Genomic DNA, 230686 nt, shown 5'->3' on the forward strand with positions numbered 1-230686 from the left:
CTTGCCGCTGCCGCGCACGGTCAGGGTGAGCACCGCGATGCCAAGAGGTGCAAGGAACCACCACGGGCGCGGCGGGAAACTGCCGAACAGCAACAAACCCGCGAGAACCGCCGCCACCGAACGGAGCAGCACCGGGTGCCGTCCGATTGCCGTCGTGATCTGTCGCCACCGTGCAGCGCCCCACTCGCGATTCATCGGTAGTCGCCTTCCGTTGCAACACCCATGAACCCCTCATCGGAGATCATCGGCCACGAGTCCGGTCGTGTCGGCTCGCCACCTGGTTCACGTGTCACGGCTGGTCACTCCGTGGCGCGCGGGCACGTCGGTGGCACCGAGACCGGTGCCGCTCGTCTCACGCTTCATGAATCGTGACTCCGCGGTGCACGGTGCGCAGGCAGGTCGGCAGGGTCGAATTCAGCTCGAGCGGAGGCAGTCCGGGGACTCGGGAGCGGGGGTCGGTGGACCAGCGCTGCACTGTGTCCGCCGCCGCGGCGACGACGAGTTCGTCGGCATCCCACACCGCGTAGGAGGCGGGAGCGCCGGGGACAAGCGTGCCCGCGATACCGTCGCGGACTCCGCCTGCGCGCCAGGCTCCCCGCGTCGCGGCGGCGAACGCGGCGCGCGGCGAGAGTCCGTGGCCCGCTGTCCGGTGCTGGACGGCGGCGCGGACAGCCGACCAGGGATCCACGGCGGTGACCGGAGCATCCGATCCGATCGCGAGCGCGATGCCCGCGGCGGCCATGGCGGCGAAGGGATTCAACGTGGCGGCCCGTTCGGCGCCGAGGCGAGCGGCGTACATTCCGTCCCGACCACCCCAGGTGGCGTCGAAAACAGGTTGCACGCTGGCGATTACGCCCCAGGCGCCGAGTTTGCCGATCTGCTCGGCATCGATCATTTCCGCATGTTCGACGCGGTGCCCGCGCGCGGCGACAGCCGGTCCGCCGAGCGCCGTCACCACTCGCTCGAATCCGGCAACCACCGCGTCCATCGCGGCATCGCCGATCACATGGAAGCCCGCCTGGATTCCGGCCTCGGTGCAGGCCCGCACATGCGCCGCGATCGCGTCGGTGTCGATATAGCCGATACCGGATCCGGCGTCGTCGGCATACGGCTCGCGCAACCAGGCGGTGTGCGAACCCAGCGAGCCGTCGACGAATAGATCGCCGCCGAGCGCGTGCACGCCGAGTTCCTCGACCAGCGCCCGCGCCTCATCCGCGGTGCGCACCAGCTCACCCCAGTACGCACGGACCTCGACACCGTGTTTGAACTCGAGCAACTCGCGCACATCGGTGCGGCCCGCGATCTCCGGTCCCGCGCACTCGTGCACGGCGACGATGCCGCGTGCGGCCGCGGCGTCCAGTGCCGCCCGGCGGGCCCGATCACGTTGCGCCCGATCCAGTCCCGCGAGCACGGTTGTCCGCACCAGGTGATGGGCGGCGGCGCGCAGTGGTTCGCCCCTGCGGAATCCGGTCGCCGCGGCCACCTCCGGCACGGCGTCCAACAGCGCCGAGGACACGACAGCCGAATGCGCGTCGACCCGCGACAGATATACCTGACGACCGTTCGCCGCCGCGTCGATCTCCTCGACCGTCGGCGGCCTGCGCTCGGCCCAGCCGGTCTCGTCCCAGCCGTCTCCGAGAATCGCTCCCTCGGGATGGGCGACCGCAAAGTCGCGCAGCAGCTCCAGACAGTGGGCGAGCGAACGCGCGAGCGACAGGTCGAGTCCCGTCAGCTTCAAGCCGAGCGCGGTGACATGCACATGCGGATCGACGAACGCCGGCGCCACGAACGCACCGCCGAGGTCGATGATCTCCGCATCGGGGTGCAGCGCCCGTCCTGGTTGCTCGGCCCCCAGCCACACCACGGTCCCGTCGGTCACCGCCATCGCCGTCGCGTCGGGTGAACTGGAACTGTAGAAGCGACCGCCGATCAGCAACTGGGTACTCACGGGAGACCAGTCTGCCGTATGTGGCTTGTCAGCCTTTCAGCGCCGCATGTGGTGACTCGTCGGGCGGCAAGGCCAGCAGTGCCATGACTTCGGCATACGCGGCGTCGTGCCCACTCCCAGAAGCGCAGCGCATTCCCGCCTCCACGGCAATGAGTTCCAGCCGCAGCGCCGCGGCCGTGAACCCGGAAACTGATTGTCCCGCAGCCGCCGCTGCCCGTCTGACTGCTGCGGCTAGCTCCTCGCTCACCGTCACGGTGAGTTCCTCGGTGGCCATCCCGGCACGATAGCCCTTCGGACCGCCGGGTGGAATAGGCGCGTGCCGACACATCGGAAGCGCTAGGCGCCGACGCGATCGCGTATCGCGGCCTGCTCGACCAGTTCGAGTTCGATGAAGGCGCCGATCATTGCCCGCCATACCGATTCGGCGACGTCGGGCGCCAGCCCCGCCGCGGTAGCACGCTCACGTGCCAGCGCAACGACCTGCTCTACCCGGGCCGGTGCTCGAACCGCGGACCTGCGCGAGTGACTCCGGATCGGGCATAGCCGTAGACCTCGAGGCACCGCGTACCCCCTCGGCGACGCGAGCTCCATGGGGTCAGCCGCGGTCGATGGCTGGCCGAGTGTTCGTCCGTCCGTCGTCGTACCACTCGGTGACGACAACACCGTCGACGACATCGTCCCGACGGATGATGTCGTCACCGTCGATGACGACGCCGCGGTAGGGCATCGCGGCGGCCAGGCGACCGAAGCGGCGCGCACCGAAGGCGGTGACGGCGGGCCGGACCAGGAAGCGCGTCGGCGGCAGCAGCAGAAGCAGACCGAACAGCGAGGTGACAAGGCCCGGGATGAACATCAGCAGGCCGCCAACGGCAACAAGGACGCCGTCGGCCGCCGCGGTGCCGGGGGCGATCTCGCCGCGACCGGCGCGGCGGAACTGTTCGAATACGCGCCTGCCCTGCGAACCGAACAGCAGCATGCCCGCAGCGGATCCCGCGATCAGCAACAGGATGGTGGGAATGACACCGATCAAATGGCCGACGCCGACGAGCGCGGCGATCTCGACGACCACATAGAGCACGAACAACACGGCGGGCATGGCGATCCTTTCGGACGATCTACCCGTTCCAACGCACCACGGGCCGATTTTTCTCCCGAGCGAGCCTGATAGCTCGCTGAGATCTCCCGCTCACCCGCCCGGACGGACCAACCCGGTCTCGTACGCCAGCACCACCGCCTGAACCCGGTCGCGCAGACCGAGTTTGGTCAGCACTCGGCCGACATGCGTCTTGACGGTCGCTTCCGAAAGGTACAGCTGCTCGGCGATTTCCGCGTTGGAGCGACCGGCTGCGATCTGCTCGAGCACCTGGCGCTCCCTGGCGGTCAGCACATCGAGGACGCCGGGGTCGCGCATCCCGCCGGGATCGTCGGCGATAAGCCGATCCAGCAGCCGCTTGGTCACTTTCGGCGACACCACCGCATCGCCCGCCGCAACGCTGCGAATGGCGGAGATCAGATCCTCGGGCGGGGTGTCCTTGAGCAGGAAGCCGCTCGCTCCGGCCCGCAACGCTCCCAAGGCATGCTCGTCGAGGTCGAAAGTCGTCATCACCAGCACCCGGCAGCCGTCCCCCGCGTCGACGATCCGCCCCGTCGCGGTGACGCCGTCGACGACCGGCATCCGCACGTCCATCAGCACCACGTCCGGCCGCAGCTCCTTGGCTCGCGACACCGCCGTGGCGCCGTTCTCGGCCTCTCCGATCACCTCGATGTCGGGGTGCGCACCCAGCACCATCTTCAGACCCATGCGCATGAGTTCCTGGTCATCGACGACAAGCACGGTGATCGGCACATCCCCAATCTATCGCCCCGAAGACCCCGTCCGCCGAACCCGCTCGGGCGCATTCGGATTCCGCTCCGCGCCGAATCGTGCCTCGACCGGCGGCGTCGCCCGCCGGATCACGAAAGCCGTTGCGCTGCTGAGTGGTTGCGTCAGCTCTCGTCGCCGACGTCGAGCGGAATAGTGGCACACACACGCCAAGCGCCGTCGGTCGCGCGGCCGGTCTCGAGGGTGCCGCCCAGCACGGCGATGCGTTCGCGCATTCCCGCCAGCCCCATGCCGCCGCCCTTGATCGCGTTGCCGGCCGGGTCGTGGACGGGGACGCCACCGGAGTCGGTGACCTCGATCAGGACGTCGGTCTCACGCCGCAGCACCCGAACCCACGCCTTCGGGTGCGGGCCTGCGTGACGCAGGGTGTTGGTGAGTGATTCCTGGATGATGCGGTGCACGCCGAGGCTGACCTCGGGTGGGATGGTGTCGAGCTCCCCGGTCAGTTCGAGTTCGACGGCGAGGCCGGTGCCGCGCATCATTTCGACGAGCTTGGCGATGCCCGCCGTCCCGTGCTGCGGCACCTGATCCAAGGCCGGTTCGATGCGCAGCAGCGCGACTGTGCGGCGCAGTTCGCGCAGCGCCTCGCGGCCGGTGCCCGCGATAGTGGTGAGAGCCTGTTCCGCGGCGTCGGGATCGTTGCGCAGTGCGTACCTCGCGCCGTCGGCCTGCACGATGATCACGCTGACGGCGTGCGCGACGACATCGTGGAGTTCACGGGCGATGCGCGTGCGTTCGAAGGCGACCGCGTCGTGTGCGCGACGCTCCCGGTCATAGTCGGCGACCGCGAGCCGTGCCGCCACCTCGGTGTCGTAGGCGTGCCGCGCGCCGATGAACTCCGCGAGCGTCCAGCACAGCAGGAAGAACATCGCGGTGAAGAGGGCGTCGCTGCCGGCCGGCTTGTGCAGCAGCAGGAACGAAACGGTGGTGTCCACCGCGAGTCCGGCGGCGAACCACAGGCCCTCGCGGCGGCCGACGTAGGCGACCAGCGTGTAGAGCACGATGCCGAGCCCGAACAGCGTGATGTGGTCGGCCTTGTCTCCTGACAGGTAGCCGACCATCGTGGCCGTGATCGAGAGCGCAAGCATCGCGGCCGCCATCGCCCGTGGGTACAGCCGCCGGAAGGCCACCGGCACCGGCAGCAGCACCCCGATCCCGAGGTAGGCCAGCTTGTGATCGGTGTTGGCCACGCCGAGCACTTCGAGCAACATCAGCGCCGAGGCCAGCGTCGAATCCGCGACAAGGGGCCTACCGCGAAGCCACAGACTGAATCGGCGCACGATTATCAGCCTATGTCGGAGAAGGGCGCGCTCGACGCGCCCTTCGGCGGATCACGCGTGTCGGCGCTCCCTGGTTCGGCTCGTCGATCCCGTTCGAGTCCCGCGGTGCGTGGGTGCCGACGGTTCGTCCAGTACCCGTCTGATTTGCTGGCTGCGTGGATTTTGCAGACTGGTCGGCCTTACTAATTGCCGCGACCGCCGCGGGTTGGGTGGACGCGGTGGTCGGTGGCGGCGGATTGATCATTTTACCGACCCTGTTTCTGGTGGCGCCTGGGATCACCCCGCAAACCGCGCTCGGCACAAACAAATTCGCGGCGGTCGCGGGGACCGGAGCGTCGGTGGCGACCTTCGCCAGAAAGGTTCCGATGCGCTGGCGAGTGCTGCTGCCCGCCGCGGCCATCGCCGCGGTGGCGGCCGCGGTCGGCGCGGCCGCGGTGTCGCTCATCGACCGCGAGCTGTTCATTCCGATCGTGATGGTGGTGCTCGTCGGAGTCGCGGTGTTCGTCACGCTGCGTCCGACCATCGGTGTCACGATCGCCACGCATCCCCCGACGCGGCGCAAATTCATCCTGGTGGTGGCGCTGGCCGCCGGGCTCGTCGGGTTCTACGACGGGCTGCTCGGGCCGGGCACCGGCACCTTTCTGATCATCACCTTCGCCACCGTGCTCGGCACCGAGTTCGTGCGCGCGGCCGCGATGGCGAAGGTCATCAACTGCGGATCGAACGTCGGCGCGCTCATCTTCTTCGGCGCGACCGGTCACATCATGTTCGCTCTCGGTGCGGCCATGGCCGTGTGCAATGTGGCCGGTGCGATCGCGGGCTCACGCATGGCGTTGCGCAAGGGCGCGGAGTTCGTGCGGATCGTGCTGCTGGTGGTGGTGATCGGGATGGTGATCCGGTTGGGTTGGCAGCAGTTCGGCTGACCGTCGTATCGAGTTGCTCAGCCGACCGGCTCGGCGTGCATCATGGGGTTCGAGGCGAGCCAGGGTTGCAGCACCCGAGAGGTCGTTTCGTGGATGCGCCGATGCAGTCGCTCGCCGTCCTCGGCTCCGGCGTGCGGACTCTGGAACAGCACCGTCAGCGCACCGGAGACAGCGCCGACGACCGCACCGACCAACGCCGCGGCGCCGACCTCGTCCAGTTCCGAAGGAAAGGCCAGGTGCAGTTGCCTGGCGATCTCCCGTTGCGCAACCAACTGCGCATGGGCGGCACGCCCGCTCACCGCGGGCACGATTCGGGATACCTGGGCGCGCAGCGCGGCGATCCTGGCGCTGAGGTCATCGACGAGATGTTCGCCGGGATTGTCGCCCGCCGCGCGCAGCGCGCGCAGCAGCACCTCTACCGGACGTTCACCGGGGCGACGGCTGGCAATGGCCACCACCGCCGCGCGCACGCGCTCGTCCTGCTCGGGGAAGAGCAACTCTTCCTTGCTGGCGAAATAATTGAAGAACGTGCGGGTGCCGACCTCCGCGGCGGCGGCGATGTCGGCCACCGTTGTTTCCTCATAACCTCTATTCTCGAAAAGTTCGACAGCTGCCTCGAGGAGGGCGCGGCGGGTACGTTCCCGTTTACGATCGCGGAGGGCGGATGGCGGCACGCGGGCACAGTACGGCATTTGGCGACTTGGGTACGGTAAGCACGGGTTTCGCGCGTGCCGTTACCCATTTGCGATGGTCAGACCCCAATCCGTCCCGGTGTGCGACCGCGATCGGAACTTCGCCCGCCCCCGCACTTCCTACGAACTCGGGGACTTCGATCGCCAGGCAACGCAATGCCCTGCTTCGTCCGTGCTCGGCCGAACATTCGCCCATTCAAGCGTTTTGGGCGGTCGCCGAACACACGCCACACCAGGCACCCTGTGCGACTTTGCAGTTCGTGCAGGTTTGCGGCGTCGGCATAGTCGCGCGGCGTGTATGCGCGATCTCGCGCGCTCGTGTCGGTCGGTGCGACTAGGTTGGTGCGGGTGAGCATCGCGACTTCCAAGGATGTGGACGCCGAGTTCCTTTCGCTACCACTGACCGCGCTCGCCGACGCCGCGCTGTCCGCGGCGAAGGAGGCAGGCGCCGAGCACGCAGATCTGCGAGTGCACCGGCTGGTGACTCAGTCGATCCGCTTGCGCGACGGCCGGGTGGAGGCGGTCACCAATGCGACCGATCTAGGTTTCGCGGTCCGGGTGGTCGTCGATGGCACGTGGGGTTTCGCCTCGCACGCCGCGCTCACCCCGCAGGCCGCGGCCGAGGTGGCTCACCGCGCGGTGACGGTGGCGACGACGCTGCGTGCGCTCAATCGGGAGCGCGTCGAGCTCGCCGCGGAACCCCGCTACGACAATGCCCGGTGGGTGTCGTCCTATGACGTCGACCCCTTCACCGTGCCGACCACCGACAAGGTCGCGCTGCTGCAGGACTATTCGGGCCGCCTGTCCGCCGCCGATGGTGTCGACCACGTCACCGCGTCAGTGCTGCAGGTCAAGGAACAGACCTTCTACGCCGACACCGCGGGCTCGACCATCACCCAGCAGCGAGTGCGCCTGCATCCGCAATTCGAGGCGACCACGGTCGATTCCGCGGCGGGCGTCTTCGAAACCATGCGCACCCTCGCTCCCCCCGCCGGACGCGGCTGGGAGTACCTCACCGGCGCGGACGACAACTGGGACTGGAGCGGCGAACTCGCGCGGATCCCAGCGTGGCTGGCCGAGAAAGTCAAGGCCCCCACCGTGCAGGCAGGCCCAACCGATCTGGTCATCGACCCGACCAACCTGTGGCTGACCATCCACGAGTCCATCGGCCACGCCACCGAATACGACCGCGCCATCGGTTACGAATCCGCCTATGCGGGCACCTCGTTCGCAACGCCGGACAAGCTCGGCGCCCTGCAGTACGGCACCCCGATCATGCACGTCACCGGTGACCGCACCCAGGAACACGGCCTTGCCACCGTCGGCTACGACGACGAGGGCGTTGCCGGACAGCGCTGGGATCTGGTGCGTGACGGCGTGCTGGTCGGCTATCAGCTGGACCGCGTGTTCGCCCCACGCCTCGGGTTGGACCGCTCGAACGGCTGCTCCTACGCCGACTCGCCGCACCATGTCCCGATCCAGCGAATGGCCAACGTCTCGCTGCGACCGGATCCCAGCCGCGACACCACGACCGAAGAACTCATCTCGCGCGTCGAGAACGGCATTTATATCGTCGGCGACAAGTCGTGGTCGATCGACATGCAGCGCTACAACTTCCAGTTCACCGGCCAACGGTTCTTCCGAATCCGCGGCGGCAAGCTCGACGGCCAACTCCGCGACGTCGCCTACCAGGCCACCACCACGGACTTCTGGGGCTCGATGGAAGCGGTGGGCGGACCGTCCACCTGGCGGCTCGGCGGCGCTTTCAACTGTGGCAAGGCCCAGCCGGGTCAGGTCGCCGCGGTCAGTCACGGCTGCCCGTCGATCCTGGTGCGCGGCATCAACATTCTCAACACCCGGATGGAGGCGGGCCAGTGAACGCGATCGGTGCCGGACTGATGCCCGCGGGCGCGGTCGTCGAACAGGCGCTCGCGCTCTCGCGCGCGGACGAGACGATGGTGATCGTCACCGACGCCAACGAGGCCTCGCTGCGCTGGGCGGGCAACTCTATGACCACCAACGGTTCCTCGATTTCCCGCGAGTGGGCGGTGATCTCGGTTTTCCGCGACGGCCCGAACTCCGCGCGGGTCGGCAGCATCAGCTCCACCAGCGTGGACCCGGACGATATCGAGGCGCTGGTGCGCGCCAGCGAGGAAGCCGCCCGCAGCGCCGAGCCGGCCAAAGACGCGATGCCGCTGCTGACCCCCGACACCGACGACGCGAGCGACTGGGCGGAAGCACCGGGCAGTACCGACATCGAGGTCTTCACCGACCTCGCCCGCGACCTGTCCAAGGGTTTCGACGGGGCCGATCGCCTCTACGGTTTCGCACACCACCAGATCCACACCACCTGGCTCGGCACCTCGACCGGTGTCCGACGCCGGTTCGTGCAGCCCACCGGTTCGGTGGAAATCAATGGAAAGCGCGGCGAGGGCGTCGATCTGGCCAGTGCCTGGGTCGGTGTCGGCACCTCCGACTTCACCGATGTCGACATCCCAGGCCTGCTCACCGAGCTCTCCCGCCGCCTCGATTGGTCCAAGCGCCGCGTCGAACTGCCTGCCGGTCGCTACGAAACCCTGCTACCGCCTTCGGCGGTCGCCGACCTGATGATCTACATGGCCTGGGAGATGGAGGGTCGCGGCGCCCAGGAGGGCCACACCGCCTTCGCCCGCGCGGGCGGCACTCGAATCGGCGAGCGGCTCACCGACATTCCGCTGACCCTGTACTCCGACCCGAGAGCCGGCGGCCTCGAATACCGTCCGTTCGTCGCGACATCCGCCTCCTCGGAGGCGCTCTCGGTCTTCGACAACGGATTGCCCGCCCAACGTGTCGACTGGTTGCGCGAGGGCGTCATCGAATCCCTCGTCTACCCGCGTGCCACCGCCGCCGAATTCGACGCGCCCACCACGCTACCCGCCGAAAACCTGCTGCTCACCGGCGGCTCCGGCGCTGACCTCGACGATATGATCGCCCGCACCGAGCGCGGCCTGCTGCTCACCACCCTCTGGTACATCCGCGAGGTAGACCCGGCCACGCTGCTGTTGACCGGCCTCACCCGCGATGGCGTCTACCTCATAGAAAATGGCGAAGTCACCGCCGCCGTCAACAACTTCCGCTTCAACGAAAGCCCCATCGACCTGCTCCGCCGGGTCAGCGAAGCGGGTGCGACCGAGACCACGCTCCCCCGCGAATGGAAGGACTGGTTCACCCGAACGGCCATGCCACCGTTGCGGATTCCCGACTTCCACATGTCGTCGGTCAGCCAGGCGACCTGATTCTCGACTCGCGATCCCTGCATTCGTCGAGATAAGGGACCCAGAGTCCGCGGCACCGGCGACCGGACCGAAGCCGCGGCGACATGATCGCCGCGGCATGCACGTCGTCGCCGAGTCGGCATGAGTGTCACGCCTGATGACGCACCTGGTCGTCCGCAACTGGAAGTACGACCACGGGCGCCGCCCGCCGGACAAGCTCGGCGGCGCACCGGCACTCTCAGGCGGTGGGCGTGATTTCGATGCCGATGGTGCCCGCCTTGCCGCGGCGCAGGTTGCTTCCGAGGATGATCAGCGGGCCGAGCAGCCAGTACTTCTTCCTGAGCAGCTTGCGAACTCGCTCGGTGCCCTCGGCGTCCAGCACCCGGCCGGCGCCCTCGATCACCTCGCCGTGCGGCTTGCCCGAGGGGTTGCAGGGCTGCAGCGTGACGGCCGGATTGCGGCGCAGCCGCTTCACCTTCCAGCTGTCGGTCACCGTCCACACATACAGCTTGCCTTCGCTCGCCACCGCCCAGACGGCGGTGCCGACAGGTGTTCCGTCCTTACGGAACGTCGTCAGCAGCACGTAATCCGACTTGCCGACGGCCCCGAGCGTTTTGGTCATGAGGGCAGCGTATTCGGTTGCTCGGACATACGGTATTCGCCCGCCTCCAAGCGTTCGAGCAGGCCGCCGGTCCAGCCCGCCAGGTGGCCGAAGACGCCGCTCCATAGTTCGAGCAGGTCGGTGGCGTGTGGCGGTTCGTAGCGGCCCGGGAAGGTCGGGATCATGGCGAGCAGCTCGGTGCGGACCGCCTCGCTGCGGCGACGCTGTTCGCGCAGCTTCTCGACGACGTGCGCGCGGGGCAGCGCGTCCATGAAGGCGATGGCCGCGCCGAGTTCTTCCATATCAACGCTCACCAGCGCCTGGTCCATCAACGTGCGGAACTCGGCCTCACCCGCCTCGGTCACCTCGAACAGCGTGCGGCCCGGCCCCTGGTCGCTGCCCTCCGTCCCGAAGGCGCTGAGTTTGCCCTCCTGGGTCAGCTGTTTGAGCGCGTGATAGATCGAGCCGGGTTTGACGTTCGTCCACGTTTCCGCGCGCCAGGACAACAGTTCGCGGCGCACGGCATAGCCGTAGGTGGGCTGACGCAACCGCATCACACCGAGGACGAGCAGCCGCACGGCCGACATGGACGGGCTCCTTTCACAGGCACGAACGGTCATGGTACTCAAACTTGACTTCCGAAGGAATTGCACCCTACCCTTCGGTAGTCAAAATTGATTACTGCAGTGCGGAGGCAGAATGGGCGACACGGCGGTTCCGGTGCTCTGGAGCGGCAACCTGACCGACACCCTCGACTTCTATCGAGCCCTCGGCTACACCGTCACCTACGAGCAGACCCGCCCCTACAACTACGGCGCCGTGGAGGCGCACGGGTGCGCCCTGCACTTCGCCTCCGCACCCAAGGGCACCGAACTCCCCACCGAACAGGTCGGCTGCCTGGTCATGATCGACGATGTCGCCGCCAGGCACCTCGCATTCACCGAGGCGCTGCGCTCCCGCTACGGCAAAGTCCCCGCAAAGGGCTGTCCGCGCATCACCCGATTCCGGCCCGGCCAAAGCAGATTCACCGTGGTGGACCCGGTGGGCAATTCGGTGATCTACATCCAGCGCGACGAACCGGAGGAAGTCGAATACGGCGGCTCGCGCGAACTCGAAGGCCTGGCAAAGGTTTTGGACAACGCGCGCATCCTGCGCGACTTCAAGAACGACGACAAGACCGCCGTCCGCGTCATCGAGGTCGGACTCGGCCGGTACGGCACCGAAGCCCCGCGAGTGGACAAGGCAAGAGCACTGGCCGCCCTGATCGAATTGGCGGTCGCCTTGGACAAACCCGTCCGCCGCGAGGAATGGCGTGCCGAACTCAAGGCGATGGAACTGTCCGAGGCCGAGTGCGAGGCGGTCGCGGACGAACTACACGCGGCGACCGACCTGGCCGACTGGTTATCCGAAGAACACTGAGCGCCGGACTCGTTCAGACAGCCGAGCCCGCCTGCCATCCCACCACTCAGGCGGGTCTCCACTTTCGACAGCCCGCGCCATTTCCACCGCCCACACCATCCGGTATTCCGAGCACACCGAGGCGACCCGGCCCCTCAACCGACCCGAGTCAGAATCTCTGGTCCATCGGCGGTAATCGCCACGGTGTGCTCGGAATGCGCGGTACGTGAACCATCCGCCGACCGAATCGTCCAACCGTCCGGATCCGTGACGATCCGATCGGTGGTACGCGCGAACCACGGCTCGATGGCAATCGTCAGCCCCGGCCGCAGCCGATAGCCACGCCCGGCACGTCCTGCGTTCGGCACGTGCGGATCTTCATGCATGGTTCGCCCGAGGCCGTGCCCGCCGAACTCGGTATTCACCGGGTAGCCATAGCCATGTGCCACTTCCGCGATCGCGGCGGAGATATCGCCGATCCGATTGCCCGGCACCGCCACCGCGATAGCCGCCTCCAGTGCCTCCTCGGTGGCCCGCACCAGTTGCACATCCTCCGCCGCGGCAGTACCGACGATGACGCTGACCGCCGAATCCGCCACCCAGCCGTCGATTCCGATCGCCAGATCCATGCTGAGCACATCACCATCGCGCAGCACGTAATCGAACGGAAGTCCGTGCAGCACAGCGTCATTGACCGACAGGCAGACCGTGTTGCGGAACGGCCCACGCCCGAACGACGGCGCATAATCCCAGTAGCACGACTGCGCGCCGCGCTGCCGGATACGTTCCCGCACAATGGATTCCAAATCGAGCAGGTTCACGCCCACTTCCGCACGCTGCCGCAGCTCGGCCAGAATCCCCGCGACGAACTCCCCCGCAACCCGCATCCGCGCGATCTCGTCCCGGCTCTTCAGCTCCACCATCAACCCACTCCAATCGGTATTTTAATACCACCATAGCCTGCTCGGTATTTTAATACCACCTACTTGCGGTATTTAAATACCGCCCATAGTCTGATGTCATGGTTCGCCTTCCACTGACGCCCGCACAGGTCGAGGCCGGTCGCCGCCTCGGCACCCGGCTGCGCGCCGCCCGCGCGGACCGCGACCTGACCGAAACCGCCGCCGCGGCGGGCATCTCACCGGAAACCCTCCGCAAGATCGAAACCGGTCGACTCCCCACCCCCGCCTTCGGCACGATCGTGTCCGTCGCCGCCGTCCTCGACATTCCGCTGGAAGAACTCGCGGACACCTGGCGCTCCGCCGCCCTCGCCGAATCCGCCTGACCACCCGGCGAACCCGGCAGGTGGTAGCGCTTACTGTTCAGCGACGTCGCGAGGGGTGATGGCAACGCCGACCGATCGATCCGCGCCCCTGAGCAGCTTGTGCCCGCGGATGGCGAGCTTGCCGAGGATGCCGTACTTGTTCGCGACGAGGTCACGCACCCGCTCAGTGCCATCCGCGCCGAGGATCTCGGCACTACCGGCGACGATGTCCCCACCGTGGGTGCGGCCGCGGTTATCGCACACCTGCAGCGTGACGTCCGGATTGCGCCGGATGCGCTTGACCTTCCAAGTATCCGGATTGGTCCACACCACGATCCGGTCGCCGTCGGGCGCCACCCATACGGGCGTTCCGACCGGAGTGCCGTCCTTCTTGAAGGTGGTCAGCCGCGCGTACTTGCTATTGCCCACTTCATTCCAAGTCATGACAAGAACGGTAGGCGCGGTCCCCCCCGAGACATCCGTCTATGGTCAGATTCCGCGATACGCGCGGCGACGTACTTCCGCTCCTACGCGAGGCGCCGGGTCGGCATCGACCGGGCGCCCGCGCTAGCGGATGTCAACCACGAAGCTTGCGAAAGAACGTCCGTACATCATCGAGGAACAGTTTCGGCTCCTCCATCGCGGCGAAGTGGCCGCCCGAGGCATATTCGCTGAAGTGCCCGATCCGATGGTCCGGATCCATGATCTTGCGCAGCACCGGATGGCTGTTGAACACCGCCCAGCCTTGCGGCACATTCGACGGAGCCACCCAGTCGATACCGGAATGCGTTGCTTCATAAAGGAATTGGGCGGCGCTGGCACCACTCCGAGTGAACCAGTAGAGGCTGATGGTGGTCAGCAGCAGATCCCGGTCGACCGACTCCTCGGCAGTGCGGGCCGGATCCGTCCAGTCCTGATACTTCTCCGCAATCCAAGCCAGCTGCGCGACAGGCGAATCTGTCAGCGCCGGGCCGATCGAATTGGGTTGAGTCGACTGCAACACCAGATACCCCTTCATCTCCGCCCACCGCGCCCGCGCCGCCTCGATCACCGCCAGCTCATCCTCCGACAGCCCATCCGGAATCGGGAACTGTTCCCCCGCCAGCCCGAGCGACCCCTGATCGCTGTTCACATGGGTTCCGATCACCCGCTCCGGCAACAACCCTCCGAGCCGCCCGGTCACCCCCGCGCCGATATCCCCACCCTGCGCGGCAAACTTCTCATACCCCAGCCGCGCCATGAGCTGCGCGAACGCATCCGAGGTCCGGCCGACCTCCCACCCGGTAGAGGTCAACGGCGTCGAGAACCCGAAACCCGGCACCGAGGGAACCACCACATGAAACGCGTCGGCAGGATCACCACCATAGGCGCGAGGATCACTCAAAGGCCCGAGCAGATCGAGGAACTCGACCACCGAACTCGGATAGCCATGAGTGATCAACAGCGGCATCGCATCGGGCTCGGGCGACCGAACATGGAAGAAATGAATCGGCTGCCCATCGATCTCGGTGACGAACTGCGGATACGCGTTCATCCTCGCTTCCTGCTTCCGCCAATCGAAGGCACTCCCCCAATACTCGGCAAGCCCCTTCAGATACCCGGTGGGAATCCCTCTCCCCCAATCGGATTCGGCCGCCGCCGGCAGCACCGGCCACCGGGTAGCGGCAAGCCGATCGCGCAGCTCATCGAGCTCGGCCTGCGGGATGTCGATCTGGAAGGGGCGGATATCCGTTGAGTTCGTCATGAGATCCACTCTCGACGCCATTGCGGAAGACTTGCTTCCGCAATGCAAGGATTCTTCCAGATTCGTTGAGCCGACCCGACAAGCCCAGCTCGGCGCGGAGCATCACAGATAGGACTGTAACCAGGCCACCCTGATCGAGATCCTCTTCAGAGGCGCCGTGTCGCCGGAAGGTTGGGGCTTCCATCCGGCGTAGGCGAGGAAAACCCTCGCTGACTGTTCTCCACTCCGGCCCGACCTGCCGGAGTGCTGGCGTTGCACTCCAGCGGATTTCATGCCCGTCTCGACGCGATCGGGATGAAGATTCGTTGATTACCTGCACTACTTGCACTCGTTCTCAATAACCAGGCGGCCATCGAACCTTCGCCGGACCGACTCGAGTAGTCGACTACTCTTCTGCGCCCTGGAAACACCGGTCGAGAATCCGTACATATTCGAACCACGACTCGGGAACTGATCCCAGGCCGCCGATGAGCCGGCAAACGGCGCAGGGAGAAAAGAAAAATGTCAGCAATTCGCATCCTCGAGCAACTTTCATACCGCGCGTACTACCTGATCCTCGCGCTGGCGATTGCAGGTGCCATCGCGGTCGCACCGGACCCAGTGAACGAAGCTGGCTCGTATCGTCGGAACGAGAGCCTGAATACTGATGTGCACCTGGTTGCAGTCACCTTCATAACCTGCACACCCATCGGTGTCGCTACCTACAAGGACAGGGTCCATGTACGGTGCGCGGCCGCCGTGGGCGGGATACGCTTCTTCGCCGTATCCACGTCGGATGCGGCGCATGCCGCACGAATTCTGAGCGTGATATCGACCGCCCAAGCCGCAGGCAGAACTCTCGGCATCGACTACGACCCGGCTGATACCAGGGGCACTTCCTTCGGCTGTCAATCGCATGATTGCCGAACCATAATCTCAGTAGGTTTCGGTCAATAGGAAACTCTATCATGTCCCGTCGAATTCTACTGGTTAGTTTATTCGCCATCGCATCCTCGCTGGGCTCGAACGACGCCGATGCAGCTTTGTATTGGCAGCTCGGCGTGCGCGATAGCACTGTCAGTGTCTGTTTCGTCGGCGACGCGACGACAGCGAGACCCGACCGGGTTCAACAAATCCTTGACAATCTCAGGGAGTTCGAATACGCGGCAAACGTGCGGTTTGATTCATGGGGCCGATGCCCAGCAGCTACTCGATCGCCCGACGGAAATGATTTCCATGACGGCGATATTCGAGTTGTGATTCCCGGCACCAGTGTGAGCGGCACGGGGCAGGTTCCCGGTCAGGGGTGTCCAGCGACTACTGGGAATATCAACTGGGGAAGTTGGGCGAATCCGCCATCGGACCTGGAGATGAACCGCCATTGTGTCTACAATCTCAAACTCGGAGATGACCCATGGCCTCCACCGGGCTGGGCGGGCCCATCGTCGACCTGGACGCCACAGACCGGTAATCCGCCGAGTTCGACGCCCTATCTCAATCACACGTTGCATGAGTTCGGCCACGCACTGGGGCTGTCCCATGAGCATGAAAGATCCGATGCCACACCCTCGACGTGCACAGTTCCAGGCTACGGCGGCGGGGTCGTAGACGGGTTCATGACGCCGTATGACAATCGGTCTATTATGAACTATTCGTTCACGAACTGTGGAGTGATCACAGGCAACTACTCCAACTCCGGCTTGTCGGAGTGGGATAAGTTGGCTGTTCATATTCTATATCCCGAAGATCCGCACATCGCGGAGTATACCGGCACAACTGTCGTACATCCTTCTGACGTCCTGCTTATCCTTCGTTCAGCCTGGCAAATGCGCGGAGCAAACATTGACTATGTGGCGAAAGACTTCTCCTGGAAGCTGTTCGGCACGGAAGTGAGCAGGGGTCCGGTTTTGAATATCGATATATCACTTTGGCGGAACTATTTTGCAGTTCGCGGCATTATTCCGCTTGCGTCGACGTCAGTGACCTTTCCGTTCGAATTCAGCTATGTCGATTTCCTTGGGAGACACTATTCTCATTCTGGCGTGATTCGCCTTCTGAGTGACCAGGATTTCAATCGGCAGATCGCTGCACCCGTGTCTGCACTTCTGCCACTTCGGCAATGAGATTTCATCGGCCGGACAGTGGGCCGGTCCGCAAGGATGATGCAGCTCATTCGAGTTATTAGCGCAGGGACACTCCCACGTCGCGCGGTCGAGGCGTCGGACCGACCGGCTGGCTCAGGCCGGGGCGACCTCCCACGCGAACCCGTCCGGGTCGGCGAAGGTCCCGATATCGCCGCCGATGACGATCCGGTGTGACCCAGTGCCCTCCGGTGCGACGCCGGCATCTTTGGCGGCGGCACGGCGCCCGTAGAGCGCCAGCTTGACCGAAGACGGCGGGGTGTCGAACTCGACGTACTTGCTGCCGAAGCTCTTCGCCACGGCCAGGCCGCGATCGACGTAGAACTGCTTGGTCGCCTTGACATCGTCGACCCCGAGGAGCACCACGAAATCGTCCACCTCCCGGGTGACCGGGCCGGTGTTCTTCTTCGACGACGTCGCGACCTTCCAGATCGCCCCGTCCGGAGCCTGGACGACGCCGCCATAACCCCAGAAGCTCTTCTTGGCGGGCTTCAGCGTCTTCGCGCCTGCGTCGAGAGCGGTGCCGATGAGGCTGTCGACGGTGCTCGGCTGAGACACCACGAGCGACAGCATGAAGCCACGAAAGCCGGTCGTCGGCGCTTCCGAGGCGCGGACGCGCACCTGGTCGCCAAGACCGAACGCGGCGGAGTAGAAGGCGGCGGCGGCCGCGGGGTCGGAAACCTCGAGGATGACGGACCGGATAGAGCCCTGGTGAGTGGTGATGTCCATGGCAGTCACGCTAATTGCTGCTCGGTGACCGGCGCTTCTCGATTCCTGACCGGTCTGGTCACCTGTTTCGCCACGCAGGCGGCATCCGCCGTCGCGCGCGGCGTCGAGCCGTAGGTGCTGGACCGAATGCCGACGAGCTCGGTGAGAAGAGTGCTGAAGGTGCCCAGCGACGAGCATCCGGCCGCGAAGCAGACCTCGGTGACGCCGATATCGCCGCGACGAGCCCTCGATGCGAGACAGCCGACTGCGCCGGAAGGAACCCATCCGCGGACGGAATCCGCAGGGCGACTGTGCTTTTGCCGGATGCCCATGGGAGATTCTCCCGGGCCGGTACCGGCGTACGCGGCACGCCGCCGCTTCGCGAGGAGGTTGTCCGTCCACAGTGGACGATAAAGGGAAAGCGAGTATTTGCTCCTTCCCTTCTCAAGATATAGCGCACCAGGGGGCTTGCGGCAAGACCCGGGTTGTGGGCCATACTCGCTGGCCGTGGCCAGAACCTGCGGAAATGGGAGTAGCGAAATGCGGCACGATCCGCACCGACGGTGGCCGCGTGCTCGACGCGGTCAGCCGAGAAAGGCCGCCAGTGCCCGCGTGAACCGCGCGGGATCGTCGAGCCAGGGAAAGTGAGGGGCCCATGCCAACCAAGGGGTACGAAGAGGAATTGCGGTCCGAGCGGAGCTACGTGGCCGGGCTCTACACGCGACTCGACGCCGAGCGCGCGCGAGTGAAGGGTAGGTACAACGCGGCGTTGCGGGGAAACGGCGGGACACTCGTGGATCGGGAGGTCGAGGTGCGCGCGCTGGCCAAAGAGGTGACGCGGCTGGACGTGGCCGACAACGGGCTGTGTTTCGGTCGGTTGGACACCCTTTCGGGCGAACATTCGTACATCGGCCGGATCGGCCTTTTCGACGAGGAGAACGAGTACGAACCGGTGTTACTCGATTGGCGGGCGCCGGCGGCACGAGCGTTCTATGTCGCCACCGCCGCGACCCCGGAGAACATGCGTCGGCGCCGCCAGTTCCACACCCGCGGTCGTCACGTGGTCGATTTCACCGACGAGGTGCTCGGCCGCCCCGATGGTGGCGAGCGAGGGGACGCGGCCCTGCTCGCGGCGGTCAACGCGCCGCGCGGTGACGGGATGGGCGACATCGTGGCGACGATCCAGGCCGAGCAGGACGAGATCATCCGGCTCGATCACCCAGGGGTGCTGGTGATCGAGGGCGGCCCGGGCACCGGGAAGACCGTGGTGGCGCTGCACCGCGTCGCGTACCTGCTCTACACCCACCGGGAGCGAATGGAACGCCAGGGTGTGCTCGTGGTCGGGCCCAACCCGGCGTTCCTGAACCACATCGCCCACGTACTGCCGTCGCTGGGCGAGACCAACGTGGTGTTCACGACCACCGGCGACCTCGTGCCCGGACTGCGCGTCACCGCCGAGGACGCCCCGCAAGCCGCGCGGCTCAAGGGCTCGCTGAAGATCCTGGACGTGCTCGCGGCGGCGGTCGCCGATCGCCAGCGACTGCCCCAGGATCCGCTGACGCTCGAACTGACGGACGTCACGGTGCGGATCGATGCCGAGACCGCGGAGTGGGCCAGGCAGGAGGCGCGCGCGAGCGGGCTGCCGCACAACGAATCCCGCGCGGTGTTCCGCGAGATCGTCACGGGGGCGCTCACCGAACGGGCGATAGCCCGGATCGGCCGGGGCTGGCTCACCCGGGCGGACCGCGAAGCATGGGAGCAGCTGCGGGAGGACCTGCTGGAGGAGCTCGCCGACCACGACACGTTCACCGCCGCGCTCGACGAATACTGGCCGATCCTGACGCCGGAAACACTACTGGCACAGCTGTACACGTCTCCCGAACGGCTGCGAGCGGCAGGCGCCGACCCGGCGCTGTTGCGCGCCGAGGGCGACGCGTGGACGGTATCGGACGTGCCGCTGCTCGACGAACTGGTCGACCTGCTCGGCCGCGACAAGCCCGCCGACCAGAGCGCCGAGCGGGAACGGAAAGCCGAGGCCGAGTACGCCGCCGGCGTGCTGGACATCATGATCAGCCGCGAGGACCTGATGGACGACGAGGACCACCTGCTCGCCCAGGACATGCTCTACGCCGAGGACTTGGCGGATCGCTTCCTCGAGCGCGACTCCCGGGAACTCGCCGAACGCGCTGCCGCCGACCGGGACTGGACCTACCGGCACGTCGTGGTCGACGAGGCCCAAGAACTGTCCGAAATGGACTGGCGGGTGCTGATGCGGCGCTGCCCGGGCCGATCCTTCACGGTGGTGGGCGATCTCGCCCAACGCCGGTCGGTGGCCGGAGCAACCTCGTGGGACACGATGATGGAGCCGTACGTGCCCGGCCGCTGGGTCTACCGGTCACTCTCGGTGAACTACCGCACCCCAGCGGAGATCATGACCGTCGCCGCCGCGCTGCTCGCCGAGTTCGCACCCAGGGTCCAGCCACCGGAGTCGGTCCGCGCGTGCGGCGTTCAGCCCTGGTCCAGGCAGGTCACCGAGGTCGAACTGCCCACTGCCATCGAGGAATTCGTTCGGGACGAAGCCGGCCGCGAAGGCACCAGCGTCGTGATCGGGCCACCGGGTGTGCCGGGCGCGGTGGTGGCGTCGGAGACGAAGGGTTTGGAGTTCGACGCTGTCCTGGTCGTGGAACCAGAACGGATCCTCGCCGACGGTCCACGCGGCGCGGCAGAGCTCTACGTCGCCCTCACCCGCGCCACCCAACGCCTCGGCGTCCTGCACCAGGGCCCATTGCCGCAGGCCCTGACCGGACTCGCGAGCGCTTCGGTGTAGGCCGGGTGGGAGACCCCCGGATGGTGTCACCAACGTCATCTGCAACAGCTAGTCGGCAGATAGCTTGGCGGGCATGGAGCGGTAGCTGTTCAGGTTCACGAGGCCACGCGGGATCGGCGGGCCGTCCAGGCGCAGATCCGGATACCTCTCGAAGAGGGCTCGCAGTGCGACGGCGCCTTCCAGTCGGGCAAGGCTGGCTCCCAGGCAGCCGTGCACCCCGCTGCTGAACGAGAGATGCTCCGCGGCATTGGCTCTGGTCACATCGAATCGTTCGGGATCGGGGAAGACGGTGGGGTCCTTGTTGGCGCCCGCCAGCAACAGCAGGACCAGGGAACCGGATTTGACGTGCTGATCGGCGATGTCGACGTCACAGCTCGCGATGCGGCCAGTTATCCGTATGGGACCGTCGTAGCGCAGGATTTCCTCGACCGCGCCCGGCCACAGCTCCGGCCGCGCCGCCAGCATTTCCAGCTGGTCCGGATGGCTTGTCAGCAGGGCGATTCCGTTGCCGAGCATGTTCACCGTCGTCAGGAATCCGGCGTCCAGCAGCAGGGCCGCGTTGGCCACCTGCTCGCGGTGGGTGAGCTCGCCACCCGTCACCAGCATGCTGAGTACGTCGTCGCCCGGTTCGGCGGTGAGCCCGGCGATGTGCTGGTCGAAGTACCGCTCCCCCTCGGCCAGGTCTTCGATGGCGCGGCGGAAAGTGCTCCAGGTCAGGCCTCGGTCGAGCAGCGGCGCACCGGTGTCTCCCCACTTCAGCAGGGTCGAATGCATGTCAGCGGGCAACCCGAGAATCTCGGCGATGATCGCGATGGGCAACTGCGCGGAGAAGTCGTCGATCAGATCAGGTCGCGGCGTCGATTTCAGGCGTTCGAGCAGGTCATCGGTCACTTCGACAACCCGCTCCCCCAGTTTGGCTATCGCCTTCGGGGTGAATGCCTGCCCGACCAGGCGGCGGTAGTTGGCGTGTTCCGGCGGATCGGTCACCAGCATCGAGGGCGGTTCCGCGAGGTTGGGAAGTTCCAGATCCGTCTTGGTCAGCACCCAGCGCATCGGCTTCGGCAGCGCCCGATTATTGGGCGTGACCACGCCGAAGCGACGGTCCCGCAGGATGAGCCGGCACAGTTCGTGGTCCGCGGTCACGCGCACCCTCGATACCGTGGGCATACGGCCCCGCTGCCGGATCTCCTCGATGGAGCGCGGCGAGCCGAGCCCGCGATCCGGACCGGCCAGGATCTGCGCGAGGGGATCGCCCCGACGCGCCGCCCACAGGAGATAGGACCGTGACAGGCGATGCAGGACCAGCCACCGAATCCACGCGCGCGTTAACATAGTCACCTCGTCACCTCCCACGCCGGACTCTCCCCATGGTAGAGCGCCGCTGCCGGCACGGATGGCTAATCCTCGGCTAGCCCTCGTAGGCGATGGTGGTGACTGGGGCTGGAAGGTGCCGCACGTAGTCGTTACGGTGGTGAAACGCAGCAATCCCGGCTTCATGGTTCTGCCGCGTAGGTAGGGTGGTCGAACGGACCTTGCCTGGATCAGCAAGCCTCGACGACACACACCGTAATGATCATCGCCATGCCCGACGACCCGCCCGCGCGTAACCGAGTTTCCGAATGCTCACCAAGAAGTTTGGGGATGTGATGGAGCGACGTTCAGTTCAGGTGAGGGGCACGATGGACAGGCGCGGTTTCGTCAAGGGCGTCGGCCTGGCCGCCACGATGCTGGGTCTTGCGGGCGGAAGCACGCTTGCGACGGCCACGTCTCCGGCGCGGGCCGAAGACTACAGCCTGAGCCCGAATGCGTTGATCTACCGCACACTGGTGCCGGAGATCTTCGCACCGCTGCCGGATCCGGCCGACCATGTGCCTGCGATCGTCATCGGATCGGGGTTCGGCGCGTCGATCGCCGCGCTGCGCCTGGCGCAGTCCGGGACCGAGGTCGCCGTGCTCGAGCGCGGGTCACGCTGGCCGAATGATCTGTGGCGCGACATCTTCGCCGTCGACACGATTCCGGATGGCCGCGGCTACTGGCATCGCACCACCTTTACCGGCGTGACCAGGGTTCCCGTGTCGCTCGATCCGTTCGGCGGGGTCCTCGACGTTTCCAGTTACCCGGGCATCAACGTGTGGCGCGGTGCTTGTGTGGGCGGCGGCTCGGTGGTGTTCACCGGGGTGATGATCGAGCCGGAGCAGCGGTTTTTCGACCATGTGTTCGGCGGTGTGGTCAACTACCGCGAGATGCATGATGTCTACTACCCCAGGGTCCGAGATACGTTGCGGCCGAGCCCGATGCCGGAGGACATCTATCACTCCGCCGCGTTCGCGCACGCGCGGGCCTGGGACGATCAGGTCCGCGCGGCCGGCTATATGCCGCAGCGCATCGACGGCATGTGGAATTGGAGCGTCATCCGCGACGAGATGGCCGGACGATCGAAGCCGTCGGCCACGGTCGGCTGTTCGAACCTCGGCAATTCCAACGGCGCGAAGTTCGATCTGAACCAGAACTACCTGCGCTATGCCGAGGACACCGGCCTTGCCCGGATCTACCCCGGCCACCGCGTGGACGCCATCGCCAAGGAACCGGGAGCGTCAGGTCGCTATACCGTCACCGTAACCAAACTCGCACCTACCGGCGAGGTGCTCCGCACCCGGACACTGACCTGCGACAAACTGTTTCTCGGTGCGGGCTCCATCGGCACCTCCGAACTGCTGGTGCGCGCACGGGATACCGGCGCACTGCCGAACCTGAATGAGCACATCGGCGAAGGCTGGGGCAGTAACGGTGATGTCGGCTTGGCGCGGCCGCTCGGCTCGCTCGACGTGGGCACGCAGGGCACGCCGTCCGCGAGCCGGATTCTGGACGAGGCGGGCGCACCTGTGTCGCTGGAGAACTGGTTCATCCCCGGCGCGACGCCTTTCGACATCGGCACTCTCGCATCGCTGGGCATGGTGCTCGACGACACCCGCGGCCGGTTCGTCTACAACCCGACCAATGGTCGGGTGGACCTGCACTGGCCGGACAACGGTGCTGCCGGCTACCTCGCGCGAGCGCAGGAAGTCAACGACAAGGCGGCCTGCCACTGCCTGTCCATCGCCCCACCAGTGTTGGGTGGGGACGCCTCATTCACCTCACATCCGTTGGGCGGCGCAGTGATCGGACGCGCGACAGACGGGTACGGTCGGGTGTTCGGTTATCGAGGCCTGTACGTGATGGACGGGGCGGCTGTGCCCGGCAGCACCGGAACAGTGAACCCCTCGTTGACGATCAGCGCGCTGGCTGAACGCAATATCGAACGGATCATTAGTTCTGGGGAGTAGAAGACCAAGGCAATCAAAAGGTTTCGGCTCGATATGACGTGATGACACCACAAGTACTCGAGCGGTGGAGCCTTGGACCGGCCGACCCGAGAGCGCCTGGCAGTAGTCGCACATATACCGATGGGGTCGTGTCGACCGTCGCAGCGAGGGCGGCAGGTAGCTGTTGTTGGACTATCGTCGGCGCAATCGAGGTATCCGAGCGCAGATCACGGCACGCCCCCGCTGAGGAGCGTGTGCTCGCATCATTATCGTCAAATACGGACAAATAAGACGCAAGATCACGTGAAGTGCACTCGACCAGTACCTATTATGTGTCCTGATAAAAGTGCGGAGCCAGGGAACTCGAAGTTCCAGCCATCTGATGTCGCCATAAATGCGCAGTTCAGGGCCACAATCGCTCTCGCTGCCGATGGCCGCGCCAGCGATCCCGACGGGCCGACGACCGATCGCGATCAAGCAGAGGCAATATGCAATTTGGCGTCGGAGTAATTGCATTGAGGTATCGAAGTCAGTGCATTGAGGTATCGAGCCGGGGCGGATGGTTCATGAGCCGAGCAGATCGCCATTCGGGCCCGATGTGCCTCAACGATCTCCCCGGAGAAGTCGCTGAGCATCGACTATCACTTTCGCAAATTCAGCCACTACTTCGCGGTTCGTATCGCGAGTCCGGGGTATACGCATACCAATCGGTCGGCTTATACTTGGCGCGGTCGGGTCTGGAGGCAAGGGATGACCGTTGCGCGACCGCAGTTTTCGCCCGATCGGGGATCGGGCGAAAATTCGGAGCCATACGTGTCGGTCACTCAGCCGGTACCGCTGTCTGCGGGGCAGCGGGGGCTGTGGCTGGCGCAACAGTTGAGCCCGGATGTGCCGATATGTGAGGCGCAGTATCTGGAGTTCCATGGGGATCTGGATCTCGAGATACTTCGTAAGGCGTCGATTCAAACGGGCAACGAATTCCAATCGGGGTATCTGCGGCTGGTAGAGATCGACGGTGAGCCGCATCAGGTGTTCGACCCGTCGCTGGCTTCGCCGGGACCGGTCATCGATATGCGTGGTGAACCGGACCCCATGGCGGCGGCCTTGCAGTGGATGCGCCGGGAGTACACCGCACCGTTGGATATGATCCGAGACCGGTTGGTCGCATGGGTGGTTGTGCAGGTCGGAGATCGGCATTTCCTGTGGTACCTCAGGATTCACCACGTCGCATTGGACGGCTACGCCGCGATGACGATAGTGAACCGGGTCGCGGCGCTGTACACAGCGGCGGTGGGAGGCCAGACAGCAGAGCCGAACCGGGCGGCGGACCTGCGCACCCTCTACGAGGCCGACCGCAGTTACCGGGAGTCGAAGCGGTTCACCAGCGACCAAGCATATTGGGTGGACAGACTCGCCCACGTAGACGACGTATCCAGCCTGGCCGCCGGATACGCACCCGCGCGCGCGGACAGTGTGGTCGCGACAGCCGAACTGCCCACCGTGACGGTAGGGCGGATTGATCATTCCGCGGAAGTGTTGGAAGCGACCCCCGCCGCGGTGGTGATCGCCGCATTCGGAAGTTATCTGGCCCGGATGACCGGCAAGGACGAGGTCGTGGTCAATATTCCCGTGTCGGGTCGCACAACCGCGGTGTTGCGGCGGTCCGGGGGAGTCTTCGTCAACGTTGTGCCGCTTCCGATCACGCTCGGCACGGGGGACACGGTCGCGACGCTGGTGCGGCGGGTGCAGTCCGACCTGGTAGGAGCGTTGCGGCACCAGCGGTGCGGCCTCATCGACATTCGCGCCGCCGCGGGGCACAACGGGCAGCGGCGTTTCGCGGGCCCGGTGGTGAATGTCATGTTCTTCCCCCAGGAGCTTCGGCTCGGGTCGATGACCGCGGAATTCCATATCCTCAGCTCCGGGCCGGTCGAAGATTTGCTGGTCGACCTGTATCAGACCGGAGACCCGCCGCAGACGATCCTCCACTTCTTGGCCAACCCCAACCTCTACACCGGCCCCGAACTGTCGGCGCACTACACCAGATTCGTGCAGTTCCTCGACGAGTTCGCCGCCGCCGCACCGGACACTGATCTCGGGCAGGTACACCCCGACAGCGCCCGCCACGGCGCCGGGATACGGCGCCGCCGTGAGAACCTGGCGTTCTGGCGAGCCACGCTCGCGGACCTTCCCATGGAGCTTCGTCTGCCGACTGACAGGCCACGGCCGGTGGTGGCGTCCAATCGGGGTGCCACCACCGACTACACCTTCGATGCCGACTTGATGCAGGCGTTGGAAAGGTTTGCACAGCAACACAGTTCGTCACTGTTCATGGTGATCCACAGCACGCTGGCAGTCCTGCTTGCCCGGTTGAGTGGTACGACCGACATTCCGATCGGAACGCCGATCGCCGGACGCGGCGAAGCCGAACTCGACGACGTGATCGGCATGTTCGTCAACACACTGGTATTGAGAACCGAAATCGATCTCGACGAATCATTCACCGACCTGCTCAGCCGAATCAGACAGGCCGACCTGGATGCCTTCGAACACGCCGACGTTCCCTTCGAACAACTAGTGGATCAACTCAATCCCCAACGGTCCCAATCCCGACACCCACTGTTCCAAGTGATGTTGGCATTCCAGAACCTGGAACAAATGAAGCTGGAGTTGCCCGGTCTCGACGTGTCGGTACTCGACCTCCCCAACGAGGTGTCTCGCTTCGATCTGCAGTTTGTGTTGTCGGACGACCATGACAGTGGCGAATTGGCGGTAGCGGTCACCTATGCCACGGATTTGTTCGATGCCGCGACGATCGATTCTCTGATGCATCGGTGGATTCGGATACTCGAGTCGGTGGCCACCGATCCGACGGTTCCGGTCGGGACGATCGAGGTACTCGAGCCTGCCGAGCGAGCTGATCTGTTGTCGCGCTCCGGTGCACCCACAGCGGCGCCCATCACGCTGGCCGACTTGCTGACCGCCGCGGTTGCGCAGAATCCCGAGGCCACGGCGATCGTTTTCGACGGGCAGCAGCTGAGCTACCGGGCATTGGACGAGCGTTCGAATCGCTTGGCCCGACTGCTGATCCAGCGTGGTATCGGCCCGGAGGATGTTGTCGCAATCGGTATTCCGCGCTCCCCCGATTCCGTACTCGCGGTGTGGGCAGTCGCCAAGTCGGGAGCCGCCTTCCTGCCGATCGACCCGACCCACCCCATCGAACGCATCACTCACATGCTGACCGATTCGAAAGCAGCCATCGGTCTGACCGTGACATCCGCGCGAACACAATTACCCGACAACATCGATTGGTTGACACCGGAGGACCTCGACGAGGCCGACCGCCCTGTCACCGACAGTGACCAGGTACGCCCGCTGCGTCCGGACAATCTCGACGAGGTCGAGAACCGCCCCGTCACCGACAGTGACCGAGTAGGCCCACTACGTGTCGACGACATCGCCTACGTCATCTACACCTCCGGATCGACCGGACTACCCAAAGGCGTCGCGGTCACCCACCGCGGACTCCGCAACTGCGCCACCGAGCACCAGAATGTCATGAGCATCGAATCCGATTCCCGCACTCTGCATTTGGCTTCGCCGAGCTTCGATGTATCAGTACTGGAATTACTGTTGGCGACGCCCGCGGGCGCGACCATGGTCATCGCACCCAACGACGTCTACGGCGGCGACGAACTCGCCGGACTACTCGATCACGAACACGTCAGCCACGTCCTCATCACACCTACCGCATTGTCCACCATCGACCACACCCGTTGGCCACTAACGGATTTGAGACATCTATTGATCGGTGGCGAGGGCTACGGCACGGAGTTGGTCGAGCGCTGGAGCGGCGGCCGTAGCGTGTACAACGAGTACGGGCCCACCGAAACCACCATTGCCGCGACGGTGACCTCCCCATTGGTGGCGGGCGAGTTGGTCACGATCGGTGGCCCGATTCGCGGGGTCTCGGAATGGGTGTTGGATCAGCGGCTGCAACCCGTACCAGTCGGTGTGGCGGGTGAACTCTATATCGCGGGCACACCGCTGGCCCGCGGATATCATCGCCGGGCGGGTCTGACAGCCGAGCGTTTCGTAGCGTGCCCCTGGATGCCCGGTGACCGCATGTACCGTACCGGCGACGTGGTCCGGTGGACACCCGACGGAGCGATCCAACATCTCGGCCGATCCGATTTCCAGGTCAAGATTCGTGGTCTACGCATCGAACTCGGCGAGATCGATGCGACGCTCGCCGCCCACGAGACAGTCGGTTTCGCCGTCACCATCGGCCACCACAACGAATCCGGAGCCGAGTCCCTGGTTTCGTATGTCGTTGCCGCACCCGATAACTCGATCGACACCAAGACCCTCACCGAGTACCTGACCCGCCGGTTGCCGTCCTATATGGTCCCGTCCTCGATCATGGTGCTGGACCGGATCCCGTTGACACCGGTGGGCAAACTGGACCGCAACGCACTACCGAATCCAATATTCACCGAGAACAAGGCATTCCGAGCACCCGAGACACCCATCGAACGCACGATCGCCGAATCCTTCGCCGATGTATTGAAAATCGACACGGTCGGTCTCGACGATTCGTTCTTCGCCCTCGGCGGCGACAGTGTGGTCGCGACTCGGGTTGCGGCGCGACTCGGGGCCGCGCTGGATACCGAGATACCGGTGCGGCTGTTGTTCGAAGCGCCCACGGTAGCGGCGCTCGCGACCCACATCGAGCAGCACTCCGGCACGGGGCGACAACACCCACCACTGATCGCCGGCCCGCGACCCGATCTCGTGCCATTGGCACCAGCCCAACAACGAATGTGGTTCTTCAACCAGTACGACACCAGTTCGGGCGCATACAATGTGCCGATCGCCATTCGGTTGCGTGGCGAGTTGAGCGTCGACGCCCTGCGATTGGCCATGATCGACGTGCTGCGCAGGCACGAGTCTTTGCGGACGCGGTACCCGGACCACGACGGAATGCTGATCCAGCTGATCGAACCCGCCGACGAGGTAGACCCCGAACTGGCCCTGGTATCGGTTCCGCCGAGCCAACTGGACGCAACGGTAGCCGAATTCGTCACTGAAGGCTTCGATGTCAGCACCCGAGCGCCGGTGCGTGCCCGATTGTTCCGCGCTGCCGGTAGCGACGAGCCCGAATACGTGTTGGCCGTCGTGGTGCACCACATCGCCGCGGACGGTTTCTCCATGACACCGCTGGCCCGCGACGTGACGACCGCGTACACCACACGAATCCGCGAAGAAGTCCCTTCGTGGACACCGCTGCCTGTCCAGTACGCGGACTACGCACTGTGGCAGCGAGCCACCCTCGGCTCGCCAGACGATCCGGAATCGCTTTGCGCCCAGCAGATCCGATACTGGACCGAAACTCTAGACGGAGTTGCCGAGGAACTTTGTCTGCCGACCGACAGGCTGCGGCCGGTGGTGGCGTCCAATCGAGGTGCCACCATCGACTACACGTTGGATGCCGAGTTGGTTCGGGCGCTGGAAAAGTTCGCGCGGCAACATAATTCGTCGTTGTTCATGGTGATCCACGGCGCGCTGGCGGTTCTGCTTGCCCGGTTGAGTGGTACGACCGATATTCCGATCGGCACACCGATCGCCGGGCGTGGTGCGGCCGAACTCGATGACGTGGTCGGCATGTTCGTCAACACTGTGGTGTTGCGGACCGAAATCGATCTCGATGAATCGTTCACCGATCTGCTCGATCGGGTCAGGCAGGTCGATCTGGATGCCTTCGGGCATGCCGATGTCCCGTTCGAGCAGCTGGTGGATCAACTCGCTCCGCAGCGGTCGCAGTCTCGGCATCCGTTGTTCCAGGTGATGTTGGCGTTCCAGAATCTGGAACAGGTGAAGCTCGAACTGCCCGGTCTCGACGTGTCGGTCGTCGACCTGCCCAACAAAGTGTCTCGTTTCGACCTGCAGGTCATGCTGTCGGACAACCACGACGGTGGCGAGATGGCAGTGGCGGTCACCTACGCCACGGATCTGTTCGACGCCGCGACGATCGATTCTCTCGTACACAGGTGGATCCGGGTACTGGAGTCGGTGGCCACCGATCCCACGGTCCCGGTCGGGATGATCGAGGTGCTCGAGCTCGCCGAACGTGCTGATCTGTTGTCGCGCTCCGGTGCGCCCGCAGCGGCGCCCGCCACACTGGCCGACCTGTTGACCGCAGCAGCCGCACGGGATCCCCACGCCACAGCGATCGTTTTCGAGGGGCAGCAGCTGAGCTATCGGGAGGTGGACGAGCGTTCGAATCGGTTGGCCCGGATACTGATTCAGCGAGGCGTCGGCCCGGAGGATGTTGTCGCGATCGGCATACCACGCTCCCTCGATTCCATACTCGCGGTATGGGCGGTCGCCAAATCGGGCGCTGCTTTTCTGCCGATCGACCCGACCAATCCCGCAGAACGCATCACCCACATGGTGACCGATTCCAAGGCGGCGATCGGTCTGACCGTGACATCCGCGCGAACGGAATTGCCCGACGACATCGACTGGTTGACACTGGAGGACCTCGACGAGGCCGAGAACCGCCCCGTCACCGATAGCGACCGGGTACGCCCGCTGCGTATCGACGACATCGCCTACGTCCTCTACACCTCCGGATCGACCGGACTACCCAAAGGCGTCGCGGTTACCCACCGCGGACTCCGCAACTGCGCCACCGTGCACCGGCATGCCATGAGGATCAAATCGGGTTCTCGTATTCTGCATCTGGCTTCACCGAGCTTCGATGTGTCGGTACTGGAATTACTGGACGCGGTGTATTGGGGCGCGACCATGGTCATCGCGCCCAGCGATGTCTACGGCGGCGACGAACTCGGCCAACTACTCGACCGCGAGCGCGTCAGTCAAGTCCTGATCACACCTTCGGCATTGTCCACCATCGACCACACCCGTTGGCCGCTACCGGATTTGAGAAACATACTGGTCGGCGGCGAGGACTGCGGCACCAAGTTGGTCGAGCGCTGGAGCGACGACGGCCGGAACGTGGTCAACGAATACGGGCCCACCGAGACAACGATCGCCGCGACGCTGACCTCCCCATTGACGGCAGACGAACCGGTCACCATCGGTAACCCGATTCGCGGTGCCTCCGCATGGGTGCTCGATCAACGACTACAACCTGTAACAGTCGGCGTGACAGGCGAACTGTATATCGCGGGCGCCTTGCTGGCTCGCGGGTACCACCGCCGGGCGGGCCTGACCGCCGACCGTTTCATAGCATGCCCATGGGCGCCCGGCGAACGCATGTACCGCACCGGAGACGTGGTCCGATGGACGGCCGACGGAGCGATCCAACATCTCGGCCGGTCGGATTTCCAGGTCAAGATTCGTGGTCTGCGCATCGAGCTCGGGGAGATCGATGCAACGCTCGCCGCCCATGAAACCGTCGATTTCGCCGCCACGATCGGTCACCGCAGCGATTCCGGGACCCAGTCACTGGTTTCGTATGTTGTTGCCGCGCCTGGTAACTCGATAGATACCACGATCCTGACCGAGTACCTCACCGGCAGGCTTCCGTCCTATATGGTCCCGTCCTCGATCATGGTGCTCGAGCACATTCCTTTGACCGCGGCGGGCAAGCTGGATCGCAAGGCGCTACCGGATCCGGTATTCGCCGACAACAAGGCGTTCCGCGCACCCGAGACACCCCTCGAACGTACGATCGCCGAATCGTTCGCCGGTGTATTGGGTACCGACACGGTCGGCCTCGACGATTCGTTCTTCGCCCTCGGCGGAGACAGCATCATGTCGATCCAGCTGGTCACTCGGGCCAGGGCGGCGGGTGTGGTGTTCTCCGCACGCGACGTGTTCGAGCGCAAAACGGTTGCCGGGCTGGCCGAGATCGCCGTCCGCGACAGCACCGCGGCAGCCGGACTTCCGAAGGAACTGCCTGGTGGGGGTGTCGGGCCGATACCGGTGACGCCGATCATGCGATCGCTGATCGAACGCGCGGAGTCAGGGTTCGACCGCTTCTCGCAGGCAGTGATGCTGGGCCTGCCTGCGGGGATCGATCAGCAGAGGCTGGCGGGCACGGTGCAGGCGGTACTCGATCAGCACGACATGCTGCGCGCGCGGCTGCGCCCGGGAGCCGATGGGAGCTGGACGTGGGAGGTGCTGCCGGTCGGGATGGTTCGAGCCGACGACGTCGTCAACCAGGTGGTGATGGAGGGAAAGCCGGGAAACGTCGAGTTCCGTGCGTCGGCGGCGGCAGAGTTGGACGCCGCCGCGGACCGGCTCGATCCGGGCGCCGGGATCGTGATGCAGGTGGTCTGGTTCGATCCGGTCGACGCGACGGAGCCGGGCAGAGTGCTGATGCTGGTGCATCATTCGGCGATCGACAGGGTTTCCTGGCGGGTGCTGGTGTCGGACCTCGCGGTCGCGTTGGCGCGGATCGAGTCCGGCGAGCCACCCGATCTGGCCCCGGTCGGGACATCGATGCGCAGGTGGGCGCACGGGCTGGTCGAGGCAGCCCGACGCCAGGAGCGGGCCGCCGAACTCGAATTGTGGCAAGCGATGGCCGTCTGGGACGATCCGGTGATCGGGTCCCGGCCCCTCGACCCCGCGATCGACGTGGCTGCCACCGCCCGCACGGTCGAGGTCGAAGTCTCCCCCGAGGTGACCGAGGCGCTGTTGACCGACGTGCCCGCGGCGTTCCACGGCAGTGTGGGCGACGGGCTGCTGGCCGCGCTGGCGGTAGCGGTGACGAAGTGGCGGCGCGAGCGTGAGACGGAGGCCTCCGGTAGCCCGCTCGCGGACGTGGCGATCGGTCTCGAAGGGCACGGCCGTGAGGAAGGCGCCGTCCCCGGTGCGGATCTGACCCGGACGGTCGGCTGGTTCTCGACGAGTTTTCCGATGCGCCTGGATCTGTCTGGCATTGATCTCGACGACGCGTGCGCTGGTGGACCGGCTATCGGGGCAGCGGTCAAGTCCGTCAAGGAACAGCTGCTCGCTGTCCCGGACCACGGAATCGGCTACGGCTTGTTGCGGTATCTCAACGAAGACACCGGACCGATACTCGCGACTCTGCCGACGCCGCAGATCGGGTTCAACTACGTCTCCACGAGGATTCCCGAAGGAATACAGTCGGTGGACGACGACCTCGCGGGTACCGAGCTCGCCGGTGCCCAGAATCCGGATATGCCGGTGTCGGCGGTGCTCGACATCAATGCCTCCACCCTCGACGATGAGGGCCGGCCGCGGTTGCGGGCGGTCTGGTCGTATCCCGCAGGGGTGCTCACCGTCGACGAGGTGCGCGAGGTGGCGGAATCGTGGTGCCGGGTATTGACCGCGTTGGCGACACATATCCGCCGTGCCGGGGCCGGGGGACGGACGCCGTCGGATCTGGCTCTGGTCAGGCTCGGGCAGTCCGAGATAGAGCGACTCGAAGACAGCTATCCGGCGTTGAGCGACGTCTGGCCATTGACTCCGTTGCAGGAGGGATTGCTGTTCCATGCGCTGGTGTCCGAAGAGTCGATGGACGCCTACTTGGTGCAGTTGGTTCTCGAGTTGCGTGGGCAGGTTGATCCGGAGCGGCTGCGCCGAGCCGGGCAGGTGCTGCTCGACCGGCATCCGAATCTGCGCACCGCATTCGTCACCGACACCGCCGCCGGACCGGTGCAGGTGGTCGATGAAAACGTCGAGGCTCCATGGTCGGAACTCGACCTGTCCGGGCTGGAAGACGATGCACGCAGTCGCGAGTGGGACCGACTGATGGCCGCAGACCGCGCGACCCGATTCGACCCGGCTCGTGCCCCGCTGCTCCGCTGGATGCTGGTCACCACGGGGCCGGAGCGCTACCGGCTGGTGCTGACCAATCATCACCTGCTGCTCGACGGCTGGTCGACGCCGCTGCTCCTGAAGGAGTTTCTGATCCTCTATGCCACCGACGGCGACCCCGCGATACTGCCTGGGATACGTCCCTACCGGGACTTCCTGGCGTGGATCGTCGGGCGGGACCCGGCTGCGGCGCTCGACGCCTGGGCCCGCGCGTTCGACGGCGCCGACGGGCCGACCCTGGTGGCTCCGGCCGATCCCGGCCGCCCATACACCGAATCACGTGAGGTGCTCGGCGAACTGACCGAGGAACAGACCGCGTCGCTGACCGATCTCGCGCGGGCCCGTGGCATCACCCCCAACACCGTGATCCAGATGGCATGGGCGATCGTGTTGGGCGCGTTGACATCCCGGGACGATGTGACGTTCGGCGCCACAGTGTCCGGACGGCCACCGCAGATCACAGGTATCGAATCGATGATCGGGCTGTTCATCAACACACTGCCGGTGCGCGTCCGTCTCGACCCCGCCCAGAGCTTGGGGCAGTTGCTCGACCGGATCCAGGCGGAGCAGGCCGCGCTGCTCGATCACCACTACGTGGGTCTCACCGACATCGAGCGGGTGGCCGGGCCGGGGGCGGTATTCGACACGATCACGGTGTTCGAGTCCTTTCCGATCGATCGTGGTGGGCTGACCGCGGACACCGATATAGCCGGCATGCGGCTGCTCGACGTGACCGGCACCGACGGCGCGCATTATCCGCTGGGAGTGATTGCGCGTGTCGACACGCGACTGCGCCTCGCAATCAAGTACCTGCCCGAACTCTTCGACCAGGACACGATGGATGCGACCCTGCAGCGGGTCCTGCGCGTGATCGGCGTCGCCGTCGCCGACCCGGATCTGCCGCTGGCCCGGCTGGATCTGCTCGCCCCGGCGGAACACCGGGAGTTGACGCCGGTGTCGGGTGATCCGGCTGTGCCGGAGCAGGTGTTGCCGGAATTGTTGGCGGCAGCGGTGGAGCGGGATCCGGGGGCGGTCGCGGTGGTGTGCGGGGATCGGTGGTGGACGTACGGCGAGCTGGATGCGGAGTCGAATCGGTTGGCACGCTTGTTGATCGGTCGGGGTGTGGGTCCGGAGGCGAGTGTCGCGGTGGGATTGCCGCGGTCGGTCGAAGCGGTACTGGCGGTATGGGCGGTGGCCAAGTCGGGGGCAGCGTTCGTACCGGTGGATCCGCAGTACCCGGCCAGCCGGGTCGAGCACATGCTCACCGATTCGGGTGTGGCGGTGGGAATCACCCTGTCGGAGTGGCGTGATCGGCTGCCCGGGCCGGTGCAGTGGCTAGTTCTCGACGAGCCGGCGTTCGAAGCGGAGGCCGCGGGTTTGCCTGCGCTGCCGGTGACCGATGTGGAGCGAATATCGCCGGTACGGGTCGACAATGCGGCGTACATGATCTACACGTCCGGCTCGACAGGTGTGCCGAAGGGTGTGGTGGTGTCGCATCGAGGTTTGGCGAATCTGGTGGCCGAACAATGTTCGCGGTTCGACATCGGGCCGAGTGCGCGGGTGCTGCATTTCGCGTCTCCCAGTTTCGATGCGGCGGTCCTGGAACACCTATGGGCGTTCGGGGCGGGTGGGCGACTCGTGATTGCGCCACCGACCGTCTACGGCGGGGGCGAGCTGGCGCAGATCCTGTTGCGCGAGAAGGTGACCCACGCCGCGCTGACGCCCTCGGCCTTGGGGACGGTCGATCCGGACGGGCTAGAGAACCTCGGGACCGTCGTGGTCGGCGGCGAGGCGCCCTCACCCAAACTGGTGTCGCGGTGGGCACCGGGCCGGAGATTCTTCAACACCTACGGTCCGGCGGAGGCCACGATTCTGACCGATGCCGGTCCGCCGCTGGTGGCGGGTGCGGCGGTGACGATCGGCGGACCGATCCGCGGGGTCGGGCAGGTCGTGCTCGACGCGTGGTTGCGGCCGGTGCCGGTCGGGGTCATCGGGGAGTTGTATCTGGCGGGCCCGAGTCTGGCTCGTGGTTACCGCACCGGGATGGGTTTGACGGCGTCGCGGTTCGTCGCCGATCCGTTCGCGGGCCCGGGGCAGCGCATGTATCGGACCGGTGACCTGGTGCGGTGGCTGCGGCTACCGGATGGGGGTCTGGCGCTCGATTATGTGGGCCGGTCGGATTTCCAGGTCAAGGTTCGTGGTTTCCGCGTCGAGCTCGGCGAAGTCGAATCGGCTCTGGTGGCCTGCCCGGGCGTGGCCGGTGCGGTGGCGACTCTGCACCGGGACCCCGCCATCGGCGACCGGTTGATCGGGTACGTGGAGACCGAGTCCGGCGCCGACCTCGATGCCGCGGCGGTCCTCGCGTTCGCCGGGGAGCGGTTGGCCTCGCACATGGTGCCCGCGACCGTGATGGTGCTCGACGCGCTGCCGGTGACGGCGAACGGCAAGCTCGACCGCGCCGCGCTGCCCGAGCCGGACTTCACCACGGGCCGAGCCGAATTCCGGGCACCGGCCACCGAAGTGGAGACGACGCTGGCGGCACTGTTCGCCGAGGTATTGGGTATCGACACGGTCGGCCGCGACGATTCGTTCTTCGCCCTCGGCGGAGACAGCATCATGTCGATCCAGTTGGTGACTCGGGCCAGAGCGGCGGGTGTGGTGTTCTCCGCACGCGAGGTGTTCGAGCGTAAAACGGTCGCCGGGCTGGCCGAGATCGCCGTTATCGACGACAGCGCCGCGGCGACCTCCCTTCCGGCGGAACTGCCCGGCGGAGGTGTGGGGCCGATACCGGTGACGCCGATCATGTGCTGGATGTTCGAGCGCGGCGGCTTCGACCGTTTCTGCCAGTGGGTGCTGCTTACTCTGCCGACCGGCATCGACGCCACCGGAATCGGTGCCACCGTCCAGGCGGTGATCGATCACCACGACATGCTGCGGGCTCGACTACACCGGGAACCCGCCCACACGTCGGGCTGGGCGCTGCGGGTGCAGCCGACCGCGATGCCCGCCGCCGGACTGATCCGGCGCGTGCCGGTGGATGCGGCACCGGACAGCAGCGCGTTCGCCGCGCTCGCCGACGCTGAGGCGAACGCGGCGGCCGAGCGCCTCGACCCCGCGGCTGGGGTCATGCTGCAGCTGGTCTGGTTCGACTGGGCCGGACAGCCGGGACGGCTGCTCGTCGTCGCACACCACCTGATAATCGACGGCGTGTCTTGGCGGATCCTCGTTCCCGATTTCGCCGCGGCGTGGGCCGCGCTGAGTGTCGGGCAACGGCCGCGGCTCGCGCCTGTCGGCACCTCGATGCGACGCTGGGCGCATGCTCTGAACACCGCCGCCGGGAGTCTCGATGAACTCGACTGGTGGCAGTCCACGCTCGGCGCTGCCGATCCGCCGATCGGTGCCCGCCCGATCGACCCGGTCGTGGACGTGCAAGCTACGGTCGCCACTGTCGAGGTGGCGCTGCCTACCGCGGTGACCCGCGCCGTACTCACTACCCTGCCCCGAGCGTTCCACGGCAACGTGGACGACGCCCTCGTCGCTGGGCTCGCGCTGGCGCTGACTCGATGGCAGTGCCGCCACGGCAACACCGTCACCGAGGCGCTGCTCACCCTCGAAAGCCACGGCCGCCACGACACGGTGCTGCCCGGTGCCGACCTCACCCGTACCGTCGGATGGTTCACCACCACCTACCCGGTGCGGCTCGACCTGTCCGATATCGATATCGACGACGCGTTCGCCGCCGGGGCCGCCGCCGCGACGGTCATCAAGTCGGTCAAGGAGCAACTCCGACAGGTCCCCAACCACGGGATCGGCTATGGGCTGCTGCGTTACCTCAACGCCGATAGCGCCCGCATCCTGCGTGCGCTGCCCACCCCTCCGGTGAGCTTCAACTATCTCGGTCGGTTCGACACCACTCCCGCAGGTTTGCGCGATGTCGGGTGGATGCCCGCCGGCGGCGACACCGATGGCGGCAGCGTCCAAAATCCCGACGCACCCGTCGCAGCCGTGCTGGGCGTCAACGCGGTCACCATCGACACGTCGGACGGGCCTACTCTTACCGCCTCCTGGGAATATCCGACCGGCCTGCTCACCACCGCGGAGGTCACCGACCTCGCGGGACTGTGGCGCGACGCGGTGACCGCTCTGGCCACCCACGCGTCCCGGCCCGGTGTCGGCGGGCTGACCCCCTCCGACGTCGACCTCGTCGACCTCGACCAAGCCGCGATCGACCGGCTCGAGACCGGACGCTCGACGCTCGACGACATATGGCCGCTCACGCCGCTACAGACGGGGTTGCTCTTCCACGCCCAACTCGCCGACGGCACCCTCGACGCCTACATGGTGCAGCTCTGTTTGGAACTCGGCGGGCGCGTCGACGCGAACCGGCTGCGCCGCGCCGCGCAGACTCTCATCGACCGGCACCCGAACCTGCGGACCGCGTTCGTGCGCGATGGCGTCGGCGAAGCGGTCCAGGTGGTGCACCAGCACGTCGACGTGCCGTTCACCGAGATCGACTTGGCCGCGCGCGACGACACCGAGGCTGCGCTCGAACAGCTCATGGACACCGACCGCCGCGCAAACTTCGACGTGACCGCGGCGCCACTGCTGCGACTCGCACTGATCAACACCGCACCCCAGCGGTACCGGCTGCTGTTGAGCATGCATCACATCCTGATAGACGGCTGGTCCACGCCACTGCTGATCCGGGAACTGCTGACCCTCTATGCCAGCGACGGCGACTCCACGGTGCTGGCCCCGGTGCGTCCCTACCGCGACTACCTGACGTGGCTGAACACGCAGGACCAGGACGCGGCGGAAACCGCGTGGGCGCGGACACTCGAGGGCATAGCCGAGCCGACACTGCTGGCGCCCGCGGACCGCGGCCGCCGGCAAACCAGCGCCGCGCGCGAAGTCGGGGTGCAACTGAGCCAACAGCGCACCGCTGCCCTGGTCACGGTGGCCCACCAGCAAGAGGCCACCCTCAACACCCTCATCGAAGCCGCCTGGGCGATCGTGCTCGCCACCACGACCGCCCGCGAGGACGTGGTCTTCGGCACCACCGTATCCGGGCGCCCCCCGCAGATCCCCGGAATCGAATCGATGATCGGGCTGTTCGTCAACACCGTGCCCGTCCGGATCCGGCTCGATCACCACGAGACCCTGGCCCAGCTACTACGGCGAATCCAAACCGAACAAGCCGCGCTGCTCGACCATCACCACCTCGGGCTCGCCCAGATCCAACGCGTGGCCGGTCCCGGCGCGATGTTCGACACCGTGACCGTCCTCGAGTCCTATCCGGTCGACCGGGCCGGGCTGTCCGAGGACACCGACATCGCGGGAATGCATGTCCTCGACGTGCATGGAAGCGACGCTGCGCACTATCCGCTCGGCCTGGTCGTCCACCAGGACACCCGAGTGCGCCTGACCTTCAAATACCTGCCAGAACTGTTCACACAACACCAGATCGACGCCATCGCCGCCCGAATGCTGCGCGTGCTCGACACCATCGCCGAACACATCGACCTCCCGCTGACCCAGCTGCAGCTGCTATCGCCGGCCGAGCAAGCCACGCTGGTACCCGTTCGCGGTCGGCCCGGTGCCGCCATGTCGGTGTTGCCACAGGTGTTGACGGCCGCCATGACACCGGACACGGAAGCGGTGGTCTGCGACGGCGTAAGGCTGTCCTACCGCGAGCTCGATGAGACCTCGAACCGGTGGGCGCGGGTACTGATCGAGACAGGAATAGGACCGGAATCGTTGGTAGCCATAGCGTTACCGCGCTCCATCGACGCCGTGATCGCCGTGTGGGCGGTCGCCAAATCCGGCGGCGCTTTCGTCCAGATCGACCCCACCCATCCCCAAGACCGGATCACAAGCATTCTCACCGATTCCGGTGCCGCCGTCGGGCTGACACTCGGAACCCACCGAGACCAGCTACCGGGCACCACCAGATGGCTCGCCCTCGACGACCCATCCTTCGCCGCGACGACAACGTCGGCGTCCCCGACCGCGATCACCGACCTGGACCGCACGACCACGCTACGGCCACAGCACCCGGCCTACCTGATCTATACGTCGGGCTCCACCGGGATTCCCAAAGGTGTGGTGGTCACCCACAGCGGGGTAGCGGACCTGGCCGCCGAAACACGGGAACGGTTCGGCCTCACCCCGACCTCTCGAGTGCTGGCCGCCGCCTCCCCGACCTTCGACGTCTCGATCCTCGAATGGCTCAGCGCCGCAGCCGCCGGCGCCACGCTGGTCCTCGCCCCCGCACCAGTAGTCGCCGGCACCGAACTAGCCGAGTCGATCAAAGCCGAACATGTCACCCATGCCGCCTTCACCCCAACAGTGCTCGCATCGCTGCCCCCCGACGAACTCGACACCCTCGGCACCGTGATCCTCGGCGGCGAGACATGCCCACCAGACCTGGCAAAACAATGGACACCGGGCCGCACGGTGATCAACTCCTACGGGGCTACCGAAACCACAATCATGAGCTGCGCCGACGCTCCCTTGACCACAACTACAGACAGCCCGATGACAATCGGCGGCCCGACCCGCGGATTCACCGCCGTCGTGCTCGACCGCAGACTGCGCCCCGTCCCACCAGGAGTTGTCGGCGAACTGTACGTGTCGGGACCAGGCCTCGCACGCGGCTACCACAAGCAGCCCACAACCACGGCGTCCCGATTCGTCCCCGACCCGTACGGGCCAACCGGGACACGGATGTACCGCACCGGCGACCTGGTCACCTGGACCACCGACCGAACTCTGCTTTACAAGGGCCGCAGCGACCTACAGCTCAAAATCCACGGCCACCGCATCGAACGCGGCGACATCGAAGCCGCGCTACGCAGCCACCCCGACATCACCTACGCCGCCGTCACAGTCCACACCCGACGCAACGGCACCAACCAACTCACCGGCTACGTCGTACCCACCCCCAACACCACACCCGACACCAACGCACTGACCACCTATCTCGCAACCCGACTACCCACCCACATGATCCCCACCACCATCCTCACCCTCGACCGAATCCCCCTTACCCCCACCGGCAAACTCGACTACACAGCCCTACCCGCACCCGCCCTGCGACACTCCCGGTTCCGTTCGCCGTCCACCCCACTCGAGGCCACCGTCTGCGACGCCTTCACCCAGACTCTCGACATCGAACGAGTCGGCGTCGACGATGGCTTCTTCACCCTCGGCGGCAACTCGCTGGCCGCCACCCAACTGGTGGCGCGGCTGGAGAAGTCGACCGGTGCCAACGTGCCGGTTCAGTGGGTCTTCACCGACCCCACACCGCAATCGCTTGCCCGCCGCATCGACACCCGCCTCCGCGGCCTCGACGAACAGGATCCCGGCGACGCACTCGCGGTCCTGCTCCCGCTGCGTGCCGCCGGCACCAGCCCACCACTGTTCTGCGTCCACCCGGCCATCGGATTGGCCTGGGGTTTCAGCGGACTCGTGCAGCACCTCGACCCCGACCGTCCGGTCCAAGGCCTGCAATCACCGACGCTGACCGACCCCACCGCACGGTTCGACACGCTCGACCAACTCGCCGCCCGCTACGTGCGGGAGATCCGGTCCGTCCAGCCGCACGGCCCGTACCACTTGCTCGGCTACTCGCTCGGCGGCACCATCGCCCACGCGATCGCCGTCCAGCTCCGCCGCGACGGCAACCCCGTCGCGACCCTGGCCATGATGGACACCCGCGTCATCACCGACCGCAGCATCCACACTCCCACACCCACCATCGTGGACCTGCTTACCGAGTTCGGCGGCCTCGCCGCTTCCCAGCTCCCCGCCGACCTCACCATCGAAGCCGCAGCCGAGTTGCTGCACCGGCAAGGTGGACTCTTTACCGCTCTGACCCCCGAGCATCTCGTGATCCTGCACCGCGACTACACCCGGCTCGTCGACCTCACCCGCAACCACCAGCCGACACCCTTCGATGGTGACCTGATCTACTTCAGCTCCGCCACGGACGACCCAGACGACGGCGCCTCGCCGGCTCTCGCATGGAACGACCACATCACCGGCCGCATCACCGAACACCGTATTCCCGCCCGGCACGAACGGATGACCGACCCGGACGCACTCCGCGCAATCGGACTTGTCCTCGCCGAGCACTTCCGGTCCACCGACACTCCCGCGCCGAAGGCCCTCACCCCAGCACGGACAAGCCGATCGTGAACACCTGGTGCGGCCACTGTTCATCTGGCCGTGAATCGAACAGGATGGCCTGCGGGTAGGTGGTAAGGACGTGCCCAGGCCCACAACGCAGTTCGCCGCCGCACTCACATCATCCGACCATGGCAGGTTGCCCCGCTGCCCGAGTCGGCCAGCGCCGGTGCTCGGCGTCGATGACGAACTCGTGGGTGTGCTGGTAGAGGCGCTCGGCCACGCGGACGGCGTCGGCCAGCCGAGCCGGGTCGATGGTGCCCACCTCGTGTAGGTGCGTCAGCTCCGCGGGGTCGTGGCGGGGCCAAGTCCGCAGCGCCACAGTGATTCCCGCACCGGCGATCACGGCCAGTGTCACCCAGGTGGTGGTGAAACCGGCAGCGGTGGTCAGCCACCCGGCGATCGGGTAGGTGATCAGCCAAGCCAGGTGCGACAGCGAGAACTGTGCGGCGAAGAGTGCGGGCCGGTCGGCGGGCTGCGACGAGCGCCGCAGTACCTGACCGGTCGGGGTGAGCACCGCTGCGGTGCCCGCGCCGACCACGGCCCACACCGCGACCGCGGCACCCCAGCGCCATTCGCCCGCATCGGCGATCGACAGGGCCACAGCAGACCCGAGTCCGACGACCAGGGTGGCCGCACCGGCTACCATCACCGGCCGTGCGCCGAGACGGTCGATCACCCGTGGCAGCGACAGCGCGATGATCAGTGTGCCGAACCCGTTGGCGGCCAATAGCATCGCCACCCCGGACTGGGTGCCGCCGAGCGTGTCACGTACGTAGTTGACGGTGTTGACCATGATCACCGAGCCTGCGGCCGCGACCACCAGGTTCAGGCCGAGCAGTCCGCGCAGCCGCGGCGTGGCGGCGAAGATCCGCATGCCCACCGCGATCCGGTCGCGGAACGTGCCCTCGGTGATGGCGCCGACGTCCGGGATACGGGTTGTGATCACCAGTACGGCCGAGATCGCGAATCCGACCGCGGTACCGACGAACAACCAGTGGAAGCTGATCACGCTCAGCGCGGCCGCGGCCAGCATCGGGCTCAACAGTGTCTCCATTGTCGCGGCCAGCTGCGCGGCCGACAGCGCCCTGGTGTAATCGCGCTCGTCGGGCAGGATGTCGGGGATCACCGCCTGGTAGGTGGGGGTGAACGCGGCCGAGGCGGTCTGCAGCACCGCGATCAGCACATAGATCTGCCAGATCTGGTCGATGAACGGCAGCGCCAGCACCACCCCGGCCCGAATCGTGTTGAGCCCGACCAGGAACAGCCTGCGCGGGAACCGGTGGGCGTAGGCGGCCACGATCGGCGCGACCGTGACATAGACCATCATCTTGATCGTCAGCGCGGTGCCCAGCACGGCGGCCGCGTCGGCGCCGGCGAGTTCGTAGGCGAGCAGTCCCAGTGCGACGGTGGTCAATCCGGTGCCGAACAGGGCCGAAACCTGGGCAGTGAACAGCCGCAAATAGTCGCGGTGGGTGAACAATGAGGTGATCGTCGGGGCTGCCACGGGCATTTTTCGCATCGGAGACACTTCCTTCGAAGCCATGAGGGGGTGGGGCGCGGATCGATGGACATGGGCAGTCGCACATGGCGTCTCCTCGAATCGGTGTTGTGGGCCTCAGTGCCGATGGACAGGTGTGGCGGACAACCAAAAATTTATACCCCCCCGGGGTATATCGCAAGTGTGAGATGTGTGAGGCGCAGCACGTCCCCCGCCATCATCGGGCAATCCGCCTTCGTCACACCCCGGTAGAATCAGGTCACACAGCCATGTGTCGGCTGTACACCGTTCGGCTCGGCGCAGCCACGGGAGAGTGGGAGATGAGAGCACGCGACGGCCCTGGTCTGCGGCGGTTGTCTCGCCGCACTCGGGTGCTGCTGATCGCCGCCGCGGTGTTCGTTGTGTCGTTGCTGATCATTCCGCGTCTGATAAGCGCCTATGTCAGTTGGCTGTGGTTCGGCGAAGTCGGATTCCGTGGCGTCTGGCTGACCGTGCTGTTGACACGTCTGTCGCTGTTCATCGTGCTGACAGCACTAATCGGCGGCGTCCTTTTCGCGGCGATGTGGCTCGCGTTCCGGTTCCGCCCGCCCTTCTTCCCTGGCTCAGGAGAGGAAGACGTCCTCCGGCCGTATCGCGACATGGTGATTCGGTGGCCGTTGTGGTTCGGGTTGGGTGTGGCCGCCGCACTGGGACTCATCTGCGGCCTCATCGGGCGGTCGAGTTGGGTGACGGTTCAGTTGTTCATCCACGGTGGGTCCTTCGGTGTGTCGGATCCCGAGTTCGGACACGACGTCGGGTTCTTCGTCTTCGATCTGCCCTTCTATCGACTTGTTGTGAACTGGCTGTTCGCCGCCACCGTCCTGGCGTTTCTGGCCAACCTCGCGACGCACTACCTGCTCGGGGGGCTGCGACTGTCCGGAAAAGCGACCGGTCTGACCCGCGCGGCCCGGGTCCAGCTCGCGGTACTTGCCGGGACATTCATCGTCTTGAAGGCAGCCGCCTACTGGCTCGACCGGTATTCGCTGCTGTCGAGCCACAGCAAAGAACCCACCTTCGCCGGTGCCGGCTACACCGACATCAACGCAGTGCTTCCCGCCCGCCTCATTCTCTTCGCGATTGCCGTCATCTGCGCTGCGGCGGTCTTCGCCGCCATCGTGGTCCGGGATCTGCGAATCCCGGCGATGGCCGCCGCGCTTCTACTGTTGTCGTCGATCCTGGTTGGCGCGGTCTGGCCGTTGGCCGTCGAGCAGCTCTCGGTCCGTCCGAACGCCGCCGACATGGAACGCGCGTACATCGAACGCAACATCGCAGCTACCCGGCAGGCCTACGGGATCGGTAGCGACCGGGTCGAGTACCACGCCTACCCCGGGGTCGGCACCAAGCCGCCGCCCGACGTCGCGGCGGACGTGACCACGATCGCCAACGCCCGCCTGCTCGACCCGAACGTGCTCTCGCGAACCTTCACTCAGCAGCAACAGCTGAAGAACTTCTACAGCTTCCCGGCGAATCTGGACCTGGATCGCTACCGCGTCGACGGGCAACCGCGTGACTACGTGGTTGCAGCCCGCGAGCTGACCCCGAGCGCGCTGAGCGGCAACCAGCGTCACTGGGTCAATCGGCACACCGTCTACACCCACGGGAACGGGTTCGTCGCCGCACCGGCCAACCGCGTCAACGCCGCGGTCCGGGAAGCTGCCGGCGATGCCGCCAGCAGCAACAGCGGATACCCGATCTACACGGTCAGCGATATCGCCTCCCAAGCATCCGGGCACCAGGTGATCCCGGTGCGTCAGCCGCGCATCTACTACGGCGAAGTGATCGCCCAGGCTCGCCCGGACTATGCCATCGTCGGCGGCGGCACCGAACCCCGCGAGTACGACACCGACACCACCAAATACACCTACACCGGCGCCGGTGGCGTCCCGATCGGGAACTGGCTCAACCGCCTGACGTTCGCCGTCAACTACGCCGAACGCAATATCATCTTCTCCAAGGCAATCGGTCCTGAATCGAAGATCATCTTCCATCGGGATCCGCGTGAGCGTGTCGAACTCGTCGCGCCGTGGTTGACGACCGACAACAACCCCTACCCAGCGGTCGTGGATGGCCGGATCCTCTGGATCGTCGACGCGTACACCACCATCGACGGCTACCCCTACGCCAAGCGCAGCTCGCTCGAAGCCCTCGAGCCGGACAGCGACACCCGAGTGCGGCCGCCCAAAGAGGTCTCGTACATGCGGAACTCGATCAAGGCCACCGTGGACGCGTATGACGGTACGGTCACTCTCTACCAAGTCGACCGACAGGACCCGGTGTTGGCGACGTGGATGAACGTCTTTCCCGGCACGGTCGAACCGGAGGAGTCGATCACTGCTGAGCTGCGAGCCCACTTCCGGTACCCGGAGGATCTGTTCGCGATCCAACGCGAGATGCTTGCCAAATATCATGTGGACGAACCGCGAGAGTTCTTCACCACCAACGCTTTCTGGTCGGTGCCCAGCGATCCGACGGTTGACACCAACCCGCACCAGCCCCCGTTCTACGTCCTGCTCGGCGATGCGGACAATGCCCAGCCATCGTTCCGGCTGGCCAGCGCGATGGTTGGGTTCAACCGGGAGTTCCTCTCCGCCTACGTCTCTGCCCACTCCGATCCCGAGAACTACGGCAAGATCAGCATTTTGCAGCTGCCGACCGACACCCTCACCCAGGGTCCGCAGCAGATCCAGAACTCGATGATCTCCGACACCCGGGTGGCATCCGAGCGAACCCTGCTCGAGCGTTCGAACCGAATCCAGTACGGCAACTTGCTCACCTTGCCGATCGCCGACGGTGGCGTGCTCTACATCGAACCGCTCTTCACCGAGCGAATCTCTACAACACCGAACGGGTCGACCTTCCCGCAGCTGGCCCGGGTGCTCGTCAGCTACCGCGAACCCGGCACCGGCGGCGTCCGCGTTGGCTACGCCCCGACTCTCGCCGAGGCGCTCGATCAAGTGTTCGGTGCCGGTACCGGCAGACTCGCCACCGCACCCGGAGGCGGCCCCGCGGCACCACCGCCACCAGACCAGCATCCGGTCCCACCACCACTACCGGCGGAATCCCCGCCGACCGTGGATCAGGCGAAGATCGCCGAACTCAACGCGCAGATCGACGCCATCCGCGCGGCCCTCGAGCGTCTTCAACAACAGCTGAAAGACCTCGAGCGTCCCGGTCGGTGACGCTCCCGTCAGGAAGGTGATGGTCATGCGAGTGTTCGTGGCAGGCGGGACCGGGGTCATGGGGCGGCGGCTGGTGCCGGGGCTTGTGGCCCGTGGCCACCACGTGACGGCTACGACGACAGGCCCGGGCAAGCTGGGTTTGCTGGAGCGGCTGGGCGCTGACGCGGTCGTGATGGACGGGCTGGATGCGGTGTCGGTCGGTGCGGCGGTGGCCGCCGCCCGGCCGGACGCGATCGTGCACCAGATGACCGCCATCGGCGGCAAGCCCGATATCAAGCACATGGATCGGTGGTTCGCCACCACCAATCGGCTGCGCACCGAGGGGACCGATCACCTGCTGGCCGCGGCCGAGGCAACCGACGTATCCAATTTCGTCGCGCAGAGTTACGCCGGTTGGAACGGCATCCGCAAGGGCGGATGGGTGAAGACCGAGGACGACCCGCTGGACATGCACCCGGGAACGTCGGCGCACGCGGTGATGGGGGCGATCTGGCACGTCGAGGATGTGGTCGTCAAGGCTGGCGGCGCGGCCCTGCGATACGGCGCGCTCTACGGGCCGGGCGCCATCGACGGTCAGATCGAGCTCGTGCGCAAGCGGCAGTTCCCGCTCGTCGGAGGCGGCACCGGCTACATCTCTTGGGTGCATCTCGACGACGCGGCGAGCGCTACCGTGCTGGCCGTGGAGCAGCAGGCGAAGGGCGTGTTCAACATCGTCGACGACGAGCCGGCCCCGGCCAGCGAGTGGCTGCCCTATCTGGCTGCGTGCGCGGGCGCAAAGCCACCGCTGCGGGTCCCCAAGTGGTTGGCCCGGATGCTTGCCGGGGACGTGGCGGTGGCGATGATGACCGAGGGGCGCGGCTTCTCCAACGCCAAGGCCAAGCGGGAGCTCGGCTGGGAGCTGCGCTACCCCTCATGGCGCCAGGGCTTCAAGGAAGCGCTGGCGTGACCCGGGTCCGAGGAGTTCGAGGGACGGGCGTAGACGATTTCGGCAAGGATGCTGTGCGGCAACGGTATTCACTGCGGGAGAGATGCCTGCTCCGTTTTGCTGGTTGCCCGGCCCAGAGCTTGGTCGCGCGATAGCCTGATACGGTGCAACGGTCGATCACCCACGACGCGATCGTCGTGCTGCCGGGCATTATGGGCAGCGAACTCGTGGACGCGGCGACGGGTACGACCCTGTGGGGCCTGGCGGACGCGGGTTGGTATCTACGGGCGTGGTCCTCGCCATCCGGGCTGGATGTGTTGCGGGTCAGCGATGACGAGCGGTCTGGTCGCGTCGGACGGATCCAGCCGGGACGATTGCTGCGCTTCCCGGCCTTTGCTCCGCTGCTTCGCGGATTCGAGCCCTACACCGCCCTCATCGAGGGGCTGCGCCAGGTGGTTGCCGATCCAGCGGCGATACTGGCGTTCCCCTATGACTGGCGGCTGCCGGTCACGCACAACGCCGGGCTGCTGGCGGATGCCGCGGAGCGTCACCTGACCGCCTGGCGTTCCCACCGGAGCGGAAGCCGTTCGGCGAAACTCGTCTTGGTGGCCCATTCCATGGGTGGGCTGGTGGCCCGCTATTTCACCGGAGTGCTCGGTGGTGACAGCGAGGTCCGCACGACGATCGCCTTCGGCACCCCGTTTCGCGGGTCGGTGAAGGCGGCGCGGATCCTCGCCGAGGGGAAAGGGACTCCTATGCCGCTTCCGAACGAACGACTCCGGTCCCTCGTCTCCACCATGCCGGGTGTTCACGATCTGCTGCCGTCCTATCGCTGCGTCACCGACGGAGCGAGCGCACGGCGACTCACCCCGCTGGACGTGGCGCAGCTGGGCGGCGACAGTGAACTCGCCGAATCGAGTGCCTCACTGCACGAACGGATTTCGCGTGTCGGTGACTCGCGCCTGCGCGTCGTGGTTGGCGTGGAGCAGTCGACTCCGCAGAGCATGAGACTGGACGGCGGAGAGCTGGTGGTACAACAGTGGGCCTATCTGCCGGATCCGGATACGGGCGTGATCAGGAGTGTCGATCGGCGCGGTGACGGGACCGTCTACCGCGATGCCGCATCAGGTGGTGTCGAGCCGTTGTACCTCTCCCAGACGCACGGTGCGATGGCGTCGACGGCGGAGGCGATCAGCTACGCGCGCGCGGTAGTGACCGAACGCGCTCTGGGAGCCTGGCTGGGCACTCCACCGCTGATCGGTCTGGTTGTGCCGGACCTGGCGACCGCCGGAGTCGCATTCGAGATCATGGCCACTGCGGTGGCGGACCCGGCAGCGGTGACCTGCGTAGTGAGCAGGGCACTGGACAACAGTGTCGTGGCGGCGCCTGTCCTGATACCCGATGACAACGGCGGACTCAGCGCGAGCGTAACCCTCACCGAGCCGGACCTCTACCGTGTGGCACTACAGGGCCAAGCCTTTTCGGCGGTCACCGAGCTCATGATGGTGACGGCTCCGGACCGGTAGCACTATGAGGGACGACATCACACCGCCCACAGCCGATTTCGACATCGTGCCGGTGGCCATCGACCGGTATCGCCATCATCCGACGATCGAGGCGGAGGCAGAGGCGGAGTCGGTCGCCGAGACCGCCGGCGAATACCTCGACTGTTCGGTCTGGTCCTCGGAGCCTGCCGTCGAGCACTCCGAAACCGTTGTCAAGCAACGACTCAACGCATGGGCTGAGCGCGACGACCGTAGCGCTGTGCTGATCTGGCTCAGTCACGGTGCGGCCAACCCGCACGGTGCATGGCTGGCTACCCACGAGACTCCGCCGGTCATCACACGCAGTGGCGTGACGCCGGATGCCATCGCCGACATCGTGAACAAGCAAGCTGATCGACGCCGTAGACACAGGGGTGTGTGGGTCGTGGTCGTCGTGGAGGCGTGTGGTGCGGCGACTTTCGCTCGGCTGCTGACGAGCCGATTGCTGAGTGGGCTCACCCTCCCGGTGCCGTTCGCGGTCGTCGGCGTCGGCGGTGACCGCAGCGCGGGCAACCTCGGTGAGTTCCGCCGCTTGCTGCGCGAGGCGCTCGAGGGGACCTACACCGACAACGACGGACCGCAGATCCGAGCGCACGAGTTGATGTCGAACCTGCACAGTCGCATCGGCCACAGCGGGCCTGACACCTTCATCCACTACGAGATGCATGCGGCCGCACCGCTACGCCGCCGGGTGGTACTGAGTTCGACCGTCACCGCACCTCTGGACATCTACCGTGAGCTGCGTTCCTTCCTGGCCGATCTGCCGGAGGAGGAGGTGCAACATTTTCTGTCCAAGGCACAGGGCGCCGAACAGGGCGAGCTGGCATGGTATTTCGTCGGCCGCCACCAAGAACGCCGCCGAATAGTCACGTGGTTGAGATCGGCCATGTCGGGCATGCTCGTGATCACCGGGCGGCCCGGCGCCGGCAAATCCGCGTTACTGGCGAATATCCTGCTCCATACCGACGAGACGGTGCGAGAGTTACTGATACAGAACGGGTACCTGCCTGTTACAGCCGAAAGCGAGCTCCCACCAGGGCCTTTCGACGCGGTCATACAGCTGACAGGTTTCACCGCCGCCACTCTGGTCACGCGGCTGGCTACCACGCTCGGCCTGCCGGTGCCGGCAGGCGGTGGATGGCCAGGCACCGATGCCGATCTCCTGCTCGACGCGTTGCGCGGGCGCGCCCACCGTGTCACGGTGCTGGCCGATGCGCTTGACGAGGCACAGGAGCCGCTGGCCATAGCCGGGCTGCTGCGGCGGATCGCGGCGTTGCCGGGCGGCCGAGTCGTGGTCGGTACCAGAGCATCCACCGACGAGGATCCCGACGAGCCCGACGCCGGGCGACGCAACCTGCTCGATGCCCTGGACTGCGGAGCGGACACCGAGTTCGTACCGGTCGATCGAGACCCGGACGCGATCGAGACCTACGTCCGGCGTCGGCTCGATGCGGCCAGTGCCGCTGGTCGATTGGACCTATCGGATACGACGATCTCCGAGGTGGCTGGGCTGATCGCGGGCCGAGAACACCAGTTCCTGTTCGCGCGCTTGGCCATCCACGAGCTGTTGGCTCGCCCGACCATCCTCGAACCCGCCCGGCGCGGTGAACTGGCGGAGCTGCTGGGAGGTGATCATCGCTCGCTTTTCGCGGTCGCCGTCGATCGGCTCGTCGCACTGTCGCGCGCCTATGACCCGCTGTTGCGCGCGCTCGCTTTGGCCCACGGGCGCGGGGTTCCTCGACAGGGCAGAATCTGGATCATCATCGCCAACAGTCTCACCACGCCCGCGGGGGATCTGACCGAGTCCGATGTGGACGGCCTGCGGCAGCACGGCGCCCCGTACATCATGGTCGATGCCGAGGACGGGCAGAGTGTGTACCGCCTGGCCCATCGCACATTCAAAGAACACTTCCGGTCGCGGCACGGCCTGTCCGGTCATGGTTGACCCGACCGCACTCTCCGAGGCCGCCGAGCATCGGCGTGCGGTGGCCGCGCTCATCGCGACCATCCGATCCGATCGAGAACGGGCCAACCCGTACATCGTGAACCGGCTCAGCGCGCATGTGGCCGCATCGGGTGCGTGGGAGGACCTCGCCGCGGCGGATGACATCATCGACTGGCTGAACCCCGATGTGCTGGTCGCCGATCTGATGCGCTCCGGATTCGGTACCCACCCGCTGCCGACAAGCCTGGCCGGGCTGCTGCCGGTCCGCGCCGTGCTCGGTGCGGCAACTCCAGCCGACCGAGCGACCTTGCGAGCCATCGCGGCGGCTCGATTAACTGAGCAGCACACGTCAGTCCAGGTACCGTCGTCGGCGATGTGGGCGCTCGGGTGGACGCGGCTGGACCGCGCCCCATCGCACGTCGTCCTCGACCTCGCCGCGAAGACCCACGATCCGGACACCCTACTGTCAGAAGATTCGCGGCGCGGTTTGGCGGCTGTCGCCGCACCTGACGGGCGAGCCCTGCTCGCCTCTTTCGAAGGCAGCCGACTACGGTTCTGGGACCCGGCTACCGCCGCCCCGGTCGGCGAGCCCATTGCCTTCCGCGAGCCGATCATCGACATCGCAGCGGCAAGCGAGCCGAGCGCACGCGGTGTGCTCATCGTGGCCGCCGGCACCGATGTATGGCGGCTCAGCACGACATCCGGCCGACCGATAGGTCCATCTTCATCGCATCCTGAGCGTGTGAGCGCCATCGCCTGCGGGGAAGGCACCAACGGGCAATCCATCATGGCGACTGCCGCTGGGACTGACATTCGGCTGTGGGATGTGGCAACTGGACAACAACTTGGCGACTTGCGACCGCAGGACAGCCCGATCCGAGCTTTGGCGGTGCTACGCCGCAACGACACCCCTGCCCTAGCGGTCGCCCACCGAGATCTCGTTCGCGTCATCGACCTGAGCACCGGCAAGGCGCGGCATCGTCGATGGCGGCAGCGACAGATCGCCGTCGGCGAAGGTGACATCGAACAGATGTCGATCCTCCCGGTCGCCAGCGGTCGAGTCCTCGTGCTGGCACTGGTGACAGTCGTCAGCTTCGGGACTTTGCGAACGTATGACGCATGGACCGGGCGACTCGTGGACCAGCCGGTGTCGGAGCTGGCGACTCTCGATTTCGCCGTCGGCCTCGGGCAACTCGGAGGCCGAGCCCTGGTAGCGGTCGCCGGTCGGTTCGGGATGCTTCGGGTGCTCGACCCGGTGCGGATGGAACTGCTCGGCGCCGATCTCATTGGACACGACGGTAAAGTGCAGGCGGCCGTCCTCCTCGCACCGCGGCAAGGGCACAACCTGCTCGCGACCGTTGGAACGGACCGCACCATCAGGCTGTGGAGTCTGGAGGAAGCCCTGAGCGATCGGCCGGGATCGCAACGGCCAGTGCCGACGGTGGACATCCGACGGATCCGATTCAGAGGTGTCGCAGCCCAAATCGTGGGGACTCGAGCAATTATCGGGGCGAGGTCGACCCGCAACTTGCCGCCGCAGGTCATATCGGACGGGGAGTGGACGCACTTCGCGGGTGTGGCCGTGATTCTCGGTCGTGATGGTCGAGAGTTGGTGGCGGCCGGTACAGATCAAGGCTTTGTCCACATGTTCGATGCCGCGACCGGCGCCGCGGCTGAGCAGCCGCTGCGAGTCCTCGAAGCGTCACTGTGGCATCTGGCCCGCGTCCCCACCAGGGGCGGCGACATGATGGCCACCTACGGCGGCATCTACGGCGAGGACGGCTGGACTACAGAGGGCAGGCTGTGGAATCCACGCACCCGCCAGCGGGCCGGTTCGGACGTCGGTTTCCCTACCGAGCTGCTCGATCTCGGCGTGGGCACCGCGTTTCGGGCAGACGAACGTCGAGTCGCCGTGGCAGGACTGGCACACGGCTTCGCCTGCTGCTGGGACCTCGACACAACTCGGCCCCTCACTCGGAAGCTGCCGATACAGGTTCGTTCCGTTGCTCCGGTCGAACTGTCCAACGGTTCAACCGTTCTCGCCACGGGTGACGTGGACGGGCTGGTCCTTTTGTGGAACCCGCTGACTGGAGCGCTGATCGCGAAACTCGGCAGCCACCACGGGGTTGTCCGTGCGTTGGCAACAGTCCGGGGGCCCGACGGTGCATGTGTGGTCGTCTCCTACGGTGACGACGACACGCTTCGGGTCTGGGATCCGACCACCCGCACCGAACGCCATCGGCTCGTGCTGGGCATCGCGGTGCGGGCGCTGGCAGCCGCCGGATCGCGGGTGTTCCTAGCCGGCAACTTCGGATTGCTTGCGCTGGACCTGAATCGAGACCTTGCCCCCTGACTGTGCGGGTGGTGTCGCGGCGGACTCGGCTGGGCGCCGTTCGGCTACCTGCGGTCGGAAGGCGTTAGGAACTCCCGCCTGGTGGCCGGAGCTGTGGGGTCAGGCCAGTTGCGCAGTTCGATGTCGTCGATGATGTGTGCCAGTGCGGTGGCATGGGTTCGGACGAGGTCAGCTCAGCGGAAGTACGGGTATTCCTGGACCCAGTGGAAGCCGCGGCCGCGCAAGGGGAAGGCATCCAGGTCGACCTGTTGCAGGGCGATGCTCACCGAGCGGCCGTTCAGTTGTCCGGCCATGGCAAGGCGATCCGGTGCGGGCTGGTCGAAAGTGAAGGCGCCCAAGGGGGTCGGCTGCGCGCCGGGTGCTGTAGGTAGCAGCACCATGGCGATCGTGTGTGCGCTGGCATCGACTATGGCGATCACCGGCACCAGCGTGCCGTCCATTCGCTGGACGGTCGCATTCTGTCGATCGAAAACGACACGCTGCCAACGATTCTCATCAGTGACCAAGGCGGGGACCTGCTGGCCGTCGAGACTGAATTCTGCCACCGTCCAGATCCCGTACAGCGGTGGCTCCTTGCTGCCTGCGCCGTGGTCACGGTACGCGTCCAAGCTCGAGTACACGCCCGAGACGAGCAGCCAGATGCCAAGTGCGGCTTGTAAACCCACCGCGATCCGATTCCCACGCGCGGTGCGCAGCAGCGGGCGCCGAGTCGAGCGATCGGCGGGCCGGTCGAGCACGAGCACATTTGCCAGCCTGCGCGCCTCCGGGGCCAACAGCATCGTGCACAGCAGCATCAGGTGAAATGCCAGGATCTTGGCGGGGACGTCGTAGGTCATATTCAGCACGAACACCTGCGTTGTGCACACCAGGCTCAGCAGGGCGCCCACCGTCGTCGTTCTCGGGAGGAAGAGAAGCAGTCCGCCGAGCACTTCCGCCGTGCCGAGCAGGATCTCGTACGGCTGCGACACCCCGACCTGGCTCCACAGCACGGCCATCGGACTGAAATCCCCGTATGGCTCGAGCAGCCTGGCCAGCGCGGGCGACGGCATTTGGTTGGGGATGACTTTGGAAAGCCCGTAGACCAGCATCTCCACGGCAAGACATAGCCGGACGAAGAGCAGGAACCAACTGCTCAGCGCCGCATAGTTCGGGCGGCGCCGATCGAGAACTGTCCATATGACGGTCGCAACCACCGCGACGATCAGGATGCAGAACAGCAGCACCCACAGGAACGTCTGGTCACCACTGATCGAATCCTCATGCGCGGCAGCGTCTGTGCCGAACACATGCTCGCCGGTCCATTCGACGAGTGGACTCCACAGGCGCGCGAGCCAGAACGGCGCCGAGTCCGGCAGCAAGCGGCTTGCGAGCCCGAGGAACTCGGAGATGATCCGGGGGTACACCAGGCAGAACAGCCCGAAGTACACAAAGCAGAACCGAAATACGATGCGAACGAACGGGTTCCAACGCTGGATGCTGGCATCGGGCGACGGCTCGGCGCCTACCCGATCGGGGACCGACTCTGTACCGACCGCTACCACTCGCATCCTCACCGTCTTCGCCGCAGCCCCCGCCTGAAGGTATCGAACCAACCCCGTCCGTCTCAGGAAAACCCCGATCTCCGATCAGGATGAAGATGATGGACAGTGGCGCCACAGTCGACACCGAAGTAGTCGAAGAACCAATAGATATGCGCCCAGCCGAAACGAGCACGTCTCCCCTCCTGACCGTCGAAAGATCAAGCACTGCAGCCCCTCCAACCGCTGAGACGGTCTGCGTCATTCTCCTCGGCAAATCGCACCGCGCCCGCCCATCAAGAACACGGAATCACCTCAGGCGGGTTCCAAGGAGCTCAACCTATTCGTCGCCGTTCCGCCAAATTATCTGGCGATCACGGACTGGGTTGCGGCATATCGACGTTGCAATTACCGATCTTCGGGTTCATACCGAGATAGTTGAGCGGCCCGGCAAGGATGGTTACTGCGATGGTGCCGGTGCTGGCGCAGTTGGTCGGTGCGCTGTCGTAGTAGTGCCGTTGCGCACCAGCGACGGCGCCGACGATCAGCCACACGAACACCAGCACTGCGAACATGCTGGTCATTCTCGAACGACTACCGCCGCGCATTCTCCTGGTGCTGTTTGCGTATGTTCTCATAGCCTCTCTCCAAATAGCCGAATATCGCACTGCTGGTGCAGTTTTCGAGGCCCCCACCAAAGTCGACACGTGCTCGACGTCCAGATGTGGGCAGTGAACGGAGTCGGCGTTCGCAGACGTCGACGCAGGTTTGTCCGACTACTCGAGCCGATCCCGCCAACTCGGGTTGGTGCGAATATGCCGTGAGCCGCCAGCGTGTTCACTGAGGTCGCGGCCGAGCGGGGTGTCCTCGGGACGCGGGCGGCCGAGGAGGCGTCGGGCGGCGCCGCCGAGGGCAGGGCGCCGGGCGGCTCCGGACGATTGGCCCAGCACGGCCATTCCGATCGCGCCGATGACGATGCCCGCAATCAGGGCGATGATGGCGATCATGACGACCTCGGATCTGTTGGTTCTTCCAGTAGACGCCGCCGGTCGCATAGTGTCAACAGTGTAGGTATACACCGGTTGACTACGCCGTAGAGTCGATGGGTTCCACTCCGAGATCGGTCGGCTCCGCTCAGGCTCTTGTCGGGGGTCGAATGGGAACTCACACCTGGCTTTTCAGTCGCGTAATGCCTGCTCGCGCAACGACCTCAGCATTCTGGCCAGTATGCGCGAGACTTGCATTTGCGAGACGCCGAGAGATTCCGCGATCTGGATTTGCGGCCGAGATTCGAAGAACCGCATGATCAGCACTTGGCGATCCTGCTCGGGCAGCGCGGCAATCAGCGGTTTCACCGTAAGGCAATCCTCGACGGTGCGGAAGTCTGATTGCTCCGCGCCGAGGGTCTCCAAGAGCGACAGCGGCGCGTAATCGCTGTCGGTCGCGATGTGCGCATCGATCGAGGAGGTCTGGTAAGCGTTGCGAGCTATGAATGCCTGGGTGACCTCGACCAAGTCGGCGTCGAGCTCCTGAGCGATGTCTGCGGCGGTGGGCATGCGCCCCAGCCGCTGCGACAGCGTCTCGATCGCGGGCCCGATGGACTGCTGAATGTCCTTGAGCCGCCGCGGTACCCGTACCGACCAGGTGTGGTCGCGGAAGTGTCGACGCACTTCGCCCATGATCGTCGGCACCGCAAATGCCAGGAACGGCGCGCCATAGTCGGGGTCGAAGCGGTCGACCGCGGCCACCACGCCCACCCGTGCGGTCTGCAGTAGATCGTCGAAACTCTCGCCGCGGCCCGCGAACTTGCGGGCGATGTGCTCGGCCAACGGCAGGCATCGCCGGATCATCTCCTCCCGCAAGGAAGCTCGCCGCGGGTCTGCTACACCCAGTGCGGCGAGTTGGGCAAACAGCGGTTCGATGTTGTCGTAGCTGTCGGCGCCACGGCGCGTGCGTCGTGCGTTCGCAGGAGAAGTCAGGGTCGACTGATAGCTCATCGGTGCTGCCTCGGATCGGATCCAGATGAAAATCGACAACGGCCGGATATCCGGACACCGCAGTGCCGTAAAGGATTTGGGCCGCATCGATCGAGTTATGGGCTGAGTTGGGCCCTGTAGTCGATGGCGGATTGCCACCGCAGGCGGGCCTGCGGTGGCGAGCTGGCCAGGACCCGCATTCACGTGCGCTTTCAGTAGACGCCAACTACGACCTTGTGTCAACAGCGTAGGTCTACGATGGTGGTCTACAACGGATTTCCCTCACGACGAGGGCCTCAATGCTCGACACGAACGGAGTTGAACCACAATGGGGACCTACCTGGACTCTCCCGACCTGCCATTCAGCCTGCGCTTTCCCGCGGCCGAATCCCCGGCGGTCGCCGCCGCCGCCCGCAATTGGATCTCGCGCGGACAGGTTTTCACTGTCGCCCTGGCCGACGGCTCCGACGCGGTCGAAAACCGCTATCTGCTGGTGAATTTCGGCGCCGTGGCCTGCTTGACCGTGCACAACAGCGACATGCGAAACGACCCGGACCAACAACGCGTCACCTACGGCGCATCCCTCACCGAGGGCGGCGACCTCGCTATCGAAACCAGCGCATTGTCCGCACACACCACCTGACAACGCCCGACAGCACCGCTCCGACTCCATTCCGCGGCGCTCGACCTACTCGGTGGAGTCTGGTGGCGGTGCGACCGCCATGGGCGGTGTTATGTTGGCGAAGCCAAGTGCGCTGTTCAGCTTGTGTTGTTCCGTATCGCCGTCGGTGCCCACATCGGCGGATGGGTTTGTGCGTCACCGTCAGGTTCGAGCGCAATACCGATCGCGAGGACAGGAGCACGGTTGTGAGCAAGCCTCGATATTTCCGGGCGAGGACGGCAGTGATCGCAGTGGCAGTAGCGGCGGCGTTTGTTCTGCCCGGATGTAGCGACGACTCGTCGGACACGAAGAACACTTCGAGTGTGGATGGGCAGACCGGTGACGGGCCGCCGAGGAACCCGAAGCTGGCCGCGGAGAAATACGCGGTCACTCATCTGGACTCCGGCCAGTCCGACAGCTTCCCTGATCCGGTGCCGCGCGGCACCTTCCGAATCGATCCGAAGCAGATGCCGCAGGTGGTGACCGGGCCGGTCAACATCATCACGCTGGCGGCGACGGACTCGAAATACCGGTGGATCTCCTCGACCTCGGGTGTTCGGTATGTCGATGTATCCGACGGTGGGTTCCGTCAGGTTGCTTCGATGGATACACCCGGTATCCAGCCGATTCCGCCGCAAGCGCTGGACAAGGTGCTGGATCAGAACTTCACCGACGTCGGTCAGATCGAAACGGCCATTCGCGATGACTGGGGCGCAGCGAATTGGCAGCGGATCGCCAACGGTATCTACAGCCTGGTGGACAAGGACAACCGCGTCTACTACGTCACCCAGAACTCCGAGATCGTCGTCTTCGGGTTGAAAAACAAGGACAAGCCCGAGGACGGCATCGAGATCGTCAGCCAGCTGGACTTCAAGCCGTGGCTGGGCAAGGGGACGACCACGCTCGGCGTTCCGGAGAACATCGTCGGCGTCAACCTGACCTATGACGGACAGCTGACCGTGCTGGCCTCGCGCGCGATCTTTGTCATCGACCGCACCCTCGCGGGTGAGCCGCAGCAGGTGCGGTTCGGAGACGACGAGACCGTCTCCAATTCGATGGCGATCGACGACAATGGCGGCATCTATGCCGCTTCGGACAAGATCATGCGCAAGGTGGTGTGGACTGGCAGCAAACTGTCGACCGACGAAAACGACGGCGCCTGGTCCTCCCCCTATGACTTCGGCCGCCAGCCTCCTGCGGTGAAGTTCGGTATCGGCACCGGCTCCACGCCGACGCTGATGGGTTTCGGCAAGGACGCGGACCAACTCGTGGTGATCACCGACGGTGCTGACCATATGAAGTTGGTTGCGTTCTGGCGCAACAAGATTCCCGACGGATTCAGGCAGAAGCCGGGCGCGAAATCCAATCGCATCGCCGACCAGATCGAAGTGACCGCCGGTCTTTCCGACCCCAAGCCGGAGTTCATCCAGAGCGAGCAATCGGTCGTCGTCACCGGCTATGGCGCGTTCGTGGTTCAGAACATCGGATCCGAAGGCACCCCCGACCGGCTGGTCGATGTGATCGCCAACGGACCGGTCTTCCAGCCTCCGCACGGCATGCAACGGTTCGAATGGGACCCGAGCGGCGACAAGTGGACCTCGTCATGGACCCGCGGCGACGTCGTCTCCACCTCGATGGTGCCCGCGGTTTCCAGCACGTCCGGGATCGTCTTCGTCAACGGCTACAGCGAGGCCGACGGCTGGGAGGTTACCGGGCTGGACTGGAAGACCGGAGAAACCGTGCACCGCACCATCTTCGGTCAATCCAATCTCGGCAACGGCGCCTACGCGATCATCGAAGCCTTGCCCAACGGCGACCTGCTGTTCAACAGCATCGGCGGCCCGTTCCGCGCCAAGATCGCCGATAAGTAGTGCGGGAAGTGGGTGGGGCAAGGCGCGGCGGCCCGGCCCCGGTCGGTCACTGACGCGCCGTCGAATCACTCAGCGCTGGCTCGCCGAATCATCCATTCCATAGCCGAGTTTCACATCATGCACGACTTCCCCACCCACCACCGTGACTCGGCTGGACACCGGCGGATAGCCGCGGGCCACGACCGTGTATTGGCCCTCGGCCAGATCGCTGACGACGTAGCGTCCGTTCTCGTCGGTGCGGGCCGTTGCGGTCAGGTCGCCCTCGGCATCCAAGACGGTGATCTGGACGTCCGGAACGAAGCGGTCGCCGTCGGACCATGCCGATCCGGCGAGCACTGCCATCGGAGCCAAGTCGATGTCCTGGCGCAGCAGGCCGCTGTCGGGCACGGTGAGCGTGGTGGCGTTCGGGCGCATGTGATCCGCGACGGCCACCAGGGTGTAGGTGCCGGAGACCACGCCGTGGCAGACATAGACGCCGTCGCCTGCCGTGATGGCGGCGCCGACGACCTCGCCCCGCATGTCGGTCAGCGTGACTGTCGCGCCTGCCAGCGGTTCACCGCGCCGGGCCGATCGCACTACACCTGACAGCTCGCCGGAACCCATGAGCGTCAGGTCCAGCTGCAGGGTCCGGTGACCGATGACCACACTGACCGCCTCCGGCTGATGCCCGGTCGCGGACGCTATCAAGACATAATTGCCTCCGGCTGGGACGCCGATGACGTAGCCGCCGTGGAGATCTCCGGTCGCCCGCGACACCTGGTGCCCCCGCTGGTCGATCAGGGTCAGCGCGGCGCCTGGCACCGGACGGCCGTCCTCGTGCCGGATGCGGCCACGGATCGATCGACGGTCGGGTTCAGCGAATTCCGTCGAATCCCTTTCCGCCATTGCCGTTCCCGCCGGCTTCACCGCAACCTGGTACACACCGTTGCCCTGATGGTCGACCGACAAGTGCGCACCGGCGACGAGCACCGGCGTGGGCTTGGACAATGCCTGCGCGGCACCTTCCCAGACCTGTGACTCCTCCCAGGTCGAGTCGAGGGCGACGAGATCAGCATCCTCCGGCGCCGCATACCCTGCCTCCAGTACCGGATCGTCCTGCAGCGGAATCTCCTTCATGAACATCAGCACCACCGCGCCGAGCAGCGCCACCGCGGCGCACACGTAGAACACGCCCGACATGGAACTGGTGAACCCGGTCAGAATCGGTACCCGCAGTTCCTCCGGCAGGTCCGCGATCCCGCTGGTGTTGCTCTGCATGCTGCTGAGCGCGGCGGCGTCGAATCCGTCCGGCAGCTGCCCGCCGAACGCGTCGGTGATCTGGTGCGGCAGCAGATTGAACAGAATCGTCAGGAAGACCGCGACCCCCAGTGTCCCGCCCATCTGCCGGAAGAAGGTCGCCGCCGCGGTGGACACACCCATATCCGAACGTGGACCCGCGTTTTGCGCCGCAATGATCAGCGTCTGCATACAGCCACCGAGCCCGACACCGATGATCCCGGCGTACACCAGCGGCTGCCACAGGGGGCTGTCGTAGAGCACTCGCGCATGCAGTGCCGCACCGACCGCCATCACCAAGGATCCCAGCACGGGCAGCACTTTGTAATGGCCGGTGGCTTTGGTGATCTGCCCGGCCACTTGCGAGCCGATCATGATGCCGAGCACCAGTGGCAGCATCAACAGACCCGAGTTCGTCGGCGAGTAGCCGCGCACCACCTGGAAGTACTGCGGCACCATCACGATCGCGCCGAACATCGCGATACCGACGATGAAGCCGCCGACAATGGCAACGCTGAAGGTCGAATTCCTGAACAGGCGCAACGGGATCAGCGCCGCGTCCTTCATCAAGAACTCGATGAATACGAACAGCACCAACCCGCCCGCACCCACGCCGTAACAGATCAGCGCACGGTCGGAGCTCCATCCCCAGTCGCGGCCTTGTTCGGCGACGATCAGCAGCGGCACCACGCAGATCGTCAGTGCCAGCGCACCGAACCAGTCGATCCGGTGATTCTGGCGCTGATGCGGCACATTGAGCACCTTGGCGACGACGCCGAGCGCGAGCACGCCGATCGGCACGTTCACCAGGAACACCCAGCGCCAGCCCTCCAGACCCCACAGATTGTCGTAATTGGAGAAGAAACCGCCGAGCACCGGGCCGAGCACCGTGGCTGAACCGAAGACCATCATGAAATAGCCCTGGTAACGCACACGTTCGCGGGCAGGCACGATGTCGCCGATGATGGTGAAGGCCAGCGACATCAACCCGCCGGCACCCAGTCCCTGGAAGGCACGGAATCCCGCGAGTTCGTACATCGACGTCGCGAAGGTGCAGGCGATCGAACCGATGACGAACAGGCCGATGGCCGTGAGATAGAACGGCTTCCGCCCATAGATGTCGGCCAGCTTGCCGTACAGCGGCGTGGTGATGGTTGCGGTGATCAGGTATGCCGTTGTCGCCCACGCCTGCTCGTCGAATCCGTGCAGACTGTTCGAGATCTTTACGATCGCGACGCTCACGATGTTCTGGTCGAGAGCCGCCAGAAAAATGCCGAGCAGCAGGCCGGACAGGATGGTCAGGATCTGCCGGTGTGACAGTGACGCGCCCTCGCCTGCGTCCAGGCCCGGCGGCGTTGCCGGTGCCTGGGTCGTGGAATTCGTCATGTATTGAGCCCTAATTCTGATCGGCTAGCTGCGGTGGGGTGTCTGGAAACCTGTGCACGACACTCGACGAGGCCATGCGCCTGGAGATCTCGGCATGCAGTAGCTCGGCGAGCTTTACCGGTGCACTGCGGCCCGTCGTCGACGAGGCAGAGCAGCACGGTGAGGCCGGCAACGATCCGTCCGGCCAGACTTCATTAGCACCTGAAACTAGTTGCGACCGCACACTATACAGACGACCGCGCTGTGCTCTACAGCGGATCACCTACACCTCCGCATGGGCGAAGGGGTGACCCGAGGCGGTCGACAATGCTGAGATCATCGGAGGATGCTGGAAACTTCCGCCCGATTGCTGCGGCTGCTGTCGCTGTTGCAGCTGCATCGGGATTGGACCGGGCCCGCGTTGGCCGAGCGACTCGGGGTGTCGACGAGGACCATTCGTACCGACGTCGAGCGGTTGCGCACACTGGGTTATCCCGTGGATGCGACTCCTGGGGCCGCTGGCGGGTACCGGCTCGGGGTCGGGGCGGCGTTGCCTCCGTTGCTGCTCGACGATGACGAGGCGGTCGCTGTCGCCGTTGGGCTGGCCACTGCCGCCAATGGTGCGGTGACCGGTATCGAGGAAACCTCGGTACGGGCGTTGGCCAAACTGCAGCAGGTTCTGCCTTCGCGGCTGCGGCACCGCGTTGCGGCGCTGACTGCCGCGACGATCCATGTACCCGGCTCCGGACGTCCGACTGTCGACGCTGCGGTGCTTACCACCATCGCCACGGCTGTCCGTGCGAGCGAACGGCTTCGGTTCGACTATCAAAGCTATTCCGGCGCACAGTCACAGCACTCCCCTGGCCCGCGTAGCTCGGCAGAAGCCCCTTCCCGCCGCGACGTGGAGCCGCATCGACTGGTGCATTGGCGCGGACATTGGTATCTGGTCGCTTGGGATGTCGATCGCGGTGACTGGCGCACCTTCCGGGCCGATCGCATGACCCCGCGCGTACCCAACGGTCCCCGCTTCACCCCGAGGGAAGTGCCCGAAGCCGAAGTGGCCGAACGGGTTCAACGCGGGGTGGGTGCGGCGACCTGGCGTTATCGGGCTCGCGTCCGAGTCGCCGCACCCGCCGCCGAGGTGCGTACCAGAATGCCCGCCGCGGTCACCGTCGATCCCGACGGCCCGAAACACTGTGTAGTCCATGTCGGTTCGGACACGCCCCACATGCTGACCCTCTATCTGGGGCTGCTCGACGTCGACTTCGAGGTCCTGGACGCCCCTGAACTTGCCGCACACCTGCGCGCCACCGCCGAGCGATTCCGAAAAGCGGCGGGCGACATATGAAATCGATCAGACCTGCCACCACCAATCAGCGGCAGGCCTCGAATGATCCCCCAGGCCAGCAATTTCGACATGGCAATCCGGCCGCACCGGCAATACTCCGATCGCGGCCGAACTACCGATTATGCGTTTCCTCTCTGGCGCCGCTTACTGATTCGCGCCGATGATTCCACCGATAATGCCGCCGACCACGCAGCCGACGACAGCGCCGACGAGGATGAACCACACACCGATGAGGACGCCGATGGCACAGCCGATCAGCACGCCCGCGACCGTCGTTCCCGCATCACCGATAGCCTGCAGGGCAATGGATTCCGGCGAGTTGGCGGCGCCGGGGACCGGGCCGTTGACCGGGGTGAGAGTCAGCTCGGTACCGGTGCTGTTCAGCACCGGAGTGACCGCGAGCTGTTGACCGGTCTGCATCTGGAGCGTCGTCGGGATCGTGCCGATCACCGCGCCGTCGGCCGCCGTGACGGTGACCGCGTCCGGTGCCAGCGAGAACGTTCCGGACGCCAGCGTGACCGTAGCGCTCGAGTGGTCGGGCGCCAGTGCCGTCGTGTACGCGACCGAGCCGTCCACTCCGCTGATGGTGGTGCCCGTCAGCCCTGCTTCACCGTGTGCGGTGACAGTGGCAATGCCGGTGGCGGCGATCGCCATGATCGCGGTCGCCACCAATTTTCTGATCATCATAAGACTTTCCAATCAACCTGCCGATTCGATTGGCGTTTCCCCGGAAACGGCCATTGGACATCAATAATCATGCGCCCTTGACATGGCAGCTGTCGAGAGAATCAGAGCGACGAATTCCATTGCAAGATCATGTAATTCGATTACCCAGTAATTGGGGGGTTGATTTCCATTGGCATTTCGAACACACTTCGGTCTCCAGAGAGGGTCGATGTAGCGGGTCGGAGCCACCTCCCGAGCCCCGCATCGGGCCGCTCCAGCAGCCACTCAGCAATGCCATGGCAGGACCCACTTGCCGTTGTAGGCCGCGATATCGCACCGAGCGCCGCCGAAAGGATAGCTCTCCGTTAACCATTCGCTCCTGCCACGGCCTGGCAATGGCACGCGACATCGCCCCCTCGGCCGCAGACACGATCGACCCACCCGCTGGTGGAAGCGGATCGACCCATGCGACCTACGACTGCGACCCGCCGAAGTCTCGCACTTCGGCGCGTCGCACCTAGAAACATCAGCCGCCCCGAAAGGAGCTACTCGAGTTCGCCCTCGGTCTCGAGGTAGACCTGCCGCAGCCGGTCGAGGGTGGCCTGTTCCGGCTTCTCCCAGAGGTCGCGCTCGGCAGCCTCCAGCAGTCGCTCGGCAATGCCGTGCAATGCCCACGGGTTCGACTGCTCCATGAATTTCCGGTTTACATCGTCGAAAACGTAACTCTCCGCGAGCTTTTCGTACATCCAGTCGGCAACCACATTGGTGGTGGCGTCGTAGCCGAAGAGGTAGTCGACAGTGGCGGCCATTTCGAATGCGCCCTTGTAACCGTGGCGGCGCATCGCCTCCAGCCAGCGCGGGTTCACCACGCGGGCACGGAAGACACGGGACGTCTCCTCCGAGAGCGTCCGGGTGCGCACCGCGTCGGGACGGGTGCTGTCGCCGATGTAGGCCTCGGGGTTCTTGCCCGTCAGCGCGCGCACAGTGGCGACCATGCCGCCGTGGTACTGGAAGTAGTCGTCGGAGTCGGCGATGTCGTGTTCGCGGGTGTCGGTGTTCTTGGCGGCCACCGTAATCCGCCGGTAGGCGGTGCGCATGTCGTCGGCGGCGGGCGCGCCGTCGAGGTCACGGCCGTAGGCGAAGCCGCCCCATGCGGTGTACACCTGCGCGAGGTCGTCGTCGGTACGCCAACTCTTCGAGTCGATCAACTGCAGGATGCCCGCGCCGTAGGTCCCCGGCTTGGAACCGAAGATACGGGTGGTGGCGCGGCGCTGGTCGCCGTGCCCGGCGAGGTCCGACTGCGCGTGCGCGCGAACATAATTCGACTCCAGTGGCTCGTCCAGCTCGGCAACCAGTCGGACCGCGTCATCCAGCAACGCCAGCACATGCGGGAACGCATCGCGGAAGAATCCGCTGATACGCACGGTGACGTCGATGCGCGGGCGCGCGAGCTCCTCCAGCGCGATGACCTCCAACGTGGTGACGCGGCGGCTGGCCTCATCCCACACCGGCCGGACTCCGAGCAGCGCGAGGACCTCGGCGATGTCGTCGCCGGAGGTGCGCATCGCCGAGGTACCCCACACCGAAAGCCCCACCGAACGCGGGTATTCGCCGTGGTCGGCCCGGTACCGGTCCAGCAGCGAATCCGCCATGGCCTGACCGGTTTCCCAGGCCAGTCGCGACGGCACCGCCTTCGGATCCACGGAGTAGAAGTTGCGGCCGGTCGGCAACACGTTGATCAACCCACGCAGCGGCGAACCGCTCGGGCCCGCCGGGATGAACCCGCCGTTGAGTGCATGCAGGACCCGGTCGATCTCGATGCCGGTCTGGCGCAGCCGTGGCACCACCTCGGTCGCGGCGAACCGCAGTACCTGCCGTACCGCGGGGTTCTCGGTGATCGTGTCCACCGCCTCGGCGGACCAGTCGGTCGCCTGCAACGCGGAGACCAGTTCGCGCGCTTGGGCTTCCACTCGGTCGACGCGCTCGCGGGCTTCGGTTCCGGACTCGTCGAGTCCGAGCGCCTCGCGCAGGCCGGGTACATTCCGTTCGCCGCCCCACAGCTGACGCGCGCGCAGCATAGCGAGCACCAGGTCGAGTTCGCTCTCCCCGGTGGGCGCCTGGCCCAGAATGTGCAGGCCGTCGCGGATCTGCACGTCCTTGATCTCGCAGAGCCAGCCGTCGACATGCAGCAGCATGTCGTCGAAAACATCCTCTTCCGGGCGTTCGGCCAACCCGAGATCGTGGTCCATCTTCGCCGCGCGCATCAGCGTCCAGATCTGCTGACGGATCGCGGGCAGTTTGGCCGGGTCGAGGGTGGAGATATTGGCGTGCTCGTCGAGCAGCTGCTCCAAACGCGAGATGTCGCCGTAGCTTTCGGCGCGCGCCATCGGCGGGATCAGATGATCGACCAGGGTGGCGTGCGCGCGGCGCTTGGCCTGCGTGCCCTCACCGGGGTCGTTGACCAGGAACGGATAGATCAGCGGCAGCTCGCCGAGCGCGGCGTCGGTGCCGCAGGAGGCGGACATGCCGAGGGTCTTGCCGGGCAGCCACTCCAGGTTCCCGTGCTTACCCAGATGCACCATGGCGTCGGCGGCGAAACCGTCCGGCGCGGCGATCCAGCGGTAGGCCGCGAGATAGTGGTGGCTGGGCGGCAGGTCCGGGTCGTGGTAGATGGCGACCGGGTTCTCGCCGAAACCGCGCGGCGGCTGCACCATCAGTACTACGTTGCCGAAACGCATTGCGGCAATGACGATTTCGCCGTCGGGATCGGCGGAGCGGTCGACGTACAGCTCACCGGGCGGTGGGCCCCACGCCTCGATCACCGCCTGACGCAGGTCGTCCGGCAGGGTGTCGAACCACGCCGAATACCGCGTCGCGCTGATCCGGATCGGGTTGCCCTCGAGCTGCTCGGCGGTGAGCCAGTCGGGATCCTGACCACCCGCGGCGATGAGCGCGTGAATCAGCGCGTCGCCATCGCGCTCCTCGAGCCCGGGCACCTCACCCGCCGCACCGAGATCGTAACCGGCCGACCGCATCTCGGTGAGCAGCCGGATCGCGCTCGCCGGGGTGTCCAGGCCGACCGCATTGCCGATGCGGGCGTGCTTGGTCGGATAGGCCGACATCATGAGCGCGACGCGACGCTGTTCGGCCGGAATATGGCGCAGCCGCGCGTGCCGCACCGCGATCCCGGCCACTCGCGCCGCGCGCTCCGGGTCCGGCACGTAGGTGGACAGGCCGTCGGCGTCGAACTCCTTGAACGAGAACGGCACCGTGATGATCCGGCCGTCGAACTCCGGCACCGCAACCTGGGTGGCGACATCGAGCGGCGAGAGCCCGTCGTCGTTGGCTTCCCATTGCGCGCGTCCGCTGGTCAGGCACAAGCCCTGGAGGATGGGCACATCCAGCTCGGCCAATGCCGCGACATCCCACGCCTCGTCGTCGCCGCCGGCCGACGCGGTCGCAGGCTTGGACCCGCCCGCGGCGAGCACTGTCACCACCAGTGCGTCGGCCTGCCGGAGCGTGTCGAGCAGTTCGGGTTCGGCGGTGCGCAGCGATGCACAGTAGAGCGGCAACGGCCGCGCCCCGGCGTTTTCGATTGCGGCGCACAGCGCGTCGATGTATCCGGTGTTACCCGCGAGATGCTGCGCGCGATAGTAGATGACCGCGACGGTCGGTCCGTCGACTGTCGCCGCGGTGCGCTCCAGCGTGCCCCAACTCGGCAACTGCACCGGCGGCTCGAAGCCATGCCCGGTCAGCAGCACCGTGTCCGACAAGAAGTTGTGCAACTGACGCAGGTTCGCCGCACCGCCGGCCGCAAGGTAGTTGTGCGCATCAGCGGCGACACCACCGGGCACCGTCGAGCACTCCATCAGCTCGGCGTCCGGCGCCAACTCACCACCGAGGGCCACCATCGGCACTCCGCTGGCGCGAACGGCTTCCAGGCCCTCTTCCCAGGCCCGCTTACCGCCGAGGATCCGCACGATCACCAGATCGGCGCCATCGAGCAGCGCGGGCAGATCCTCGACCAGCAACCGAGCGGGGTTCCCCCACCGATAATCCGCGCCGCTCGCGCGCGCGCTCAATAGATCGGTATCGGACGTGGACAGCAGCAAAATCACAGGTGACGGCCTTCCTCGGGTGACGCGCCCATCGGGTTCGTTGCTCGCCGGAGAGGGTCTGGCTTATGACAGTGGCGCGACCGCACCGGACTTTCACCGGTTTCCTCGTCGCCCGCCGAGCATCCAGATGCTACCTGCCACGCCGAACCGCACCGGCCACGTGCCCGTCCGCGCTCCCCTCGCCTACAGACGCGGGTCGAAGACCAGCCGGAAGTCGGTCAGGGACTTCTGATCTCCGACGGCACTGAACTCCCTGCCCGGCAGTTCATTGACCGGCAACCCGGCTTGCTCGGCGATCAGGGCCGCGGGCACCCACATCGGGTCCCGCGCCGAATGCCACGGTGTATCTAACTGCGCACGATCCCCGAACACAAGAATCACGCGAACCTGAACGCGATCGGACGCCATAGATCCAATGATGAACGTCCGAGAGCGCCGCCAGGTAACAATGGTTGCTCGTCTGCAGCACACCACTCCGAAATCGCGGGCCGTTCACACACCACGATCGTCTTCACTCGCAGCCGCGCGGCTACCTGGTTGCGGCACGGGCGGCGAGGAAGTCGTCGACGATGCGGGCAAAGTCGGCTGGTGTGGTGTGCCGAAGTCCGGTGAGTCTGGCGAAGACGATCGGACCGACGAGTTGGGCCTGCGCGAGGGACAGGTCGAATTGGCCCAGCTGCGCACGGACCTCACGGCTGTCGAGCAGTTCGTCGAACGGCTGCCGGTAGATCTCGATAAGGCGTTGCCGCAGGGAGGTGACGGCGGGTCCGGCGTCGGTGTCGGGGCGATCGGTGCCCAAGGCCAGCCACGCGAGCGTGGTCAGGTGCAGGGGTGCTTCGTTGATGATCGCGGCTTGCCGGTCGAGCAGCTCGATCAGGCGATCGCGCAGTGATCCGGTTGCGGGAGGCGCGATGACCTGCGGGATCAGGCGCTCGAAGGTGGCGGCGCGCAGGTCCATGGCGTTGTCGAAGTGTCGGTACAGCGTGGTCTTGGCGACCTTGGATGCCCGGGTGACCGCCTCGATGGTGACGGCTTCGACGCCACCGGATTTCAGCAATGCGGTCGCGGCGTCCAGCAGCCGGGCCCTCGACCGCAGCTTACGGGGATCGATCGCGTCGGGTTCGGCTTCGGCGGCATCGCGAGAGTGGTTGCGCGGCAACGAGTCGTCGGCCGATCCGGTCGATGTCATGGTCCAAGCATTCCCTGTTTGCCGAAGCCTATCGCCACGCACTCCACTTATGCTACTCATAGTAGCGCAGCGATACTGTTCGTACTGTTATGTCGGGAGGCCCGATGGATTCCACCGACCGCATCACCACGCGGCTCTCCCCTAAGCAGCGGTGGACGTTGGTGATGTCGTGTCTGGCGGTGGCATTGGTCATCGCGTCGATGGCCGCGCTCTACACCGCACTACCGGAGATCGCAGGCCGCACCGGTGCCACCCAGCAGCAGCTCACCTGGATCGTCGACAGTTACACGCTGGCGCTGGCCTGCCTGGTCCTGCCCGCGGGTGCGCTCGGCGACCGGTACGGACGCCGCGCTGTCCTGATCTTCGGGCTCCTGTTGTTCTCCGTCGCCTCGGCGACGCCCTTGCTGCTCGACGGGCCCGCCTGGTTGATCGGCGCCCGAGCCGCGGCCGGCGCGGGCGCCGCGCTCGTGATGCCTTCGACCCTGTCGCTGCTGACCGCTGGATTCCCGCCCGCCAGAAGGGGAAACGCGGTGGGCATCTGGGCGGGCGTCGCGGGTGCCGGAGCGGTGCTCGGGATTGTCGGTTCCGGTCTGCTGCTGGAACGCTGGTCATGGTTGTCGGTTTTCGTGGCCATGACCGTGGCTGGTGTCGCGCTACTGATCGCCGGGTTCACCATCCCCGAATCGATCGACGACCAACGGCCCGCCATGGATCCGTGGGGAGCGACCACCGTGATGCTAGCGGTCGGCCTGATCGTGGTCGGCGCGATCGAAGCGCCGGTACGCGGGTGGCTGGACCCGGTGGTGATCAGCACCTTCGCCTGCGGCGTTGCGGGCGCGGTGACCTTCGTGTTCATCGAATTGCGAGTCGAGCACCCCTTGCTGGATGTGCGCCTGTTCGCCGGACGCGGTTTCGGCAGCGGCACCGCGTCGGTGACCGTTCAGTTCCTGGTGACATTCGGTGTGTTCATGCTGCTCGTGCAGTACCTGCAACTGATTCTCGGCTATCGACCGCTGACCTCGGCGCTGGCCATGGCGCCGATGGTCGTTCCGCTGATGGCGATTTCGATGGTCGCGCCGTGGCTCGCCGAACGATTCGGGCTGCGGATACCGACCTTCGTCGGGCTGATGGTGCTCGGCATCGGGCTGCTCGCCATGGCCCGGCTCGATCTCGACAGCACCTATCTCGATCTGTTGTGGCCGCTGCTGGTGATGAGCGCCGGCCTCGGATTGTGCACCGCGCCCGCGACCGCGGCGATCATCGCGGGCACCCCGGTCGAAAAGCACGGCGTTGCGGCGGCGGTCAACGACGCGGCCCGCGAGGTCGGCGCCGCCATCGGTATCGCGATCGCGGGCAGCATCCTCGCGGCCGGCTACAGCAGTCGAATCGCGCCCGCCCTGCCTCGACTGCCCGAACAAACTCGCGGCCCCGTCGCCGACTCCCTGGCCGCCGCCCTACAGATCACCGAACGAGCAGGACCCCAAGCCGCGCCACTGGCCGATTTCGCCAAAGCAGCCTTTATCCACGGAGCCCAGCAAGCCTCTCTCGCACTGGGATTCATCGCAGTGGCCGCCGCCGTGCTCGTTGCCGCGTGGGCACCTGGCAATCGACGACACCTCACCCGACCCGACGCCGGCGCGGTGCACGCCGGCCGCACTCGATCGGATTCGCCGATCGGGTAGCCGAACGCCCTGGCTACCGAACAGTCCGGCGCTGACTGTCGTGTGGGCCGGGATCTTCGATCCGAGCTGGCGGCTCGAGCTCGAGGTGATCGCGGCCGATCGACGACAGCTCAGGTCAGGACGGCGTTCCCTTCGATGACTTTGAGGTGGTAGTGGAAACGGTTGACGCGCCAGCCTGCATCGGTGCGTTCGGCGCCGAGGGTGTAGCTGCCGATGAAGGTGCGGGTGGTGCCGTGCGTGGCATCGTTCTTCAAGTGGCGGGTCGTACTCTGGATGGGTCATGACACGTACAACTTCCGACTCCTGCCCCGGCGTGCTGCGGCTGCATCAGGCGACCGACGGACCGCTCGCTCGTATCCGGGTGCCCGGCGGACTGCTGGCATCGCAGCAGCTACAGGCCCTGGCCGACGCCGCCCGCGACCTCGGCGACGGGAACATCGAACTGACCTCGCGCGGCAATGCGCAGCTGCGTCGGGTGCGCGACGCGGGTGAGCTGACCACGCGGCTGGAAACCGCCGGGCTGCTGCCGAGCCATACACATGACCGGGTCCGCAATATCGTCGCCTCGCCGCTGGCAGGCCGCATCGGCGGTCGGGCCGATGTGCACGGACTCGTATCCACCCTCGACGCCGGACTGCTCGCCGCGCCTCGGCTGGCCGACCTGCCCGGGCGCGTGCTGTTCACCTTCGACGACGGCCGTGGCGACGTCAGCGGTCTCGGCGGCGATATCGGCGTGCACGCGGTCGACACCGCCGAATTCGCACTCCTGCTGGCCGGGCGCGACACCGGCATCCGGGTTTCCGCCAACGATGCCGTCGATGTCATGCTCGCGGCGGCACACAGCTTCCTCGACCTGAGCTCCGGCCAGTGGCGGCTGCACGAAATCGCGGACGGTGTCGAGCGGGTCGCCGACCTCCTCGGTCTGGCACCTGGCGCCGATCGACTGGAACTCGGTGCCACGCACGATATTCCGATCGGCTGGCTGACCCAGGACAACGGCCTGGTCAGCCTCGGCGCCGGGGTACGGCTCGGGTCGCTGCCCGCCCGCACCGCCGAATTCATCGCCGCCGTCGAACGACCGGTGTTGGTCACCCCCTGGCGCAGCCTCGTCATCACGGACCTGGACGAGTGGCCCGCCGAGCAGGTGGTCCGAGTGCTCGCCCCGATGGGCCTGATCTTCGACGCCAACTCCCCCTGGCTGCTCGTCAGCGCCTGTGCAGGACAGCCTGGCTGCGCAAAGTCGATCACCGACGTCCGTGCCGACGCAAGCGCGGCGGTGGAATCGGGTCATGTGCAACCCGATCCGACGACTACCGATGCATCGACCGCTACCATCTTCGCTGCCGACGCGGTGACAGTGGGCGGGCGTCAGCACTGGTCGGGCTGTGACCGTCGCTGCGGCAGACCGCGTGGTGCGGTGACCGATGTGGTCGCCACCCCGGACGGCTACCGCGTCGACTGATCGACCTCCTGCGAGAAATGCACCGCCGCATGACGATTGACCAAGACGAAGCCTGACGACCTGGCCCCGTCCGCGGCCCTGGCCGAGCCCTGCTAGGCCGCGCTCTCCTCGATCCTCGGGTCGTCGTGGATTTCCAGGGTGCAGCACTTGACCCCGCCGCCCGCCTTCAGCAGTTCCGACAGGTCGAGGCCCACCGGGTGGTACCCATTGGCCCGCAACGTCTCGATCAGTTCGACCGCCCTGTCGCTGACGAAGACGTTGAGTCCGTCGCAGACGCCGTTCAGGCCGAGCACCACCGCATCCGCGTCGGTGGCGACGATCGCGTCCGGGTACAGCTCAGCGATGAGCGTGCGGCTGGCCGCGCTGAAGGCGGGCGGGAAGTACGCGATGTTCGCGTCGTCGAGCGCCATCATCGCCGTATCCAGATGATAGAACCGCGGATCGACCAGTTCGAGGGACACCACCGGCAACTCGAAGAAGCGTTCCACTTCCCGGTGTGCGGCAACCGAACTGCGAAACCCGGTCGCCGCGAGGATCCGATCACCCACGAGGAGGAAATCGCCTTCGCCCTCGTTCACCTCCTGCGCGCCGACGAGTTCGGTCAGTCCACGCTGGGCGAACCACCTGTGATACGCGGGGCCTTCGGCGGCGCGCTCGGGATGGGTGAAACGCGCTGACAGCGCCCTATCACCAACGATGAGTCCGCTGTTCGCGGCGAACACCATGTCGGGCAGACCCGGCTCGCCGGGAACCAGGTCGACCTGGTGGCCGTACTGCTCGAAGGTCGAGCGCAGGGTTTCCCACTGGTCGAGGGCGCGGGCCCGGTCGACCGGCTCCGTCGGATCCATCCAGGGGTTGATCGAATAGAAGACGTCGAAGTGGTCGGGGCGGCACATCACGAACCGTCGTGGCGATGGCTGCCGGGGTGATGCGGGCTCGTTGTGGAGCGTGGCAACGGAGGTCAACGTGTCTCCCGAAGATAGGCGCGGATCATTCGACTGACACGAAGGTAATTCGCCTACTATTGCGTCAGAAACAACGATTCATTGCGCAGATATACCGTGCAGCGAAGAATCGTTGCGTATCGAGAGAACGGGTGTGGCGTGGACGACATCGACCGGCGGATTCTGGCCCACCTGCTCAGGGCGGCGCGCGCGTCGTTTCAAGAGATCGGCGCGAAGGTCGGCCTTTCGGCGCCCGCGGTCAAGCGCCGCGTCGACAAGATGGTCGCCAGCCGACAGATCACCGGATTCACCGCCATGGTCAATCCCGCCGCGCTCGGCTGGAAGACCGAGGCCTACGTCGAGGTCTACTACCGCGACAACATCACCCCGGCCGAGTTGCGGCGCAGCCTCGAACCGATCCCTCAGGTCGTCGGCGTCTGGACGATCGCGGGCGAGGCCGACGCGCTGGTCCACGTGATGGCCACCGATATGGCCGAGATCGAGTCGACCGTCGAACGCATCCGTGAGAACACCCGCGTCGGCCGCACCCGTAGCTCCATCGTCATGTCGCGCATCCTCGAGCGGCCGAGGACCTGACCAGGTGCCACCCGCGCCGACCCGGCTCGGCAGGCACCTCATAGGCTGGTCCGCATGTCCGACCTACGTGCCAGCTACCTCACCGACGGGGCCGAGATCTATCGGCGCTCGTTCGCGACGATCCGCGCCGAGGCGGATCTGAGCGCGTTCCCGCCGGATGTGGCGCAGGTGGTGGTGCGAATGATCCATGGGTGCGGACAGGTGGATCTCGCACAGGACGTGGCCTTTTCGAGTGGCGTTGTGGCGGCCGCGCGTGCCGCGCTGCGCGCCGGTGCGCCGATCCTGTGTGATGCCAACATGGTCGCGTCAGGCGTGACGCGCAAACGGTTGCCCGCCGATAACGACGTGCTCTGCGCGCTCACCGATCCGCGGGTGCCGGAACTTGCCGCCACGCTGGGCAATACGCGCTCGGCCGCGGCACTCGAGCTGTGGCGGGATCGGCTCGACGGCGCCGTGGTCGCCATCGGGAACGCACCGACCGCACTGTTTCATCTGCTGGACATGCTCGACGCGGGCGCGCCACGACCGGCCGCCGTCCTCGGCATCCCCGTCGGTTTCATCGGCGCCGCCGAATCCAAGGACGCGCTGATCGACTTCGGCGGGATCGAATTCTTGACCGTACGCGGCAGGCGCGGCGGCAGCGCCATCACCGCGTCGGCGCTGAATGCGATTGCGAGCGAACAGGAATGACGAACGGCATCGTCCATGGCAAGTTGTGGGGCGTCGGACTCGGCCCCGGCGACCCGGAACTGGTGACAGTGAAAGCGGCCAGGATCATCGCAGCGGCCGATGTGATCGCCTTCCACAGCGCCCGGCACGGGCGCAGCATCTCGCGCGCGATCGCCGCACCGTACATGCGCGAAGGGCAACTGGAAGAACATCTCGTCTACCCGGTGACCACCGAGACCACCGACCATCCCGGCGGGTATCAAGGCGCCATCGACGAGTTCTACGAGGAGGCGGCCGAGCGTCTCGCGACACATCTGGCGGCGGGCCGATCGGTGGCGCTGCTCGCGGCGGGCGACCCGCTCTTCTACAGCTCCTACATGCATATGCACCGTCGCCTCGCCGACCGATTCGACGCCGAGATCATCCCCGGCATCACCTCGGTCAGCGCCGCCTCCGCAGCCCTCGGCACCCCGCTGGTGGAGGGCGAGCAGGTGCTCACCGTACTGCCGGGCACCATGCCCACCGCAGAACTCACCCGGCGCCTGCGCGACACCGAAGCGGCCGCCATCATGAAACTCGGCCGCACGTACCCCGGTGTGCGCCAGGCACTCTCCGACTCCGGCCGACTCGACGACGCCTACTACATCGAGCGCGCCAGCTCCGACCGGCAACGCGTACTGCGCGCCGCCGACGTCGACGACGCCGATGTGCCGTACTTTTCCATCACCTTGGTGCCGGGTCCACAGCCGACAACCCCACTGCGCCTTGCGAATAGCGCGCAGGCGCAGGCGCAGCGCAAGGTCGCGACCGACATGGCCGTTGCTCACCTCACCGATACCGAGCAGGCACAACACGTCAACATCCCCGCGGCGGCATCGGACACTGCCCACCCGGCGGCGGCCGAACCCGGTGGGGACGCTTCGTTCGGCGGGCCGGGAGGAGTAGTCGTGGTCGGGCTCGGTCCCGGCTCGGCGGACTGGACCACGCCGGAGGTGCATCATGCCCTCGCCGAGGCCACCGATCTCGTCGGGTACACCACCTATATCAACCGGGTACCGGAACGCCCCGGGCAGCGCAGGCATGCCAGCGACAACCGGGTGGAATCCGAACGTGCCGCGATGGCACTGGATTTGGCCAAGCAGGGCGCGAAGGTAGTGGTCGTCTCCTCGGGTGACCCCGGGGTGTTCGCCATGGCCGCGGCGGTGCTCGAGGAATCCGCCGACCCGCAGTGGGCGGGCGTACCGGTGCGGGTGCTGCCCGGCCTCACCGCCGCCAACGCCGTCGCGAGCCGGGTCGGCGCTCCACTCGGTCACGACTACGCGATGATCTCGCTGTCGGACCGGCTCAAACCGTGGGAGGTTGTCGCACAACGTCTCTCGGCGGTAGCTGCCGCCGACATGGCGATAGCCATCTACAACCCGGCCTCCTCCCAACGCACCTGGCAGGTCGGCGCGATGCGGGATCTGCTGCTCGAGCACCGCAAGCCCGACACTCCCGTGGTGATCGGCCGCGACGTCGGCGGCCCGACCGAGTCCGTCCGCGTCGTCCTCTTGGCCGAACTCGACCCCACCGAGGTCGACATGCGCACGTTGCTCATCATCGGCGCATCCACCACAGCCGCGATGGACACCGACCAGGGCCCTCGCGTCTACACCTCGCGGCGCTACCAACGCTGATCGACCGGGACGAGACCGTCGATCAGCGGACACGGCGTGCTCGGCGCGTCGCGACTCGTACGGCTCGCATCGCGACAACCCGAGGTGATCTCGGCTAGCCCCGTCACCGGCCACCGCAAACCGCTCCATAACACCGAACCAGTCGACCGGCTCTCGGCCTCGGTCAACCAGCCCTCGTCACCCAGGGGCTGCCGGACGAACCCGGCATCGTGCGACGGTCGGACGGACCGGTCAGCTTCGGTAGTTGCGGGTGACCACTGCCAGGCACCCGAGCGCGGCGAGACCAGCAGCGGCGAACATCGTCGGGTAGCCGAGGCCCGCGGCCTGGTGCAGGAAGGCGAGCAGAGCAGGGACGCCGAAGCCGAGGTAGCTTGCCGAGTAGAAGACGGCGGTGAGTCCGGCCAGATCGTCGGGGCGGGCGATGCGTTCGATTTCCTGCAGTCCGGCGACCAGACCGATGCCGTATCCGGCGCCGAGCACGACCGCGGTGACGACAGTGGCCCAAAGGGTCAGGGTTCCCGAAGTCCAAGCGGCCGAGACCATCCCGCAGGTGACCAGAGCCAACGCCACCACTGCGGCGCGGGCAGTGCCGGGGCGGTCGATGCGCCTGGCCACCGATTGAATCGCGAACCCGCAGCCAAGGGTGATGACGGTGATCAGTGCCGAGAACGCGACCGGTGCATCGTGCACCCGTGGCGCCATCAGTGTCGGCATCACCGCGTAAGCCGTTGCGGCAGAGGTGAACAGCCACAGTGCGACCGGCAATGCCACGTATCGGAATCGGCGGTGCGCGGCGGCCGGTACCTTGATGTCGTCGACCATACGACCCGGATTCTCCTGCGGGAGGACTGTTTCCGGCGCACGGGCCACCCAGGCCGCGGCTACCAGACACAGCAATGCGTTGATCAGATACGCGAGAGTGTTCGGCAAAGGGGCCCACTGGGCAAGCACTCCGGCCACGCCAGCGCCGACAGCAAAGCCGCCGGTGAGGCTCATGGCCGAGCGTCGCGCGCCGGTGCCCGCGGGCAGTTCCGGCCCGAACGGCGGCTGGGAGAGCTCCTTCAGCCAACTGCTGCCCACCGCCATCGCCAACCCCAGTGCCACCCCGCACAGCACCCGCCCGGCCGACAGCACCGGCACGGATGCGGACCCGAATGCCAGCAGCAGCGACCCGGCGGCGGCGATCAGCGGCGCCGGACGCAGCAGCTGGCGACGGCCGTAGCGGTCCGACAGCGGTCCGCCGATCAGCAGCGCGGGCACAATGCCGAGCACGTACTCGAACAACAACAGATCCACCGTGGTGACTGGCAGTCCGTTGTTCTTGTACATCACCAGCAGCGGGGTGAATTCGTTTCCGCCCCAGGCGATCGCGAACATGGCCGCGGCAACGCCCCACCACCGTTTCGATGTGGTCCGGAGCTCCGGCGGCCGAGCATCGACGGTGGTGAGCGTTGCCATCACAGTCCCCTCAGTTCCAGCTGGTGCACACCGGACAGGTGCTCGACGAGCGCGCCGGCGAAGCCGGCCACGTCGCCCGCCTCTATCAGGTCGGCGAGCCGCGCGTGCTGCTCGATGATGCTGGCGATATCCGTCGAACCTCGGTGCAACGCAGCGCTGTTCATCCGGCGCTGCCGTTCGCGCAGCGAGTCGTAGAAACCGGTGAGCAGCGGGTTGCCCGCGGCGACCACATAGGTGCGGTGGAAGTCGGTGTCCGCCACGGCGAACGTGTCGAAGTCCTTGGTGTCGGCCAGTTCTCGCTGCCGGTCGAGCGAGGCCTGCAGCGCCGCCGTCAACGCCGAGCGATCGGCGGCGACCAGTGCGCGCACCGCCCCGATCTCCACGATGTACCGCGCATGCGCCACGTGCTCGGCCTCCGCGGGCGGGATCGGTACGATCAGCGCGCCACGTTTGGGATAGAGCTTCATCCACCCCGCTGCCTCGAGCCGCAGGAACGCCTCGCGCACCGGTGTCCTGGACATACCGAGATCGGCGGCGATCTCACCCTCACTGATCAACTCACCGCCCGGCAGCGCACCCGTGAGAATGCGCTCTTTCACCTCGTGAAACGCACGCTCAGCCGATGAATACATCTTAGACACAAGTTGTATCTTAGATAGATCGCGAGAAGGGCTCTTCGCTCGCCCCCAGCCCGTCATATAACATTCCATTATGGAACATTGAGTGCGAAGGGAGCTGTCCGTTGACGAATACCGCGACACAACGCAAGCCGTTGAATTCCACGGCCGCGTCACTGCTCGGGTTTCTGCACGAGGGTCCGATGTCGGGGTGGGACCTGGTGTCCACCGCACAGGATCGCATCGGCGATTTCTGGACGATCACCCAGAGCCAGGTGTACCGGGAGTTGGCCACGATGGACGCGGGCGGCCTGGTCCAGAAGGGCGAGCCGGGAGCGCGGGAGCGGACCCCTTATCTGATCACCGATGCCGGGCGCGAGGCATTCCTGGAGTGGATCGCCCGCGATCCGGGTGGCGAGACCATTCGGGTGCCGTTGCTGCTGACGATGTCTTTCGGCGAACACCTCGATCCCGACCATCTCGACCAGATCATCGCCGCGAACCGGGAGATCCACCAGCAGCGGCTCACCAGGTACCTGGGCGAGGACTGCACCGGGATGCCGCCGCACCGGCGCGCCACGCTGGAGTTCGGAATCGGCTACGAGCGGGCAGTACTCGAATGGTTGGATCGGTTGCCGACGCTCCTTGGCCGCTGAGAGGACGCGCTCAGCCGCGAGTACGGGCTCTCGCGCGCAACCACTCCCAAGCCTCCGGCACAGTCTCCACGACGATCGCGTCGGCCGGGAGCGCGGGCCGCTCGATCACGACGACCGGGATACCCACGGCGCGGGCCGCGAGGAGTTTGGCATCGGTCTGATCTCCACCGCTGCCTTTGGTGACCAGCACGTCGATGCGATGCAGCGCCAGCAGTCGCGATTCATCCGCGAGGGCGAAAGGGCCACGCGCAAGCAGTAATTCGTGGCGCGGCGGCAGCGCGCCGTCAGGCGGGTCGATGGCGCGGATCAGAAACCACGGCTCGGTCAGTCCGGCGAAAGCGCCGACGCCCTGGCGACCGATCGTCAGAAACACTCGATCGCCCATTCCGGCAACGGTTGCCGCGGCAGCATCGAGATCGGGCACGCGGATCCACTTGTCCCCCGGCCCTTCCGACCATCCGGGGCGACGCACATGCAGCAGCGGCAGAGTCAAACTTGTTGTGGCAATGGCCGCGTTCGCACTGATCGTGCCCGCGAACGGATGCGTCGCATCGATCACGATCTCGATGGCGTTGGCTACGAGCCATTTTCGCAGACCCTCAGCACCACCGAAACCGCCGACCCGCACCGCGCCTTCGGGCAGCAACGGGTCGCGAACGCGTCCGGCGAGCGAGGAAACGATGTCGAATCCTCGCTCGCCGGACGCGATGTGGGCGAGTTCCCTGGCTTCCCGGGTACCGCCCAGAATCAGAGTTTTCAGGGCTGGCCGCTGAAGTAGGCGATGCCCGCATTGATCAGGCTCGGTCCGCCCGCGATGAGCAGGCCGATGAGCGCGCCCACCGGCAGACCGATGCCGAAGAAGAAGAACCCGATGACGGCACCGATGAGGGCACCGAGCGACGCGCGCTGCAGTTCGGCGAAGAACCAGTCCTGCGACGCACCGATTTCGGCCGCGGACGGCGCGGAAGCGGTCGGCTTGACCTCGGGGGTCAGCGTCAGCCGCTGCGCCACGGGATCGATGGTGGCCGCGATCGGGATGATCTCCCCGTCCGCCACCTTGGCCTCGAGCGGGATCGAGGTGACGACCGTGCCGGCCTCGTTCTTCACCGTGACGTACCGTTTGTCGGCGTCGAGGCTGAACGCGCCACCGGTCAGGGTGGTCACGATCGTCTTATCGACGATTTGCACCGCGTAGTTGACGTTCTGATCCTCGCCCGTGACGGTCGGCGAGGTGGTCTGGCTCTGCACCGCGGGTGCGGGTGCGGACGGCGCAGCGTAGGACGTTCCGGCCGCGATACCCGTGGCGGCAATGGCCAACAGCGAGGTAGCGGCGAACTTCTTGTACTTCATCAATCTCCCAATCAGGAACCGGATTTCCGATCACAATCGGATCTCGGGCCCGACCCTACCCGTTCATCTCAGTCTGTATCGCCCTCTGATCGAGGCTTTCACAGCGAGTCCTCACGCTTTGCGCACCGACCACTGCGCCACCGGTAGTTGCGGGCGCCATGCCGTGAAGGTCCCCAATGGTTCCGCCCGGTAAATCTGAAACTTCCGCAGTTCGCCACCGTGCGCTTTTGCCCAGGTCAGCAGTAGGGCCTCCGATTCCGCGGTCACGGCGTTCGCCACCAGTCTGCCGCCGTGGCGCAGATGCGACCAGCATGTCTCGAGCAGGCCATCCTGGGTAACCCCACCACCGACGAAAATGGCGTCAGGAGGTGCTGATTCGGTCGATTCGACCTCGGTGCGCACCTCCCCGCGCACGACGACGTGCGGGACACCCAGGGCGGCAGCATTGGTGGCGATCTGCCGCCGCCGGTGCTCGAGCCGCTCGAAGGTGACCGCCCGGCAGTTCGGGTGCGTGCGACACCATTCGATCGCAATGCTGCCCGAGCCACCGCCCACATCCCACAGCAGTTCCCCCGGCGCTGGCGCGAGGGCCGCAAGGGTCAGGGCACGCACTTCTGATTTGGTGAGCTGCCCGTCGCCACCGAACAGCCCATCCGAGAGCCCCGGGATCCTGGTCGCACGCGGGCCCTCGGCATCCGCGACGCACTCGACCGCCACGATATTCAGCGGATCACCCACAGGCAGGCCCCAGCTCTGCGCGGTCGCTGCCCGGATCTGCTCATCCGGACCACCCAACTGTGCCAACACCGTCACCGTCGACGCACCGAGCCCATTGCCGCGCAACAGCTCCGCGATCCGCCCCGGAGTATGTTCATCCGCGCTGAGCACGAGCACCCTGCGCCGATCCGTCAGCTCCGGCAGCACCGTCTCCACCGGCCGCCCGACCGCACTGACAACAGGCACTTCGGCAAGCGCCCACCCCAGCCGCGCACACGCAAGCGACGCCGACGAAGCCTGCGGCAGCACCCGCAAGGCCCCCGCACCGAACAGCCGCGCCAGCGTCACTCCGATCCCATAGAACATCGGATCCCCACTCGCCAGCACACAGATCCGCGCCCCGGAATACCGCTCGAACAACCCGGACAACGCGGGCACCAACGGCGACGGCCACGCCACCCGCTCAACCGCCGAATCCACCGGTACCAAAGCCAACTGCCGCTGCGCCCCGAACAGCACCGCACACCCCGCGATCGCCTCCCGCGCCACCCGCCCGAGCCCCTCCCACCCGTCCGCCCCGATCCCGACGACCACAATCGGCGGCCCCGACCACGACGCCGCGGTCACCGCGGCATCCGCCGCCACACTGCTTGTGGCAGTAGGCGCATCACGAAGAACGCCGGTTGCAGCACCCGCGGTACCCACACCCGACTGGCACGGCGACGCAGACCGTCGACCACGGCGGCGGCGACTCGGTCCGGCGTGCTCGAAAACGGAGCCGGGTCCATGCCCGCTGTCATCCGCCCGATCACGAAGCCGGAGCGGACCAGCAGTAGGTGAACGCCACTGCCGTGCAAGGCATCCGAGAGCCCGCTGGCGAAACCGTCGAGTCCGGCCTTGGCCGAGCCGTACACATAGTTGGCCCGCCGCACCCGCACCCCCGCGACCGAACTGAACACCACCATCTGCCCGTCACCTTGTGCGCGCAGCAGATTCGCCAGCGTGGTGAGCACACTGATCTGCGCAACGAAGTCGGTATGCACCACCGCGAGCGCATGCGCCGGATCCCGCTCCGCCCGCACCTGATCTCCCAGCACCCCGAACGCGAGCACCGTCACCCCGAGCCCGCCGTGCTCAGCCACAAGCTTCTCCAGCAACGCCGGATGACTCGCCGTGTCATCGGCATCGAACTCGACGCAATGCACGGCCGACGCCCCCGCAGCCCGCACAGCCGCACTCTCCTCGGCCAACTCGCCACTACGCCGTGCCGCGAGAATCACCACCCGCCCCGGCGCCAACCGCCGCGCCACCTCGAGCCCGATCTCACTGCGCCCACCGAGTACCAACACCGGCCCATCAGCAATTCCGCCGCCACCACGCAATCCCATGCGCCCAGTCTGCTCCCCCACCCCTCCACACCTTGCGCCGACCATCCGGTGCAGCCGGATATGCCGCGGGGACCAGCAGCTATGTGCGCCGACGACGCTATCGAGCCGCAGCGAGCTTCGCCCTGCGACTGGAGTCAAGACGTCCACGTCCAATCTGCTGAACACAACCAGCAGCGACATGCCGGACACTGAGCCGCCTGTGACCATGCCGACCATCCCGCCAGCGTCGTGCCTCACCAGTCGACGCGGACCACACGCCGACATGTTTAGGGCGGTGCAGCGCCGACCCGGATTGAGGCCGAGTTCGGCGGTCGGACAGGCGCTACCGGCTCGAGTATCAATCACGACTACGGTCGGGGCATGCCGATCAGCACAACGCAGCTGTCCCCGACCGCGCTCGATTTCGTCACCGAGCGGCACCTTGCGACATTGACCACGTTGCGCGCCGATGGCACGCCGCACGTTGTCGCGGTCGGGTTCACCTGGGATCCCGAGGCCGGGATCGCGCGGGTCATCACCAATGACGGATCAGTGAAAGTGCGGAATGTGCGCCGGTCCGGGTACGCGGCTGTCAGCCAGGTGGACGGTATTCGCTGGCTCACGCTCGAAGGGCCCGCAGCTGTCCTCGACGATCCGGAAAGCGTCGCCGAGGCGGTCGATCGCTACGCGGGCCGCTACCGAGTGCCTCGGGAGAACCCGACGCGTGTGGTGATCGCGATTCAGGTACAGCGGGTGTTGTCGAGCAGCACCCTTACGACCGCCAGCTGAGGTAGGACGCCACTGCGGCGAGTGTCGTCGAACAGCACGCCAACGACCGCCAACCGAGGCACCACGCCCCACGGCGGGTGTCGGCGAGCAGCGCACTTTCGACCGCTGGCCTTGGTACGACGCCACGGCGGGCGGATGTAGTCGAACAGCACGCCAACGACCGCCGGCGGAGGCACCGCGCCGCTGCGGCCTTACAACACTGTCAGGCCGTGTGGGCGGTTGTTCATCGACTCGCAGCCGTCCTCGGTGACCACGACAATGTCTTCGATTCGGGCGCCCCAGTCGCCGCGGAAGTAGATGCCGGGCTCGATGCTGAATGCCATGCCGGGCTGCAGGATCAGGTCGTTGCCCGCGACGATGTAGGGCTCCTCATGGACGGACAGGCCGATGCCGTGGCCGGTGCGGTGCACGAAGGCGGGGCCGAAACCGGCGGCGGTCAACGGGTTTCGCGCCGCCGCGTCGACCGACTCCGCGGTGACGCCGGGGCGAACGGCGGCGACGGCGGCGGCCTGGGCCTGTTCCAACTCCGCGAATTGTGCGGCCACTTCCGCTGTCGGGTCGCCGAGCACGTAGGTGCGGGTCGAGTCGGAGAAGTAGCCGGGCTCGACGGGGCCGCCGATATCGATCACGACCACATCGCCGGGCTCGATTACCCGCTGCGATACCTCGTGGTGCGGGTCCGCGCCGTGCGGGCCGCTGCCCACGATGACGAACGCGGCAGCGGTGTGGCCCTCCTCGACGATCGCGGCCGCGATGTCGGCGCGCACCGCCGCCTCGGTCCGCCCGGCTCGCAGCCACTCGCCCATCCGTGCGTGCACCCGGTCGATCGCGGCACCGGCCCTGCGCAGCGCGTCGATCTCGGCGGCATCTTTGATCATGCGCATTTCGCGCAGCACGGGGGTAGCCGAAACCGGCAGGCCGCTAAAGGATTCCGCCAGCGGCAGCAGGTGCAGCGCGGGCATGGCATCGGTGACGGCGACGCGAGAACCGACATGCAGCGCCGACTTCACCACCTGATACGGATCGGTGCCGTCGACCCAGTCCAGCACATGCAGGCCGAGATCGCCCGCCGCCGAAGCCTCCAGTGCCGCCAGCTCCAGCTTCGGGATCACCACCGAGGGAGTAGCACCGTCGGACGGGATCACCAGACAGGTGAGCCGTTCGAAGGATTCGGCCGCCGACCCGATCAAGTACCGCAAATCCGGTCCCGGTGTGATCAGCAGGGCATCCAGATGAGCAGCCCGCATCAGCTGCACGGCCCGCTCGAGCCGATTACCGTAGACGTCCGCCGCGAATCGTGACTCCGTGTGCGAGCTCATACCCCTCGACGTTACCCGCCGCCGCTGCCCGACAACCCGAATACCCTGTTTCAGCAACAGCGGCCGCCGCACACGATGGGGCATGACCTGTGGCCGCCCAACACCGTTCGTCGATCAGCACCGCCATAGATGACGAAGGCTCGCCGCACCTCGGCGCTCGACGCACTGCCCTGCTCGGCCGTCGCCTGTGCGACCAACGCCGAACCCCGAGCCGACTGACCTACAGGCTTCCGTCGCCGAGACCTGGTCACCGAACATCGAGCAAGCACCCAACGCCGACACCGAACACCCCGCGAGCCGAACGCGAGCACCCGAGCAGCCTTCCGGCGCCCGTCACCACGCATCGAGTCGGCGGCCACGACCCGGTTCGTCGGCCAGAGGTCGAGTCCGTGACGCAATCACCGAGACTTGCCGGGGCGGGCAGGTAGCCTCACCTGGGTGACTTCAGCCGCGACTTCCGGTGGACCCCTGCTGTTGCTCGATGGAGCGAGCCTATGGTTCCGCGCGTTCCATGCGATCCCCGAGAAGATCGCCGCTCCCGACGGTCGTTCGGTGAATGCGGTGCGCGGTTTCACCGACATGGTCGCGTCGCTCATCACCAAGCATTCGCCGAGCAGGCTGGTTGTCTGCCTCGATCTGAATTGGCGGCCGACGTTCCGGGTGGAGTTGGTGCCGTCGTACAAGGCGCACCGGCTCGACAGCTCGGCAGGCGCCGCGCCGGGCGCCGAGGAGGTACCGGATCGGCTCACCCCGCAGGTCGAGATGATTCTCGAGGTGCTCGCAGCGGCCGGAATCGCCACCGGTGGCGCGGACGGGCTGGAAGCCGACGACGTGCTCGGGACACTGGCCACCCAGGAGCGCACCGACTCGGTGGTGGTCGTCAGCGGTGATCGTGACCTTTTGCAGTTGGTACGCGACGAGCCTGCGCCGCCGGTCCGGGTGCTCTACGCGGGTCGCGGACTGGCCAAGGCCGAACTGTTCGGCCCCGCCGAAGTGGCCGCGAAATACGGTGTGCCCGTCGCGAATGCCGGACGGGCCTACGCAGACATGGCCACGCTGCGCGGTGACGCGTCGGATGGCCTGCCCGGGGTCGCGGGAATCGGCGACAAGTCCGCCGCGGTATTGATCTCCCGCTTCGGTTCACTCGAGGCGCTGCAAGCCGCCGTGGACGATCCGGCAGCGGATCTTTCACAGACTGTGCGCGCCAAGCTGCGGGCCGCCGAGACTTACCTGAAAGCCGCCGCCCCGGTGGTCCGGGTGGTGTGCGACGCGGAGGTCGAACTGTCCCGCCCGGATACACTTCCCGCAACTCCGGCCGACCCGGATCGCTTGCGCGAGCTGGCCAGCGCATTCAATGCCGAAAGTCCCATCGCACGCTTGATCACCGCGATGACCGTGGCCCACTCTTCCTGAGGTGGGCACCGCGCCGACCACGACGTCATGCCTCCAGGTGCCGCACCAAGCGCGCGGATCTGGGTGACCTCGGCACAGTGTCAGCCCAGCGCAGCGCCCGGCGGAATTCCGCTCCGACAAACGCACCGGACGCCCGCGCCGCAACGCGGGCGTCCCGGTATCCGAGTCAGTTGGGGCGGCCGACCTCGTAGGTGCCGTCGTCCTTGGTGATCTTGACGGTGACCTTCTTCTGCTCACCGCTGACCTTCAGGCTGCAGGTAAAGGTCGCGTCGACCTCGACCTTCTGGCCGGCGGGGCAGGACACGTCGGCGACGTCCTGGATGCCGTAGGAATCCGAGAGCACCTTCGTGACGCCGTCCTGAACTGCGGCGTTGTCCAGCTCATCCTTGCTGGTCAGCACAAGGACCAGGGCGACGATGGCGCCGAGCACGAGGAGCGCACCAACACCTAGGCCGATGAAAAGGCCTTTGCCCTTACCGCCGCTCTGCGTCGGGATCTGCTGAGCCTGCCCCCATTGTGGCTGCTGACCCTGCTGACCCCACTGCGGCTGCTGGCCCTGCTGACCCCAGTCCTGCTGCGGCGGCTGGCTGGGCTGCTGACCCCACTGCGGCTGACTGGGCTGGCTGGGCGGCTGCTGACCCCACTGCGGCTGGCTCGGCTGGCTGGGCTGCTGACCCCACTGCGGCTGATTCGGCTGGCTGGGCGGCTGCTGACCCCACTGCGACTGCGGTGCCGGCGGCTGATCGCCCCACTGCTGGGTCGGCGGCGCAGTCTGCGGCGTCTGTGGCTGACCACCCCACGGCGACGGCGACGAGCCACCGGGTGTCTGCTGTCCGCCCCACTGCTGGGTGGGGTCGTTGCGTCCCTCCCCGGGACCAGGGGCGTCGTTCGGTCCGTACGGGCCGCTCATCTGCTTGCCTCCACTCGCATCGTTGTACATACGGTAGCCCCCCGCGTGAGACTCGTCGCAGAACAGGACCAATCCCATTTCCGAACCGATCCTGTCCGACTCCTCCGCCACGGTCGGTACGCGAAAGAAATCAAATCACAATCGAATCGGCTACGCCGCGTCCACCGCAACGACACCCCGTCGGATTGCGCGCACCGCCTTCGCCGCGGTCCCGGCGATCACCGGATCGTCGGCGGTGCCGTGGATCTGATCGAGCAAGTCGATCACCTGCCTGCACCAGCGCACGAAATCGCCCGCGGACAGCGCGGTGCCCCGATCGCCGCTGGCCAGCAACGACTCGGCCAACCCGTCGCCGCGCGCCCATTTGTAGACACCGGTGACGAACCCGAGATCCGGTTCCCTGGTCGGCTGCAGCTTGTGCCGCGCCTCGTCGGAACGCAGTTGCGTCCACACCTCGACAGTGCCGCCGACCGCCCGCCGGATCGGCTCCGTCGGTCCGCTCGCGCCGAGATATCCACCCTCCTGGCGTGATTCGTACACCAGGATGGACACCACGGCAGCCAATTCGGCGGGCCCGAGTCCACGCCACAGCCCCTGGCGCAGGCATTCGGCGACGAGCAAGTCACTTTCCGCGTAGATCCTGGCCAGCCTGCGACCCTCCGCGGTCACCTCACCCTCATGCACGAACCCACGCTCCTCCAGCAGCGCAAGGATCCGGTCGAAGGTGCGGGCCAGCGAGTTCGTCGTCGCGGCAACCTTCTGGCGCATTGTCTCGGTCTCGCGAGCCAACCGGTTGTAGCGCTCGCCGACCCGGCTCATCTGCTCGCGATCGGACCGGGTGTGCGCCGGATGCGAACGCAGGCTGCGCCGCAGCGTATCCAATTCCCGATCGTCGGCCGCTTTGGATCGCTGGCCACGCCGCTGCCGACCCGGCACCGAGATTCCGGTGCTGCGCAGCGCCGAGGCCAGATCACGGCGAGTACTCGCGGTACGGTGATCGACCCGGCGGGGCAACCTCATGTGGCCGAGCGCCTTCGCGGGCACCGGGAAATCGGCCACCGATACCCGGCCCGCCCATTTGTCCTCGGTGAGCACCAGTGGGCGCGGGTCGCCCGGCGTGGCGTCCGGCTCCAGGATGACCGCGAGCCCGGCGCGGCGCCCGGACGGAATCGCCACCACATCACCGCGGCGCAGGGACGTCAGCGAACTCACCGCGGCACCGCGGCGGTCGGAGCGGCTCTGCTGTTCGATCTGCCGTTCCCGCTGCTTGATCCGCTCGCGCAGCGAAATGTATTCGAGGAACTCACCATCCGCGCCGCCGAGCTGCGTGCGCAGCTTGCGCAATTGATCTTCGTTGCGCTCGATGCCGCGCACCAGCCCCACCACCGAACGGTCGGCCTGGAACTGCGCGAACGAGCGCTCGAGCAGGGCACGCGCCTCGTCGGCGCCCATCCGATCGATCAGATTGATCGACATGTTGTAGCCGGGCCGGAATGAACTGCGCAGCGGATAGGTCCGCGTCGACGCGAGACCGGCCACCGCGCTGGCATCGACCTCCGGCTGCCACAGCACCACCGCGTGGCCCTCGACGTCGATGCCGCGCCGGCCCGCACGGCCGGTCAGCTGGGTGTATTCGCCCGGGGTGAGCTCGGCGTGCGACTCACCGTTGTACTTGACGAGGCGCTCCAGCACCACAGTGCGCGCGGGCATGTTGATGCCCAATGCCAGCGTCTCCGTAGCGAATACGGCCCGCACCAGCCCCCGCACGAACAGTTCCTCGACGGTGTGCCGGAAGGCGGGCAGCATGCCCGCGTGGTGCGCGGCCAGGCCGCGATGCAGCGCCTCGCGCCACTCCCAGTAACCGAGCACCTCGAGATCGTCCTTCGGCAGATCTCCGGTGTGCTTCTCGATAATGGCGTCGATAGCCTCGGTCTCGTCGTCGCGGCTCAGGTCCAGCCGCGACCGCAGGCACTGCGCGAGCGCACCGTCGCAGCCCGCCCTGCTGAAGATGAAGGTGATCGCGGGCAGCAGCCCTTCCTCGTCGAGCTTGGCGAGCACCTCGGGCCGCGGCAGCGGGCGGAAGTCCCGACGCGGTCCGCCCCGACCGTTGCGCGGTCCACCCCAGCCGTTCATCCGGTCCGCGGACTCGCGCTGCCGGATGTAGCGGACCAGGTCTTCGTCGACGAGGATCTTCTGGTCGCTGGAATCGGTGTCGAACAGATCGAACATCCGACGCCCGACCATCACGTGCTGCCACAGCGGCACCGGGCGCGTCTCGTCGACCACCACGGCGGTGTCGCCGCGCACGGTCTCCATCCACGCGCCGAATTCCTCGGCATTGCTGACCGTCGCGGACAGGCTGACCAGCCGCACGTCGGGCGGCAGATGCAGGATGACCTCTTCCCACACCGCGCCACGGAATCGGTCGGCGAGGTAGTGCACCTCGTCCATCACCACGAAGGCCAGCCCGCGCAGCGCGTCCGAGGAGGCGTAGAGCATGTTGCGCAACACCTCGGTGGTCATCACCACCACCGGCGCATCCGGATTGATCGACTGGTCACCGGTGAGCAAACCCACCTGATCACGGCCGTGCCGTTCGGTGAGATCGGCGAACTTCTGGTTGGACAACGCCTTGATCGGCGTGGTGTAGAAGCACTTTCCGCCCGCAGCCAGGGCCAGATGCACGGCGAACTCACCGACGACGGTCTTGCCCGCACCGGTCGGCGCGCACACCAGCACGCCGTGCCCGCCCTCGAGAGCCGCACAGGCGTTGCGCTGGAATGGATCCAGGGTGAAACTCAGCTCGGCAGAAAACTTTGCCAGCTCGCCTACCTGCGACCGGTGATATGACACCGTCAGAGGGTATCGGAGTAGTCCGACATCGGTCGCGCGGATTTCTCCGGCGGTTCGACGATGGATTCCGAGGGCCGGATCGGCTCGGGACCGCTCAGTGAGGATGCTTCCTCATCCGAGAGCGCCGCCAAAGATTCGGCTTCCTTACGGGCACGGCGGCGGTCGTTGATCCGCGCGAACTGCACGGCCACCTCGAACAGGACGGTCAGCGCGAGGGCGAGGGCCAGCATCGAGAAGGGATCCTGCGGGGTAACAATGGCCGCAAAGACGAAGAGCCCGAAGATGATTCCACGCCGCGAGGACTTCAGCCGCGCGTAGCTCAGCACCCCGACCATGTTCAATCCGATGACCAGCAACGGTGTTTCGAAGCTGATGCCGAAGATGATCAGCAGCTGGATGATGAACCCGAAGTACTGCGAACCGCTCAACGCCGTGATCTGCGCGTTGTTGCCGATGCTGAGCAGGAAGCTCAACGCGTGGGCGACAACGACATACGCCAATACGGCGCCCGTCGCGAACAGCACGGAGCCCGACGTGACGAAGCCGACCGCGTACTTGCGCTCCTTCGCGTACAGACCGGGGGTGATGAACGCCCACAACTGGTACAGCCAGATCGGCGCGGCCAGCACGACGCCCGCCGTCATGCCCACCTTCAAACGCAGCATGAACTGCTCGAACGGGGCCGTCGCCAGCAACCGGCAGGCGCCGTCCGGTGTGAGCGAGGCCCGCGAGGACGCGGGCAGCGAACAGTACGGCCCGAGCAGGACATCGCCGAGGCTCTCGATGCCGAAGATCGTGTGCGAATACCAGAAGAAACCGAACATCGTGGTCAGCAGGACCGCGGCGATCGAAATCAGTAGTCGGCTGCGCAGCTCTTGCAGATGCTCGACCAACGACATGGTGCCGTCGGGATTCGTCCTGCGCTTGCTGTGCCGAGGATCGAACGGGATTCGCATGGTGGTGTGTTGGCCCCTGGGTTGGATGTGCCCGCGTCGGCGGCGGTGCCGGCGATTCGGCGGGCAACAGCGCTATGCCCGGAGCGAGTTCGACTCACCCCGGCACTGAAGCTCGACTCAGAGCGACTTCGGCTGGGCCTGGGGCTCCGCTACGGTCGCCTGCGGCTGGACGATCGTCGCCTGCGGCTGGGCGACGGGTGCCTGCTGCAGTTCCTGGACCGGTTGCTGAACCGGTGCCGCGTTTGCCGGGGTGGTGCTCTCGCTCTGCATCTGGCTGACCTCGCTCTTGAAGATGCGCAACGACCGACCCAGGCTGCGGGCGGCGTCGGGCATCCGCTTCGCGCCGAAGAACATCACGAAGAGCCCGGCAATGATCAGCCAGTGCCAGATGCTCAGACTGCCCATGGTTAACCTCCCAAGAATGTGGTAGCTCCGATGCTACCGGACCATGACATGGGCGAACGCCCACGTCGGTACTCGTTTGCCGGGCGTTCAACCCCGGCCGGTGGCGGCCGCCGCCCGCAGCTGTTCCAGCAGTTCCGGACCAGTCCAGGTGCGGCTATCGCCGTGTTCGGCGGCCACGATCAATTCGATCAGTCGTTGATTCACCGGCGTCGGTGCCCCGACCATGGCGCCGAGGCTCACAATTTCGCCGCACAGCCAGGAGATTTCGGTCTTGCGGCCGAGCGCGAGATCGTCGGCCATTGATGAACGCGCGACCGGGTCGATCGCCAGCACCTGGCCCGCAACCCGGCGGAAGATCCCATCCGGAACGGTCAGCAGCCGGGCCATCAGCCGCGGCGGCAGTGGCGTCAGCCGGGCCGGGCGAATTCGTGCTCTGTTCATCGCGGCGAGCGCTTCGCTCTGGGTGAGCGCCAGGCAGCGTCGGTAATTCCGGTCGGCCAGTTCCTCGCGCAGCGGTCTTCCGGACAGGGCGTTGATGGGATTGTTGAGATTGAGCAGCAACTTGGCCCACTGCACCGGCAGCAGGTCAGAATGCCGACGCAGCGGCAGCCCGGCCCGCGCGAAGACCTCGACGAACGGCTCCAGCGCCGGATCCTCCTGCACCGAGAGCCCGCCGTCGGTGCCGCGATGGAAGCGGCCGTCCGCGTGATGGACGACGTTGAACATCACCATGCCCGCCAGCACCACGCAGGTGGGCAGGACATCCCGGATCACCGCATCGTTGCCGATCCCGTTCTGCAGGCTCAACACCACGGTGCCGGGGCGGATCTTGCCGGCCAGCTCGCGCACGGCCTCGGAGGTCGCCGCCGATTTCACCGCGACGAGCACCAGATCCGCCGACCCGACGTCCTCCGGTTCGGTGGCGACGCGGAACCCGTCTGCGGCGACCACGTCCGCACCGCCGTCGAGATCGGTCAGGCGTAGCCCGGACGCGGTGATCTCATCCAGCGCGCGACGCCTGCCGACGAACGTCACGTCCGCGCCGGCGGCCGCCAGCTTGCCGCCGACGAAAGTGCCGATACTCCCGGCACCGAGCACCATTACGTGACAGGTCACGCCGGCCCAGCTTCCTCTAGTTCAACCTCGTCGTACGCCGCGAGCGCGGCATTCGAGCGTTCGCGCACCGCGGCGACCAGCTCCGGCGGGCCGAGCACGGTGACGCCGGAGCCGAAGCCGAGCAGCAGCCGAGCCATCCAGTCCAGGGTGGCGAACCGCATGGTCACCTCCAGGCTGCCGTCGGGATGCACGGCCAGCCGATGCATCGGATATTGGTCGAGCACCCAGCCGTAGTCGCCGCCAATCCGCAAGCGGGCCAACGGAACCGCGGGATCGTCCTGGAACAGGTCGAGCGCGGCGGACTCCTCGGTCGCGTGGCTCGGCGGGCGCGCAGGCTCATCGAGTTCGGTGGCGGCCTCGATCCGGTCGAAGCGGAACAGCCGCACCCCTTCGGCCTGCCTGCACCACGCCTGCAGATAACTGTTGTTGTCCACCAAGACGATCCGAATGGGATCGACGACCCGTTCGGACACCACATCGCGACTGGCCGAGTAGTAGACCAGCCGCAGCGCGCGCTGGCGGGCCAGCGCCGAGCGCACCGTCGCCACCGCGGGAGCCTCGACCGGCGCGGTCGAGGACTCCACCGACCCTGCCCCTTCGGCGGATCCGCCGTTGGAGATGGCCGACTCGATCTTCGCGATCGCCGCGTGCGCCGCGGTCGGATCGACCATGCCCGGCATATCCACGATCGAGCGCAACGCCACCAGCAGCGCTGTCGCCTCGGTGGAGGTCAGTCGCAACGGTCGGTCGATCCCCGCCGAGAAGGTGACCTCGATGCTCTCCTCGGAGAACGACAGGTCGATCAGGTCACCGGGTCCGTAGCCGGGCAGCCCGCACATCCACAGCTGATTCAGGTCACCCATCAGCTGTTTGGTGGTGACGCCGAGATCGACGGCCGCCTCGGCGGCGCTGATGCCGGGGTGGGCGATGAAGTACGGGATCATGTTCAGCAATCGCGAAAGCCGAACGGACAAACGCGAAGTCACGCGGTAACCTCCGTGCGATCGAAGACCGAGCGTAGTCTCGCGACGACATCGGCGCGCAACTCCTCCGGTGTGAGCACCACCGCATCCGGTCCGAGCCCGGTGATCAACCGGGCCAGCCAGTCGCGAGAGCGGATGGGCAGCTCGACCACCACACCATGACGAGCGCCGATCGTTCGTTCGCCGGTGATCCGGCCGAGTCTGCGGATTTCCCTGCCATGGTCGTCGGCCACCCACACCGTGGCCGAGCCGGTCACCGGGGCACTGCCGGTGACGGTGTCGACGATCGCGCGCAGGTCCACCCCGTCCGGCTTGCTGACCGCGTTCGGCGGACCATAGGCGGTCACGTCGTCACCGATCCGCGACAGCCGGAAGCTGCGCACCGCGTCCCGGTCCCGATCGTGGCCGACGAGGTACCAGCGACCGTGGTGGGTCACCACGCCCCACGGCTCCACGTCACGCATGAGATAGGGCGCGTTGACGGCGCCACGGTGTTCGAACCGCACCGCCTGCCCCGCATCGATGGCCGTCAGCAGTTTGCCGAGAACCGGCTCCGAACCTCGCGTGCGCGCCGGCACCGCGGGCACCGAGGCCACAGCGGCATCGGTTTCGACGTGGATCCCGGCCGCACGCAGCTTGAGCAGCGCACCCTCGGCGGCGGCCGCGAGCTCCGGCGATTCCCACATCTGCACGGCGACCGCGACCGCGGCAGCCTCCTCGCTGCTCAGGTCGATCTCGGGCAGCTCGTAGGCGTCACGGTTGATCCGGTAACCCTCCATCGTGGAGTACCGGCTCACCGGCCCGACCTCGAGCGGAATGCCCAGGTCGCGCAGCTCGTTCTTGTCCCGCTCGAACATCCGGCTGAACGCCTCGTCGCTGACCGACTCCTCGTAGCCGGCGACACTGTCCCGAATCCGCTCCGCGGTCAAGAACTGCCGGGTCGACAGCAGCGCGATGACCAGATTCATCAGCCGCTCGACCTTGGATATCGCCACCCGAACAGGGTAATGGGCGGGGCCGAAGAACGGCGCGGCGGCGCACTATTCACGCGCTACGGACATGTCACACTTACCGGATGATCGTCGCCTTCTCCGTGACCCCGCTCGGCGCCGGCGTCGACGTCGGCCGTGCCGTCGCCGAAGCGGTCCGGGTGGTCCGGGCCAGCGGACTGCCGAACCGCACCGACGCCATGTTCACCACGATCGAGGGCGAATGGGACGAGGTGATGGGTGTGGTGAGGCAGGCCACCGACGCCATCCTCGCGGTCGCGCCTCGGTGCAGCCTGGTGATCAAGGCCGACATCCGGCCCGGCGTCACCGACGCGATGACCGCGAAAGTCGAGACCGTCGAGCGGTACCTGGCGGAGTCATAGGACGCACATTCGGGACCTATTCGCTTCGGCAACAGAGGTTCTCGCGTACACCACAGCGGGCCCCGGTTCGTCGTGACGAACCAGAGCCCGGTGTGGAGATGCTCGCTACATCGACGCGATGAGCCGGTCGACGCGCTCGTCGACCGAGCGGAACGGGTCCTTGCACAGCACGGTGCGCTGGGCCTGGTCGTTCAGCTTCAGGTGCACCCAGTCGACGGTGAAGTCGCGGCCCGCCTCCTGCGCTGCGGTGATGAAGTCGCCGCGCAGCTTGGCCCTTGTGGTCTGCGGCGGGGTGTCGACCGCGGCATCCACGGCCTCGTCCTCGGTGATCCGCTTGGCCAGACCCTTGCGCTGCAGCAGGTCGAAGACGCCGCGGCCACGCTTGATGTCGTGGTAGGCCAGATCCAGCTGGGCGATCTTCGGATCCGACAGCTCCATGCCGTAGCGGTCCTGGTAACGCTGGAACAGCTTGCGCTTGATCACCCAGTCGATCTCGGTGTCGACCTTCGCGAAGTCCTGCGCCTCGACCGCGTCCAGGGTCCGACCCCACAGGTCGACGACCTGGTCGACATACGGGTCGCGGTCGCGGTTGCGCAGGTGCTCGACGGCGCGTGCGTAGTACTCGCGCTGGATGTCCAGTGCACTGGCCTGCCTGCCGCCGGCCAGCCGCACCGGGCGTTTGCCGGTCAGGTCGTGGCTCACCTCACGGATGGCGCGGATCGGGTTGTCCAGGGCGAAGTCGCGGAACGAGACGCCCGCCTCGATCATTTCCAGCACCAGCGAGGCCGTGCCGACCTTGAGCATGGTGGTGGTCTCGGACATGTTCGAGTCGCCGACGATCACGTGCAGACGGCGGTATTTCTCCGCGTCCGCGTGCGGCTCGTCGCGGGTGTTGATAATCGGCCGGGAACGCGTGGTCGCCGAGGACACGCCCTCCCAGATGTGCTCGGCGCGCTGCGACAGGCAGAACGTGGCCGCTTTGGGTGTCTGCAGGATCTTGCCCGCGCCACAGATCAGCTGGCGAGTGACCAGGAAAGGCAGCAGGACGTCGGAGATCCTGGAGAATTCACCGGCCCGCACCACGAGGAAGTTCTCGTGGCAACCATAGGAATTACCCGCCGAATCGGTGTTGTTCTTGAACAGGTAGATATCGCCGCCGATACCCTCCTCCGCGAGGCGCTGCTCGGCGTCGATCAACAGCTCCTCCAGCACCCGCTCACCCGCCCTGTCATGGGTGACCAGCTGCGCCAGGTTGTCGCATTCGGCCGTCGCGTACTCCGGATGCGACCCGACATCGAGATAGAGCCGAGCACCGTTGCGGAGGAACACGTTCGAGCTTCGGCCCCAGGAAACTACCCGTCGGAACAAATACCGGGCTACCTCGTCAGGACTGAGCCGGCGGTGTCCGTGGAAGGTGCACGTCACACCGAATTCGGTCTCGATCCCCATGATTCGTCGCTGCACACTATCGACATTACAGCCATGTCATGTACTCGCGTGGAGCTGCGGACAACCCGGATGCATACGTCTTCACAACGATTCTGCATGTCGACGCAACATTAGCCGGAAAAGTATCGGCTACGACCGAGGCCCCCGGCGCTCCGTGGGACGGAACACCGGGGGCCTCGCAACCGCATGGGGCGACATTTACTCCGACTTCGGAGCATCCTCCGCTTCCGCCGCGGCGGTAGCCGCGGCGGCCTTGCTCTTGCTGCCCGACTTACTGCCGGCCAGCAGCTGCTCCAGGGCGGTATCCGAGACCCGACGGAACGCCCGTCGCGGCCGCGCCTGCTCCAACGTGGCGACCTCGAGCGTGCTCACCCCGAGCACGCGCTTTTCCTTGTCCGCGCCCTCCGGCACCCCGGCCGTCAGCGCCTTGACGGCCACTCCGACGGCGGAGGACAGGTCGAGGCCGGGCTGGTAGGACGCCTTCAACGCGGTGAGGATCGGCTCGGTCGTACCGCCCATCACCACGTATTCGCGCTCGTCGACGATCGACCCGTCGAAGGTGATCCGGTACAGCACCGAGGTCGGCGTCTGCTCCGGATACCCCACCTCGGCCACACAGATCTCCACCTCGTACGGCTTGAGCTGATCGGTGAAGATAGTGCCGAGGGTTTGCGCGTAGGCATTGGCCAGGCCGCGACCGGTGACATCGCGCCGGTCGTACTGATAACCCTTCAGATCGGCCTGCAGGATGCCGCCGCGGCGCAGCGCCTCGAACTCGTTGTACTTGCCCACCGCGGCGAATCCGACGCGGTCGTACAGTTCACTCACCTTGTGCAGCGTCGCCGACGGGTTCTCGGCGACGAACAGCACACCCTTGTCGTACACCAACACGATGACACTGCGACCACGACCGATGCCCTTGCGCGCAAGTTCGGTCTTGTCGCGCATGATCTGTTCGGCCGACGCGTAATACGGCAGTGTCATGCTCGAGCACTCCCTTCTTCGGCGGCCTCGCGGTCGGCGGCGATCCCGCGAGCGATCTCCGCCAAGCGCTCCTCCGTCACCAGATCGGCACCCTCGTCGTTGACGACGATCGCTGTCGGATAGATGCCGCGCACGATGTCCGGACCGCCGGTGGCAGTGTCGTCGTCGGCCGCGTCGAAGAGCGACTCCACGGCGATGCGCAGCGCGCGATCCTCGTCGATTCCCTTGGCGTACAGCTTCTTCAGCGACGACTTGGCGAAATTCGAACCGGAACCGACCGCGGTGTAGCCGAAGCGTTCCTCGCTCCGACCGCCGACCACATCGTAGGAAACGATGCGGCCCGCTTTGTCCGGATCGGTGGCGTACTCGTCGTAGCCGACCAGTACCGGCACCACCGCAAGGCCCTGAAGCGCCGCGGGCAGATTGTCCCGCACCATCTTCGAGAGCTTGTTCGCTTTACCGTCGAACGTCAGCGAGACGCCCTCGATCTTCTCGTAGTACTCGAGCTCCACCGCGAAAAGCCGCACCATCTCGATCGCCATGCCCGCGGTCCCCGCGATGCCTGCCGCCGAGTAGGTGTCGGTGATGTACACCTTCTCCATGTCCCTGCTGGCCAACAGGTTTCCCATGGTGGCCCGCCGATCACCGGCGATCAGCACGCCACCGCGATAGGAGACCGCGACGATGGTGGTTCCGTGCGGAGCCAGGTCCTTCGCGGCGGTGCCACCGGACATTCCGGTGGCACCTTCTATCGCGGCGAATCTGTTGCCTGGCAACAGTTCCGGTGCGTGCATGCGCAGGTGTTCGGTGAATGACGAGAGAGCGTGTCCCGGGTGGAGACGCAACGGGTCACCTGCTGTCACTGGCCGCCCTTCTGCACGTACGCACGAACGAAGTCTTCCGCGTTCTCCTCGAGCACATCATCGATCTCGTCGAGCAGGTCGTCGGTCTCCTCCGCCAGCTTCTCGCGGCGCTCCTGTCCGGCGGCGTCTACGCCCTCCGGCCCCTCATCCTCGTCGCCGCCCCCGGCGCGCTTGGTCTGCTCTTGTGCCATGGCAGCCGACCTCCTCTGTCCTCATCATGACCAGGGCTCATGGTCCGAGCACGGCCCTGATCATGAGCAATGTCCGTGCTCGTCCTACAACACTACCCAGCGACACCGACACGGTGTCGTATTCCGAGCCGATGTGCGGCCGAGTCGACACCCTATGGAGCTCAGGTCGTCAGCTGTTCGACAAGTTCGGCGGCGGTGTTCACGCCGTCCAGCAGCTTGCCGACGTGCGCCTTTGTACCGCGCCGTGGCTCGAGCGTCGGGATGCGCACCAGCGAATCGCCACCCAGATCGAAGATCACCGAATCCCAGCTCGCGGCAGCGATATCGGCGCCGAAACGCCGCAGGCACTCGCCGCGGAAGTAGGCGCGGGTGTCGGTCGGCGGCTTGGTCATCGCATCGAGAATCTGCTGCTCGGTGACAAGTCGCTTCATCGACCCGCGTGCAACGAGACGGTTGTAGAGCCCCTTGTCCAGCCGCACATCGGAGTACTGCAGGTCCATCAGGTGCAGTTTGGGGGCGGCCCAGCTCAGGCCCTCACGCTTGCGCATGCCCTCGAGCAGGCGCAGCTTGGCGGGCCAGTCGAGCAGGTCGGCGCAATCCATCGGATCGCGTTCCAGCAGGTCCAGCACCATCGCCCAGTTCTCGATGATGTCGCGCACCCGCGGATCGTCGTTGGCGGTGCGTGCCACGTACTTCTCCACCCGGTCCAGGTAGATGCGCTGCAACGCCAGCCCGGTGAGCTCGCGGCCGTCGGTGAGCGCCACCGTCGCGCGCAGCGTGGGGTCGTGCGAGATCTGGTGCACCGCGGTGACCGGGCGGGCCAGCTGCAGGTCCGACAGATCTTCACCCGCCTCGATCAGATCGAGCACCAGCGCGGTGGTGCCGACCTTGAGGTAGGTGGACATTTCGGCCAGGTTGGCGTCGCCGATGATGACATGCAGCCTGCGGTACTTGTCGGCGTCCGCGTGCGGCTCGTCGCGCGTGTTGATGATGCCGCGCTTGAGGGTGGTCTCCAGACCGACCTCGACCTCGATGTAGTCGGCACGCTGGGACAGCTGGAACCCGGCGTGGTCACCGGACTGGCCGATGCCGACGCGGCCGGAGCCCGTGATGACCTGACGCGAAACGAAGAACGGGGTGAGGCCGACGATGATCTGGTTGAACGGGGTGTCGCGGCTCATCAGGTAGTTCTCGTGGGTGCCGTAGGAGGCGCCCTTGCCGTCGACATTGTTCTTGTACAGCTGCAGCCGCGGGGCGCCCGGCACGCTCGACGCGTGCCGTGCCGCCGCCTCCATCACGCGCTCGCCTGCTTTGTCCCAGATCACCGCGTCGATCGGGTCGACGACCTCGGGGGCGGAGTACTCGGGATGCGCGTGGTCGACATACAGGCGGGCGCCGTTGGTGAGGATCATGTTCGCCGCGCCGACCTCATCGGCGTCGATCACCGGCGCCGGGCCGTTCATCCGACTCAAATCGAAGCCGCGGGCATCGCGCAGCGGCGACTCCACCTCGTAGTCCCAACGAGTTCGCTTGGCGCGCGGCACACCCTCCGCCGCCGCATAGGCGAGTACCGCCTGGGTGGAGGTGAGGATCGGGTTGGCGGACGGCTCGGTAGGAGTGGAGATGCCGTATTCGACCTCGATGCCGATAATGCGCTGCATACGACGAGCCTAATGGGCGCCGTCGGACACAGTCCGTCCGCAGCCCCACGCTCGGCCGCGCGCGGGCGAGGCCACCGCCGGAGCGACGCTCTGCCGCGGCTCGGCGCGACCGGCGGCATCGACCATCCGACGGACCTCAATCTCATACCGTGGGTAGTACTTCCGGAGGATCCGTGCAGGCCGGGGCGGACGGGATATTCGGACCATGACCGAATCGATCGCCGATTCCCAGCTCGATACCGCGGGGCGGCACCATAAACCGGACGAGCCGGACACCGCATCAACCACCGCCGCACCATCGCGACTCATCGCGTTGGACGTGCTGCGCGGTATCGCCATCCTCGGCACGCTCGGCACGAACATCTGGATTCTCACCAATGCCGAAGGCCTCCTCGGCTATGTCGACGAGTTGGGCTCCGACGCGACCGGCTGGATGTGGGCCGAGCGGGTCATGCAGCAGGTGGCGCAGGGAAAGTTCCTCGGGCTGCTCACCATCATGTTCGGCATCGGGCTTGCCATCCAGCAGGGTTCGGCTGCGCGGGGAGGCCGCCGCTGGCCGGGCAACTATCCGTGGCGGGCCGGGCTGCTACTGCTGGACGGCCTGTTGAACTTCTTGTTCATCGCTGAGTTCGACGTCCTCATGGGGTACGCGGCCACCGGACTGATCGTCGCCTTCATCCTCGCGACAAGTGAACGCGCGCAACGTCGTTGGCTGATCATCGCGGCGAGCATCCACGTAACGATGTTGACGCTGATCGCGGTCGCCATGGCGTTCGACTCGCGGCAGGATTCGGCTCCGCAGGAATCGCTGGATCCGAATCCCTATGCCGACGGGACATTCTGGGATCTGGTGCTGTTCCGGCTGGAGAACGCGGGCGCGTTCCGCATCGAGACAGTCTTCGTGTTCCCCATGTCGATCGCGCTGTTCCTGACCGGTGCGCGACTGTTCCGCGCCGGAGTATTCCGACTGGAGGGCGCGCGAATCCGCAAGCGGCTCATGATCGCCGGGCTCGCGGTTGCCGCCCCCCTCGATCTGATCGTCGGTGTCCTCGGTGGTGGAGACATGCTGCTGTTCACCCGATACGGCACGGCACCGTTCGTCGCGTTCGGCATCCTGGCCCTGGTGGCCGAGTTCTACCTGCGCCGCCCGCGTGTCGGGTTCTTCGGCCGCCGCCTCACCGAGGTCGGCCGGACCGCACTAAGCTGCTACATCCTGCAGAACCTGGTGGGGTCGATCCTCTGCTACGGCTGGGGTTTCGGGCTCGCGGCCCGGGTGTCCCCCGATGCCCGCGTTCCGTTCACCGTCGGCACCTACCTGGTGGTCGCGCTGATCATCGTCGGCTTCGCGCACCTCTGGCTGCGCCGCTTCGAGCGGGGACCGGTGGAGTGGCTGTGGAATGCCAGCTACCGCACCCTTACTCGTGAGCGGTGACATGTGCCGTTATCCGTTGTAGTGGACGACTCGAGGGCGCGGCGACTCCACAAGTCGGAAAACCGGCTCAGAGTGGCTACCGTCGTCGATGTGACGCTCGCCGACCGGTATCCCTTGCTACACAAGCCCGCCCGCTGGGAGTGGGGCGGTTTGGACGTCCGGTTCGCTACCGACCCGCCGCCCGACGAACTCGTCACCAACGTCCACGTCGTCTGTTTCATCGGCGACGAGATCGTCCTGTGCCGCGACGATCGTGACGTGTGGCTCGTCCCGGGCGGCACCCGCGAGGCGGGCGAGAGCATCGACGACTGCCTGCGGCGTGAGCTGCTCGAGGAGGCGGGCGCCCGCCCGGTCGGTCCCGTGCGGTGGCTGGGCGCCCACTACGCGACCACCGACCATCCTGCGCCCTATCGTGATTGGCAGCCGCACCCGCACAAGGCCTGGCTGTGGTGCGCCGCCGACGTAGTCATCGAGTCGGCTCCGAGCAATCCCGACGATGCCGAAACCATCCTCGAAGTGCGCGCATTCCCGATCTCCGAGGCAATCCGACTCGCACGCACCGATGGCGATCACATGGCCGAATTGCTCGCGCTAGCGGTGGAACTACACCGCCCGTAGTTCACTTCGCCCCGAGCGCCGCCGCGGCACTGTCCGCGCCACCCCTGCCGGTGCAGCGTCCGCGATCGTGGCCGGGCTGTGGCTGAAACTGTCACGGCGGGAGGCGAAGGTGACACCGATGCGCGCGCCGTTTGTCATCGTGGACGTGAACCAGTTCACGGTCCTGAGATGACCGGGGAGAAATCGAGTCGTCGAGCGAACGAATTTGGTCGAGTGCACAAGACTGCGGGCGACAGTCTGCGCGTTTGCCGCTACCGCCGCCGCCGGTTCATGCGGTGAGGTGAGAGATGACATTGAGGTCGACCGCGGCGCCAGGACGACGGTATGACCTGGACCAATTGTGAGCAGAAGGTTGGGTCTTGGATTCATCGACAGTCCCGGCGGGCGCGGCCCGTCCGGACACACTGTGTGCGGCATTCCAGACGACTGCCACGAAGTATCCGGACGCGATCGCGTTGCGCACCATGGGCGGCGGAGTCGCGCTCACCTGGCGTGACTATGCCGATCGAGTGCGCGCCATCGCCGCCGGGCTGGCCGGTCTTGGCGTGCGGCCCGGCGACACGGTCGCGCTGATGATGACCAACCGCCCCGAGTTCCATCTGTGCGACACCGCAGTTCTGCACGCGGGCGGCACCCCGTTCTCGGTGTACAACACCAACCCCGTCGACCTGCTCGCCTACCAATTCGGCAACGCGGGCAACAAGGCGGTGATCTGTGAGCGTCAGTTCGTACCGCAGATTCTCGAGGCCGTGGCCAAGGCAGCCGAGCAGGGCAATCGGGTCGAGCACGTGATCTGCGTCGACGAGGCACCGGAAGGCACGGTGGCCCTGGCGGCCGTGGAGGCAACTCCACTCGAGGACTTCGACTTCGAAACCACCTGGCAGGCCGTGAAACCCGACGATCTGCTCACCATCGTCTACACCTCGGGCACCACCGGCCCACCCAAGGGTGTCGAGCTAACGCACACCAACTTCATCGAAAATGCCAGGATCATCGAACAATTCGGCGGCGGCGGACCAGATGACCGGGTGATCTCCTACCTACCCGACGCGCACGCCGCCAACCGGTGGTTCGCGCACTACCTGACCATGCTCGAGGGCGGCGAGATCACCACCGTCGCCGATTTCAAGAAGGTGGCGGAGGCCCTCGCCGAGGTGCATCCGACGGTCTTCCTCGGCGTCCCGCGCGTGTGGGTGAAAGTCAAAGGTGCGTTGGAGGATCGCTTCGCCGCCGAGAGCCCGATCAAGCGTCGTCTCGTGCGGTGGGCGGTCGGCGTCGGCCGCGCGAAGGCGCGCACGGCGTCCGACGGCCGAACCCTCGGCCCGCTCGACCGACTCCAGTACCAGCTCGCCGAACGGCTCGTGCTCGCACCCATCCGCGAGCGCCTCGGCTTGGATCGGGTGCGCGCCGCGGTCACCGGATCGGTGGCCATCCCGCCGGAGGTGCACGAATTCTTCCTCGGTCTCGGTCTGCCGTTGTGTGAGGGGTACGGCATGACCGAATGCACCGCGGGCGCCACGCTGAACGGACCGGACCGGGTCAAGATCGGCACCGTCGGCACGCCGCTGCCCGGCGCGGAGGTGAAGCTCGGCGACGACGGCGAGGTGCTGATCCGCGGCAAGATGGTGATGCGCGGCTATCGCAACGCCCCGGAGAAGACCGCGGAGACCGTGGATGCCGAGGGCTGGCTGCACACCGGCGACATCGGCACCATCGACGCCGACGGCTACCTCTCGATCATCGATCGCAAGAAGGAACTCATCATCAACGCGGCGGGCAAGAACATGTCGCCGTCCAATATCGAGAACACCATTACCGAGAACTGCCCGCTGGCGGGCACGGTTGTGGTGATCGGCGAGCAGCGGCCCTACAACACAGCGCTGATCTGCCTCGACCCCGATCTGGCTGCCGCGTTCGCGCGACGCAACCAGTCGGCCGCAACCACGGTCGCCGAGCTGGCGAAGAATCCGCAGGTGCTCGCGGCGATCGAACAGGGCGTCGCGGCGGCCAACAGCAAGCTCTCCCGCGTCGAGCAGATCAAGAAATATCGTGTGCTGCCCGAAGTATGGGAGCCCGGCAGCGATGTACTGACCGCCACCGGCAAACTCAGGCGAACCCCGATTGCCACCCGCTACATGGATACGATCGAGTCCCTGTACTCGAAGTAGTCCGGGACGGAGGACAGCAATGATGCCAGCGCGGACCCGGGTGTTCGACGATTTGCACCGAAGGGCCGCGTCGATGATCGACGGGTTCTACACGGCGCTGCCGCCATACCAGCGGCTGCCGCAATCGCTTGTCGAGACCGACTTCGCCCGCGGGACGAAGCTCAATGTCGACCTGTTCTTCGAGTATCTGCGAAGCGGCACGGAGCCGTCGGAGGAGGACACCAGGGAGCTCGTCGAGCTCGCGATGGATCGGATGCGCGACGGCACGCCGCTGCCGGAGGTGCTCGAACGCTACCGGCTCGGCGCGTCTTTCATCTGGGAGCGGCTGCGCGAATCGGCCGCGCCGACCGAGCGTGAGCTGTTTCTCGATGCGTCGCTGGTGCTGTTGAAGTACATCACGCTGGTGACGGCGCGTATCGCGACCGCCGCCACCCACCGTTCGCACGATCCCCGCTGGGAGTTGCTGGAACGCAGGCGCGGCATCGCCGATGCCCTGCTCACCGGTCGCGATCCGATCGAATGGGCCAATGACCCGGTGATCCCGGTGGCCGACGCGTTCCTCGTCGCGGTGTTCCGCCTGTGCGGCACCCGAGGCGCGCCCGCGGCGGCGCTGCGGCACCGGGTCGAGGCGATCCCCGGGGTTTTCCTGCGCTTGGACGCGGGCGGCTGGACCACGCTGATCCCGCTGCCGCCGGGCGATGACGGCGCGGCCACACTGACCGGCCTCACCGCCCGGCTGCCCGCGCAGCTGCCCGGCCAGCTGCCGCCGTATTGGGTGGGCGCCAGCGCCGCGCGGTCTCGTGCCGAGATTCCCACGATGTTCGCCGAGTCGCGGGTGCTCGCGGAACTCGGCCGCTGCCTGTCCCGGCGCGAAATCCTGTGCCGCAGAATGAATTTACAGTTCGAGTACACCGTCGCGGTCAGCGACGCGGCCCGCCCCGGACTGGCCGCGGTGCTCGCGCCGCTGGACTCGCAGCCGATGCTGGCGGAGACACTCGAGGTGTTCGTCGACGGCGGCTTCAACCAACTGGCCACCGCGCGCCAGCTCAGCGTGCACCGCAACACGGTCACCTACCGGCTGTCGCGCGTGCACGAACTCACGGGCCTCGACCCGCACCGGCCCGCGGACGCCATGACCCTCTCGGCGGCCCGGCTGGCTCGTCGCCTGGAGTCCGCCAACTTCGCCCCATGACCATCGCGCATCCGCCGCTGCGGCGCAGCCGACACGATCTGTTCAGCGTCTCCTACACCGACTACCGCCACCTGCCTGAAGGTTCGCGATATGACACCACTCGGTCCCGTCCGCGCAACGCGGCGCAATTGAGTCGCAGCGCACCATTGGACGACGTGCAACTGTGGTTCACCCGCAGCGGCGAGGGCCTTGTCTGCGCACCCGATTCCCGGATACCCCGAAGGCCCGGCCGTTGGTCACCGAGTTCCTCGATCGGGTCGCCGATACCCTGACAACCGCCGTGCGGCCGGGATAGTCTCGGCGAGGGATCCGAACCGGGATTCGCAGTCTGCCGGGAGCATCCGATGATGAAGGCTCTGGTTACCACGACCTCACCTCGATCCGCGAGCGCTGCCGCCGGGCCGCCGGGGGAAGGCACCGCGCTGCTGCGGGCCGGTGTGCTCGCCTTCGGCGGTCCGATCGGCCCGACCGCACTGCATGCCCATCACGCCGTGCAGATCGTCGCCACCTGCACCCCGGTGATCGTGGTGGACGCCAGCGGCATTCGTCATCAGGGCACCCATGTGATCGTGCCCGCCGACGCGCCGCACCGCATTACCGCGGGCGCCGAGCGCGGCACCGCGATCTACCTCGACCCCGAGACCGCCGCGGGCGCGGCCGCCGACCGCAGGGCGCACACCTACGGCTGGGCCGACAGCACCCATTCGCTGCCCATCGATCCGGCGGGGGCAGCGTTGGCCGATGTGGTGGCCGATGTCGTCCGCGATCTCCAGCACGACGCGCGCAACAGCAGCGACACCGAAACGCACGCCGCGGTGACCGAGGCGCTCGGGCTACTTCCCACCCTCGTCCGCGGCGGCCCGGTCCGCGGCGCCGACGTCGCCCGCCGACTAGGCATTTCGGCGACCCGACTGACCCACCTGTTCACCGAACAGATGGGAATCCCGTTGCGCCCCTACATCCTCTGGCTACGCCTGCACGTCGCGGTCAGCCGGGTCCGATCCGGCGACGATCTCACCGCTGCCGCCCACGCCGCGGGCTTCGCCGACAGCGCGCAGCTCACCCGCACCTGCCGTCGCACCTTCGGTCTGCCCCCGTCCGCGTTGAGCCGCCACGTCGATTGGGATCTCGGCGACGAGTCGTAACCGAATCGGTCACCGATTCCGCGTGAACCAGGCACTGGATTGGCCCTTGCAGAGCAAGACGAGGATGGCGAGCGACAGGCCGAGGCCGAGGAAGCCCGTCAACGGACCGACCGCCACCAGGCCGAGGCAAACGAAGGCCTGGATCGCCGCGAGGGCGACCCCGATCACCTGGACCAGTCGACCGACCATGCCGAATGCACAGGCGACGACGGCAAGCAGCCAGGCGAAGAAATATCCGAACGCCATAGCGCCTGCCAATTCGACATTCTCGGCACGCCACGCGATTGCGGTGAGCGTAGCGCCGAATACCGCAAGAGACCAGGCGGCCAACCGAGCCGAACGAACAGTTGCCGGCATTCTTTGTCGCGGACCGGCCTGCGAGATTCCCTGAGGCGGGAAGGGCACAGCATCTTCGGCGCCGCCGCCGAGAGTCGAGTCGTCGTGGACAGATTCGTAACTCACCGCGTTCTCCTCCATTCACCGGTCAAACGCTTGACACCTGTGCGGAGCTCCCGGGCGAACCATAACTTCGGTGTAGGTGTTCGCCGCCACGACGCGCTCGAAGAGTCGTCGCACAGCGGGCTGCGGCAATCGACCGGGTACGCTCGGGGAATGTTCGCGCGGGTTCAGCTCTCGACGTTTGCGGTTTTCGCACTCGTCCTGCCCGCGCTCGCCCTGATCGTGGCTCCCACGAACGAGCACGGCTCACTGGCCCTGCTCGGTGTGGTCGCGGCATCGGTGGTCTTCGCGCTCATCACGCTGCAGACCACACGCAGACTGCCACTACTGGTTGCCCGATCCGGGCCACCGTCCTCGGCGCAACGTCGGCGACGGGGTTCCTTTCTGCGCCAGAGCAATCCTGATACCGCGGGTCGGCCGCGCCCTCGAGCGCCCGGTCTCGCCGACGCCTGACGTCCACCTCGCACTCGCGGCGAGGTGTCGTCGGCGTTTCGGCTGACAATTCCCGTTCCCGTGCGCGCTCGCACGTCTCGCAGTCAGGTATTCCGTCATGCTCGACTTCATCTATTACCCCGTATCCGCCATTCTCTGGATATGGCATACCGCATTCAGCGCGATCCTCGGCCACGACAGTGGACTCGCCTGGATCCTCGCGGTGGTATTCCTCGTCGTCACCCTGCGGGCGGTGTTATACCCGCCATTCCTGCAACAGGCACGCACCCAGGCCGCCGTCAAACGCCTGCAACCGCAGATCACCGCGCTGAAAAGAAATACGCCGACGACAGGCAGCGGCAGACGATCGAGATCCAGAAGCTGCACAAGGAGTACGGCGTCAGCCTGCTCGCGGGCTGCCTGCCAATTCTCGGACAGGGTCTGGTGTTCTTCGGCCTATTTCACGTGCTGCGATCCTTCGATCGCACCGGAACGGCGGGGCACCTGCCCTTCCTTGCGCCCACCGCGCCAATGACGGCCGCACAGAATGCCGCCACACCCAACTACGTCTTCAGCGCCGCGGACGTGCAATCGTTCATGCAGGCCGAGCTGTTCGGCGCGCCATTGTCGGCAACCATGGCCAACGCGGGCAGCCTCACCCTCACCGTCGCTCTGATCGCGATCCCCTTGATGCTGATCGCCGCTGTCGCAACACATTTCACCGCGCGCGCATCGATCGCACGCCAGGACCCGACCGCGACCCAGCTTCCGCTGCTGAACACGCTCTCGCTGTGGGTATTTCCCGCGGGTGCGATCGTCGGTGGCGCGCTGCTGCCGCTGGCGATCCTGTTGTACTGGGTGTCGAACAATGCGTGGACCCTCGCCCAGCAGCACCTCGTCTACCGACGGCTGGACGCCGAATCGGCCGCCGAGGCACGACACGTCGCCACGACCCGAGCGAACACCGCTCCGAAACCGGGCGTGAAGCCGAATAGACGCCGGCGGTGAGCACCTGCCGCCGAACTCACAGCCTGCCGGGTCAGGCAGCGGCTACGCCCGGAGCTTCGACGCGGTCAGCTCCCGCCGACGCCGAGCGCGGTGAGCAGGACCAAAACCACCGTCGTGACAGCAAATACACCATGCCCACCGACGATCACGACGGGGAAATGTCCTTCCGCCGCCTCTTGCTGACCCGCCGCGACACGGGCCCGGTATACCGGAATCCAACGTGCCAGCATGGCGAATCCAAGCAATGCGACCGGAACCAGCAGCCCGAACGCGACCCAAGCCCAAGCAACCTTGTCAACGATGAGGTAAACGATCCACACGACGAGCCCCGTCACGGCCAGCAGGAAGTGACCGAACACGATCGGCGGCGGCAGGTGAGTCGTGCGCGGTTGCCGCGCCCCGCCCTTGGCGATCCAGGTGCCCAGCAGGATGAACCCGCCGATCGCGGTGAATAACCAGGTGATCAATGCGGCAATAGCCATGACAAATCTCCTGACGAGTGTTGGTGAGGTGGTGGGTCAGCGTCGGAACCCGCTGGCCTGGGTGGCTTCGTCGGCAACTCGCACGCCGTAGCGGTAGGCCAGTTTCCCGCCGAGATAGCCGGACACGGCCAGGACCGCCAAGCTCACCGCGGACAGCAGCAACTGGCTGTAGGGGACGGCATCGTGCGGTCCGCCGCCGGTTCGCCGCCAGAGGAAGCCGACCGCGAAGGCGACCGTCACCGCGAGGTTGAGGCTCATGTGGATCAGTCCGGTACGGAACGCGGCGGTACCGGTTGGGATGGCAAGCAGATCGAGAAGGCCGATCGCCGCCGCGGCCAGTGCTCCCAGCACGCCGATCGCGATGAGCCACAGCGAGCCCTTGGCCAGGAACACTGGATCGTCGGCGAACCGGGAGGCAATGTCGAAGATCAGGCTCGCCACCCATGCCCCGAGTGGCACGGTCACCAGGATCGGGTGGAACGGATGCCCGTACGGCCCTGCCAGTATCGCACTCACGGGGTGTTTGGCCTGCTGTGAATCGCTGGTCATGACAACCTCCGAAACGTCAGTGTGTTTCCAATGCTGATTTGTTCGGTCAATGGTTCGAGACAAAGCAGAGCACGGTGGTTGAATACCCATTCAGATGTCCGTATTACCACGGTCACTGTCGCGGTCGCGGACAATCAGCGATTCGGTGACCTACGCAGAAGTGCTGAAAATTCCAGCAGGCGCATTTTCCCTGTCATTCACTTGCCCAGCGCGTCCGCCAGCTCACTCTTGGTCATCTTCGAACGCCCCCGGATGTTGCGCTGCTTGGCCTCGTTATAGAGCTGGTCACGGGTCGGGCCTTTGGGCCCCTTACGTCCTGAGCGCTGACCACCGCGCTGCTGCGGCGACTTGTCCTTGATCGAAGAGCGGCTCGCCGTTTTGGTCTGGCCCGCCTGCGCGCGATTCTTGTTGACTGTACGAGCTGCGATTTCTTTGGCTCGGCGCGTACTTGCGCCCTGCCCTTCCTCGGAGTCCCTGATGTGCTTGTACTGCCGTTCCTGTTTTTCTGTCCACTCCTTGGGCATTTCACACCTCCTGTCCAGCGGACACCCTCAGTGGGTGCCCGGCCCTGTCGTGCACCGGCGCGGCTATTTCTCGCGAGGGTGATCCGCCCGTCCGACCACGCTCTCGAGATACCAGTTGGTCACTAGTCCGCGTCATCCAGGGAACTGACGCCCATCGCGATGGCAAAAACCGGCGCCTGCCTGCCCAGGCAGACCGCGCTCACCGTGCTCGCGGGCGCAAACCCGCCCCGGCTTTCACCCACGGCCGCCCAGTCCAGGCGCGGTCCCGCTGCGGCGGCCGAACCGACCAGCACACAGTTCCACGTCTCCTGCGTGGGGTTACTCCCCACCGCTATCGTGCCCTCTTCGCGATCGTCGGGCGACAACGTCGGAACTGCCGCGGCAAGTCCGGTCCCCAACACCGACATCACCCCCGTCGCGGCTACGACCAGAGCCATACGTCTTACGATGCGATTCATTAGACACCTCCTCGGGATGGCTATCTTCCTGCTACCTTGCGCGGCTACCCGTTCCCATGAGCTCAAAACAGCCTTGCCGTCAAGTCCGGCCAGTTCCTGACCCGCACAGTCCGTTTGAGTTCAACAGCTTGTCGCAACTCCTCCTGAGCCCGGCTGTGTCATCCATTCGCTCGAATCAAGTCGGGCAACGCACGTGTCACGGGGTCGTTTGCGGAACTGTCGAGAAGGCGTCACTTCTACGTTGCATCGCCAACGGCGATCGAGGCGGATTCCGAGATGGCAGTCGCCGGTGACCATCGCGGCGAGGCTTTGTTCATGAATGCTCGCCTTTTAGTGTCGAATCCGAGGTTGTCGTCGAACAGATTTCTCGCCATCTCCCCCAGTTCCTGCCACTCGTAGGCCTCCAATGGCCGGTGTGCCAGGTCTCGGGCGAGTTGTTCGTGCTTGCGGCGCATGGTCTGCTTCCACAGCTGCGGCAGGGCGTATTCCCGGGCCAGTTCGTTGAGCCAGTTGTCGAAGCCGATATCGGGACCGACGTGGTCGACCAGACCGATGTCGAGTGACTGTGTGGTGTCGACCGGTTCGCATTCGGCGAGCAGCCGGTGTGCGGTGGTGGTGCCGACGCGTCGGGTCAGCGTGAGGGACTGCAGTTCGGAGCCTCGCAGCCCCATCGTGGCGTAGTGCACATCGAGGACGGCACCATTGATCGCAGCGACGACGTCGCCGGCTTGCGCCATCACCGGACCGCCCGCGCCTGCGGATCCAGTGATCGCGACGATCGTCACCGTGGGGAACAGCAGTAGTTGTTTGCACACTCCGTTGAGGGCGATGATGTTTCGCCAAGCCTCTCTGGCAGGGTCAGCGGAGTTCTCGATGGCGCCGAGGTGAAGCCCATTACTGAACGGCGTCCCGGTTTCACCACGCACGACGAGTACTCGAATGTCGCTGCGCGACAGGGCGCGAAGCGCACTGACGAGCCGTCGACATAGATCTGTCGACATTGCGCCGTTGTAGGCTCTGAAGGTGAGCTCACCGATCTGCTGCCCGTCGATACAACGGTAGGTGATGTCGTTGAACGCTGCTGGTTCACCCATCGTCGACAGTGGGTCAGCAGCGATACTCGGTAGTGCACCGACGGAGAATCCGAGCCTTCCGATGGCGGCGGTCGCGGGCCCTTTGCACGACCAGCGGTCGCCCAGGTCTACACGCAGGTGCCCGATCCAGATGCTGTCTCGGTCGCCGCACGCGACTTCCAGAGCGTGATGTCGTCGGCTGATCACTGTTCCCGCCGGCGCATCGACGTTTTGGCGTCCTGGGTGGGCGTCGTAGAGATACACCGACCGGTCCGCGATTTGTGAACGCACCCCTGGCGATCCATCGGCGGCGCGGATACGCCGCAGGATCAGCTCCGGATCATCTCGCCAGTCGAATGCGCGGTCAGCTTGACGCATCTTCGGCCGAGTCCGCGCGTGCGCGATGGGGTGGGGCACATCGGCTTGATCGGTCGGCTGAAAATTGGGATCGACGGCTTTGTCAGCGACCTCCAGAATGCATTCGATGGCCGCGTTAGAGACAATCGAGCTATAGATGTCCGACTTTCGCCGACCTGGCGGGAGCTGGAAAGTTCTTGTCGCCCAGAGGGGTCCGGCGTCCATGACATCGGCCGCGGTCACCGCGATCACGCCCCAAACACGCTCCTGGTCGATGAGCGCCCAGTCCAAGCTGCTGGGGCCGCGGTCCCCGACCGGTCCTGGGTGGATTATGACTACTCGTGGCCACCAGCGGCGAGTGACCCGCTCGGGGATTCGGACGGTGAGGTACGGGCAGATGATGACGTCGAAATCTGCTGCCGCAACCGCGTTTTCGATGTCGCTGCCAGTGGCGACGATGGCAGTGCGCACGGCGCAACCCTTGCGTTGCAAGGCCAGTCGCGCACGACGGCTGAGACCATTGTCGACACTGCAGAGCAAGAGAATTCGGCAACCCACCTCAACGCCTCCTATGAGCGCAGACGAATTGCTTTACACAAGAAGGTAATTGGATCGATGTGGGCGGCACTGAATCTGACTCGTCAGTCACGATGGTGATCATCCAGCCCGCTAGTTCGGCTGGGCCGCCGCTACGGTTGACCACCGCGACGGCCTTTCGAGCGCTATGACGGTCTACTTCGTCGTGCAGTTCCATGACCGATTCACTTCTTTCATTCGAAGACTGGGCCTCAAAAGCGATCAAGATCAAGACTTCGGCTGCCACCCTCGTCACCTTTAGCTGCCACTGGCCTGCTCGAATACGCTATGACCCATGCCGAGGAGATCTCGGCTGCGACATGCGGACCTCGCGATATCAGATACGGGGGCTGGCAGCATGACGACCTAGTTGGCGCGATGTGGCCGCGGAAGCGCCGTGGGTAGCTCGATCGACTCCCCGTCCCGGCCCAACAGTCACAGCGGCACCCGACCCGGTGAGGGCCGTACGATGAGCGGTCCACGGTGGGCACTACGTGCCCTGATGCTCGGCAAGCTGGTGGTGGTGTCACTCGCCGGAACCGGATGCAACAGTGTTATCGATCGTGCGACCGCGCCGGATACCGAGACATCGACCAGTCCGGAGTTCGTGAAGGAAGCGACCGAATACGGCAACTGGGTGCTTCCCTCGAACGGGAGATTTTCCTGGTCAAGAGGGAGACCATGCGCGACGGAAAGTACGAAATAGCTGTCGAGATGTCGCCCGCTGATCTCACCTGGATGCTGGAGCAGTCTCGGGGGACAGCGGCTAAGCGGTGCGCGCCTGCACGTAGTACGCGGCCGAGATCGTGCTCAACACTTGCCGCACGCCGATCGGAGCCCATGTCGCCGACCGATCGTGCTCGACCACCGGGTCGATGAGCGAGACCACCCGCCCCTTGGTCTCCAGTTCGAAAGCGCCTGCGGCGCAGATGTTCTTGACCCAGTCGACGTCACGGCCGTAAGTCAGGGCGATGCGATAGACGCCGTCGCTTTCGAAGACCCAGACCGGAGTTCGGTAGGCTCGCCCGGACTTTCGACCCTTGTGTACGACGATGCCGAAGGGCGGAATCTTGCCTGCGATGCTGTTCGCCACGGGATTGGTGACGTGCCGGTTGAAATTCGCCAGTGCGCGCGGAAGCACCATCGGGGCGGTCCTCTCTCCAGGTGGCGTGCGACCCTCACGTTACTCTCGACCGGTGTCAGCTCAACCGGACTCGGAGATGATCGCGGTCTACGACCAGGCAGGCCACGAGATCGGTGCGGCCGATCGCGCCACGGTCTACCGCGACGGAATATGGCACGCGAGTGCCGGTGTGCTGGTTCGCTCCGGTGACGGCGCGCACATCTATGTGCACCGCCGCACCGACACCAAAATGGTGTTCGCCGGAATGCACGATTGTCTGGCCGGAGGCGTCGTCGAGCCAGGCGAGACGCCCGCGCGGACCGCTGTCCGCGAACTTGCGGAGGAACTGGGCATCATGCTGCCCGAGGGCACGACCCTGCCGCTACTGCGCACGATCTCCTGGGACGGTGAATGGCAGGGTGAGCCGATGCGCTGTCACCTGTTCGCTTACGAATTGCGCTACGACGGGCCCATCCGGCACCAGCCCGAAGAGATTGCCGACGGCTGGTGGTGGACCGACACCGAACTTGCCGCCCACCTGGCCGACCCAACCTGGCCTTTCGTCCCCGACACTCGCATCCTCATCGAGGGTGTGCTCGGTTGATTCCCCAGGCGTCCCGGCGGCCGCAGGGACCCACGTCCAGTGGATCTCCACATCCGCCGGGATCCCGTCCGCGGACGACGCTGCCGCAGGTGGTCAGGCGGCGCTGCCGCTGAAGACATTCAAGAGCGAACTGAAGATCGTGGCGACAACTTCGAGCATTTCCATGTTTTTCCTAGCTTCGTGTGTTTCGAACATCGACGAAGCTGGAAGTCTCGGCTATCGAGATGTCCGGGAGGTAACCCGGTTGTGAAAAGCCCGCTCAGCTCGACGAGGCGACCGATGATGCCCACGCGGCGAATGCGCCGGGGTTGCGGGTCTGCAGCAGCACCCGGCCCGGTCCGACGAAATCGAAGACGAAGCCTTCGCCGGATTTCAGCGACTGGATCGACCGCCCGGAGACCGCGCGGCGGATGGTGAAGTTCATAGCGAGGTCGTAGGCCACCACATGTCCGGTGTCGATGGTGATCGGTTCGCCGGGCTGCAGATCGATGACATCGATCGCGCCGAAAACTCCGACCACGATTTCGCCGTCGCCGTGCGCGCGCAAGCCGAAGCCGCCTTCGCCGCCGAACAGGTTCGCGAAACCGCCCCACTTGCTTTCTACCTGCACGCCATGGGAATTCGCGATCCAACCACCGCGGCTGATGAAGAACGGCCGATCCGGCGTGATCTGCAGATTCAGCATGTCGCCCGGCAGCGCAGGCGCGACATCTACCCAACCACCTTGCGGCGGTGCGGTGAACGTGGAGATGAAGAACGATTCGCCCGCGAGCACCGAGCGCTTCAGCCCGGCCAGAATGCCGCCTTCGGCCTTGGCTTGCAACGTGACTCCCGCCGAATGCGCGACCATAGCGCCGCTTTCGACCCGCATCGGCTCGCCACCCGCGAGGAAGCACCGCGCAATGGTGGACGCGGGGTTATGGCGCAGTTGTACCTTCATATTCGCCGACCCTACCGCGTCCCGACGACAACGGTGGGCCGGCGATCACCGGCCTATCAGGGGTATGGAATCAGGGCAGCGACCGCAGTGTGGCGTCGTCCCGTGCGACCACTCCGCCACCATCAGCGGTGAGCACGATCGGGCGCTGGATCAGCGTCGGATTCGCGGCAAGCGCCTCGATCCAGCGGTCCCGGTCGCCCGCGCCGCGACCCCAACCGGACATGCCCAGATCCTTGGCGATCTGCTCGCCTAGGCGGGTGATGTCCCACGGCTCGGCGTCGAGGCGCCGCAACACCGCGCGCAGTTCCTCAGTCGTCGGCGGATCGTCGAGGTAGCGCCGGACGGTGTAGTCGACGCCTTCCTCATCAAGGAACGCGGCGGCATTACGGCTCTTGCTGCACCGCGGGTTATGCCAGATCTCGGTCTGCCCAGATGTCATATACGCACCCTAACGCCCTCACAGGTGCATCCAGACCGGCCACACCTGTGACCACGGGTGACGCAGGCCGGTACATTTCCAGATGGTGACGTTCTTGGTGTTGCCCTCGTAGCCGAACCTGCTCTCGACCTTGCCGACGGGTTCGATCCGGTCGAAGTCCCAGCGCAGGAAAGCGTCGTTGACGCCCACAGCGAGCACAACGCCCGCCGTGTCGGGCGGTATGCCGAAGTAGCCGTAGCCACGGCTCGGGCTGTAGATCTCGGGCAGCCGGTCACGGTCGAACTGATCCAATGCGCTCGCCTGCCAATAGGTGTCGGTCAGCACGATGGCGCTCGACTGCTCAGCGGGAGTCAGGGCGTCGTAGGCGTCGGTGACCGCCGTGGTCAGCTCGGGCCAGCCGAACTCGCCGTAGACGCCGATATTGATCATCGCCTCGGCTTCGTCGGCGGGCGGATCGATGTGGGCCGCGTCGCGCCACGGCGTCGAGAACAGCACGAAGGCCGTCGCCACCACGGCAAGCGCGACGCCGCCGCCAGCGAGTCAGCGGCGCGGCGCGGGATCCCGTCGCGTGACCAGTTCGGCAAGACCGACCGCGCCCGCCGCGAGCACGACGCCGCACATCCCGGCCACGTAATAGATCCGGCCGCCGATCACCAGGAAGATCGCGACCAGCAGCAAAAAGCTCACCCCGAGGAACCGGTAGGGCCGTAGCGAGACGTGCCGCAGCAGGGCCCACACGCCGTAGATCAGCAACACCGCGCCCAGATATCCCGCGGTGAGCAGAGCCAGTGGCACGAACATCACCCGCCCGCCGAGAATTCCCTGTTCGCCACTGATCACTGTGCCCATTTCCAGCTGCGGCCAGTCGTGCCGTGACTGCCAGATCAGCGTCGGCACCGTCGCGGCCACCACGATCGGCCCGCCGAGCCACAGCAGCGGCCGTCGCACCAACTCGCGCGGACCGAACACCAGCGCGCTCACCGCGACGGTGATCCAGAAGAACGGGATCAACCACTTCACCTGCATATCGACCGCGGTCACCAGGGCGGCGCACAGCAGCAGCCGGTCGCGGCGGGTGCGCACCCATCGCACCACCAGCCAGGTGATGATCACCCACAGCACGGTGTCGACGGCATTGGTGGTGAGCATCTTGCCCTGCAGCAAGAGGAACGGCGAGGTCGCGTACGCGACGGCGGCGAGCAGTTGCGCGCCGCGACCACCACCGAGCTCGCGGGCGATCAGCGCGCACAGCACGATCGCGAGCACAGTCAGCACGACCACCGGCAGCCGCAGCACGAAATAAGAGCCGGGAGCGACGGTGTCCATCAGCCGGGCCAGCATCGGCAACACCGGACCCTGATCTGCGTAACCGAAGGACAGCCGCCGTCCCGCCGCGAGGAAGTAGAGCTCGTCGCCGAAGTAGTCGTAGCGGCTGACGGAGAAGAGCAGGACCGCCGCCGACACCGCGGCGATGATGGCGATCCCTCTGCTCGCCAGTGGCGGCCGCTGATCGGGCGTGGCGTCGAGCTCCTGACGATCATCGGTGTCGGTCACGCCAGCTCCTGAAGGAGTTCCGAGTCGGACCCATCGAATGTAGCGGGAAACGGTCGTCGGATGGACTACCGGACGGGCCAGTCCGCTGCGCGCTGTCCGAACCGGTTCGATACTGGGATCATGAGCGACGAATCGAAGCCCGAAAATCCTTATGGCACACCGACCACAACCGGTCCGGAACCGATCCCTTCCTATCAAGGCGCGGTCAACAAACTCATTCGAACGCTGCTGCGGGTTCCAGGACTTTCACGCGCCGTCGGTAAGCGGCTTGCGACATTGCATGTCGTCGGGCGAAAGTCGGGCAAGGTCTACGACGTACCGGTGGCCTACACCCGGCACGACGGCGCGCTCCTGATCGGAACAGCGCTGCGACCGTGGGTCAAGAACCTGCAGTCCGGCGGGCCGATCGAGGTATCGCTCGGCGGTAAGCCGCAGTCGTTCGATCCAGTGGTCTATACCGCCGAGCCGGATGTGATGCGGCTGTTCGAGATCATCGCCGAGGACAACCGGGCCAATGCCAAGTTCAACGGCATCGGTTTCGCCGCCGACGGCACACCTGTGCGGGCCGATATCTATCAGACGTGGCAGCAGGGCGGGGTCGTGGTGGCATTGACCCCGCACTGACACCCGTCAGGCCGCTCCGACGTATTCGTCGGCCACCTCCAGTACCTCGTCCACGATCTCCAGGCCGGTACGAATCTCGTCCGCCGAGGTAGTGAGCGGTGGCGCGATCTGAAAGCGATTGCCCGCGTTGAACGGCCACAGTCCGCGGTCCTTCGCGGCGGCGGTCACCCGAGCCATCGGTTCGGCGGCGGCACCCGCCGCCGCGAACGGGATCAGCGGTTGCCTGGTGTGCGGATCGCGCACCAATTCGAGCGCCCAGAAGAAGCCGAGGCCGCGCACCTCGCCGACGCTCGGATGACGAGCGGCCAGCTCCGCCAAACCCTTTCCGAGCACATCCGCACCGACCGACCGCACATGGTCGAGAATGCCGTCACGCTCGAAGACACCGATCGAGGCGACCCCCGCCGCGCAGGCCAGCGGATGGCCCGCATAGGTGAGCCCGCCCGGATACACCCGGTCGTCATAGCGCTGCGCGATCCGTTCGGCGATGAGCACACCACCGAGCGGGACATAGCCGGAGTTCACGCCCTTGGCGAAGGTGATGAGGTCGGGTTCGACCCCGAAAGCCTGCACCGCGAACCACTCGCCGACCCGGCCGAAGCCGACCATCACCTCGTCGGCGATATAGACGATGCCGAATTCGTCGCACAGCGCGCGCACGCCGGGCAGATAGCCGGGCGGCGGCACCAGCACACCGTTGGTGCCGACCACTGTTTCCAGGATCAGGCCCGCGATGTTCTGCGGGCCTTCCAGCTCGATCACCTGACGCAGATGGCTCAGCGCGGCGGCGGTCTCCTCCTCGGGAGTGCTTGTGTCCCAAGGTGATCGGTACGGATACGGCCCGAAGAACCGCACCACGTCGACATTTGTCGGCTCCGCTCCCCAGCGCCGCGGCTCACCGGTCAGGCCGATCGCGACGCCGGTGCCGCCGTGGTAGGAGCGGTAGGCGGCAAGCATTTTGGTGCGGCCGGTAAAGCTGCGGGCCAGCCGCACCGCGTGCTCGACCGCCTCCGCGCCGCCGGTGGTGAACAGCACCCGGTTGAGGTCACCGGGTGCGCGTTCGACGATCAACCCGGCCAGCTCGCTGCGCGCTTCGTTGCCGACCGTCGGTGAGATGGTGGCCAGCTTCTGTGCCTGCGCGATAATCGCGGCGACCATATCCGGATGCTGGTGGCCGATATTCACATTCACCAACTGGGAGGAGAAGTCGAGATATCGCTTGCCCGAGTCGTCCCAGAACCACGAGCCCGACGCGCCGGTGATCGGCGTCGGATTCGCTCCGCCCTGTGCCATCCACGGGTAGAAGACGTGATCAGTAGTCAACTATTTACCGCCTTCGGTCAACGTCACCTGGCTCGGCGCGAAACTCGCTCCGGTGACATCGATGCCACCGGACTTCAGTAGATCCAGTGCCTTGACAACGTACTCGTTGGTATAAGCGCTGGCGTCGGGATCCTTCTTCAGGACGGTGGCGCCCTCTTGGTTGCGGGTTTCCTTGGCGATCTCCACCGTTCGGTCCCACGCGGCCTGATCGATGAGCCCGACACCGGCCGGTGACGGCCAGATCAGTTTGTTCACCTCGTTGACCTGCCACTGCTGATGCGTCGCACCCAGCGTGCTGCCCGCGGCGACGGTGATGTCGCGGCACTTGTCGACATTGTCACGGCAGAATGCCCAGCCCTTCAGCGAAGCCGCGATGAACTTCACCGTCTGGTCCTGGTACTTGGGATCCTTCAGCTTTTCGGTGTTCGCCCAGATCGCGTCCTGGAGCATGGCGACGCCCTCGTCGTTCCAGTCGATGGTGGCGAAATCATCTGCGGTGTAGAGCTTTCCGGTTGCCGGGTTCTTGGTCTCCAGCAGCTGTGCGTATTCGTTGTAGGACATCGCCTGTGCGGCATTGATGTCCTTGGCGAGGAAGGCGTTCATATCGAACTGCTGCTGGACCAGCTTCACATCCTTGGCCGGGTCGATGCCTGCCTTGGTCATGCCGGCGAACAGTTCGAATTCATTGCCGTAGCCCCAGTTCCCGACGGTCTTGCCGCGCAGCGCGGCCGGTCCGGCGATGTTGTCGGACTTGAAGGAGACCTGTTTGGTACCCGAACGCTGGAAGACCTGCGCGACATCGGTGATGCCCGCACCGGCCTCGCGCGAGGCCAACGCCTTCGGTACCCAGGCGATGGCGTAGTCGGCCTGGCCCTGGGCGAGCACGGTCTGCGGCACGATATCGGTGCCGCCGTCGAGGATGTCGACCGATAGGCCCTGCTCCTTGTAGAAGCCCTGATCGACCGCCGCGAGGTAGCCTGCGAACTGCCCCTGCTTGAACCACTGCAGTTGCAGGCGGACCTTCGTCAGTCCGTCCGATGTGGTCGTGGAGGCGTTCTCGGTGGTGCTACAGCCGGTCAGCGCCGCGGCGGCCAACGCTGCCAGCGCCAGACAGGCGCGCAATCGCTTGGGGGTGCTTGTCATTTCGCTCTCCAAAAGGTGTTGCGGGGTCGTCGGGTGAGTTGTTCGAGGAGTAAGACCGCGGCCAGGAAGATCAGACCGACGAGCATGGCGCCCGCCACATAGGCCCAGGCCCTCGGATAGGCCGTATTGGCTGCGGCAGAGGTGATCCGGCTGCCGAGCCCGTTCTGCAGACCACCGAAGTATTCGGCGATGATGGCGGCGATCACCGCGCCCGGTGCGGCGATGCGCAGTCCGGTGAACAGGTAGGGCAGGGCTGCGGGCAGCCGGACGGTGCGGGTGATTTGCCAACCGCCCGCCGCGTAGGAGGTCATCAGATCCGATTGGACCTGTGGGACTTGGCGGAGTCCGCGTGCGGTGCTGACGAACATCGGGAAGAACACCACGATGGTGACAACGATGCGGCGCGGTGTGTCGGTGGTGGTCGAGTACATCGAATTGAGCAGCGGCGCGAGTGCGACGATCGGCACCGCGGCCGCTGCGGCAGCCAGCGGCGTGAGCAGCCCGTCGACCAGGCGGAAGCGTACGGCCAGCATCGCGGCGGCGATGCCGAGCACCGCACCGAGCAGCAATCCGATGAGTGCGTTCTTCCCCGTCGCGCTCGCGGCGTCGACGATTCGTCCGAAGTTGTCGGTGAATTCCTGCGCGATCGCGGTCGGCGCGGGCAGCAGGAACGAGGGAACGCCCGCGGCGACGGTCAACAGCTGCCAGAGCGCGAGCCCACCAACACCGAATACCAACGGCGGCAGCACCGTCCGCAGTGGTGGCGCACTGCGCGCCGACAGCGCCGCTTTCATCGGACGTCCCGTCCAGCCACCGCGGCATCCTCGTTGTGACCCTCGCGCAGCGCCGCGCGCACCGCCGCAACCGCATCGAAGAACGCCGTGCTGGAACGCACATCGTCTCCTGCGGTGGCGATGTCGCGGCCCCAGCCGTCGGTCGCGACAATGTCGGTGATGCGGCCCGGCCGCGGCGACATGACCACCACCCGGTCCGAGAGGAACACCGCCTCCGGAATCGAGTGCGTCACGAAAACCACTGCCGCACCGGTCTCTCCGGCGATCCGCAGTAGCTCACCCTGCATCCGTTCGCGGGTCATCTCGTCGAGCGCGCCGAACGGTTCGTCCATCAGCAGCAGCGACGGTTTGCGTGCCAGCGCCCGCGCGATCGCCACCCGTTGCTGCATACCGCCCGAAAGCTCGGCGGGATAGCGGCGCGCGAAATCGGTCAGCCCGGCCATTTCCAGCAGTTCGGCACTGCGGGCCCGGCGCTCGGCCTTCGGCACCTTGTGCAGTTCCATCGGCAGTTCGACATTCGCCTGCACTGTGCGCCAATCCAGCAACCCGGCCTGCTGGAACGCGATGCCGTAATCCTGGTCGATCCTGGCCTGCCGCGCGGTCTTGCCGTGCACCGCGACGATGCCACTGCTGGGCTGCTCGAGATCCGCGATAATCCGCAGCAGCGTCGACTTGCCGCAGCCGGAAGGGCCGATCAGCGACACGAATTCGCCGGCGGCAACGGTGAGCGACACATCCGACAGCGCCGTGACGGCACCGCTGGCGAAGATCTTGCCGACGTGTCCGAGCGAGACGGCCGCCACTGCGTCGGCGGCCACTTCCATTTCAACATCAGCCTCCGAACCCCCTTCGGTATCCGACCCGATAGCGCCATCCACGGCGGCCGACCGATCGACAGCTGTGCTCTGTGCCCCGGCCTCGGCCGCGCCGTTCTCCGGCAGCGCGACATCCGGCACAGCTTCCGGCGAGGTCGCACCGTCCGCGGCTCCCTGGTCTGCCTTGGCGATCAACGGGTACCTCCTGAAGAGCTGCGCGCCCCTACCGGGCGGCTGTAGCGACGTAGAACGAATTCGGCGAGGCCGACCACCGCGGTGACCGCGACGCCGAGTAGAGCCGCGGCCAGGACGGCCGCGTACAGCCGGGATGCGTCACCGGTGGCCTGCTGGGCGAAGACGATGATCTGACGGCCGATGCCGCCCGCGGTTCCGGTAGAGATCTCCGCGACGACGGCGCCGATCACCGACGCCGACGCGGCCAACCGCAGTGCGGGCAGAAAGTGCGGCACCGCGGCCGGAAACCGTAAATGCACCAGCGTCTTCCACCAACTCGCCGAGTAGCTGTGCAGCAATTCCACCGAGGCCTTCGACGGCGCTTGCAGACCACGCAGCATGCCGACCGCGACCGGGAAGAAGGCGAGATAGGCGGCAATGACGGCGATGCTCATCCAGGGCCGCCACGGCTCCCCCGCGATAACGATCTTGCCGCCCCAACCCGCGACCAGCGGAGCCAAGGCGATCAGCGGAACCGTCTGCGAGACAATGATGTACGGCAGCAGCCCGCGCTCGACAAACGCGAAGCGCTGCATCAACACGGCCAACGCCACCCCGACCACAGTGCCGATCAGCAACGCGAGCAGCGCCAGTTCGAAGGTGAATCCCGCTGTCCGCAACAGAGTTCCACCGACGGTGCCGCTCCCGTCCTGCTGACCGAGCACCGTGATCACCGACCACACATGCGGCAGCGCGGCATCACTGGTGCGCGGCAGTATCCGCTGATCGCCGATGCTCACCCCGCGTTCCGGCACCGCGAATTTCACCAGTTCCCACAGGCCGACCACCAGCACCAGCACGCCGATCGCGTACCAGACCCGCCGCGCCCGCCATGCCGTACTCATCGCACACCTGCCGATACCGTCAACGGGTGGACACCCCGCTGCGTTCGCTCACATATCGCGTCCGAAAGGACGGGCGGCCCCTGTCGCACGGTCTTCATCGCTCACCCACCGACACTCTCGCCGGTTGCGCCGCACGCTCGGCGAGCTTGCGCCGAACCAGCTCCAAGCACGCTGCCGCGAGTGCCACGGCAGCGGCTGCCTGGGCGATCACTCGGCCGCCGCCGTCGCGGTGACCGGGTGGGCGATACGCGGAATGACCGACTCGCCGTACGCCTCCAGCGTCGCGGTCTTCGCGTCGTGCTGCAGATAGACCGCGAACTGGTCGACGCCGAGCTTTTCGAGTTCGTGCAATCGGGCAACCTGGTCGTCGGGTGTGCCGATCAGGCAGAAGCGATCCACGATGGCATCCGGCACGAAATCGGCATGGGTGTTGCCTGCCCTGCCGTGCTGGTTGTAGTCGTAGCCCTGCCTGCCCGCGATGTACTCGGTCAGTGCGGCCGGAATATCGCTGCCGGTCCCGTATTTCGTGACGATGTCCGCCACATGGTTGCCGACCATGCCACCGAACCAGCGACACTGCTCGCGAGCATGGGCGGTCGCGGCTTCGGAGCCGTCGGTGACATAAGCCGGTGCGGCCACACAGATTTTCACCGCGCCGGGATCACGGCCCGCCCGCTCCGCCGCCGCTCGCACCCGGGCGATGGTCCATGCGGTGATGTCCGGATCGGCCAGCTGCAGGATGAATCCGTCGGCGACCTCGCCGGTCAGGTCGAGTGCGCGCGGACCGTAGCCCGCAACCCAGACCTCGAGCTGCGAGGCGCCCGCCCACGGGAAGCGCACCACGGTGTCACCGATGCGGGCGCTGCGACCATTGCCGAGTTCCCTGATCACCGCGATGGATTCCCGCAGTGTGGCCAGGGTGGTCGGCTTACCGCCGAGCGTCCGCACCGCCGAATCGCCGCGGCCGATGCCGCAGACGGTGCGGTTGCCGAACATGTCGTTCAGGGTGGCGAAGGTCGACGCGGTCACCGTCCAGTCCCTGGTCGCCGGATTGGTCACCATGGGCCCGACGACCACTTTGCGGGTGGCGGCGAGGATCTGGCTGTAGATGACGTACGGCTCCTGCCACAGCAGGTGTGAGTCGAAAGTCCACACGTGCGAGAAGCCGTGCGTCTCGGCCTGTCTGGCCAGCTCCACCACCCGCGAGGCCGGGGGCGTGCATTGCAGCACCACGCCGATGTCCATGCGGCACTCTCCGTTTCGAATCAGGTGCGTCGTGGTCGGGACGCGCGTCAGATCAGGTTTTGCGACAGCTCGCGGGTAATGAACCGGCCGTGGCCCTTGCTACCCAGATATTCGCCACGGTCGACGACCACCCGGCCGCGCGAGAGCACCGTGTCGACATGGCCGTCGATCTCGAAGCCCTCCCAGGCCGAGTGATCCATGTTCATGTGATGGGTCTTGCCGACACCGATGCTGGTATGGCCGTTCGGGTCGTAGATCACGATGTCGGCGTCGGCGCCCGGACTGATGACGCCCTTGCGGGGGTACATGCCGAACATGCGGGCCGGCGTGGTGCAACAGACCTCGACCCAGCGTTCCAGCGAGATCGAGCCGTTCTGCACCCCCTGGAACATCAGATCCATCCGGTGTTCCACACCGCCGATCCCATTGGGAATCTTGCTGAAATCTCCGACGCCGAGCTCTTTCTGATCCTTCATGCAGAAGGGGCAGTGGTCGGTGCTGACGGAGGTGACAGCGCCGGTGCGGATATACCGCCACAGCTCGTCCTGATGCCCTTCGGCCCTAGACCGCAGCGGCGTCGAGCACACCCATTTGGCGCCCTCGAACCCCGGTGCGCCCAACTGCTCTTCGAGCGAGAGGTACAGGTACTGCGGACAGGTTTCGCCGAAGACGTTCTGCCCATTGCCCCGTGCGGCGACGATCTGTTCCATCGCCTGCTTGGCCGATACGTGCACGACGTACAACGGCGCACCGGTCAACTGTGCCAGCATGATGGCGCGATGGGTGGCCTCTTCCTCCATCTGCCACGGACGCGTGACACCGTGGAAGTACGGCGAGGTCTCGCCGCGGGCGAGCGCCTGTTCGACGAGCACGTCGATGGCAATCCCGTTCTCCGCGTGCATCATCAGCAGCGCACCGAGATCACCCGCCGCCTGCATGGCGCGCAGGATCTGGCCGTCGGTGGAGTAGAAGACGCCGGGGTAGGCCATGAACAGTTTGAAACTGGTGACGCCCTCGGCCACCAATTCGCTCATGCCCTTGAGGGATTCGTCGTTCACCTCGCCGATGATCTGGTGGAACCCATAGTCGACGGCGCACTGCCCCGCGGCCTTCTCATGCCAGGCGCCGAGGGTGTCCTGCACCCGCTCCCCCGGCTTCTGCACCGCGAAGTCGACGATTGTGGTGGTACCGCCCCAGGCCGCGGCCCTGGTGCCGGTCTCGAAGGTGTCGGATGCCTCGGTGCCGCCGAAGGGCAGCTGCATGTGCGTATGCCCGTCCACGCCACCGGGAATCACGTATTTGCCGGTGGCGTCGATGACGACGTCCGCGGATTGCGTGAGGTCCGCGCCGAGCGCGGTGGCGCCGGGCTGCAGGACGGCGACGATGGTTTCGCCATCCACCAGCACGTCGAGCAATTGCGATCCGGTGGCCGAGACGACCGTGCCGCCGTGAATGAAGGTCTTTGTCATGTCAGTGTCACCGGCCTCATGGTGCTACCAGCGGTCCGTAGGCGTCGGGGCGGCGGTCGCGGTAGAAGGCCCACCGGTCGCGCACCGTCTTGATCAGGTCCATGTCGAGATCGCGAATGACCAGTTCGGGGGCAGTGTCGGAAGCGACGTCACCGACGAACTTGCCCTCGGGGTCCACGAAGTAGCTGGTCCCGTAGAAGTCGTCCGCGCCGTACTCGGCCTCGATACCCACCCGGTTGATGGCGCCGATGTAGTACTCGTTGGCGACGGCCGAGGCAGGCTGCTCCAATTTCCACAGATAACCCGAAAGGCCCCGCGAGGTGGCCGACGGATTGAACACGATCTCGGCGCCCGCCAGACCGAGCGCGCGCCAGCCCTCCGGAAAATGCCGGTCGTAACAGATGTAGACGCCGACCTTGCCGACGGCGGTATCGAAAACCGGCCAGCCCAGGTTTCCCGGACGGAAGTAGAACTTCTCCCAGAAGCCGTTGACGTGCGGGATGTGATGCTTGCGGTACTTGCCGAGGTAGCTGCCGTCGGCGTCGATCACCGCCGCGGTGTTGTAGAGCAGTCCCGGCTGTTCCTGCTCATACACCGGCAGCACCATGACGAGGCCCAATTCCTTGGCCAGGGCGGCGAAGCGCTCCGTGGTCGGACCAGGCACCGATTCCGCATAGTCATAGAACTTCGCGTCCTGTAACTGGCAGAAGTACGGGCCGTAGAACAACTCCTGGAAGCAGATCACCTTCGCGCCTTGCGCGGCGGCCTGACGTGCATAGTCCTCGTGCACTTTGATCATGGACTCTTTGTCGCCCGTCCAGTTCGTCTGGACGAGCGCCGCTCGAACGATTCCCATGCTTTGTTATACTTCACTCTGATCCAATTCGGTTGTGTTACAAGATTGCGGAAACAGTTTCGTAGCCGTAAACCTTGGCGCCGATAATGGTTACGGTCTGGTGCCCGAAGCAGAATGAGCGTGTGACAATCGAGCCCGCGACGACGTACGGCGCACCGCACAACAGCGCGGCGCCCATCCCGGCCGTGGTGTCACCCGCCGAATTCACCGCGGATCTCGTGGACCGCACCCCCGCGGGCATCGCCGCCGCCGTCAGCCGCCGGATCCGTTCCGGCGCACTCCAACCCGGCTCCCGACTGCCCACCGTCCGCGATGTCGCCAGGGAATTGCGGGTATCGCCCTCGACCGTGAACCAGGCCTGGCGCGCACTGGCCGCTACCGGGGCGATCATCGCCCGCGGCCGAGCCGGAACCTTCGTCGGCCAGCCCGAGGCCGCCCGTCCAAGCGCTCCGACCGGCCGCTATCAACGGCTGCACCCGCCTTCGGACAGCGCGTTCCGTGTCGATCTGTCGCGCGGCACCCCAGACCCGCATCTGCTCCCCGACCTCGCGGCCGCGCTGCGCGACATCACCCGCCTCGGCGGCGGTGACCTGGCTGCCGACTATATGGGCGAGGCGGTGTTGCCGGACCTCGCCGCGAAGGTTCGCACCGACTGGCCTTTCCGCGCCGAATGCCTCGCCGTCCTCGACGGCGCGCTCGATGCCGTCGACCGACTGCTCACGGCGCATATCCGTCTCGGCGACGCGGTCGCTGTCGAAGATCCTTGCTTCCCACCGTTTCTCGATCTCTTGGCGCGGCTCGGCGCGCGGCCGGTACCGGTGCGCATGGACGAATCCGGACTGCTCCCCGGCGATCTGGCCCGCGCGGTCACTCAGCACGCCGCCACCGCACTCGTGCTGCAGCCCCGCGCACAGAACCCGACCGGCGCCTCCCTCACCGCGGGCCGCGTCCGTGAACTGTCGGACATCCTGCAGGACACCGCGACCCTGGTGATCGAAGACGACCACTCCGCCGGAATCGCCGCCGCTCCGCTGCGTTCCCTCGGCAGCCGACTCCCCCGGCGCACCGTACATATCCGCTCGTTCTCGAAATCCCACGGCGCCGACCTGCGCCTCGCGGTGGCGGGCGGGCCCGCCGACCTGCTCGATCCGGTCGTCGAACGCCGGATGCTCGGCCCCGGCTGGACCAGCCGCCTGCTGCAACGCGTCCTGCTCAGCATGCTCGACAGCGAAGACGCCATCCACACCGTGACTTCTGCCCGCGCCGAATACCGAAGACGCTCGGTCGAGCTCCGCCGCGCGCTATCCAGAAAAGGCATCACCGTCGCACGCAACGACGGCATCAACCTCTGGCTCCCGGTCGCCGACGAAAACGCCGCCATGATCTCGCTCGCCGCCGCAGGCATCAAGGTCGCCCCCGGCGGCCCCTTCGAAGTCGGCGACCGCCCCACCTCGGACCACCTGCGCATCACCGTCGCGGCCGTCACCGACACCGATCTCGACTGGCTGACAGCCGAGTTGGCCGCCGCCACCACAGCGGCGCCGACCTATCGGCGGGTGCGCCGGGCCTGACGCCGGGGATCGAGCCAGGCGGGCAGTAGCGCCAACCCGCCACGCGCGGCGGAGTGAGATGGAATGATCGCCCGCAGCATCGTCCGGTGCGCAACACAACAGAAGGAGACTCCGACCGGTGAGCAGCGAACTGCAGGCGCGACAACTCGACCATGATCGACGCAACCGGCAGCGGCATCGCCGAATCGGAGTCCCGATGCGGGCGCTGCGCATTCTCGGCGTCCTGGCCGCCGGGGCGACCCTGGCCGTGCTTGCCGCGGGTGGCGTATCGGCGGACACCGGGATCCGGCTCGAAAAGGCCACGGGAGCAGGCTGTTCCGAACCGGCCGCCGGTCAGCCCAACGGTAAGCAGTGGCAGGCCGAGCCCGGCATGAGCATCGACACCAGCGCGGGATACACGGCGACGCTGGAAACCACCTGCGGCACGGTGACCATCGCGCTGGAGGCCGCGCGAGCACCGCGCACCGTCAACTCCTTCGCATTCCTGTCCGACGAACAGTATTTCGATCACACCAAGTGCCACCGGCTGACCACCCAGGGCATCTTCGTGCTCCAGTGCGGCGACCCGACTGCCTCCGGCATGGGCGGCCCCGGCTATAAGTTCCCCGACGAGAACCTCGCGGGCGCGACCTACCCGGCCGGCACCGTCGCGATGGCGAATGCCGGACCCGGCACCAACGGCAGTCAGTTCTTCCTCGTCTACCAGGACACCAGGCTGCCCGCGAACTACACCCCGTTCGGCCGGATCACCGGCGGCTTGGATGTTCTCGGCAATGTCGCCGCGGCGGGCGTTCAGGACGGCTCCGGTGACGGCGCCCCCGCCACCGATGTGATTCTCGATTCGGTGACCACCGTACGTAACTGATCCACGACGGCTCTCGAAACGCCGACAGCCCACCAAACCTTCCAGGCCTGGTGGGCTGTCGGCGTAATCGCCGCGGCTTACTGCGCGCTTCCGGACGACAGCAGGTTCATGATCGTCTTGATCAGAACCTCAGCCAGAAAATCCGATGCAGAACCGGACATGTGTGCACTCCTCATCTTCGAACGACTTCTCGCCTATGTGAATCATGACTGCTTCACATAGGTTCTGGCGAGCTTTTGCTTGCCAGAACCCGCGGGTCGACGGGCCGCGCCTAACTGAAACACGTTCTAGCTTTGGTTATGCATTCCAGTCTCACTCAGTGCGATCGGTCACCGCGCCTATCGCTATCGGCCACCGGCCGGCGCGACGTCAGTCCAGTCGGAGCATGTCCGGCCACGTCTGCGACCACGCCCGACGCGGCCGATCACAGCGCCAGATCGTGACGTCGCGCGTGACGTCCGGGTAGCCGAGGCGGGCATCGGCACGACCGATCGGCGTCACCGCCTCGAAAATCGAGCGAAGGTCCGCCTCGTCGCCGCCGACCCACAGCACCGTCGTCGCGGAGTCCGGTGGCGTCCCGAAGTAGCCGAAACCGCGGTTGGGGCTATAGATCGCGGGCAGCCCAAACTGCTGCCGCTCCACGTCCAGCGCACTCGCCTGCCAGTAGGAATCGGCTATCACAACCGTCGTCTCGCGCTCCGGCTCCGGCAGCGCGCGATAGGCGTCGTCGGTTGCCCGGCGCAGTTCCATCCAGCCGAACTTGCCGTACAGCGCGATCTGCAGCCCGGCTTCCGCTCGACTGTCCACCGGATCGATAGTCGACTCGGACTCCAGGGGTAGCGAAAACACCACCAGCGCAACCGAAAGCGCAATGAGCGGGGCGGCAACGAAGGGCCGCCAGCGTGCGGCGCTCTGTGTCCACCGCACCGCGCCTGCCGCCATGATGGCCGCGTAGCAGCCTGCGGCGTAGTACGGACGACCATTGGTGATCATGAAGGCCACGGCGAGCAAGATCGGCAACAGACCGAGAAACCGATACGGGCGCAATGATTCTGAGCGAAACAGTGTCCAGATACCCGCGAAGAGCAGCACCGCGCCGAACAGCCCGGCCGCCGCGATCGCAAGCGGCAGCCACGTGTAGCGACCACCGATCGCGCCCTGTTCCGCAGCAACCACCGCGCCGAGACGCAGCTGCGGCCAGTCGTGACCCGCCTGCCAGATCAGACTCGGCACCGTCGCCGCCACCACGATCGCCGCACCGAGCCACAGCGCCCGGCGACGCAACAGTTCCCGTGGACCGTAGACCAACACGCCGATTGTCACCGCAACCCAGAAGAACGGGATCAACCACTTCACCTGCATATCGATCGCGGTCACCACCGCAGCCCACACCAGCAGGCTGTCGCTGCGGGTGCGCACCCATCGGATCAGCAGCCAACTGATCAGTACCCACAGCGCGGTATCGATCGTGTTCGTGGCCAACTGACTTCCCTGCACAAGCAGGAACGGTGACGTCGCGTACGCGGTCGCCGTCAACAGCTGCGCGGCCCGCGAGCCACCGAATTCCCGCGCGATCTGCGCGCTGATGAAAATGGCCGCGATGGTGACCAACACGGCCGGAATACGCAGCGCTACCAGCGATCCCGGCACGATCAGATCCATCAGCCGCGCGATCGCGGGCACCAGCGGACCTTGATCGGCGTACCCGAAGGCGAGCCTGCGCCCAGCCGACACGAAATACAGTTCGTCACCGAAGAACCCGTAGCGCCCGAGGGTCGCCAGTAGCGCGACGGCCGACACCAGGGCGATTGCCCCGACACCGACCAGCGCGTACGGCTGCTGATCGGCGGGTCTATCCCGTTCCCGCACATCGGTTTCCAGCACACTAGTCATCGCCGCTCGCCTTCCGCGTCGCCAGATCGAACAACCTGCGCAAATGCGCCGAGTATTGACCCATGTCGAAATCCGGCTCCCGGATCGAGCGTCCGGCCGCGCTGTCGATGGAATCGCGGATCGACTTGGCCATGATCACCGTGTCGAACTCACCGAAAACCCCGGTGTCCTGTCCTTCGCGCAGCATCATCACCAGTGGCTCGAGCACCTCACGCTCCCCGTCCGGATTGGCGAACTTCGACTTCCCTTCCGAGTCACGAAGATTCACCACCACGTCGGTCATCGCCGCGACATAGTTCTTGTTCGCCTCGATGAAGGCCAGATTCGAATCCAGATACGTCAGCAACCGATTCCGCGGCCCTTCGGCCGCGGTGATCACCGGCACCATGTACTCCGCGGCCGACACGTACAGCTGGATCACCAACTGCGTCATCAGATCGTCTTTGCCCTCGAAGTGGTAGGAGATCACTCCCTTCGAAATACCCGCATGCTTGGCGATCCGCGCCAACGACGCATTCCCGTACCCGACCTCCGAGATCACCTCAACGGCGGACGCAATGATCTGCCGGCGCCGCGCCTCCTCGATGAATGACATCTGCTGACCAGGTGGACTATTTTCTGTCCGCACGGCCAAATTTTAGCACGCACGGTCATATTTCAGCCGACAGCTATCCTCGGCCCGTAGCTCACCGGGGTGGCCGCCACATCGCCCACAGGGTGGGGCCGCCGTTGGCCAGCTCGATCCGGTTGGTGACTTCGAAGCCGAATCGTTCGTAGTAGGGGACGTTGTCCGGGTGGCTCGACTCCAGATATGCCGGGTGATGTTCGGCGTCGCAGTGATCCAGGCGGTGCTGCATCAGGGCTCGGCCGTACCCGGCGCCGCGCATCCGCGGGTCGCTGCCGATCGCCGCGAGGTACCAGTGCGGCTCGGTCGGGTGGCTGCGGGCGAGGGTGTCGCCGACTGCCTTTCCGGTCCGCATTCGGGTGCCGAAACCACTGATCAGGGTCGGCAGCATCAGCAGTTCGGAGAATCTCGAATGCTCCCACCGGCCGGGTCGATTCCAGAGTGCTGCTCCTGCCATCGCACCGGCGCCGTTGTAGGCGATGTCCACGCCGCCCGCGGCCAGGTGGTGGTGGCGGGTCATGGCCCTGAAGAAGCGCACCAGACCGTGCGCTCGTTTGTCGTCCCGCGACCACAACCAGGTCATGACCGGGTCGGTGTGAAAAGCACGGGCCAGCGTTCGTGACAGTTGCGCGATATCGGCCCGCTTCGCCGACTGCACAACGATGGTTCTGTCCATAGGTGTCCCTTTCTGGTTCCGACATCGCGATCTGTTCATCGAACGGCCCGGCCGGTGAAGCGGTGGGTCGTGCCACGCGCCCAGCCCGGATCGCCGTGGCGGACAAACCCGATCCAGCTGCGGCGCATCTCGCCGAGGAGGCCGGAAGGTCGCGCACCATCGAGCATCGGCGCATGTCGCCATGCCGCCGCGTGTCCCAGCACGAACGGCAGCTCGATGCAATGGCACGCACCGAATGGGCTGTCGCCGGGATGCCAGTCGAAGCGGTAAAGCCACGGTGGTTCGCCGCGGGCGGTGAGCAAATTCGCCAGCCGACGCGTCGGCTCGTGGAACATCTGATCCGTCACGGTTGCGATGACGTCGCGCTCACCTGCGAAGAACGCCGCCGCCTCGTCGCGCGTAGCGCCCATGAGGATCTCGACCCCGTCCGCGCCGCGCCATCCGATCGCCTCGACTGGATCGGCGGCGACCATCGTGCCGTCGGTAACGAGTTGGAATGGCGGCACCGGGTTCGTCGGACCTGCGGTGCGGCGCGCCACGGCACTCTGCGCGGCGAGCAGCTCGGCAACCGGCACGTCGACAATCCGCCCAGCACGACTCTGCCCGATTCCCAACTCCTGCAACAACACTCCCCCGACGCGTGCTGCCTCATCCGGCGTTGCCGGGAGCATACCGACGGGCGCGCTCTGCACGATCGCTCGGCGGAACAGCCCGTACGCCGCGTCCCCCGACAGCAGCGCCAGAATCGAAACGGCACCGGCGGACTGGCCTGCGACGGTCACATTCGCAGGGTCACCGCCGAAGGCAGAGATGTTGTCGCGCACCCAATTCAACGCCGCGAGGTTGTCCAACAGCCCCATGTTGCCCTCGCACATCCCGGGCAGGCGAAGGTAGCCAAGCGCGCCGAGCCGGTAGTTCGCGGTCACCACGACGACATCACCCTCTGCCGTGAACTCCGCGCCGTCGTACCACGGGAACCCACCCGAGCCGGTGAGGAACCCGCCGCCGTGCAGAAACACCAGGACCGGATGGCCACTGCCCGCGGGCGCCCACACGTTCAGCGACAGACAGTCCTCCGACTGCGGTGCCGTGCCCGGTCCCATCACTCGCGCCAAACGAGACGGCGGCTGCGGCGCGGCCGGGCCGGGTGCGACAGCGTCGCGCACACCCCGCCACGGCGTCACGCTCCGCGGCGCCCCGAATCGCTCGGCCTCGGCGTAGGGCATTCCGAGAAATGCGCCGACCCGCCCGTCGGAGACGCCGCGAACGCGGCCCGAGGTGATCTCGACGATCATCGCGCCGCGAAATGCAGACCGGCGCCGTAGGCGTCACGCGCGGAGACGAAGAACCCGTCCTCGGTCGACCGTGTTTGCGTGCCACCACTTTCCACGATCCCGCGCGCATGGTCGACGTCCTCGACCTGGATGGTCATGGCCGCGAGGTACGACGCCGCAGGGACAGGCTCGCCGGGCAGTACCTCCGCCGCGTCCGAGGCCCGAACGATCTCCAGCCGGACCCCTTTTCGCTCCAGCACGGTGCGCGGACCTTCCGGCGCGGAATCGGTCTCCAGCACCCGGCGATACCGCTCCGCGATCGCGTCGAGCTGATCGTCGGCGGCCACGATCAATACGGCCGCGATGCCCCGAGCGCCGTTCGGGTGGTCGAGGTAGCGCGGCTGGTGCACGTACTCCCGAGTGAGATGCTGGGCGATCCCGATGTAACCCTCGACGGTCGTGCGCGGGTCGATGTGCAGTGACCGGGCCCGCATGGTGCGCGTGCCTTCCTCGGTGTCGACGTCGCGTTCCAGCTCGAGGACACCCGAGGTGCGCAGCCCGGCGGCGGTCAGCGCACGGTCGACACCGTCTGCGTTGTCAGTGTCGAAATTCAGGATCTGGAATCCGTCGGCCATCGACTTGGTGCGCCACGGATCCGGCGCGGACTCGTCGACGATGCCGAGCAGTTCTATGTACGAGCCGCCGAACAGGGCACACAGGTTGGCCGTGCCGCCCGGCTTGGGCGGCTCGCCCGGCCGCTCACTCAGCAGATGCCGCGAGCGCGGACTCAGGGTGAAGCCGAATGAACGGTACGTGCGTTCCAGTCCGTCGAGGTCGCGGGTCAGGATGCCGGTGTGATGAAAGGCGTTGATGCTGTAGGTCATGGCCCGATTCTGCGATGGGCGCAGCTGCCCTGACCCGAATCGCGGGGCACTACGCCGCGATCCGACACTGGCCTACCCTGAACTGGTGGAATCGGACACGCACGAGCCGCTCGACGCCCTCGACCTGCAGCTGCTGCACGCGCTCCAGATCGACGGGCGCGCGTCGTTCAGCCGGATCGCGGAAGTACTCGGCGTCTCCGACCGCACCGTGGCCCGCCGCTACGAACGGCTCCGCGCCGCGGGCAAGCTCCGGGTGACCGGCGCGACCGACAGCGACCGCTCCGGTGCTGCGGAATGGGTGGTGCGCATGCGCGTCCTACCGCACGGCACCGATGCGCTGGCCCACTCGCTGGCCCGCCGCCCTGATACCGCGTGGGTGACCACGATGTCGAGTGGCACAGAAATCGCCTGTGTGTTCCGGGTCCCCGACGGTGGGTCGGTGCCGCTGGCGGCGCTCGCGCGCCACCCACAGGTGCGCGACGTCACCGCGCAACAACTGCTGGCCCAACTTATGGACGGCCGTTGGCGGGGCCGCACCTCGGCGCTCACGGGCACCCAGATCGATGCGCTGCGCCCACCGTATTCGGACGAAGCGGCGGCGGTTTCCCTGATCGATCTCGACCGCGCCCTGGTCCCCGCGCTCGCGGTGGACGGCCGCGCCAGCTACCCCGAGCTGGCGCGGCGGCTCGGCTGGTCCGAATCTGCGGTCCGGCGCCGCCTGGAAGAACTGCGACGCGCTCAGGTACTGCGACTCGAGGTCGAGGTCGACCCGGTGGTCTTCGGCTATTCGGCCCAGTGCGTGCTCTGGCTGACTGTCGCCCCCGCCCAGCTCACCGAGGTCGCCCGCACGCTCGCCGCCGATGACGAAGTAGCGTTCATCGGCGCGACGACCGGCGCGCACAACCTGATCGTCATCACTGTCCTGCGCGATTCGGCCGCGCTCGCCACCTACCTGACCGACCGGATCAGCGCACTGAACGGCGTCGAGCGCATGGAGGCGACACCGGTCACCTCATACACCAAACGCACTGCTCCCCGGCACTGACCACCACATACCGACTGTTCAGGCGATCGGCCTTGCACCAAAAAGCCGCGCTCCCAACGGAAGCGCGGCCCTTCGGTGTCGAATCCTACAGATACTGACCGGTGTTCGACTCGGTGTCGATCGCGCGGCTCGCCGAGGCGTTCTTGCCGGTGACCAGCGTGCGGATGTACACGATTCGCTCGCCCTTCTTACCCGAAATGCGAGCCCAGTCATCGGGATTCGTGGTGTTGGGCAGGTCCTCGTTCTCAGAGAACTCGTCCACGATCGAATCGTAGAGATGCTGGATGCGCAGACCCGGGCTGCCGGTGTCGAGCACCGCCTTGATGGCGTACTTCTTGGAGCGGTCCACGATGTTCTGGATCATGGCGCCGGAGTTGAAGTCCTTGAAGTACAGGACTTCCTTGTCACCGTTGGCATAGGTGACCTCCAGGAAGCGGTTGTCCTCGCTCTCGGCGTACATCCGGTCGACGACCCGTTCGATCATCGCGCGGATGCACTTGGCCTTGTCGCCGTCGAACTCGGCGAGATCGTCCTTGTGCAGCGGCAGGAACTCGGTCAGGTACTTCGAGAAGATGTCCTGTGCCGATTCCGCGTCCGGCCGCTCGATCTTGATCTTCACATCGAGTCGACCCGGTCGCAGGATCGCGGGGTCGATCATGTCCTCGCGGTTGGAAGCACCGATCACGATGACATTCTCGAGGCCCTCGACACCGTCGATCTCCGACAGCAGCTGTGGCACGACCGTGGTCTCCACATCGGAGGACACACCCGATCCGCGGGTGCGGAAGATCGAGTCCATCTCGTCGAAGAACACGATCACCGGCGTACCCTCGGATGCCTTCTCCCGTGCCCGCTGGAAGATGATCCTGATGTGGCGCTCGGTCTCACCCACGAACTTGTTCAGCAGCTCGGGGCCCTTGATGTTGAGGAAGAACGACTTGGCTTCCTTGGCATCTTCACCACGGGACTCGGCGATCTTCTTGGCCAGCGAGTTGGCCACCGCCTTCGCGATCAGCGTCTTGCCGCAGCCGGGCGGACCGTAGAGCAGCACACCCTTGGGCGGGCGCAGCGCGTACTCACGGAACAGTTCCTTGTGCAGGAAGGGCAGCTCGACCGCGTCGCGGATCTGCTCGATCTGGCGACCGAGACCACCGATATCGGTGTAGTCGACATCGGGCACTTCCTCCAGCACGAGGTCTTCGACCTCGGCCTTGGGAATGCGCTCAAAGGCGAAGCCCGCCTTGGTATCCACCAATAGCGAGTCGCCAGGGCGCAGCTTGCGGATCGGCGAATCGGGGTCGTCCATATCGTCGACCTCGGCGACCTTGGCCAGCGGACCCGCCAGCCACACCACGCGCTCTTCGTCGGCATGGCCGACGACCAGTGCCCGGCGTCCGTCATCGAGGATCTCGCGCAAGGTGCCGATCTCGCCGACCTTGTCGAAGTAGTTCGCCTCGACAACCGTCAGCGCCTCGTTGAGGCGGACGGTCTGGCCGTATTCGAGGGTCGTGGTGTCGATGTTCGGTGAACACGTCAACCGCATCTTGCGACCCGAAGTGAACACGTCGACCGTCTGATCCTCGTACACACCGATCAGAACGCCGTATCCGCTCGGTGGCTGACCCAGCCGATCGACTTCCTCACGCAACGCGACGAGCTGCTGACGCGCTTCCTTGAGTGTGTCCATCAGCTTGCCGTTGCGAATGGTCAGCGAATCGATGCGGGCTTCCAATTCCCGTGCATGATCCGGCGAATCGGCAAGTTGCCTTCGGAGTGCAGCCGCTTCGGCGCGTACCGCCTCGAGCTCTCTCCAGGCCGCCGAATCCGAATTCTCGATGGGGCTCATGTGCTGCTCCTCCCAGTCCCGGTCTATCAACGCTACCGGGCGCGAACCGTTCTCGCTTTCCGACATGGTTTCGTCGTGATCACATCTAGGCTGCGGTCAGCGGCCGGATGAACCATGTTAGCCTGCCCTAACCTGCTTCCGGCGACCTCCTCCGCCGACTGAACCGAAAGGTTGCTGACAATGCTCCTTCCCGCCAGGACACTGCGCGTTTCCGTGGCTACCGCCGTCGCGGCCGTCGCCGTTACCGTCGGGCTCACCGCCTGCGGCTCCGACGACAAGTCCGACACCGCGACAGCGACCACCACCAGTGCGGCGGCCGCCGGCGCCGACCACGGCGCGCACGGCACCGCGACGGCGCCGACGGCGGACGAGCTGAAGGCCACCCTGGTGCTGGTCGCCGACCCGGCCAAGTCGACCGCCGAGAAGACAGCGGTCATTGTGAACGGCGACAAGCGCACCGCCAATATCGATCAGATGAATCAGGCGCTCGGCGCCTACGGCGCGCTGACCTTCGCCGTCACCGACGTCAAGGTCGAAGGCACCACCGCCACCGCTCAGGTCGTCATCACCTCCCCACACGGCAGCGCCCCGGCCATGCCGATGACCTGGGAGCACGTCGACGGCAAATGGAAGCTCTCCGACGCCACCGCCTGCACCATGCTCGGCTTCGCACAGGCGCCCTGCACGCCGTAGCACGCACGAACCGAACGCCGCCCTCGCCCGATACGACCGGACGGGGGCGGCTTTTGTTCGATGGATCATGTCGCGCTCGCTACGTCAGCCCTTGGACGGCCGGCGCTGCGGCTTCGGCGTCACGGTGCCCTCGGCCAGTCGCCGGGCGCTCACCAGGAAAGCGGTGTGGCCCTGCATGCGATGTTCCGGACGAACGGCAAGACCGACCACATGCCAGCCGCGCACCATCGATTCCCATGAGCGCGGCTCGGTCCAGCACTCCTGTTCGCGCAACGCCTCCACGACTTTCGACAATTGTGTGACGGTTGCCACATAGACGATCAGCACACCACCGGGCACCAGTGCCTTGCTCACCGCGGGCAACGCATCCCACGGGGCGAGCATGTCGAGCACCACGCGATCGACCGGCGGGCCGTCGTAGGCCGCGACATCGGCGACGGTCAGCGACCAGTTAGCCGGACGTTCGCCGAAGAAGGTCTCGACGTTGCGAATCGCGTGCTCGGCGTGGTCATCGCGGATCTCGTAGGAGATAACTTCGCCCTGCGGGCCGACAGCGCGCAGCAGCGAGCAGGTCAGTGCGCCCGAACCGGCTCCGGCCTCCAACACCCGCGCGCCGGGGAACATGTCACCCTCGTGCACGATCTGCGCGGCGTCCTTGGGGTAGATGACGGCCGCACCGCGAGGCATCGACAGCACGTAATCGACCAGCAACGGGCGCAGGGCCAGATACGGCGTGCCGTTCGTCGAGTTCACCACGGTGCCCTCGTCGGCACCGATCAGGCTGTCGTGTTTGATCCCGCCGCGATGCGTGTGGAACTCCTTGCCGGGTTCCAGCACCACGGTGTAGAGGCGCCCTTTGGCATCGGTCAGCTGTACCCGGTCACCGGTGGTGAATGGCCCGGTCCGTCTGGCCGTCATGAATCTCCGTTTCGCTCGGTCGATGCGGTCCTACAGTTATGGCACCGGCGTGTCGGTACCGCCGGATAGCCTGCCAGGTATGCCAGTGCCCGTGACCACGCCCCCCGCCGACGCCGACAAGGCGCCCGAGCCCGAAGCGACGACAAGTCGTTCCCGGCCGGCGTTGTCCCCTTCGCGGGCAATGGATTTCAAGCAGTGCCCACTGAAATACCGGTTCCGCGCCATCGATCGGATTCCCGAGCCACCGTCGCGCAACGCGGTGCGCGGCACAGTGGTGCATGCGGTGCTCGAGGACCTCTACGGACTCCCCGCGGCCGAGCGCGGGCCCGAACGCGCGGCCACGCTCGCCGAACCGGCCTGGATCCGAGTGCTCGCCGAGCAACCCGAGATCGCCGAACTCGTTGCCGGCGACGGCCTTGCCGAATTCCTCGGCGAGGTGCGGACACTCGTCGAGACGTACTACCGGCTGGAGGATCCGACTCGGTTCGACCCCGAATCCTGCGAGTCCCGCGTCGAGGTCGAACTCGACGACGGTGTGCTGCTGCGCGGGTTCGTCGATCGCATCGATGTCGCACCGACCGGCGAACTGCGGGTGGTGGACTACAAGACCGGTCGGGCGCCTGGCTTGGCACAGGAGGCCAAGGCGCTGTTCCAGCTGAAGTTCTACGCGCTGGTCGTGTTGCGCACCCGCGGCATCTTGCCCACCCAGCTACGGTTGATCTACCTGGCCGACGAACAGCTGCTCACCTACGCCCCCGACGAGGACGAACTGCTGCGCTTCGCACGCACCCTCTCCGCGCTGTGGCAGGCCATTCTCGAAGCGGGCCGCACCGGCGACTTCCGCCCGAGCACCAGCTGGCTGTGCGGCTTCTGCGCATATAAGGATCTGTGCCCCGAATTCGGCGGCACCCCGCCGCCGTACCCCGGCTGGCCGGATGGCGGAACCCGCGAATCAGTCGATGAGACGCTCGCCGACGCGGTATCGGATTGAGCGCCCGAGGCGACGCTGGTCCCGCGCCGCACCCACGGCGGGTGGGTGCGGCGCGCGTCGGTCAGACCGTGAAGTTGCGGAAGAGCAATACCGAAAGCCCCAGGCCGACAAGCAGATTCACCACGACTGCCGAACCGAACACCACGATCGGCCGCCAGCCCGCCTCGCGCAGACCGCGCAGGGAGAACTCGAGGCCGATGGAGACGAACGCGAGGATCAGGAACCAGGTGCGCAGGTCGTTGATGATCGCGATATGCGCGGACCCGGTCTTCTTGTCCACCGACTGCAGGTAGAGGGTGCCGATGACGGAGGCGGCGACGAAGCCGATCACGAACTTCGGGAACCGCTCCCAGAACTGCCTGACCGAGGGCCGCACCGCACCCGCGTTCCGCTCGACACGCAGAGTGAAGTAGGCGGTGAGCGCGATCGCGACAATGCCGATCAGCGCGTTCTGCGTGGTCTTCACGATGGTGGCGATCTGCAGCGCCTTCTCCCCCGCGATGGCGCCGGAGGCGGCGACGGCCGCGGTGGTGTCGATATTGCCGCCGATCCACGCACCGGCCACGGCGTCCGACAGCCCGAAAACATCGGCGAGCCACGGCAGCACGAAGATCGAGGGCAGCGCGAAAATGATCACCAGCGACGCCGCGTAGGCGATCTGCTCCCTCCGGGCCTGCACCGCGCCGGCGGCCGCGATGGCCGCGCTCACGCCGCAGATCGACACCGCCGAGGACAGCAGGGCACGCAACTTGTCGTCGAGCCCGAGGCGTCCGCCGAGCCACCAGGTGAAAGCGAACACCGAGGTGATCAGCAGCAGCGCCTGCAGGATCGACGGGCCCGCGGCGGTCACCAGAATCTTCAGGTTGATCGATGCGCCGAGCAGCACCACGCCGGTCTTGATGAAGAACTCGGTGCGGAATCCGGCCGAAAGCCGTTCGCGCAGATCGAGTTCGGTGAGCACCACATTGCCGAGCAGCCCGATCGCGATGGCGTAGACCGGGAACTCGATCGACTTGGCGACCCGCTTCAACGGAGTGTCGGCCGCCCATCGCGGCACGTGTGTGTCGAAGTAGCGGGTCAGCGCGCCGAGCAGGAGGACAACGGCGATACCGGCCACCACCTGCGTCACCGTCGGGCGAGCGAGCGCCTGCAGCGCAGCGGTTTCCGACTTCACCGGCACGTCGGTCTCCGATTGCGCGGCGGTGGCCGGTTCGGTATCCGACATCACGGCACCAGCCAATCCGGGATGGCGCCGACGAGTACCAGCGCGATGAGGGTCAGGCCGACGATTGCCGCCAGCCAGTCCTCACTCCACGCGAATGTGCTGCCCGGACGTTCCGCGGGCGGTGTCTGTGACACGGTGTGCTCCTTGCATTTCCTCATCGAGAGGCCGCACAGTAGCAACGTTCGACTAGGCAACACACTGATTGCATTCGTCGTGAATTAATCACTCGTACAAGACAAACCGAACGCATCCGACTCTGCTGATCGTGGTTCGAGCGCGCGCGAGGATGCAGCAGCTCAGACACGCCGAATGACCGATGCCATGACGACGAAGTCGCGTGCATCGGCCATTCGGAGACGTACCCGACGCCTGCCGCGCCACGTGGCGGCGCGGTGAATCAGAAGGCGCGGCAGGACCTGATATCGGTAGCGAGGATCGCCTTGGCGCCGATCTCGGCCAGCTGATCCATGACCTCGTTGCCCTGCTTGCGTGGCACCAGAGCCCGAACCGCTACCCAACCCGGATCGGTCAGCGGCGAGACCGTCGGCGACTCCAGACCCGGCGTGATCCGCACCGCGGCGTCCAGGAGTTCCTTCGGGCAGTCGTAATCCAGCATCAGGTACTGCTGAGCGAACACCACACCTTGGACACGTGCGATGAGCTGGTTGCGGGCGCGGTCGTGCTGATCGGAACCGGCGCGTTCGATCAGCACGCCCTCCGAATCGCACAGCGTTTCGCCGAAGGCGATGAGGTTGTGCTGACGCAGCGTGCGCCCGGAGCCGACCACATCGGCGATGGCGTCCGCGACCCCGAGCTGGATGGAGATCTCGACCGCGCCATCGAGGCGGATCACCTCGGCCTCGATGCCGCGCGCGGCCAGATCGGCGAGCACCAGATTCGGATAGGAGGTCGCGATGCGCTTGTCGTAGAGGTCCTCGACCTTCCACTCGCGCCCGGCCGGGGCGGCATAGCGGAAGGTTGAGCGGCCGAAGCCGAGCGAGAGCCGCTCCTGCACGGTGGCACCGGAATCCAGCGCGAGGTCGCGACCGGTGATGCCGAGGTCGAGCTCGCCGGACCCGACGTAGATGGCGATGTCCTTGGGCCGCAGGAAGAAGAACTCGACCTGATTGGCCGGATCGAGGACGGTCAGGTCACGGGAGTCGGTGCGCCTGCGGTAGCCGGCCTCGGACAGGATCGAGGTGGCGGACTCGGACAGGGCGCCTTTATTGGGGACTGCGACGCGCAGCATGGGGAGGGTGTCCTTTCGGAAGGGAGAAACTACGGAGTCCGGCGACCGTCATCACAGATGTCGGTACACGTCTTCGAGCTTCAATCCGCGGCCGACCATCAGCACCTGGACCCAGTAGAGCAGTTGCGAGATCTCCTCCGCGAGCGACTCGTCGCTCTCGTGCTCGGCGGCCAGCCACACCTCACCGGCTTCCTCGAGCACCTTCTTACCCTGGCTATGCACGCCCGCGTCCAGCGCAGCGACAGTCCCTGACCCCTCGGGGCGGGTGACTGCACGATCCTGGAGCTCGGCGAACAGGGTTTCGAAGTTCTTCACGAGGGGACATTCTTTCAGACCCGCATGCGGGCCTGTTGCTGCGGTCGCCGATGAGTTCCGACCGCCACCACGACGGCGGCCGGAACCTCGGCACTGCCGAATCAGGCGCCCGAGAGCAGCGCCTCCAGATCGGCGACGGCGGCGCGCAGATGATCGGCGAAGGCGTACATCTCGTTCGCGACCGCCCGCGGCGTAGCGAGGTAGAGATTCCACCGATCCGGTAGCAGCACGTACGCGATGCCGATGCACTTGGGACTGGTGGAGCCGAAACCGAAGTAGCGGATGTTGACCGACGGCGCCGAGCTGGTGCTCAGGTAGTCGTCGCGCATGATCGTCCAGCCGGGGCTGGCGTAGAGCGGGATCGGCGCTTCGACGCCGAGTTCGGCACCGCGGCGGCGCTGGATCCACTCCAGTTCCCAGAGGTGCTGTTCGGGCGCGTCACCGGCCTGGCACTGCTTGGCCCGTTCGACGTGCGCGGTTGCCGCGGCCTTTGCCGCGGCCACGCGACTACCGGCATCGGCAGCCGGATCCTGCATGGCGTCGACGAAGGCCACCATATGGGGGGTCACCACCCGCATCGCCTCGGTGCGGCCATTGCGGTATTGGCGGGTCGCGATGGATTCGTAGGTAGCACCGGTCAGGCCTTTGCTGCGCCGATGGGCCAGCTGGTAACTCAACTGCGCGAACGCATCCGGCGAGACGCCGAGCTGCTTGGCCCGCGCGGTGCCGAAGTTCTCGAAAGTGACCGTGGTGGTGGCATTCTCAGCGGCGTAACGAGCGAAGGCCGCGCCCGCCGCCGCGATATCGCTGCGCTGGTCGGCGTCCAAGACGAACTCGATCGGCTCGACGGGCGGCAGACCCTGCGGCTGCGCGCCGGAACGCGCGGCATGTTCGGTTGCCGACTGCTCGAGCAGCGTGTCCACGAACGACAGGATGGTGGTGCCGTCCAACCCGCAATGCTCGATATTGATACCGGCCTGCCCGTCGCCGAACACGACGAACGACACCGCCTTGTCGAACCACCGGTTGGCGCTGTCGCCGTGCAGCAGCTGATCGCAGGCCTGCAGTTCGTCGCGTGGGGTGAAGTCCTCCAGGCACAGGCAGAACAGCGCGGTCTCGATGGTATCCAGTGCCGCGATGTTGGCCGGTTCGGCGCGCAAGCCCTGCCTGCTCGCCGCCCATTCGGCGCGCGCCTTGGTGGTGAGGTGCCCGACTGCGGTGTCGGTGCGTGCCGAACGCGCACCGGCCTTCAACACCGCGCGCAGCCCGTCGGCCAAGTCGTCGAGCGAGTACGGTGCGCCGTCGGCACCGATGACGTCCATGCGGAACATGCTGCCGCGGAAAAACACCACGATGTGCTTGGCCTCCGACGGCCCCGGCCATTCCGGGCTGTAGGGCACTCGCACGGAATCCTGCTCCGCGCCGGGGATGCGAGTCTCGGAGAACAGGTACTTGTGCTGCCACATCGTCAGCAGCTGTCCGCGCTGGGTGGCCGGCGGTACTACCTCGGCGTCCAGGGCCACCTTGTAATCGACAGCCGCCGCGACGATCCCCGCCGCGCGCTCCACCTGTCCAGCGGCGGTGGACGTGGCCAGCGGGGTGTCGTCGCGGAAGAGGAAGAAGAAGTTGGCGTTCAACGCGATTCGGTCGCGCCTGCCGAGATAGCGCGACGGCCAGAACAGGTCCAGCCAGCTCCCGACGCCCGGCGTCGCGTCGTATTCCGCCAGTGCGGCATGCAGTGTGCGGCCGGGACCGTCCGCGCGCAGCAGGTCGGCGACGGCCGCCTCGGTGGTGGCGCGTTCATCGGCGGTCAGCAGCGGTGCGCACCATTCCAGGAATCGGGCGCAGCTGTCCTCCAGCGTCGGCAGCGGCACCCGGGGCAGGTGGTCGTCGGCGGCGAAGGTGCGTTGGCTCAATGCAGTTCCTCGGGGTCGGCGTGTTCGGGAAGCGGGCGGGAGAGGTACAGGTTGGCGTAGAGCCAGCCTTCGGTTTCGTGGTCGGTGGTGTCGACGCCTTTGTCGGACAGGGTGTTCAGCACGTGCGCGCGTTCGGCGTCGGAGGCGAACCTGCGTTGTTCGAAAATGCCGGGCGCCTGTTCGGTGCGGTAACCGAGCGCGGCCAGTTCGGCGGCGATCGGCTCGAAGCTGAACATACGCAAGACGAAGTGTGCCATCCACGGCCGCCTGCGTGGGTGTGCGAGGGCAACCCGAGACAGCGTTTTTTCCGTCACGTAGCCGACGCATCCGGTGGATACGACGATGTCCGCGGTCGCCAGCGTGGCGCGCTGCTCGTCGGTCGGGTCGGCGGCCTCCAGGTCGGCGTGCACGGTGTCGTGCAGGAATCCGGCGGCGTGCGCGTAGGACAGGGCGGGGTGAGCGGCATCCATGCCGATGAAGCGGACGTCGGCCAGTCGGTCCTGCGCATCCAGCCGGGCGCGATCGCGAGCGATGAGACCGGCCTGGTCGCCTTCCGCCTGCCGGTAGTGCTCGGCGAGCTCGCCGATGGTTGTGTCGAACCGCAGCAGTGCCGCGTTGACGCCGTAGGAGCAGCCGATGTCGAGCACGGTCGGGGTCGCCACTCGCGCCGAGGCGCGATACTCCCGAATCTGCTGCTGGAAAAACGGTTTCGCCAGTTCCGGAATCCGATAGTCGAGTTCGGCCATCCGGGCGTAGTACTCGCGGGGATCGGGACGGGTGTAGATATCGTCGAAGGAGGCTTTCCCGGTCGTGTGTAGCGGCACTGGCACTAGTTCGTTCCTCTCGGGTCGAGCTTGGTACTGCCCAGGCAGTGTCGTCCTGCTCAGTCGAGCAATCGGTCGCCTCGGACGGCATCGGCCGCGGCGGCCAGGTGATCGGGCAGCACACGCCCGAACAGCTGGCGGGTGCGCTCCACGGTGCCGATGACACCGGGACGATCGGTATAGGCGAAGATCGCCGAATGTCGTTGGGTGGCGCCCTCGACCGGCGACACTCGGTGCAGCGAGAAGCGGCCCTGGAACAATTGCAGGTCACCGGGCCGCAGGTCGAGCCGTTGGATCAGCCGCGTGCCCGCGCCGGTCAGCACATCGCGCACGTCGTCGAGGTTCTCGGCGTCGGTGGAGCGGATATTGGGGCAGTATTCGAAAACACCGCCCGCCTCGGCGGGCTGGGTCAGCATGCTGACGGTGAATTCGTTGGTGTCGAAATGCCACGGATGCGACATTCCGGGCGCCACGACGTTGAGGCACAGTCCGGCAAGGGGATCGGCGAATTCGTGCAGTTCGGCGAGGCCGAAACAATCGGCAACGAACCGCTGGAACACTTCGCTGGTGTAGAGGCGGTGGATCAGCGCGTCGGCGGGAATCCGATCGCGCGGCACGAACGCATTTCCACGCGTCAGCACGATCCGACCCGGATGATCTTCCGGCAGTTCGGAATCCAGCGGAATGTTGTACGCGTTGACCCGCTCGACCTCGTAATACGCCTCGGGCGCTATCGCATTCCCCTGCGCCCGCAGCGTCTCGATCAGCTCCGGCCGAATGAATTCCCGCAGCACTGTGCAGCCGACCTCGTCGAGCTCCGCCCGTGCCCGCGCCACCGCGTCCCGCCAGGCAGGTCCCCCGGGGTCCGCGAGCGAATATCGTGCCGTATCGACGATCTCATCCAGCACACTCGTCGCTGCCATGGCGTAATTTTGGTGCAGCATTCGCAGACACGCCCGAGATTCGGAAAGATTGCCCGTGACTACGATCACACCTACGAACAGCCTTCATTTACGTTGCGGCACAGTAACTCTCACTGTGGCACGACCAGGAATGCGCAGGCATACCTATCGGTCACAATGGTGCTGGCCGAATTGTCGTGGCACGGAACAAGATCAACCACGCACACCCAACGCGTCGTTCAGATCGTCGAGAGTCAGCCCGATCAGCGATTCACGGAAGACGCGCCCAGGTAGCCGAGGGACCGGTATCTCACAGGGGATCACGATCACCGCGCAGCCCGCGGCCTGGGCCGCGCGGGCACCGGTCGGCGAATCCTCGATGGCCACACAGTTTCGCGGGTCGACCCCGAGCAGTTCGGCAGCACGCAGGTAGATATCGGGTTCGGGCTTGCCGTTGGCCACCTCGTCGCCGCAGACCGATTCGTCGAAGAAGTCGCGGCCGAGGGTGTCGAGCCCGAATTCGGTGAGCGACCGCTTGGTATTGGTGACGAGCGCCGTGGCAAGTCCAGCCGTCCGCACCAGGGCCAGCGCGTCTTTCGCGCCGGGACGCCACGGAATCGGGCCGGTCATCAGCTCGGTCACCCGCCGCTCCAGGAAGTCACCGGCGGCCCGTACCGCCGCGACGGTCGGCTCGATGCCGAGGCCGTCGAACATGAGGCGCAGCGCTTCGGGTCCCGCGGCGCCGATCAACGCGTGCCGCAGTTCGTCGGTCATCTCATGGCCGTGCCGGCGCGCCAGCTCACGGACGCCGATATCCCACAGCTTCTCCGAATCGAGCAGCGTGCCGTCCATGTCCCACAGCACACCCGCCAGTTCTGATCGCGCTGTCACCTGCGGTGAGTCTCCTTCGTATCGCCGACTACGTGCCCGATGCCGCGATCAGCAGTCGCCCATTGTCCGACGCGACCTGGAACCATCGGTTCTCCGACGAGGTCGTGCCGTTCTTCAGGCTATAGGTCAGCGAAGCGACCGCTCGGTTCTCACCGTTCGGTGTGACGGCCCCCACGCTCACCGAGCGGACCGTGCCCCAGAACCGGGCGTAGGCGTCATAGCCGCCGGTCTGGGCTTGATACGACGGCGAAAGCTGCGACCAGGCGCCGCCCACATTGCCCGGCAGCGTCCCGTAGTAGCCCTGGATGAATTGCGCGATCCGGTCGGGGGTGGGCGGGCCGAACGGTGTGGTGGTGATGGTGGTGGCAGGCGGGCGCGTGGTGGAGGGCGTGACCGACGGGCTCGGCGTGACCGACGCTGAGGAGGGGGCGGGAGCCGTGCTCGACTGCGGTGCACCGGCGGTTGCCGCGGGCGGCTCCTGCTGCGCGGGCCCGATGGCATTCGTCGACGGGTTGTCCGCGGCGGCCGAGGTGGCAGCTCCGGTCGGCGGCGCGGCGGTCGAGCCGTCCTTGCCGGCGCCGTTCATCGAGGCCACGATCAGGGCCACCACGATGAGCACCGCCACCGCCGCGACGGCAGCGACGGCCATGAGGCGCCCGCGCGACTGGCCGTCTCCGATACCACCGGGCAGCGTGCCGCCCGCTCGGGTCGGCGGTGCCGGCGGCGCCGCGACCGCGGCGGGCACGCCCGACAGCGCGGCGGCGGAGATCATCTCGGTGGACCCGGTGGCATTGGCATCGGAGGCACTATCGGAGCCAGGAGCAGGCAAGACCGTCGTCGCGTCCGGCCCAGGGGCGGGCAGCGCCTTCGTCAATGCCGGAGCGGGCGCCAATACCGGAGTACGGCCCGCCGCAACGGCTTCCATGGCCTCCTGCGCCTCCCGCATGGTCGGGCGCGCGTCGATCGTCGGGGCGAGCAGCCGCATCAGCACCGGCCCGAGCGCGCCCGCCTGTTTCGGTGGCGGTATCTCTCCGCGGGCCACCGCGTGCAGAACTGCCAGCGGATTGTCGCCCTCACCGAACGGCGGCGAACCCTCGACCGCCGCATACAGCGTGGAACCGAGTGCGAAGACATCGGAGGCAGATTCCGGATTCTCCCCGCGTGCCACCTCCGGTGCGAGATAGGCGGGTGTACCCGCCAGGAAGCCGGTCGCGGTGACGGTCACATCGCCGACCGCGCGGGAGATGCCGAAATCGGTGATCTTCACCGTGCCGTCGTCGCCGACGAGCAGGTTCGCCGGCTTCACGTCCCGGTGCATGATGCCCGCGTCGTGCGCGGCGGCCAGCGCGCCCGCGGCCTGGGCGCCGATCTTGGCCACCTCCGTCGGCGTGAGTGTGCGTTTGCCGGACAGCTTCGCCGCGAGACTCGGGGCGTTCATGTACTCCATGACCAGCCACGGCTGACCGTCCTCTTCGGCGACATCGAAGACGGTGATCGCATTCGGGTGATGTAGTCGGGCCGCGATCCGACCCTCCCGCATCGCGCGCAACCGCGCCTCGATCGCGGCCGATCGGGACAGGCCCGGTGCGAGCAGCAACTGCTTTACCGCGACGGTACGGCGCAATCGGACGTCGGTTCCCCGCCACACAACCCCCATCGCACCGCTGCCGATCGGATCCGTGATCCGATACCGTCCCGCGATCAACCGATCCGAGGTCATGGTGTTGTGCCCCTCCTACTTTCCCGCCGAGTCATCCAGCACTCCGCGCGTAAGCGGAAATCATCGAAAATCCTACGCGCTGAGGTACATTGCACCCGAATACAGCAGGACGAAGGCACCCGCCGACTGCTCCGGATGCAGTTGCAACGCTTTTGACAATGTCATACCCAACTGACATACATCCACCAGCGCGCGGGATCTTCCGTGATTGCCCAGGTCACTGCAGGCCCTGTCATCGAAACAGTCCGGCGCGCCCTGGCTTCGAAATTTCCCACAGCAGGCCACGACCTGCACCGAGTTCGCATATTTCGAGGTAATCACGGTAGTAGCCGAGCGAACAGCGCTGCGACCCAGCGGGATCCGATGCGTCGAGAATCACATCGGCCCTTCGGTCCGATCACCCAGCGACGAACCGGGCTAGGCGTCCGTGGATGGTTGAACGGCGACTCGGCCCTGCCCGCGGACGCGGGTCTCCGGGCCGACCGCCGTCGGGTCGACCGAGGCGCGCTCCGCGAGCATTGTCGCGTCGTAGTTCGGGCGGCCGTCGTTGTCCTCGTCGTCCTCGTCGTCGTTCACCAGCAGCAGCAGCTGAAGGTCCTCTTCGGCACGGGTAGGCGGGCCGACGACCGAGTCGGCGTCCGGACTGTCACCGGAGACGTAGAGCCGAACCAGCTCGCCGCGCTCGGCCATCGCCCAACCGGTGTAGCCATAGTCGTTGTAATACCAATGGGCGGAACCGAATCGGCGGCTCAATTCGTTCAAGAGGGCGCGCACCGACTCGACCGCATAGCCGTCGGGCAGCACGTAGCCGAAGATCAGCGTCCAGTCGTCCAATTCCGGAGTCAGGTATACGCAGCCATCGCTGCCCGATGCCTCCCAGCCGGCACGCATCGTCACCGCCCTCGAGTCGACGAGGCCGAGCGCCTCGATCAGCCCGTCCTTGTCTGCGGTGGGCACCGCGATCCAGTCACCTAGGAAATCACCGTTCTGCTCCCCCATGGGGTGCGGTGTCTCGTCGGCAAGGGTGCTGTCGTCGACCATGATTCACGCTTCTACTCACGCAGGGCGCCCACCGCGCCGACTGCTGCACGCGCTCACGCTATCGGCTCCCACCGACACCTGACCCGAACCGTAGTTCCCGGTGCCGGTGGGCCGCTCTCAGGCGTTGAAGTACTTCGCTTCCGGATGCAGCAGCACGAACGCGTCGGTCGACTGCTCCGGGTGCAACTGCAGTTCCTCCGAGAGGACAACGCCGATGCGACCGGCTTCCAGCAGGTCCACCAGCTTCGCGCGATCTTCCAACTCGGGGCAGGCGCCGTAGCCGAAGGAGTAGCGGGCGCCACGGTAGCCGAGCTTGAAGTAGTCCTGCACATCCGCCGGGTCGGAGTCGGCGACCGCATGCCCTTCGAGAACCAGCTCTTCGCGGACGCGGCGGTGCCAGTATTCGGCCAGCGCCTCGGTGAGCTGCACGCCGATGCCGTGTACCTCGAGGTAGTCGCGGTAGTTGTCGGCGGCGAACAGTTCGTTGGCGAAGTCCGCGATCGGCTGGCCCATGGTGACCAGCTGGAACGGCAGCACATCCACCTCACCGATCTGCTTCGCCTGCTCGCGGGAGCGGATGAAGTCGGCGATGCAGAGGAAACGGTCGCGCTGCTGACGCGGGAAGGTAAACCGGTACCTTTCCCGCGCATCCGGACTCGGCTCGGTCAGCACGATGACATCGTCACCGTCGGACACGGCGGGGAAGTACCCGTACACCAACGCGGCATGCTGCAGTACGCCCTCGGTGCTGAGGCGGTCGAGCCAGTACCGCAGCCGCGGCCTGCCCTCGGTCTCCACCAGTTCCTCGTAGCTGGGCCCCTCGCCGCCGCGCTGACCGCGCAGGCCCCACTGGCCCAGGAACAGGGCGCGCTCGTCGAGCAGCCCCGAATATTCGTGCAGCGAGAGGCCTTTCACCACGCGGGTGCCCCAGAACGGCGGCACCGGCACCGGCAGATCCGCGGCAACGTCGGAGCGGGCGGGCACCTCGACCGGCACCTCCACCGCCTTGCGCTGTTCGGCGATGCGCTTGGACCGCTCGTGGCGCGCCTTGCGTTCGGCGGCCTTCTCTCGTTCCGCGATCGCCTCGGGGCTGTCGGGGTCGATGCCGCCGCCGCGCTTGCGGGTCATGATGTCGTCCATCAGCCGCAGGCCCTCGAACGCGTCGCGGGCGTAGTGCACGTCGCCCTCGTACACCTCGGTCAGATCGTTCTCGACATAGCCGCGGGTCAGCGCCGCGCCGCCGAGCAGCACCGGGAACTGCTCGGCCACGCCCTTGGCGTTGAGCTCCTGCAGGTTCTCCTTCATCACCACCGTCGACTTCACCAGCAGCCCGGACATGCCGATCACGTCCGCCTTCTTGTCGACGGCCGCGTCCAGGATGGTCGCGATGGGCTGCTTGATGCCGAGGTTCACTACCTCGTAGCCGTTGTTCGACAGGATGATGTCGACCAGGTTCTTGCCGATGTCGTGCACATCGCCCTTGACGGTTGCCAGCACGATGCGGCCCTTACCGCTGTCGTCGGTGGCCTCCATATGCGGCTCGAGGTGCGCGACGGCCGCCTTCATCACCTCGGCCGACTGGAGTACGAACGGCAGCTGCATCTGACCGGAGCCGAAGAGCTCACCGACCGTCTTCATGCCCGACAGCAGCGTTTCGTTGATGATTTGTAGTGGCGGCACTTCCAGCATCGCCGCGTTCAGATCGTCCTCCATGCCGTTGCGCTCGCCGTCCACGATGCGCCGGGCGAGGCGCTCGAACAGCGGCAGCGCGGCCATTTCCTCGGCGCGGGACGCGCGCGAGGACGACGTCGACACGCCCTCGAACAGCCCCATCAGCTTCTGCAGCGGGTCGTAATCCTCACTGCGGCGGTCGTACACCAGATCCAGTGCCGTTTCCCGCTGCTCGTCGGGGATGCGCGCCATCGGCAGGATCTTCGAGGCGTGCACAATCGCGGAATCCAGTCCGGCCTGGACGCATTCGTGCATGAACACCGAGTTCAGCACCTGCCGGGCCGCAGGGTTCAAGCCGAAGGAGATGTTCGACAGGCCGAGGGTGGTCTGCACCTCGGGGTGCTTGCTCTTGAGCAGCCGGATCGCCTCGATGGTTTCGATGCCGTCGCGGCGCGACTCCTCCTGACCGGTGCCGAGGGTAAAGGTCAGCGTGTCGATGATGATGTCGCTCTCGAGCACACCCCAGTTGCCGGTGATATCGGCGATGAGCCGCTCGGCGATGGCCACCTTGGTCTCGGCGGTGCGGGCCTGGCCCTCCTCGTCGATGGTCAGCGCGACGACGGCGGCGCCGTGCTCGGCGACCAGCTTCATCGTCTGCTGGAAGCGCGATTCGGGGCCGTCGCCGTCCTCGTAGTTCACCGAGTTGACCGCGCAGCGGCCACCCAGATGCTCCAGACCCGCCTGCAGCACCGGAGTTTCGGTGGAGTCGAGCATGATCGGCAGCGTCGATGCCGTGGCCAGCCGACTGGCAAGGGCCTCCATGTCTTTGGTGCCGTCGCGGCCGACGTAGTCGACGCACAGGTCGAGCATGTGCGCGCCGTCGCGGGTCTGGTCCTTGGCGATGTCCAGGCACTTCTGCCAGTCCTCGGCGAGCATCGCGTCACGGAAGGCCTTCGAGCCGTTGGCATTCGTGCGCTCGCCGATCATCAGAATGCTGGCGTCCTGCTCGAACGGCACCGCGGTGTACATGCTCGACACGCTCGGCTCATGCGCGGGCGTGCGGCGGGCATCGATCGGCGGCAGCGTCGATTCGACCTCGCGCACCGCTGCGGTGACCTGACGGATGTGCTCGGGTGTGGTGCCGCAGCAGCCGCCGACCAGCGCGAGCCCGAACTCGGAGACGAAGCCGCGCAACGCGATTGCCAGTTCTTCCGGCGTCAACGGGTACTCCGCGCCGTTCGCACCCAGGATCGGAAGGCCCGCGTTCGGCATCACCGACACCGGCACCTTGGCGTGCCGGGACAGGTGGCGCAGATGCTCGCTCATCTCGTCCGGGCCGGTCGCGCAGTTCAACCCGATCATGTCGATGCCGAGCGGTTCCAGCGCCGTCAGCGCCGCGCCGATCTCGCTGCCGACCAGCATGGTGCCGGTGGTCTCCACCGTGACGTGGGTGATGATCGGAATCCGCCTGCCCAGCTTCGCCATCGCGTGCTGGCTGCCGATGATCGCGGCCTTTACCTGCAGCAGGTCCTGGCAGGTCTCGATCAGAATCGCGTCGGCACCGCCGTCGAGCATGCCGAGTGCGGCCTCACCGTAGGCATCGCGCAGCGTGACGTAAGGGGCATGCCCCAGTGTGGGCAGCTTGGTGCCGGGTCCCATCGAACCGAGCACATACCGCGGGGTGCCGTCGGCGCTCGGCCCCATCTCGTCGGCGACCTCGCGGGCCAGCCGGGTGCCACGCTCGGACAGATCACGAATCCGGTCCGAGATGTCGTAGTCGGCCAGGTTCGGCAGGTTGCAGCCGAAGGTATTGGTCTCGACCGCGTCCGCGCCCGCCTCGAAGTAGGCGCGGTGAATACTGCGCAGCACATCCGGGCGGGTGTCGTTGAGGATTTCGTTGCAGCCCTCGAGGCCGCGAAAATCGTCGAGCGTGAGGTCCGCCGCCTGCAACATGGTGCCCATCGCGCCATCGCCGATGACAACACGCCGGCTGAGCGTGTCGAGAAGCGTGGTGTCGAACTCGGCGGGAATGGACGCAGACATGCGCTCAAGCGTAGAGGGCCGGTGCGACAAACCGACCAGCAGCTACAAGGAGCGCCGTGCGGCGTGTGCCACACCACACAACCCACAATCCCCCGCACACGACCCACGGCCACGACCACGACCCGAGTCCCGACGTGCCGCCGCCCACACGACCACTGTGCGTCCAACAAAGCCGCTGGCTTCGCCCCCACCGGCCACACTCGCCACACTCGCCACGACACCGTCTTCCGAGCGAAGCGAGACCGAGCACTAGAGTTCGCGGCCCGGCTCGCTTCCGAGCGGGCGAAGCGCATGCGCCGAAGGCGCGAGTCTCGCCCGCTCGGAAGCGGGCCCAAGGGGGCCGCGAACACGCAGCGCCGAAGGCGCTGCCAAAACCAACACTGCCGTAGGCTGACCGGGGTGAACTCCAGTGAATCCCCGGTGTCACCCGAGCCGGAACTGCCCACTTTGCGGGATCCGGTGCTCGTCGCCGCCTTCGAGGGCTGGAATGACGCGGGTGACGCGGCCAGTGGCGCCGTCGAGCATCTGGAACTGATCTGGGATGCCGAGCCGCTGGCCGAACTCGATTCCGAGGACTACTACGACTATCAGGTCAATCGGCCGACGGTGCGTCAGGTCGACGGCGTTACCAGGGAAATCCAGTGGCCCTCGACCATGCTGTCGGTGTGTTCGCCGCCGGGAAGCGATCGCGACATCGTGCTGTTGCGCGGCATCGAGCCGAACATGCGCTGGCGCAGCTTCTGCTCGGACCTGCTCGAGTTCATCGAGCAGCTCGGTGTACAGACCGTCGTCATTCTCGGTGCACTGCTCGCCGACACACCACACACCCGCCCGGTCCCCGTGACCGGCTCCGCCTATAGCAAGGAAGCGGCCGAGCGGTTCAATCTGGAACAGACCCGCTACGAAGGTCCCACCGGAATCACCGGCGTGCTGCAGGATCAGTGCGTGAAGGCGGGCGTGCCCGCGGTGTCGTTCTGGGCTGCGGTCCCGCACTATGTCTCGCAGCCGCCGAATCCGAAGGCGACCATCGCACTACTGCACCGCGTCGAGGACGTGCTCGACATCGAAGTGCCGCTCGGTGAACTGCCCAAGCAGGCCGAGGACTGGGAGGTCGCGGTCAACGAGATGACCGTCGGCGACGACGAGATCAGCGAGTACGTGCGTTCACTCGAGGAACGTGGCGACGCGGCAGTCGATTTGAACGACGCGATGGCCAAGATCGATGGCGACGCCATTGCCGCCGAGTTCGAAAAGTACCTGCGCAGGCGTGGTCCTGGCAGCTTCGGACTGTAATCGCCGTAGCCTTAGCACAGTTCACCGAATATTCGCCGTGGGGCCACTTGTTGGTGAGGAAAGGCTTCCCACATAGACTTTTGCGGTGACTATTTCCCCGATCGTCGCGCACCTTCGCAGCTACGACGACCGGATCGCCGTCCTCTGCTCTCGATCTCCTTCGGCGGGTGTCACAGCAGCGGAATCGGTGGCGGATGGTTTGCGGCGGGTCACCTATGCGCAGCTGGCGACGCTCGTCGAGGAGTACGCGACGCGACTGGGACAGCACCGGCGGCTCGTCGCGCTCGCGGCGCGCAACGACATCGATTCGCTGGTCGCGTATCTCGGCGCGCTCAGCGCGGGTTGCGTTGTGCTGCTCGCCGCCGAGGTCACCGAAGAATTGCTGGACACCTATGATCCGGACGTCGTCGTCGACGCGGGTGTACCGCTCCCGCGCCGCTCGGGCTCGGCACACGACCTGCACCCGGACCTCGCTCTGCTGCTGAGCACTTCGGGATCGACCGGTTCACCGAAGCTGGTGCGCCTCTCCACAGCGAACCTGATGTCGAACGCGTACGCCATCGCCGAGTATCTGGCCATCGGCCCCGACGACCGCGCCGCCACCACGTTGCCGATGTTCTACTGCTACGGGCTTTCGGTCGTGCACAGCTATCTCTTGCGCGGTGCGAGCCTACTGCTGACCGAACTGTCCGTGCTCGACGACGAATTCTGGGATCAGGTCCGCAGTCACCGCGTCACGTCCTTCGCCGCTGTCCCTTACACGATCGACCTGCTCGACCGCGTCGGATTCGACCGGATGCGGTTGCCCGATCTGCGCTACATCACGCAGGCGGGCGGGCGCCTGGCCCCGGAGCGGGTGCGCGAGTACGCACAGCTCGGAGCGCGATCCGGCTGGGACTTCTTCGTCATGTACGGCCAGACCGAGGCGACCGCCCGGATGGCATACCTGCCGCCCGGGCTCGCCGCGGAGCATCCGGATTGCATCGGCGTGCCGATCCCCGGTGGGCGATTCACTTTGGAGAAAGTAGACGGCGACACCGCCGAGGAGCTCGTCTATCACGGCCCCAACGTGATGATGGGTTACGCGCGGTGCCCAGGCGATCTCGCGCTCGGCCACACCGTCGAGGCGTTGCGCACCGGCGACCTGGCCCGCCGAACCTCCGACGGCCTGTATCAGGTGGTGGGCAGACGCAGTCGGTTCGCGAAGATCTTCGGCCTGCGCATAGACCTGCAGCGGCTCGAATCCCGTTTGTCCGCAGCGGGATTCACGACCAGCTGCACCGAAAGCGGGGACCACCTCGTGGTCGCGGCCGAACGCTGTCCGAACTCCCGCGCGAACTCCGATATCACCGCCACCGCGGCCCGGCTCTCCGGACTGCCCGCCGCCGCCATCCGCACCTGCCCGGTCGACGAACTGCCTCGACTGGCCAACGGAAAGCCGGACTATCCGGCCATCCGCAACCTGCCTACCACCGCACCGGCCGCCACCCGAGACATCCGCGCCCTCTACGCCGAGGCACTCGACCTGGATCCCGCGCTGATCCGAGCCGACAGCACCTTCGTCGACCTCGGCGGCAACTCGCTCACCTACGTGACGACCTCGGCACGCCTCGAGCGCGCACTCGGCAGACTCCCCACCGACTGGCCTGAGCTCACCGTCGCCGAGCTCGAACGAATCCCGCGCGGCAACACCACGTTCGGCCGCGCCCTCGACACCTCGACGCTGCTGCGTGCGATCGGAATCGTGTTGATCGCCGGATCGCACATCGGCATCTTCATTCTGTGGGGCGGCGCGCACGTGCTGCTCGCCGTGGCGGGCTTCAATTTCGCTCGCTTCGCGGTGACCGCGGCGCCGCGGGAGGAACGGGCGCGCCATGCGCTGCGCACCGTCGCCCTGATCGCGATACCGACCGCGGGTTGGGTTGCGCTGACGCTGCTGTTCTCCGACTACTACGGCTGGCAGAACGTGTTGCTACTCAACAAGATTCTCGGGCCGCACGACAGCGACACCGCCGGGCACCTGTGGTTCATCGAGGTGCTGGTGCTGTTCATGGTCGCGGCCGCGTTACTGATTCGCGTCCCGTTCCTCGACGTGCTCGAGCGGCGCGATCCGTTCTGGTTCGCGATGGCGCTGGTCGGGGTCACATTGCTGTTCCGCGTCCAACCGTTCGGCTTGTACTCGGCGCACGATGTGCCCTTCTCGCCGCTGGCCTGCTGGTTCTTCGCCCTGGGCTGGGCGGCCGCGAAGGCGCGCACGATCCGGCAGCGGCTACTGGTGAGCGCAGTGATGCTGGCGTCGGTGCCGGGCTACTTCGACGTCCCCGATGTCGCGATTCCCGATCGGGAGCGCCTCGTCATGGCGGGGCTGCTGCTGTTGTTCTGGCTACCCGCAGTGCGGGTACCGGCGCTCATCGCCGCCGTCGCGGCGGTGCTGGCCGACAGCTCGCTGTTCGTCTACCTGCTGCACTGGCAGGTGTATCCGCTCTTCGGGCAACACCATGTCGCGGCGCTGCTCGCCTCGCTCGTGGCCGGTGTGATCGCTACGAGGATGGTGGCTGGTCTGCGGCGATGGTCAGGTCTCGAGAGTCAGGACTTGGGCCGCCGCCTCCTGCGCCAGTTTCGCGATCAGAATGTCTCGCGGAATCGTCTGGCCGGCAAAGTGATCGAGTGACGGCACCACCACGTGGTGTGCGTCGGCACGCTTGAGCTCCTGTGTCAGCTCGACCAAGGCCGTGCCGTCACCTGAGGTCGATTCATGGAACGTTGCGGCGAAGCAGAGCCCTTCCGAGCGGGCAAGGGTGCGTAGTGCATCCTCGAGCTCTTCGCTGTGGCCGTCGGCCAGATCGTCACGCAAGTATCCATAGATCAACGCTTCCACCCGAACCTCCGTTGGATTGGGGATCGCTGTTCTCTAATGTGGATCTCCCCTGACGGGGTACTGCGTTCCTGCAAGAGCAGATGTTCTTGCATTCGGAGCCCGGCAAACTCTCCGCGCCCATACCCAGCATGTAGGACGACATACTGCGAATGCAGCTGTCAACCCAGTGACATCTATATGCCCTATCCCGGCCACTGAGCGTTAACTGGTGCGATACTACAGACGTGGCCGCTGGAGACGATCGACCCGTCTGGGCTGTCCGGATGCGTTCCGAGCGCGATGCGCGGGGGTGGTCACAAGCGGATGCCGTCCGCGTGATGCGCCTCAAGTCATCCCACAACTTGCCGACAGACAGTACACTCCTGCGTAACTGGCGTCGCTGGGAATCGGGCGAGTCACGTCCGGATGATTTCTATGCCCCTATCATCGCCGCCGCCTTCGATACGGTGACCGCGGCGTTCTTCCCCAAGGCAAGGCCGAACCGGGACGACGAACTACTCTCCGCCACCGGCATGGACACCCTTGAATTCATCGGCAGGCTGCGGATGTCGGATGTCTCCACCGCCACCCTCGACGCCATCCGCATCACCGCCGAGCGGCTGTGTTGCGAGTACCCCTACGCAGACCCACACGACCTGCACACCGAGGGAACCGCATGGTTGCGGCGCATCACCTCGTTGCTCGACGGCCGCCTGACATTGTTGCAACATCGGGAAATACTCGTGCTTGCCGGATGGGTCGCGCTGCTGGTCGGTTGCGTGGACTACGACCTGGGCCGTCGCACCACCGCGGAGGCGACCCGCCGCGCCGCGCACTCACTCGGCCAGGAAGCCGAAAGTGCCGAAATCATCGGCTGGAGTGCGGAAATGGCGGCCTGGTTCGCCCTCACCCAGGGCAACTACCGCGGCGCCATCGATGCCGTCGACCCGGCGCTGGCGACCAGCAAGAACCTCGGCGTCGGCGTCCAGTTGTGCGCACAACGTGCGAAGGCGTTGGCTCGCCTCGGCGAGCGCCGGGAGGTCGAGGCCTCCCTCGACGAGGGCCGAGCTATCTTGGAGCGACTCGACCATCCCTCCAATCTGGACAACCATTTCGTCGTCGACCCGAACAAGTTCGACTTCTACGCGATGGATTGCTGCCGTGTCGCGAGCGAGAACCCACGCGCCGAATCCTATGCCAGGGAAGTAATCCGCAACTCCACCCGCGCCGACGGCAGCATCCGCAACCCGATGCGGGTGTCCGAAGCCCGCCTGACCCTGGCCGTGGTCGCCGTGCGCGACCGCGACCTGGAGTTGGCGCTGGACGAAGGCATGCGGGCCTTCGCGGGAAAACGCCGTTCGCTGCCCTCGCTGATGTGGATCGCGGGCGAGGCAGCCCGCGAAATCATCGAGCGCTTCCCCGGCGACCCGCGCACCCTGGTGTATCTCGACAAGCTGAGGTCGCTCGCGGCCGAGTGATCATTCGCCAGTTGGCACAGGCTGATTCGACCTGGCATTCGGTTCCGGACGGCCGGTCAGGGCCGGCCGATGAATCGATCGTGACCGCCGAGCGGTGTTCAGCGCGGCATCTGCTGGTGCGCCAACCAGCGCGAGGTGCTCGGCAAGAACGTCAGCACCAGCATGGCCACATTGAACGCGACCCCGATCAGGCCGATCAGCGTCAGGTCCACGCTCACCGAGACCGGCATGTCGTCGACGGCGACATGGTTGTAGCTGGCGACACTCGTGATTACCGAGATGGCAAGGGTGCCAACACCACCCACTCCGATCAGGATGCGCGCGACATTCTTGCGCAGGAACATCGAGATCCCGCCGATCAACAGCACGATCGCGAATACCACTGCGACTAATAGCAGTATCTGGATCTTGCGCCAGAAGCCGGTCGGATCGAAGTCGGGATCGGTGTTGAGAAACGGGATCGCGATGGCTCCGAATACACCCCGCAGCCCACCGAGGACAGCAAGGATGGCAGCGAAGATCGCGGTAACGGCGCTGGGCCCGGCCTGGAGCGGTGGCGGCGTCGGATATTGCGGAGCTGCTGCGTAAGCCGGGTAAGGGGGCCGCTGGAACTGAGGGTCGGTCATCTGCTACTCCAAATCTGGTGCCTAACGGAGTGCTTCGAGCCCTCCCGGCCCAGACCACCCCCCGAATCGTGACCCGCACAGACACTCATCGAACCAGGAGAAGTGTCTCGCGTGATCGCGATCTCTGTAGGATACCGGCACCGGCCTCCGAGAGCCCCGCCACCTCGCACAACCCCGTGGCGAACGCACGCAAACCGGACACAGCCACGCCGAATGGGGGTCGTTCTTGTAGGCGGCGACCACCCCGCTACTACCCTGTTCCCGGTGACCGACTCCGTCGACGGCTTGCCGAGTGCCGCACCCGCGCTGTGGGATGAGCGGCTGCGGCTGTTTTCCTTCGCTACCGCTGAGAAGCGGGCCGAGTACTTGTGGGTGTTGCGGGCGTTCGACAGTGCTCGGGCGGCGTATGTGGTGTTGCTCCATGCCGACGATGTGGCCGAGTGGATCGACCGCAATGGGGGACGTCCGCAGGCGGCGCTGATCGAGGGCGACGGGCAATTGGATGTGCCGCGGCTGACGGGGGCCGAGATCGGGCCGCTGCTGGACCAGTTACACCAGTGGGGGGTGCTCGAGCGCAGCTACGACGGGACGCGCGCTGCCACGCTGGCCGAGTATCGCAATCGGCACTACGTCTATCAGCTCACTCAGGCGGGCTTCCAGGCCTACCGCGCGGTCGCGGGTGTGCTGGAGTCCCGGTTGGACGAGGCTTCGTTGTCGCGACTGGTGCTGCCGGAACTGTTGGCCGATCTGCACGCTCTTGCCGAGGCCAATCGGGCCGGTGACGCGGAGCGCGTCTATCGGACACTGCGGCGGCTCGATGCCACCTTGTCGGATATGGCCGCGCGGGCCGCGCACTTCTACCTTTCACTCGGCGACATGGTGCGCACCACCGAGATCACCCCGGAGTCGTTTCTCGCGCACAAGGACGCCCTGCTCGCGCACATGCGGGATTTCAGCATGGATCTCGCTCGCTTCGCACCACGGCTGGCTGCCGCCATCGGGGAGATCGAGGAGACGGGCGCGGACGATCTCGTCGAGCGGGCGGCAAGTTGCGATGAGCGGGTGTTGTTGAGTCTTGTCGAACGGCAAGCCGATTGGCGTGCTCGGTGGCATGGGTTGCGGACCTGGTTCGTCGCGGCGGCGGCCGAATCCGGCGAGTCGTCCTCGACCGAGGCGGATCGGCTGCGGGAGGCGACCATGAGTGCCATCGCCGCGGTGTTGTCGCTGTTGCGGCGGGTGACCGAGACGCGCCGGGGTGGCGTCAGCCGGGAGTCGGCGTTGCGGCACCTGGCAGGCTGGTTCACCGCCGCGCCGACAACCGACAGTGCGCACGCGCTGTTCGATGCCGTGTTCGGTTTGGGCAGGCCGCGGCATTTGGCCTTGGAGCATCCCGACGCGGAGTTGATTCCGGCGGCCCGATCCTGGTGGGAGGCACCGCCGCTGGAGATTTCGCGGACCCTGGCCGAGACCGGTAGACCGCCGACGGCGGGCGCTCCTGCTCGAATTCAGCGCAATGACGCGGGGATTCGGCGATTGCGGGAGGCGCAGCTGGATGCGCAGCGGGCGCGGGCGGAGGCCGCGAAGTCCCTTGCCGCCGCGGATGTGCACGACCGGGTGCTGGATGAACGGGAGACCGAGGTGTTGCTGCGGTTGCTCGACGCGGCCTCGACGGCGTGGGTGCCGGTCAGCGGGCGGGTAGACGGGACGACGGGGTCCGATAGCGGGGTCACGCTCACGGTGTCGGAGCATTCGGGCTCGACAGTGGTGCGCACCGCGCGCGGGTTGCTGCACCTGAACAATCGCAAGCTCGACGTCCGGCAAACGACCCGGGCACGCACGTCTGCCGGAAAGTCCGAAGCACGCGGGAGCCGCGCATGATCCACGCACGCCGTATCGAACCGCTCGCACTGGACAACTACCAGCGGGCTGCCCGGGTGATTCTGGCGAACCACCTGGTGACCAGGACGTACCCGGATCGGATCGCGCTGCCGTTGATCCGCCGCTGGGCCACCGAGTTGCGGGAAGACCTCGCCGAGTTGTTCGGCTACCGGTTGGAGGTCACCGAGACCACGGCGCGGGTATTCCCGGTGATCGACCGGCTCGATGCGGGCAAGCCGGCCCGCACCGTCACCGACCGCATCTTCGATCGCCGCCGCTACGCCTACCTCGCGCTGGCGCTGGCCGCACTCGGCCGCGCCGGAGACCAGATCACGTTGTCGGAGTTGGCCGATCAGGTCGCCGCCTACACCGGCAGGGTCGACGGACTCAAGCTCGCTCCGGACCGCGCCGCGGATCGCGATGCCTTCGTCGACGCGGTCGGCTGGCTCGCCGCACGCGGCGCACTGACACTCGCCGACGGTGACGCGGGCGGTTGGGCCGCCGACCCGGAAGCGGGTGAGGCGCTCTACGACATCGACCGCCCTGTGGTGTTCGCGCTGTTCCGTCCGCCACGCGCATTGCAGCACCTGCACAGCGTGGAAGGGTTGCTCACCGAGGACGCGATGGCCCATCCGGCGGGCCCCGCGCATGCGTCCGACAGTGCCCGGCGAGTGCGCAGGACGCTCGTCGAACGTCCGGTCGTCTACGCCGAGGACCTCGCCACCGACGAGCGCCCACTGCTGGTCCAGGACCGTGTTGTCGCGGATGTGGAACTGTTCACCGGTCTGCGCGCCGAACGCCGCGCGGAAGGCGTCGCGCTCATCGATATCTCCGGGCGTCTCTCGGATGTCAGGTTCCCCGGCACCGGAACCCTGGCCCAGGTGGCACTGCTGCTGGTCGGTGAGATCGCCGATCGGGTGCTCGACATCGATAACCCGGTACCGCAACGGCCGAACGCCACCGACCCCGCTACCGCGTTGGCAGCGCAACTCGACGATGCCATCCCGGCATCCACTGTCTTCGTCCCCCTCGCCGATCTGCCGTCGACGGATTTCGTTGCGGGCGAGTCGAATTCGGTGGAGCACGATCCCGACGACGCGCCGGAGGAAGTGACCTACCCGTTCATCGACTCGTCCTGGGTGCGCGAAACAGTCCAGGCACTGACCGACCGCTACGGCCTCACCTTCGCCGCGCAATGGCAGGCCGACGTCCCCGGCCTGACGACCGAAGTCGTCGCGCTGCTGGAACGCCTGCGCCTGATCCGAGCGGTCGACGACGGGCTGATCATTCTGCCCGCCCTGGCCCGCTATCGCGGCGCGGTCGTCACGGTGCGGACCAAGCGAACCGCGGAACTCTTCGTCACCGCCTCCGACACCATCGGGGCCGACAGCGTTGGTACGGAAGGGATATAGATCATGTCGCTCATTCATGGCGGAGTGCGGTTCGTCCCGACCCGCGCCGGGATCATCAACCTGTGGGACTACCGCGATCAGGAATTCTGTTTCGCGGACGGCAGGTTGGTGCTGCGCGGCCCCAATGGTTCCGGCAAGACCAAGGCGCTCGAGGTGCTGTTCCCGTTCGTGCTCGACGGCAGGATCGAGCCACGCAGGCTCAATCCGTTCGCCGGTGAAGAGCGCACGATGAAGTCGAACCTGTTGTACCGCAAGCAGGAGTCGGCCTACTCCTATGTGTGGATGGAATTCGCGCGCGGCAGCTGGGACGACCCGGAGGTGGTGACCGTCGGCATCGGGATGCGGGCGACGCGCTCTTCCGACAAGGTCACCCGCTGGTACTTCGTCGCCGACGGCCGTGCGGGCGTGGACTTTTCACTCATCGGCCCGGACGACAGGCCGCTGACGCGCAAACAGCTTGCCGAGCAGATCGGCACCGACGCCATCGTGGATCGCCCTGTCGAATACCGCACCGCCATCGACGCGCGCATGTTCGGTCTCGGCACCCAGCGCTACGACCAGCTGATCAACCTGATCCTCACGCTGCGCCGCCCGCAGCTGGCCAAGAACCTGGACCCGCGCGGCCTTTCGCAGGCGCTGACCGACGGCCTGCGGCCGCTCGACGAGCAGCTGATCCTCGACGCGGCGCGGTCCTTCAGCGATATGGAAGAGGTCGGTCGCACCCTGGAGGGCTTGGTGCACGCCGACACCGCGACCAGGGCATTCGTCGGCGTGTACCGGAAATACCTTGCAGTACAGGCGAAAACGGATGTCGATCAGGTGCGCGCCCGCCTCGACGCGGTTACCCACGCGGGCACCGCCTTGTTCGCCGCGACTGCGCTGCGCGAGCGGCGCGAGAGCGAACGCACGGCCGCCGAGGCGCGTGCCGACGACGCCGATCGCTGCTACGAGCAGGCCCTCTCCGACCGGGAAACACTGCAGCGCTCCAGCGCCTACGAGGGCAAGCAGCAGCTCGACGATCTCGCCGATGCGGTGCGCAGGCTGGAAACTTCGGCCGGTGTGCACGGCGACAAGGCACTCAAGGCACGTCAAACCCTCGATCAGCGTGGCCAGGAGGCCGAACGCGCCAAAACAGCGGTGCGCAATGCGGCCGCCGCACTGGCCCGCGGCGAGGACGAGCTGCGCGCCGCGGCCGAGGAAGCCGGTATCAACTGGACCGCGCTACCCGAGCAGACTCGCGCCGACCAGCTGACGGCGGCGGTCCGTGGACAGGCCGAGGAACGCGACGCCGATGTGCGCGCGGTCCGCAAGGCGCTCGGTCTGATGGATTCCGCGTCCGCCGAGCGGACCAGGGCGGAGCGGCTCGCCGAACGAGCCATGGAACTGCGCGAATCGGCCGCGGCCGAGGTCGCGCATGCCGAGGCTGCCGTGGTGCTGGCTCGCACCGAGGCTTCAGGCGCGCTGCGTGGCTGGTGGGATGCGCATCGAGAGGTCTACTCCCCCATCGCGAAAGGTCTGTTCGAGGCTGTCGACGCCGCGCTGGCGCACGCGGGCACCGACGAGGCCGCGGGTATGTCCGAGGTGCTCGCCGAACACGCCGAACCACTACTGGAGGGGGTCCGCAACCGCCGCCAGGAGGCCCGGGCCACGGCGGCAGCGGCAGGCGAACGGATCATCGAACTCAGGTCCGAACGTGATCGTGTTGCTGCCCAACACGACGAGGCACCACCGGTTTTCGCCGCCCGCACCGGCAACCGTGCGAGCAGGCCCGGCGCACCCCTGTGGCGGCTGGTGCGCTTCGCCGATGATGTCACGCCCGCGGCGGCCGCGGGTATCGAGGCGGCGCTGCATGCCGCGGACCTGCTCGACAGCTGGGTCTGCGCCGAATCCGAACTGCCGTCCGACTACGACTCCGACCAATTTCTGGTTCCGCTGTCCGCCGACACCAGGCCCTCGGGTCGCACACTCGCCGATGTTCTTGTCGTAGAAGACGATTCCGATGAGCTCACGGTGCCCACGAAGGTCGTCGCCGAGGTACTCGCATCGATCGCGCTGCACGACGGCGATTCCGATCTCGGTGCGGGAGTGGCGGTCAGCACGACCGGCGGTTTCCGACAGGGCGTTCAGGTCGGCCGCCATCACAAGTCCGACGCCGAGTTCATCGGCGCCACCGCACGCGCCAAGCGTCGTGAGATCCGTATGACCGAACTGGCGGCGGCACTCGAGGCGGCCGAGGCAGTCCGGCAGCAGGCCGAGGACGAAGAGTCCGCGGCCGACGCCGAGCTCGCGCGAATCTCCGCCGCCGCGAAGGCACTGCCCCGCCCCACGACCGTAGCGGCCGCACTGCGCGCGGTCTCGGAGACCGCGGGCATGATGCGTTCCCGGTCCGAGGCAGTGCAACAAGCCGAACGCGACCTCGATCAGGCCGTCGCCGAGGTGTCGGCGGTCGAGAAGAAGCTGCGCGCCGTCGCGGTCGAGCACCGCACCCCGCGCGATGCCCGCGATATCGATGCGTTGGCCGCCGCCATCCGGCATTTCGAGAACACCGGAACGGGCCTGCTGCGCTTGCGCACCGATCACGAACGGGAACGCGAGCGGGAACGCGAGGGCGCCGACCGTTTCGACGAGGCCCGGGATCTCGCCGAAGCCTTCGCCGAGGAAGCCGAGGCCGCACAGGCCGGTTATCAGGAACAGTTGCGAAAGCTGGAGACGCTGCGGGCGGCGCTCGGCGCGGGCGCCGCCGATATCGACCGCGAACTCGAGCAAGCGCGGGAGAAGATCGAGGCGACCAGGGCCGAGCAGAAGGCCGCCCGCAAAGCCGCCAACGAGGCGATCGAAGCGGTCGGCGACGCCGAAGCCGCCTACCGGACCGCACACGAATCGCTCGGCACCGCGCTCACCGAGGTACTCGCCGACGTGAAAAGCCTTGCCCCGTACGCACAACCGGATCTGCTCACGTTGCTCGGCGCGCCCGCCGACAGCCGCTGGCCCAGCAGCGAGGCGGCCTGGTCGACGCCCGAACAGCTGCTGTACCGGATCGCCGCAGCAGGTCCGGAGGCCGAATCGCAGGTGCTGCCTGCGGAAGTCGCCGAGTTGTTCGAAAACCTCGCGGCGGCAACGGCTTCGGTGCGCGCGGGTGAGGCGGCCCGCAAATCCACCCGCAGTGCGGTCACCGCCGCGCTGCAGGAGTTCGATGCCGCGCTCGCCGGTTGCGGCCGTGACTACCGGCTGCAGTGGGACGCCGCCGACGGGCTTACCGTCGTCCAGGTCCAGGACGACCACGGCCTGTCCGCGCTCGCGGATTTCGCGACCCGCATCGACCGGGCCCGCCACGACCAGGAACTACTGCTCACCGATGCCGAACGCCGCATCCTCGAAGACGCGCTGCTGACCGGCCTCGCGCAGCAGATCTACGAACGCACCAGCGACGCTCGCGATCTCATCGCCCGCATGGGTGCGGAAATGAAACAGCGGCGGATGTCCTCGGGCAACACCATCGGCGTGCACTGGGTACTCGCCGACACCCTCTCGGATCCGGCGCGCGCAATGTGCAAGCTGCTCGATCGGGACTCCTCGTCACTGGTCGCCGAGGACCTCGCGGCGATCCGAGCCCACTTCGCCTCCGAAATCCGCACCGCCCGCGCCGCCCACCCGGAACGTTCGTATCCCGAGATCCTCGCCGCAACACTGGATTACCGAACCTGGCGGGTGTTCTCCTTCACCCTCATCTCCGCCGACGGCAGCGAAGACAAGCTCACTGTCGCCCGGCACAGCGCACTGTCCGGCGGCGAGCAGTCGGTGTCACTGCACCTGCCGTTGTTCGCCGCCGCCCACGTCATGCTCGACTCCGCCGACCCGCAAGCCCCGCGCCTGTTGGCGCTGGACGAAGCCTTCGCAGGCGTCGACGACAACGGCCGCAGCGAATTGCTCGGCCTGAGCGTGCAATTCGACCTCGACCTCTTCATGACCGGCTACGACCTGTGGATCACCTACACCCACGTCCCCGGCTGCGCCCACTACGACCTGGCCCACTCCGCCGCCGAAAACACCGTCAGCGCAACGCTGCTCGTATGGGACAGTGGTGACCTGCTCGCCGAACACGACGGCACCGACCTCACCACCGCCCTCGGCTCCCCCAGCCGCCGCCGCGTCCCGAACACCATCGAGGGCGGGCTCACTTTGCCGAATATGCCTGGTAGCGAGGCCGGTGTTGCGAGCTGATCCGACCTAGCTCGGCTGCTTCTACACGCGTGTGCCACAGCACTTCTCGCGCGATGCCAGGAGAGTTGGTCCCCCGACGGTTCGCACGCTGCCAGGCGTCGGCAAATGCGACGGTTCGGGCGGGCGGTGGAACACCGTAGGACATTGCCCACGCTCGGTCCGATCCGGCCCGGAAGCCTTCGGACACCGCGATTCCGTTCAACCCCTGTTCTCGCCGACTGGAGGATCGTTCGAGGGTCGGTGAGCGATCGCGGACGTTATTCTTTGAGCCTGGTCTGCCGCTGAGGAGGGATGGTGGCCAAGGTATTCATCAGTCATGCGAGTGTCGACCGGGAGTGGGCGGGCCGGATACGCGGCTGGCTGGTGGCCGACGGGCACGAGGTTTTCCTCGATCAGGATCCGGTCGGTGGGCTGGTGGTCGGCGAGGAGTGGGAGCAGCGGCTCTACGAACGGCTGCGGTGGGCCGATGCGGTGGTCTGCGTTGTCACCACCGACTACCTGAAGTCGGTCTGGTGCTTCGCCGAGATCGGGATCGCGAAAACGACCGGCAGCAGACTACTGCCGGTCCGGGTCACCAAGGGCGCGACGCATCCACTGCTCACGGCGATCCAGCAGGCCGACGCTATCGCGGATCCGGTGGTCGCGCGGGCGCGGCTGGCCGCTTCGTTGCGGGCCGTCGACGCGGGCGGCGGACTCGGCTGGCCCGATGACCGCTCGCCGTACCCGGGACTGCTGGCTTTCGACACCGATCAGCATCGTGTGTTCTTCGGGCGCCGCCGGGAAGCCGCGGAGATCGCGGAGCGGCTGCGCACACCGACCGCCCGAATGGGGCGCTCGGTGCTGCTGGTCGTCGGGCCGTCAGGATGCGGAAAGTCGTCGCTCGTGCGGGCCGGGGTCGTCCCTCTCATCGCTGACGAACCGTACTGGCTGCCGCTGGAGCCGATCGTGCCCGGCACCGATCCGCTCGGCGCACTGGTCCGGTCATTGGTGGTCGCCGGTCGGCGGGCCGGTCTGGACTGGCTGCCGTCGGCGGTGCGAAACCGGCTGGCCGAGGACGGCCTCGGCGCTGTCGCCGAGGACATCCTGCTCGCCACCGATACGCACACGCAACGCAAACTGCTGGTGGTGATCGATCAGTTCGAGGAACTGCTCCGCCGCACCACCCCGGACGATCGTGCCCAGTTCATCGAGTTGCTCACCCCCGCCGTCGGCGGGCAAGTTCAGGTGCTGGCCACACTACGGCTGGAGTTCCTGGATCAGGCAGTGGTGGATCCGGCGCTGTCGCCGCTGGCCATCCGCTCATATCCGTTGCTTCCCTTGCGAAGAGACGCGCTCCGCGACGTCATCGAGGAACCCGCACGGGTGGCCGGGCTCGGCGTCGACGACGACCTGGTCGCTGAACTGCTCGCCGACACCGACAGCGGTGAAGCGCTTCCGCTGCTCGCCTTCGCGCTGGAGCGACTGGCCGACGGACTGCACCGGGGTGACGTGCTGTCGCATCAGCGCTACCGCGAAACCGGTGGTGTGCGAGGCGCTTTGGTGGGGCGAGCCGACCTCGCGCTGGACGAGGCGCGCAACGCGACCGGTCGGTCGACCGACGAAATCATCGCCATGCTGCTGCGGCTGGTCACCGTTGACGAACGGGGTGTGCCGACCCGGGATCGGGTACCGCGCAGCGAACTGTCCGTCCAGGCCACCGCCGCCTTCGACGCGTTCGTCGCGCACCGCCTGTTGACCACCGACCAGGAGAGCGACCGGATCGTCATCTCGGTGGCACACGAAGCGTTCCTGCAGAACTGGCCGCCGCTGCAGGCCGCCATCGCGGAGCAGGCGAGCGCCCTGCGCGCGCGCCGTGCCGTCGAGAGCGGCGCGGCGGAATGGGATGAGGATGAGCGCTCCGTCAACCGGCTGTGGGAAGGCGGGCGCCTCGAAGCGGCGATGTCGGACACCGGGTCGCGGTTGCGGCCGATGTCGAAACCGCGCTGGCGTGGTTGGTCGCCGAGACTGCGGCGCATGGTCGCTGATCGGGTCGAAATCAGTTCCCGCGCACTGGAATTCCTGGAGCAGAGTTATCGGCGGGATCGGTTCCGGCGGCGCCGGGCGACGGTCGTGCTGTCCACGCTGTTGGCCGCCGCGCTGGTGGCCGCCGGTGTTGCCATCGTCCAGCAGCGTGCGGCCGTCCAGCAGCAGCACACGGCGGTCGCGCGACAGTTGATGGCACAAGCGGACAAACTGCTCGGTGTCGACCCACGGAGCGCGATACAGCTCGGGTTGGCGGCCGACAATATTCACCCGAGTGACGAGACTCGGCACTGGCTGGTGAACAGTCTGTCCACCACACGCTATATGGCGGCGTTGGACGGGCCGGCGGAAGAGGTGTCGCGCATAGCCTTCTCGCCGGACGAGCGACTGCTCGCGGTTGTGCATGACCAGGGAACTCTGGTGTTGTGGAACCTGGCGGATCCGGCGGGGCCACGCCGGGTGGGCGAGCCGATACGAGGCGTGAGTCCCCTTTCCGGCCTGGCCTTTACATCGGACAGCAGAACGTTGCTGGCCGGCGCAGGTGTGGATGAGGGCGTCATCGGTGTGGGCAAGCTGGCGGGCGTTCTCGAGTTGGAGTTCAGCGACCTGCAGCATCCCCGTGTCAGCAGGCATGCCATACCGAATGTGCCGGAGGATACGCATCTGATATTCGGGCCGGGTGCCGGGCTTGCCGTCACCACCGGTGCGAAGCAGCCGTTTCAGCTGTGGGATCTGGCCGACCCCGGGCGGCTACGTCAGGTCGGAACGTTGTCACCTCCTGGTGAGGTGTCGGAGTCCGTGGCGTTCTCACCGAACGGGCACCTGCTGGCGGTCGGCAGGTCCGGTGTGATCGCCCTGTGGGACGTGTCCGTGCCTGCCCAGCCCCGTCGAGTCGGCGAACTCGGCACGGAGCGACCGGCATTTCCCGATCGGTTGGCATTCTCGGCGGACGGGCGAACCCTGGCGGTCGGCAGATGGGCCGAAGGTGTTGCGCGGTGGGACATTTCCGATCCCACCCGGCCACATCCGATCGGCACTCCCATCATCGACGACAGCTGGGGCTATGACCTCGTTGCGTTCTCGCTGCAGGAATCAATTCTCATCACAGCCCCGAGCACCGGCAACCAGGTGTTCCTGTACGACTCGACGGATGCGGCCGAGCCGCGGCGCATAGATACGCTGATCGGTCAGCCGAGTCCCGCGACCACCCTCGCATCCTCGGGTGGACAGATTGCCGTCGGAGGCAACGACGGCCGCACCACGCTGTGGACATCCAGCCTGCGGGCCCAGCTGCGGTTGAGAACGCCGCCGCTCGTCGGAAGCATCGACGAGGTGGCCGGGCCTTGCGGCATTGCGAACATCGGCGACGTCGTCGCCGTAGGTGGAACCAACGGAAACGTCGATCTGTGGGATATATCGGCGCAGCGCGCTCCGACCCGGACCGCGACGTGGAATACCGAACATATCGACTTCATGAACGACAACAGAATCTCATGCCTCGCCTTGTCACCGGACGGAAGGACATTAGCCACCGGAAGCCCGGATCGAACTGTGTCGCTGTGGGACATCAGCGATCGGCGGCACCCCCGGCGACTGGGGCAACCGCTGACCGGCCTGGACGGGATAGTGCGCGCCATCGCCTTCGCGCCGGACGGAAAACGCCTTGCGGTGGGGAGTGACCGGAACACCTTGGTATGGGAGATCAAGACACCGAGCACACCGCGGCGACTCGGGCGGGGACTGTACGACGAGAATGTGAAGGGCCTGGCGTTCGCCGACGGCAACCGCCTGCTGGCCTTTTCCCTCACGGGCAAAGAGCTGAGGCTCTGGGACATCTCCGACGCAAACGCCCCCAAGCGGATAGCCAGCGTACCGGTCGGCGCCTATGCGAGCGCGGCCTACTCCGCCGCCGTCGATGTCCTGGTCACGATTGCCGATGACGAGACCGGACAGCTCTGGGACGTACGGGATCCCGCGCATCCCCGACGGGTTGGCGACACCCTGCGACCGAACGTCTCGAGGTTCACCGCTGCCTTCGATTCGACCGGGGGTCTGCTCGCAGCGCTAGGGGTAGACCGGGAAGGCCAGATCCTCCTGTGGGATGTCACCGATCGTGACCATCCCGTCCAGGTCGGCGAGCGGGTCGACACCAATTCCGAGGCGGTGTACGCGGCACAATTCAGCAGTGACTCGCGCCGCCTCGTAGCCGGGTACGATTCTGGCGTGACAAGGATCTGGGATCTCGGTCCACTGCACGACCTGCGGTCACGACCCGTTGAAACCGCTTGCGCCACTGTGGGATCCGGGCTCGACGAGGCAGGGTGGGGGAAGTACATCCAGGAGGTCCCGTATCGCCGGACTTGCCGGTGAGACAGTGGTCAACGCCGGGGCAATCGCAGCACCCGATCACCGTCGCTGTCGGTGACCAGGATGTTGTCGTCCGGATCGACCGCGATACCGCCGATCTCACCAAGATCGGTGAACGGCAATCGGATCGGTGTCGTCGAGGCGGCCGGAATCGTCCACAACCTGCCCTCGTAGGTCCATGAATCGTCCATGTCGCCCGGATTGTCGTGCCGGAGGTTGTCTGCCAGCAACAGATTTCCGCGATGGTCGAAAGCGATCGCGCTGATACCTCGGAGAGCGGGCACCGTCGTTTCGACGAATGCGGTCGCTCCCGTCCGGAGAATGAGAAGTCGATCGACCGAGTCGGGGCCACCGGCCGTGACGACCAGATCGCCGTTGTCGGACACCGCAATAGGTGCGCTGAGGTGCGCGACGGTCGAAACCACGACTTGGCTGTCCGAACCCGCGGAAAGTTTCACGACGCGGGAGTTGTCCGGGTCGGTGACGAACACGGAGCCCGTGTGGTCCACAGCCACCCCGGCGGCGATCGACCTCGAGGTCGACGCCGGATCCTGTTCGCCGAGCCCGGTGAACGGCAAAACGGACACCGCCGCCGTATCGGCGGCCACCCGAAACACCCGCCCGTTGGTATAGTCGCCGACGAACAGATCGCCCGTGGGACCGACCGCGACACCGTATGTGTGGGACAGACCAGGGATATTCACTCGTTCCGGCGTGAATCGCCCGGCGGGCAACTTCTGAATGTGCTCGTGCTCGGGCACATACACGTCGCCATTGCTCGCAACGGCGATCCCGTCCGGACTGAACACCGGCATCGGCAGGTCGACCTGCACCTCCCACCCGGCCAACGCGTCCCCGCTCTGATGGTGCCACGGCCACAGCCCCCACACCGCGGCCACGACCGCGACGGCCACCAATACGCCCACTGCCCACCGTCTCGTCGGCCGACGCCTCATGCGCTGATTATCGACCTACCGAGCAGCGCATCACCAGCACCGCCCGCCCGCAAGCCGCAGGGACAACATGGGGATGCCGGGGTCGACCCGGGCGAGCTGGGTCAGCGCAGGTCCGCGGGATTCACCGCCGCCGCCATGGCGCGGTAGCCCGCGTCGTTAGGGTGCAAATGGTCGCCGCTGTCGTAGACGGGATTCAGCCGGTCACGGTCGGCGGGATCGGCGAGCACGGTGTCGAAGTCGATGACCGCGTCGTATTCGCCGGAGGTGCGGATCCATTGGTTGACGGCGTCCCGCTCGGCCTCTCCTTCAGGCGGATACGGCGAACCCCGGTACGGCAGGATGGTCGCCCCGATGACGCGCAGTCCGCGTGAGCGGGCCTGGCGGATCAGGTCCCGGTGCCCGGCGATGAGTTGCCCGGCCGAGACCGGTACCGCCGGCTCGCCGATCTCCGGCGCGCCCGCGCTGAGCCCGATGTCGTTGATACCTTCGAGGATGATCACCGTGCCGACTCCGGGCTGGTCGAGTACGTCCTGGCGGAACCGTCGCAGCGCGGCGTCTCCGAGCCAGGAAGAATCCACGGTTACCCGGTTGCCGCCGATGCCCTGGTTCAGCACCGGTCGCGCAGTGCCCGCGGCGGCGAGCCGTTCGGCCAGTTCATCGGGGAATCGGTTGTCGGCGTTGAGCGTCGAGCCGACACCTTCGGTGATCGAGTCACCGAAGGCGACAACGCCCGCGCGACGCTGAACCACGTTCGTCACGTCGACTCCGGCCAGGTAATACCAGGACATGGTGGTCTCGGCGAAGGCGGCGGCGGTCGGGTCCGCGCGGTGATCGCCTGCGGCCCGGTAGGTGGTGGCGAATGCCTGCGCGTGCTGGGTCGCCGGACCTGTCGGCTCGGCGAAGTAAAGGGTGATTGTCACCGATTCGAGCGGCGCGAGTGGCAGAAGCACGGGATCGGTCGCCAGATCCGCCCCGGCCGCGACGCGGAACGACATGGCCAGATTCACCGTGAGATGGCGCAGGGTGTCCGGCTGGATGCTGCCGTCGGGACCGCTGCGGGCGATCGTCGCAGCGGTCACTGTCAGCGGCCGCGCGCCATATCGGTTGGTCAGACGGACGCGCGTGGCAGGCCCGCCGTCGCTGACCCGGACAACCTGCCGGAGTGTGTGATTCGCGAATCCGACCTCTGCCCAGTTCGGGGTGGCGGCCTTGCTGGGCAGGTGAGGCGAGGCGGCCCAGACCGCGGTCCAGCCGGCTGGCTGCGTCGAGGCGGGTCCGGCGTTCGCGGCGGTGACAGGTGACAGGAGTAGCAGCAGTATTACCAGGGCTCGAAGAGTACGCACAGCGAAATCCGTTCTAGCAGAAACCGAACGGGCCGGCCGTTCCCCGGCCCGCCCGCGTGGGGATATCGGAAGCGTTGCCGCTCAGCGCTCTTCGATATGCCGGGTGATATCGCCGGGGAAGGTCATCTCGCCATGCCGTGCGATCACACCCGTAGCCAGCGCGCCGTCCGCGTAATGCCAACCGCCGCTGCGGAACCAGTCAGAACTGCCCAGCACCGTCCGTGCGCTGCCCTTGGATCCGTTACCTTCGCTGGTCTTGCTGATCTCAGCGGTGTCCGTGGTTGTCATGACGTCGACGCTATGAGCGGTGAATGAGTAAGCCAATGGCCATCGCGCTCTCATCCATGTCTGCAACGCTCATTTTCCACCGACCGCCGACGATCACGGCGTTCTTCGTCAACCGAACAGAGCGATCACAACGGTAGCTCCCAACGCCACGATCGCGAGTATGACGGCCGTGGTTTGAAGGATGTTGTTCCGAGTGGCCAGAGCACTGGACTGCTCGGCCGCATTGATCGACTCCCGCAATCCGATGGCTTCACTGGTAGAGAGCCAATCGTCCACCATGCGCACGGATGTCTCGATGCCCAACTCCAGCCGTAACCGCTCGGCAAGCGTACGGGTAAAGCCCTGATTGATCATCGTGTGCTGGTCCAGCGCCAATTGGACGGTCATAAGACTGAGGCGCAAAGCCAGTACGTCGTGCGCGATGCGCTGGGCCGGCCTGCCGGCGAGCTGGTCAACGGATAACCGAGAGCGCGTTGCCATGAGTAACTGTCGAAGGTGAGCGCGACACGACAAGTAGTGCTGGACAAGTACAACCAGGTCTTCGAAGTACAAGTGAAGGCTGTCGCCGGTCGACCAGATTCGCTCACACACGATAAGTGTCGATTTCCGGCCGACCAGGAATAATTCGTCATGTCGGTAACCCAGGGCCTGGGATTCGACCAATTCGCGATGACGGTCCCCGTAGCTCGCGAACCACGGTGTCTCGTTGAAGATCCCCGCCAGCTCGGGTGACCTCAATACGGTGTCGAGAGGCACCTCTCGACCGCGTGCGTTCTTGAAGTGGCGCACCGCGATCAGTGCGTAGTCGAACATCGACGAATCCAGGGATTCGGCTTCGATCGAGGCGGCCGGCACAGTCGCCGCGCTTGGATCGTCGAGGAAATCCGAAACTGCCCTTGCATCGGGAAACAGGCCGAGCACGGTGTCCCGGAAGCGTCTTCGCGCCGAGTCGCGGTGGGAACCCAGCATTGCGATCAGCTCATCGGCAGAGCGATGCTCATCCAGGCGTGCCTCATAGGTACACGAGATGGTGCCGTCCCTCGCCAGCCGCACAACTTCTGTGCTGCCTGTCTTCAACAGTCCGGCTTGGCCTTGCCGGAACTCTCTGCCCCAGATCACCTTTCCCTGTAGCCCTCGGATTCGGACATTTCGCTCCTCGATCACCTCGGCTTCAGATCGCCAAACACCAGCCGGTTGACGAGCGCACCACCTGGCTAAATCCGGTGCGCGGTCCCGGCACATCGTGAGCTGAACGGGGTCATCGCCAGCGATCAAATCGGCGAGATCCATCGCACAAGTGATCGAAACGAGAACTTGCCCAGGAGTCAGTTGCCTTGGAAGCCAAGGGATCCCAGCATGGGGTGTTCGCACCTGCCCAGTGTGCAGGATAGATTCCGCATGTACTCCGGTAACGCACGCTCATCGGCATGTCCGCACATTCTGGTTTCAACCCTCCCTCAGCGCGGGAGGTCTTGGCGGACAACCGCTCAGCGGCGCGGGTTCCTTGTCGCCCGCCACTCCGGCCAACCTATCGGCACCGGTTCCGATTGCGGCACACACATCAGACACCGGCGCTCTGCACCGAATAGGGCAAATGCCCGATAGTTTCGTTGACGTGTCCTGCTAACCTTCGGTCCGGGTCGGGTGGATTGTGGGCTGCTGTGGCAGCAGGAGGAGAAGAGCGCGGATGATGCGGATGGATAGTCGGCTGCGTGCAGCGACGGGCGTGATGCTGGCCGTGGTGACGCCGCTGCTGATGATGACAGCGTGCACGACGAAAGAGTCCGACTCCGGTGCGCCGGCGTCGAGTACTGTGACCAGGACCTCGGTCACGATGACGATGACAGTGACGCCGACGAGTTCGAGTGCGGTGCAGGGGAATCCGGTTGGGCCGCAAGGGCAGGGTGGATCGCAGCCGGGGAACGGATCCGGGCAGCCCGCCGGCCAGCAGGCGGACGCGCCGAGCGTACCCGGCACGGACAACTGCGGCACGGAGGTCCACTGCGGCGCTCCCGGCACAGACAACTGCGGGACCGAGGTCCACTGTGGCACGGACAACTACGTGAAGTGCACGGACCAGATCGACTATACGGGCGATCCACGATCGAATGCCGAGATCAACACCCTCGGTGAGTGGAATCAGAAGTGCCCCGAGCCGATTCGGCCCACGACCACTACATCAGCAGCGACGGAACCGCCCGCGCCCACGACCACGACCACTGCGACCACATCAGCCGTGACGGAGGCGCCCGCGACCACGACCGCTGTGACCACTTCGTCCGCCCCCGCGCCGACGACCACCACACCGGCAAACTAACCCGCGATCGCCGAGCGCATAGCTCGAGTCGCTGATCCCGCACAATGGCTGTGGACCACGATGGTGACAGTTGGCCCGATGCCAGGTGCACAATCACCACACCACCGCACAGTTCGACCGACGCAGGCTACGTGCGCTGATCGGTCATTCTCCTGCGGAGCGATGTCTTGTCGCGCACCGCGCGGCAGCCCGAGCAGCGCACTGACGATCAGGCCGGTGGAGTCGAGCATGGCGGCCAAGATGTCCTGCAGCACCAGTCTTCCGTTGCACCAGAGGACGTTGCAGTTCGAGGGGTGTATGGGCCGACGCCGAGGAGGATCTGGGCGGTGCGTTCGGGGTCGATCCAGAAGGCGAGGTCGTCGAGGCTGCCGATGACGGGGCCGAAGTTGTCGCCGTAGCGGTAGGGGTCGCCGTAGGGCCCGGCGGGGAGATCGGAGACGGCCGCGACCACGCGGCGCTGTAAGGAGCTACCGCTCGCTCGCATCCGCCCGCAGCGGCGGACATGCCATACCGGGCAGGGTGGCGAGCTCGAAGTGCCACCACTCGTTCTCGTAGATCCGGCACAGGCCCCACCGGTTGCCGTTCGCCTGCAACCACTGCGCACCCCTGCGCGGCCCCACATCGATCGCCCGACCCGACACATGCGTCGACTCCGCGGGCGGCAGCACCCAACGCCGCGTTTCGTCCGGGCTGCCGTAGGTCTGCAACCCGTTCAGCCACAACTCCTCCTGCTGCTCCGGCGTGCGATACCCCGAGGTGATCGACAGATTCACGCCCTCGGCCTCGGCCTGTTCGTGCGCCATCGTGTAAGCCAACGCGAGCCCCGGTTCGAGCCCTTCGGTCCCGCTCGCCGACCCCGCCACCACCCGCTGATCGACCGGCGCGGCGGTCGCGGTCGGCATCGCCAACGCGGTGGCGACAAGCGCCGGGAACACCGTGATAGGTAGACCGAGCAGAATCTGATTCCTCCGCACTCCGCGCTTCAGCAACATGCGGGCGATACTACGGGCATCCAGCGGCAGTGCGCTCGAAGGCTCGATCCGGCGGCGGGAACATGGCTCGACAACCTACGCCCCGCGCAGTCACGAACCGGGCAACGAGTGACACAACGAAACACAGCAACACACCGGCGAATGAGGTGACAGCACGCTGTCCTCGGAACGCCGTTGTCCGGAATCCGCATCGGGCGTAAGGGGTTACCGGCAGGCAAGGCCGAATCGGCGTGTCCGCCAGCGTGTTATCCACAGGAATGATCGTTGTCCACAATCTATTCCAGTGTTGTGGATCACTGTGACTCAGTGCTGCTATCACCGATAGATCGCGGTCCCGACCAGCGGGTCCCGCACCGCGAATTCGTCGCACGACACGGTCGTGACGAGGCCGAACCCACCGCCCTGATCGTGTATCCACTGCCCGACGATCCCCATATCCCCCGAACCTTGCTGCACTGCAATTATTCCCGCGCCCGCACCGCCAACGGGCCCGACGCAGCCGCGGACGAGGTCACCGACGCACACGGCATCGGTGACCTCGTGTTCGCCGAACCAGCCGTTCACACCGATCGATTGTGCGGATCACGCGGTGCCGAACTCACCAAGAGCTCGCGCCGGATCGCCTCTGCGGCTTCACGATTCCGGACAATTCGCTCAATGATCTCGCTGCCGTGTTCACGAGCGTAGGCGACGGCGATCTTGATCTTGTGGGGCTGCAGATCCGATTGCTGGCTCAGCACCGCAATCCGGCGTTCCACCGGTCCGTCGAGTTCCTGCAGTCGCGCAACGACTTCCCACACGTCGGGCCCGGCCGCGAGTGCGGCCCGGCGGTCGGCTATGGGGCCACGGAAGACGATCCCGGGGTGATCGAGCTGGTCGAACCCCTCACGGATCAGGCGACTGAGCAATTCCTTCGAACTGGTTCCCTCGCGCGCGGCGCGTTCGGTCAACCGGCGGCTGGCTGATTCCGAGATACGAAACGACGTATTCATTGTCCTCCTCGACCTCCAGGGCACACCTGTGCGGGCGACGTACTCGATTAAGAGTGCCCGCTGCGACGGCAAACGCCACCCCGGCGATCGGGGTGACATTGCAATGTCCGCATGGATGCCCTTGTGGCGGTCAGACCGCCCAGTTCAGACGCGTTCTTTGGACCGCGTCCGCACTCGCAGGGCGATGGGCTTCTGCGTTTCGGCGAAGAAATCGTTGCCCTTGTCGTCGACCACGATGAACGCAGGAAAATCCTCGACCTCGATCTTCCAGACCGCTTCCATACCAAGTTCTTCGTACTCGAGCACCTCGACGGATTTGATGCAGTCCAGCGCCAGTCGCGCGGCCGGTCCGCCGATGGAACCGAGGTAGAAGCCGCCGTGCTCGTTGCACGCCTTGGTCACCTGGGCCGAACGATTGCCCTTGGCCAGCATGACGAACGAGCCGCCGGCAGCCTGGAACTGGTCGACATAGGAGTCCATGCGGCCCGCGGTCGTCGGACCGAAGGAGCCCGACGCGTAGCCCTCGGGAGTCTTCGCCGGGCCCGCGTAGTAGACGGCCATGTCACGCAGGTACTGCGGCATCGGCTCGCCCGCGTCGAGGCGCTCTTTGATCTTGGCGTGTGCGATATCGCGCGCGACCACCAGCGGGCCGGTCAGCGAAAGCCGGGTCTTCACCGGGTATTTCGACAGTTCCGCGCGGATCTCCGACATCGGCCGGTTCAGATCGATCTTGACCACGTCGCCGCCGAGAATGGAATCGGTCTGCTCGGGCAGGTAGTGCGCGGGCTCGCGCTCGAGCTGCTCCAGGAACACACCCTCCGGAGTGATCTTGGCAAGGGCCTGCCGGTCGGCCGAGCAGGAGACCGCGATCGCCACCGGGCAGCTGGCGCCGTGCCTGGGCAGGCGCACCACGCGCACATCGTGGCAGAAGTACTTGCCGCCGAATTGCGCACCGATGCCGAAGTCCTGGGTGAGCTTGAAAACCTCTTCTTCGAGCTCCAGATCACGGAAGGCATGCGCCGCGAGAGAACCCTCGGTCGGCAGGTTGTCCAGGTAGTGCGCCGAGGCGTATTTCGCTGTCTTCAAAGCGAATTCGGCGCTGGTGCCGCCGATGACCACCGCGAGGTGGTAGGGCGGGCAGGCCGCGGTCCCGAGCGAGCGGATCTTCTCGTCAAGGAACTCCAGCATGCGCTCGGGGTTCAAGACCGCCTTGGTCTCCTGGTACAGAAACGACTTGTTCGCCGAGCCGCCGCCCTTGGCCATGAACAGGAACTTGTAGGACGGATGCGCGGTATCGCCCTTGGTGGAGTACAACTCGATCTGTGCGGGCAGGTTTGTCCCGGTGTTCTTCTCGTCCCACATGGTGATGGGCGCGAGCTGCGAGTAGCGCAGGTTCAGCTTGGTGTAGGCGTCGAACACGCCACGGCTGATCCATTCGGCGTCGTCCACGCCGGTCAGCACGCCTTCGGACTTCTTGCCCATCACGATCGCGGTGCCGGTGTCCTGGCACATCGGCAGGATGCCGCCCGCGGAGATGTTCACGTTCTTGAGCAGGTCCAACGCGACGAAGCGGTCGTTGCCGCTCGACTCCGGGTCATCGATGATCTTGCGCAGTTGCGATAGGTGCGCGGGCCGCAGGTAGTGGCTGATGTCGTGCATCGCCTCGGCGGTGAGCAGCCGCAGCGCCTCGGGCTCGACCTGCAGAAATGTCCGGCCGTTGACTTCGAAGGTATTGACGCCCTCGGTGGTGATCAACCGGTAGGGGGTGTCGTCGGCGCCGATCGGCAGCAGATCTGAATAGCGGAAATCCGGCGCGGTCACGGGTCGCACTCCTTCGGGCTGGCCTGCGGCTGGAAGGCAGCCACGGCTGGTCATGAGCACAGGAAGCCTATCCACCACACGCCAGGCGACCACCGCTTAGGCAATCCTAATTGTGGACATTGCCCAATAAGGTTGCACGTTCAACCCAGTGGTGCTACCTCTCAGTTCTGACAAGTTGTCAGCGGGCCGACTGGCGCGCAACAATTTATATGACACGTCAGAGTTTGGAGCGCTATCGTGACCGATCCCCACTGGCTCGATGACGTCGAAATGCGTGCGTGGCTCGGCTTCGTACGCACCCGCGACCTCATCGCCGCGGCGGTCGGGCGCGACTCGTCCCGCGAGTCGAACCTCACCTACGTCGAATACTCGGTCCTGGCCTACCTGGCCAGTTCGCCGGATCACCGCCTGACCTTCGCCGACCTGGCCGCCAAGCTGGAGTGGTCGCAGAGCAGGCTCTCCCACCAGATCACCCGGATGGAGAAGCGCGGCCTTGTCGCCAGGGAACCGATCCCCGACGACGCCCGCCGCACCGCCGCCCGACTGACCCCGCGCGGCACCGATGTCCTATCGACCGCCGCACCCGCCCACGTCGACAGTGTGCGCAGACACATGGTCGACGTCCTGGATCGAGAGCAACTAGCCGCGCTCGCGGATATTTACGACACCCTGCTCGCCCACCACCGCAAGGCGGCGACTCCGGACTGACCCCGAAGTCGGCCAAGCGAAGCGAGGCGCCTATCCACCGACAACCGCCTCCGTAGCCGGGCGAGCCGGAACGTCGACGGGGCGCGCGGGTATCCCGAGCGCACGCTCGAAGCCCTCCGGCACGATTACGTCCGAGCGGTCGAGTTCGCGCACCGACGTCTTACGCAGGCCGAGCAGCGCCGAATCGATGCCGCCACGCAAGATATCGAGCACATTCTCTACGCCGGCCTGGCCGTTGGCGGCGAGGCCCCACAGATAGGCGCGGCCGATCATGACTGCTCGGGCACCGAGCGCGACCGCCTTCACCACATCGCTGCCGCGGCGGATACCGCCGTCGAGGACCACATCGATCTGCGAGCCGACGGCCTCGGCCACCACCGGTAGCGCGCGAATCGCGGCCGGGGTGCCGTCGAGATTGTTGCCACCGTGATTCGACACGGAGATGGCGGCCACGCCCGAGTCGACCGCGCGCAGCGCGTCATCCACCCGCATCACGCCCTTGAGCATCACCGGACCCGCCCACTGTTCGCAGATCCACTGCACGTCGGCCCAATCCGGCGCGGGGGTGCCCATCCACTCGCCGTACGCGCCGAAGAAGCCGGGCGCAGGTCCGTCGCCGATGGCCATGTTCGGGGCGGTGAGGTCGGGGATGTGGCCCGACTTCAGGTAGGTGCTCAGCCAGCGCGGCTTGATCAGGGTCTGCGGCGCGAAACGCAGCATGGCTCGCAGATCGAGTTTCTCCGGGATCACCGGGCTGCCCCAGTCGCGGCCGTGCGAGAACGACCAGTCCAGCGTGAGGATCAGGCCGACAGCGCCCGCCGCCTGGGCCCGCTCCATCCGCTGCTGGATCTCGTCTTTGCCGCCGCACCAGTAGAGCTGGAAAAACGTCGCCGGGTTGGCCGCGATCACCTCTTCGATGGGTTTGCTGGCGAAGGAGCTGAGCCCCATCGCGATCCCGCGCGCCGCCGCGGCACGGGCGACGGCCACCTCACCATCGGGATGCACGGCCTGCACACCGGTCGGCGAAATCAGCACTGGCATCGAAAGCTGTTGTCCCAGTACTGTTGTCGACTGGTCGCGGTCACCGATCGGGCCCGCGACATGCGGCGCGAAGCCGAGCTCGGTGAAGGCCTGCTGGTTCTCCTCGATGGTCTGGCCACGTTCGGATCCGGCGATCAGCGCGCCGTACACGGATTTCGGTAGTCGTTTCTTTGCGCGCCGCTGCGCCTCGGCGACTGTTTCGAACCACGGGTTCATGTTCCGGTCCTTTCCCGGGAAGCTACCGGCCACCAGAGCCGGCTTTGGTCGTGCAGATCGGTAGTCAGCTGCGCGAGCAGCGCGGCGCCCTCGTCCGCGGTCGCGCCCGCCGGGTCGCCGAGTACGCCGTTGGCGCTCACCGCGCGGACTCCCCCGGCGCGCATGAGCGGCAGGATCTCCGACAGCGGCCGGGTATCGCCCGCGGCCGCGCGCTGAGCGCGGACCCGGCCCGGTTGTAGCGCCAGTTGAATCGAGGTCTCCGAGCGTCCCGCGTGCGGATCGCCCCGATAGCGGGGCATAAACATGCGCACGTCACGGGATTCGGCGCGCAATAGCGCGCAGGCATTGCGCAGCGGCTCCAGGTTGCCGCCGTGCCCACTGACCAGCAGGATGCGGTCGAAGGTGTCGGTGGCCGAACGGCACAGCTCCACAATCAGCAACTCCAGCGCGGCCTGCCCGATCGACATGGTGCCGGGGAAGCCCGCGTGCTCACCGCTCGAGCCATACGGAATCGCCGGGGCGACGAGCACATCCGACCGCAGCGCGGCCAACCGTGCGGACAGTGCCACCGCGATGTCGGTGTCCGTGGACAGTGGCAGATGCGGACCGTGCTGTTCGGTGGCGCCCACCGGCACGGCCAGAATCACCCCCGCGGCGGCCCGCTCGCCCACCTCGGGCCACGTGAGATCCGCCGCGCCGACATTCTCGGCCGCGGCACTATCAAACATGTCGCGAGATTATCGTCAGTCACTGACATAATCAATAGCCGTGACACCTCCGACGCGCGGCCGCCCCAGAGGCACCACCAAGCGCGAACTCGAACTGATCGCGATGCGCCTGTTCACCGAACAAGGCTTCGACGAGACGACAGTCGAGCAGATCGCCGCGGCCGCGGGCATCAGCGGACGCACCTTCTTCCGCTACTTCCCCACCAAAGCGGAGGTGCTCTGGTACCAATTCGACGACGAGGTCGCCGCGCTGCGCGAAGCTTTCGCCACGATGCCCGACGAGGTGCCGATGATGACCGCGGTGCGCCGAGTTGTGGTGAACGCCAACCGCTATCGTGCCGAGGACGTCGCCGAGCTGCGCACCCGCATGCAGCTGGTCGGCGCCGTCCCCGCGCTCGCCGCCACCGCGGGCGCGCACTACGACGCCTGGGAGCGCGCGGTCAGCGCCTTCGCCGCGCAGCGGCTCGGTGAGCCGGAGGACGCCCTGCTCCCCCTCGCCGTCGGCCGCACCACCCTCGCCGCCGCGCGCGCCGCCTTCGACGCCTGGCTCGCCAGGGCGGACGCGGATCTGACGGTATATCTCGACGAGGCGCTGGCGGGTCTGGCCCGCGGATTCGCGCCGACGCCGTCCAACTCGGTGGACGACCGGCAGGTTTCGCCAGCAACTCCCATGGGGTATGACTAGGCTCGGTAGCGGCTCGCAGCCGAACGTACGATCAATCCCGACCCACCCGTCGAAAGGGGCTGGAGTTTCCATGTCCGAGGTGTCCATGAGCCTTTCGGCGGATTCCCTGCCCGTAGGACCGGTCGACAACCTGCTTCCGCAGCTGGTCGAACACCTGCGGCAGAACCGCACCGCGCTGCGTGAGGAGTGGGCACGTCGTATTACCGATGCCCAGCTGCTGACCGCAATGACCCCCGAGGAGATCTTCTCCGAGGCGACCTCCGTCTACGACAACTACGTCGAGGTGCTCGAGACCGGTAGCGTCGAGGCGCTGCAGGCCTATGCGCGCGATCTGTCCGAGCGCATCATTCCGAGAGGAGTCGAGACCGACGAGGTCCTCGGCATCGTGCTGCTGCTGCGCGACGTGCTGGCCCGCTCGCTGTTCGAGAAGTACCAGGCCGACTTCGAGCTACTCAATGCCGTCCTCGACGCCTACGAACCGGCCGCGAACCGCATCGCGAGCACCGTGGCCATCTCGTTCGTGCAGGAGCGAGAGCGCGTTATCCGGCAGCAGCAGGAAGCCATTCGCGAGCTGTCGACCCCGGTGTTGCAGGTCCGTGAGCAGCTGCTCATCCTGCCGATCATCGGTGTGCTCGACAGCCAGCGCGCCCGCCAGCTCACCGAGCAGCTGCTGCGGGCGATCCGCGCCAACCGCGCCAAGGTCGTCGTCATCGACATCACCGGTGTGCCCGCGATCGACTCCACGGTGGCCAACCACCTCGTGCAGACCGTCGACGCGTCGGGCCTGATGGGCGCGAATGTGATCATCACCGGTCTGTCCTCGGAGATCGCGCTGACGCTGGTCACGATCGGGCTGGATCTGTCCAAGATGAATGCGGTCGGCGACCTGCAGGGCGGCATCGAAGAAGCCGAACGTTTGCTGGGCTATGAGGTGACCCGCGTGACGGATCGGCCCATCGAACGCGACGGACGCTGATCAGGCGAAATCATGCCGGTTCCGATACTCAAGCAAGGCACATTTCTCATCGCGTCGGTCCAGTCCGCACTGACCGACGCCGATACCGAGCGCCTGCAAGACGACCTGATGAAGCAGGTCAGCAAATATCGGGCGCACGGCATCATCGTCGACGTCACAGCGATCGATGTCATGGATTCTTTCGCAGCGAGATCGCTGCGTACGATCGCGCACATGACGCAGCTCCGCGGCGCCGAAACGGTCATCGTCGGATTGCAACCCGAAGTCGCGTTCGCCATGGTGCAGCTCGGGCTCACGTTCGAAGACATGCACACAGCCCTCGACCTCGAAGAGGGACTCGCCTGGCTGAACCGCAAGACACCAGCCCGTCGCCAGCGAGATGGTCGTGACAGTGGCCGCTGAGAACTTGGTGATCGCGGTCAGGGTGTCCGGGGACATCGTGATCGCACGACAGGCCGGACGTGAACTGGCAGCCAAGCTCGGATTCTCTCTGACCGATCGAACGATGATCTCGACAGCTATTTCCGAGATTGCTCGCAACATCACCAGTTACGCAGGCAGCGGCGAGATCCGACTGCTCGTCGACGACCGGGAGGGTCGTCAGGCGCTGGTAGTCCAGGCCGAGGACCAGGGGCCCGGCATCCTCGATATCGCCCGCGCGCTGGACGACGGCTATTCGACCGGGCGCGGCCTCGGCCTCGGTCTGCCCGGCGCCCGGCGACTGATGGACCGCATGATCATCGATTCGGCGCCAGGACGCGGCACGTTGGTGGAGATGTGGAAGTGGGTACCCAACGGTGCATGAGGACGGTTTCATCGGCCGAATCGAGTGGGCGGTGGCCGGTCGCGCGCTCCCAGGGCAGCAGGTCAACGGTGATCGCTGCGTGGTCCTCGACGCGGGCAACGGCACCGTGCTTTTCGCCGTCCTCGACGGGCTCGGGCATGGGGCCGCCGCCGCCGACGCCTCCGATCGCGCCGCCCAGGTACTCGCGGAAAACCGCGCCGAACCGCTGGACGTCCTGATGGTGCTATGCCATCGGGCCATGGCCGAAACCCGCGGCGCGGCAGTGTCTTTGGTACTTTTCGACGATTCGGATACGGTGCGCTGGCTCGGCGTCGGGAATGTCGACTCCCAGGTGCTGACGCGCGGTCCCGTCGGGTTGACGATCCGCGCGACAGTGCTGCTGACCGGCGGCATCGTCGGCTATCGGCTACCCCAGAACCTACAACCACAGACTGTCTCGGTGCGCCAGGGCGACCTGCTGTTGATGTCCACCGACGGCATCGTCATCGATTCCCCGGACAGCATCGATCTGTCGAAGTCCACCGCCGAGATCACCGCCGACATCCTTGCCAAACGCGCCAAGGACACCGACGACGCCTTAGTGCTCGCCGCACGTCATCGGGGCGGCCCACCGGATGTGGTGTCATGACCGCCGCGCTCGCCGCATTCCGGGACGCCTACGCGGATGCGCTGCGGCGACACTTGGATTCGCCGACGCAGGCCGGCCTCGCCGAGGGATACGATCTCGGCCGCCGCGCCCTCGTCGAGGGCATCAGCCTGCTCGACCTCACCGAAAACCACTTCCGCGTCGTACAGGCCGCCCAGCAGCCCGCCGACGACCAGGACGCCAAGCTCGCCGAGACGGCACTGGAATTCCTCCTGCAGACCCTCGCCGCGCTGGACATCGCCACCCGAGGGTTCCTCGACGGCAATCGCCGCTACGAGCAACAGCGTTCCCGAGCAGATGATCTCGCGGGCCGCGACGCCTTCCGCACCGCGCTGGTCGAATCACTGCAGGACGGCTTCTTCGTTGCCGACGCGCACGGCACCATCGTCGAGGTCAATTCCGCCTTCGGCGCGCTGACCGGATACGGCGCCGCCGACATCCCCTACCCGCTGCCGCACCCGTGGTCGATGCCGGAGGGGCCGCGCTACCCCGATCTCGGCACCGAGGCGCAGCGTTTCGTCATTCCGATCCAACATCGCGACGGCCGGATCGTCTGGCTGGCGGTGAGCACCAGCGCATTGATCAAGCCGGAGAACAACGAACAGATCTTCGTCGGCACCATCCGCGATGTGACCGCCGAACACGACGCCCAGGCCCGCGATCAGGCCGCCTCCCGGCTGGCCACCGCCGTCGGCGCGGCCACCAGCGTGGTCGAGGTGCTCGCCGTCGGACTGGACGAGCTGCGGCGCACTGTCGGCGCCGAGACGGCGGTGGTTTCGGTCTGGCCGAGCCGAAACACCGGTCCCGAGGTCTACGTCTCCGGCGGGGCGCGGCTCGCGGAACGCTCCGCGAACACCGGCGAGAACCTGCCTGTAGGCGAAACGACCAGGCAATCGACGCCGGACGCACCGGCGCTCGACGCTCGGGCACGCGCGCTGCTCGAACGGGCGCGGCGCAGGCCCGGCCGCAGCCTGATCGCGATCCCGGAGGGCACCGACAGCTCCGAGGGCATTGTCGCCCCGCTCGGCGAAACCGGCGACGCCGCACTGTGGTTGCGCTTCGCCGCACCACGCGCGATCAGCGCCGCGGACTGGACATTGTTCTCCCTGCTCATCGGCCACCTGAGCCTGGCGGTGCAGCGGGCGCGCAACTTCGATCAGGCGCGCTCCACCTCGCTGACACTGCAGCGGGCCATGCTCGGCCCGATCGAGCTGCCACCGCGGTTCTCGGTGCACTACGAGCCCGCGTTGCCGCCATTGGAAATCGGCGGCGACTGGTATGACGTGGTGCCGTTGCGGGACGGGACGATCGGCATCGTGGTCGGTGACTGCGTCGGACGAGGACTGTCCGCCGCTGTCGTGATGGGCCAACTGCGCACGGCCGCACAGACTTTGCTACTCGGCGGCGCGGGTCCGGCACAGTTGCTAGCCGAACTCGACAAGGTCGCGGTGCGCATTCCAGGCGCCATGTGCACCACGGTGTGCGCGGCGGTGCTCGATCCGGTGCGCGGGCTGGTCCGCTACAGCAGCGCCGGCCATATGCCGCCGATCCTGGCCGACGTCGGCCAACCGGGCAGACTGCTGGAAGGCGGTCGATCCGTGCCGCTGGCCACCTTCGAGGTGCCGCGGCGCCCGGAGGCGACGACGGCACTGACCCCAGGCTCGACGTTGGTGCTGTTCACCGATGGCTTGGTCGAACAACGCGGTGTCGACATCGATGACAGCTTCGCGAAGATCTGCGCGGTGCTGGAAGACACTCCTGGCAGGCTGCCGCGCGAGGTGGCCGACGCGGTGCTGTCCCGGCTGCGCCCGGCCGCGGGCTACGACGACGACGTCGCCATGGTGGTGTACCGCCAGCCGCCCGCGCCGCTGCGCCTGGACGTGCCAGCCAACCCGGACCAGCTGTCGGCTATGCGCCGGAGCCTGAAGGCCTGGCTCGCGGCAGCGGCGGTACCGCACGATCTCGCCTCGGACCTGATCGCGGCCGCGAACGAGGCGTGCAGCAACAGCATCGAACACGCCTACCGAAACGGCGCGCTCCCCGCGAGCCGTCCCGTCCGGTCCACGGATGTATCGATGGGACGTGCGACCGGCTCGACAGAACTGCCCGACGCGGGCCGCGTCCAGCTGACGGCCGAATGCGACACCCAGACGGTGGCCATCCTGGTCACCGACACCGGGACATGGAAGCCGCGCTCGGCCGACCCCGGCTATCGCGGCCGCGGCATCGACATGATGCGGGCGCTGACCGAGGAACTCGAGATCGACCACACCGGACCCGGCACCCGCGTGCGCATGTCGGTCACCCTGCCTGCGATCAAATCGCCAGTGGCGAATCCGCTTCGCGGCACGCAGCGCCGTATTTCCAGCTGACACCGACGCCCAGGTCCTGATTTCGCCTACGCCCGGTACTCATTCGAGATCTTTCCCGATCGCGCCCAGACTTCGCCCGACAGCGACCGGGAAATCTCTCGATGCGCGCTGACGCTCTTCCGGCACAAAGAGATTCGCCCGAACTGTCGGAAACCGTCACGCGCGCAATGACAGTCGCGGCGGCTTACTTACGACGGCTGGATGTCCGCCCCGGGTGTGACAGGTCGCCGGTTGTGTCACTCGGAACCGCCATCACGCGGCGCCACCACGCGTCGAGCGGGCTTGGATCGGGCCAGATCACCGCCGCCTGCTCGAATTCGTCATCGTGTTCGGTTCCGCTTCCCTGGACCATCACCGTCTCCTCAGCAGGCAGATACTCCGTACCGGGTACGCCGACGATTTACGGCACCCCAGCTCGAATGCATTACCCGGGCCCCGCCAGCCGAATCAATCTCCCGATTATGGTGCGCAACGAGGGCGCCAGGTCGGACCACGTGGGTCCTACATGCTCCCATTTTAGATCAGTAGCTGTAGAAAGTACGGCGATATGGTGAACGCGGACAACATAATCCGATATCCAACAGCGTGTGCGCACCGATGTACTTACACTGCCGCTTATTCGAGTCCGGTTGTCCTGGTTCGTAACACCTGCTCGCGCTACTGGTCCGAGGTGAATTGGGCGCGCTTGTAGTCGCCGAATGGTTCGTCGCGGTCGGCGACGGCGGCACGGAAGCCCGCCTCGGCGGCGCGCCGCTGGAATGCGTAGCCCTCGCGGGTGTGGCGGGAGATACCGTCGAAGACGGTGCTGATCATGGCCGAGTTGGTGATCCCTTGGGCGTGCAGAGCGCTGTTGAGGGCGAGCTTGACCATGATCAGCTGGTTGATCGGCATCCGGGCGATGCGTTCGAGGAGGTCTTCGGTGCGCTGGTCGAGTTCACCGGCGGGCGGCGCTTCGACGGCAAGACCCCATTCTTCGGCTTGCTTGCCGGTCAGGCAGTCGCCGGTGAGCAGCAGCCGTTTGGCGCGTTGGTCGCCGAGCCGGTGTGCCCACATGCCCGCGGCGGGCACACCCCAGACGCGGGTGGGCGGATAGCCGATCTTGGTGTCGTCGGCGCAGATGATCTGATCCGCGTACAGCGCGATGTCGGTGCCGCCCGCCACGCAGAATCCGTGCAGTTTCGCGACCGTCGGCTTGTTCGCGTGCAACAGGCTGGCGAACCCGCGGTTGAAGCGGCTCATCATCGCGTAGTCGATCATCGGATCCCACGTCGACTCGGGGTTATGGTTGCGGGCCTGCACAATCGGGTCGAGGACGGTGCCGACCGTCGTGCCCTCGGGAGCGTGGTTCTCGTCGATCCCGAAGGCGTTTTCGCCGAACGCGGTCAGGTCGTACCCGCCGCAGAATCCCTTGCCCCGGCCGGACACGAGGATCACGTGCACCCGGGGATCGAGATCGGCGCGTTCGACAGCATCGGCCAGTTCAGTGGGCGTATCCCAGGTGATCGAGTTGCCGTTGGCGGCCCTGTTGAAGGTGATCCGCGCGATGCGGCCGGTCACCTCGTAGGTCAAGGTGCGGTACTCGGCGGCGCGATCGGCAGGGTCCGGCCGCTTCGCGAACAACGAGTCGTCGCCTTCGTTCCAGCTCCTTGTCCATTCTGCGGCGTGAGTTCCGTTATCGGACATGGGTTCTCCTCGTGCGATAGGTCACCGTCGATGACCGCAGCGATCACCGACTGGATTCTCTGAACACTGTTCAGAATAATGAACACTGATCAAGACTGTAGCGTGAGCGGCCGTACCGCAAAGGAGGAGCGATGGTGGACCCGAGCCGCGCCGAGCGCCGCGATGCGGTGAACGAGCTGAAGCGGACGATCATCCTCGACGCCGCGCTGGGCATCTTCGAGGCCGAAGGCCTCCAGGGCGCCAGCATGCGCGCCATCGCCAAAGCCGCCGGCTACACCCCCGGCGCGATCTACGCATACTTCCCCAGCAAGGAACACATCTACGCCGCGGCACTCGGCGAATCCCTCGCTCGACTGCGCGCGGCCACCGAACTCGCCACCCGCACCGGTACCGCGACCGAGCGCTTCATCGCGGCGGGCTTGGCATTCTTCGACTTCTACGACACCAATCCCCGCGACCTGGACCTCGGGTTCTACCTGTTCCGCGGCGGAATACGGCCGCAGGGCCTGTCCGAGGAACTCAACACCGAACTCAACGTGAAGCTCCTAGCCGCCCTCGCACCTCTGCACCTGGCGGCCCTCGATTCCGGAGGCGACACCGACCGAGCCCGACGACTCACCGCCGACGTCCTGGCTCACGCCTCCGGCCTGCTCCTGCTCGCCCACACCGGACGACTGGGCCTGTTCGACCTCGACGCGCGCTCGCTGATGCACGGCCACCTGCGCACGCTGACGGAGACGCTCGGTCCACCCTGACCGACTGACACCGGCGGTCACCCGGCGCTCGAAGCACGCACTTCAGCGGCCGCCGGATCGGGGACTCAGTCGCACACCGCCCCGTAGGACGCCGACCCCACCAGCTTCGAATACTTCGCGAGCACTCCACGGGTATAGCGGGGCGGCAACGGTTCCCAGCCCTCGCGGCGGCGATCGACCTCTGCCGGTTCCACCAGCAGGTCGAGGGTGCCCGCGCCGACATCGAGCCGGATCTGGTCGCCATCGCGCACAAAGGCGATCGGACCGGCGTCGACCGCCTCCGGAGCGACGTGCCCGACGCACAATCCCGTGGTGCCGCCGGAGAACCGTCCGTCGGTGAGCAGCAGCACGTCCTTGCCGAGGCCCGCACCCTTGATGGCCGCGGTGATCGCGAGCATCTCGCGCATCCCCGGACCACCCTTGGGTCCCTCGTACCGGATCACCACCACATCGCCCGCCGCGATCGTGCCGTCCTCCAGCGCATCCATCGCTGACCGTTCGCGGTCGAAAACCCTTGCGGTGCCGATGAATACATCGGAGTCGAAGCCCGCCGACTTGACCACCGCACCGCCCGGTGCGAGCGTGCCGTGGAGGATGGTGATGCCACCGGTCGGATGGATCGGCGACTTCATGGCTCGGACCACCTTGCCGTCGGGGTCCGGCGGGGCGATCTCGGCCAGGTTCTCGGCCACGGTCCGCCCCGTCACAGTGAGGCAGTCGCCGTGCAGCAGCCCGGCATCGAGCAGCGCCTTCATCATCACCGGCACGCCGCCGATCCGATCCACGTCGGTCATCACATGCTTACCGAAGGGCTTGACGTCGGCGAGGTGCGGCACCCGCCGACCGACGCGGGCGAAATCCTCCAGCGTCAGTTCGACATTCGCGTCGTGCGCGATCGCCAGCAGGTGCAGCACCGCGTTGGTGGATCCGCCGAATGCCATCACCACGGCGATAGCGTTCTCGAACGCCTCCTTGGTGAGAATGTCGGCAGTGGTGATCCCCCGCCGCAGCATTTCCACCACGGCCTCGCCACTGCGCCGGGCATAGCCGTCGCGGCGCCGGTCGGTGGCGGGCGGCGCCGCGCTGCCCGGCAGCGACATACCCATCGCCTCGGCCGCGCTGGCCATGGTGTTGGCGGTGTACATGCCGCCGCACGCGCCCTCGCCAGGACAGATAGCCCGCTCGATCGCGTCGACATCCGCGCGGCTCATCAGCCCGCGCGAGCATGCGCCGACCGCTTCGAACGCGTCGATGATCGTCACCTCACGCTCGCTGCCATCGGACAGCTTCGCGATCCCCGGCAGGATCGAGCCCGCATACAAGAACACGCTCGCCAGATTCAACCGCGCCGCCGCCATCAGCATCCCCGGCAGTGACTTGTCACACCCGGCAAGCAGCACCGAGCCGTCGAGACGCTCGGCCTGCATCACCGTCTCGACGCTGTCCGCGATCACCTCCCGCGACACCAGCGAGAAGTGCATGCCCTCGTGCCCCATGGAGATGCCGTCGGACACCGAGATGGTGCCGAACTCCATGGGATAGCCACCCCCGGCGAACACGCCCTCCTTGCTGGCCTTGGCGAGCCGGTCCAGCGACAGATTGCACGGCGTGATCTCGTTCCAGGAAGACGCCACCCCGATCTGCGACTTCCCCCAGTCGCTGTCCCCCATCCCGACCGCGCGCAGCATCCCCCGCGCGGCAGTCTTCTCCAGCCCGTCGGTGACGTCGCGGCTACGTGGCTTGATATCAGGCTCGTTCGGCTCATTGGACACGCCGCTCATCATCCTCCAACCGAATCCCCGAGACCCGCCGACCACGCCGGACAGATCACGCCAGCCCCGAGATCGGCGGGACACTACCGCGTCGACTCTCGACCGAGGCCGCAGCGATGTCCCGTTCGAGCCAGCGATGTAGGCGTGACTCCGGCATTGCCACACAGTGGCTCCGAGGGACCTGGCCTCCTAGGGCAATCCGGGCGGTAGAGTGTGACAGCAGGAAAACTCGCTGGGGCACCCGAACATTGCAGGTTTGCTGCACGTTCTGTGTCAGTACAGCGAGATCGGACGGTTCATGGCAGATTGTGAAGACGTGACCAATACTTCCGGAGACGCGTATCCCCTCGCGGACACGATGACCACCACAGTGACGACGCCCGAGGGCGCGACTGTGCTGACGGTGTCCGGCGAGGTCGACCTGGCGACAGCGCCCGCGCTGGAGGCCGCGATCGAGGGCATTCTCGGTGGAAAACCCGCGGCCCTGATCATCGACCTGTCCGCCGTCAGCTTCCTCGCCTCGGCGGGCATGGCCGCACTTGTCGGAGCGCATCAGCGGGCCGGAGCGTCGACGGCGATCGCCGTTGTCGCCGATGGCCCCGCCACCAGCCGCCAGCTGAAGATGACCAGCCTGGATCAGGTGTTCGCACTGCATTCGACATTGGACCGAGCCCTGGCCTCGTTCCGCTGATCCCGAAGTCGTACAGCCCGCCGCCGAACTGGAGGCGGCGGGCTTCGACCTGCGGACGCGAATGCAGCGAGCGCACTATCCGCACGAAGTCGACACCCACCGCGCCTACCTTTTGGCGCGCCGGGCGGGCGAGGTAAGTCCTCAGCAGAGTTCGCGCAGCTGCTCGATCAGCTTGATCCGCTCGGCGGGCGTCGCGGCCATCGGGACGACGTTCAGCACGGTGACGCCCGCTTCGCGGAAGGCCGCGATCCGCTCCTTGACGTAGCCCGCGGGACCGACGAGGGAGATATCACGCACCAGATCGTCCGGAACGACCTTGGCGGCCTCTTCCTTCTTGCCCGCCAGGTACAGCTCCTGGATGCGGTCTGCCTCGGCGCCGTAGCCGTATTTGGTGGCCAGGGCGTGGTAGAAGTTCTTGCCCTTGGCGCCCATGCCGCCGATGTACAGCGCGAGGTGCGGCTTCACGAATTCCAGCAGCGGCGTGACGTTTTCACCGATAGCCAGCGCCGGTCCGGCGTACACATCCAGCTTGCCCAGGATGGGATCGCGCTTGGCCAGACCGGCATCCAGCGATTCGCCCCAGATTTCCTTCGCCTTCTCCGGCACGAAGAAGATCGGCTGCCAGCCCTCGGCAATCTCCGCGGCAAGCTGCACGTTCTTCGGGCCGAGCGCGGCGAGCAGCACCGGAATACGTTCGCGCACCGGGTGATTGATCAGCTTGAGCGGCTTGCCGAGACCGGTGCCCTCGCCCGCGGGCAGCGGGATCTTGTAGTACTTGCCGTCGTACTCCAGACGCTCGCGGCGCCACACCTTGCGGCAGATTTCCACCAGCTCCCTGGTGCGGCCGATCGGTGAGTCGTAGGCGACGCCGTGGAAGCCTTCGATCACCTGCGGGCCCGACGCGCCGAGGCCGAGCACGTAGCGGCCGTCGGAGACGAAGTCCAGGCCCGCCGCGGTCATCGCGGTCAGGCTGGGGGTGCGCGTGTAGATCTGCAGGATTCCCGAGGCCAGCTGCAAACTGGTGGTCTTGGCGGCCAGATAACCCAGCGCGCTCACGGCGTCGAAGGAGTACGCCTCGGGGACGAAGACGATGTCGAGGCCCGCCTGTTCGAGGTCGGCCACTTCTGCCGCGGCCTCTTTGAAACCGCCCGAGTAGTTGATGCCCAATCCGATCCGCATAGCTGTCAACATAACCGCAGCTACGGACCGGGCGCGCACCGGCCACCCACGCGCGGGCGGTAGCGTAATTGCCGAACTTCCCGTTATCGCCGCAGAAACGAAAGGCCACCCGCCGTGTCGCAGCCCACCACGTCGCCTCAGGAAACTGCACCCTCCTTCGGCGGGGTCACGCTCGCGCAGTACCTGACCGACCTGGCCGCGAAGGTGCCCGCGCCCGGTGGCGGTGCGGTCGCCGCACTACACGCCGCTCAGGGCGCCGCCTTGGTGGCGATGGTCGCCCGCTACACGACCCGCGCCAAGGATGCCGAACACCGCCCGATCGTCGACCGCATCATCGAGGCCGCCGATGCCGCACGTGATCGTGCGCTCGCACTCGCCGACGCCGACGCTGCCGCATTCACCGCCGTCGGCAACGCCTACAAGCTGCCGAAGTCGACCGGAGCGGAAGCCGCGGCACGCACCGAAGCCATCGCCGCCGCGCTGGTCGAGGCGGCCCGCGTGCCCGCCGCCGTGGTCGACGAAGCCGACGAAGTGCTCTCGCTCGCTGCCGAGCTCCTGCCGATCGGCAACCCGAACGTGGTCACCGATATCGGCGCCGCCGCCGACGCTGCCCGCGCCGCGGCCACCAGCTCGCAGCTCAATATCGAAATAAACGTCGCCTCGCTGAGCGCCGCACAGGGCGACCGATTCGCACCCGTGCTGATCCGCATCGAGGAAATCACCGCGCGCGCCGACGCGCTGCATGCAGACGTACTGCACGTCGTGCGCGGCTGAGCCGTTCGACAGGGCCGCGCGCTGAGCGGGCCGCCCGACGGCTCCCATTCGTCGCAGTTGTTTCCGCTGCGAAATACCGGGTACGCGGTTGTTGTAGACGACTACACGCAACCCGGGTGCGGAATTGGTGCCGCATGTAGCGACAACCGGCGCTGTCGACCGCTGCTCTCATGGCGTTATTGATTCGGTACACCGAGTTGATCATGAAGTCCTAGAATGGATTTCTGCCACCACACCATCTAGAAGGGGTGGAGCCATGAGGAGCGCAATCAGATATCTGTTCCTCGCGGCCATGGTTATGGCCTTGGCCGCGTTCGGGTCCGGAACAGCATTCGCGACTTCGATCGGAACACCATCGGCTGCCTCGGTAGCGGCCGTCACACCATCGGCCGGACAAGAAGTCGGCATCGCTCATCCGATCACGATCCAGTTCAAGGCCGCTGTCGTGGACCGCGCCCGCGCCGAACGAACCATCGACATCAAGTCCACCCGATCACTCGCAGGCACGTTCGCATGGACGAACGACCGCGAAGTGACATGGACACCAACGGGATTCCTGCCCGCTCGTTCACCGATCTCGGTTCGAATAGGCAGCGCGCGAACGGAATTCAGAACCAATGCCGGTGTGGTCGCGGACGCCGACATGTCCAACCACACCTTCACGGTCACCGTTGGCGGGCAGGCGCCGCGCACGATGCCCGCCTCGATGGGCAAGCCGGGCTACGAAACCCCAACCGGCACTTTCCCGATTCTCGAGATGTTCCGCTCGGTCGTCTTCGACTCTCGCACCATCGGCATCCCGTTGAGCTCGCCGGAGGGTTACGTCATCAACGGCGAATACGCCGAACGCCTCACCTGGGGTGGCGTTTTCGTCCACTCGGCCCCCTGGTCGGTGGATTCCCAGGGCTACGCGAACGTCAGCCACGGCTGCATCAACCTCGCACCCGACGACGCGGCCTGGTACTACGAAATCGCCAGCATCGGCGACCCGGTCCGCGTGCACTGGTGAGGTGTGGCTGCGCGAATGCGTTGTCGCCCTGACTGATCGAGTACCTGAAGCACGACTGGCACAGGGTAGTCGGATGACACGGCCCGGCCCCTTCGCTTGCAATGCGGTCGACGCGCAGTATCCTGCGGAACTATCAGAGTGGGGAACGAACCTGACGGTATGAGCTGATGAAGGTGGGGCGATGGATCGACCGGACATGCGAAGGCGGCCCGAGGGGGCCTACGGGGGCGACTGGTCCGAGTGGGTCCACCGACTACCGGCCGAAGAGCCGCCGCGCGCCGCGGACTACGGCACCGACGACGATGACGTCTTCGCGCGTCTGATCGATCGGTCGCGGGGGCGTCGGCGGTGGTATCAGCTCCCGAATGGCAGTCGGCGTTGGATGCCCGCGCTCCTCGGATCCCTCGGCGCCGCCGCACTCCTCGCCACGGCCCTCGTCCAGTTCCGCGGCACGCCGGCGCCGGCGCCGACCGCCACGTCCAACCCGACCGACGTCCCGGTATCGGCAACCATTCCCGCCACGCGATGTCCCGCCGAAAGAGTCGGCAATCGCATCCAGGGCAACGGCGTGGGCGGCGTCGACTCCGGCCCGGCCGCAATCCTCGCCTTCCAATACGCCTACTACGTGACACGCTCCAGCGAACAGGCCCGCGCTGTCGTAGCCCCCAACGCCGCCGTCTCCGCCGCCGCCGACATCCAACACGGCATCGATACCATCCCCGCGGGTACCACGCATTGCGTCACCATCACCCCAGGAGCCTTCGTCGGCCAATACCTCGTCCAGGTCAGCGAACAGCGCCCCAATGCGCGGCCCGTCGCCTACAACGCCCAACTGGTGACCACCGCCCGCGCAGGAAACAAGACGCTCATTACCGGTATCGCACCGGCCGAGTAGTCAGTCCATACCAGGTCCACAGCACCGTCCGAGTGCGATATCGGGCGCGGGTCATACTTTGGGCGAACCGGTTATATACCCAAGTCGGTTGTGCGGCACCGGGTCGAGCGAGAATCCTGGCTCGGTGACCGATAGCATCGCATCCATGCGCCCAGGTCCGGTGCCGCCACCGCTTGGGGTGTGGCAGCAGAGCTGGCGACTGGTGGTCGTTGTGGGGATCGGCGCGGCATCGTGGATCGTGACAGCGAACGCACTGCCCCCGGACATCGATCCGCGGCTGTCGGGGTGGTTGTTCGTGGCAGACCCGATCATCGGCGCGATCTGCCTGGCCCTGGTCATGTTCCGCCGCCGCTATCCGGTCATTGTCGCCGCCGTGGTGACGGCTACCTCCGCCGTGTCCACCTCGGCCAGCGGAGCCGCAGCGCTGGCGCAGTGTTCGCTGGCGACGCGGCGACGTTATGCGGAAATAGTCCCCGTCGCGGTAGGCAACGTGCTCGCTGGGCTGGCGATCACCGCCCTCTACCCGGCCCTCAACCCGGAGGCCGCCGGGACGCCGCAATCGTTCTGGTCCACGCTGATTTTCCTCATCATTGCCGCGGCAGGCATCGTGGCGATCGGTTTCGCGATCGGCGCGCGCCGCGAGGTGGTGTGGTCGCTGCAGCAGCGAGCGGAGATAGCCGAACGCGAGCAGGTCGCTCGCGCCGCCGAGGCCAGGATTCTGGAACGGCACCGGATCGCCCGCGAAATGCACGACGTGCTCGCACACCGGATTTCGCTCGTCGCCATGCAGGCCGGAGTGCTCAGCTATCGCACCGACCTGGCCACCGACCAGGTCGTGGCCATCGCGAAGACCATCGCCGACAATTCGCGCCAGGCGCTGGAGGAACTACGCGATGTGCTCGGGGTGCTGCGGGCCGACGAGCTGACCGCCACCGACCCTCCGGAGCCGCCGCAACCCTCACTCGCCGCGCTCCCCACCCTGGTCGCCGATGCGCGCATCGCGGGCATGGCCGTCACGCTCACCGACAACACGGCCGGTGAGCCGCCCGTGACAAGCGCTCGCACCGCCTACCGCATCGTGCAGGAGGGTCTCACCAACGTCGGTAAGCATGCGCCGGGCGCGACGGTGTGGGTCGGCATCGAAGGCTGCGCGGGACAGGAACTGACGGTGACCGTCCTCGACTCCGGAGCCCCTCGACCCGCCGCTTCCGCGCCCGCGTCCGGATACGGCCTGCTCGGCCTTGCCGAACGCGCCGAATTGATCGGCGGCGCACTGTCGTTCGGCGCTGACGAGCGCGGCGGCTTCCTGCTGCGTGCCACACTGCCGTGGCATACCTCGAATGGGAAGCAGAACCGATGAATTCCGCTGTGCTACCAACGATTCGGGTTGTCGACGTCGATGACGACCAACTCGTGCGTGCCGCGCTGATGCTCATCCTGGAAGGCGACAACGAACTACTCGTCGTCGGGGAGGCGGCCGACGGCGCCGAAGCTGTCGAGGTGATCCGCGAGCGGCACCCTGACGTCGTGCTCATGGATATCCGGATGCCCAACCGCGACGGGTTGAGTGCCACCGCCGAGATCCTCACCTGGCGCAGTCCGCCGCGCATCGTCGTGCTGACGACCTTCGACTCCGACGATATGGTGCTACGCGCGCTGCGACTGGCCCTCATCATCCGGGACGCCGACGACTGAGTCGTCCAGCATGTTCGTCGCACTACCCGTCGCATCGGCTGCGGTCACCCGTCGACCTGCTGCGCACCGCGAACACCGTCACCACCAGCAACGCCATCAGCTCCAGCACGTTCCAGGGAATCGCATCTGCGGTGGGTTCGGCGGTCGTCGGGTGTGGGAGCCAGGGTGACGATGCGATGACCGGTCTATCCACCGTGATCGGGGGTGCGGCGGCAGGCTCGGGCGCGGGCTCGGTGACTGCGGAGAGCTGCGGTATGACCGGTGGTGGGGCGAGCAGCAGCGGAATGCCCGGCGCGGGCGGCGGGCTGCCCGGCAACAAGAGCAGACATGTCAACAGTGCGCTGCCAGTGGCGGCGCTGCCGACGACCACACTGCCGAGCCCCGATCCGCCGCTGGAGCCGGAGCCGATCAGCGCACTGCCCGTTCCACTGCCGGTGGCCAGCCCGAGGAGGACTCCTGTGGCACCGACGGCAGCGCTGCCGGTGCACGCCAGCTCGACACTGCCCTGGTCGAGGCCGAGCGTCTCGGCCGAACTGACCGACGCCGCAGCCACTTCGGGATCCGCAGCCAGTAGTGGTCGTTCGGCGCTGCCGGTGCCGACCGGCCTACCGCCGATCGGCACGCTGAGCGAGCCTGAACTCAAAGCAGTTGCGGCATCCGCACTTCCAGTCGAAACACCGTACACGCCGAAACTCGAGGCGGTTGCAGGGTCCGCACTTCCAGTCGAGATGCCAGGGATGCCGAGACTCGAAGATGTTCCAGAATCCCCACCTCCGGTCGGACCATGAGTGGCTTCCTGCGCTGCACTTCCGGTCGCGATGCCGTCGACGAGCGGCTGCCACGGCGGCGGCGGGTCGGCGGCAGCGATCGATAGCCTGCCCGCGAGCAGCACCACCGCTAACGGGAGCGAAGCCGCGACGCGCAGACAGCCTGTACGCCTTCGTATTCGCGGCACACCGGTTCCGAATGCCATTGGCAGATACCCCATCCGTCGGCTGGTCCGTGCTGTTTCCGAGCGTCGAACACACTCGCTACGTGATCTGCTGGTAGCGCGATAGCGCCAACTCGAAGGCATCTTTCGGGACAGCGTTCCCACCCGAGAACGGGTGGTCCAGATTGTGGATCTCCAGAATCGCGGCGCCGACCACGACACCGAGCAACGCGATCATCAGGACGCTGCGCTTGGTGACCCGAACACCGGACAACACCGGACTCAGCAGCAGCAGAATTGTGCCGAAATACAAGGCCAGGTATAGGAATCCGGGAATCCCGTACCCCACAGCGAGCGCACGATCGTGACGTGCGCCAGCGACCCGGTCGAGGCTCGCCAAGGCAGTGGCGCGCAGGTTGGTGACATACGGGTCCGTCGACCGCATCGAATCCACGTTGCCGCGAAGGGTATCGAGGGTATCTTGGGCCTGCTGACTGAGGTGACCGTCGCGATCCATCACAGTCCACTCCTGGTCGACGACCTGAGTTGTGTAGTCACGCACCAAGCCTTGGATCCGACGATGCTCGGGATCCGGCATGGCGTGCGCCGCCGTATAGGTGTCGATGAGCGACTTGGCCTCGGCGACAGTGTAACTGCGCGCGGTCTGGTACTGCTGCCAGCAGATGATTATCACGAAGGCGACCGTCGCCGCGAAAAACGTCTTGATCAGATCGAAGACCAGTGTCCCGGCGGCTTCGTCACCTGTCTGCCGCCACGAGTCCGGCCGCAGCCGGTCTCCCAGCACGAACACAAGAACCGCAAAGGCCGCAACCCCGACCGCCACGATCAATTCCCTTGCCATATCAGCGATCCCACCTTCCGCACGACCGACATGCGTGCCTCGGACATAGGTCAAGAACCGCCGAGGGATACCCTCGGAGCGCGATCGGAGGAAGCTTCGATCAACAGGTATTCGGGGCGGCGGGCCCGAAGGATGACGCGATTGCGAGAACGGCCACTCCCATCGGTGTAGCGCCGTCCTCGTAACCCGCCGCCAGGCCAAGTCCCCGAATGACCGGCGCTCACAGGTTGAGGGCACGGCCCGGGCCGGCACCGTCGGATGGCTAGAGCGTGCCCCCAGCACGAAGCCCACGCAATACGATGTGAGTTGAATGTCGAGGGGCCCGAACTTGATTCGGTTCACCCCCTTCAGCATTCATGGGTGGTGCGATATTCACCGGGTGAGTGCGGCGCAACCGCTGTCGAACGGCCTGCCGTCGAATTGTGCCTGCAGGAAGGGCAGCGTGGCCGAGTTGAACAAGGCACCGCTCACGAAATGGTCGGCGCCCGGATATTCCTCGTAGCGAACCGCAACACCACGGCGGCAGTATTCGGCGGCCAGTGCGCGCTCGTCCGCAGCCACGATGACACCGTCACCGATCCCGTCGGAATTGCCGCCGCCGAGGAACAGTGGACCTTTCGGGGTGCCTGTGCTGCCCATGCGTCCCTGTTCGATCATCGGCGCGAAGGCTGGGACGGAACGGTAATCCTGATACTGCGGTTGCAGTAGCTGTTCGATCCGCAGGCCAGGGAATTTGGGACCGTCGGCTGCGCACTGGTCTGCGACCTGAGCGAACACTTGCTTGCCGTAATCCGACAGGTAGGCAGTCATATCGATGCCGAATCCCCGCGCCGAGCCTTCCAGCACATACGGCAGTATCGTCGCCCAGTCCTGTTTGCCATTGATGTAGGCGACGGTGTTGGCGAGATCGACCGGATAACCACCTATCGCGGCACCCACGATATCGAGCTCGGGCGCATAGGTCGGCGCCAGTTCCGCCGCGTACTCGGTAGCGATCGAACCACCGGAGAAACCGGACATGCCGACCGGCGTCGATGACGGGGCGCTGAGGGCATTCAACGCGGCGCGGATACCGTCCAGCGTGGCGTATCCCGATTTGCGTCCCGCCCCGTAGGCCAGCTCCGTACCCTCGTAGTCGCTTGTGACAATGGTGAATCCGGCCGCCAGGTAGGCCGCAAAGAGCGGCGTGTCCGCCACCGCGAGTGCCCCGCCGCCGCGCAGTGTGTAGGAAGGATCGCAGCGCGCGCCGAGCGCATCGTAAGCGCCCTGGTACGACACGATTCGAAGCACGCCCGAAGTCGTGGGCGGTCGGATGATGGTGGCCACCGTCGCGGCGGGCTCACCGCGCTGCCCGGTTGTCCGATACAGCACCTGGGTGGCCTCGAGCGGCAGCTGCGTACCCGTGGGGGCGAGCCCGACGGTTCGTGTCTTCAGCACGGTCCCCGGTGCGATATTCGCCAGCGAACCCGCGGCACGGTAGAACGGGTCGTCCGTCGGCAACAGCAGGGCGGTATCAGCGCGCGCCGCCGGTCCTTCGGCAAACGAAAACATCGGTAGCACAGCCAGTGTCGCCAACATCGCCACGGTGCGCCGCCACCGCGAACGCGGGCGCAATACCTCGTTCATTACTGGATATCTCTCATTCTGTTGTCCCCCAGGCGATCTCAACTCACACCCGACGTTAACGGTCCATCGGGTAATCGTCATGACCACATTTCTGGTGGGCGGCGAATATCGCTTTGCGTGCTCCGACAAGCCATCCGCAGCGCTCGGACCAGTACCCAGGCCGGTCCTGGATCACAACCTGGATCAACCAGGGTGGGGAACTCGCTGGCGATGCCGCCGTCACCGTCGAACATCGACAGCCACTACCGTCGCGTCGCGCCGCGTGTCGGGAAGGCTCGGCACGCCACTGAATCGAGTCCTGTTGAGCAAGAATCTTTTTCAGGTGCGGATGCTCTCCTCAGCCGTTAGTACATGGCGCCTGAGCAGGGCGATGATGACCGGCCGACGCCGCCGGGGCCAGAACAGCGTGGAGGCATTGCCTCGGACCGAGTCTGCACGGACGTCGCCGACTATTCCGCCGACGGACGCTGCATTGCTCTCGATATCGATCACCACAATGAATCGCGGTCAAAACCCCAACACCATGTCGTAAGCCGTGAATTGGTTGACGCTGAGGGTGCGGGATCCGTGCCTATCGGGCCGCCGCTCCGCCGGTCCGCCGCTCCTCTGCGGCAACGATTACCGGGTAAGGATGTAGCCGTCGCGTGGGCGATGGTCGCGGGAGCGGCGCAGGTCGGCGACGGCGAAGGTGCGTTGCAACCAACGGTCTGCTCCGTCGTAACGGGGTTGGAATGCGGTGCGGCCGTGGACTGTTACCCGATTGTCCACGATGACCATGTCGCCGGGCGTGAGCTTCGTGGTGCGGGCGACGGTGTTGCAGGCTTGGCCGAATTCGGCCAGTGCCGCTTCGGCCCGCGGCGTCAGCGCTGTGGTCGCGATCGTGGCCATCCGGATGTCCGGGTCTTCGACCGCTCCGGACAGCACCGGCTGCGGCGAGCGCGCTCCGCTGTCCGGAGGGAAAGAGGGCGGCGGTGCAGTGACGAATTCTGGTGCGAACAGCGCTTCCCGGCTGGCTGCCGTCAGCAGTGGCAGCACTTCACGAGTGCAGGCGGTGCGCAGACCGGCGATCCGATCGTGATCGGCACGCAGGCACAGGAGTAGCACGTAGTCGGGTTCGTGCTGGTGAAAGGCGTTCTCGTTGTGGAAGGTCAGCAAAACCGAACCGGCGTTTCCCGAGAATGTCTCCTTGCCACGTATCGGCACAACATCCTGCACAAGGGCACCGGACTTCTCGGCCAGGTACGCGGCGGGGTCGCCGAGCCCGCACGCAACCATGGTGAGCACCGCCGCCGCAACCGACGCTGCACGCTGCACCGAATCCGGCACCGAGGGCGTGGCAGGCAGCATCGCCTCGTCGACCGGCAGGCCGTGGATAACCAGCGACCCTCGTAGTCCCGAGCGCCGCCGGAACTGGCGCACGCTGCGCCGCAGCGGAAGTGGCAGCGCATCCCAGGCATCCCGGGCGCGTGCCACCCATTCGGGGGCGTCCACCTGGTCGTGCTGACCGGCACACAGAGTACGAGCCAGGTGGTCGACCTCGGCCGTGTCAGCGGGGGCCAACTCCAGGTCGGCGATGTCGACGACAGCAGTATCGGCGATCTCGTGCATAGCGCTCTTTCCTGGTCGGCGCCCCAGCGTCAGGGCGCCGATTTCGACTACTCATGAGTGCCGTAGGGCTGACACGGCGTCAGCGATGTAGTGGTCCCCGAATCTGATCAGTGGCGCGTACTGGGCCGCCCGTCGGTGCCGCATCAGTCGAAGCTCGCCGACGGCATTGTCCGGGCCGGTGGGCAACTGTGCGATGGAGCGGCGCAGCCGCACCATCGAATAGGCAAGCGTGACATGACGTTCGCTGTCCACAATGTCGGCCTCGAGCAAAGCGTCCCGGGCCGCGGCAAGTTCCGGATCGCGGGCAACCAACTGCTCGTAGGAGTCCGGAACCACTCTCAGCAGGTCCTTCATCGCGCCGCGGAACGTCTTGTAACCGCGATGCTGGCGCCCGCTCAACGGGATCGCTACATCCGGAGGCTGCATAGTGGGGCGGATGGTCGCTACGTAGTAGTCGACCGGGATCGTGCTGGCGTGGGTCATCGCCGCGGGAAAGCCGCGCACGTACGTGGTCGCATGTTCGAGCCGCGCCAACGCGGCGTCGGCCGCTCCGTCACGCAGATAATGCGCGGCATCGGTCACCGCGACCGCCGCGCAGATGTTGAACAGCACGTGCACCTGGTGCCCGACGAGCCACCGGGCCGTCCACTCACTCTCCAACGAGACTCCGTCAGCCACAGCTGGAATCGGCAGGGCGTCAAGGGGCGGGCCCTCGGATACCGCGGCACCGGTCAGGTCGAGCACGACCTGCCGCATACCCGCGACCTCGACCGCCAAGTCGGCGCCCGACAGCGGAGCTCTGCACAGGTCTCGCAGACCGCGATAGGCGACCAGGACACCATGCAGGGCCGCCTGCTGATCAGACAGGTCCACCTCACGGACCCGAAAGAACAACTGACTCACCGACTCTGCGGGCAAACTCTCACCGACGACCGGCTCTGCCTCCGCCGACAGAACGCTCACCAACTCGCCAGCAGCGGCAACCGCTCGCTGTAAGGCTGTGGTGCGCTCGACCGGACCGGCGTGGGTAGGCACTTCGGCCAGCGCCACCGCGGTCCGCCGCGCCTCGGCCTGAACACCGGCACTCAGGTTCGGGACGGTGCCCCCGTCCCTCAATCCCCGGAATACCGCCACTGGCGGGTGCGGGGCTGAAACCGAGGTACCCATACTTGAAGGGTATCCCGGGACAAGGCCGCGCGCAGGAGCTTGCCCCTCACCACCCCGACGAATTCCCTTGCCCGGTCATAGATCTCGCGGCGTGGCGCTGACTGTAGCGACTCAGTGGAGCTGAGAGGAATTGAATCCTCCGCCGCAGTCGGTTTCAGGCGCGGCGTGCGTTTTCCGCGGCCGTCACCACGTGACGCATGAGCAAGGCGGTGGTGACCGGGCCGACGCCGCCGGGGACGGGGCTCAGGGCGGCGGCCTTGTCGCGGACCGAGTCGGCGGCTACGTCGCCGACAATTTTGCCGTCGGGGGCTTCATTGGTACCGACGTCGATGACTACTGCGCCTTCGCGGATGTGTTTGCCGGTAACCAGGCCGATGCGGCCCGCGGCGGCTACGACGATGTCGGCGGCGGCAGTGGTGGTGGGGAGGTCGGTGGTGCGGGAATGGCAGATCGTGACGGTGGCATTTTCGGCGAGAAGGAGTTGGGCAAGGGGCTTGCCGACGATGTTCGAGCGGCCGACGACGGCGACATGCCGACCGGCGAGGGGGATTTCATGATGTTTCAGCAGTTCGACGACGGCTTCGGACGTGGCGGGGACGAAGCCGTCGAGGTTGCTGGCGAGTAGGCCGAGTGACAACGGGCTGACGCCGTCCACGTCCTTGGTCGCGACGATCGAGGAGCTCACGTCGTCGAGGGTGACGCCTGCGGGCAGCGGGGTTTGCAGCATGATCGCGTCGGTGGCCGGGTCGGCGCCACGGGTGGCGAGTTCGGCGCGGATGGTGTCGGCGCTCGCGTCGGCGCCGAGGTCAACGGTGTCGCAGGCGATTCCGAGGCGTTCGGCGGCCTTGCGCAGCGAGTTCACGTACCAGGCGCTTGCTGGGTCGTCGTTGGCCACGATCAAGGCCAGGCGCGGCGCGGGGCCGTCCGAGGTCAGCGCGGCGGCGCGCGCCTTGGTGTCGGCGTTGATGGCGGCGGCGAGTTCCTTGCCGGACAGCGAAACGGTATCCACGGTGTCCCACCCTAATGGTCACAGCCGGACGCAATCCGTCCGCAGCCCGCACTTGGCCGCGCGGCGGCGAGGCAGCCGCTCATCCAGCGCACTGTTGCGCCGATAGCGGCCATCACCCGGGCTAGCGGTTTGCCTGGATGCCGCAAAGAAACCGCCGATTCAGGCTGGCAATTACACGTATATGTCCTGTACCAGCCGTATCGTGTTGTGTGCTTGCCCCCGGCTAACTGTCAGCTGACGTACCGAAAACCCCGTTTTATGCGTGGAAAGGTGTCGACTGTAGTGAAGATCTCGAGGCATTGGAAAACACTGATCGCGACCTCGTTCGCGGCCATCACCATCACCGGTCTCGCAGGCGCGCCCGCGCAGGCGGCCCCGGACACCGACTCCCTCTACAACTCCGCCCAACGCAACTTCACCGACGGCGACGACGCCGCGGGCCGCGCCGAGCTGCGCGAACTGATCGGCGCGGACCCCTTCGACACCGAGGCCCTGTCGTTGCAGGCCATCTGGTCCCACTACGCAGGCGATCTGCCCGCCATGGCCGATGCCATGGCGCGACTCAACGCCGTGGATCCGGCGATGGCGCATGGCACCAACAACGTGCTCGGCGCGATCGGCGCCGCGGTCGGCACCCTGCCGAATCCGCTGCCCGCCATCGTCGGCCCGCAAACCGGAATCGTCGCGCTCGGGTATGGCCTGCTGCCCGACGGTTCGCTGCGCCCCGAGCTGGTGAACCGGCTGACCGCGGCCTGGTTGCAGGCCGTCGCCTCGCCTTTCTCACCGGTGATCGTTACCGGCGGCAATCCACAGAACGGCATTACCGAGGCCGAGGCGATGCGTAACTGGCTGGTCGGCAGGGGTCTGCCGGCGGACCGCGTCCATGTCGAGAACCGAGCCGGATCCACAGTGCAGAACGCCCTGTTCAGCACCAGGATGCTGCGTGATATCGGCGCCAACAGCGCGGTTGTGGTGACCTCCCCCAACCATATTCGCCGCGCGGTCGCCGACTTCATCGTCGCGGGAACCCGTGTGGTCGGCGCCACCACCTCGCTGGAACAACTGGTGTCGCAGCTACCGCCGCCCGCCAGGCAGTCCCAGCGCGGGATCTACCTCGACGCCACCCGCACGTTCCAGTTGGCCACCGCCCGCTAGCACTGAACCGGATATCGGCTGGCCCCGGCTGCGCACGACACGGCAGGATGTCCGGGTGATGTCAACGGAAAGTACCGATCTGGTCGTGCGGCTGCGTGCGGCCGGCTGCGTGTTCGCCGAAGAGGAGGCCGCGCTGCTGACCGCCGCTGCCGCGGAAACCGGCGCCGACTTGGAGAGCTTGGTCGCTCAACGGGTGTCGGGCATGCCGTTGGAATACCTGCTGGGCTGGGCCGAGTTCCACGGGCTGCGCGTCGCGGTGGCGCCCGGGGTGTTCGTGCCCCGGCAGCGCACCGGATTCCTGGTCGACGAGGCCGCCGAGCTCGCTCGCGCATACGAGCGCCCTGTTGTCGTCGACTTGTGCTGCGGCTCTGGCGCATTGGGGCTGGCACTGGCGACAACGCTGGCCACAGCCGGTCTGGCGATCGACCTTGCCGCAGCCGATATCGAACCCGCCGCAGTCGAATGCGCACGTCGCAACCTCACACCGATCGGCGCGACCGTATACGAGGGTGACCTCTTCGAGCCCCTCCCCCACGAGCTTCGCGGCCGGATCGACATTCTGCTCGCGAACACTCCCTACGTCCCCTCCGAGATGATCGCCCAGATGCCCCCGGAGGCACGCGACTACGAACCGCGCTCGGCGCTCGACGGCGGCACCGACGGCCTCGACATCTTCCGCAGAGTGGTCGAAGACGCCACGTCGTGGCTGGCACCCGGCGGCCACCTGCTGGTCGAATCCAGTGAGGCGCAAGCGTCGATCGCCACCGCGGTGCTGACCGAACACGGGTTCGCGGCCCGCGTCGCGGAATCCGAGGACCTGTATGCCACCGTCGTGATCGGCACCCGCCACTAGGCCTCGGACGTCCGGAAGGACTTTTCGGACCGCCGACGTCTCGGTCTACGCCGGGTCCGGGTGCTGGTGCGGCGGCAGCTGCCGCGCCTACTTCTTGCGGCCGGTGAATTCGTCCATGGAGTGGTAGACGCCGACGGTGTCGAGGAACAGGTCGCGCAACTTGATCGGGAGCAGGCCCGAGATCGCCTTGTTGAGCCGGGAGGTCCACGGCAAGATGACCAGCGGGTTGCCCGACTTCATCTCCCGCCACGAGGTGTCTACCACTTCGTCCTGCTCGAGGATGGGCGTGAACAGGAATCCCTTTGCGCCGTCGAACATTCCGGTGTTGATGTAGGTCGGGCAGACCGTCGTGACCTTCACGTGGTCGTGGCCTGCCTGCTCGAGCTCGATGCGCACCGAGTCCGACCATCCCAGCGCAGCCCACTTGGACGCGGCGTAGACACTCATCCGCGGGTTCGACACCAAACCCGCCGAGGAGGCGATGTTCAGCACCCGGGCCTCGCCGGAGCCCGCCACCATAGCGGGCAGAAACTCGAGCGTGATGTACATGGGGGCAAGGGAATTGATCGCCATCGTCTTGTCGATATCGGCGCGATTCGTGGTTTCCCAGAAGTAGCTGTTGCCGCGGACGATGCCCGCATTGTTGACCAGGATGTCGATATCGCCGACCTGACTGCGCACCGCGGCGGCGGCTTCGCCGATGGAATCCTGGGCGGCCACATCGACGACGTATTGGTGAATGTCGCCGCCGAGTGCGGTGAGTTCGACGGCAGTGTCCTTCAACCCCACCTCGTTGATGTCCCAGAGCACCACCGCGGCGGCGCCCTCCCGGACGGCCCGCTCGGCGAACAGCTTGCCGAGGCCCATCGCGGCACCCGTGACCAGGACTTTCTTACCCGCAACCGTGTCCAATTCCATGTCCTTGTGTCGATGGTGAAAAGTTATTTCCGGCGCGCAGTTCTACTTCTGACGCAGTGTTTTCATGACCCCGAAGTAGAGCGTCATCGTCTTCGCCCACAGCTCCTCGGACATGCCGGGCAGCGGCGCGATGGGCAGCACCCGCTGCACGGCGATGGTTTGGGTGTCGATGTACTTGAGCAGGCCCTCAGGGCCGTGCCTGCGTCCGGTCCCGGAGATGCCGAGCCCGCCCGAAGGCGCGTCGGCGCTGCCCCATGCCGCGATGAAGCCCTCGTTGACATTCACCGACCCGGCGTTGATGCGCGCGGCCACCTTTCGGCCACGGGCGGTGTCCTTGGTCCAGACGCTGGCGTTGAGACCGTAGGCGGTGTCGTTTGCCTGTTCGACGGCTTCGTCGTCGCTGCCGACACGGTAGATCGAGACGACCGGACCGAAGGTCTCCTCGCGGTACACGGTCATACCGGGGCGGACGTCCGCGAGCACGGTCGGCTCGTAGAAGTACGGGCCGAGGTCGGGACGCGCGCGGCCACCTGCCAGCACGGTCGCGCCCTTGGCTACCGCGTCGTCGACATGTGCGCTGACGGTGTCCAATTGGCGCTGGAAGGTCAAAGAGCCCATGTCACCGGTGAAGTCGAGGTCGGCGCCGAGCTGGATCGCGCGGACATGTCCGACGAACTCCGTCACGAACTGGTCGTAGACCTTGTCGTGCACATAGATTCGCTCCATCGATTCGCACAGCTGTCCCGCCGAGGCGAAGCAGGCGCGAATCGCGATTTTGGCCGCCAGGGAGACGTCTGCGTCCGCGAGCACCAGGAGCGGATTCTTGCCGCCGAGCTCGAGCGAATACCCGATCAGCCGCTCACCCGCCTGCCGCGCGATGGTGCGGCCGGTCGCGCTCGAACCGGTGTAGTCGACGTAATCGGCGCGTGCGATCACCTCGCCGCCGATCACCGAGCCGCGGCCGAGCACCGCCTGCCAGAGCCCGCGTGGCAGACCGGCACGCTCGGCGGCGTCGATGGCCCACAGCGCGGTGAGCGCGGTCTGGTTGTCCGGGCGCGCCACCACGGCATTGCCCGCGACCAAGGCCGGCAGCGCATCGGAGGCGGCCAGCGCCAAGGGATAGTTCCACGGCGAGATCACCGCGACAACACCCTTCGGACGGTGCCGCACATCGACCTGCGTCAGCACCGGAAGCACGCCGCGCGGCTTGCGGGTGGCCAGCAGCTTCTCGGCGACCGACGCGTAATACCTCGCGTTCACCGCCACGTCGCCGACCTCGTCGAAGGCATGCGCACGGGACTTACCCGCCTCCGTCTGCACAATATCGAGGATGGTGCCCTGCTCGGCGAGCACGATGTCGTGGAAGCGGCGCAGCACCGCGACCCGCTCGCGCACCGGTCGCCGCGCCCACGCGCGCTGGGCCTCGCGAGCCGTCGCGAAAGCGGTCTCGATGTCGGCGGTGGATGACTGCGGCAGATCAGCGATCTTGCGGCCGGTGGCGGGCGCGAAAACCTCGACCGCGGGCGCACCGCCCGCGACGGCACGTGCGAGCAATGGCTGTACCAGCGACTGCGGTAGTGCATCGGCGGGAGCCAGCTGTGGGGCGGTCGTCATTATCGGCCCTCTCGTGGGACGGTCGGAGGCGGCGAGCGCTTCCACCTATTAACTGAACACTAGTGTTAGATTAATAGGTATGAGGCGTCTCGTGTCAAGCTCTCCGTTGTGGACCACAGGCATGTCGAGCTCGCACTTGTGAGGCATCACCATGTCCACTGACGCCGCAGCCGCCCGGCGGGGCAGGCCGCCGCAGACCCAGGAGCAGGCCGAGGAGGTCCGCGCCAGGATCGTGCTCGCCACCGCGGAAGTGTTCACGCGCAACGGGTCACGTGGGCTGAGCGTCGCCCAGATCATCGAGCAGGCGGGGCTGGCCCGCCCCACCTTCTATCGATACTTCGGCAATGCGACCGAACCACTGCACGTGCTGCTCGACGCATCGAACGACAGCCTTGTCGACGGCATCCGCGGAGCATTGACCGACACCGACAAGCCCGTCGAACTCGGCATCCGACTCATCGACGCCTACCTCGACTGGGCCGGCGGCCACGGCGCGATGCTGCGCCCACTCTTCGCCGAACTGCACGATCCGGCCTCACCGGTATCGGCCTACCGGGAGCGCGCCCTCGACGACATCCGCGCCCTCGTCGCCGCGAAGTTCACCGAGCTTGGCCGCCCCGTCCCGACCCCGCTCGACCTCGACGCCGCACTGCACGTCTGCGAATACGTGGTCTACCGCATCTCCGCGGGTACCGAGCCCGGTACCGAGCCCGACCAGGAAACTGTTGCGGCCGCACGACTCACGATGATCCGCGTCCTACTGACCACACTCGGCACCCGCGCCGATCTGGAATACGCGATGGACCTGCCCGGCATCTTCCCGCCCGCGCCCTGATCCGGTCCCGGCCCACCTACCACAGCGGTATCGCCGGGCAGCTTCCTCAGTACCTCGCCTCGCCATCCGGCGTCGGCCGCATCGCAGCGTTCCCCGACGCGGGCACCTGGCTCGACTGCCGACGCTCGACATGCCGCGCTTCGACGCGGTTGATCAGGTCACGAACCCGCTCGTCGTCGGCGAGCAACTGATCGAGCACGACATTGACCGCGCCGCGCAGCAAGGCATACGGCTCCCACTGGACGGGGGCCATCGTCCGTGGCGCCCGGCGGGCGATGCCCTGCGCGATGGATTCGGCTGCGGCGGCCACGGTGATTCGACGATCGAGCGGCCACGGCAACAGCGCGCCGATCTCCTCGCCGAGCTCGTCCTCGTCGAGCGTGCCACGGGTCATGGCGGTATCGACAATGCCGAAGTAGGCGACGCCCGCGGTCGCGCCGACCGCGGCGAGTTCCACCCGTAGCGCGCGGCCGAATTGTTCGACGGCGGCCTTGCTCACCATGTAGGGAGATCCCGCCATGCCGGGCGCGAATGCCGCCGCCGAGGACACCACGACCACGTGACCGCCGACCGCGACAATATCGTCCAGTGCCGGGTGCACGGTGTTGAACACACCCGTGAGGTTTATGCCGATGACCCGATCGAAATCGGCCGGGTTCATCGTTCTGATCGTCGCAGGTTCCGGCACTACCCCGGCATTGGCGACCACGACGTCGATTCGGCCGAACCGCTCGCGAACCCGAGAAATGGCCTCCCGCATGCCGATCCGATCGGAGACGTCGGCACGCACCACCAGTGCCCGTTCCCCCATCGATCGGCCGACGCGCGCCGCAGCGTTCTCATCGATATCGATCAGCGCCACGAATGCACCCGCGCGATAAAGGTTTTCGGCCAGTGCACGTCCGATGCCAGTGCCCGCACCGGTGATCAGCACCACCCGATCACGCACCTGCAGCTCGGCAGCAGGGCTTGTCGACAGTGTCAGCAGTTGACGGGCCAGGCCGAACACAAAGCTACTCATCAAACCCCCACATCATAGGATTCGGCGTCGAATCGCCCTGTGCAACGCCGATACTCGGAACTCCCGTTCGGATACCGAACGGCGGTAGCGCCATCCGCCGTCCGATGGTAGCGATGGCAGCCACCGGCACCGTGGTCCATGCATTCCTCTCCCGGCGGGCACCCTTGCCCGCCGAGTTCACAGGTTCAGCCGGTTCCAGATCTCACCCGGCGGACAGGTCGAAACGGTTTATAGATCCAGTTCGAGTTCGCCACCGCGCGCGCGTGATACGCAGGTCAGCATGGTGCGGTCGCGGTCGCCGTCGAGCAGCAGCCGGTCGCGGTGGTCGACCTCGCCTGACAACACCTCTGCTCGGCAGGTCCCGCAGAACCCCTGTTGGCAGGAGTACGCGACACCCGGCAGCACCCGCCGGATCGCCGCGAGCGTGGACTCGTCCGCGGCTACATCGACGTGGATCCCGCTGCGCCGCAACCACAGATGGAACGGATCGCCATCGCGCACCGGTATCGGCGAGAACCGCTCGGTGTGCAGTGACGCGGACGGATCGTGCAGCGACAATACCTCGCGCGCCGCTTCGGCCAGCGCGGGCGGGCCGCAAACGTAGACCGCGGCGCCGGTAGGTGTCTGCTCGAAAATCATCCGCGGATTCGGCACGCCGAACTCGTCGTCCGGCCGCACCACCACGTCACCGCCGGTGAGCTGCGCCAGCTCGCACAGGAACGGCATCCGGGACCGGGACCGACCCAGATACATCAGCCGCCACGGTATTCCCGCGCGCTCGGCCGCGATCACCATCGGAAGGATCGGCGTGATCCCGATGCCACCGGCGACGAACAGGTACTCGGGCGCCGCAACGAGCGGAAACGCGTTGCGCGGGCCACGCACGGCCAGTCGATCACCGACGCGAAGATTCTCGTGAATCTCCCGGGAGCCGCCCTCACCATTCGCGATGTAGCGCACCGCGATCCGATACGCACTTCGATCGGCCGGGTCGCTGTTGAGGGAGTACTGCCGCTGTCGCCCCGAGGGCAGGAACACATCGATATGGGCGCCGGGTGTCCAGGCGGGCAGCTGCCCGCCGTCCGGGTCGCGCAGGGTCACGCTGACGACTCCGTCGGCCTCCTGCTCGATCTGCTCGATCATCACGTCGAAATCGAATCCGGAGTGCCGCACGGGCTGCGGGCGGGAAAGCAGCTGCGCGGCTTCACCTTCCACGAAGACGCGGCGATACGCATCCACCGCGGACGCGAGCATCCGCAGCCCGGCGCCCGGTCGGTACTGCGTGCCGACCTGCGCGGTCATGCGCCGGCCGCCCGTGCTGCGGGCGACTGTGCGAGGTAGCGCAGCGCGTTGTCCATCGGGCCCAACTGCGAGGGATGGAAGCCCGGCCTGAGGTAGCGAGGTATCTCGGTGAAGAAGGTGGCGAAGTTCGGCACCACGCCGCGCAGCGACGCACTCGCCAACTGCAGCGGCCAGAACCGCCCCTTGTTCCGCGACGGGTCACGTTGATACAGGTAACCACTCGAAATGACGAACAGGGCAAGCAATCCCGTGCTTGCGATCAGCGCCTGGCGCGCCTTGCGACCGTATCCGCCGTCGACGTACATGTACGCGTCGTAGACCACGCTGCGGTGCTCGACTTCCTCGGCACCGTGCCAGCGGATGAGATCCAGCATCGCCGGATGCATCCCCTTGGCCGCGAGTTTGTCGTTGGTCAACAGCCATTCGCCGATGACCGCGGTGTAGTGCTCCATACCGGCGAACAGCGCCAGTCGCTCACACAGCCATTCGCGCTTGGCGCGGCCGGTCAGTCCGTGATCGCCGAGCACCCGATCGACCAACCAACCGACCCGCTCCACCATCGGCCCGACGTCGAGCCCGAGCCGCTCGAGCTGGTTGCGAGCCTTCTCATGGGAGCTCGCGTGCATGGTCTCCTGTCCGATGAAGCCGCGGACCTCCTCGCGTAATCGCTCGTCGTCGATCAGCGGTAATGCTTCGGCAAGCGCCTGCGCCATCGCACGCTCGCCCTCGGGTAATACGAGGTGCATCACGTTGATGATGTGGGTCGCCATGACCTCACCGGGGATGTAATGCATAGGCACCGTGTCGAAATCGAAGTCGACGTCGCGCGCGTTGATGGCGTGCGCCTGATCGGCGTAGACAGAGCTCATCTGGGTGGTCCTCACGTCTCGGTCCTGCAAAACCGCACCATTAATGTATTTCTGCCATCAAGTGATGTCAACATCACATGATGTCAACTTCTCGGTCGTGGGAGGATCGACTCATGGACGACGAATCCGACGGATCGATACCGGGCATGCGCCGCTGGCGTGGCCGGCCGCCCGCCGACCGGATCGCCGCGCGCCGCGAACAGCTCATCGAGGCCGCCATCGAGCTCATGGCGACCATCGGCGCGTCGGAGACCTCCATGCGCGGCGTCTGCAGGCAGGCCGGGCTGACCGAGCGTTACTTCTACGAGAGCTTCCCGAACCTCGACACCTTGTTCACCACTGCACTCGAGACGGTGGTCGAGGGCGCCCGCGACCGACTACTCGCCGCACTGGCCACCGCACCGCCCGAGCCGGAAAAGCTTTTCCGCCATGCGATTTCGGCGTTCACCGACTATCTGGTGGAAGATCGGCGGCGCGGACGGATCATGTTCGTGGAGTCGCAGGCCAGGCGGGTGCTCGGCGAGCGAGGCAACGAGCTGATCGAACAGTTCACCACTCCGATCGCCTGGACGATCGGACCGGGCACCGACGGGCAGCCACCACCGGATTCTTTCGACAACGCCCTGAACTCGAACGCCATCTTCGGTGCGATGGCCTATATGTACCGCCCATGGCTGGACGGGACCATCGACATGCCACAGCAAAGGTTCGACGACCACGCGACCAGCGTGATTCGAAACATCGCCGCTGCACGCTCCTCGGAACCGCTGGCCGATCAATCGGCCAACTGACCGACTACCCCGTGGTGGACACCGAGTCACGCCGCTCTGCTCGCGCGAACCTCATGGCACCGTCGGTGATCTTGCCGTGCCGTAGGGCAACCAGGTCGCGTAGGTAGTTCATCCGGAGCCGCCAGGGCGCCTTGGTCCCCTGGATCGGGAACTGGCTTGCCGCGCGCTGCACATAGCCTGGATTGAAGTTCAGGAACAGCGGCGCCTCGCCGACCGACGGATCGCGCACCGGCGTACACCTGGCGTATCCATGAGCGTCCATGTGGCGTAGCAGGCGGACGACGTATTCGCAGACCAGGTCCGCTTTCAACGTCCACGACGCGTTGGTGTAACCGATGATGTAGGCGAAGTTCGGCACATCCGACAACATCATGGCTTTGTACGCCATCCTTTCCGACAAAGTCACCGGGCGGCCGTCCACCACCAGGTCCATGCCGCCGAAGGCGAGCAGATTGAGCCCGGTCGCGGTGATGACGATGTCGGCGTCCAGGGTCGCGCCCGAAGCCAGCGTCAGGCCGCTCTCGGTGAAGGTGTCGACCTGATCGGTGACGACATCCAGCTCACCCTTGCGGATCGCACGGAAGAAATCGCCGTCGGGCGCCAGGCACAGTCGCTGATCCCATGGGTTGTAGCTCGGGGTGAAGTGGGTGTCGATGTCATAGCCGGGCGGCAGCCAGCGCTGCTGCCAGCCCCGGATCCGTTTTCGCATGAAACTCGGATAGCGTTGGCTCAGTTGATAAATCGCGGTGGACAGCGCGACGTTCTTGCCACGGGCGACCGCGTAGGCGGCGCGGGCGGGCAGGAACTTGCGCACCCGGACGGCCAGGTCGTCGCGCGTGGGCGCGGAGATGATGTAGCTCGGCGAGCGCTGCAGCATGGTCAGGTGCGCGCCCTGCCGAGTGAGCGCGGGTCCGAGAGTGATTGCGGTGGCGCCGCTGCCGATGAGCACGATCCGCTTGCCCACGACATCGAGCTCGGTAGGCCAATGCTGCGGGTGGATGACCAGGCCGCCGAAGCGCTCGACACCCGCGAAATCCGGCGTGTAGGGCTCGTCGTAGCGGTAGTAGCCGGAGCAGCACATGAGGAATCCGGCGGTGAGCGTGACGGTCTCGCCGGTATCGGTGCGTTCGGCCCGCACAGTCCAGCGAGTCTCGGTCGAGGACCATTCGGCGCGGACCACCCGATGATGGAACCTGATGTGCCGGTCGATGCCGGCCTCGGCGGCGGTGTCGCGCAGATAGTGGAGGATGTCGTCGCCATCGGCGATCGCCTTCTCCCCCAACCAGGGCCGGAACCGGTAGCCGAGGGTGTACATGTCCGAATCGGAGCGAATTCCCGGATAGCGGAACAGGTCCCAGGTGCCGCCGATCGCGTCGCGGCTCTCCAGGATGGTGTAGGTCCGCTGTGGAAAGGCCCGCTGCAGGTGGTAAGCCGCGCCGATGCCGGACAGTCCGGCACCGACAATGAGCACATCAATGTGCTCGCCCGCGATCGTCATGGATCCAGTCCTCCGTCATCGGCGGTTCCGGCGCTACGCCCCCGGCGCGCGCCGCAGTACATCCAGCCTATCGGCCGGATTGGCATTCTCGGATCAGTCGGCCCTGGGCGGAAACTCCCGTCGCCCCAGGCTCGCTCCAGAGACCAGCGATGCCGACGCACAAGGGTGCCACTGCGCATCGACCGCCTTGCGAGGGGGGTCGGAGTTACGGGTCGCGGACGGTCGTGAGATAACGCCGGGTCGGGTTGGGTTCGGCGACAACATAGTTGATGATTCGACAACGAGTGCCGGTCGCCCCAGACCGTCCGGTACGCGCAGGGATGATTCGTAGTGAAGTCACTCACAGTCACGCATCTTTCACTCCCGCCTGACGCCATGCATACTCACCGAACTCAACGGTAGCCGCAAGTTCGCCATAGCACCGAGGTCGGCGAGAACTTCGCCTGATGCGCCACCGCATGCAGGGCCCGAATGCCGCGGCGATCACCGCCGTCGGCCATAGCCAGTTGATCTGGAGTTGGTGATACCTCACGGTACAGACACTCTCAAAATTCAACTGTCCCAGAAGGATTCGCCAAGGCGCATATACCCATCCTTAGTTACTGTCGGGTAATGTTCCGCAGCACCGAAGATCAGAGAAGATCCGGAACGTATCTGTCAACGATTTCCAGGAGCGCAAGTGTCGCATTCTCGATTCGAATCCATCGGCGCGTATCTCCCTTCGAATATTGTCACTACCAAGGAGCTGATCTCGCGGCTGAAGGAACCACCTACGTTCGATCTCGAAAAAATCACGGGAGTCAAGGAACGTCGTGTGCACGACACTCGACCGGAGAGCTATGAGGACTCCTTCACCATTGCCCTCAATGCCGCGGAAGACTGTCTCTCCAGGTCACAGTACGCAGCGGCGGATCTCGACATCATCATCTCGGCGTCGATCACCCGCAGTAAGGACGCCACCCGCGTGTACATGGAGCCCTCGTTCGCCTCGGCGATAGGCAAGCGGATCGGTGCGCAGAAAGCAATTACCTTCGACGTTTCCAATGCGTGCGCCGGAATGCTCACCGGTACCTACATACTCGACCGGATGATCCGTTCCGGCGCTGTTCGCAATGGCATGGTAGTGAGCGGCGAGGCGATTACTCCCATCTCGGATACTGCCGTCAACGAGATTTCCGAGAAATACGATCTGCAGTTCGCTTCACTGTCGGTCGGCGATTCCGGCGCCGCCATCGTGCTGGACCGGGCGGTCGACGACGCCGACAAGATCCACTACATCGAGCTGATGACGGCCTCGGAATATTCGCATCTGTGTATGGGCATGCCGAGCGACAAGAGCCAGGGTGTCGCCATGTACACCGACAACCGCAAGATGCACAACGAGGATCGATTCCTGCTCGGCACCGATAGCCAGCGCAACTATCTCGAGGCGCACGGCCGCACATTCGCCGACGAGAACTTCGATTACGTCATCCACCACCAGTTCGGCGCTGCCGCAATTCCGTGGATGAACGCCATCTGCGAGCGCGAGTTCGAGCACCCGATGCCGCCGGATCTCCGGGTCATCGAAAAATACGGAAACACTTCCACCACTTCGCATTTCATCGTTCTGCACGACCAGTTGAGCGAGCAGAACATCCCGGCGGGCGCGAAGCTGCTGATGTTCCCGGCCGCCTCCGGCATCGTGACCGGGTTCCTGTCCACCACCATCTCCTCCTTGAAGGTCTGAGGTCAGCCATGGGCGTGCGCATCAAATCCACCGGAATCAGCCGCGCAACCGATACCCACAGCATTGTGGAGAACAGTGGTCGCGCGGCACGGCAGAGCCTCGAGCGCGTGGGGGTTCGCCCCGACCAGGTCGGGGTGCTCATCAATGCAGGAATCTTCCGTGACTCCAACACCGTGGAACCGGCGGTCTCCGCGCTGATCCAGAAGGCCGCGGGCATCGGCCTGGAATACGGCAAGGACGATCCGCGGACGTTCTCCTTCGACCTGCTGAACGGCGCCGTCGGCGTGCTCAATGCCGTCCAGGTGGCAAGTTCCATCCTGGAGACCGGCAGCGCCGAGCACGTGCTGATCGTCTCGGGCGACACCCACCCGTCTCAGACCAGGTCGGTCGCCGACGACGAATTCCCTTACGCCACCGCGGGAGCCGCGCTCCTGCTGGAGCACACCGACGAGCCCGAAGGGTTCGGCACCGTGCATACCACCACGGCTGAGGGCAGTCCGGGCGAGGAGGCCTACGTCGACACCGCGACCATGGGCTCCGTCGGTCGCAGCCTGATGACCGTCGTGCGGGAGGAAGGTTTCGAGGATCGACTGCTCGAGACCGCACTGGTGGCAGCGGCGTCCGCGTTGACCGAGGCCGGGCTGACCGACCTCTCCGGCATCGCACTCGTCGCCTCGACACCGAGCAAGGCCTTCCCGTTGCGCCTCGCGGAATCCCTTGGTATCGAACTGGATTCCGTGCGCACACCGGATCTGACCGACGGTGATCCGCACACCGCGGCGCTGCCGCTGGCCTATGACAAGGCCGTCGCGGAGCAGACGCTCGATGGGTACACGCACCTGTTGTTCGTCGCGGCGGGCGCTGGTCCGTCGGCGGCAGCGGCGCTGTACCGACTGCCCGCGCTCGTGGGGGCGCCCGCGTGACCATGGCGACCTACTGGGAAGCCATCGACCGGTTCCGTGCGTTCGCGCGCACGGAACCGGATCGCGAGGCGGTGATCTACCCCGACGGGCAGAATCCCGATGGCTTGCCCGCCTACCGACACCTCACCTACCGTGACCTCGACAACTGGTCCGACGCGATCGCCGAACGACTGACCGCGGCCGGGGTCACGCACGGTACCCGCACCATCGTGCTGGTGCTGCCCAGTCCCGAGTTGTACGCGATCCTGTTCGGGCTGCTGAAGATCGGCGCCGTCCCGGTGGTGATCGATCCCGGCATGGGCGTGCGCAGGATGTTGCGGTGCTTGCGCGCGGTGGATGCCGAGGCGTTCATCGGGATTCCGCAGGCGCAAGCGTTGCGCGTGCTGTTCCGGCGCAGCTTCCGGCGGGTGCGCACCACCCTCACCGTCGGGAAGCGCTGGTTCTGGGGCGGCCCGACACTACGGGAGTGGGAGCGGAAGCCCACTGGTGTCGCGCCGGTTCGCACGCGCGCGGCCGCCGACGATGTGCTTGTCATCGGATTCACCACCGGCAGTACGGGACCGGCCAAGGCGGTCGAACTCACGCACGGCAATCTGGCTTCGATGGTCGAACAGGTGGACGCGGCACGTGGCCACATCGCACCCGATACCTCACTGATCACATTGCCGCTCGTCGGCATTCTCGATCTGCTGCTCGGATCCCGGTGCGTACTACCGCCGCTGATCCCGAGCAAGGTCGGCTCCACCGATCCCGCGCACGTGGTCGACGCGATCGCGAAGTTCGGGGTGCGCACCATGTTCGCCTCCCCCGCGCTGCTCATCCCGCTGCTGCGATATCTGGAAGAGCACGCGGTCGAATTGCCGACGCTGGGCAGCATCTACTCGGGTGGCGCGCCGGTGCCCGACTGGTGCATTGCCGGGTTGCGCGCCGTGCTGCGCGAAGACGCCCTGGTGTACGCGGGGTATGGGTCCACCGAGGCGCTGCCCATGTCCACCATCGAATCTCGGGAACTGTTCGACGGTCTGGTCGATCGCGCCCACCGCGGCGACGGCACCTGCATCGGGCGACCCGCCGATCGGGTGAAAGCACGGTTGGTCGCCATCACCGATGACCCGATTCCGACATGGGAGCGGGTCGAGGAACTGGCCGGGGAACTCGAAACCTCGCGCGGTATCGGTGAACTCGTCGTCTCCGGACCAAATGTCAGCACGCACTACTACTGGCCGGAGTCGGCCAACGCCGCGGGCAAAATCGTCGACGGTGCCGTGATCTGGCACCGCACGGGGGATCTGGCCTGGATCGACGAGCAAGGGCGAATTTGGTTCTGCGGGCGCAAGAGTCAGCGCGTCGTCACCGCGGACGGGCCGATGTTCACCGTTCAGGTCGAGCAGATCTTCAACACCGTTGCGGGCGTGGCCAGGACGGCGCTTGTCGGCGTCGGCGAGCGGGGTGCGCAGCAGCCGGTGCTCTGCGTCGAGGCAAAGCCGGGCATCGACGCCGCCGCTGTCGTGTCGCGGTTGCGGGCGCGCGCCGCGGAATCCGACCTCACCCGGCCGATCGGCGACTTCCTGGTCCACCCGGGGTTCCCGGTCGACATTCGCCACAATGCCAAGATCGGGCGCGAACAGCTGACGGTCTGGGCTACCGAGCAGATAGGTTCCCGATGAAAACCTTGGCATTACGGTCGATTCCGGTGCTCGGCTGGCTGTACCTGGCCGCGGGCGCCGTGGCGGTGGCCACCGATAGCGCACCAGACAATCGGCTGCTGCGGGTCGTGTGGTGGATCGATCTGTTCCTCAGCGTCGTGGTGCACGCGGCGCAGATTCCGGCGGCGCTGCGCGCGGCCGAGGGTTCCGGCCGATCCACGGTGGAGACCGCCCTACTGACCCAGATCTTCGGCATGACCTGGTGGGCGACACAGGAGGTGGCGCGATGAAAGTACTGGTGACCGGTGCGTCCGGTTTTCTCGGCGGCGCGTTGGTACGCAGGCTGGTCGACGACGGCGAGCACGAGGTGGCGATTCTGGCGCGGCGGTCGAGCAATCTCGCCGACCTGGGCCAGGCGCGCGACAAGATCGAGGTGATTGTCGGCGATCTGAGCGACGAGGCCTCGCTGATCCGGGCGACCACCGGCATCGATGTCGTCTTCCACAGTGCCGCACGTGTCGACGAACGCGGCACCCGGGAGCAGTTCTGGGACGAGAACGTTCGAGCGACCGAGCGGCTGTTGAATTCGGCGCGGCGCGGCGGGGCCTCGCGGTTCGTGTTCATCTCCAGCCCGAGCGCGATGATGGACTACGACGGCGGCGACCTGATCGATGTCGACGAGTCGTTGCCCTATCCCCGGCGGTATCTGAACCTCTACTGCGAGACCAAGGCCGCCGCCGAACGCGCGGTACTGGCAGCCGACGCACCAGGTTTCCGTACCTGTGCGCTGCGGCCACGGGCGATCTGGGGCGCAGGCGACAGGTCGGGTCCGATCGTGCGGCTGCTGAGCCGTACAGCCGTCGGCAAGCTGCCCGATCTCTCCTATGGCCGCGCGGTGTATGCCTCGCTGTGCCACGTCGACAACATCGTCGAAGCCTGCGTCAAGGCCGCCGAGTCGGAGGCAGTGAGCGGCAAGCCGTATTTCATCGCCGACGCCGAGCAGACGAACGTGTGGGAGTTCCTCGGCTCCGTCGCGACGGATCTCGGCTATCAACCGCCGACCCGGCAGCCGAACAGGCGCGTGCTCAACACCCTTGTGAAGGTGATCGACACGATCTGGCGCATCCCGGCCATCGCGACCCGTTGGTCGCCGCCGCTGTCGCGCTATGCCGTCGCGCTCATGACTCGCTCGGCAACCTACGACACCGGTGCCGCCGCACGCGATTTCGGCTACCAGCCGATCGTCGACCGCGACACCGGACTGGCCAGGTTTCTCTCCTGGCTCGAAACTCAGGGTGGGGTCGTCGAACTCACCAAAACATTGCGATAGCGTCGCGATCTTTGTCGACAATGGAGGCAATCATGGGCAACGACAGCGTCTTCCGTCGGCCGATCTCACCCACTGAGCGGCTGTACTTCCCGATGCGGCAATTGGCGCCGCCGTTCCTCATGCAGGCCGTGATCCACGGTGACGGAACCATCGACCCGGAAGACCTGCGGCACGCGGTGGCCGTGGCGTCCGAGGCATGCCCCGGCGCGCGGCTGCGACGCCGAGGCGACGAGTGGGTCGACAGCGGCATCGCACCCGCGGTACGGGTCGTGCACGGCCATAGCATCCAATACCCCTATCTCGAAGCCGATCCCGTGCTCACCAGCCCGATCGGGCCGTCGCCAGAGGTGACAGCCGAGGTCCTGCTGCTGACGTCCGAACCGGTCACACTGGTATTCCGCGCTTTCCACGGCGTCATGGACGGCATGGGCACCGCGCTCTGGATGACCAACGTGCTCAAGGTATTGCGGGGCGAGACACCGGACGCCATGCCGGACCGGGTCGCCGATTACGAGCTGGTGCGCCGGATCGGGGCGCCGGGCAAGGCGACGTTGCCGCTGCCGAAATATCGGACCGCGGTCGGGAGCGGCCGCCAGCAGCCGGGCCGACCGCGACACCTGCTGCGGCACCGGACGATCAACGCGACCGGGCCGGGTGGGGTCGCACGGGTCTCGGCCATTCTGGCGGCACAGACCCAGGGCCCTTCCCGGATCATGATGCCGGTCGACCTGCGCAGGCACGATCCGGAACTGCGCTCCACCGCGAACCTGGCGCTGCCGCTGTTCCTGGATATCGAACCGGGCCAGGACTGGACCGAGGTCAAGGCGCAGATCAAGGCCGGCCTGGCGCAACGGCGCGAGCTGAACCAGATGGACAACAGTGGTCTGGTGCGGATACCGGACCTCATCGGCCGGGCGATCCTGCGCACGACGAACTGGCTCGGATCCCGACACGGCCGAAACCTGGTCTCCGCCACTGTCTCTCATGTCGGCGCGTTCGACCTCGACGCGATCTCGGTGCCGGGGTTCCAGCCGACAACCGTTCGGGTGGTGCCGCAGCACAGCGTCGCGATGCCCTTGCTGTTCGGTCTCGTGGAGTCCGGCGGCAAAACCGAACTCGCGGTGTCGTGCCGCAATGGCGCGGGCGTCGAGGCGCGGCTGGAAACGCTGCTCGACCGCATCGTCACCACGCTCGAGCACGAGCTACCTGTCAAGGAAAAGCTGTGACCGCCTTGGCTCGTTTCGTCAGTGCGCGACCACGCACCGTACTTGCCGTCGTCATCGGAGCGATGCTGCTGTTCGGTGGGTTCGGCGTTGGCGCGGCCGACAAGGTCAGCGCGGGCGGATTCACCGACCCGACCAGTGAAGCGGCGACGGTCGATCAGCTGGTCCGAGCACACTTCGGACCGCAGAACCCGGACGTCGTCGCGCTCTACACCGTGCCGGACGGGCAGACCCTCGACGACATCGGCCCGCGCATCCAGGCGGCGCTCGGCCGCGTCGATCCGACGCTGCTGGAGCGGCCGATCGAGTCCTACTGGAACAGCGTGCCGCCACGCAAAGGGTTCCTGCGGTCCGCCGACGGCAAGAAGGGGCTCGCCGTGGTGTTCACCGCGGGTGACGAAACCCAGCGTGTCCATGCTTACCCCGATATCGCAGCCGGACTTCAGGTTCCGGGAATCCACACCCAACTGTCCGGCTACAGCGCGCTGGCAACCGAAATCAACGGCCAGTCGCAACACGATCTGGTGGTGGCGGAATCGATCTCGCTGCCGATCACGCTGCTGATCCTGGTGCTGCTCTTCGGTGGCGCGGTCGCCGCGTCGATTCCGGTGGCCGTCGGTTTGCTCGCGGTACTCGGCTCGATGGGCGCCATTCGCATCCTCACCGAGATCACCGAGGTCAGTACGTTCGCGGTCAATATCGCGTCGCTGCTCGCGCTCGGCATGGCGATCGACTACGGGCTGTTCATGGTCACCCGGTTCCGTGAGGAGATCGCCGAAGGACACACCGTCACCGCGGCGATCGAAAGGACCTGCGCCACCGCCGGTCGCACCGTCGCATTCTCCGCGCTGCTGCTGATCTGCGCCTTCGCAGGCACTTTCATTTATCCGCAGGCTGTGCTGCGGTCACTGGGCTTCGGCGCGATCGCGGCCGTCGCACTCGCCGCCGCCTTGTCGCTCACCGTGCTGCCCGCCATGCTGGCTCTGTTCGGCGCGCGCATCGGTAAAACGACACCGAAGCAGCGGACCGAACAGTTCTGGGGCCGCGTCGTGGACGGAGTGCTGCGGCGGCCGGGCATCGTCGCGTTCGCCGTCTGCGCGGTGCTGCTGGTACTTGCCTTCCCGTTGACCGGTGTCCGTCTCGGCGACATCGATCAGCGCGCACTGCCCGTCGGCAATGAGATGCGCAGCGCGGTGGATGAACTGACCGAGAACTTCCCGGCGGCGAGCAGCGGCGTCACCGCGGTGCTGCGCGGCCTCGACGGTGCCCCGCCCAACGCGGCGGCGGTCGATTCGGCCACCCATGACATCGGCGCCGTGGACGGTGTCCGACAGGTCTTCCAGGTCGGGCGCGCCGACGACTTCGTCGTCCTGCACGCGTTCCTCTCCGCATCCGACCGCAGCGAGGCCGCCACCGCGACCGTCGAAGCCTTGCGGGACCTGAATCCCCCTGCGGCGACCACACTTCGGGTCGGCGGCGATACCGCGGCGACCGTCGACAGCGTCGATTCGATCGTGGCCAGGATGCCGTGGATGATCCTGATCATGGTGGCCGCCACCGTGCTGTTGTTGCTTGCCGCATTTCGTTCCATCGTGCTGCCGCTCAAGGCTGTCATCATGGCATTCCTCAGCCTCGCAGCGACTTTCGGCGTGCTCACCTGGATCTTTTACGACGGCAACCTCTCCGGCGCGCTCGGCATCAGTCCCGGCCCACTCGCGGCGGGCATGCTGGTGCTGATCATTGCCGTGGTCTTCGGATTGTCCACCGACTACGAGGTTTTCCTGCTCTCGCGCATGGTGGAGGCACACCATGCGGGCGCCGACACCGCCGCGGCCGTCCGCATCGGCACCGTCAAAACCGCCCGGGTGATCACCGCGGCCGCCACCTTGCTCATCCTGGTCACCGGGGCCTTCACCCTCTCACCGCTGACACCGATGCGCTTCCTCGGGCTCGGCATGATCATCGCCCTGATCATCGACGCCACCCTGGTCCGGATGCTGCTGGTCCCGGCGCTGGTCAAGCTGATGGGCCGCGCGAACTGGTGGATGCCGGGCACGGGCGGACCACCCCGACCGAGCACCGTTGTCACCGAACGCATCGAGGAAACCGCGCCGACACTGTCCTGATCGCCAGTCGCGAGCGCGGAAGGAGTTGGGCTGCGTCTTCGCGAATTCGGTGGCGGGCGACAGCAGCCCGCTTGTCTGTTTTGCGCCACCGAATTCGGCGATTTCTGTGTTTCTATGGAACCGGCTCGCGATCCGGTGCGTCTTAGTGATCAGACGGGTCTAGTGGAAGGGGCGACCGCCATGGCTGCTGACAGCCCGTTCGGCGCGTACATCGAGGACGCGAAGACGGGGGCGCTGAAGGTGCGGATGGCACCGCAGGCGTTCATCGACATCGACAGGGCCTGCCAAGACCTGATCATCGACCTGTCCTCGGCCCAGAACGACGCCAGGGCGCTCGGCGAGCGCGAATACTGGGGTCTCGGCGAGGACAACCCCCGACTGTGGTCGGCGATCGAACTGGTAAAGCTATTTCGGGAGAAGGCTTTCGGCGGCCCCAACAACGCCTATGACACCATTGGGGACTACATCGCGGCCGCGACCGAGATCCAGTTCTTGTTCAAAACCATTCGCGAAGCCTTCGAGCGCACCGACGCGGAGTTCGCCAGGCAGATGCGGGAGATCACCACATGAAGGGCAGCGCCGGTATACGTGCGGCCGGTGTCGCGGTCGCCTGCACCGTCCTCGCCGGGTGTGGCGGTGAACCACGGCCGTCGGCAACGTCGATGACCGCGAGCCCCTCGTCAGCCGTGGTCGGCTCGCCGACGGGCGGATCCGGACAGAGTGCGTCATTCGATCCGTGCACCGCACTGACGCCGTCATTCCTGGCATCCCACCAATGGGACGCCAGGCCACCCGCCACCAGACAAGAGAGCACCGGAGACGTCCGCTGGAAGGGCTGCCTGTTCGTCGCGCAGAGTGCTTACACATTCCGCGTGCAGACCACCAACGGCACCCTCACCCAGGTCCGCGAAAAGTTCCCCACCGCTACCGATCTCACCGTCGCGGGCCGCAAGGCACTGCGTTATGAGGCACGCCCCGACGTCCCCGGCGGCTGCACCGTCAACGTCGAAATGAAGAACGGCTCCCTCTACATCCTGGTGGACGACCCACGCGGATTGCACCCGCGCAAACTCTCGCCCTGTGCGGGCGCCACCGAGATCGCCGAAGCAGTGGCCCCACTCCTGCCCGCGGGGAGCTGATCACGGCAGAGGTGTGCGTGCTCCCCATGGCTGACGCGGGCACACCTGCCTCTGGGTAACTATCGTTGTCGAGCATGGCGTCACTGTTTCTCCGCCCCGCGATCACCGACGACGAACCGTTCCTCTGGAGCATGCTGTACGAAGCCTCGCACGCCGCAGAACAGGGCACGCCCTCTCCCGATGACCTGCGAGCCGTTCCAGGACTGGCCCGCTACGTCGAGACATGGGGCGCCGAGGGCGATCTCGGCATCGTCGGCGGCAGTTCGGCCGAAGCGTTGCAGGGCGCCGCGTGGATTCGTCTGTTCGACAAGGAGAACGCCGGATATGGCTACGTCAGCGACGACATCCCGGAACTGGCCATTGCCACCAGCCCGGCCGCGCGCGGCACCGGCCTCGGCACCGCGCTGCTCGCTCGTCTCCTCGACGACGCCCGCCTGCGCTACGACGGCATGAGTCTCAGCGTCCGCGCCGACAACCCCGCTCGCCGCCTCTACGCCCGCCTCGGTTTCGTCGAGGTCGAGGGTTCCGAGATCATCAACCGAGCAGGCACCACCAGCCTGGCAATGCTTTTTCGCTTCCGCTGACCCGCGGTGCGCACCCGGTGCGGTCAGCCGAGGGACAGCGGACCCCAAGTCCGGGACTGACCACCACACATGTTCCGGTCGGGCGTTCGGGTGTAAAACCCGTTGACTGCCGATGGCGTACCGAGGAAGCTTCGACGCTGTGAACGAACTCCGGCCGTCTGTCACACTCGAGGAGCTCAGCGAGGACAATCTCCGCCTGCTGCTCGATGCGGCGGTCGCCGATGCCGATCCGCTCGAGGTGATGGCTGCGGTCGACGGACCGCCCGGATGGACACCGCAGCGCAGGCAGGTGTTCGTCGAGTTCCACCGCGGGCGCGCATTGCACCCCACCCGCCCGATGGAACGAACCTTCGTCATCACCGTCGACGGCCGGGTGATCGGAGCCGCCCGGCTCGAACCCCATGGCGATGACGTCGAAGCGGGAATCTGGATCGGCCGCTCCCACCGCAACCGCGGCGTCGGTGGCATCGTCACCGCGCAGCTGCGCACACTGGCCGCCGAGTCCGGTGCGCACCGGATCACGGCGGCGACAACGCCACGAAATATCGCCGCGCGCCGACTCATCGACACGGGACTCCAGGCTCGCGTCCTCATCGAGGGCGACGCGGTCACCGGCATTGCCGACCTCACTTGACCGCCATCGACGGCGTGATGGCCGTCTCCCCCGCTGGCCCGAAATGAACAGTAACGTCACAGCCGCTTCGGGTCACGGTTCGCTTGATAGGTTCCTGGTGTGTGCCCGAGCATCCGCCGATAAACGTCGATGAACGCGCTGGTCGACGCCCACCCGCACCGATGGGCAACCGCCGTGACGGGAACGCCGTCGGCAAGCAGTTGCACTGCCCGGTGCAACCGGAGCTGAGTCCGCCACTGTGGGTAGGTCATCGCGAACTCGGTTCGGAACAACCGGGTGAGGGTTCGTTCGCCCGCACCGACCCGGACGCCCAATTCGGCCAGCGACCACACCACGGAGAGGTCGTTTTCGACCAGCGCGCACGCGTTTCGAAGCCGAGTGTCAGCGGCGGCGGGCAATCGCAGTCGCTGTTCGGGACTGCGACGCAGTTGATCGAGCAGGACTTGCCGCAACCGTGCCAACTCCGCTTCGGGCAGCTGCTCCGGCGTCGAGCAGGTGATGATGAGTTCACGTACCAGCGGAAGCGCCGTGATCACCGAAGGCGTTGTCCAGCAGTCGGGTTGGTCGGCGGGGAACCCGACACAGTGGAACCGGGTCGGCCCGTAGAAGTGGTGTTCGTGCCAACACCCGGCGGGAATCCAGATCGCCCGATCGGCGGGGGCGATCCAGCAGCCTGCCTCCGTGCGGACTTCGGCCACCCCGGCACTCGGATACACGATTTGATGCTCGGTGTGCCGGTGTCGCTCGATCTGTGATCCGCCGGGGAGGTCGTAGGCGACCGTCGTTCGGTCGTCATGGCGGGTTATCGACACAGTCAGGCATTTTATCGGAAGTCAGCCACCTCGCCAATCCCTACGCTAACCATCGACAGCGAGGAAAGAGGTGATCAGCGATGGTGAGCACGCCAGTCGAAGCCACATCCGCCGCGCACGTGGAAACGGCGTGGAAACGGATGCGGTACTGGGTGATCGCGCATGCGGTGGACGACTTCTATCAGGGACTGGTGCCTGCGAGCATCCCGTTCTTCGTACTGGAGCGCGACTACAGCTATGTCCAGGCATCCGGTCTCGCGCTCGCGGCACTGCTGGGAAGCGCACTGCCGCAACCGATACTCGGCTTGCTTGCCGATCGGTGGCGGATGCTATGGCTGGCGCCCGCCGGACTCGTAACCGCCGGTATCGGTGCGGGACTCGCTGGACTCGTTCCGACGTATTCGCTGGTGTGGGCGTTGCTGCTGCTGTCAGGGATCGGCGTCGCCGCATTCCATCCCGCGGCCGGGCGCGACGCACGCCGCGACGCCGGGCACAGTGCGATGGCGATGAGCCTCTTCTCCGCGGGCGGCAGCGCCGGGTTCTTCCTCGCACCGGCGTTGGCGACTCCGGCGCTGGTCGCGCTCGGTGTCGGCGCCACCGCGATCTTCATCCCGCCCGCGGTGTTGACGGGGTTCGTGCTGTGGCGCCACCAGCTGCGGCGAGCACGAAATATCGCTGCCCCGAACCAGATCGGCGGTCGCGACCGGTGGATACCGTTCATCGTGCTGACCGCGATCGAGGTCGTCCGATCTGTCAGCTGCGCCGGGATCAACACCTTCATCGCGCTGTATTGGATCAACCATCTCGGTTCCTCGCAGGCCCTCGGCGGCATCGCCTTGACGGCGTTCCTCGGCGGCGGGGTAGCGGGCACCTTACTCGGCGGACGCATCGCCGACCGCGTCGGAATGCTGCGCACCATCCAGATCGGCAGCGTCGCCGCCATTCCCGCATTCGCCGCACTACGCCTGATACCCAATCCCACACCCGGGCTGCTGTTCGCGATGCTCGCCGGGGTCACCGTCAATGTTCCTTTCGCCGTGTTGGTCAAGCTCGGGCAGGACTACCTGCCGACCCGCCCGGGCACCGCCGCCGGGGTCACCTTGGGACTGGCGGTCAGCGCGGGCGGACTATTCGTCCCTGTCTTCGGCCTCATCGCGGACAGCCACGGCATCGAAGCAGTCCTCACGACCGTGTGCTTTATTCCGCTGGCCGCGCTCGTTCTCGGATTCCTGCTGCCGCGACCTGGCGAACCCACCGCACCGCTCCGAAACTGATGTACTCGCCGAATCCACCGGTGCAGTCCGCCACAGACTCATCGAGACCGCGCGAACGCCATCGCCCCCGAGATCAGAACAGTCGGTTCGCTACGGCCCGATTTCGCCTGTGCGCTCTTTTGACTCACCATCCGAGCGTTGGGCGGCTTTCCACGCTACGTATCTGTCCTGCATGCAGACAGCACAGGGACGGTAGCCTGCGCTGAGGGCGGTCACTTCGTCGGCGAAGAACACGCGGTGGGAGCGGTAGTGGCCGTGGGCGAGGGCGCGCAGGGCTGATGGAC

The 230686-nt window shown here is 66.3% G+C and carries 194 protein-coding genes and 1 pseudogene (2 of these 195 only partly in view); 79 read left to right on the plus strand and 116 right to left on the minus strand.

Translation table 11 applies throughout. From position 1 onward, the window contains the following. The 7 genes from lnt to ACFQZZ_RS16420 all read right to left on the minus strand — a co-directional run. Window positions 1–195, minus strand: the 5' end (the start) of a protein-coding gene (gene lnt, locus ACFQZZ_RS16390; RefSeq protein ID WP_378680727.1) for an apolipoprotein N-acyltransferase. The gene continues 1455 nt to the left of window position 1, outside the view; only the first 195 of its 1650 coding nucleotides appear in the window; its start codon is at window positions 193–195; the stop codon falls past the left edge of the window. Between the two features lie 157 nt (window positions 196–352). Further along, a complete protein-coding gene (locus tag ACFQZZ_RS16395) occupies window positions 353–1948 on the minus strand; it encodes an amidohydrolase (protein ID WP_378680730.1) in 1596 nt (531 codons plus the stop codon). A 28-nt stretch (window positions 1949–1976) separates the two neighbouring features. Beyond that, the gene (locus tag ACFQZZ_RS16400) at window positions 1977–2222 is read right to left on the minus strand and encodes a hypothetical protein (protein WP_378680733.1); all 246 of its coding nucleotides are present in this window, start codon (window positions 2220–2222) and stop codon (window positions 1977–1979) included. A gap of 62 nt (window positions 2223–2284) precedes the next feature. Next, window positions 2285–2509 carry a chorismate mutase gene (locus tag ACFQZZ_RS16405; protein ID WP_378680736.1) on the minus strand — a complete coding sequence of 75 codons (225 nt, stop codon included), beginning with the start codon at window positions 2507–2509 and terminating at the stop codon, window positions 2285–2287. A gap of 34 nt (window positions 2510–2543) precedes the next feature. Next, entirely contained in the window at window positions 2544–3044 is a 501-nt protein-coding gene (locus tag ACFQZZ_RS16410) for an FxsA family protein (protein ID WP_378680738.1), read from the minus strand. Window positions 3045–3134: 90 nt separating this feature from the next. Beyond that, a complete protein-coding gene (locus ACFQZZ_RS16415; RefSeq protein WP_378680739.1) occupies window positions 3135–3794 on the minus strand; it encodes a response regulator in 660 nt (219 codons plus the stop codon). Between the two features lie 140 nt (window positions 3795–3934). Then, window positions 3935–5110, minus strand: coding sequence for a sensor histidine kinase (locus ACFQZZ_RS16420; RefSeq protein ID WP_378680741.1), 1176 nt, complete (start codon window positions 5108–5110; stop codon window positions 3935–3937). A 155-nt stretch (window positions 5111–5265) separates the two neighbouring features. Here ACFQZZ_RS16420 and ACFQZZ_RS16425 point away from each other — a divergent pair, with 155 nt between their 5' ends. After that, window positions 5266–6033, plus strand: a complete 768-nt coding sequence (locus ACFQZZ_RS16425) for a sulfite exporter TauE/SafE family protein (protein WP_378680744.1) — start codon at window positions 5266–5268, stop codon at window positions 6031–6033. Window positions 6034–6050: 17 nt separating this feature from the next. Here the strand turns inward: ACFQZZ_RS16425 and ACFQZZ_RS16430 are convergent, their stop codons facing one another. Then, on the minus strand, window positions 6051–6707 hold the full coding sequence (locus tag ACFQZZ_RS16430) for a TetR/AcrR family transcriptional regulator (protein WP_378680746.1): 657 nt from the start codon (window positions 6705–6707) through the stop codon (window positions 6051–6053). A gap of 366 nt (window positions 6708–7073) precedes the next feature. On the opposite strand from ACFQZZ_RS16430, the gene ACFQZZ_RS16435 reads away from it, so the two are divergent. Next, window positions 7074–8603: a TldD/PmbA family protein gene (locus ACFQZZ_RS16435; RefSeq protein ID WP_378680749.1), complete on the plus strand. Its 1530-nt coding sequence runs from the start codon at window positions 7074–7076 to the stop codon at window positions 8601–8603. A 20-nt stretch (window positions 8604–8623) separates the two neighbouring features. After that, entirely contained in the window at window positions 8624–10000 is a 1377-nt protein-coding gene (locus ACFQZZ_RS16440; protein WP_378681822.1) for a metallopeptidase TldD-related protein, read from the plus strand. Between the two features lie 217 nt (window positions 10001–10217). On the opposite strand, the gene ACFQZZ_RS16445 is transcribed toward ACFQZZ_RS16440, so the two are convergent. Both ACFQZZ_RS16445 and ACFQZZ_RS16450 read right to left on the minus strand, forming a co-directional pair. Beyond that, on the minus strand, window positions 10218–10601 hold the full coding sequence (locus ACFQZZ_RS16445) for a PPOX class F420-dependent oxidoreductase (protein WP_378680752.1): 384 nt from the start codon (window positions 10599–10601) through the stop codon (window positions 10218–10220). Then, on the minus strand, window positions 10598–11167 hold the full coding sequence (locus ACFQZZ_RS16450; protein WP_378680755.1) for a PadR family transcriptional regulator: 570 nt from the start codon (window positions 11165–11167) through the stop codon (window positions 10598–10600). The genes ACFQZZ_RS16445 and ACFQZZ_RS16450 overlap by 4 nt, the downstream gene beginning before the upstream one ends. 112 nt (window positions 11168–11279) lie before the next feature. Here ACFQZZ_RS16450 and ACFQZZ_RS16455 point away from each other — a divergent pair, with 112 nt between their 5' ends. Then, window positions 11280–11999, plus strand: coding sequence for a glyoxalase (locus ACFQZZ_RS16455; RefSeq protein WP_378680758.1), 720 nt, complete (start codon window positions 11280–11282; stop codon window positions 11997–11999). A gap of 134 nt (window positions 12000–12133) precedes the next feature. Here ACFQZZ_RS16455 and map read toward each other — a convergent pair whose 3' ends face one another. Next, window positions 12134–12901 (minus strand): type I methionyl aminopeptidase, encoded by a 768-nt coding sequence (gene map, locus ACFQZZ_RS16460; RefSeq protein WP_378680760.1) that lies wholly within the window; start codon window positions 12899–12901, stop codon window positions 12134–12136. A 98-nt stretch (window positions 12902–12999) separates the two neighbouring features. Between map and ACFQZZ_RS16465 the strand changes: the two genes are divergently transcribed. Then, window positions 13000–13263 (plus strand): helix-turn-helix transcriptional regulator, encoded by a 264-nt coding sequence (locus tag ACFQZZ_RS16465; RefSeq protein WP_378680762.1) that lies wholly within the window; start codon window positions 13000–13002, stop codon window positions 13261–13263. A 30-nt stretch (window positions 13264–13293) separates the two neighbouring features. On the opposite strand, the gene ACFQZZ_RS16470 is transcribed toward ACFQZZ_RS16465, so the two are convergent. Together ACFQZZ_RS16470 and ACFQZZ_RS16475 are read right to left on the minus strand one after the other, a co-directional pair. Further along, complete coding sequence (locus ACFQZZ_RS16470; protein WP_378680764.1) at window positions 13294–13686, minus strand: PPOX class F420-dependent oxidoreductase; 393 nt, start codon at window positions 13684–13686, stop codon at window positions 13294–13296. Window positions 13687–13819: 133 nt separating this feature from the next. Beyond that, entirely contained in the window at window positions 13820–14986 is a 1167-nt protein-coding gene (locus ACFQZZ_RS16475; RefSeq protein WP_378680767.1) for an epoxide hydrolase family protein, read from the minus strand. Window positions 14987–15487: 501 nt separating this feature from the next. On the opposite strand from ACFQZZ_RS16475, the gene ACFQZZ_RS16480 reads away from it, so the two are divergent. Further along, window positions 15488–15922: a hypothetical protein gene (locus ACFQZZ_RS16480; protein WP_378680769.1), complete on the plus strand. Its 435-nt coding sequence runs from the start codon at window positions 15488–15490 to the stop codon at window positions 15920–15922. 11 nt (window positions 15923–15933) lie between these two features. After that, the gene (locus tag ACFQZZ_RS16485) at window positions 15934–17088 is read left to right on the plus strand and encodes a hypothetical protein (RefSeq protein WP_378680772.1); all 1155 of its coding nucleotides are present in this window, start codon (window positions 15934–15936) and stop codon (window positions 17086–17088) included. A gap of 114 nt (window positions 17089–17202) precedes the next feature. On the opposite strand, the gene ACFQZZ_RS16490 is transcribed toward ACFQZZ_RS16485, so the two are convergent. Both ACFQZZ_RS16490 and ACFQZZ_RS16495 read right to left on the minus strand, forming a co-directional pair. Next, entirely contained in the window at window positions 17203–17835 is a 633-nt protein-coding gene (locus tag ACFQZZ_RS16490; protein WP_378680774.1) for a glyoxalase, read from the minus strand. A 5-nt stretch (window positions 17836–17840) separates the two neighbouring features. Beyond that, window positions 17841–18056: pseudogene (locus tag ACFQZZ_RS16495) on the minus strand (AraC family transcriptional regulator); the annotation flags it as partial. A gap of 413 nt (window positions 18057–18469) precedes the next feature. Here ACFQZZ_RS16495 and helR point away from each other — a divergent pair. Beyond that, window positions 18470–20641, plus strand: a complete 2172-nt coding sequence (helR, locus tag ACFQZZ_RS16500) for an RNA polymerase recycling motor ATPase HelR (protein ID WP_378680777.1) — start codon at window positions 18470–18472, stop codon at window positions 20639–20641. Window positions 20642–20689: 48 nt separating this feature from the next. Here helR and ACFQZZ_RS16505 read toward each other — a convergent pair whose 3' ends face one another. Then, entirely contained in the window at window positions 20690–21973 is a 1284-nt protein-coding gene (locus tag ACFQZZ_RS16505) for a cytochrome P450 (RefSeq protein ID WP_378681825.1), read from the minus strand. A 347-nt stretch (window positions 21974–22320) separates the two neighbouring features. Here ACFQZZ_RS16505 and ACFQZZ_RS16510 point away from each other — a divergent pair, with 347 nt between their 5' ends. Further along, the gene (locus ACFQZZ_RS16510; protein ID WP_378680779.1) at window positions 22321–23964 is read left to right on the plus strand and encodes a GMC oxidoreductase; all 1644 of its coding nucleotides are present in this window, start codon (window positions 22321–22323) and stop codon (window positions 23962–23964) included. 792 nt (window positions 23965–24756) lie between these two features. Further along, on the plus strand, window positions 24757–41952 hold the full coding sequence (locus ACFQZZ_RS16515; protein ID WP_378680782.1) for an amino acid adenylation domain-containing protein: 17196 nt from the start codon (window positions 24757–24759) through the stop codon (window positions 41950–41952). A gap of 109 nt (window positions 41953–42061) precedes the next feature. On the opposite strand, the gene ACFQZZ_RS16520 is transcribed toward ACFQZZ_RS16515, so the two are convergent. Beyond that, complete coding sequence (locus tag ACFQZZ_RS16520) at window positions 42062–43462, minus strand: MFS transporter (RefSeq protein WP_378680784.1); 1401 nt, start codon at window positions 43460–43462, stop codon at window positions 42062–42064. A 299-nt stretch (window positions 43463–43761) separates the two neighbouring features. On the opposite strand from ACFQZZ_RS16520, the gene ACFQZZ_RS16525 reads away from it, so the two are divergent. From ACFQZZ_RS16525 to ACFQZZ_RS16545, 5 genes are all read left to right on the plus strand, one after another. Beyond that, window positions 43762–46659, plus strand: coding sequence for a UPF0182 family protein (locus ACFQZZ_RS16525; protein ID WP_378680787.1), 2898 nt, complete (start codon window positions 43762–43764; stop codon window positions 46657–46659). A gap of 25 nt (window positions 46660–46684) precedes the next feature. Continuing rightward, on the plus strand, window positions 46685–47605 hold the full coding sequence (locus tag ACFQZZ_RS16530) for an NAD-dependent epimerase/dehydratase family protein (RefSeq protein WP_378680790.1): 921 nt from the start codon (window positions 46685–46687) through the stop codon (window positions 47603–47605). Between the two features lie 143 nt (window positions 47606–47748). Beyond that, complete coding sequence (locus ACFQZZ_RS16535; RefSeq protein ID WP_378680792.1) at window positions 47749–49110, plus strand: hypothetical protein; 1362 nt, start codon at window positions 47749–47751, stop codon at window positions 49108–49110. A gap of 4 nt (window positions 49111–49114) precedes the next feature. Further along, complete coding sequence (locus tag ACFQZZ_RS16540) at window positions 49115–51073, plus strand: hypothetical protein (protein ID WP_378680794.1); 1959 nt, start codon at window positions 49115–49117, stop codon at window positions 51071–51073. Further along, window positions 51066–53426 carry a WD40 repeat domain-containing protein gene (locus ACFQZZ_RS16545; RefSeq protein ID WP_378680797.1) on the plus strand — a complete coding sequence of 787 codons (2361 nt, stop codon included), beginning with the start codon at window positions 51066–51068 and terminating at the stop codon, window positions 53424–53426. Before ACFQZZ_RS16540 ends, ACFQZZ_RS16545 begins: the two co-directional genes overlap by 8 nt. Before the next feature lie 173 nt (window positions 53427–53599). Here ACFQZZ_RS16545 and ACFQZZ_RS16550 read toward each other — a convergent pair whose 3' ends face one another. The 4 genes from ACFQZZ_RS16550 to ACFQZZ_RS16565 form a co-directional block, all read right to left on the minus strand. Then, window positions 53600–54973 carry a DoxX family membrane protein gene (locus ACFQZZ_RS16550; protein WP_378680799.1) on the minus strand — a complete coding sequence of 458 codons (1374 nt, stop codon included), beginning with the start codon at window positions 54971–54973 and terminating at the stop codon, window positions 53600–53602. A gap of 344 nt (window positions 54974–55317) precedes the next feature. After that, entirely contained in the window at window positions 55318–55527 is a 210-nt protein-coding gene (locus ACFQZZ_RS16555; RefSeq protein WP_378680801.1) for a hypothetical protein, read from the minus strand. A gap of 192 nt (window positions 55528–55719) precedes the next feature. Then, window positions 55720–55950 carry a hypothetical protein gene (locus tag ACFQZZ_RS16560; protein ID WP_378680803.1) on the minus strand — a complete coding sequence of 77 codons (231 nt, stop codon included), beginning with the start codon at window positions 55948–55950 and terminating at the stop codon, window positions 55720–55722. 171 nt (window positions 55951–56121) lie between these two features. Further along, window positions 56122–56940: an RNA polymerase sigma factor SigF gene (locus ACFQZZ_RS16565; RefSeq protein WP_378680806.1), complete on the minus strand. Its 819-nt coding sequence runs from the start codon at window positions 56938–56940 to the stop codon at window positions 56122–56124. A gap of 307 nt (window positions 56941–57247) precedes the next feature. On the opposite strand from ACFQZZ_RS16565, the gene ACFQZZ_RS16570 reads away from it, so the two are divergent. Together ACFQZZ_RS16570 and ACFQZZ_RS16575 are read left to right on the plus strand one after the other, a co-directional pair. Further along, window positions 57248–57562 (plus strand): hypothetical protein, encoded by a 315-nt coding sequence (locus ACFQZZ_RS16570; RefSeq protein WP_378680809.1) that lies wholly within the window; start codon window positions 57248–57250, stop codon window positions 57560–57562. 341 nt (window positions 57563–57903) lie between these two features. After that, window positions 57904–59451, plus strand: coding sequence for a hypothetical protein (locus ACFQZZ_RS16575; protein ID WP_378680812.1), 1548 nt, complete (start codon window positions 57904–57906; stop codon window positions 59449–59451). Window positions 59452–59520: 69 nt separating this feature from the next. Here ACFQZZ_RS16575 and ACFQZZ_RS16580 read toward each other — a convergent pair whose 3' ends face one another. Beyond that, window positions 59521–62112, minus strand: coding sequence for an MFS transporter (locus ACFQZZ_RS16580; protein ID WP_378680814.1), 2592 nt, complete (start codon window positions 62110–62112; stop codon window positions 59521–59523). Between the two features lie 325 nt (window positions 62113–62437). Between ACFQZZ_RS16580 and ACFQZZ_RS16585 the strand changes: the two genes are divergently transcribed. Further along, the gene (locus ACFQZZ_RS16585) at window positions 62438–63439 is read left to right on the plus strand and encodes a helix-turn-helix transcriptional regulator (RefSeq protein ID WP_378680817.1); all 1002 of its coding nucleotides are present in this window, start codon (window positions 62438–62440) and stop codon (window positions 63437–63439) included. Window positions 63440–63583: 144 nt separating this feature from the next. Here ACFQZZ_RS16585 and ACFQZZ_RS16590 read toward each other — a convergent pair whose 3' ends face one another. From ACFQZZ_RS16590 to ACFQZZ_RS16605, 4 genes are all read right to left on the minus strand, one after another. After that, window positions 63584–64126, minus strand: coding sequence for a hypothetical protein (locus ACFQZZ_RS16590; RefSeq protein ID WP_378680820.1), 543 nt, complete (start codon window positions 64124–64126; stop codon window positions 63584–63586). Window positions 64127–64650: 524 nt separating this feature from the next. Beyond that, window positions 64651–68223: a cobaltochelatase subunit CobN gene (cobN, locus tag ACFQZZ_RS16595; protein ID WP_378680822.1), complete on the minus strand. Its 3573-nt coding sequence runs from the start codon at window positions 68221–68223 to the stop codon at window positions 64651–64653. A 183-nt stretch (window positions 68224–68406) separates the two neighbouring features. Next, window positions 68407–68631 carry a hypothetical protein gene (locus ACFQZZ_RS16600; protein WP_378680824.1) on the minus strand — a complete coding sequence of 75 codons (225 nt, stop codon included), beginning with the start codon at window positions 68629–68631 and terminating at the stop codon, window positions 68407–68409. Between the two features lie 121 nt (window positions 68632–68752). Beyond that, window positions 68753–69412, minus strand: coding sequence for a TetR/AcrR family transcriptional regulator (locus ACFQZZ_RS16605; protein WP_378680826.1), 660 nt, complete (start codon window positions 69410–69412; stop codon window positions 68753–68755). A 104-nt stretch (window positions 69413–69516) separates the two neighbouring features. On the opposite strand from ACFQZZ_RS16605, the gene ACFQZZ_RS16610 reads away from it, so the two are divergent. Continuing rightward, complete coding sequence (locus ACFQZZ_RS16610) at window positions 69517–71094, plus strand: MFS transporter (RefSeq protein WP_378680830.1); 1578 nt, start codon at window positions 69517–69519, stop codon at window positions 71092–71094. Window positions 71095–71204: 110 nt separating this feature from the next. On the opposite strand, the gene ACFQZZ_RS16615 is transcribed toward ACFQZZ_RS16610, so the two are convergent. After that, a complete protein-coding gene (locus ACFQZZ_RS16615) occupies window positions 71205–71348 on the minus strand; it encodes a hypothetical protein (protein WP_378680833.1) in 144 nt (47 codons plus the stop codon). A 26-nt stretch (window positions 71349–71374) separates the two neighbouring features. On the opposite strand from ACFQZZ_RS16615, the gene cobG reads away from it, so the two are divergent. After that, complete coding sequence (gene cobG, locus ACFQZZ_RS16620) at window positions 71375–72556, plus strand: precorrin-3B synthase (protein ID WP_378680836.1); 1182 nt, start codon at window positions 71375–71377, stop codon at window positions 72554–72556. A gap of 92 nt (window positions 72557–72648) precedes the next feature. On the opposite strand, the gene ddaH is transcribed toward cobG, so the two are convergent. Continuing rightward, on the minus strand, window positions 72649–73521 hold the full coding sequence (gene ddaH, locus ACFQZZ_RS16625; RefSeq protein ID WP_378680838.1) for a dimethylargininase: 873 nt from the start codon (window positions 73519–73521) through the stop codon (window positions 72649–72651). 138 nt (window positions 73522–73659) lie between these two features. Between ddaH and ACFQZZ_RS16630 the strand changes: the two genes are divergently transcribed. From ACFQZZ_RS16630 to cobJ, 3 genes are read left to right on the plus strand one after another with little or no spacing between them, the layout of a single operon-like run. Then, window positions 73660–74097: an Lrp/AsnC family transcriptional regulator gene (locus ACFQZZ_RS16630; protein ID WP_378680841.1), complete on the plus strand. Its 438-nt coding sequence runs from the start codon at window positions 73660–73662 to the stop codon at window positions 74095–74097. A gap of 54 nt (window positions 74098–74151) precedes the next feature. Then, complete coding sequence (locus ACFQZZ_RS16635) at window positions 74152–74787, plus strand: precorrin-8X methylmutase (protein WP_378680844.1); 636 nt, start codon at window positions 74152–74154, stop codon at window positions 74785–74787. Then, complete coding sequence (gene cobJ / locus ACFQZZ_RS16640) at window positions 74784–76442, plus strand: precorrin-3B C(17)-methyltransferase (RefSeq protein ID WP_378680846.1); 1659 nt, start codon at window positions 74784–74786, stop codon at window positions 76440–76442. The genes ACFQZZ_RS16635 and cobJ overlap by 4 nt, the downstream gene beginning before the upstream one ends. 231 nt (window positions 76443–76673) lie before the next feature. Here the strand turns inward: cobJ and ACFQZZ_RS16645 are convergent, their stop codons facing one another. Together ACFQZZ_RS16645 and ACFQZZ_RS16650 are read right to left on the minus strand one after the other, a co-directional pair. Further along, the gene (locus ACFQZZ_RS16645) at window positions 76674–77900 is read right to left on the minus strand and encodes an MFS transporter (protein ID WP_378680848.1); all 1227 of its coding nucleotides are present in this window, start codon (window positions 77898–77900) and stop codon (window positions 76674–76676) included. Continuing rightward, the gene (locus tag ACFQZZ_RS16650) at window positions 77900–78532 is read right to left on the minus strand and encodes a GntR family transcriptional regulator (protein ID WP_378681827.1); all 633 of its coding nucleotides are present in this window, start codon (window positions 78530–78532) and stop codon (window positions 77900–77902) included. Before ACFQZZ_RS16650 ends, ACFQZZ_RS16645 begins: the two co-directional genes overlap by 1 nt. Before the next feature lie 110 nt (window positions 78533–78642). Here ACFQZZ_RS16650 and ACFQZZ_RS16655 point away from each other — a divergent pair, with 110 nt between their 5' ends. Then, complete coding sequence (locus ACFQZZ_RS16655) at window positions 78643–79173, plus strand: PadR family transcriptional regulator (protein WP_378680850.1); 531 nt, start codon at window positions 78643–78645, stop codon at window positions 79171–79173. A gap of 10 nt (window positions 79174–79183) precedes the next feature. On the opposite strand, the gene ACFQZZ_RS16660 is transcribed toward ACFQZZ_RS16655, so the two are convergent. From ACFQZZ_RS16660 to ACFQZZ_RS16675, 4 genes are all read right to left on the minus strand, one after another. Continuing rightward, on the minus strand, window positions 79184–79933 hold the full coding sequence (locus ACFQZZ_RS16660; protein WP_378681829.1) for a cobalt-precorrin-6A reductase: 750 nt from the start codon (window positions 79931–79933) through the stop codon (window positions 79184–79186). Continuing rightward, window positions 79930–80523 (minus strand): hypothetical protein, encoded by a 594-nt coding sequence (locus ACFQZZ_RS16665; protein ID WP_378680853.1) that lies wholly within the window; start codon window positions 80521–80523, stop codon window positions 79930–79932. Before ACFQZZ_RS16665 ends, ACFQZZ_RS16660 begins: the two co-directional genes overlap by 4 nt. Before the next feature lie 111 nt (window positions 80524–80634). Then, window positions 80635–81867 (minus strand): precorrin-6y C5,15-methyltransferase (decarboxylating) subunit CbiE, encoded by a 1233-nt coding sequence (gene cbiE / locus ACFQZZ_RS16670; protein ID WP_378680855.1) that lies wholly within the window; start codon window positions 81865–81867, stop codon window positions 80635–80637. Then, window positions 81864–82628 (minus strand): SDR family NAD(P)-dependent oxidoreductase, encoded by a 765-nt coding sequence (locus tag ACFQZZ_RS16675; RefSeq protein WP_378681831.1) that lies wholly within the window; start codon window positions 82626–82628, stop codon window positions 81864–81866. The genes cbiE and ACFQZZ_RS16675 overlap by 4 nt, the downstream gene beginning before the upstream one ends. A 360-nt stretch (window positions 82629–82988) precedes the next feature. On the opposite strand from ACFQZZ_RS16675, the gene ACFQZZ_RS16680 reads away from it, so the two are divergent. Further along, on the plus strand, window positions 82989–83396 hold the full coding sequence (locus ACFQZZ_RS16680; protein ID WP_378680857.1) for a PPOX class F420-dependent oxidoreductase: 408 nt from the start codon (window positions 82989–82991) through the stop codon (window positions 83394–83396). Between the two features lie 191 nt (window positions 83397–83587). Here ACFQZZ_RS16680 and ACFQZZ_RS16685 read toward each other — a convergent pair whose 3' ends face one another. Continuing rightward, entirely contained in the window at window positions 83588–84715 is a 1128-nt protein-coding gene (locus ACFQZZ_RS16685; protein ID WP_378680861.1) for a M24 family metallopeptidase, read from the minus strand. 438 nt (window positions 84716–85153) lie between these two features. Between ACFQZZ_RS16685 and ACFQZZ_RS16690 the strand changes: the two genes are divergently transcribed. Then, on the plus strand, window positions 85154–86128 hold the full coding sequence (locus ACFQZZ_RS16690; RefSeq protein WP_378680864.1) for a 5'-3' exonuclease H3TH domain-containing protein: 975 nt from the start codon (window positions 85154–85156) through the stop codon (window positions 86126–86128). Window positions 86129–86294: 166 nt separating this feature from the next. Here ACFQZZ_RS16690 and ACFQZZ_RS16695 read toward each other — a convergent pair whose 3' ends face one another. The 7 genes from ACFQZZ_RS16695 to ACFQZZ_RS16725 all read right to left on the minus strand — a co-directional run bounded on the left by ACFQZZ_RS16695 (window position 86295) and on the right by ACFQZZ_RS16725 (window position 94346). After that, entirely contained in the window at window positions 86295–87038 is a 744-nt protein-coding gene (locus ACFQZZ_RS16695; protein ID WP_378680867.1) for a DUF4333 domain-containing protein, read from the minus strand. Window positions 87039–87188: 150 nt separating this feature from the next. Continuing rightward, window positions 87189–89891, minus strand: a complete 2703-nt coding sequence (locus ACFQZZ_RS16700) for a DEAD/DEAH box helicase (RefSeq protein ID WP_378680870.1) — start codon at window positions 89889–89891, stop codon at window positions 87189–87191. Between the two features lie 2 nt (window positions 89892–89893). Further along, window positions 89894–90847, minus strand: a complete 954-nt coding sequence (tatC, locus tag ACFQZZ_RS16705) for a twin-arginine translocase subunit TatC (protein WP_378680873.1) — start codon at window positions 90845–90847, stop codon at window positions 89894–89896. A gap of 117 nt (window positions 90848–90964) precedes the next feature. Further along, window positions 90965–91252: a Sec-independent protein translocase subunit TatA gene (gene tatA / locus ACFQZZ_RS16710; RefSeq protein WP_378680876.1), complete on the minus strand. Its 288-nt coding sequence runs from the start codon at window positions 91250–91252 to the stop codon at window positions 90965–90967. Window positions 91253–91339: 87 nt separating this feature from the next. Continuing rightward, window positions 91340–92353 (minus strand): 2-dehydropantoate 2-reductase, encoded by a 1014-nt coding sequence (locus ACFQZZ_RS16715; protein WP_378681834.1) that lies wholly within the window; start codon window positions 92351–92353, stop codon window positions 91340–91342. Window positions 92354–92364: 11 nt separating this feature from the next. Continuing rightward, window positions 92365–93354 carry a helix-turn-helix transcriptional regulator gene (locus ACFQZZ_RS16720; RefSeq protein WP_378680879.1) on the minus strand — a complete coding sequence of 330 codons (990 nt, stop codon included), beginning with the start codon at window positions 93352–93354 and terminating at the stop codon, window positions 92365–92367. Further along, complete coding sequence (locus ACFQZZ_RS16725) at window positions 93351–94346, minus strand: helix-turn-helix transcriptional regulator (RefSeq protein ID WP_378680882.1); 996 nt, start codon at window positions 94344–94346, stop codon at window positions 93351–93353. Before ACFQZZ_RS16725 ends, ACFQZZ_RS16720 begins: the two co-directional genes overlap by 4 nt. Before the next feature lie 80 nt (window positions 94347–94426). On the opposite strand from ACFQZZ_RS16725, the gene ACFQZZ_RS16730 reads away from it, so the two are divergent. Beyond that, window positions 94427–94723, plus strand: coding sequence for an MTH1187 family thiamine-binding protein (locus ACFQZZ_RS16730; RefSeq protein ID WP_378680885.1), 297 nt, complete (start codon window positions 94427–94429; stop codon window positions 94721–94723). A gap of 105 nt (window positions 94724–94828) precedes the next feature. Here the strand turns inward: ACFQZZ_RS16730 and pafA are convergent, their stop codons facing one another. The 5 genes from pafA to dop all read right to left on the minus strand — a co-directional run bounded on the left by pafA (window position 94829) and on the right by dop (window position 99871). Continuing rightward, the gene (gene pafA / locus ACFQZZ_RS16735; RefSeq protein WP_378680888.1) at window positions 94829–96187 is read right to left on the minus strand and encodes a Pup--protein ligase; all 1359 of its coding nucleotides are present in this window, start codon (window positions 96185–96187) and stop codon (window positions 94829–94831) included. 183 nt (window positions 96188–96370) lie between these two features. Beyond that, window positions 96371–97156: a proteasome subunit alpha gene (gene prcA, locus ACFQZZ_RS16740; protein WP_378680890.1), complete on the minus strand. Its 786-nt coding sequence runs from the start codon at window positions 97154–97156 to the stop codon at window positions 96371–96373. Further along, window positions 97153–98019, minus strand: coding sequence for a proteasome subunit beta (gene prcB, locus ACFQZZ_RS16745; RefSeq protein ID WP_378680893.1), 867 nt, complete (start codon window positions 98017–98019; stop codon window positions 97153–97155). The genes prcA and prcB overlap by 4 nt, the downstream gene beginning before the upstream one ends. After that, window positions 98016–98210, minus strand: coding sequence for a ubiquitin-like protein Pup (locus ACFQZZ_RS16750; RefSeq protein ID WP_019047503.1), 195 nt, complete (start codon window positions 98208–98210; stop codon window positions 98016–98018). Before ACFQZZ_RS16750 ends, prcB begins: the two co-directional genes overlap by 4 nt. 161 nt (window positions 98211–98371) lie before the next feature. Then, window positions 98372–99871: a depupylase/deamidase Dop gene (dop, locus tag ACFQZZ_RS16755; RefSeq protein WP_378680896.1), complete on the minus strand. Its 1500-nt coding sequence runs from the start codon at window positions 99869–99871 to the stop codon at window positions 98372–98374. A gap of 205 nt (window positions 99872–100076) precedes the next feature. Between dop and ACFQZZ_RS16760 the strand changes: the two genes are divergently transcribed. From ACFQZZ_RS16760 to ACFQZZ_RS16785, 6 genes are all read left to right on the plus strand, one after another. Then, window positions 100077–101303, plus strand: coding sequence for a DUF418 domain-containing protein (locus ACFQZZ_RS16760; RefSeq protein WP_378680899.1), 1227 nt, complete (start codon window positions 100077–100079; stop codon window positions 101301–101303). A 90-nt stretch (window positions 101304–101393) separates the two neighbouring features. Then, a complete protein-coding gene (locus ACFQZZ_RS16765) occupies window positions 101394–101921 on the plus strand; it encodes an NUDIX domain-containing protein (protein WP_378680902.1) in 528 nt (175 codons plus the stop codon). A 359-nt stretch (window positions 101922–102280) separates the two neighbouring features. Next, on the plus strand, window positions 102281–104089 hold the full coding sequence (locus ACFQZZ_RS16770) for an AMP-dependent synthetase/ligase (protein WP_378680904.1): 1809 nt from the start codon (window positions 102281–102283) through the stop codon (window positions 104087–104089). A 19-nt stretch (window positions 104090–104108) separates the two neighbouring features. Further along, on the plus strand, window positions 104109–105281 hold the full coding sequence (locus ACFQZZ_RS16775; RefSeq protein ID WP_378680907.1) for a PucR family transcriptional regulator: 1173 nt from the start codon (window positions 104109–104111) through the stop codon (window positions 105279–105281). Beyond that, entirely contained in the window at window positions 105278–105553 is a 276-nt protein-coding gene (locus ACFQZZ_RS16780) for a hypothetical protein (RefSeq protein ID WP_378680910.1), read from the plus strand. The genes ACFQZZ_RS16775 and ACFQZZ_RS16780 overlap by 4 nt, the downstream gene beginning before the upstream one ends. A gap of 72 nt (window positions 105554–105625) precedes the next feature. After that, window positions 105626–106426: a helix-turn-helix domain-containing protein gene (locus tag ACFQZZ_RS16785; RefSeq protein ID WP_378680913.1), complete on the plus strand. Its 801-nt coding sequence runs from the start codon at window positions 105626–105628 to the stop codon at window positions 106424–106426. A 9-nt stretch (window positions 106427–106435) separates the two neighbouring features. Here ACFQZZ_RS16785 and ACFQZZ_RS16790 read toward each other — a convergent pair whose 3' ends face one another. After that, window positions 106436–106888, minus strand: a complete 453-nt coding sequence (locus ACFQZZ_RS16790) for a hypothetical protein (protein WP_378680916.1) — start codon at window positions 106886–106888, stop codon at window positions 106436–106438. A 150-nt stretch (window positions 106889–107038) separates the two neighbouring features. Here ACFQZZ_RS16790 and ACFQZZ_RS16795 point away from each other — a divergent pair, with 150 nt between their 5' ends. Further along, window positions 107039–107338 carry a DUF6412 domain-containing protein gene (locus ACFQZZ_RS16795; protein ID WP_378680919.1) on the plus strand — a complete coding sequence of 100 codons (300 nt, stop codon included), beginning with the start codon at window positions 107039–107041 and terminating at the stop codon, window positions 107336–107338. Between the two features lie 141 nt (window positions 107339–107479). Beyond that, complete coding sequence (gene yidC, locus ACFQZZ_RS16800) at window positions 107480–108325, plus strand: membrane protein insertase YidC (RefSeq protein WP_378680922.1); 846 nt, start codon at window positions 107480–107482, stop codon at window positions 108323–108325. A gap of 65 nt (window positions 108326–108390) precedes the next feature. On the opposite strand, the gene ACFQZZ_RS16805 is transcribed toward yidC, so the two are convergent. The 7 genes from ACFQZZ_RS16805 to ACFQZZ_RS16835 all read right to left on the minus strand — a co-directional run bounded on the left by ACFQZZ_RS16805 (window position 108391) and on the right by ACFQZZ_RS16835 (window position 113488). Next, window positions 108391–108807: a hypothetical protein gene (locus tag ACFQZZ_RS16805; RefSeq protein ID WP_378680925.1), complete on the minus strand. Its 417-nt coding sequence runs from the start codon at window positions 108805–108807 to the stop codon at window positions 108391–108393. A gap of 36 nt (window positions 108808–108843) precedes the next feature. Beyond that, window positions 108844–109356, minus strand: coding sequence for a DUF2231 domain-containing protein (locus ACFQZZ_RS16810; RefSeq protein ID WP_378680928.1), 513 nt, complete (start codon window positions 109354–109356; stop codon window positions 108844–108846). Window positions 109357–109553: 197 nt separating this feature from the next. Continuing rightward, window positions 109554–109880: a plasmid stabilization protein gene (locus ACFQZZ_RS16815; RefSeq protein WP_378680931.1), complete on the minus strand. Its 327-nt coding sequence runs from the start codon at window positions 109878–109880 to the stop codon at window positions 109554–109556. Between the two features lie 122 nt (window positions 109881–110002). Continuing rightward, window positions 110003–110317 (minus strand): hypothetical protein, encoded by a 315-nt coding sequence (locus ACFQZZ_RS16820; protein WP_378680934.1) that lies wholly within the window; start codon window positions 110315–110317, stop codon window positions 110003–110005. A 257-nt stretch (window positions 110318–110574) separates the two neighbouring features. After that, a complete protein-coding gene (locus tag ACFQZZ_RS16825; protein WP_378680937.1) occupies window positions 110575–112239 on the minus strand; it encodes an enoyl-CoA hydratase-related protein in 1665 nt (554 codons plus the stop codon). An 88-nt stretch (window positions 112240–112327) separates the two neighbouring features. Beyond that, a complete protein-coding gene (locus ACFQZZ_RS16830; protein WP_378680940.1) occupies window positions 112328–112591 on the minus strand; it encodes a hypothetical protein in 264 nt (87 codons plus the stop codon). A 519-nt stretch (window positions 112592–113110) separates the two neighbouring features. Next, a complete protein-coding gene (locus ACFQZZ_RS16835) occupies window positions 113111–113488 on the minus strand; it encodes a nitroreductase family deazaflavin-dependent oxidoreductase (protein WP_378680943.1) in 378 nt (125 codons plus the stop codon). Between the two features lie 76 nt (window positions 113489–113564). Between ACFQZZ_RS16835 and ACFQZZ_RS16840 the strand changes: the two genes are divergently transcribed. Beyond that, complete coding sequence (locus ACFQZZ_RS16840) at window positions 113565–114071, plus strand: NUDIX domain-containing protein (RefSeq protein WP_378681836.1); 507 nt, start codon at window positions 113565–113567, stop codon at window positions 114069–114071. A gap of 259 nt (window positions 114072–114330) precedes the next feature. On the opposite strand, the gene ACFQZZ_RS16845 is transcribed toward ACFQZZ_RS16840, so the two are convergent. The 4 genes from ACFQZZ_RS16845 to ACFQZZ_RS16860 form a co-directional block, all read right to left on the minus strand. Further along, a complete protein-coding gene (locus tag ACFQZZ_RS16845; protein WP_378680946.1) occupies window positions 114331–115011 on the minus strand; it encodes a TIGR00266 family protein in 681 nt (226 codons plus the stop codon). A gap of 70 nt (window positions 115012–115081) precedes the next feature. Next, the gene (locus ACFQZZ_RS16850; RefSeq protein ID WP_378680949.1) at window positions 115082–115450 is read right to left on the minus strand and encodes an arsenate reductase family protein; all 369 of its coding nucleotides are present in this window, start codon (window positions 115448–115450) and stop codon (window positions 115082–115084) included. A gap of 18 nt (window positions 115451–115468) precedes the next feature. After that, window positions 115469–115960 carry a hypothetical protein gene (locus ACFQZZ_RS16855; RefSeq protein WP_378680952.1) on the minus strand — a complete coding sequence of 164 codons (492 nt, stop codon included), beginning with the start codon at window positions 115958–115960 and terminating at the stop codon, window positions 115469–115471. 30 nt (window positions 115961–115990) lie between these two features. Beyond that, window positions 115991–117004: a glycosyltransferase family 39 protein gene (locus tag ACFQZZ_RS16860; RefSeq protein WP_378680955.1), complete on the minus strand. Its 1014-nt coding sequence runs from the start codon at window positions 117002–117004 to the stop codon at window positions 115991–115993. A gap of 120 nt (window positions 117005–117124) precedes the next feature. On the opposite strand from ACFQZZ_RS16860, the gene ACFQZZ_RS16865 reads away from it, so the two are divergent. Further along, window positions 117125–117628, plus strand: a complete 504-nt coding sequence (locus ACFQZZ_RS16865) for a nitroreductase/quinone reductase family protein (RefSeq protein WP_378680958.1) — start codon at window positions 117125–117127, stop codon at window positions 117626–117628. Between the two features lie 6 nt (window positions 117629–117634). Here the strand turns inward: ACFQZZ_RS16865 and ACFQZZ_RS16870 are convergent, their stop codons facing one another. From ACFQZZ_RS16870 to ACFQZZ_RS16905, 8 genes are all read right to left on the minus strand, one after another. Continuing rightward, window positions 117635–118921 (minus strand): aspartate aminotransferase family protein, encoded by a 1287-nt coding sequence (locus tag ACFQZZ_RS16870; protein WP_378681839.1) that lies wholly within the window; start codon window positions 118919–118921, stop codon window positions 117635–117637. 30 nt (window positions 118922–118951) lie between these two features. Next, complete coding sequence (locus tag ACFQZZ_RS16875) at window positions 118952–120094, minus strand: ABC transporter substrate-binding protein (RefSeq protein WP_378680961.1); 1143 nt, start codon at window positions 120092–120094, stop codon at window positions 118952–118954. Continuing rightward, window positions 120091–120888 carry an ABC transporter permease gene (locus ACFQZZ_RS16880; protein ID WP_378680964.1) on the minus strand — a complete coding sequence of 266 codons (798 nt, stop codon included), beginning with the start codon at window positions 120886–120888 and terminating at the stop codon, window positions 120091–120093. The genes ACFQZZ_RS16875 and ACFQZZ_RS16880 overlap by 4 nt, the downstream gene beginning before the upstream one ends. After that, on the minus strand, window positions 120885–121898 hold the full coding sequence (locus ACFQZZ_RS16885) for an ABC transporter ATP-binding protein (protein ID WP_378680967.1): 1014 nt from the start codon (window positions 121896–121898) through the stop codon (window positions 120885–120887). The genes ACFQZZ_RS16880 and ACFQZZ_RS16885 overlap by 4 nt, the downstream gene beginning before the upstream one ends. Then, window positions 121895–122782 carry an ABC transporter permease gene (locus ACFQZZ_RS16890; RefSeq protein WP_378680970.1) on the minus strand — a complete coding sequence of 296 codons (888 nt, stop codon included), beginning with the start codon at window positions 122780–122782 and terminating at the stop codon, window positions 121895–121897. The genes ACFQZZ_RS16885 and ACFQZZ_RS16890 overlap by 4 nt, the downstream gene beginning before the upstream one ends. Window positions 122783–122989: 207 nt before the next feature. Then, window positions 122990–124027, minus strand: coding sequence for a TIGR03842 family LLM class F420-dependent oxidoreductase (locus ACFQZZ_RS16895; RefSeq protein WP_378680973.1), 1038 nt, complete (start codon window positions 124025–124027; stop codon window positions 122990–122992). 47 nt (window positions 124028–124074) lie between these two features. Further along, window positions 124075–125496: a dihydropyrimidinase gene (gene hydA / locus ACFQZZ_RS16900; RefSeq protein WP_378680976.1), complete on the minus strand. Its 1422-nt coding sequence runs from the start codon at window positions 125494–125496 to the stop codon at window positions 124075–124077. Window positions 125497–125512: 16 nt separating this feature from the next. Beyond that, window positions 125513–126352, minus strand: a complete 840-nt coding sequence (locus tag ACFQZZ_RS16905; protein ID WP_378680979.1) for a nitrilase-related carbon-nitrogen hydrolase — start codon at window positions 126350–126352, stop codon at window positions 125513–125515. A gap of 122 nt (window positions 126353–126474) precedes the next feature. On the opposite strand from ACFQZZ_RS16905, the gene ACFQZZ_RS16910 reads away from it, so the two are divergent. After that, on the plus strand, window positions 126475–127923 hold the full coding sequence (locus tag ACFQZZ_RS16910; protein ID WP_378680982.1) for a PLP-dependent aminotransferase family protein: 1449 nt from the start codon (window positions 126475–126477) through the stop codon (window positions 127921–127923). A 118-nt stretch (window positions 127924–128041) separates the two neighbouring features. After that, window positions 128042–128788, plus strand: a complete 747-nt coding sequence (locus ACFQZZ_RS16915) for a peptidylprolyl isomerase (protein WP_378680985.1) — start codon at window positions 128042–128044, stop codon at window positions 128786–128788. 369 nt (window positions 128789–129157) lie between these two features. On the opposite strand, the gene ACFQZZ_RS16920 is transcribed toward ACFQZZ_RS16915, so the two are convergent. Genes ACFQZZ_RS16920 through ACFQZZ_RS16940 form a run of 5 tightly spaced genes read right to left on the minus strand, consistent with a single transcriptional unit; the run spans window position 129158 to window position 134140 of the window. Continuing rightward, window positions 129158–130681, minus strand: coding sequence for an ArnT family glycosyltransferase (locus tag ACFQZZ_RS16920; RefSeq protein WP_378680988.1), 1524 nt, complete (start codon window positions 130679–130681; stop codon window positions 129158–129160). Further along, a complete protein-coding gene (locus ACFQZZ_RS16925; protein WP_378680991.1) occupies window positions 130674–131309 on the minus strand; it encodes a TetR/AcrR family transcriptional regulator in 636 nt (211 codons plus the stop codon). The genes ACFQZZ_RS16920 and ACFQZZ_RS16925 overlap by 8 nt, the downstream gene beginning before the upstream one ends. 58 nt (window positions 131310–131367) lie before the next feature. Next, window positions 131368–131982 (minus strand): GNAT family N-acetyltransferase, encoded by a 615-nt coding sequence (locus ACFQZZ_RS16930; RefSeq protein WP_378680993.1) that lies wholly within the window; start codon window positions 131980–131982, stop codon window positions 131368–131370. A 35-nt stretch (window positions 131983–132017) separates the two neighbouring features. Continuing rightward, window positions 132018–133277 (minus strand): carboxylesterase family protein, encoded by a 1260-nt coding sequence (locus ACFQZZ_RS16935; RefSeq protein ID WP_378680996.1) that lies wholly within the window; start codon window positions 133275–133277, stop codon window positions 132018–132020. Beyond that, window positions 133274–134140, minus strand: coding sequence for a VOC family protein (locus ACFQZZ_RS16940; protein ID WP_378680999.1), 867 nt, complete (start codon window positions 134138–134140; stop codon window positions 133274–133276). The genes ACFQZZ_RS16935 and ACFQZZ_RS16940 overlap by 4 nt, the downstream gene beginning before the upstream one ends. An 85-nt stretch (window positions 134141–134225) precedes the next feature. Here ACFQZZ_RS16940 and ACFQZZ_RS16945 point away from each other — a divergent pair, with 85 nt between their 5' ends. Further along, a complete protein-coding gene (locus ACFQZZ_RS16945) occupies window positions 134226–135185 on the plus strand; it encodes an Lrp/AsnC family transcriptional regulator (protein WP_378681002.1) in 960 nt (319 codons plus the stop codon). Between the two features lie 85 nt (window positions 135186–135270). Here the strand turns inward: ACFQZZ_RS16945 and arc are convergent, their stop codons facing one another. Beyond that, window positions 135271–137031: a proteasome ATPase gene (arc, locus tag ACFQZZ_RS16950; protein ID WP_378681005.1), complete on the minus strand. Its 1761-nt coding sequence runs from the start codon at window positions 137029–137031 to the stop codon at window positions 135271–135273. A 180-nt stretch (window positions 137032–137211) separates the two neighbouring features. Between arc and ACFQZZ_RS16955 the strand changes: the two genes are divergently transcribed. Continuing rightward, window positions 137212–137724 carry a hypothetical protein gene (locus ACFQZZ_RS16955; RefSeq protein WP_378681008.1) on the plus strand — a complete coding sequence of 171 codons (513 nt, stop codon included), beginning with the start codon at window positions 137212–137214 and terminating at the stop codon, window positions 137722–137724. 84 nt (window positions 137725–137808) lie between these two features. On the opposite strand, the gene ACFQZZ_RS16960 is transcribed toward ACFQZZ_RS16955, so the two are convergent. Further along, complete coding sequence (locus ACFQZZ_RS16960) at window positions 137809–138642, minus strand: tRNA (adenine-N1)-methyltransferase (RefSeq protein ID WP_378681011.1); 834 nt, start codon at window positions 138640–138642, stop codon at window positions 137809–137811. Window positions 138643–138721: 79 nt separating this feature from the next. Between ACFQZZ_RS16960 and ACFQZZ_RS16965 the strand changes: the two genes are divergently transcribed. Continuing rightward, the gene (locus tag ACFQZZ_RS16965) at window positions 138722–139633 is read left to right on the plus strand and encodes a RecB family exonuclease (RefSeq protein ID WP_378681014.1); all 912 of its coding nucleotides are present in this window, start codon (window positions 138722–138724) and stop codon (window positions 139631–139633) included. A 61-nt stretch (window positions 139634–139694) separates the two neighbouring features. Here the strand turns inward: ACFQZZ_RS16965 and ACFQZZ_RS16970 are convergent, their stop codons facing one another. From ACFQZZ_RS16970 to metH, 11 genes are all read right to left on the minus strand, one after another. Continuing rightward, window positions 139695–140858 (minus strand): YeiH family protein, encoded by a 1164-nt coding sequence (locus ACFQZZ_RS16970; RefSeq protein WP_378681017.1) that lies wholly within the window; start codon window positions 140856–140858, stop codon window positions 139695–139697. Next, complete coding sequence (locus ACFQZZ_RS16975; RefSeq protein WP_378681020.1) at window positions 140858–140992, minus strand: hypothetical protein; 135 nt, start codon at window positions 140990–140992, stop codon at window positions 140858–140860. Before ACFQZZ_RS16975 ends, ACFQZZ_RS16970 begins: the two co-directional genes overlap by 1 nt. Window positions 140993–141255: 263 nt before the next feature. Next, the gene (gene hisG / locus ACFQZZ_RS16980; RefSeq protein WP_378681023.1) at window positions 141256–142107 is read right to left on the minus strand and encodes an ATP phosphoribosyltransferase; all 852 of its coding nucleotides are present in this window, start codon (window positions 142105–142107) and stop codon (window positions 141256–141258) included. A gap of 51 nt (window positions 142108–142158) precedes the next feature. Next, entirely contained in the window at window positions 142159–142440 is a 282-nt protein-coding gene (locus ACFQZZ_RS16985; protein ID WP_378681842.1) for a phosphoribosyl-ATP diphosphatase, read from the minus strand. Window positions 142441–142523: 83 nt separating this feature from the next. Further along, on the minus strand, window positions 142524–144338 hold the full coding sequence (locus tag ACFQZZ_RS16990) for a choline/carnitine O-acyltransferase (RefSeq protein ID WP_378681026.1): 1815 nt from the start codon (window positions 144336–144338) through the stop codon (window positions 142524–142526). Further along, entirely contained in the window at window positions 144335–145168 is an 834-nt protein-coding gene (locus tag ACFQZZ_RS16995) for a class I SAM-dependent methyltransferase (protein WP_378681029.1), read from the minus strand. Before ACFQZZ_RS16995 ends, ACFQZZ_RS16990 begins: the two co-directional genes overlap by 4 nt. A gap of 53 nt (window positions 145169–145221) precedes the next feature. Continuing rightward, window positions 145222–146085, minus strand: coding sequence for an arpA protein (locus tag ACFQZZ_RS17000; protein ID WP_378681032.1), 864 nt, complete (start codon window positions 146083–146085; stop codon window positions 145222–145224). A gap of 192 nt (window positions 146086–146277) precedes the next feature. Next, window positions 146278–146955: an HAD family hydrolase gene (locus ACFQZZ_RS17005; RefSeq protein ID WP_378681035.1), complete on the minus strand. Its 678-nt coding sequence runs from the start codon at window positions 146953–146955 to the stop codon at window positions 146278–146280. A gap of 28 nt (window positions 146956–146983) precedes the next feature. Further along, a complete protein-coding gene (locus ACFQZZ_RS17010; protein WP_378681038.1) occupies window positions 146984–148675 on the minus strand; it encodes a protein kinase in 1692 nt (563 codons plus the stop codon). Window positions 148676–149092: 417 nt separating this feature from the next. After that, the gene (locus ACFQZZ_RS17015; RefSeq protein ID WP_378681041.1) at window positions 149093–149716 is read right to left on the minus strand and encodes a hypothetical protein; all 624 of its coding nucleotides are present in this window, start codon (window positions 149714–149716) and stop codon (window positions 149093–149095) included. 117 nt (window positions 149717–149833) lie between these two features. Then, a complete protein-coding gene (gene metH / locus ACFQZZ_RS17020; protein ID WP_378681044.1) occupies window positions 149834–153430 on the minus strand; it encodes a methionine synthase in 3597 nt (1198 codons plus the stop codon). Window positions 153431–153820: 390 nt separating this feature from the next. Here metH and ACFQZZ_RS17025 point away from each other — a divergent pair, with 390 nt between their 5' ends. Further along, a complete protein-coding gene (locus tag ACFQZZ_RS17025; protein ID WP_378681844.1) occupies window positions 153821–154723 on the plus strand; it encodes a PAC2 family protein in 903 nt (300 codons plus the stop codon). An 85-nt stretch (window positions 154724–154808) separates the two neighbouring features. After that, window positions 154809–157394, plus strand: a complete 2586-nt coding sequence (locus tag ACFQZZ_RS17030; protein WP_378681047.1) for an AMP-binding protein — start codon at window positions 154809–154811, stop codon at window positions 157392–157394. Here ACFQZZ_RS17030 and ACFQZZ_RS17035 read toward each other — a convergent pair. Next, window positions 157296–157601, minus strand: coding sequence for a hypothetical protein (locus ACFQZZ_RS17035; RefSeq protein ID WP_378681050.1), 306 nt, complete (start codon window positions 157599–157601; stop codon window positions 157296–157298). The genes ACFQZZ_RS17030 and ACFQZZ_RS17035 overlap by 99 nt on opposite strands. Window positions 157602–157942: 341 nt before the next feature. On the opposite strand from ACFQZZ_RS17035, the gene ACFQZZ_RS17040 reads away from it, so the two are divergent. After that, window positions 157943–159058, plus strand: coding sequence for an XRE family transcriptional regulator (locus ACFQZZ_RS17040; protein WP_378681052.1), 1116 nt, complete (start codon window positions 157943–157945; stop codon window positions 159056–159058). A 98-nt stretch (window positions 159059–159156) separates the two neighbouring features. Here the strand turns inward: ACFQZZ_RS17040 and ACFQZZ_RS17045 are convergent, their stop codons facing one another. Continuing rightward, window positions 159157–159684, minus strand: a complete 528-nt coding sequence (locus ACFQZZ_RS17045) for a hypothetical protein (protein ID WP_378681054.1) — start codon at window positions 159682–159684, stop codon at window positions 159157–159159. Between the two features lie 321 nt (window positions 159685–160005). Between ACFQZZ_RS17045 and ACFQZZ_RS17050 the strand changes: the two genes are divergently transcribed. The 4 genes from ACFQZZ_RS17050 (at window position 160006) to ACFQZZ_RS17065 (ending at window position 171587) form a co-directional block, all read left to right on the plus strand. Further along, the gene (locus ACFQZZ_RS17050; RefSeq protein WP_378681847.1) at window positions 160006–161562 is read left to right on the plus strand and encodes a TIGR02677 family protein; all 1557 of its coding nucleotides are present in this window, start codon (window positions 160006–160008) and stop codon (window positions 161560–161562) included. Beyond that, the gene (locus ACFQZZ_RS17055) at window positions 161562–162974 is read left to right on the plus strand and encodes a TIGR02678 family protein (RefSeq protein ID WP_378681849.1); all 1413 of its coding nucleotides are present in this window, start codon (window positions 161562–161564) and stop codon (window positions 162972–162974) included. Before ACFQZZ_RS17050 ends, ACFQZZ_RS17055 begins: the two co-directional genes overlap by 1 nt. A gap of 3 nt (window positions 162975–162977) precedes the next feature. Then, entirely contained in the window at window positions 162978–167195 is a 4218-nt protein-coding gene (locus ACFQZZ_RS17060; RefSeq protein WP_378681056.1) for a TIGR02680 family protein, read from the plus strand. Between the two features lie 291 nt (window positions 167196–167486). After that, window positions 167487–171587 carry a TIR domain-containing protein gene (locus ACFQZZ_RS17065; RefSeq protein WP_378681059.1) on the plus strand — a complete coding sequence of 1367 codons (4101 nt, stop codon included), beginning with the start codon at window positions 167487–167489 and terminating at the stop codon, window positions 171585–171587. Window positions 171588–171595: 8 nt separating this feature from the next. Here ACFQZZ_RS17065 and ACFQZZ_RS17070 read toward each other — a convergent pair whose 3' ends face one another. The 10 genes from ACFQZZ_RS17070 to ACFQZZ_RS17115 all read right to left on the minus strand — a co-directional run bounded on the left by ACFQZZ_RS17070 (window position 171596) and on the right by ACFQZZ_RS17115 (window position 180347). Then, entirely contained in the window at window positions 171596–172540 is a 945-nt protein-coding gene (locus ACFQZZ_RS17070; protein WP_378681062.1) for a hypothetical protein, read from the minus strand. Window positions 172541–172641: 101 nt separating this feature from the next. Further along, window positions 172642–173883: an SGNH/GDSL hydrolase family protein gene (locus ACFQZZ_RS17075; protein WP_378681065.1), complete on the minus strand. Its 1242-nt coding sequence runs from the start codon at window positions 173881–173883 to the stop codon at window positions 172642–172644. 81 nt (window positions 173884–173964) lie between these two features. Beyond that, window positions 173965–174171, minus strand: a complete 207-nt coding sequence (locus tag ACFQZZ_RS17080) for a hypothetical protein (RefSeq protein WP_378681068.1) — start codon at window positions 174169–174171, stop codon at window positions 173965–173967. A 108-nt stretch (window positions 174172–174279) separates the two neighbouring features. Continuing rightward, complete coding sequence (locus ACFQZZ_RS17085; protein ID WP_378681071.1) at window positions 174280–175461, minus strand: hypothetical protein; 1182 nt, start codon at window positions 175459–175461, stop codon at window positions 174280–174282. A gap of 333 nt (window positions 175462–175794) precedes the next feature. Beyond that, on the minus strand, window positions 175795–176229 hold the full coding sequence (locus ACFQZZ_RS17090; protein WP_378681074.1) for a hypothetical protein: 435 nt from the start codon (window positions 176227–176229) through the stop codon (window positions 175795–175797). 81 nt (window positions 176230–176310) lie between these two features. Further along, window positions 176311–176475, minus strand: coding sequence for a hypothetical protein (locus ACFQZZ_RS17095; RefSeq protein ID WP_378681077.1), 165 nt, complete (start codon window positions 176473–176475; stop codon window positions 176311–176313). Between the two features lie 480 nt (window positions 176476–176955). Next, entirely contained in the window at window positions 176956–177390 is a 435-nt protein-coding gene (locus ACFQZZ_RS17100; protein ID WP_378681852.1) for a M15 family metallopeptidase, read from the minus strand. A 405-nt stretch (window positions 177391–177795) separates the two neighbouring features. Continuing rightward, on the minus strand, window positions 177796–178044 hold the full coding sequence (locus ACFQZZ_RS17105; RefSeq protein ID WP_378681080.1) for a hypothetical protein: 249 nt from the start codon (window positions 178042–178044) through the stop codon (window positions 177796–177798). Next, window positions 178041–178472: a hypothetical protein gene (locus ACFQZZ_RS17110; protein WP_378681083.1), complete on the minus strand. Its 432-nt coding sequence runs from the start codon at window positions 178470–178472 to the stop codon at window positions 178041–178043. Before ACFQZZ_RS17110 ends, ACFQZZ_RS17105 begins: the two co-directional genes overlap by 4 nt. Before the next feature lie 144 nt (window positions 178473–178616). Further along, on the minus strand, window positions 178617–180347 hold the full coding sequence (locus ACFQZZ_RS17115) for a fumarate hydratase (protein ID WP_378681086.1): 1731 nt from the start codon (window positions 180345–180347) through the stop codon (window positions 178617–178619). Between the two features lie 183 nt (window positions 180348–180530). Between ACFQZZ_RS17115 and ACFQZZ_RS17120 the strand changes: the two genes are divergently transcribed. Continuing rightward, window positions 180531–181001: a MarR family winged helix-turn-helix transcriptional regulator gene (locus tag ACFQZZ_RS17120; protein ID WP_378681089.1), complete on the plus strand. Its 471-nt coding sequence runs from the start codon at window positions 180531–180533 to the stop codon at window positions 180999–181001. A 30-nt stretch (window positions 181002–181031) separates the two neighbouring features. Here the strand turns inward: ACFQZZ_RS17120 and mftD are convergent, their stop codons facing one another. Both mftD and mftE read right to left on the minus strand, forming a co-directional pair. Further along, window positions 181032–182258 carry a pre-mycofactocin synthase MftD gene (mftD, locus tag ACFQZZ_RS17125; protein ID WP_378681092.1) on the minus strand — a complete coding sequence of 409 codons (1227 nt, stop codon included), beginning with the start codon at window positions 182256–182258 and terminating at the stop codon, window positions 181032–181034. Continuing rightward, complete coding sequence (gene mftE / locus ACFQZZ_RS17130; protein WP_378681095.1) at window positions 182255–182986, minus strand: mycofactocin biosynthesis peptidyl-dipeptidase MftE; 732 nt, start codon at window positions 182984–182986, stop codon at window positions 182255–182257. Before mftE ends, mftD begins: the two co-directional genes overlap by 4 nt. Before the next feature lie 40 nt (window positions 182987–183026). On the opposite strand from mftE, the gene mftR reads away from it, so the two are divergent. From mftR to ACFQZZ_RS17160, 6 genes are all read left to right on the plus strand, one after another. Beyond that, complete coding sequence (gene mftR / locus ACFQZZ_RS17135) at window positions 183027–183671, plus strand: mycofactocin system transcriptional regulator (RefSeq protein WP_378681098.1); 645 nt, start codon at window positions 183027–183029, stop codon at window positions 183669–183671. A 70-nt stretch (window positions 183672–183741) separates the two neighbouring features. Next, a complete protein-coding gene (locus ACFQZZ_RS17140; protein ID WP_378681101.1) occupies window positions 183742–184647 on the plus strand; it encodes an STAS domain-containing protein in 906 nt (301 codons plus the stop codon). A gap of 12 nt (window positions 184648–184659) precedes the next feature. Then, window positions 184660–185049, plus strand: coding sequence for an STAS domain-containing protein (locus ACFQZZ_RS17145; RefSeq protein WP_328400287.1), 390 nt, complete (start codon window positions 184660–184662; stop codon window positions 185047–185049). Beyond that, window positions 185027–185452: an ATP-binding protein gene (locus ACFQZZ_RS17150; RefSeq protein ID WP_378681105.1), complete on the plus strand. Its 426-nt coding sequence runs from the start codon at window positions 185027–185029 to the stop codon at window positions 185450–185452. Before ACFQZZ_RS17145 ends, ACFQZZ_RS17150 begins: the two co-directional genes overlap by 23 nt. Next, entirely contained in the window at window positions 185445–186080 is a 636-nt protein-coding gene (locus ACFQZZ_RS17155; RefSeq protein ID WP_378681108.1) for a SpoIIE family protein phosphatase, read from the plus strand. The genes ACFQZZ_RS17150 and ACFQZZ_RS17155 overlap by 8 nt, the downstream gene beginning before the upstream one ends. Further along, complete coding sequence (locus ACFQZZ_RS17160) at window positions 186077–188470, plus strand: SpoIIE family protein phosphatase (RefSeq protein WP_378681111.1); 2394 nt, start codon at window positions 186077–186079, stop codon at window positions 188468–188470. Before ACFQZZ_RS17155 ends, ACFQZZ_RS17160 begins: the two co-directional genes overlap by 4 nt. Window positions 188471–189127: 657 nt before the next feature. Here ACFQZZ_RS17160 and ACFQZZ_RS17165 read toward each other — a convergent pair. Then, complete coding sequence (locus tag ACFQZZ_RS17165) at window positions 189128–190153, minus strand: crotonase/enoyl-CoA hydratase family protein (protein WP_378681114.1); 1026 nt, start codon at window positions 190151–190153, stop codon at window positions 189128–189130. 131 nt (window positions 190154–190284) lie between these two features. On the opposite strand from ACFQZZ_RS17165, the gene ACFQZZ_RS17170 reads away from it, so the two are divergent. After that, complete coding sequence (locus tag ACFQZZ_RS17170; protein WP_378681117.1) at window positions 190285–190908, plus strand: TetR/AcrR family transcriptional regulator; 624 nt, start codon at window positions 190285–190287, stop codon at window positions 190906–190908. Between the two features lie 65 nt (window positions 190909–190973). On the opposite strand, the gene ilvD is transcribed toward ACFQZZ_RS17170, so the two are convergent. Beyond that, window positions 190974–192689, minus strand: coding sequence for a dihydroxy-acid dehydratase (gene ilvD / locus ACFQZZ_RS17175; RefSeq protein ID WP_378681854.1), 1716 nt, complete (start codon window positions 192687–192689; stop codon window positions 190974–190976). A gap of 349 nt (window positions 192690–193038) precedes the next feature. Here ilvD and ACFQZZ_RS17180 point away from each other — a divergent pair, with 349 nt between their 5' ends. Then, on the plus strand, window positions 193039–193371 hold the full coding sequence (locus ACFQZZ_RS17180; protein WP_378681857.1) for an STAS domain-containing protein: 333 nt from the start codon (window positions 193039–193041) through the stop codon (window positions 193369–193371). A gap of 141 nt (window positions 193372–193512) precedes the next feature. Here the strand turns inward: ACFQZZ_RS17180 and ACFQZZ_RS17185 are convergent, their stop codons facing one another. Continuing rightward, complete coding sequence (locus ACFQZZ_RS17185) at window positions 193513–194550, minus strand: LLM class F420-dependent oxidoreductase (protein WP_378681120.1); 1038 nt, start codon at window positions 194548–194550, stop codon at window positions 193513–193515. A gap of 114 nt (window positions 194551–194664) precedes the next feature. Between ACFQZZ_RS17185 and ACFQZZ_RS17190 the strand changes: the two genes are divergently transcribed. From ACFQZZ_RS17190 to ACFQZZ_RS17210, 5 genes are all read left to right on the plus strand, one after another. Continuing rightward, window positions 194665–195324 (plus strand): cyclodeaminase/cyclohydrolase family protein, encoded by a 660-nt coding sequence (locus ACFQZZ_RS17190; RefSeq protein WP_378681123.1) that lies wholly within the window; start codon window positions 194665–194667, stop codon window positions 195322–195324. A gap of 256 nt (window positions 195325–195580) precedes the next feature. Continuing rightward, window positions 195581–196333, plus strand: a complete 753-nt coding sequence (locus ACFQZZ_RS17195) for a L,D-transpeptidase family protein (protein WP_378681126.1) — start codon at window positions 195581–195583, stop codon at window positions 196331–196333. Window positions 196334–196514: 181 nt separating this feature from the next. Beyond that, entirely contained in the window at window positions 196515–197228 is a 714-nt protein-coding gene (locus ACFQZZ_RS17200; RefSeq protein WP_378681129.1) for a hypothetical protein, read from the plus strand. Window positions 197229–197352: 124 nt separating this feature from the next. Beyond that, window positions 197353–198588: a sensor histidine kinase gene (locus tag ACFQZZ_RS17205; protein WP_378681132.1), complete on the plus strand. Its 1236-nt coding sequence runs from the start codon at window positions 197353–197355 to the stop codon at window positions 198586–198588. Further along, on the plus strand, window positions 198585–198923 hold the full coding sequence (locus ACFQZZ_RS17210; protein WP_378681135.1) for a response regulator transcription factor: 339 nt from the start codon (window positions 198585–198587) through the stop codon (window positions 198921–198923). Before ACFQZZ_RS17205 ends, ACFQZZ_RS17210 begins: the two co-directional genes overlap by 4 nt. Window positions 198924–198945: 22 nt before the next feature. Here the strand turns inward: ACFQZZ_RS17210 and ACFQZZ_RS17215 are convergent, their stop codons facing one another. The 6 genes from ACFQZZ_RS17215 to ACFQZZ_RS17240 all read right to left on the minus strand — a co-directional run bounded on the left by ACFQZZ_RS17215 (window position 198946) and on the right by ACFQZZ_RS17240 (window position 206126). Further along, the gene (locus ACFQZZ_RS17215; protein WP_378681138.1) at window positions 198946–199566 is read right to left on the minus strand and encodes a hypothetical protein; all 621 of its coding nucleotides are present in this window, start codon (window positions 199564–199566) and stop codon (window positions 198946–198948) included. A gap of 388 nt (window positions 199567–199954) precedes the next feature. After that, complete coding sequence (locus ACFQZZ_RS17220) at window positions 199955–200716, minus strand: DUF4239 domain-containing protein (RefSeq protein ID WP_378681141.1); 762 nt, start codon at window positions 200714–200716, stop codon at window positions 199955–199957. 372 nt (window positions 200717–201088) lie between these two features. Next, window positions 201089–202342, minus strand: coding sequence for a lipase family protein (locus ACFQZZ_RS17225; RefSeq protein WP_378681143.1), 1254 nt, complete (start codon window positions 202340–202342; stop codon window positions 201089–201091). A gap of 618 nt (window positions 202343–202960) precedes the next feature. Further along, the gene (locus tag ACFQZZ_RS17230; protein WP_378681146.1) at window positions 202961–203950 is read right to left on the minus strand and encodes a TauD/TfdA family dioxygenase; all 990 of its coding nucleotides are present in this window, start codon (window positions 203948–203950) and stop codon (window positions 202961–202963) included. A gap of 51 nt (window positions 203951–204001) precedes the next feature. Next, window positions 204002–205117: a hypothetical protein gene (locus tag ACFQZZ_RS17235; RefSeq protein WP_378681149.1), complete on the minus strand. Its 1116-nt coding sequence runs from the start codon at window positions 205115–205117 to the stop codon at window positions 204002–204004. Window positions 205118–205271: 154 nt separating this feature from the next. Beyond that, window positions 205272–206126 (minus strand): bifunctional 5,10-methylenetetrahydrofolate dehydrogenase/5,10-methenyltetrahydrofolate cyclohydrolase, encoded by an 855-nt coding sequence (locus tag ACFQZZ_RS17240; RefSeq protein ID WP_378681152.1) that lies wholly within the window; start codon window positions 206124–206126, stop codon window positions 205272–205274. Between the two features lie 282 nt (window positions 206127–206408). Between ACFQZZ_RS17240 and ACFQZZ_RS17245 the strand changes: the two genes are divergently transcribed. Beyond that, a complete protein-coding gene (locus tag ACFQZZ_RS17245; protein WP_378681155.1) occupies window positions 206409–207281 on the plus strand; it encodes a YdcF family protein in 873 nt (290 codons plus the stop codon). Between the two features lie 58 nt (window positions 207282–207339). Further along, window positions 207340–208134, plus strand: coding sequence for a putative protein N(5)-glutamine methyltransferase (locus ACFQZZ_RS17250; RefSeq protein ID WP_378681158.1), 795 nt, complete (start codon window positions 207340–207342; stop codon window positions 208132–208134). Window positions 208135–208221: 87 nt separating this feature from the next. Here the strand turns inward: ACFQZZ_RS17250 and ACFQZZ_RS17255 are convergent, their stop codons facing one another. Together ACFQZZ_RS17255 and ACFQZZ_RS17260 are read right to left on the minus strand one after the other, a co-directional pair. Continuing rightward, window positions 208222–209052 (minus strand): SDR family oxidoreductase, encoded by an 831-nt coding sequence (locus ACFQZZ_RS17255; RefSeq protein WP_378681161.1) that lies wholly within the window; start codon window positions 209050–209052, stop codon window positions 208222–208224. Window positions 209053–209094: 42 nt separating this feature from the next. Beyond that, window positions 209095–210666: a succinic semialdehyde dehydrogenase gene (locus ACFQZZ_RS17260; protein ID WP_378681164.1), complete on the minus strand. Its 1572-nt coding sequence runs from the start codon at window positions 210664–210666 to the stop codon at window positions 209095–209097. 151 nt (window positions 210667–210817) lie between these two features. Between ACFQZZ_RS17260 and ACFQZZ_RS17265 the strand changes: the two genes are divergently transcribed. Next, the gene (locus ACFQZZ_RS17265) at window positions 210818–211501 is read left to right on the plus strand and encodes a TetR/AcrR family transcriptional regulator (protein WP_378681167.1); all 684 of its coding nucleotides are present in this window, start codon (window positions 210818–210820) and stop codon (window positions 211499–211501) included. Window positions 211502–211547: 46 nt separating this feature from the next. On the opposite strand, the gene ACFQZZ_RS17270 is transcribed toward ACFQZZ_RS17265, so the two are convergent. The 3 genes from ACFQZZ_RS17270 to ACFQZZ_RS17280 all read right to left on the minus strand — a co-directional run bounded on the left by ACFQZZ_RS17270 (window position 211548) and on the right by ACFQZZ_RS17280 (window position 214693). Continuing rightward, complete coding sequence (locus tag ACFQZZ_RS17270) at window positions 211548–212522, minus strand: short-chain dehydrogenase/reductase (protein ID WP_378681169.1); 975 nt, start codon at window positions 212520–212522, stop codon at window positions 211548–211550. Between the two features lie 228 nt (window positions 212523–212750). After that, window positions 212751–213824: a PDR/VanB family oxidoreductase gene (locus tag ACFQZZ_RS17275; protein WP_378681172.1), complete on the minus strand. Its 1074-nt coding sequence runs from the start codon at window positions 213822–213824 to the stop codon at window positions 212751–212753. Further along, a complete protein-coding gene (locus tag ACFQZZ_RS17280) occupies window positions 213821–214693 on the minus strand; it encodes a metal-dependent hydrolase (RefSeq protein WP_378681175.1) in 873 nt (290 codons plus the stop codon). The genes ACFQZZ_RS17275 and ACFQZZ_RS17280 overlap by 4 nt, the downstream gene beginning before the upstream one ends. A gap of 113 nt (window positions 214694–214806) precedes the next feature. Between ACFQZZ_RS17280 and ACFQZZ_RS17285 the strand changes: the two genes are divergently transcribed. Next, window positions 214807–215484 carry a TetR/AcrR family transcriptional regulator gene (locus ACFQZZ_RS17285; protein ID WP_378681178.1) on the plus strand — a complete coding sequence of 226 codons (678 nt, stop codon included), beginning with the start codon at window positions 214807–214809 and terminating at the stop codon, window positions 215482–215484. A 4-nt stretch (window positions 215485–215488) separates the two neighbouring features. On the opposite strand, the gene ACFQZZ_RS17290 is transcribed toward ACFQZZ_RS17285, so the two are convergent. Then, a complete protein-coding gene (locus tag ACFQZZ_RS17290; protein ID WP_378681181.1) occupies window positions 215489–216982 on the minus strand; it encodes a flavin-containing monooxygenase in 1494 nt (497 codons plus the stop codon). Between the two features lie 679 nt (window positions 216983–217661). On the opposite strand from ACFQZZ_RS17290, the gene ACFQZZ_RS17295 reads away from it, so the two are divergent. From ACFQZZ_RS17295 to ACFQZZ_RS17345, 11 genes are all read left to right on the plus strand, one after another. Further along, window positions 217662–218711, plus strand: a complete 1050-nt coding sequence (locus ACFQZZ_RS17295) for a 3-oxoacyl-ACP synthase III family protein (RefSeq protein ID WP_378681184.1) — start codon at window positions 217662–217664, stop codon at window positions 218709–218711. Window positions 218712–218719: 8 nt separating this feature from the next. Next, window positions 218720–219634: a hypothetical protein gene (locus ACFQZZ_RS17300; RefSeq protein ID WP_378681187.1), complete on the plus strand. Its 915-nt coding sequence runs from the start codon at window positions 218720–218722 to the stop codon at window positions 219632–219634. 2 nt (window positions 219635–219636) lie between these two features. Next, window positions 219637–221301: a fatty acid CoA ligase family protein gene (locus ACFQZZ_RS17305; RefSeq protein WP_378681860.1), complete on the plus strand. Its 1665-nt coding sequence runs from the start codon at window positions 219637–219639 to the stop codon at window positions 221299–221301. Next, window positions 221298–221570: a hypothetical protein gene (locus ACFQZZ_RS17310; protein ID WP_378681190.1), complete on the plus strand. Its 273-nt coding sequence runs from the start codon at window positions 221298–221300 to the stop codon at window positions 221568–221570. The genes ACFQZZ_RS17305 and ACFQZZ_RS17310 overlap by 4 nt, the downstream gene beginning before the upstream one ends. Further along, window positions 221567–222610 carry an NAD-dependent epimerase/dehydratase family protein gene (locus ACFQZZ_RS17315; protein WP_378681193.1) on the plus strand — a complete coding sequence of 348 codons (1044 nt, stop codon included), beginning with the start codon at window positions 221567–221569 and terminating at the stop codon, window positions 222608–222610. The genes ACFQZZ_RS17310 and ACFQZZ_RS17315 overlap by 4 nt, the downstream gene beginning before the upstream one ends. Window positions 222611–222642: 32 nt before the next feature. Next, a complete protein-coding gene (locus tag ACFQZZ_RS17320; RefSeq protein WP_378681195.1) occupies window positions 222643–223836 on the plus strand; it encodes a peptide synthetase in 1194 nt (397 codons plus the stop codon). Further along, window positions 223833–225959 (plus strand): MMPL family transporter, encoded by a 2127-nt coding sequence (locus ACFQZZ_RS17325; protein ID WP_378681197.1) that lies wholly within the window; start codon window positions 223833–223835, stop codon window positions 225957–225959. The genes ACFQZZ_RS17320 and ACFQZZ_RS17325 overlap by 4 nt, the downstream gene beginning before the upstream one ends. Window positions 225960–226139: 180 nt before the next feature. Continuing rightward, window positions 226140–226529, plus strand: coding sequence for a hypothetical protein (locus ACFQZZ_RS17330; RefSeq protein WP_378681199.1), 390 nt, complete (start codon window positions 226140–226142; stop codon window positions 226527–226529). Then, window positions 226526–227098, plus strand: a complete 573-nt coding sequence (locus tag ACFQZZ_RS17335; protein WP_378681202.1) for a DUF3558 domain-containing protein — start codon at window positions 226526–226528, stop codon at window positions 227096–227098. Before ACFQZZ_RS17330 ends, ACFQZZ_RS17335 begins: the two co-directional genes overlap by 4 nt. A gap of 74 nt (window positions 227099–227172) precedes the next feature. Further along, window positions 227173–227682 (plus strand): GNAT family N-acetyltransferase, encoded by a 510-nt coding sequence (locus tag ACFQZZ_RS17340; RefSeq protein WP_378681205.1) that lies wholly within the window; start codon window positions 227173–227175, stop codon window positions 227680–227682. 139 nt (window positions 227683–227821) lie between these two features. Next, window positions 227822–228316: a GNAT family N-acetyltransferase gene (locus tag ACFQZZ_RS17345; protein WP_378681208.1), complete on the plus strand. Its 495-nt coding sequence runs from the start codon at window positions 227822–227824 to the stop codon at window positions 228314–228316. A 56-nt stretch (window positions 228317–228372) separates the two neighbouring features. On the opposite strand, the gene ACFQZZ_RS17350 is transcribed toward ACFQZZ_RS17345, so the two are convergent. Continuing rightward, window positions 228373–229128 (minus strand): AraC family transcriptional regulator, encoded by a 756-nt coding sequence (locus tag ACFQZZ_RS17350; RefSeq protein ID WP_378681211.1) that lies wholly within the window; start codon window positions 229126–229128, stop codon window positions 228373–228375. Window positions 229129–229208: 80 nt separating this feature from the next. Here ACFQZZ_RS17350 and ACFQZZ_RS17355 point away from each other — a divergent pair, with 80 nt between their 5' ends. Then, window positions 229209–230402 carry an MFS transporter gene (locus ACFQZZ_RS17355; RefSeq protein WP_378681214.1) on the plus strand — a complete coding sequence of 398 codons (1194 nt, stop codon included), beginning with the start codon at window positions 229209–229211 and terminating at the stop codon, window positions 230400–230402. Between the two features lie 90 nt (window positions 230403–230492). Here ACFQZZ_RS17355 and ACFQZZ_RS17360 read toward each other — a convergent pair whose 3' ends face one another. Continuing rightward, window positions 230493–230686: the 3' portion of an Ada metal-binding domain-containing protein gene (locus ACFQZZ_RS17360; RefSeq protein WP_378681217.1), read on the minus strand. It continues 121 nt past the right edge of the window; the window shows 194 of its 315 coding nt (coding positions 122–315); its start codon lies beyond the right edge, outside the window; its stop codon occupies window positions 230493–230495.

It is taken from the genome of Nocardia sp. GCM10030253 (genome assembly GCF_042675075.1).
GTDB lineage: Bacteria > Actinomycetota > Actinomycetes > Mycobacteriales > Mycobacteriaceae > Nocardia.

Excerpts from the sequence above, each read along its gene's own strand:
- ACFQZZ_RS17100 (WP_378681852.1), bottom strand. The coding sequence starts at position 177,390 with ATGCCGACCGCGACCGCCGCGCCGGTCGATCAGCGGGTGGTGGCGGGG.
- ACFQZZ_RS16870 (WP_378681839.1), bottom strand. The coding sequence starts at position 118,921 with ATGGCACAGGGCGGAGCGAATCCGACGCCGATCACCGGCGCGTCGGGC.
- ACFQZZ_RS17180 (WP_378681857.1), top strand. The coding sequence starts at position 193,039 with ATGACCACCACAGTGACGACGCCCGAGGGCGCGACTGTGCTGACGGTG.
- ACFQZZ_RS17145 (WP_328400287.1), top strand. The coding sequence starts at position 184,660 with ATGCCGGTTCCGATACTCAAGCAAGGCACATTTCTCATCGCGTCGGTC.
- ACFQZZ_RS16450 (WP_378680755.1), bottom strand. The coding sequence starts at position 11,167 with ATGTCGGCCGTGCGGCTGCTCGTCCTCGGTGTGATGCGGTTGCGTCAG.
- ACFQZZ_RS17015 (WP_378681041.1), bottom strand. The coding sequence starts at position 149,716 with ATGGTCGACGACAGCACCCTTGCCGACGAGACACCGCACCCCATGGGG.
- ACFQZZ_RS16480 (WP_378680769.1), top strand. The coding sequence starts at position 15,488 with ATGTCAGCAATTCGCATCCTCGAGCAACTTTCATACCGCGCGTACTAC.
- helR (WP_378680777.1), top strand. The coding sequence starts at position 18,470 with ATGCCAACCAAGGGGTACGAAGAGGAATTGCGGTCCGAGCGGAGCTAC.
- ACFQZZ_RS17195 (WP_378681126.1), top strand. The coding sequence starts at position 195,581 with ATGAGGAGCGCAATCAGATATCTGTTCCTCGCGGCCATGGTTATGGCC.
- ACFQZZ_RS16525 (WP_378680787.1), top strand. The coding sequence starts at position 43,762 with ATGAGAGCACGCGACGGCCCTGGTCTGCGGCGGTTGTCTCGCCGCACT.
- ACFQZZ_RS17310 (WP_378681190.1), top strand. The coding sequence starts at position 221,298 with ATGAAAACCTTGGCATTACGGTCGATTCCGGTGCTCGGCTGGCTGTAC.
- ACFQZZ_RS17210 (WP_378681135.1), top strand. The coding sequence starts at position 198,585 with ATGAATTCCGCTGTGCTACCAACGATTCGGGTTGTCGACGTCGATGAC.
- hisG (WP_378681023.1), bottom strand. The coding sequence starts at position 142,107 with ATGCTGCGCGTCGCAGTCCCCAATAAAGGCGCCCTGTCCGAGTCCGCC.
- ACFQZZ_RS16445 (WP_378680752.1), bottom strand. The coding sequence starts at position 10,601 with ATGACCAAAACGCTCGGGGCCGTCGGCAAGTCGGATTACGTGCTGCTG.
- ACFQZZ_RS16715 (WP_378681834.1), bottom strand. The coding sequence starts at position 92,353 with ATGGTGCTCGGTGCCGGGAGTATCGGCACTTTCGTCGGCGGCAAGCTG.
- ACFQZZ_RS16810 (WP_378680928.1), bottom strand. The coding sequence starts at position 109,356 with ATGACCAGCGATTCACAGCAGGCCAAACACCCCGTGAGTGCGATACTG.
- ACFQZZ_RS16555 (WP_378680801.1), bottom strand. The coding sequence starts at position 55,527 with ATGACCAGCATGTTCGCAGTGCTGGTGTTCGTGTGGCTGATCGTCGGC.
- ACFQZZ_RS17280 (WP_378681175.1), bottom strand. The coding sequence starts at position 214,693 with ATGAGCTCTGTCTACGCCGATCAGGCGCACGCCATCAACGCGCGCGAC.
- ACFQZZ_RS16475 (WP_378680767.1), bottom strand. The coding sequence starts at position 14,986 with ATGACGAACTCAACGGATATCCGCCCCTTCCAGATCGACATCCCGCAG.
- ACFQZZ_RS16540 (WP_378680794.1), top strand. The coding sequence starts at position 49,115 with ATGAGGGACGACATCACACCGCCCACAGCCGATTTCGACATCGTGCCG.
- ACFQZZ_RS17010 (WP_378681038.1), bottom strand. The coding sequence starts at position 148,675 with ATGACCTCGGATCGGTTGATCGCGGGACGGTATCGGATCACGGATCCG.
- ACFQZZ_RS16920 (WP_378680988.1), bottom strand. The coding sequence starts at position 130,681 with ATGACTAGTGTGCTGGAAACCGATGTGCGGGAACGGGATAGACCCGCC.
- ACFQZZ_RS17305 (WP_378681860.1), top strand. The coding sequence starts at position 219,637 with ATGGCGACCTACTGGGAAGCCATCGACCGGTTCCGTGCGTTCGCGCGC.
- ACFQZZ_RS17255 (WP_378681161.1), bottom strand. The coding sequence starts at position 209,052 with ATGGAATTGGACACGGTTGCGGGTAAGAAAGTCCTGGTCACGGGTGCC.
- ACFQZZ_RS17150 (WP_378681105.1), top strand. The coding sequence starts at position 185,027 with ATGGTCGTGACAGTGGCCGCTGAGAACTTGGTGATCGCGGTCAGGGTG.
- ACFQZZ_RS17115 (WP_378681086.1), bottom strand. The coding sequence starts at position 180,347 with ATGACCAGCCGTGGCTGCCTTCCAGCCGCAGGCCAGCCCGAAGGAGTG.
- ACFQZZ_RS17110 (WP_378681083.1), bottom strand. The coding sequence starts at position 178,472 with ATGAATACGTCGTTTCGTATCTCGGAATCAGCCAGCCGCCGGTTGACC.
- ACFQZZ_RS17200 (WP_378681129.1), top strand. The coding sequence starts at position 196,515 with ATGGATCGACCGGACATGCGAAGGCGGCCCGAGGGGGCCTACGGGGGC.
- ACFQZZ_RS16550 (WP_378680799.1), bottom strand. The coding sequence starts at position 54,973 with ATGCGAGTGGTAGCGGTCGGTACAGAGTCGGTCCCCGATCGGGTAGGC.
- ACFQZZ_RS16510 (WP_378680779.1), top strand. The coding sequence starts at position 22,321 with ATGGACAGGCGCGGTTTCGTCAAGGGCGTCGGCCTGGCCGCCACGATG.
- ACFQZZ_RS17285 (WP_378681178.1), top strand. The coding sequence starts at position 214,807 with ATGGACGACGAATCCGACGGATCGATACCGGGCATGCGCCGCTGGCGT.
- ilvD (WP_378681854.1), bottom strand. The coding sequence starts at position 192,689 with ATGAGCGGCGTGTCCAATGAGCCGAACGAGCCTGATATCAAGCCACGT.
- ACFQZZ_RS16680 (WP_378680857.1), top strand. The coding sequence starts at position 82,989 with ATGCCGATCAGCACAACGCAGCTGTCCCCGACCGCGCTCGATTTCGTC.
- ACFQZZ_RS16835 (WP_378680943.1), bottom strand. The coding sequence starts at position 113,488 with ATGGTGCTTCCGCGCGCACTGGCGAATTTCAACCGGCACGTCACCAAT.
- ACFQZZ_RS17185 (WP_378681120.1), bottom strand. The coding sequence starts at position 194,550 with ATGCGGATCGGATTGGGCATCAACTACTCGGGCGGTTTCAAAGAGGCC.
- ACFQZZ_RS17270 (WP_378681169.1), bottom strand. The coding sequence starts at position 212,522 with ATGAGTAGCTTTGTGTTCGGCCTGGCCCGTCAACTGCTGACACTGTCG.
- ACFQZZ_RS16880 (WP_378680964.1), bottom strand. The coding sequence starts at position 120,888 with ATGAAAGCGGCGCTGTCGGCGCGCAGTGCGCCACCACTGCGGACGGTG.
- ACFQZZ_RS16560 (WP_378680803.1), bottom strand. The coding sequence starts at position 55,950 with ATGATCGCCATCATCGCCCTGATTGCGGGCATCGTCATCGGCGCGATC.
- tatC (WP_378680873.1), bottom strand. The coding sequence starts at position 90,847 with ATGCGAATCCCGTTCGATCCTCGGCACAGCAAGCGCAGGACGAATCCC.
- ACFQZZ_RS16820 (WP_378680934.1), bottom strand. The coding sequence starts at position 110,317 with ATGGCTCTGGTCGTAGCCGCGACGGGGGTGATGTCGGTGTTGGGGACC.
- ACFQZZ_RS16795 (WP_378680919.1), top strand. The coding sequence starts at position 107,039 with ATGTTCGCGCGGGTTCAGCTCTCGACGTTTGCGGTTTTCGCACTCGTC.
- map (WP_378680760.1), bottom strand. The coding sequence starts at position 12,901 with ATGGTGGAGCTGAAGAGCCGGGACGAGATCGCGCGGATGCGGGTTGCG.
- ACFQZZ_RS17250 (WP_378681158.1), top strand. The coding sequence starts at position 207,340 with ATGTCAACGGAAAGTACCGATCTGGTCGTGCGGCTGCGTGCGGCCGGC.
- ACFQZZ_RS16775 (WP_378680907.1), top strand. The coding sequence starts at position 104,109 with ATGATGCCAGCGCGGACCCGGGTGTTCGACGATTTGCACCGAAGGGCC.
- ACFQZZ_RS16815 (WP_378680931.1), bottom strand. The coding sequence starts at position 109,880 with ATGCCCAAGGAGTGGACAGAAAAACAGGAACGGCAGTACAAGCACATC.
- ACFQZZ_RS16895 (WP_378680973.1), bottom strand. The coding sequence starts at position 124,027 with ATGGACATCGGCGTGGTGCTGCAATGCACGCCCCCGGCCTCGCGGGTG.
- ACFQZZ_RS16590 (WP_378680820.1), bottom strand. The coding sequence starts at position 64,126 with ATGATGATCAGAAAATTGGTGGCGACCGCGATCATGGCGATCGCCGCC.
- ACFQZZ_RS17235 (WP_378681149.1), bottom strand. The coding sequence starts at position 205,117 with ATGGGTACCTCGGTTTCAGCCCCGCACCCGCCAGTGGCGGTATTCCGG.
- ACFQZZ_RS17265 (WP_378681167.1), top strand. The coding sequence starts at position 210,818 with ATGTCCACTGACGCCGCAGCCGCCCGGCGGGGCAGGCCGCCGCAGACC.
- ACFQZZ_RS17085 (WP_378681071.1), bottom strand. The coding sequence starts at position 175,461 with ATGGATCTCGCCGATTTGATCGCTGGCGATGACCCCGTTCAGCTCACG.
- prcA (WP_378680890.1), bottom strand. The coding sequence starts at position 97,156 with ATGACACTGCCGTATTACGCGTCGGCCGAACAGATCATGCGCGACAAG.
- ACFQZZ_RS16685 (WP_378680861.1), bottom strand. The coding sequence starts at position 84,715 with ATGAGCTCGCACACGGAGTCACGATTCGCGGCGGACGTCTACGGTAAT.
- ACFQZZ_RS16485 (WP_378680772.1), top strand. The coding sequence starts at position 15,934 with ATGTCCCGTCGAATTCTACTGGTTAGTTTATTCGCCATCGCATCCTCG.
- ACFQZZ_RS17045 (WP_378681054.1), bottom strand. The coding sequence starts at position 159,684 with ATGACCGACCCTCAGTTCCAGCGGCCCCCTTACCCGGCTTACGCAGCA.
- ACFQZZ_RS16645 (WP_378680848.1), bottom strand. The coding sequence starts at position 77,900 with ATGGCAACGCTCACCACCGTCGATGCTCGGCCGCCGGAGCTCCGGACC.
- ACFQZZ_RS17290 (WP_378681181.1), bottom strand. The coding sequence starts at position 216,982 with ATGACGATCGCGGGCGAGCACATTGATGTGCTCATTGTCGGTGCCGGA.
- yidC (WP_378680922.1), top strand. The coding sequence starts at position 107,480 with ATGGCATACCGCATTCAGCGCGATCCTCGGCCACGACAGTGGACTCGC.
- ACFQZZ_RS17315 (WP_378681193.1), top strand. The coding sequence starts at position 221,567 with ATGAAAGTACTGGTGACCGGTGCGTCCGGTTTTCTCGGCGGCGCGTTG.
- ACFQZZ_RS16695 (WP_378680867.1), bottom strand. The coding sequence starts at position 87,038 with ATGAGCGGCCCGTACGGACCGAACGACGCCCCTGGTCCCGGGGAGGGA.
- ACFQZZ_RS17140 (WP_378681101.1), top strand. The coding sequence starts at position 183,742 with ATGTCCGAGGTGTCCATGAGCCTTTCGGCGGATTCCCTGCCCGTAGGA.
- ACFQZZ_RS17165 (WP_378681114.1), bottom strand. The coding sequence starts at position 190,153 with ATGTCCGATAACGGAACTCACGCCGCAGAATGGACAAGGAGCTGGAAC.
- ACFQZZ_RS17160 (WP_378681111.1), top strand. The coding sequence starts at position 186,077 with ATGACCGCCGCGCTCGCCGCATTCCGGGACGCCTACGCGGATGCGCTG.
- ACFQZZ_RS16410 (WP_378680738.1), bottom strand. The coding sequence starts at position 3,044 with ATGCCCGCCGTGTTGTTCGTGCTCTATGTGGTCGTCGAGATCGCCGCG.
- ACFQZZ_RS16570 (WP_378680809.1), top strand. The coding sequence starts at position 57,248 with ATGGGGACCTACCTGGACTCTCCCGACCTGCCATTCAGCCTGCGCTTT.
- ACFQZZ_RS16930 (WP_378680993.1), bottom strand. The coding sequence starts at position 131,982 with ATGGACAGAACCATCGTTGTGCAGTCGGCGAAGCGGGCCGATATCGCG.
- ACFQZZ_RS16505 (WP_378681825.1), bottom strand. The coding sequence starts at position 21,973 with ATGTTAACGCGCGCGTGGATTCGGTGGCTGGTCCTGCATCGCCTGTCA.
- ACFQZZ_RS16665 (WP_378680853.1), bottom strand. The coding sequence starts at position 80,523 with ATGAAGTACAAGAAGTTCGCCGCTACCTCGCTGTTGGCCATTGCCGCC.
- ACFQZZ_RS16965 (WP_378681014.1), top strand. The coding sequence starts at position 138,722 with ATGCCAGTGCCCGTGACCACGCCCCCCGCCGACGCCGACAAGGCGCCC.
- ACFQZZ_RS17300 (WP_378681187.1), top strand. The coding sequence starts at position 218,720 with ATGGGCGTGCGCATCAAATCCACCGGAATCAGCCGCGCAACCGATACC.
- ACFQZZ_RS16585 (WP_378680817.1), top strand. The coding sequence starts at position 62,438 with ATGCTGGAAACTTCCGCCCGATTGCTGCGGCTGCTGTCGCTGTTGCAG.
- ACFQZZ_RS16850 (WP_378680949.1), bottom strand. The coding sequence starts at position 115,450 with ATGACATCTGGGCAGACCGAGATCTGGCATAACCCGCGGTGCAGCAAG.
- ACFQZZ_RS17220 (WP_378681141.1), bottom strand. The coding sequence starts at position 200,716 with ATGGCAAGGGAATTGATCGTGGCGGTCGGGGTTGCGGCCTTTGCGGTT.
- ACFQZZ_RS16890 (WP_378680970.1), bottom strand. The coding sequence starts at position 122,782 with ATGAGTACGGCATGGCGGGCGCGGCGGGTCTGGTACGCGATCGGCGTG.
- ACFQZZ_RS16490 (WP_378680774.1), bottom strand. The coding sequence starts at position 17,835 with ATGGACATCACCACTCACCAGGGCTCTATCCGGTCCGTCATCCTCGAG.
- mftD (WP_378681092.1), bottom strand. The coding sequence starts at position 182,258 with ATGAACCCGTGGTTCGAAACAGTCGCCGAGGCGCAGCGGCGCGCAAAG.
- ACFQZZ_RS17060 (WP_378681056.1), top strand. The coding sequence starts at position 162,978 with ATGTCGCTCATTCATGGCGGAGTGCGGTTCGTCCCGACCCGCGCCGGG.
- ACFQZZ_RS16730 (WP_378680885.1), top strand. The coding sequence starts at position 94,427 with ATGATCGTCGCCTTCTCCGTGACCCCGCTCGGCGCCGGCGTCGACGTC.
- hydA (WP_378680976.1), bottom strand. The coding sequence starts at position 125,496 with ATGACAAAGACCTTCATTCACGGCGGCACGGTCGTCTCGGCCACCGGA.
- ACFQZZ_RS16935 (WP_378680996.1), bottom strand. The coding sequence starts at position 133,277 with ATGATCGTCGAGATCACCTCGGGCCGCGTTCGCGGCGTCTCCGACGGG.
- ACFQZZ_RS16635 (WP_378680844.1), top strand. The coding sequence starts at position 74,152 with ATGTCCGACCTACGTGCCAGCTACCTCACCGACGGGGCCGAGATCTAT.
- ACFQZZ_RS16465 (WP_378680762.1), top strand. The coding sequence starts at position 13,000 with ATGGTTCGCCTTCCACTGACGCCCGCACAGGTCGAGGCCGGTCGCCGC.
- dop (WP_378680896.1), bottom strand. The coding sequence starts at position 99,871 with ATGCAGCGCATTATCGGCATCGAGGTCGAATACGGCATCTCCACTCCT.
- ACFQZZ_RS16675 (WP_378681831.1), bottom strand. The coding sequence starts at position 82,628 with ATGGGATTGCGTGGTGGCGGCGGAATTGCTGATGGGCCGGTGTTGGTA.
- ACFQZZ_RS17080 (WP_378681068.1), bottom strand. The coding sequence starts at position 174,171 with ATGACAACCACGGACACCGCTGAGATCAGCAAGACCAGCGAAGGTAAC.
- ACFQZZ_RS16610 (WP_378680830.1), top strand. The coding sequence starts at position 69,517 with ATGGATTCCACCGACCGCATCACCACGCGGCTCTCCCCTAAGCAGCGG.
- ACFQZZ_RS16650 (WP_378681827.1), bottom strand. The coding sequence starts at position 78,532 with ATGTATTCATCGGCTGAGCGTGCGTTTCACGAGGTGAAAGAGCGCATT.
- metH (WP_378681044.1), bottom strand. The coding sequence starts at position 153,430 with ATGTCTGCGTCCATTCCCGCCGAGTTCGACACCACGCTTCTCGACACG.
- ACFQZZ_RS17275 (WP_378681172.1), bottom strand. The coding sequence starts at position 213,824 with ATGACCGCGCAGGTCGGCACGCAGTACCGACCGGGCGCCGGGCTGCGG.
- ACFQZZ_RS16600 (WP_378680824.1), bottom strand. The coding sequence starts at position 68,631 with ATGGCGTCCGATCGCGTTCAGGTTCGCGTGATTCTTGTGTTCGGGGAT.
- ACFQZZ_RS16785 (WP_378680913.1), top strand. The coding sequence starts at position 105,626 with ATGATGAAGGCTCTGGTTACCACGACCTCACCTCGATCCGCGAGCGCT.
- ACFQZZ_RS16780 (WP_378680910.1), top strand. The coding sequence starts at position 105,278 with ATGACCATCGCGCATCCGCCGCTGCGGCGCAGCCGACACGATCTGTTC.
- ACFQZZ_RS17170 (WP_378681117.1), top strand. The coding sequence starts at position 190,285 with ATGGTGGACCCGAGCCGCGCCGAGCGCCGCGATGCGGTGAACGAGCTG.
- ACFQZZ_RS17340 (WP_378681205.1), top strand. The coding sequence starts at position 227,173 with ATGGCGTCACTGTTTCTCCGCCCCGCGATCACCGACGACGAACCGTTC.
- ACFQZZ_RS16440 (WP_378681822.1), top strand. The coding sequence starts at position 8,624 with ATGCCCGCGGGCGCGGTCGTCGAACAGGCGCTCGCGCTCTCGCGCGCG.
- ACFQZZ_RS17355 (WP_378681214.1), top strand. The coding sequence starts at position 229,209 with ATGGTGAGCACGCCAGTCGAAGCCACATCCGCCGCGCACGTGGAAACG.
- ACFQZZ_RS17230 (WP_378681146.1), bottom strand. The coding sequence starts at position 203,950 with ATGCACGAGATCGCCGATACTGCTGTCGTCGACATCGCCGACCTGGAG.
- ACFQZZ_RS16470 (WP_378680764.1), bottom strand. The coding sequence starts at position 13,686 with ATGACTTGGAATGAAGTGGGCAATAGCAAGTACGCGCGGCTGACCACC.
- ACFQZZ_RS16840 (WP_378681836.1), top strand. The coding sequence starts at position 113,565 with ATGATCGCGGTCTACGACCAGGCAGGCCACGAGATCGGTGCGGCCGAT.
- ACFQZZ_RS16565 (WP_378680806.1), bottom strand. The coding sequence starts at position 56,940 with ATGAGCTATCAGTCGACCCTGACTTCTCCTGCGAACGCACGACGCACG.
- ACFQZZ_RS16905 (WP_378680979.1), bottom strand. The coding sequence starts at position 126,352 with ATGGGAATCGTTCGAGCGGCGCTCGTCCAGACGAACTGGACGGGCGAC.
- ACFQZZ_RS16960 (WP_378681011.1), bottom strand. The coding sequence starts at position 138,642 with ATGACGGCCAGACGGACCGGGCCATTCACCACCGGTGACCGGGTACAG.
- ACFQZZ_RS17225 (WP_378681143.1), bottom strand. The coding sequence starts at position 202,342 with ATGAACGAGGTATTGCGCCCGCGTTCGCGGTGGCGGCGCACCGTGGCG.
- ACFQZZ_RS17320 (WP_378681195.1), top strand. The coding sequence starts at position 222,643 with ATGGGCAACGACAGCGTCTTCCGTCGGCCGATCTCACCCACTGAGCGG.
- cobG (WP_378680836.1), top strand. The coding sequence starts at position 71,375 with ATGACACGTACAACTTCCGACTCCTGCCCCGGCGTGCTGCGGCTGCAT.
- ACFQZZ_RS16750 (WP_019047503.1), bottom strand. The coding sequence starts at position 98,210 with ATGGCACAAGAGCAGACCAAGCGCGCCGGGGGCGGCGACGAGGATGAG.
- ACFQZZ_RS16400 (WP_378680733.1), bottom strand. The coding sequence starts at position 2,222 with ATGGCCACCGAGGAACTCACCGTGACGGTGAGCGAGGAGCTAGCCGCA.
- ACFQZZ_RS16865 (WP_378680958.1), top strand. The coding sequence starts at position 117,125 with ATGAGCGACGAATCGAAGCCCGAAAATCCTTATGGCACACCGACCACA.
- mftE (WP_378681095.1), bottom strand. The coding sequence starts at position 182,986 with ATGTTTGATAGTGCCGCGGCCGAGAATGTCGGCGCGGCGGATCTCACG.
- ACFQZZ_RS16875 (WP_378680961.1), bottom strand. The coding sequence starts at position 120,094 with ATGACAAGCACCCCCAAGCGATTGCGCGCCTGTCTGGCGCTGGCAGCG.
- ACFQZZ_RS17260 (WP_378681164.1), bottom strand. The coding sequence starts at position 210,666 with ATGACGACCGCCCCACAGCTGGCTCCCGCCGATGCACTACCGCAGTCG.
- arc (WP_378681005.1), bottom strand. The coding sequence starts at position 137,031 with ATGAGCCCCATCGAGAATTCGGATTCGGCGGCCTGGAGAGAGCTCGAG.
- ACFQZZ_RS16455 (WP_378680758.1), top strand. The coding sequence starts at position 11,280 with ATGGGCGACACGGCGGTTCCGGTGCTCTGGAGCGGCAACCTGACCGAC.
- ACFQZZ_RS16530 (WP_378680790.1), top strand. The coding sequence starts at position 46,685 with ATGCGAGTGTTCGTGGCAGGCGGGACCGGGGTCATGGGGCGGCGGCTG.
- ACFQZZ_RS16520 (WP_378680784.1), bottom strand. The coding sequence starts at position 43,462 with ATGCGAAAAATGCCCGTGGCAGCCCCGACGATCACCTCATTGTTCACC.
- ACFQZZ_RS16760 (WP_378680899.1), top strand. The coding sequence starts at position 100,077 with ATGACCGAATCGATCGCCGATTCCCAGCTCGATACCGCGGGGCGGCAC.
- ACFQZZ_RS17065 (WP_378681059.1), top strand. The coding sequence starts at position 167,487 with ATGGTGGCCAAGGTATTCATCAGTCATGCGAGTGTCGACCGGGAGTGG.
- ACFQZZ_RS16845 (WP_378680946.1), bottom strand. The coding sequence starts at position 115,011 with ATGAAGGTACAACTGCGCCATAACCCCGCGTCCACCATTGCGCGGTGC.
- ACFQZZ_RS16605 (WP_378680826.1), bottom strand. The coding sequence starts at position 69,412 with ATGACATCGACCGGATCGGCCGACGACTCGTTGCCGCGCAACCACTCT.
- ACFQZZ_RS16580 (WP_378680814.1), bottom strand. The coding sequence starts at position 62,112 with ATGACGAATTCCACGACCCAGGCACCGGCAACGCCGCCGGGCCTGGAC.
- ACFQZZ_RS16940 (WP_378680999.1), bottom strand. The coding sequence starts at position 134,140 with ATGACCTACAGCATCAACGCCTTTCATCACACCGGCATCCTGACCCGC.
- ACFQZZ_RS16545 (WP_378680797.1), top strand. The coding sequence starts at position 51,066 with ATGGTTGACCCGACCGCACTCTCCGAGGCCGCCGAGCATCGGCGTGCG.
- cobJ (WP_378680846.1), top strand. The coding sequence starts at position 74,784 with ATGACGAACGGCATCGTCCATGGCAAGTTGTGGGGCGTCGGACTCGGC.
- ACFQZZ_RS16955 (WP_378681008.1), top strand. The coding sequence starts at position 137,212 with ATGCTCCTTCCCGCCAGGACACTGCGCGTTTCCGTGGCTACCGCCGTC.
- ACFQZZ_RS16970 (WP_378681017.1), bottom strand. The coding sequence starts at position 140,858 with ATGTCGGATACCGAACCGGCCACCGCCGCGCAATCGGAGACCGACGTG.
- ACFQZZ_RS17000 (WP_378681032.1), bottom strand. The coding sequence starts at position 146,085 with ATGGCAGCGACGAGTGTGCTGGATGAGATCGTCGATACGGCACGATAT.
- ACFQZZ_RS17330 (WP_378681199.1), top strand. The coding sequence starts at position 226,140 with ATGGCTGCTGACAGCCCGTTCGGCGCGTACATCGAGGACGCGAAGACG.
- tatA (WP_378680876.1), bottom strand. The coding sequence starts at position 91,252 with ATGGGCAGTCTGAGCATCTGGCACTGGCTGATCATTGCCGGGCTCTTC.
- ACFQZZ_RS17335 (WP_378681202.1), top strand. The coding sequence starts at position 226,526 with ATGAAGGGCAGCGCCGGTATACGTGCGGCCGGTGTCGCGGTCGCCTGC.
- ACFQZZ_RS16805 (WP_378680925.1), bottom strand. The coding sequence starts at position 108,807 with ATGGCTATTGCCGCATTGATCACCTGGTTATTCACCGCGATCGGCGGG.
- ACFQZZ_RS17070 (WP_378681062.1), bottom strand. The coding sequence starts at position 172,540 with ATGAGGCGTCGGCCGACGAGACGGTGGGCAGTGGGCGTATTGGTGGCC.